This window comes from Mesorhizobium sp. WSM3224 (assembly GCF_000427725.1).
Lineage (GTDB): Bacteria > Pseudomonadota > Alphaproteobacteria > Rhizobiales > Rhizobiaceae > Mesorhizobium.
Genome location: NZ_ATYO01000003.1, coordinates 109,108 through 324,632, shown reverse-complemented (window position 1 = coordinate 324,632; position 215,525 = coordinate 109,108). Strand labels below are relative to the sequence as shown.

Genomic DNA, 215,525 nt, shown 5'->3' with positions numbered 1-215,525 from the left:
AAGCTCGCCGCGCTGACGATCTCGCTCCTGTGGCACCCGAGGCTCGATGCCGATCCGGCGCATCGCTGGCTGCGCGGGCTGGTGAAAGAGGTGTGTGGGGGTTCCTCACCCACTTGAACCGGTGAGGAACCCAAGACCATGCCGCCTCGCAGCGCGGAACCAACCGCGCGTTGCAGGCGGTATCCCTGGAATATTAGGTATCACTAACATATACCATCGCACGCAAACCGCGTCCGTCATGGAACAAGCGGCATGGTCAGCGCGTTGCCGGGCGCCTGTGAAACAGCCGGAGGGCTCACTTGAGCGAATTCAGGAAATTCACCTGCCCCCGGTGCCTGGGTGCCGGCAAGGTGTTCGAGTGTGAAAAGCAGGTGGCGTCGAACGGCGCATGCTGTCCCCCTGGGGTGTTGCGCGACAATTGCCCGGGTCAACGGGTTTCCTGCAAGGCCTGCAACGGAACCGGCCTGCGCGGCTACAGCGCGCCCTCCATTTTGCAGGACTGAGCCGCCGTCCGGCCTTGCCGATCACGGTATTTGCGGCTGGCAACCTTGCTACACATTCTGAACTTCTAATATAAACGCCTCCACGCGAGAAACGAAACGGCGGAGCGCTCCGGGAGGCGCGCATGAAAACCTATCGCGTCGAGGAAATAGACGGCGAAACCGTAGTCGCGGTCCATTCAGTCGAAGCAAAGACGCCTTTCGAGGCGGCTGAGGAGGCGCTTGGCCTGAAGGTGACCTTGCGTGCCGGCGCCGCCAGGTGGGTCCGCGTCATCGACCTCACCGAGCGGCCGAGGCCGGCAAGGCTGCGGCCAGCGACGTTTGAATTCAAGGCGATCGGGCAAAGGAAATAGGAGGCCGCTTTTGCTCTGTGGCAATTGCGGACGGAAATCTGCTCTAGGTGCTGGCGCCACCCATCAGCGCGGCGACCAGTGTCGCCAGGAAGACAAGCAACCCCAATGCGACCCGATCCAGCCATGATCGCCGTCTGGCAAGAACCTTGAACAACAGATTGGCCATCGCAACTTCCCCCTTCGATGCATTCTATCACGTCTTTGATGAGAACATCATGAAACTGCTCACAGAAGCGTCCGGCGCCGCTTAAAGAGGCAGTCAACTGTTGCCGAGCGCCAATGCTGCATGCCGAAATACGCCCAAAAAAAGTCGGGGTGGAAGAGAGATGTCGGCCGGCGAAACAGCTGCCTATTCAAGCAGATACGCATATATCTCCGGCCGAGCCTCCGAGACATTGGAAAGCCCGGAATTCCGCCATTTCGCGATCTTTCGCCACGACTTCGGCATGGTTGAAAAGCGCGCGGCGGGCACGAAAGGCGGCCAATTAGGCGCCTCCGGGCAACCCGCAGGCGGCGTTGACAGGAAACCGCGCCAATGGCACTCCGCAACCACTGGTCACGCCATGACCGTTGCTGTTGGGGACGGACGGGGTTTCAGCAGCTTGGCGGCGGCGCCGGACGGGCGGGCACCTGCGCAGTGTACCGCCCGCTCCTGGCCGGTCTGACTCTCAGCTTTAAAACAGCTTGCTTAAAAACATCCGGCACCGGCCGCGATGAACTTTACGACGGCCGCGATCACCCCGCGTGCTGCAGCCAATGGCGGTCGAACACGTCGAGGATGGCGCGGAACTCGGACGGGGGGATCTGGTTGACGCCGCCGTCGCTGTCGGCGCTGAGGAATTGGCCGAGTTGGCTGTCGATTGCTTCCGGGTGCTCCATGACGATGCCGAGACTTGCCAGGTCGGCGGCGATCGAGATGCCGGGCGGCAGGGGCCCGCCCCATTGTTCGGCGGCGGGCGCGCGCAGGCGCACCAACAGGATCCTGGTGAGCGAGGGCTGCGCTTCCGGGGCGAAGATGGCGGTGCCGACCATATAGCCGCCGAGCACACTCACCGGCTGCGTATGCGGGAACAGGCAAAGGAAGGACTGCGCCTCGCCGCCCACCTCCTTCAGATGCAGATAGAGACTGCGCTTTGTCGGCGTGACCGGCCCGGAGAGCTGCAACTGCCCACTCGGCAATGTCTCGCGATATATGGCGGTGAAGGCATGCGCACCCGGCCCCGCCTCGATCGCCAGGCGGCCCCTGATGAGCTGGCCGCGATAATAGGGCGACCAGGCGCTAGTGTACCAGGCATAGGTCCCGGCGAGCGCCAGTCCGATGCCTTTGTCGTCATGCCCGGGCGAGGCAGCGGACTGCGCGTGGGCGCGGCGTTCGAGCTCCGCCACGCCGATGCCGTGGCGGGCCGCGATGGCGGCCGCGAAGCTCGGCAGATCGCTCTCGGCGATCCAGGCGCCGGGCTGCTCGAGGCGCAGCACTTTCGCCCAATCGTCGTAGACGCTTTGCTCGCGAGGCTGAGCCCGGCCCTGCAGCCATTTGTCGGCGCGGCCAAGGTCGAATGCGGTCCTGGGATTGACGGCGCGGAACGCTGCCGCGAGATCCTTGCGGGTCACAGTGCCGAGCAAGGCCGATGTCAGCCGCAGTTTCTGCGCGATATGCTGTGCCATCGAACCGCCCCCTCGGAACCCGTGCCCTCCGTGGAATCCAGTCTGCCCATGACCGGCTGCCCGCCGGCACGGCGCCGACTCGGGATGATACGTATCGCCGCCATGGTTCGCGCCGGACTTTCGTCGCCGCCATACGTCCGGCGTTCCAATCTTCCACGGGCCGATATTCGTGGAATTCCAGAGAATTCCACGCCCTTCCACATTGCTGGCCTTTGCCATCCGCCTGTCGACGCTAAGCTCGCCGCGGGCTAGGGGCAGACCATCATGAAAAACGCGCTGAATGTGGGCTTGAGCACGTCATCCCCTTCCTTCGTAGAGCAGTGACACGCTCGATTTTCGAGCAACGGCGAAACCCGGTTCGCAGAGCCGGGTACAACCGAACCGTAAAGCCACCTCATCAGGAAGGAACGATCAGATGACGTCGACCACCTCTTCGACACTCACCTTTGTCTTGTTTACCGCTGGATGCATCGCGCTGGGGCTGCTGTTCATGTACGCGCCCGCGGGAGAATTTCAGTCGAAATACGCCAGAGCTGCGCCCGCCGCGCCCGCCGTGCAGCCCACGCGCATCGACGTCGACAACGACGCGCACGCGATACGCTTCTACATCGACGGCAAGCAGGTCGCTCTGCTCGACGCAACTGGCTTCAAGCAATGAGGAGGCCACGGAATCAAGAAGGGAACCCGTTATGAAGATCATCCTATCCACGCTATCGGCACTTCTGCTGTCGCTTGCACTGACGCAAGCCGCAGGGGCCAAGACGAAAATTCCGGAAAGCGACAGCAAGGTGGCCAAGACCGAAAAGAGCAAGCCGCCGCTCGACCAGACTGCCACCGGCGGCGTCCTGCCTCTGGCGGTCACGATGACGCCCGTCGATGCCGGCCAGGCTTATCCGCAGCCGCTGGACTTGCACTTCTAGAGCAATTCCAGGAATCGTGTTCGGCGGTTTTGGTCCGGAACCGCGTAAGACAAAGGTGGCCATTCCGGGGACCCATAGCGGTCCGCCATTCGGGATCGGCGAGGAAAAGGCAGCGCCCGGACGGCCGAACCAAAGAGCCACCCGGCCAGCCTGAGGGCCGGGCTCGGCGTCGCCGGCGGGGCCGGCGCCTGCCCGCGCGGATCGCAAGGCTGCGGCCCGCGCGGGCCAAGTTTTCGCGCCGAGTCTTTTCGGACCCAGCTCTTCAGGCCCTGCCTTTTTCTTCGAACCCAAGTTCTTCGAGCCCAAGTTCTTCGACCCCAAGTCATTCTTGACGAATGGTCGCCGAACCGGAAAGCTCGGCCACGGCGCTCGATGGCGCTGTACGACGAGTTCCGAGGGAGGCGATGCCATGCCGGGTGCCGACGAAAAGCTTGCCGCGCTCGGCATCGTCCTGCCGCCGCCGCTGAAGCTCCCGCCGGGCATGGTGCTGCCCTTTCCCTGGGTGAATGTGCGCGGCGACCGCGCCTATATTTCGGGCCATGGACCGCAGGAGCCGGACGGCTCGCTTGCCGGTCCGTTCGGCGCGGCCGGCGAGAGCGTGTCGCTGGACGAGGCGCGGGTGTCGGCCCGCAAGGTCGGACTGTCGATGCTCGGCAGCCTGAAACGCGAGCTCGGCAGCCTCGACCGGATCACCGGCTGGTGCCGCGTGCACGGCATGGTCAATTCGGCCTTGCGCTTCACCGAAACGCCGGCGGTGATGAACGGCTTTTCGGAGCTCATCCTCGAAGTCTTCGGGCCGGAGATCGGTCGCCATGCCCGCACGGCCATCGGCGTTGCCGCGCTACCCCTGAATTTCCCGGTTGAGATCGAGGCCGAGGTGACGATTAAGGTGTCATTGGCTTGACCGCGCCGGCGTCGGCGCGATAGGCGGACGCAGGCCATCCAACCGATGAGAGACCCGCCATGACGGACGTAAGAGACAGCAACGGCACGCCGCTGAAGGATGGCGACTCCGTGACCCTGATCAAAGACCTCAAGGTCAAGGGCACGTCCGAAACGATCAAGCGCGGCACGCTGGTGAAGAACATCCGCCTCAACGGCAATCCCGGCGAGATCGAATGCAACACCAAGCAGGTGAAGGGCCTGGTGCTGAAGACGGAGTTTTTGAAGAAGGCGTGATTAGGGGCCGAGCCCCTGCCCCTCCCGGTCAAGATCGAGGCCGAGGCGTTGACCGAAGGGCGATTGGCGAAAGCCGGAGCGGCAGCGTCCCCTTCTCCCCGTTCACAAGGAGAAGATGGCGGCAGCCAGCAGCCAGATGAGGGGCAGCGCGACGCTGGCAAGATTTCGAGCGTCAATCGTTGGTGAACGACAGCAACGGAGCCTCGCCAACACAGGCATGGCGCTGCCCCTCATCCGCCCTTCGGGCACCTTCTCCCCGTGAACATGGAGAAGGAAGAGCCCTCCCATTATGTTGCACTGCGTTAGATTTGTTGCATTGCGATATCAGCCCATAGGGCCGAACCTCTGCCTCAGGCGGGATACGAACGAACAGTGCGAGGTTCGTATTCGTGTCAGCATCAGCGTGGGATTTCCGGCCCGACATCGAAGGATTGCGGGCGCTGGCCGTGGCGGGTGTCGTCGCCTACCATTTCGGCCTGACCGCGCTGCCCGGCGGCTTTGCCGGGGTCGACATTTTCTTCGTCATCTCGGGCTCCCTGATCACCCGCCATTTGGTCGCCGAGATCTCCGACACCGGCCGGCTCGACCTTTTGCGCTTCTATGCCCGGCGCGCGCGGCGGCTGCTGCCGGCCGCACTTTTCGTCATCGCGGCGACGCTTGCCGCCGGCGCGGTCCTCCTGTCGCCGGAGGAGCAGGCGCTCTATTCCAAGGGCGCCATGTTCGCCTCGGCCTATATGATCAATCTGTGGCTGATCCGCTGGTCGTTCGACTATTTCGCCAATGACGCGGCAAGCAACCCTTTCATCCACTATTGGTCGCTGTCGGTCGAGGAGCAATTCTATCTCGCCTGGCCGGCGCTGCTGATGCTGGCCGCCTGGTTGGAGCGGTTCACCGTTTCACGGAAACGGCGAACCGCTCCAACTTTTCGTTCTGACGCAATTCCGGACGGAAGGCTACGGCGAAGCCGCCGAGCCCAACCGTTTCACACTTTTCCTGGAATTGCTCTTAAGCCCGGCAAGCGCGCCATCATGCTTGCGATCGGCATTGCCGGCCTCACCTCCTTCATCCTCTGTGCCTGGCTGACGAGCGTCTCGCAGCCCTGGGCCTTCTATTTTTCGCCGCTGCGCGCATGGGAATTTGCCGCCGGCGGCCTCGCGTCGATGGCGCCGGCAAGGCTGTTGCAGGAGCGCCCGCAGCTGGGGCGGGCGTTGAGCCTGGCCGGCCTGGCGATGATCGGGGTCGCTTATCTCACCTTCAGCGAGGACGCTCCCTTCCCCGGCTTTCTGGCGCTTCTGCCGGTGGCCGGTACAGTCCTTCTGCTCAAGGCGGGAGCGGCCGGCGCCAGGGACGGCACTCCTCGTCCACGCAATTCCGGATGGAATAGCGTGAACGCCGCCCTGGCGCTGCCGCCTTTGCAATGGATCGGCAGGCTCTCCTATTCGATCTATCTCTGGCATTGGCCGGTGATCGTCTATGCCGGCATGCTGGCGCCGGAGCTGACGCCGGCCGAGCGGCTGCTGTGCCTTGCGCTGACGCTGGCGCTCTCAGCTTTCAGCTATCACCTCATCGAGAACCCTATCCGTCGCAACGGCTGGCTGATGGCCAATGCGGCGCGGGCGCTGGTGCCGGCCCTCCTCCTGACCGGCACCGGCGTCGCAGCCGCCTATGGCAATGCCAGGCTTGCCGTGCGCGACCTCGATCCGCAACAGCGCATCATCGCGGCAAGTGCCGCCGAACCTTCCACGGCGCGCGCCAAAGCGGGCTGCGTGCTGGACTACGAGACGGTGACGCCGAAACCCTGCGTGTTCGGCGAGGGACGGCGCATCATCGCCCTGTTCGGCGACTCCCACGCCGACCACTGGTCGACGCCGCTGATAGAGGCTGGCCGGAAAAACGGCTACCGGGTGGTGACCTGGCTGAAGAACTCCTGCCGTGCCTCGCGCATCAGCGTCTGGTCGTCGGAGCTCAAGCGCGCCTACCTGGAATGCGACCGCTGGCGCGAGCAGGCGATCGCCGAGATCATCAAGGCGCGGCCGGCGCTGGTGGTCATCTCGGAGCTGGCGCTGACCAGCGGGCGCAAGATGGCGGGCCGCGGCGGCGACACGGAAAGCCAGGACGCCGACTGGCGGGCCGGCCTGCGCTCCACCCTCACCAGCCTCAGCAAGGCCGGCCTCAAGGTCGCCTTCATTCGCGACGTGCCGTTCAACAACGCGAATGTCGACACCTGCGTGGCGCGGGCGCTCTGGCGGGACCAAACGCCCTCAAGCTGCGACCAGACGCGGGCCTATGCCGCCAACGACCGAATGGCGGCGGTGGAACGCGAGATCGTGACCAGCGTCCCCAACGCGAGCTATGTCGACCTCACCGACCGCTTCTGCAGCGCCAGCGTCTGCCACGTCTTCATCGACGGCAAGCTCGCCTTCCGCGACCAGCACCACATGGCCACGCCCTTCGCGGAATCGCTGGAGCCGGATGTGGAGAAAAGAGTGATCTCGAAGGTGGGGCGGTGAAGCGGCCAGAGGGGGCGCCGCGCAAAGAGCCGACGTCTTCTCTCTTCGGAGGCTCCTCGGAAGGCGTCGGCACTTCACGCGCAGCGACCCCCTCTGCCCTGCCGGGGATCTCCCCCCTCGAGGGGGGAGATCAGCAGTTCCTGCGGCGGTGCCCCTTTACCCCACCACAACGACGAAATGCTTGGTCACCGGCTCGAGGATCTTCCAGGTGCCCTTGAAATCGGCCTCGACCACGAAGGCGTCGCCGGGGCCGACCTCGATCGGCTCGCCGCCGTCGGGCGTGATGACGATGCGGCCGGCGATCATGTGGACGAATTCATAGTCGGTGTAGGTGGCGTGGTAAGTGCCCAGTGAGGCGCGCCAGGTGCCGGACATCACCTTGCCGTCCTCGGTGGTGTGCTGGACAGCCGTCTGCATCGTCGGCCTGCCCTCGACGACAACCCAGCCCGGCAGGTCGCCGGCCTCGGCATGGTCAATGGCGCCGAATTTGAGGATGGTCTGCTTGGTCATCGAAGGCTCCTACGTTCGCGGGTTTGGCTGGGAGATGAATAACGACTGGCGCCGACGTCCACGCGCGGCGCCGCGACAGCAGGTGGCGGTATGGCGACGGCGGCGCCTCCTCGTGGGCCCTTGCGGGGAGAAGCATTTTCCTGCGTTTGCGAGCAGGCTTGCCCTCGAGCGGGCCGGGCATTTCCCCTCACTTTGCCCCATAAGGGGCGCCGCCCTCGCGATTCCGGGGAACACCGGCCGCCCGAAACCGTTTATTGCTCGAAGGGGCGTCTATCTAAAGGAGGCAGCGATGAAAAAGCTTCTGCTTGCTTCGATGATCGCCATCGCCTCGGCGTTTGCGATTGCGCCGGCCAGCGCCGGCAGCGTGCAGTTCGGTATCGGCATCGGCCCGTCCTATGATCCCTACTACGACGACTATGGCGGGTACTACCCGCACCGCTACTACCGGCACGTCTACAATGACGATTACGACAATGACGGTTATGTGGTGCGCTATCATCACCGGCGTCATTGCCGCACCGAACTGGTGAGCCATTGGCGCCACCACCACCGCGTGGTGGAAGAAGTGCGGATCTGCGGTCACGGCTACAACCGCTACTAAGCGAGCCTGGATAAGTCGCGTGGGACGGCTTTTGGCCGCCTCGCGCGATCGTCCGCCATGCAGCCGGGCGGCTTCGGACGCTCACGGACCCTTCAAATCTTGATGATCCTGCATGGCGGCGAGGCCTTTCGGCGTGCCGCGCGTTATCATGGAGAACCTCAGGAGGTTGCCATGCGAAAACTCCTGTTTGCATCGGTGGTCACACTCGCCTCGGCAGCGGCTACCGTCACGCCGGCGGATGCAGGCAATGTATTCCTCGGCGGCAGTTATTTCGACTACGGCCCGTTCGGCGACTTTTACGACAGTTACGGCTCCGTTCCAATCTACGGCTCTTATTGGGGCGGCCCCTATCTCAACTACGCCCCCGGTGAAGAAGACGGCTACGACGGCGGCTACGTCGCCCCGCCGGCCCGCCATCATGCCGTGCGCCACGGCCGCCATTGCCGGATCGAAACGGTGGGGCATCACAGCCGTGACCACCGGTTCATGCGCGAGGTGCGCGTCTGCGAGTAGCCGTATCCACCGCCGAGACGCAGGGGGCGGCTTCAAATCCCGCCAATTTTCGCGCTAGGCCCCTGCCCCCTAAACGTGTCGCGCTGAAACGGATTCAGGCGGCACGCTTCTTTGTTTTTATGCATGTCGTTGTCCCAGAACCGCTGCACACTTCTGGGCGACATGCATTTAGGCAGCTTTTCGGCCCGTCAAGCGTTGTCAGTGCGAACCTTCAGGAGGAGGTTGCCATGAAAAAGCTTCTACTTGCCTCGGTGATCGCCGTCGCGTCGGCGGCGGCCACGGTCGCGCCTGCCGATGCCCATGTGTTCCTCGGCTTCGGTGTGGGCGGCTACGAGTCTTATCCGTTCTACCGCGGCCCGTACTATGGCGGCTATCGTGACTATTACGATGACGACTATTACCCCGGCTATATGGTCTACCCGCGGTACCACAGGTATTATTATTACCATCACCGGCATCATCACAGATACTTCTACTACCACCACCGGCATCACCACAGGCACCACCATCGATACTACCGGTATTAGGTACGAGCGCGCAGCAGGGCGGAGTTGGCAAGGTGGACGGTGACGCGTCACCGTGTGGCTAGGGTTTGCGCGCGTCGCTTCACTCCTTCTTCCGCCCTGGAATAACGAAGCAACAGCGCATGCCCGCTCCGTCCACGCTTGCAAATCCCCGCCGACATGCCATCTAAGTCGCCGGTTCCGAGGAGAACAAAAGGTGACGCAGCGAAGCGGCAGCGCCGACCTGCCGCTGCATGGCGGGCGGGTCCCGAAATGGCTGGGCGATCGCATGACGAAGCTCGGCGCGGTGCTGTGCGAAGCCGTCATCCACCATTACGGCCGCGACGAGCTTCTGCGGCGTCTGGCGCATCCCTTCTGGTTCCAGTCCTTCGGCGCCGTGATGGGCATGGACTGGCATTCCTCCGGCATCACCACTTCCGTCATCGGCGCGCTGAAGCGCGGGCTGAACCCGCTTGCCGGCGAGCTCGGCATCCATGTCTGCGGCGGGCGCGGCGCGCATTCGCGCAAGACGCCGGGCGAGCTCATCGCCATCGGCGAGCGCGTCGGCCTGGACGGCGAGGCTCTCGCCACCGCCAGTCGGCTCGTCGCCAAGGTGGACAGCGCCGCCGTGCAGGACGGCTACGACCTTTATCTGCACGGCTTCATCGTCACCGATGATGGGCGCTGGGTGGTGGTGCAGCAAGGCATGAACGGCGACGCCCGCCAGGCGCGCCGCTACCACTGGCTGTCGGAAGGGCTGACGAGCTTCGTCGACCAGCCGCATGCGGCGATCGAGGGCGAGCGCCAGGGCGAGATCGTCAACCTCACCGACCGTCGCGCCGAGAAGGCGCGCGGCGGCCAGATCCAGCTCTTGAAGACGATGAGCCCGGAAAAGATCCTGACCGAGCTTGCCGTGCTGGAGCCACGGCCCGAGCCTGAACCCGCCGCGCAGCCGCTGCTGCCCAACCTTGTCATGCCCGCGCATCACGACGTGCGCGAAAGCGACATTGTCATGCGCCGCCTGCACGGCAACATCGCGTCGGCCATCGAAAGCGGTCCGAAGGATTTTCCTGAATTGCTTCTGGTGCCCGGCGTCGGCCCGCGCACGGTGCGGGCTCTAGCCATGGTCTCGGAAGTGGTGCACGGCGCGCCCTACCGCTTCTCCGACCCGGCGCGCTTCTCGCTCGCCCACGGCGGCAAGGACCGCCACCCCTTCCCCGTGCCGCTGAAGGTCTATGACGAGACGATCTCGGTGCTGAAATCGGCGGTGGGCAAGGCCAAGCTCGGGCGGGACGAGGAACTGCAGGCGTTGCGGCGGCTGGACGGAGAGTCACGCCGGATGGAGCGGTATGTGACGGGACCGAGCTTGAAGGAGATTGTCGCGGGGGAAATGGACCAGTCGCATCTGTTGGGAGGGCGGAGTGTGTTTGGGTGGGAGAAGGCGCCGGAGGGTGGCGAAGAGCCGACGAAGGCAGACAAGAACGGAGCCTGAGAAGCGTTCGGTTGGCGCCGCCCCTCATTGCCCTGCCGGGCGTTTCTCCCCGTAAACGGGGCGAAAGAGGCTGCCGCCGGCGCCGCGCCTCTTCCTTCGCCCCGTTTACGGGGAGAAGGTGCCCGAAGGGCGGATGAGGGGCAGCGCCATACCTCCGCAAAGTTCACGCAAGCCACCTCGCATCGTGAATCACCTCGCTGCCCTAAGCGCCTGTTTCGCCGCGGCGATCCCCTCACCCCGCCTTTCGCCCCATCAATCCATAATGCACCGCCAGCAGGTCCAGCCCGACTTTCAGCAGCTTCACCACCACATCGCGCCCTTCGCCGGTGCGTTCGGCGATGGCCTTCACCGACTGGCCTTCGAGGCAGGACTTGCGAACCACTTCCGCCACCTCCCAGTGGGCAAGTGCGGCGGCGGCGTGGGCATGGGCGCGGCCGGCTGAGAGTATGCGGTCGGGGATGCCGCCGCCCACTCGGCCGCCGTCGACGCGCTCGCTCCAGGATTGCGGCTGCAGGCCTTCGCGCTGGGTGCGTTCGAAATCGTCGCGGAAGCGTTGGCCGGCCTCGCGCTGCTGGCGGCTGAGCGAGGTGATGCCCACCAGCGGATCGACATTGCGCAGGCGCACGATGCCGCCGGTGGAGGTGTAGCCGCCGTTTGACACCTCGTAGACGCGGCGCGCCTCCGCCGTGCCGGGGGAGAGGCGTTGGCGGCCGAAGGCATCCTGCCTCAACGCGAAGTCGTGGCCGACCTCGCGGCGGATGCGCACCTGCTCTGCCTCGCCCTTGGGGAGTTTCGGGGGTTGGGGTTTCTTGGAGGGTTTGCGGGGCATGGGGATCCTTGGGTGTGGGATGGGTAATTGGAAGCGATGGCGTTCGTTAGCGCCCCCTCTGTCCTGCCCGTCCTTCGCAGCAGCTGCGCTGCAGCTTCGGAGGGTGGACCGGACATCTCCACCGCAAGGGGGAGGTCGGCAGCTTCAGCGCCGCGCCCATCATTGTCTCCTCCCGTGGTGGCCGTGGAACCTGGCATGATGATGCGCGCAGTAGCTGCGCGTGGCGGTCGTGCGCAGGCCGCAGCACAGCATATCCGGGCCGGGGCGCGCCCCGGGCGGGTCGTGTTCGGGATCCTCGCGCAGCGCGAGGTCGATCGGCGCGCGGCAGCGGCCGAACAGGCAGTCGAGGAAGCGCATGGCCGCGACATGCGGCTGGCGGCCGGGCGGGACCGGAGGTGGCGGCGGCGGGAGTTTGTAGAGCTGGGCTTCGGATTTTTGGCGCTCGCCGGGAGCGAGCCAGGCGGGTGGGAGCGTGCGAGCAGGTTTTCGCGGCTTCGGTTTCTTTGGATTGGCGCGGGTGGTGGTGTTTCCGACGACAGACACGTCGGCGGGACAGCGCCGCCCTCTGTCCTGCCCGTCGTCCGTAGCAGCTTCGTTGCAGTTGCGGAGGGTGGACCGGACATTTCTCCCTCTTGCCGATGTAAGATTGGGCGGGATGGCAGCTTCGGCGCCGGCGCCCTCTACCAGTTCGGCGTATCTGGAAAGAGCGGCCGGTTCCGATAGCGTGGCACTTCCAGCGGCCGCCCTGCCCCGCCTGCTGCCTTGCGCGTGTAGCCGCGCATGCTTCCTCGGCCGGCCGCCGGCGCGGCCGCCCTTGGGGTTGGCGAAGCCGATGGCGCGAAGGCCGGCGTTGCGGTGAACGATGCCGATGATGGCGTTGCGCGAGACCAGGCTGCCGCGCAGCGCGCTGAAGCGGCCGGCGATGCGCGAGGCCGAAAGCCCCTCCTTAAGCCAGGCGGCGATCTCGTCGATTTCCTTCTCGGTGTAGGCGGCTGCCATCTTCTCATTCCGTTGATTGCTTGGGCTTGGGCTTGCGAAGGGGCTCGGCTCGGGCCGAGCGTCAGGGTTCGGCCGCGAGGCCGTCGGTCGGGTTCGGAAAAGTTGGGATCAGGCGGGGCGCGCGGCCCCTTCCAGTTCGCGAAGCCTGGCTTCAGCCGCCGCGCGCGTCAGGCCCGACACCGCCCGGCCCGTCATCCGGTCGAACAGGATGACGGTGCCGTCCTCGGTGCGGATGCAGCTTGTGCCCGAATTGGGGGCCGGAGTCGGGGGAGGAGCGGCTCCGGCCGTTCCGGTGAACCGGGGTGCGGGCGGTTCAGCCGGACCCGGGGCAAGCGCCCCGGAATGCGCCCGGACCGGGGAGGAGGACAGTCCGGACGATTGGAATTCGACAGGTGACTCAAAGTGGAAAGATGGGGGCAGCGCGTTCAGCGCCGGAATCACGGACAGTGCGGAAATGCTTGCGGGATGCTCATTCATGCGCTAAGCGTACGTTATGTACGAATTGCACGCAAGCAAAATCGTACACTTTGGACGATAAATTTCAGGCATTTTGTACGATGATGGATTCTCGGCACAGATTGCAGCAGGCGCGCGCCCAGGCTGGCTATGCTTCGCCCAGTGATGCGGCCCGCGCCTTGCGCGACATCAACAAGAACACGCTGATCAGCCACGAGAACGGCAACCGGCCGCTGTCGCGCAAGGCGGCGGAGAAATACGGCCGGCTGTTCGGGGTCGACCCCGGCTGGCTCTTGTTCAATGGCGACGGCGCCGAGGCCAGCGCGGTGCACCTTGCCCCCTCGCCCGTCACCATCGACGTGCCGATCGTGTCGTGGATCAGCGCCGGCGAGCTCGGCAGCCAGGACAGCGTGGTCAACCTCTCCGACTATCCGACGATCCCCACAGCCGACCTCGAGGAAGGCGAATGGATCGCGCTGCGCGTCGACGGGCCGTCGATGAACAAGATCTCGCCGCCGGATTCGATCATCTTCGTCAATCTGCGCGACAAGCGGCTGGTGACCAATGGCTGCTACGTGATCTCCGACGAAACGGGACGCGCCACCTACAAGCGCTGGCGGCCGAACGACTCCCCGCCCTTCCAGCCGGCGTCGTATCTGGATATTCCCCCGCCTGAGCTTGAGGGCGCGATTACCATCATCGGGCGGGTGAAGCGTTCGATGATCGATATGTGAGGCTTAGAGCGTCGCAATAGTGTAACGGTCTTGACGAAGAACAAAAAAAGAACCTTTCCGTCTTGTACTTGTTGTCGAAATCCTTTTAGATCACGGGTGCGTGAGGTTGGGGTCCCGTTAGCGGGAGGGGGTCATGAACAAATCAGTCAGGGAAAACCTGATTTTTATCATGGTGGCGCATGCCTGCTTTCTGGCGCAGCCGGCCATCGTGCATGCCGAGGACATGGACTATCATCCGCAAAATTTTACCCGGCCTCTGAGCGCCGCCAGAGGCACAATCACTCCGGCTGGTGGCGGCGCCATCTACCTGAAGCCGGAGGACCGCTGCAATCTGGTGGTGAAGGAGTTCGGCTGGGACCGTGACCAGTGCGGCTCGATCGACCAGTTGATCTTCGGCTTCACGCCGGAGATCGACAACCTCACCGTCGAAAAGCCGGTGTCGGACGGCTATGTCAGCCTGGCGGACTGGGACAGCGCAGACCGCAACGAAGAAATCAGCTCTCTTGAGCAGAGCTTCAAGGACTCGGTGAAGGCGCAGTCGGAGCGGCTGGGCCAGGACATCCGCTTCGACGGCTGGCTGGTCTATCCGCAAATCGACAAGGCCAAGAACATCCTCTACTACGCCAACATCCTGAACTGGGCCGGCGACAGGACCATCAACATCTCGGTCTCGATCTTTGACCGGCAGGGCTATGTCCCGGTCAAGATCGTGCCGGTGAACGGCAACATCACAGGCGATGCCGTGCAGACGATCGTCGAGGCATCGGCCGACGCCTACAAGTCGAAGGCCGGCAGTTCTTATTTCGAATTCTCCAGCGGCGACAAGGTGGCTGGATATGGCGCGCTGGGCGTCCTGGCGACAATGCTCGGCGTCAAATACGGCAAGGCCGCCGGCGCCGGCCTTATCGCGCTGGCGCTGCTGGTGCTGAAGAAGGGCGCCTTCCTGCTGTTGCTGCCACTGGTCTGGCTGAGAAGGCTGTTCGGCCGCAAGAAGGCGGACAGCTGATTGGTGCGGCCCAATGCGTTCGACCTATGGCTCCCTTCGTCCTGCCCTACCCTAAAAACTCATTCGTGTAATACGCCTCGAAGTCTGGCATCGCGGTCAGCGCCTTGCCATTGCCGTCGAGCAATATCCCCGAGGCAAACAGGTAGCTTCCCATGGCCTCCATCTTGGCCTTGTCCATCGTGCCGATGACGCCTTGCGCGCTTTTCAAAAAATGCCCGTCGTTCAGCGCCTTTAGCGAGGCGTGCACCAAGGCCGGGGTGGTGAGCGTGTCCTTGTTTGCGGCGATCAGCAGGTCGCCGGCTTCTTGCGCATGATCCACGGCGAACGCGTAGCCGCGCTGCGTCGCCTTGACGAAAGCGGCGGCGGCCTTCGGATTGGCGGCGAGGAAGGCGCTGCTGGAAACGATCAGCGTGGTGTGCTCGTCCGGCACGCCGTAATCGGCATAGCGGAAGCTGCGCTGCTTGAGACCCTTCAGTTCGGCCTCGACGCCTTCCCAGGTCGAGACCTCGAGCGTGAAATCGACCGCGCCATTGGCCAGCGCCTCATAGGCCGAGGTGCCCAGCGTCACGGTCGAAAAATCACCCTTGCCGCCGTCATGGCGGATGATGGTCGAGATCAGCGCGTTCTCCCAGGCGCTGCCGAAGCCGCCATAGGTCAGGCCGTCGAGATTCCTGGGGCTCTTGATCGCGGCGCGGTCGGCGTTGAAGACGACACGGCCGGTCTCGGACTGGACGACGGCGTAGACGGCCTTCAGGTCGGCGCCGGCGCTCTTTTGCGTGAACAGGCCGAGCGAACCGGAGATGCCGAAATCGGCGACACGGTTGGCGACCAGCGTGCCCGATCCGGTGTCGCCATAGGGCAGGATTTCAACGTCCAGGCCCGCGTCGCGGTAAAAGCCTTTGTCGCGGGCGACGAACAGGCCGATGTGGTTGGTGTTGATGGTCCAGTCCAGCGCGACTGTGATTTTCTGCGTGGCGGCCCGGGCACTAGTGGCGGCCCCGGCACATGTGATGGCCCCGGCACATGTGATGGCCCCGGCACATGTGATGGCCCCGGCAAATGGCAGGCCGGCGGCCAGAAAGAACGCCTGGCGGCGGGTCAGGTCAGTCATTTCAATTCTCCATCGGATGATCGGGAACTCGGATCGGCGGCTGCCCAAGCAGCGTGTCGAGGATGCCGGCCTCGATCGCGGCAGCCTCGCGGGCGAGCGCCGCGCTTTCGGTGCGCGGGCGTGGCAGCGGCACCGCCACTTCGCGGACCACGCGCGCGGGGCGCGCCGAAAGCACATAGATGCGGTCGGACAAAAGCACCGCCTCACGCACGTCATGGGTGATCAGCAGCGCCGTCCAGCGATGGCTCTGCCACATGCCTTCGAGCCAGCGCTGCATGGCTGCGCGGGTGAGCGCATCGAGCGCGCCGAACGGCTCGTCGAGCAGCAGCATGTCGCGCTGCTGCACCACGGTGCGCAGAAGTGCGGCGCGCTGGCGCATGCCGCCGGAAAGCTCGGCCGGCCAGGCGCGCTCGAAGCCGGCGAGGCCGAACTCGGCGAACAACGGCGCCACGCGCTCACGCGCCGCCCGGCGCTTCATGCCCTGCACTTCCAGGCCCAGCGTCGCGTTGTCGATGACGCGCCGCCACGGCATCAGCGCGTCGCGCTGCGGCATGAAGGCGAAGCGGGCGCCATCGAGCGGCGCGCCGTCGAAGCGCATCGAGCCCTCGCCCTTCAGCGCGCCGGTGAGCAGTTGGAACAGCGTCGATTTGCCGGCGCCGGAAGGCCCGAGGATCGAGACGAACTCGCCCGCGCGGACATCAAGCGAGATTCCGGCCAGAACCTCGAGCGCACCGAAGCTTTTGCGGACATCGCGGAGCTCGAGCCGGGTCATGCCCGGCCTCCTGCGTCAGGATCGGACTTGCCTTCGCTCCCTGCATTTTCCCAGGGCATGGCGAGCCGCTGGACGAGCACCGCCAGACCGAACAGCGCCAGCGTCAGAACCGAGCTGACGGCGACCGCGGCAAGCACGAGGTCGGGCCGAAAATTGTTCTTGGCGCTGAGCATGTAGATGCCCAGCCCCTTCGCGGCACCGGCATATTCGGCGAAGATCGCGCCGACCACCGCATAGGTGATCGAGATGCGCAGACCGGCGAAGAAATAGGGTAGCGCCGAAGGCAGCCGCGCGGCCCAAAAAATGCGCCAGCGCCCCGCTCCCATGGCGGCGAGCATCTGGCTGATTTCCATGCTCGTGGCGGCATAGCCCTCGACCAGCGCCACCATCATCGGGAAGAAGGTGACCAAGGCGACCAGCAGGATCTTCGGCAGCAGCCCGAAGCCGAACCACAACACCACCAGCGGCGCGATCGCCACCAGCGGCAAGGTCTGGCTGGCAATCAGCAGCGGGAACAGCGCGCGGCGCAAGCGCGGCAGGAAGTCGACGAGCGCGGAGAGGGTGAAGGCAGCAAGCAGCGAACAGGCGAAACCGGCCAGCGTGGCGCGAATGGTAGGGAGTGTGTTTTCGGCCAGTGCCGCGCGGTTCTCCCATGCCTGCGCCAGCACGCGGGACGGCGCCGGCAGCACGGTGGGCGCGATGCCGCCGAGGCGGGCGCAGAGCTCCCAGGCCGTGAGCAGCAGCGCGAATGCGAGCGCGGCGGGGAGGATTTTGGCGAAGGGGCGGATAAGAGCCAATCTCCCCCCTTGCGGGGGAGATGGCCGGCAGGCCAGAGGGGGGTGTGAAGGAACGCCGGCATTTGAAACTTCGGCGTGAGAATTCGCCGAACGCCACGCTCGAAACCAGCTGGTAGGCCGGCGGGACAGCACCCCCCTCTGCCCTGCCGGGCATCTCCCCCGCAAGGGGGGAGATTGGATGTCACCCCGGCTTTCGCCAATCGCCAAAGACTTCCGTTCTCCCCGCGAGGCCGGATCAGATATGGGGTTCTTTCCCCCACGCAATGGGTCGAACCAAACAGCCACGACACTCTCCTCGACAGCTTGCGCTCAAACCGCGGTCGGGCTGTTCGCCGAGATGGTGATGTCGAGCGTCACGTGCCCCGCGCCGGAGCCGAAGCGGCAGAAGGCTTCGTTGAGCGTGGCAAACACCGCGCCGACGTCGCCGCGCAGCTTGGTGCAGAAATTCTTCGAGCGCTCGAAGACGCCGGACTGTTTCAGGAAATCGATGCAGCCGTAGATCTCGTCCATGTGGTCGCCGGTGCCCATCACATAGAGCGAGAATTGCGCCGCTGCCGGCTGGTTGGTCGAAGGCGTCGCCTGCACTGCGCTGAGCGCGGCGAGCTTGCGTTCGTCAAGTGGGATCGCCGGGCCGCCGATCTCGTCGGAGCGGCAGATCGGATCGTCCGGCTCGCCGGGGCAGCCGCGCGAGACCGCGGCCGACAGCACGCAATGCTTGCCGCTTCTCGCCGCCGCCACGAACAAGTCGCGCATGGCCGGGAACAGCACTTCGGGCGGCCCGACCAGCAACGTCGAGATGTCGTCGGTCTCGATCCTGAGCCTGTCGCGGTAAGGATCGAGCGCGCCGAGCGCGCCAAGGATGACGCCGACGAAATCGTCGGTCATGGGATAAAGGGAAATCTGTGCGCCGGAAAACATGGCCCGCCTCGCTCCGCTGGTATTATCCAGATCAGCTTTAGGGTCCGGAGGCTTGCCGCCCCCATCTCAGCCCCGACCGTACGGAGCACCCCTGTGGATGGGCGCGTTAAAGCACTGTTTGCAGCGGCGGGAAAGAGGTTTTTTTGCCGCGCAATCAGGCCAGGAAGTGTCATCTCCCCCTAGGGGGAGATGACCGCGTTACAAGATTTTCGCGGATTTCTTATAACTGCTTTCAACTCCTATCGTTCAAATTGTACGAATCTCGCTTGACTGTATTTCGTACATAAAGTACGATACTTCCCTTCCTTTGAGGGGATTTGCTTGGACACCGCGAACCACGCCGCTTTTGCCGACCTCTCCCACCCTTTGCTGTCACCACTGCCGCTTGCCGAGCGCGAGCGCCTTGCCGGCGCCTGGCGCATGGCCAGCCAGGACATCGCCGACGACATCCGCTTCATCCGGCAATATCTGAAGGTGGTCGCCGAGAAGGAGGACCGGCTTTCGACCGGCACGCTGGTGCATGGCCGCGCCTATGTCGAAGCCTGCGCCGCCTGGCTGCCAGAGACGGTGGCGCGGTATTTGCGCAATCTCCGGCTGATCAGCGAGTGCGAAAGCGCGATGCTTGCCGCCGGCGTGCGGTTTGCCAGGTCGAGCGATGCGTGGTGAAGTGTCTCTCCCTTCTCCCCTTGTGGGAGAAGGTGTGCCGAAGGCGACGGATGAGGGGTGTTCCACTACCAGCGCAAGCGTCTCACTCCGCTGGAACACCCCTCATCCGTCTCGGCGCTAAAGCGCCGATCCACCTTCTCCCACAAGGGGGAGAAGGAAGAACTCCCGCCCCGCTCAAGCCCGAACGGCCTGGCCTCTGCAACCCTTGGGCCACTCCTCGAAAAATGCATCGTTTCACACAATCGCCAATTGGTGGACGCCGGCGAGCGGCCGGTGGTTAATTCCTCTCAGGCGAAGGAGGGTAAAGCCGTATACCAGGGAGGAACTCGTTTTGATGGACCAGCAAATCGACATCGGCATTAAGCTCGACGATCAGCCCTACGAAGTCACCTCATTCGCCAGGAGGCATGGCCTGACGATCCCAATCGCCGATGCGGTGCTTTTCGCCAAGGGTCCGTCGTCGTCGCGGGCTGCCTGCGATACAGCCGCGCTGGCCTTCCTTTGCGCGGTCGCGCGATACGCCGGAAAACAAGGGCGGCGGTAGCGGTCCGGGCCTCGCCTACCAGCTGAACTGCAGCCCTGCATTGCCGCCGACTTGGCTGCCGGCGAAGGCGATGCCGAGCGTGCCGGTCAGCCGGCCGCCATGGCCGAAGCCCTCGCTCAGCACCGCCGCACCCGTGATGCCGAAGGCATTGGCGTCGCCGGCGTTGCCCCAGTTGATGCGCAGGCCGAAATGCTCGCCCTGGACGAGATCGGGCGCGGCGAGCGCGGCCGAGATCGAGGCGTTCTCGAAAGCCCGGGTGATGCGGTTATCGATGTCGTCGACGTGGGCAGCCAAAGCCGTTTTGCCGACCTCGGTCATCTCGCCGCCATTGCCGTCATCGACCTGCCGCTTGGTCATGCCCGTGTCGGTGTTGATGCAGGTGTTGGTGCCCGGGCTGTAGTAGTAGTTTGCGCCGTACATGTCGCATTCCCGGACATATTCGACCGGCTGCGCAGCAGCCGCAGGCAAGGACAGGCCACACAAGGCTACCGCGGCGGCCGCAAAAAGATATTTGAACATGATTGGCCCCGGCCACGCTACCAGGTGAGCTGCAGGCCGGCATTGCCGCCGACTGTCTTACCGGAGAAAGCTACGCCCGCGGCGCCGGTCAGCCGTCCGCTGCCGCCAGGAAGGAAGCTCTCGCCCAGCACCGCCGCGCCGGTGACGCCCATGGCGTTGGCTTGGCCGGCATTGCCCCAGTTGACGCGCACGCCGAAATGCTCGCCCTGCACTAGGTCCGGGCTGGTGAGCGACGAGGCCACAGAGGCACCTTCGAAGGCGCGCTGGACCCGGCCATCGATGTCGTCGACCTTGCTCGCCAGCGCGGTCTTGCCTGCAACCACCTTGTCATCATCCGTCACAAGCCGGGTCTCGCCGGTGTTGGCGTTGATGCAGGTATTGGTGCCTGGGCTGTAATAGTATTGCGTGCCGAAGGCGTCACAAGCGCGCACATAGTCGACCGCCGCCGAAGCCTGTGTCGCAAAGCCGCCTGCCGCAGCCAGAAACGCAAATAAAATGAAACGGTCGATGCCCCGCATACCCAATCCCCAAGCATGACGTTAAGAAAGCCCTAACGCGAAAGGCACATTGGATGGGTGCCGATGTCAACTGGGCAGTCGGACCGAAGACCGACTTTTACCGGGGCTATCTGACTTAAAGAGCGCCTGTTGCCGAGACGCCACAGTGGATGGCTCGATCTGTTCAACAACTTGCGATCGTGCGGAGCTTATCTATTAAGCGAAAACTAATCTTACCTTCAACGGCGGGAGTTCCAGCGTCTTCACGCGCCCAAACTCCGGGCGCGGGCTTCCACGTCTCTTCGACCGTTGTCGGGATGAGCCAGCGGCGACCGGTCGCCGAAATTGCTCAGCCCTTGGGCTTGGTCGCCTTTGCCTTGGCGGGGGCCTTGGCCGGCTTCTCCGCCTTCGCCGCTTTCGGCTTTTCGACCTTGGCGGCGGCCGCCTTCTTGGGACTCTTCGCCTTCGGTTTCATCTCGGCGTCGACCTCGGCCGCCGCCTGGTCCCAATGCTCCATGTGAGCGCCTTCCGGCCTGCCTGCCTGTTCCCAGATCTCGTGCGCGCGCTGGCGAATGCGTTCGTGCCTGTCGTCCGTCACTTGTCGCCTCCATTTGGTTGGACGGTTCCCCGGTGCGAACATTAGCCGAATTTTCGCGCCGCGTCTTGCGCATCGACACGTGGATGGCTGTACTTCGGCGACGATTTTCCTTAGTGCCCGTCGGCGATGACGGCGACGCCGAGATAGGCTGCCTTCTTTGTAATCAATCCGGCCAAATCGGCGTCAGACCGCTCAGTACCTGTGCGCTTGCGCAGGATCGCTATCGCGTCCTTCATCGACAGCAGGCCGGTGCAATGTTCAGCCAGAAGCTGGTCGACGTTCTTGGCGAGGTCAGGTGATTCGACGTGTGGATGATGCATGGCAACGACTCCTTCCCGAACGTTGCCTCCCAAACCACTGTCCAATCTAGACGATATGTCCAGGTGCGAGAAGAGCCCGACCCTTCCCCCAATGCATCGGGGAAGGTCGGGCTCTTCGGCAACCAGGCGCTACTGGATCACCTGGACGACGCGGCGCGTGCCAGGATCGATCAGCACCGTGTGATCGTTGACGATCGCATAGCGGTACTGCACATCCGGGACCTGCTGCAGCTCGACTGTATCGGGTATCGTGGAGCCGACGCCGAGTTCGAGGCCGAGCACGTTGACCGAGGCGATCGGATGCCTGTGGACATATTCCTTGACCACGGTCTGCTGCTCAGGGGTGACGATCACCTCGTCCGCGGCCGCGATGCCGATGCCGGCCATCAAAGCCAGGCCGGCGACAGCTGGAATGAAGGTGGTTTTCATCGTTTATCTCCTGTTGCGTTACGAGCTCCGCCCTGCCTCCGCGGGGGCGGAAACACCGGCAAGTCGAACATGGGAGCTCCGGGGGCAAACGCCCTCAGCAGGGGTGTTGTTCCGTCAGCGACGACTAATTGACCTGGTGAATTGACTTGGCGGAACCTTCGCATTGGCTCTGCATTGGAAGGCTTTGAAATCCCCAAGACTTTGAAATCCATAGGGTGCGCCGTCATGCAAGAAGGTCTCATCGGACACGAAGGTCCCATCAAAAGCGACATCGAATTTAGAACCCCGGTGGCCGTTGCCGTCGGCGCCGGCTTCAAGCGCGAGATCGCCTCGCTCACCGCGATGCAGAACTTTCTCAAGGAATGGCCAGCCGTCTCGCGAGGCGAAAGCTACGCCATGGCGGTGCGCGCCTGCGAGGCGGCGCGGGCGGGAGAGATCGATCTAGACCAGGCGCGGGAGGCGTTCCTGGTCTTCGCGAAGAAGGCCGGGATCGAGTGGACCGGCGCCGATCCGGTGGCGGTGCTGCGCGAAGCAAAGATCAGGCGCCGCCGGGCACGCGAAAGCCGCATACAGCACCGACAAGCGCCGGGGTAAGCCCCCTCACCGGCGAAGGCTCCGGGCGGAGCGTCGCAACGTCTTGCATATCAGTTTCAGGATTTAGCCGTGCGGATCCCGGAGCAACGGGGCGTCGCTGCGCGCCTGTCCGAAGACCGTCGCCTTGCCGGCTGACGGTCGACTCGTTCGACCGGTGATTTTCGGCTGGTGGCCGCTGTCAGTTCGGCGTCGATTCGCCCAGCGCCTCGGTAACGAAGGACGCGGCGATCAGATCGTCCGCCTCAATGCGTAGGGAGCCCTCGCCGCCCCCCATGATGGCCGCGACCTTCTGGAAGGTCTTCATCTCATGCTCGGTGATCCTGGCGTCCCGCATCCTGGCTTTCAGATCGGCGACACGTATCCCCAGCGAACGGGATGTTCCGATTTCTCGTCTCGACATGTCGGTTGGTCTCCTCCCCCACCCGTGCCTGTTTCGCCACCGCCCTGGTTCGCAATCCTGCGCACGCTTGTGTCCTCTATGAGGCAAGTGCGAACACAGAGGCGGCAACGCGTGCCCGGATCGAAGGTTCCGTTAGCAAGTGGTAACGAATTAATACTGGTTAACGGCCAGCCGCCGCGCCGGCGGCAGGCCGTTACTCAGCCGCGAATTGATCCCCTACTCGATCACCTGGACGATCTTGCGCGTGCCGGGATCGACGATGACGGTCTGGTTGTCGACGACAACATAACGATATTTGACGTTGGGAACCTCGTGCAGCTCGACGGTGTCGGGAAGGACGCTGCCGACGCTGAGCTTGATGCCGGGAACCTCGATCGAGGCCAGCGGCTGCTTATGCACATATTCCTTGATGACCGTTTCCTGCTCGGGCTCAATCACGACATCCTGCGCAGCGGCGGCGCCGATGCCGGTCAGGAGCAGCAGGCCCGCGGCAGCGGTTGTGAGGTGCATTTTCATCGATCTTCTCCTCGAGTGGATAGGATTGCTTCTCACGCTGCGCCTGCGATTTCACAGCAAGTAGACATTGTGCGTAACGCCCTTCCATAGGCCTTGTTCCGGCAAAAATCGGTTCTTGTTCCCGCAAAAATTTGCCGCCAGCGTTTCAGCGGAACGTCACCGGCGCCAGGGCGCGACAATTTCGGAACAATGCGTTTCGGGCCGGGTTACCCAAAGCGAAGGGACCGACATTTTTCGAGGAGAAATCCAATGAAACATCTGCTTATCACGAGCATGATCGCGCTCGGTGTTGGTTGCGGCGCGGCGATGGCGCAAACCGAATCCGCGCAGCCGAGCGGTGGCGACAATTGCGCGGCCGGCACGGCCGACTGCCAGAAGGGCGGCAAGGCGGGCGGGCAGGCTCAGGGCGAGATGAAGTCGCAGACCGAGCAGAACGCTCAGGGCAAGGCCGGCGCCAACACCGAAGAGCAGGCTCAAGGCAAGACCAAGATGAAGACCGATGAGCAGGCCCAGGGTCAGGCGGGCGCCACCACGGACCAGAACGCCCAGGACAACACGCAGCTGAAGAAGAAGAAGCAGGCCCAGGGCAAGGCCGGTGCGACCACCGAGCAGAATGCTCAGGGCAACACCAAGATGCAGACTGAGCAGAACGCCCAGGGCAAGACCGGAACCAGCACCCAGCAGAATGCCCAGGGCGGCACTACAAAGATGCAGACCGAGCAGAATGCCCAAGGCAAGACCGGAACCAGCACCCAGCAGAANGCNCAGGGCGGCACTACCAAGATGCAGACCGAGCAGAACGCCCAGGGCAAGACCGGAACCAGTACCGAGCAGAATGCCCAGGGCAACACCAACGTGCAGACCGACCAGAACAAGACCGCCTCGATCAACAACGTGACCGTTGAGCAGAGGACGCAGATCACGCAGGTCATCCATGAGACCAACGTGCAGCCGGTGCGCGATGTCAGCTTCGACATCTCGGTCGGCGTCGAGGTGCCGCGGCACAAGATCCGCCTGCATCGCCTGCCGGCCCGTATCGTCAAGATCGTGCCTGCCTATGAGTCCTACGAGTATTTCGTGCTGGCCGACGGACGCATCGTCATCGTCGACCCCGACACCTACAAGATCGTTGCGATCCTGGAGGCCTGATGCGGACAGCATGAAGAGAAGAAAGGCCTGCCGATCGGTGGGCCTCTTTTTTGCAAAAAGTGAGGCTCGCAAAGACTGCGCCGCTCTTACCCGCGCCTGGCGGGCGCCGCGCTCCATTAGGCATTCCTTGAATGCATGTTCATCGGGAACGATGTGGCGCAATTCCCAGTTGTCACACAGAAGTCCTGCGTCCGTGGTCCCTGCCGGATCGGACGAAAGGGCTACGGGGCCGCTGGCAGGTCGTTGAAGCTTGCGGTCCTAGCGGAAAAGGTGCATGGGTCATGGCGGGTAGAGGTATGGGCGAGACCGTCGACGACCGGACATGGCCGCGGCGCTCGGTTGGGCAAATGTATTTTCCGCAGTTTCTTGTGGGAATGGTGGCTACGCTTCTGGTGATCCTCGGCTGGACATTCGCGTCCACGGGATCCATCTGGCAGGCATTGGGCTGGACGGTCCTTGCCGCCGTTGTTCTGCAGGCAGGCTACTTTGCGCTGGTGCTGTGGCTGCTGCACGGCGAGACTCGCGTGACCGACGAAGCCAAGTCGGGCGACGGCGCCGCCTCGCCCGCCAAATTGCCCGGCCCGTTCGAGCGGGACGGCATCATCCAGGCGCTGCTGTCGCGCCTCTTTCCAAGACTACCCTAAGCGCAAGAAGACGAGGAACTGCGGGTCCGCGGGAGCCGGCAAGCCGAGCGGCGCAAAGGTTGCTCGGCCATGAGCGACGGATCTAAAGCGCGTCGCGCTGAAACGGATTCAGGCGACACGCTTTAGGTTTTTGTTTTGACGCATGTCGTTTGTCCCAGAACCGCTGCGCACTTCTGGGCGACATGCATAGCGCGTCGCGCTGAAACGGATTCAGGCGACGCGCTTTAGGTCTTTGCTTTGATGCATGTCGTTGTCCCAGAACCGCTGCGCACTTCTGGGCGACAATGCATTAGCGCGCTGGGGCGACCGTGGCCGAGCGCACCGGCTGCGCGGGCGAGAACACCATATAGGCAAAGATCAGCACGCCGGCGGCGACGATCAGCGATCCAATGCCCAGGATCGGCTCGACGGCGTCCATTCCATACGCGTATTTCAAGTAAAGCGGCGGCAGCATCACCACGAGGCCGAGCGTGTAGAGGCCGTAGTGGATCATGGCCAGACGCCTTTCGGCCTTGGCCGGATTGAGCGCGTAGTAGCCGCCGAAGATGGCGCTGGTGACCCAGCCCAGAAGATTGAAATGCGCATGCGCCGGGAAGGCGCCATGATCGCCCGAAATGCCCATCTTGATGCCGATGGTGATGCCCAGCAGGAAAAAGATGATGGCCGTCTTGAAGAAGAGTTCCGATACCCGTGGCATTCTGTCTGTGCTCCCATATGCCTTTGTAAACCCGACTCTGTGAAGTCTACATCTTGCAAGCCATATTAGCCATCGCGCACGGTGCGACCTTCAGGCGAAAGCCGCGAGCGGCTTGCAAAAAAAATGGCTCGCCTCTTTCGAAGCGAGCCAAAAGGGAGCCGGGCTTGAGGTCGGCCCCCATTCAGGTTGCCACCTGAATTTCAAACGGAGCTAACGTAGCAGAGGCTGTATTTTATTCCAGAGCAATAGTGGATTAGTCCGGTAAGGTTTTCTAACCCCTACGGGGATATAATAAGCGAGCCGCTTCACATGAATGGCGTCAAAGCCAGCCTCGGCGCCTTGCATGCGGGCAGCATTTGGGCAATGCTTGGAGTTGGGGAGTGGTTTCCGTAATTGCGGAAGCACGATTACATGTTCATTGATTACTACGAAGCTCTGGAAATAAGCCCGAACGCCAATTCTGAGACAATCGAGCGGATTTTCCGCTACTTTGCTATGCGTTACCATCCCGACAATCGGGAAACCGGCAATGAGGCGCGTTTCAGCGAGATCGTCGAAGCCAACAACACGCTCCGGGACCCGGTCAAACGGGCCCAATACGACATCCTTTACCGCGAGCATCTGGGCCTTCGCCACGAGCTTACGGAGGAAGCGCGCAACAGCGGCGGCCTTGAACGGGACTCCGTCATCCAGGCCAATTTGCTGTCGCTTCTCTATGTGAGGCGCCGGCGGGACGTCAACAATCCGGGCATCGGCGACGAAGAACTCGAGCGCCTGTCGGGCTGCCCTCGCGAGCACCTGGAATTTCACCTGTGGTACCTCAAGGCGAAGGGTTTCATCGGCAGGACCGAGAACGGGACGTTCGCCATCACGGTGGAAGGCATCGATCACGTCGGTGCCGAGCACGAGCGGGATCGCCCCGACGTCACCCGCCTGCTCGACCACGCCGAAATGACGCAGCCTGCCTCGCGCTGATCATCAAAAGCCCGCCTACTGGCCTGAACCAGCGGCGGGCTCGATGAAGGAACAGCTACATCCCTGAGGAATCGACTGTCGTTCTTCTGCTCCCCATATCTGGGCTCGGTTCCACTGGGGGCAGTGGAGCATGAACCATGCGCCATGAGGGCAAGAACGGGGAGCGCGCCAGTGACATAGGCGTTGTGTGCCGCCGAATGCAAGGCGACTGAGGTCCGACACGCCGTCGAATTGGGCCCGCTTGGCCCGGCCAAAGCCTATCGCAAAAACGAAACGCCGCCGGGCGAGCCCGGCGGCGTTTCGTTCACCCTCTGGTCGGTTCGACCGACCGGTGTTTATGGAGTTGTCGACGTTGTGGTTGTCGGCGCCGCGGCGGCGGCCGCGGCATCGATCTTGCCAGCCAGCGTATCCTTGGCCCAGGCGGTGACGTCGGGGTCGACCGGCTTGTTGGCCATGTCGGCAAGGGCGGCGTCCAACGACGTATCGGTGGGGGGCGGGGTATTGGCTGCCGCGTTTGTGGCATCGGTGAGCGCCGCGTTGGCGGCATCCAGCGCCGCCTGTGCGTCATCAAGCTCCTGTTGGGTCGGAACCTCGTCGGGCGGGGTCGTCGGGTCAGCCGCTTTGGCATTCAGGTCAGCAAGCGCAGCCGTGGCGTCATCCACGGCCTGCTGAGCCGCGTCCACCGCCGCCTGCGCATTCTGGGCCGCCGCGGCTTGCGTCACATAGGCCTGGACGCCGGCGAACTTCTTGCTCTTGGAATTCATGTAGGCGTTGATGTTGCGCTTCAGCGAGTTCAGCCGGCCGAGCTTGGCGTGAAGGTTCTTCTCCTTCGGCGAGGCAGCCGTTGTGGTGTCGTCGGTCGAGTTGTCGTCCGACGCGCTGTCGTCGGTGCCCTTGTTGTGGCCCTTGGCCGAGGCCGACTTGCCATGCGAGGCGCCGCTGTTGCCATTGCCGTTGCCGCCGGCATTGCCGCCATTACCGTTGCCGCCGCTATGGCCGTTGCCGCCGCCGTGGCCGTTGCCGCCGCCATGGCCGTTGCCGGCAAGCGCGGGCGCCGCCGCTAGCGCTAGAATGGCAAGGGATGCCAGAAGTGTCTTTCGCAATGTCATTGTGCTTCTCCGCAGATGAATCGTCGTCATCGCCCTACCGCTAGGCAGCCTCTTATGAGAATTTCCTAATGACGTCGGATAAACTTTAAGCAATTGCGGTCGCGAAATGAGAGCGGGCCCGCCGGTGCCGAGGTATTTCCGCAAAATATCGCGTTAACATATTGAAATTCAATGGAAATACAAAGGGCCGGGCGGCGTTGGGCCGTTTGGAACAATGAGGGCCCTTGTCTCGCCAGACCATGGTCCCAGTGACGTTCTTGCTTGCGTGGGAAACCAAGAGTACGAAGCCCTCCGGGGCACGCGACGGCAAGGTCCGGTCGAGCAGAATGCGCCTGGTGCGGCGTGACTAAATGGAAGAAGGCGCTTCCGTGCCGCCGGCTTCCTGATCCGTCGGCGGTGCGGTGTCCGGCTCCTGGTCTTCACCTGAACCGGTCGGGGAAAGCACCGTCAGATCCATCCGTGCGATCCGGGACGCGGCTTTTCCTTGCGCGTTCGGTTCGGTGGCACCTGTCTCGGAAACCGAAACCTTTGCAAGGTGCCCGATGCTTTCGGCGCTCTTGCCCGGGAAAGTTTCCGACGATGCCTGGGGTTTGCTCGCATGATGGACAGCGCCGACGCCGGGCTGGCTTGCAACGGGAGAGGTCATGGCTGTGCTCCTGATAGGGATGACGGCAACTGCCTAGCATTGCTGGCTGGCGCCAACCTTGCGGAATTTAGACATCGCTAATGTCAGACGTTGATGCGGACCGGCGATCGCAATTCCGGACGGAAAGCTGCGGCGAGGTCGCCGAGCCCCACCGCTTTTCCTGGAATTGCTTCTAGCCGCCGATCAGCGGCACGGTCACCGAGGTCGTGTAGCTGATCGGGTAATCGCTGAAATAAGGAAAGCTGATGACGAAGGCATAGCTGGCGTTGACATGCGCCATGCGGAAGCCGCCGCTCGGCGGATCGGTGGTGATGGTGACGTTGACATTCTGCAGGCCCAGCGCCTGCAGCTTCTGCGTCGCGATCGCCTGGATATCGGACTGCGTCAGCGTGTTGTTGAGCTGCAGCGAGCGCGCGGAGGCTTCAAGCGCATAGCGCACGCTGGACACGCTGTTCATCGACCAGCCGAAGGCGAAGATGCCGAACAGGAGCATGATGAGGATAGGCACAACGAGCGCGAACTCGATGCCGGCGCCGCCCGAGATATTGCCGGCAAATGCTTGAGGTCGTTGTTTAGCGGACACGGACCACCTGCACGTGACCGAGGCCGGTGTTGTCCGGGTAGGGGCCGAAGGTGAAGGGCGGGATCCAGGTGCCAGATGCGTGGATCTGGACGAAGACCGAAGGCACTTTCGGTCCGCTGCAGATGGTGGTCGACGTGACCACGGTCGTTCCGCATTGGTAAGTGCGGCTCACCGCGACCGCCGCGTCGCCCGGTTTCTGCTCCCAGCTCGCCAGCGCCACGGCCTGGATTGCGCTGTCGTCGGTGGCGCCGGCCATCACCAGATTCGCCGCCGTCTTCACGCTTGCCCGCATCGCCAGCGAACTTGAGACGTAGGACCAGCCGTCCGTGACGCCGAGAAGAGCGGCGCAGAGCACCGGCGTCACCAGCGCCAACTCCACCGCGGCGATGCCGGCGCGGTTTCTGCCAAAACGGATAATCGGTAGCCGCACTGCCACTACTCGACGACTGCAACCGACTGAGCGGCCGGGATGTTCTTCATCCCAAGGCTCGAGCAGTCCTGGTTGATGGTCGAATTGCCCGACCACTGAATGGTGTCGGCAACGACTTGAGTGCAGCCGTTCTTACCCGAGAAATTGCCGAGATAGTTGACCTGTTGCCTGGGAAAATAGATGGCGCCGGTCAAAAGCGAAGTGGCGGTACCGTTGAAGGTGCTCTGCGCCGCAGTGCCCGTCCTGTCGCCGTAGAACAGCACGCCGGAATAAGTGCCAGAGGTCGGCGCGCTCAGGTTCACGGTGGCGTTGCCATTTATGCTGACTGTGTTGCTGCCGGCCATGAAGATGGTCACGCCGGTGCAAGGGGCGGCGCAGGTGATGACCGCACCCGCGTTGATCTTCAAATTTCCCTGGACGACATAGGTCCCGGAAGAGAGCGCGACATTGCCGTTGAGGTTCATGCCGCTGCAGTAGGTGCCGGCCTGGATCGTTTGCGTCGTCTTGTTGCCGTTGATATTCTTGCAGCCGCCGGTGGCCGCTGGTGTGGGCAGGCTCCCATATGGATCGGCAGCCGGCAACGCGTGGGTGATGGGGGCCTTGCAGACCATCGTCGGCGGATTGTTCAGCACGACACCGCCGACGGTGATCAGACAGTCGGTCTGGACGGCCGCCGAGCCTTGGATCTTGATTGCGTCGGAGGCGTTCGAATTCGCCATGTCAACGCAGCCGATTTTCTTCGCGTTGGTGCTGCCGGAGAAAAGCAACGCCTGCGAGGCCGTGAGACTGAGAGCTATGTCGCAAGCGTTGGAGGCATCGGTGATCAGCGCCACCGCCCTCGCCCGCTCCGGCACCTTGGTCTGCGTGAAGATGGAGGTGAACATCCGGTCGAGGTTCTGGTTGAGGATGACCTCCACCGCCTTGTTGGCCTTGTTCGGCCCTGAGGTGGGCGGGGTGTTGACGACAATGATGCCGCCGCCCAGTCCGTTCGAGCTGGCCGATGTCGTGGCGGCGGCGGTGATGGCGGTCGTGTTGGATCCCGCGATCTTTTCCAGCGCGCCGGCATAGGCGGCCGCGTCCGCGATCGCCTGCAGCTTCAGGCTCGAATAGTACCAATAGGAGGTCTCGACGCCGAGCCCCGCGCCGCCGATGACGACCGGCAGGGTCAGCGCGAAGATGGTGGCGACATTGCCGCCCACGCCTTCGCAAAAGCGTCGCAAGACGCGTCGAAAAAAAAGAGGTTTGAAGAACCGACCCGAAAAGGCCATGGCTGAGCGCACCCAAGGTATCCCAGCCGTGATGTCATCATTGCCATATGAACGAATGCCTAATTATTTCGCTCGACTTGCGCTGGTAGGACTGCAGCGGCTGCTGCCCCCATCTTGCGCCGCGCACACTAGGACTTAAGGCCCAACAAACTTCGGACTTAAGACGTAAACCACGGGAAAGTCTAATATTTTAGCTTCTTCTGCATTTTATCTTTTTTGGAAATCGCTCGTAGAGACGGCGCGCCTATCACTCTTTGCTATACGACGAGGGCGGGCTCCATGTTTGGACGGTTTTGGGCATCGAGGCGCGGCAATTTCGCGATCGCGACCGCGGTCGCCATGGTGCCGGTGGTGCTTGGCCTGGCAGCTTCCGTCGACCTGATAGGCATCAGCGACGACGCCGCGCAGTTGCAGAACTCGCTGGACGCGGCCGGCCTTACGATCGGCACGAAATACCAGGCCACCATGTCGGCGAGCGACGTGCAGCAACTCGGCCAGACCTTCTTCGCGGCCAATATGAGCGCGGCCGACGCGCAAGAGTTGTCGGGCAGCATCGCCGCCTTCCAGGCTGCCGCCAGCGGCAATCCGAGCGCCTACTTCATTTCGCTGTCGTCGAGCGTCAGCCGGCCGGCCTTCGTCAGCGGCATGCCGGTATGGCAGGCGACGCGCTCCGCCTCGGTCAAGGTCAAACCCGGCGCGCAAGCCTGCGTGCTCGCGCTCGACCCGCACGCCGACGACGCGGTCAACCTGCAGGGCTCCACCAATGTGGCAATGAGCGGCTGCGTGATCGCGGCCAATTCGGACGCCGCCGACGCGGTCAACCGCGGCGGATCGGCGATGGTCAGCGCCGGCTGCGTCTCGACGGTCGGCGGCACGCAAGGATTGACGCCGCCCAACGCCACGCTTTCCTGCGGCGCGCCACATGAGAAACAGTATGCCTCGTTCGATCCGCTGGCCGACGTCGTTCCTCCCGCCTACACGCTCTGCCTGCCGGTGCCCAACGGCAAGACGGTGACGCTGTCGCCGGGCACCTATTGCGATAAGACCTTGTCGGGAAAGATCACCCTCAATCCGGGCACCTACATCCTGCGCAACGTCACCATAAAGCCGGGCGGCAACGGCAGCCTAAGCGGCCAGGGCGTGACGATCTTCCTGATGGAGAACTCGCAGGTCTACATCAACGCCAACGAGCAGGTGAAGCTCTCGCCGCCGACCAGCGGCCCTTACGCCGGCATCACCATCTACCAGGCGCACGGCAACACACAGGCGCTGACGCTGAACGGCGGATCCGGCTCGGTGGTGAGCGGTTTCATCTACGCCCCGGACGCCACCGTCACCTTTGCCGGAAATTCGGACATGAACGCCCAGGGCAGTTGCCTGCGGCTGGTCGGCGACACCATCGCCATGACGGGGACCTCCGCCGTGAAGGCGGACTGCACGGCCGAACTCGGGAACCGCGAGATGTATGCGGGACGGATGATCACCCTGGCGAAGTGAGACGAGAAGACGGCGGCGGCCCGCAAGGGCCGCGATGAGCTGCGGGGAAATCGGCGGCCTGTGTCGCCGCCCTAGAATTCCGCAATGATGTCGGCGCCGGGTTGCTCGTCGAAGAGCACCGCGCAACCGCGCTCGAGCGCAACCTGCGTCAAGGCGTTGGCCGCATCCTCATCCGACGAGACGAAATCGCCGGTCAGCACGCGCAGTTCCTCGACGGCCTTCGACATCGGCACGACACGCCCGGCCGAACGGTCGCTCGCGCAGGCGTCGATGACGCACAGAAGATCGATGAGTTCGAAATTATCCATGGCGGCCTCCGCCAGCGCCATCCCTTCGCTCAATCAACGGCGTGAGGCGCGGACTGGTTCCCGCGGCTTCATCCTGGCGGCCTGGCGGGAGCAAGCTTGAGATCGAAGCGGGCCGGCAGGCATTGCGCGAGGCAAGCCTTGCGCACCGATCCGGTCGCTATCGTGTCGATCGGCAGAAGGATCACCATTCGGGCTCGGCGCTCGGGCCAGAGCGGCCTGCCGAAGACGAAGAAGACGCCGCCGACCAGGCTCGCCAGAAGCAGCGCAGCAAACAGATTCGCGATCGTCTTGCCGGGTTGCACGGTCTGCAAACTCCAGGAAAGGCGTGCCCGCCATATCGCAGGAATGGCGAGCACGCCGTGGTCAACCGCCGATGAAGGGACTTTGTCCGGCGGCTTGCTAGGCAATGAATTTGACGGGGCGGTTGTTTCTTCAAAATCGGCGGCTCGGGCCTCTGCGTTTACGCAGTGAGACTTCAGTCCGAACGCGGCCCCGGACCGTCGCCCGAGGCCCCGGAGGCAACGCTTCCCGCTGCCGCTGCCCGGACTCGGGATCGCCCTCCTCAATCATAATATTAGCAATTACTCATAGCTAGGCGTATGGATAGGTGCGGTCGCCGACGATCGCAACGTCAGGCGCCGCTTCACTCATGGGAGGGAAACCATGGCCGAAGTTGCAATGAACGTGACAAAACTTGAATCCAAATCGCACAACAATCCCGACGAGGTCCGCGCGCCCGCCAAGACGCGTGTCGAGATCGTCCGGCTGCCGGGCTATACTCTCGGGCGGATGAACATGCAGCCGGGTTGGAAATGGTCCGAATGCGTGAAGCCGGTGGTCAAAACCGAGAGCTGCCAAGTCTCGCATGTCGGCTACGTCGTGTCCGGCTCGATCACCGTGCGCATGAATGACGGCACGCAGAAAACCTTCGATGCCGGCACGTCCTACACCATCCCGCCCGGCCATGACGCCTGGGTGGAAGGCAACCAGCCGTTCCAGTGCATCGAGGTGCTGAGCGCCGAGCAATACGCCAAGCCGGCATAGGACGGATCGGGCGAAGGCCGGCACGGCCGGAGCCGTGGCATTTCTTTCCGGCAGCCGTGCCGAGCTTACCCCGGCTTCGTCCTTAAGGATGCGTACCGGCATACGAGCAGGAGCGTATATTTGTCATCAGCCGGCGCCGTGTTTCTTTTCCGAGCCCCCGCCGGTTAGGCCCGGCCCATGCTGGCCTACCCCGCCACGGTGCCGGGCCGCTCCCGTGGACTCCGCCGCTTCTCCGGAGTTGCGGGATGACTTGTGAATTGCACCCGTCGACCACCACGGTTGACGGCAGGGCATTTGACGCACCTGACCGATGGATGCAGTTTTGCCACACCGGGCGATATTTTAGCGACTACTAAGATGAATTGATTCGGCCCATCGCGCTGCAGGGATCATAAATGGGTATCACCCAGTTTTGGCGGGGGCTATGGGTGAGGCCCGACCTGCAGGCGCCGTTGCGCTGTTTCTCTGCCGCATGGCCTGCAAGTCGGGTCCTTTTTTGTCCGGCCGAAGGCCCGTCCGTATCGGTCCTTGGCGCAGTCGGATTCCGAAGAACTCGCCGGGCGAGACCCCAACTCCTCTAGCCCGGCGAGCCTACAACCTGATCAAGCTACGCGATCAGGACCGGGATCAACCGGCAGAACCTGCGGAGCAAGACCGATGCCAGCGCGCATGTCCTAGAGTGGGACAGAAAGGCGGATGGCAGAATCAGGGGAAAACCTCCAGTTAAGGTTTAGATGCTGGGTTGCTAATATTACGATGTGCCTAGCCGACTCGCACCAGTCGGTTAGGCCCGGCGGTCGGTGACCCTAACCACCCCAACGGACTGTCGGGCCGCTATAGGGGCGCCTTGAGCGCCGGGCACTGCCAAGTTTTGCCAGCAAAAGGACGACCAGCCGAAGCCGGGGCAGTTGCGGTATGGGTGAGCCGGCTTGCACACAAGGGGTAGGCGCAAGCGGACCATCCAAAAGCCGTACCGGAAATTCCATACCTCTTTCGGCTCAGCCCTCATCCAAATGGCCGTGAACATCTTATGTTAGAGATACCCTCTATTTCGAACATCGGGAGAACAGAAGGGAACCGTCGCCGGGGGCATTGCGGGGCGACGTCGGGCCGCAGTTCGGCGCCTGCAAGCTCGGGTTGTGCCAAGCTGTGCAAGGCTGCATGTTTTGGTGTGGCGGCTTGACACTAAACGCTTTTTGTTCTCTTTATGTTCTGTTAATTCCCCTTGCAACAGACGCAGCTAATGCTGCAATGCCGCACAAATGGCCATCGAGCGATGCGCACCACAAACGACGCTGCGGCCGCCACCATCCTGCACGCCGATCTCGACGCCTTCTACGCTTCGGTCGAGCAGCTGCTCGACCCGTCGCTGCGCGGCAAGCCGATCGCCGTCGGCGGCGGCGTGGTGCTGGCCGCGTCCTATGAGGCCAAGGTCTTCGGCGTGCGCGGCGGCATGCCGGGCCGCAAGGCGCGCGAGCTCTGCCCGCAGCTCATCTTCGTCGGCGGCCATTTTTCCGAGTACCAGCGCCTCGGCGACGCCGCGATCAAGGTGCTCGACGATTTCACGCCGATTGTCGAGCGCATCTCGATCGACGAGGCCTTCGCCGATGTCGCCGGCTGCACGCATCTGTTCGGGCCGCCGCAAGAGATCGCGCGAAAAATCCGCCATCGGGTAAAGGCTGAGCTCGGCCTGCCGATCTCGATCGGCGTGGCGCGGACGAAGCATCTCGCCAAGATCGCCTCGCAAGTGGCCAAGCCCGACGGGCTGGTGGTGGTCGAGCCAGGCACCGAGCTTTCGTTCCTGCACGACCTGCCTGTCACGCTGATGTGGGGCGTCGGCCCGGCGACCAAGGCGCGGCTGGCCGAGATCGGCGTCGAGACGATCGGGCAGCTGGCGCGCACCCATGGCGGTGCGCTGGAGCGGCTGATCGGCCATGCCGCCGGCCAGAAGCTCGCCGCGCTCGCCTGGAACCGCGACCCGCGCAAGCTCGAGACACATCGACGTGCGATTTCCGCCGGCGCGCAATCGGCGCTGGGCAGGAAGCCAGCGGTGCCACACGTCTTCGTGCCGACGCTCTTGCATCTGGCCGACCGCGTCGCCAGCCGGCTACGCGCCAAGGACCGGCCGGGGCGTACGGTGACGGTGCGCGTTCGCTTCGCCGATCTGCGCGCGGTCACCCGCTCGGTGACACTGGAGCAGCCGATCCAGGCGACCGCGATGCTCGCCGAAATCGCCGAGGAGCTGGTGCGCGGCGTGCTGGCCGCCCATCCGGGCGAGCGTGACATCTCGCTGCTCGCCATCTCCGTCTCGCATCTGGAGGAGCATGCCGAGCTGCAGCTCGAACTGCCGCTCGGCCTCGCCGATGAAAAGCTCAAGCCCGGCAGCCGCAAAGGGCTGGCCCGCTTCGGCGCCGACCGCGCCATCGACAAGATCCGCCAGCGTTTCGGCAAGGAGGCCGTCGGCTACGGCGCCGTCGCGCTGGAAGGCACGCGCTCGGTGCCGGACGGGTTCAGGGAGCTGGCGGAGAAGGAGCTGTAAGCGAGGTGCTTCGGCATCTTCTCTTGCGGCGTTGGAGATTGGCGAAAGCCGACGCGCCGTCAATCTCCCCCCTCGTGGGGGAGATGTCCGGCAGGACAGAGGGGGGCGCTGTCCCGCCAGCATCTCAGATCGGTCCAGCCAATCCCGCCGCAATAACAATATGCTGACAGACATTGTCGATATCGCGGATAACCTCGTCGTTCCAGAAGCGCAGGACGATCCAGCCATCCTGTTCCAAGCGCTTGGTTCTGATCTCGTCGGCACCTGCGAGACCTGCTTCGCCGTGTTGCGAGCCATCGACCTCCACGATCAACTTCTTCTGCGGACAAGCGAAGTCGACGATGTAACCCGCGATCGGAAACTGTCTGCGGAAGCCCAGGCCCATTAATCGGTGCGCACGAAGTTCATTCCACAGCTTCAGCTCGGCGTCAGTCATGACCTTGCGCATCGATTTCGCGTTGGCCCGATGTCTTGGTGGCGGAGGCGTATGTGGCATGGTCGGAGTTAGGACGCTGAGGTTTGGGTCACACCAACGCTTCTACTCTACGGCGCCCCCCTCTGTCCTACCGGACATCTCCCCCACTTGGGGGGAGATTGGACGTCGCCTCGGCTTTCGCCAATCTCCAACGTTTCAAGAATGGCGCCTTCGCCGAAGCTGCCAATCGCTCGCGGCTCAGAGCGCGTCGGTTTCCATCACCGCCCAGTCCAGCCGCATCGTCGCGCTCATCGTCTCCCCGTCATCAAGCGGCGTCAGCCCCTCGCCGTGATGCGCGTCGACCGGGTGCGAGACCGGCTCGAAGCAGAAGAAGCCGGCATCGGGCGACGGCGAATAGAGGATGTAGACGTCGAGCTCGCGTGAGGCGGTGAGCGTGATTGCGATCCCCTCTTCCATCTGCACGATCCTGGCGCGGCCGTCCCATCCGTCGAAGGCGTTGTTCACCCAGTCCGGCGGCAGCGGAATGGGGCGGTCGAAATCCCAGGCCGGGCGCTCGCTCACCGGCACGACGCCGACAGGCAAATGGCGCTCGTCCTCCAGCCAGACGCGCCTAGCCCTCGCCTCCAGCAGGGTTGTGTCGGCGCGCGGGAACCAGGGATGGAAGCCGAGGCCGTAAGGCAGGCGCATGCCGGCACGGTTCTCCACGGTCAGCCACGCGTCGAGCGCGCCGTCGCGCAGCGCATAGGTGACCGATGCCGCATAGCGGTAAGGACCGATCGCGCCGTCTTCAAGCACCAGCTCCGCCTCGGTATCCGTGCGGCTGGCGAGCCGCCACGGTTTCTGGAAACCATCGCCATGGATCGGGAAGGTCTCGCCCGGTACGTTCGGCTCGACGGCATGGAAACGGCCTTCGAAGAAAAAGCCGCCGCCGGAAATACGGTTCGACCACGGCACCAGCAGCTGGCAGCCGGAGGTGCCGGTGCCGTCGCCTGGCTTGAACAGCGGAACCGGGGCGCTGCCGATCACCAGGGCGTCATAACGGGCGATCGCCGCGCCGTTCTCCGGCGTCAAAACCAGCCTCGACTGGCCGTCGTTCAGCTCGATGGCGCCGGCCATGCTCACCAGCCACCGTCGATGGCGATGTTTTGGCCGCTGATCATGTCGGAAGCGGGCGAGACGAGAAACAGCACGAGCTCGGCGACATTTTCAGGCTCGATGCGCTTCTTCAGGCTTTGGTTCTCGAGGATCCAGTCATTGTACTGCTTGAGCCGGTCGCCGAAGACACGCTCCTCGGCCTCCGAGACCACCGCGCCCGGCGACACGGCGTTGACGCGGATACCATGGGGGCCGAGCTCGCGCGCCAGCGATTTGGTGAGGCCGAGCATGGCGCCCTTCGACGCGACATAGGGCACGTAGCCGTCCCAGCGGCCGTTGAGCGTGATGGAGCAGAAGTTGACGATCTTGCCATAGGCCCTCGCCTTCATGCCCGGCGCGCAGGCGCGCGCCAGCGCGAAGGCAGCCGAGGAATTGACGCGGATCTGGTCCTCGTACTCGGTCAGTGAAAACTCCTCGAAGGGCCGGTTGATGATCAGCGCCGCGTTGTTGATCAGGATGTCGATGCCGCCTTCCTTCGCCGCCAGCGCGGCGACCGCCGCTTCGGCCTCGGCCAACCGGTTGAGATCGCAGCCGATGAAGGCGATATCGCCCTTGGCCTGCTGGCCAAGCGCCGCCACGGTCTGCTCGGCGTCTCCCATGTCGGGGCGGTCGAGCAGCAGGACGCGCGCGCCGGCCCGCGCCAGCCTCACCGCCTGCGCCCGACCGAGCGAGCCGAGCCCGCCCGTCAGCAGCACGACACGATCGCCAAGCACCTTCATCGCCGCCACCTCTACAAAACGCCATGGACTTCGTCGATCGAGGTGTCCCCGATGCGCTTGTCCAGCACTACCTCGCCGCGCGCCATCGCCACGATGCGGTCGCAGCATTCGAAGACATGGTGCATGTTGTGGCTGATGAAGACGCCTGTCACGCCTTGCTCCTTCAAGCCGCGCACGAAGCCGATCACCTTGTTCGTCTCCTTGACCGAAAGGTGGTTGGTCGGCTCGTCGAGGATCATCACCTTCGACTTGAAATGCATGGCGCGCGCAATCGCGACACCCTGGCGCTGGCCGCCGGAGAGCTCGCCGACCAGGGCGTCGGGCGAGCGCAGATGCAGGTCGACATTGGCGATCGCGCGCACGCTCTCCTCGGCCATTTTCTTCTGGTCGAGGATGCCGACGCCGAGGACCGAGAAGCGCGTCGGCTCGCGGCCGATGAACAGGTTCCTGGCGATCGACATGGTGGGAACCATGGAGTTGTACTGGTAGATGGTCTCGATGCCGAGATCCATGGCGTCGCGCGGCGTGGCGATGCTCACCGCCCTGCCCTCGACCTTGATCTCGCCCTGGTCGGCGCGGTGGACGCCGGACAGGATGTTGATAAGGGTCGACTTGCCGGCGCCGTTGTCGCCGACGAGCCCAAGCGCCTCGCCGCGCTTGAAGTCGAGCGTGACCCCTTTGAGGGCATGCACGCCGGAATACCATTTGTGGAGGTCGCGCACGGAGATGATGGCGTCGCTCATCGCTTCAGCCCTCCATCTTGATCGCCTTGGCGCGCTTGCGCATCCAGGCATTGGCGACGACGGCGAAGATGGTCAGGAAGCCGATGGCGAACTTGAACCAGTTGGCATCGACATGGCTGAGCACAAGGCCGTTGTCGATGACGCGGATGAGCGTCGTACCGATGATGCCGCCCATCACGGTGCCGATGCCGCCCAGCAGCGATGCGCCGCCGATGACCGCCGACGCCACCGCCTGCAGCTCCATCCCCTCGCCGATCGAGGGGAGCGGCGAGCCCAGCCGCAACACCTGCAGCATGCCGGCGAAACCGGAGAGTACCGAGCACAGCATGAAGCAGACGATCTTGACCCTGGCGGTCGGGATGCCCATCGCGGCTGCCGCGGGCAGGAAGCCGCCGGTCGCCTTGATCCAATTGCCGAAATTGGTGCGCGACAGCATCAGCGAGGTGAGCAGCGCAACCGCCGCGAACCACAGGAACGACATACGGAACATGTTGCCAGGGCCGACAAAGGAGGTGAACAGCCAGTTGGGCAGGTCGGCGGGCAGCAGGGGCGGGAAGCCGCCGGAGACGACGACGGTGAGCGAGCGCGCCATGAACAGCATGCCGAGCGTGGTGATGAAGCTCGGGATGGCAAAGCGGATGGTGATGTAGCCGTTGATGAAGCCGATGGCCGCCGAGACCAGCAGCCCGGCGAGCAGCGCCAGCGGGAACGGCCAGCCATGCACCATCAGCACCGCCATGGTCATCGGCATCAGCGCGAAGACCGAGCCGACCGATAAGTCGAACTCGCCGCTGATCATCAGGATGGTGACGCCGATGGCGACGAGGCCGGCCTCCGGCAGGATGCCGAGGATGCCGCGCAGGTTGTCCTGGTTGAGGAACACGCCATGCGAGCGGACCTGGAACAGGATGATGAGCAGCACCAGAAGGATCAGCCCAGCAAGTTCCGGCTTTTCGAGATAGGTCTTGAACAGGCGCTTCAACGAAAGGCTCCGGCGGTTCGAGATTTATGCAGCGCATTGGCGGCGCATGAGCGCCGCCAATATAAGACGTGCGAACTGGAACTCAGCGCATGCCTTGCGCGGACAGCGCCATTATAGCGTCGGCCTGGTTCGGCCGCACGATGCCCTGCCCCGTGTCGATGTCGGAAGGAGCGAGGCCGATCTTCTTGTTGAGATAGGCCTCCATCACCGGCATGAAGCCCTGCATGTAGGGCTGCTGGTCGACCAGCGCCTGGACATAGCCCTTCTGCATTTGCTGCAGCACTTCAGGCACGAGGTCGAAGCCGCCGAGCAACACCTTGCCGGGCGCGACGCCGCGATCGGCCAGCACGCGCGCCACGCCTGCGCACCAGAAGCCGGTGTCGAAATAGGCCGTGGTGTCGGGATGCGCGTTCAGATAGGCGCCGACGCGGTCGGAGGTTATGGCGAGGTCGGTGCCGCTGTCGATGCGCTCCCACGACACGTCACGATCGGTGTGCGCGGCCTTGTACTCCTCGAGGAACTGCATCACGCCGGCGCCGCGAGTTTCCGACCAGTTCTGGCCGGGAGCCGAAATGCCGACCAGCACCTTGATCGGGCCGTCCTTCGGGAAGCTCTCGGAAATCGCCTTGGCGAGCGAATAACCGGCGGGCTTGAAACCCTGGCCGACGAAGGCCTGACGCGCATTGCCCTTGGCGCCTTCGGTGTCATCGACATTGACCGCGATCACCAGCACGCCGGCGTCGCGCGCCTCCTTGATGACGTCGTCGAAGGCATGGTCGTCGACGATCGAGGTCAAAAGCGCATCGGGCTTGGCGGCAAGAGCGGCGCGCATGTTGGCGACCTGCTGCTCGATCGAGCCCTCGGTCTGGGTGAAGACCATGTTGCAGGTCGCCTCGACCTTGGCGCAGCCGTCGTCGAAGCCTTTCTTCACCGCCTGCCAAAACGTATTCGAGGCCGACGAATGGTGAGTGAAGACGATGTTGAGGCCGTCGGCTCTGGCGGCGGATTGCCCGCCGACAAGGGCTGCGCCGAGCAGAAGCATTGCAGTCAGTTTTCTCATGTCTGTTCCTCCCTTTGGATCTTTCTAGATGTCCGCCTTGTCGCTGACGCGGCGGTGGACGGTGTAGGCCTTGCCAAGATCAGGACTGAGCGCCAGCCCCAGCCCTGGTCCGGGCGGCACGGTGATCATGCCGTCCTTCACCTCCGGCAGCGCCGTCACCAGGTCGCGGTACCAGGTGCGGTAGAAGGCGCGCACGCTTTCCTGGACGAGCGCGTTGGGGGCATTGAGCGACAGATGCGTCGAGGCGGCGAGCACGACCGGACCGGTGCAGTCATGCGGCGCGACCGGCAGCCGCCAGGCCTCCGCCATCGAGGCGATCTTGCGCGCCTCGGACAGGCCGCCGCACCAGGAGATGTCGAGCATGACGATGCCGGCAGCACCGGTTTCCAGAAGATCGCGAAAAGCCCAGCGACTGCCCAGCGTCTCCGAAGCCGAGATCGGCGCGGGGCTCGCCGCGGCGTAGCGCTTCAGGTCGCCGAGGCTGTCCATGCGGATGGGGTCCTCGTGCCAGTAGGTGGCGTAGGGCGTCAGGGCCCCGGCGATCCGCATGGCCGGCAGGAGCTGCCACATCGAGTGGAACTCGACCATGATGTCCATCCGGTCGCCGACGGCTTTGCGAATCTTTTCGAAAGGTTCGAGCGCCGCCTTCAGGTCGGCCGCCGAGATGTCGTTGCCGCGCGTCTTTTCGGCCGCGTGGTCGAACGGCCAGATCTTCATGGCGGTGATGCCGTCCTCGAGCAGCTCCTCGGCCAACTCGCCGGCGCGGGTAAGGAAGCTGTTGAGATCGTCATAGTCCCGCTTCGCGCCGATGCCGTAATTGGCTGTCGTCTGGCCTTTGGCGTCCTTGATGTATTCGGTGCCGGCGCAGGTGTTGTAGGTACGGATGGAGGGGCGGCTGAAGCCGCCGAGCAGTTGCGCGATCGGCTGGCCGGTGGCCTTGCCGAAAATATCCCACAAGGCGATGTCGAAGGCCGAATTGCCGCGCACCTCGGCGCCGCTGGAGCGGAAGCCGAGATAGCCGACCAGATCGGCGGCCAGGAGGTCGATCGCGAGCGGATCGCGGTCGATCACCCTGGGCGCGACATATTCGTGCAGATACTCCTCGACCGTGCGCGACAAATAGAACGTCTCGCCGAGCCCGGTGATGCCTTCGTCCGTATGCACCTCGACCCAGAGCAGGTTTGGCCGCTCCTCGACGCGGACGGTCTCGATGGCGGTGATCTTCATGTCAGGCGATCCCCGCATCGAGCAGCGCCTTGACGCTCTTGTCGAAATGCTCGGCCATGTGCTCGGCCGCCAGCCGCGGTTCGCCCCTGAGGATGGCGTCGGCGATGTCCTCATGGCCCTTGATCATCTTGAGCTGTGCCTGATCGGAGGAGCGGGTGCGCCAGCCGATCACCCAGGTGCGCCGCGTCACGCCGCTGAAGGCGGTGACGATCAGCGAAAACACCGGATTGTGCGAGGCCGCCGCGATCGCCTCGTGGAAGGCGATGTCGTGCTCCATGACGGCCTCGGGGTTCTTGAAATTCTCGCGCATCAGCCGGGCCGACTGGGCGATCGCCGCGGCTTCCATGTCGGTGCGGCGCAGAGCCGCCAGCGCGACGGTGCGCATCTCGATGGTGCGCCTGACATCATAGACCTGCTGGACGCTGATCTGCTGGGTGGTGATGCCGTGCTCAATGACCATCGACATGGCGCCGGTGTCGAGCTTGGCGACGGTGGCGCGGCGCCCCGCGCTCAAGTCGATGAGGCGCATCGCCGACAGCGAGCGGAAGGCCTCGCGCACGACGGTGCGCGAAACGTTGAGCCGGCGCGTCATGGCGGCCTCGCTGGGCAGCGGATCGCCCGGCGCCAAGCCCTCCGAGCGGATGTGCTGGGTGATCGCCTGGATCGCCGTGCTGACCAGGCCAGGACTCGGCCCGTCCGGTGGGTCCGTCTGCTCTTGCATTCCGCTCCCTCGAAACCTGTATGACAGGTTGTTGTTGAATTGCTCATAGTTCAGGCAAAAGATATATGTCAAGTCGATTTCTAACCGGAGGAGCCCTCATGCACGAAACGGAAGCCAGCCTGATCTTCGACGCGCGCGACGTTGTCGGCGAAAGCGTGGTGTGGGACGAGCGCCGCGGAAGGCTGGTCTGGGTCGACATCATCGGCCGCAGGGTCCATCGGCTGGATCCGTCGAGCAGAGCGCATGAAAGCTGGGCGACGAACGACCTTGTCACCTCGGTCGGCCTGCGCAAGGACGGCGGCGCGATCGTCGGCCTGCGCAAGGACATCACATTGTGGGACTTCGGCGGGTCGTTCCGGATGATCGCGGCCATCGAGCCTGACCGGCCGGGCACGCGGCTCAACTAGGGCGTGGTGGCACCGGACGGTTCGTTCTGGGTCGGCACAATGGCCAACAATATCGGGCCGGACGACGCGCCGGCGGCGATCACGAGCGATGAAGGCCAGCTCCACCGGGTCGGCCCGGACGGCGATGTGAGGAGCCTCAGCGAAGACCGGTTCGGCATCACCAACACGATGGTGTGGCTGCCTGACGGGCGCTTCATCACCGCCGACACGACGAAGAACGCGCTCTATAGCTATGACTTGGACACGAAGGCGGGACGGCTCGGCGAAGCGCATCCCTTCTTCTCCGGTTTCGAGCGCGGCCTGCCGGACGGCTCCTGCCTCGACGCCGAGGGCCATGTCTGGAACTGCCGGGTGGTGGGCGGAAGCTGCCTCGCCCGCATCGCGCCCGACGGCAGGCTGGACCGGATCGTCGAGCTGCCCTGCAGCTGGCCGACGAGCTGCGCCTTCGGCGGCCCAGACCTCGACACACTGTTCGTCACCTCCGCCCGCTTCACGATGAGCGCGGAGCATCTCGCCGCAAACCCGCACGAGGGCGGCCTGTTCGCGCTGCGCCCGGGCGTGCGGGGCGTGCCGGGCAATCGGTTTGGGTGACGGCATCCCAAAGCGCGAGCCGCCGACGCTGCCAATCTCCCACACAAGGGCAGGGGGAGATCACGCGCTCTGCCACTTTCGCCATCGCCAAGGTTGTTGGCGCAATCCAATCCAGTTCATCCCCTGCCCTCGGCATGCTAACAGGATCGCTTTCAACTTTAACACCCAGGATGGACCAGGACATGGCAGTGGAAAAAGTAGCTCTGGTGACGGCGGGCGGCAGCGGTATGGGCGCGGCGGCGGCTGAGCGCCTGGCGGCGGACGGATTCAAGGTCGGCGTGCTCTCCTCCTCCGGAAAGGGCGAGGCCCTGGGCAAGGAACTCGGCGGCTTCGGCGTCACCGGCTCCAACCAGTCGAATGACGATCTCAAGCGCCTCACCGACGGCGCGCTGGAACGCTGGGGCCGCATCGACGTGCTGGTCAACAGCGCCGGCCACGGGCCACGCGCGCAGATCATCGAGATCAGCGACGAGGACTGGCACAAGGGCATCGACACCTATTTCCTCAATGCCGTGCGCCCGACCCGGCTGGTGACGCCGGTGATGCAAGGCCAAAAATCGGGCGTCATCATCAACATCTCGACCGCATGGGCGTTCGAGCCGAGCGCGATGTTCCCGACCTCGGCCGTGGCGCGCGCCGGGCTTGCCGCCTACACCAAGATCTTCGCCGACACCTATGCCGGCGACAACATCCGCATGAACAATGTGCTGCCCGGCTGGATCGACAGCCTGCCGACGACGAACGAGCGCCGCGACAGCGTGCCGATGAAGCGCTACGGCACGTCGGAGGAGATCGCCGCGACGATCTCCTTCCTCGCCTCGGACGGGGCGGCCTACATCACGGGCCAGAACATCCGCGTCGATGGCGGCATCACAAGAGCGCTGTGAAACGGGGGCGCTGTGAGGCGGAGAGGGCGTCGCCTCAAGTCATCCGCGGCTGCGGGAATTAAGCACCCACAGGAACGCCATTGAAGCCACCAGGACGATCGAATTGCCGACTACGATGTTCCAAAATCGTGTCGGATCGTCCGCCAGGGCGACCCAATGCAACTTGCCCCGGACTTCGCCTGTCTTGATGCCGCAGGCAATGTTGTAGATCGCCACGGCGGCGAGCGCCGCCATCAGGACAAAGAGGTCATTGTTCTTGTTGCGATTGCGATCCATGGAGCAAATTTAACCGCGCTTGGTGAAATTTTGCTTACCTCAGGTAAGGCGGCGGCCGCGGCACCGGCCGCCGCGCACGTTTTCGCGAACTTACTGGTTGATCTCCGGCTCGACGAGCTTGGCCAGGTTGCGCAGCGATTCCTGCCAGCCGAGATAGCAGGCCTCGGCGGGGATGGCGTCCGGGATGCCGGCCTGGGTGATGTTGATCTCGGTGCCGACCGACACTTTCTTCAGGATCACGGTCACTTCGATCAGGCCCGGCAGATTGGGATCGTCGAAGCGGTCGGTGTAGTGCAGGCGCTCGCCCGGAACGAGCTCGACGAATTCGCCGCCGAAGGCGTGGCTTTCGCCGGTGGTGAAGTTGCGGAAGGACATCTTGTAGGCGCCGCCGACCTTGCCGTCGAATTCGTGCACCGTGCAGGTGAAGCCGTTCGGCGGCAGCCACTTGGCCAGCGCATCGGCCTCGACGAACGCGCGGTAGACCTTCTCCGGCTTGGTCGCCAGGACGCGGTGCAGTTGGATGGTGCTCGGCATATCTCGATATCCTTCCTTTGTTGATCGATGCCCCAAGGACGGGCGGGCCCCTGCCGACCCGACAAAGGCTGTCAGATTTTTTGCCTGACAGCCACCCTATCGCTTTGCAGCGGAGGCAGCGGACATGAGCGCTTCGATCAGGCTGGGCATCGTCGGCGGGCGGGCTGGCGGGGCGGCGCCATCGCCGGCCACAGGGGTCCATGGCCCCGCGCTCGGCCAGCAGAGCCGCTTTGTTTGCGGCGGAAAAACAAAGTGATCTCCGGCGCCTTCAAATCGCGCAACGCGTCGGGTTTGTTCCGCCCGAACGAGATGATGGAGAGGCCGATGAAACCGTTCGTTATTGCCCTTGCTGGCGCTGTGCTGTTGCCCTTGCCCGCAACCCAGGCTGCGCCGATGCTTGCCGCTCCGCCAAGGATCGGCCTTGTGTACCAGGCGGATGTCAGATGCGCTTACCTGACCGAGGACGGCTACTGTGTGCGGCCGCATAAGGCGCACAAATATTGGAAGCACCGCCATTACCACCGGCGCATCTACGAAACCTACGAGCCGCAGCCGCCGGACGAGTATGACTGGCGCTACCAGCGTCAGCGGCCGATTATCCGGGTCATGCCCAGCGATCCCGGGGACGACGACAACTGGGACGACTGGAACAACTGACAAGGCATCCCCGATCGACTCCACTAGTCGCCGAATCGGCTCAACTCCACTCGGTTTCCGGGTCCTGCGGACTCAAGGAGGCGTGGTAGCCAGCCGGGTCCATCCGACAGATGCGACACGGCAACCAGTTGTTCTTCGCCGTAGATGCCGAACCATCTTGCCGCCACCTGTTCGGTGAGCAGTTCAACGCCGGTTTTGGACCGTCGGCAGGTGCAGGTGCTCCGTTGCGCCAGCTGCATCCATCCATGGCTATCTGCACAATCTTTTGGCAAATAACCTTGCAAAATTAAGTAAAATTTGGAAGAACTCACGCCATGATTGTATTAGATATCCCTTATTCTATCTGTACAAAATATCGATAAAAATACTGCCGATTTTCTCTGTACTATTTGCTTGTTTTCAGGAACGATAGTCCACGTTGCAAGCTGGTTCGAAGCGGTCGCTTGAACCCGCAGTGAACCTCCGGGTGGGGCAGCGCGGAAGGATTGTCCGATGAGCTTCGTCGTCAACGCGGTGGGCGTTCCTCTTTACTATAGCGGCGCTTCCAATCATTGGTTTTCGGCAACGTCCGGACCGACATTCAACGGCAGCAGCGGCAACGACTCAATCTGGGCCTCCAGCGGCGTCAACGTCACCATGTATGGCGGCGCCGGCGACGACATCTATTACCTCTATTCGGCGGGCAACAAGGTGGTCGAGAACCCTGGCCAGGGCATCGACACGATCAACACATGGATGAGCTACACGCTGCCGAACAATGTCGAGAACCTCGTCGTCACCAACGCCCATAATTATGCCTTCGGCAACGCGCTGGACAACATCATCACCGCCACGGCGGGCGGCCAGACGCTCGACGGCGGGGCGGGCAACGACGTCCTGATCGATGGCGGCGGCGGTGCCGACACTTTCATCATCGCCAAGGGCAACGGGAGCGACTCGATCGTCAATTTTGCCTCGAACGACACCGTGCGCCTCGATGGCTACGGATTCACGTCGTTCGCCGCCATCCACGACAACATGATCCAGGCGGGACCCAATGTGATGCTGAACCTCGGATCGGGCGAGGTCCTCGAATTCAAAAACACGACGATCGACAAGCTGCAGCCCAACCAGTTCGAGCTGCCGATCGACAAGTCTGGCATGACGCTGTCCTTCAGCGACGAGTTCAACACGCTGAACCTTCACAACAGCCAGGGCGGCACCTGGGACACCAACTTCTGGTGGGGGCAACCGAACGGCAGCACGCTCACCCGCAATGGCGAGCTGCAGTGGTACATCGACGCCAATTACGCCCCGACCAGCTCGGTGCATCCGTTCAGCGTCGACAACGGCGTGCTCACCATCACCGCAGCGCAAGCCCCGGCCGACATCAAGCCGCTGATCAACAATTACGAATACACCTCCGGCTTGCTTACCACGCATGACTCGTTCTCGCAGACCTACGGCTATTTCGAAATGAAGGCCGACCTGCCGGAACACGCCGGCGCCTGGCCGGCCTTCTGGCTGCTGCCGGAAGACGGCTCCTGGCCGCCGGAGCTCGACGTGATGGAGATGTATGGCCAGAAACCGAATTCGCTGCTGATGACCGCGCACACCAACCAGACGGGGCAGCACACGACGGTCGGATCCACGGTGAACGTCATGGACACCGCCGGCTTCCACACCTATGGCCTGTTGTGGACTCCGGACAAGCTGGTCTGGACCTATGACGGCGTGCAGGTCGCCGCGGCGGCAACGCCGTCCGACATGAACAAGCCGATGTATATGCTGGTCGATCTCGCGGTCGGCGGCCAGGCCGGCGCGCCGCCGGACCATCTGGCGACACCGGCGCAGATGAAGATCGACTATATCCACGCCTATACGCTGGACGATTTGCAGCAGAGCCATTTGAACGTCACGGGCGAGCACGCGGCCTAGAGCCGGATGATTTAAGGTCGAATCGACCTGAAATCTGAATCCGTCTCTAAGTTAAGGAGATAGAGCATGATGTCGCCCGAAAACCGCTTCACACTTTTCGGCATTATGCTCTAGGCGGCCGGGCGAATGTCACAGGAGAGCGCTCCGGATTCGATCGGGCAGGCCGGCCTTCGGGCGGTGTTTCGTCGCGCCGTCGCCGACGTGGGCCTGTTCTCGCTGCTCATCAACCTTCTGCTGCTGGTGATCCCGCTTTACCTGCTTCAGGTCTATGATCGCGTCCTGCCCTCCTCCAGCGTCGAAACGCTTGTCTATCTATCGGTCATCGCGGTGGCGGCGCTTGGCTTCCTCGGCTTCCTCGACGCCATCCGCGCCGTCTACACGCAGCGCATCGCCGCGACGGTCAACGCCAGGCTGGGCGCAAGAATGTTCGCCGCGTCGCTCGGCGCCAGGAACGCGCCGTCGCCGCTCACCGACCTTGCCGCAGTCTGCGCCTTCATCCGCTCGCGGGGCGTTTCGGTGCTGTTCGACCTGCCCTTCGCGCCGATCTTTCTCGGCCTGCTCTATCTCATCCATCCGGTGCTGTTCTGGGTGACGCTCGGCGGCGCGGCGCTGCTCGTCATGCTGGTCGTGGCCAACCAGCTCGCCATCGGCCGGAACGATGCGCTCTCGGCTGAACGTTCGGCCTTGGCGAGCCAGGCCGAGCAGGCCTTTGCCCGCAACGCCGAGACGCTGCGCGCCATGGGCATGGTGGAAAACGCCGCGCGCCTGTGGGGGCGGCATGTGGCCGACGCGCTTGTCCTGCATGATCGTTCGGCTGGCGCCAACGCGGTCTTCAGCGGCATTTCGCGGGCGCTTCGCATGATGCTGCAGCTGGCGATCCTTGGCGCCGGCGCGTGGCTGGTGCTCAAGGGCGAGATGACGGCCGGCATGATCTTCGCCTCCTCGCTGGTGTCGTCGCGCGCGCTGCAGCCGCTCGACCAGCTGATCGGCTCCTGGCGGCAGATCCTCGAGGCCAGGCGCGCGTGGTCGCGGCTGGGAGGAGCGCTTGCGGCACAGCCGGCTCAGGCGCGCAAGCTGACCTTGCCCGACCCGACCGGCGCGATTTCAGCGCAGGATCTTTTCTTCATCGCGCCCAACGCCGGTTTCGGCGCCGAGCCCATCCTCAAGCGGCTGAGTTTTGCGATTCAGCCTGGCGAGGCGGTGGCGATCGTCGGCCCGAGCGGCGCCGGCAAATCGACGCTGGCGCGGCTGCTTGTCGGGGCCGCGCAGCCGAGCGGCGGTTCGGTCAGGATCGACGGCGCCGAGCTCGGGACCTGGGACGAAAACCAGCTCGGCCGGCATATCGGCTACCTGGCGCAGGAAGTGGAGCTTTTCCCCGGCTCTGTCATTGAAAACATCGCCCGCTTCGACCCGGACGCGGACGATGCGTCAATCGTGGAAGCGGCAAGGCGCGCCGAGGCGCATGAGTTGATCCTTTCGCTGCGCGACGGCTACCAGACGACGATCGCCGGGACGCTGTCGGGCGGCGAGCGGCAGCGGATCGGGCTGGCGCGCGCCTTCTACGGCAATCCGCGCATCCTGGTGCTGGACGAGCCGAGTACGCATCTCGACGGCGCCGGCGAAGCGGCGCTCGAAGCGGTGCTGGCGGCCGCGCGCGCGGCCGGCGTCACCACGATCGTGATCACGCATCGGCCCTCGATTGCGGCTGCCTGCGACCGCGTGATGGTTCTGCGCGGCGGCGTCATCGAGGCGTTCGGACCGAGCGCCGACGTGTTGCGGCAAGCAATTATCGATAAGGGCAAAGGCGCACAGCGCAGCACGGTGGTGACGGGATCGTTCGCGCCGACCATCCGCGCCTCGCCGACCATCCGGCACGGGTCGTAGACGATGACGCAGAGCCTCACTTTCGAAGGCAGCCCGCGCACGGACTTCCGGCGCACGGCCTTCGCCGGCTACGCGGCAGTCGCGCTCATGGTCGGCGGCTTCGGCTATTGGGCGGCCAAAGCGCCGCTGGCCGGCGCGGTGATCACGCAAGGCACGATCGCGGCGACCGGCGGCAATATCCTGATCCAGCATCGCGAGGGCGGCATCATCAGGCAGCTGCTGGCGCATGAAGGCGACCGCGTGCGTGAAGGCCAGGAGCTCATCCTGCTCGACCGAACCGCCCCGGAGGCCGATCTCAACCGGCTGACAAGGCAGTGGATCGCGCTCAAGGCAAGTGCGGCGCGACTGGAGGCCGAGCGCGACGGGCTGGGCAGGCTGGCGCCGATCGCCGAGCCCGCGCCTGCGCCGTTCCAGCGGGAGTTCGAAAACCTCATCCGCGAACAGCAGAAGGAATTCGAGGCCAGGCTCGCGCGGTTCCGCTCGGAGCAATCGATCCTGGCGCAGCGCGTCGCCATGCATCGCGAGTCGGTCAAGGGGTTGGACGCGCAGAAGCTCGCCATCGAGCAGCAGGCCGAGGTGGTGAAGAAGGAGCTCGGCATCAAGACCGACCTGCTCGGCAAGGGCCTCACCAACCGCACCGAATATTCGCAGCTGCTGCGCTCGGAGGCCGACCTCGTCGGCCAGGCCGGCTCGCTGGAGGCCGACCTCGCCTCGGCCAGCACGCAGATCGTGGAGGCCGAGGCGCAGACCGAGCGCGCGACCACCCAGCGTGTCGAGGAAGCGCTGACCAAGCTCGACGACGTGCGCACCAACCTCGCCGACATCGAGGAGCAGATGCGCGCCGCGCAAGCCGTGCTGAAGCGCACGACGATCACAGCGCCGGCGGCGGGCATCGTGGTGTCCTCGACCTACAACTCGCAAGGCAGCGTGGTCGCGCCCGGCGAAAAGATCATGGAGATCCTGCCTACCGCATCGGGCCTAGTGGTCGACGCCAAGCTGCGGCCGAGGGACATCGACCAGGTGCATGTCGGCCAGCCGGCGAAGCTCAGGCTGTCGGCGCTCAACACACGCCTGACGCCGGAAGTCCCGGCCACGGTGAGCGAGATTTCCGCCGACCGGCTGATCGACGAGGCCACCCACGAACCCTATTTCCGCGCCAGGCTGAAGATCGCCAACGCCCTGCCCCCCGGCGTGAAAGCCGAACAGCTCTATCCCGGCACCCCGGTCGACGCCTTCATCAGCACCGACGACCGGACTTTCTTCGAATATCTGGTACGCCCGATGATGGATTCGTTCGCACGGGCGTTCAGGGAAAGGTAGCGGGCGGAAGGACGCGAGAGGCATATGTCGTATGATGCCTGTCGCCGATGGCGGCTCGGCCGAGACGTGACACGAGCGGCCGCTTCACTCCAGAGGCGTCCTCGCCAGGGCAATCTCCAATGTCCTTTTTGGGCCGAGGAACAGACGGTCTGGTGTGGGACGAACTAGCCAGAAAGGTGCCATTTCCGCTGGCGCCCGATCTTGACCGCAACGACTTTGCTTGCCGTTGCCTGAAACCAGACACTCGACTGCGGCGCCGCGTTGGCCGCATTGCGCTAGCACCTGCCTCGTGACGCTTCCGGCCGCAATACGCTCCTACCAATCGGTCATCATGCGTGTGGCCGAAGGCGAGCGACGAGCGTGGCGAGTTCCGCCTGACGGTGAGTGTTGGTCTTGGCGAATACCGCTCTGAGCTGGGTGCGCGCGGTTTCGCGGCTGATCCCGAGTGCAATTGCCGCCGCATTGATGCCATCGCCCGACGCAAGGCGCGCGGCCAGCCTGGCCTCGGCTGCCGTCAAGCCAAATGCAGCGCGCAAGCGCAGTGCATCCGGACGCTCCAGAGACCTTAGGTCGGTCAGCAGGAGGACGGCGCAGCCGGCCGTGAACAGATCGCTGCCTAGTGCGCTCAGCGGCATCACCTCCGCCAAAAGCCAGGGGCTTTCGCTGCGGCTGATGACCACTGGTGCGGCCGCAGGCGCTCCGTCCCGCCGGCCAGGCAGACCACCGGCGAGCAGCCGCCGGACCCGGTCATTGCTGCTGGGGTCATCGGTCGCCGGGCGACCTCTCACAAGGTAGAACTCCTCACCAATCAGCTTCTGTGCCGAAACATTCAGATCCTTCGCGCGGCCCTCTTCGTCGAGCAGAATGGCCGCGCAGCTTGCTCGTTCAAGCGACGAGAGTTCCGACACCTGCTGGAACGCTGCAAACCGCTTCGCGAGCCTTACGATCCTGCCGAGGTGCGGGCCAACTTCCGCGAAACAGTTGGTTTCCTCGGGAAAGAACCTGCCACGGCGAGCGCCACGATAGAGAGGCATACTCCAGCGATGTTCATCGACCATAAAGGGAGTTGAGGCATACCAATCCCTTGCCCCGGGACGGGCAATCTCTTGGTAATAGGGCAGCGTCCTGCGTTCCTCCTTCGTGGAGATCTGGTCTTCGATGAGCGTCGTATAGCCTGCCCGGCGGAATGCGGGCGCTCTTGTGACGTGCGGATCCGGAGCATCGCTTTCGTTGCGCAGCCACAATTCGTGGAATTCGGCATGTTCGGTGGAGATGGGCATCTTGGGCGGCACCTCTTCATCGTCTGAGAAGAAGGTGCAGCTTTCGGCGCCTAGCGACTCTGCAAGCAATTGCAGCGCGCGAGGCCACTCGCCTGGCGCCAGGACCGCATCGTAACAGGCCTCGATGGCCCGCTCAGTTCGTTCCACAAGCATCGACCAACTCCGTGGTCGTGAAGGCAAGCTTCAGTAGCACGTTGCGCCTTGGGGAGACAGCGCTGGATGCTGGCGCACACTATCAGCGAAAGCGCAGCCTCGGTTCACCCTTACGGGTGATGCGAGACAAAGTCGCCGGCAGCATCCTCTCGTTCGATCAACCGGATGGACGCGCCAATATGATGCCCTTCGATCCACCCTTCGCTGGGCAAGAAGAATCGGGACGGGCACGAGGCTGGCTATTTGCCCTCGCGGTGAGCCTGACAACGTCGCTGTCGGCCACGGCGGCGCAAGTTTCCTCGGTGGATCTCGAACTGGTTCTTTGCGTCGATGTATCGTCTTCAATGAGCGAGGCGGAACAACGGCTGCAGCGGGAAGGATATGTCAACGCACTGCACGATCCCGCGGTGTTGCAGTCCATCGAATCCGGTCGAAGTGGCAGAATTGCCATAGCTTATGTTGAGTGGGCAGGCCCGAATCACCAGAGCGTGCTGATACCATGGACTGTTCTCGATGGGCCCCAAGATGCGGCCGCCTTCGGCGAGGTGCTGCGGGCTCAGCCGATCGTCAGAGGACGCGGCACGTCAATCTCAGGGGCGATCCTGGCGGCGGGCAAGCTACTGGCCGAAGGGCCGGGAAGCGATCGCCGGGTAATCGATGTTTCTGGCGACGGACCCAACAATGCCGGTCTGCCGCTTCAACCCGTGCGCGACGCACTCATTGCTGCCGGCGTGACCATCAACGGACTGGCGATCTCGCTGCAAGCGGCCGACATGCTCGACAGCTTTGGTCCGCGCTTCGTCGAGCTGTATTATAAGAGCTGCGTCATCGGCGGTTCCGACGCTTTCATCGTCAGGGTCGACAGCACAGCCGAGTTTGCAACAGCAATTCGGAAGAAGCTCGTGAATGAAATAGCCGGTCTGTCAGCCGGTGTGCAGCCTGCGGCTTATCAGATCCGCTCACGAGCTGACGTCGATTGCGTCACGATCGGAGGAGCCCCTGGACGGTAGGGCTGCGCCGGTCGGCCGAGAGCGGACCGGCGTCTTCGGGTTGGGTATCTTCAAGAGCGGACACTTCATTCGTGACCTGACTCAGCGCACCCGACAAAGGGTTGCAGCTCTGTGCAGGAATGGCTTTACGCATCGGTCGCTTGTGCACTCGGCAACCGGCGATGCGATCGAACGGCTACAACGCATTCAGCTCATTTTTTGGAGAGAAACGTCTTGCAGGCAGGGGTGAGCTCACTGATGTGCTGTTTAAGACAGCTAAACCCCTTTGCATTGTCGACCATCTTGCACACTCGCTGGGCATCCGCCCTGCATGGTGTCTTGTAGGCGTCTTTCGCTAAAGCGGCGTCGGCGAGGAAAAGCGATATGGAAGCCAGAAGCGCCAGTCCAAGCGATTTCTGTTTGCGCATGATTTTATTCCCCTCTGAAAATGAGCAAAGTAACGCAGCCCTTATATACGCAAGTCCTGATATAAAAGGAAGACCAAGGACTTTTCGTTTCTTACGCCATAGGGGGGTAGAAATACCCCGCTGTCACCTTCGCCCAATACACTGCCTCTCGCCGATACGGAGAAACGCCGTAGCAACGACGCGCTCCGTGCCGCGTTGGCAAGGGACTATGTTTCAAACTGAGACCTGCCAGGTTTCCACGGCAATTTCGACGCCCGCTCCAACGCTGGTTCCCCCGCTCGCCTGCGACAGTCCTCCCATCGGCGACGCGAATGATCGCGCGCAAAAGATGGAGACGACAATGACGAGTTTGGAACACGCCGCCTGTGAAACCGGCCGTGCGCGCCTCGGCCTGACCGGCTTTGCCGGCCGCGCGCTGCGGCTTGCCTATCACGCGATGAAGATGCGCAGCGAGCGCGCTGCCTTGCAGGCCATGCCCGACTATCTGCTCAAGGATCTGGGCATCGCCCGTTCGGAAATCGACCACTACACCGCGATGGACTACGCCCCGTCCAACACCGACCGGATGGACATCGGCAACGTCAGGTGACCGCCCGACGGCGATCGTGGCCACGCTGCCGATGGACCCCAGGGCGCTTCCCACGCCTAGGGTTTCTGCGTTCCGGCGCATTCGGATCAAGCAAACATCCGATCCATGGAATCGACCGATCAGCACGCGTTTCAAACGATACGTCCAACGCAATTTCCACGGTGGGTGTATGAAAAATTCCACGCTCGCATCCACTCTCGTTCAAACGCTTCATCGGCAAACAGAGGCCGTCACGGCAACCAAGCCGCAAACAATCTTTGGAGATGACGATGCAACCCAACACCAAACCTGCACGGCTTCCGCTCAATGGCGTCGACACGCCGAACCTGCTGGCGACGATCAATTTCGTCGCGGCGCAGCCGGAGCTGGCCAAGTTCCAGTTCCGCGCCCACAACGAGTGGATCGAGGGCACGCACAGCAAGACCGTCATGCATGGCTTCTTCGGCGCCGGCCAGGAGCAGAAGCACGAGAAGCCCCATTTTGCCGATGCCGACCATCCGGCGATCCTTTGCGGCGCCGACAATGCGCCGACTCCGGTCGAGTGGCTGCTGCACGGGCTGGCCGGCTGCCTGATGGCAGGCGTCGCCAACATCGCCGCTGCACGCGGCATCAAGCTCACCAGGGTGAAGTGCTCGGTGGACGGCGATATCGACCTGCGCGGCATCCTCGGCATTTCCGACGAGGTCCGCAACGGCTTCCAGAACATCCAGGTGTCGTTTGAGATCGAAGGCGACGCGCCGGCCGAGAAGCTGCAGCAGCTGGTCGAGCAGTCCCGCGCCCGTTCGGCCGTGTTCGACGTGCTGACCAAGGGTGTCCCGGTCACCGTCGGGATCAAGACCATCCAGTGATCCAAGCCTGATCAGCGGTCCGGATCCGATCCGGACCGCTCCCTTCCCCAGACGGACCACAATCATGAGACACGCGGTCATCATCGGCGCGGGCCAGGCCGGCCTTGCGCTCAGCCATTGCCTCGGCCAGGCCGGCATCGACCATGCCGTGCTGGAACGCGGCCGCATCGGCGAGCGCTGGCGCTCGCAGAGCTGGCGCTCGCTGCGGCTCTTGACGCCCAACTGGCTGAATGCCCTGCCCGGCTCGCCCTACAAGGGCGGCGATCCGGACGGTTTCATGACCAAGGGGGCTTTCGTGGAAGGGCTGGAGCGCTATGCCTGGCAATGGGATGCGCCTGTCGAGACCGGCGTCGACGTCATCTCCTGCAAGCGGACCGGCGACGGCTTTGCCTTGCATACCAGCGCCGGCGAGAAGTCGGCGCGCGCGGTCGTCGTCGCGACTGGACATTGCGACCGGCCGGTCATCCCCTTCGCGGTTGGCGCCAGAGGCGGACTGCTCAGCATCCACGCTTCGCAATATCGCTCACCCGGAGAGCTGCCGGGGGGCGCCGTGCTGGTCGTCGGCGCTGCATCTTCCGGTGTGCAGATCGCCGACGAGCTCGCCCGCGCCGGGCGGCGCGTGGTGCTTTCGGTCGGCAAGCATACGCGCCTGCCAAGGACATGGCGCGGCAAGGACATCTTCTTCTGGCTTTGCGAAATGGGCCTGATGGCGCAGCGCCAGGAAGACCTCGCCGATCCGGAAAGCGCCCGGCGCCAGCCTTCGCTGCAGCTCGCCGGCCGGCCCGACAAGGCCGATGTCGACCTCGCCACGCTGCAGGCGCTCGGCGTGCAACTGGCCGGGCGGGTGCGTGGCGTTACCGATCGCGAGATCATCTTCGCCGGCGATCCTGGCGAGCACATCGCGGCGGCCGAAGCGAAGCAGGCGCGACTGCTTGACCAGATCGACCGTTTCGCGGGGACGGCGACACCATACCGGCGCGAGCCGGTGGCGATGCCATCGGCCTGCGCGGAGCGGCTTTCGCTGACGGACGGATCGATCCGCAGCATCATCTGGGCGACCGGCTACGCGCGCTCGTTCGGCTGGCTGGAGCCGCTGGCGCTCGGCGCCGATGGCGAGCTTGCGCATCGGGGCGGCATCACCGGCGTGCCCGGCCTCTACGCGCTCGGCTTCCGCTTCCTGCGCAAGCGCGATTCCAACTTCATCGGCGGCGTCGGCGCGGACGCGAAGGCGATCGCCACCGAAATCTCCTGTCATCTCGACTGCAAGGGCCGCAAGGCGGCCTGAGGTCGACTGCAACGGCCGCAAGGCGGCCTAAGGACAATAAAACATGGCAATCAATCCTGTCTCCCTCATGGCCAGCCCCGGGCGCGGTCATTACGACGCCATCATCGTCGGCGCGCGCTGCGCGGGTGCGGCGACCGCGATGCTGCTCGCCCGCGCAGGTCTCAAGGTGCTTGCGATCGACCGCAAGCCCTATGGCTCGGACACGCTGTCGACGCATGCGCTGATGCGGCCGGCCGTGCTGCAGTTGTGGCGATGGGGCCTGCTCGAGCCGCTGCTCAAGGCCGGCACGCCGCTGGTCGAGACCACGACCTTCCACTATGGCGACCAGGCGATCACCGTCCCGCTCGTCGACGGTTCGGACCTTCCCGGCCTGATCGCGCCGCGGCGCACCGTGCTCGATCGCATCCTGGTCGATGCGGCGCGCAAGGCCGGCGCGGAAATCCTGCACGAGGTGGCGGTCGGCGACCTTTTCGCCGACACGCGCGGCCGCGTCCGCGGCATCGAGATCCGCGCCGCCGGCCGTGCGTCGGTGCGGGTCAGCGCCGATATCGTGGTCGGCGCCGACGGCATCGGCTCGCTGGTGGCAAACTGCGTCGACGCCCAGCTGTTGCGGCAAGGCGCCGTGTCGGCCGCCCATGTCTATGGCTACGCCCCGGTCGAGCCCGGCGCCGGCTACCACTGGTATTTTCGCGATGGGATCGCCGGCTCTTTCATCCCGACCAATGACGGCCTCGCCTGCATTGTCGCCTCGGTGCCGACGAGCCTCTTCGACCAGCGCTTCCGCCTCGGCCACGCCCGCGCCCGCATAGATGTGCTCGATGCCCTTTCGCCGGCGCTGGCCGCGCAGGCGGCCCAAGCGCCGAAGGATGCGCGCCTGCAGACGTTCCGGGGCGTGCCGGGCTATATCCGCCAGGCGCACGGCCCGGGCTGGGCGCTGGTCGGCGATGCCGGCTTCTTCCGCGATCCGATCACCGCGCACGGCATTTCCGATGCGTTGCGCGACGCCGAAAGCCTGGCGCGCGCCATCCTCGACGGGTCGGAGGCGGCGTTCAGGACCTGGCAGCAGCAGCGCGACATGATCGCCAACCGGATTTTAGACACGACCGATGCCATCGCCGGCTTCGACTGGACGCTCAACGATATCGGCGAGCGGCATCGCCGCTTTAGCGCCGTGCTGAAGGCCGAGGTGCAGGCGCTGGCCGGGCAGCCCGCGCCGCCCCGCCGCGCGCCATCCTCGGCATCGAAGCCGACGACCTATCGGGCACCAGCGAACCAGGACAAGCCGTTGGCCGGCTCGAACCTTTCTCGCGACCGAACAGGAGCAGGATCATGACTTTGCAGCTGATAAAGGATGGGCAGTCAATGAAGGATGGGCATTTGATGCAGGACGGCTGGGTTGGCGTCATCAAGGGCCGCCCGCAACCCGGCGCCTTCGCCGAGCGCTCGCGGCGCACGCAGCCGCAGGATATCGACGCGTTCGCCGAGATGACCGGCGACCGCAACCCGTTGCATTACGACAAGGCGCTCGCCGAGGCTTCGGTGTTCGGCAAGCTTATCGTGCAGGGCGGCGTCACCTCGGGTATCCTGAATGCTGTGGTGGCGGAAGACCTCCCCGGCCCCGGCTCGGTGTTCCTCGAAGTCTCATGGAAATTCGTCAAGGCGGTCGGCGTCGGCGAGTTGATCACCGGCCGCGTCGAGGTCAAGGACGTGCGCGCCGACAAGCCGATCACCAAACTGGAGACATCGGTGCGCAACGAAGCCGGCGAGCTTTGCCTCACCGGCACCGCGACGGTGTTCACCGTGCCGCTGGCCAGAGGCTGAGGCTGCGAGCTCCTGTTTACGCGCCCGCCGTCTCGGCGATGAAGGCGCGGACGTGGTCTATGAACTCTTCGAAGGCGGGCTCGCCTTCGAGCAGGATATGGTTCTGGCTCTCGAGCTCGATGAAGCGCGCGCCGGGAATGCCGGCGGCCATAGTGCGGCCCGACTCCACCGGCGCCACGTTATCGTCGCGCGCGTGCAGCACCAGCGTCGGCACCCGCACTTTCTCCAGCAATTCGCTGACATCGATCACCGAAAAGGCGCTCTGAAGACGCCAGGCGTCGTCGGGCGAGACGGTGCGCAGCATCAACTCGTCCATCCAGGCGAAATGTTCGTGCGTCGCGCCGGGGATGAACATGGAGCAAAAGGCCTGTCGGAACATCGGGTTCGGCTTGCCCCAGCTCTCGCGCATCAGTGTCGCCGCGGCCTCGCGCGTCGCGATCTCGCCCGCGTCGCCGCGCGCCCGCCAGCCTTTGACGTAACCGCCGTAAAGGATCATGCCCGAGACTTTCTCGGGATGGCGGATGGCATAGGCAATCGAAACCGCGCAGCTCTGCGACAGGCCAAGCAAGGTGAAGCGGTCGAGCCCTGTCGCCTCGATCACGCATTCGAGGTCCGACAGCATGGTCTCGAACGAGATATCGACGACGTGCCGCTGCGACAGGCCGTTGCAGCGCTCGTCATAGCGCACCAGCCGATTGTGGCGCGACAGCTCCCGCATCCAGTGCCGCCAGATCGGGCTGTCCCAGTCGAAGGTGAGATGCGACATCCAATGCGCGGCGCGCAGGATCGGCGGGCCGTTGCCGGTGCTGGCATAGGCGAGCCTTGTGCCGTCGACACCCCGGCAGAATTGCACGGCGCGGCCAGGATCCTGCGGAGACGTAGCGGGTTTCGACGGCGCGTGCGGCGGCGTGGGCCCAGCAGGCTGCGGCGCGCGGCCGGTGGGCTGGGCGGCGACCGAGCGGACCTTGCCCTCCAGCGCCTCGATCTCGGCATCGAGCATCAGGTCCTCGGGCGCGAGGCGGCGCAGGCGCTGCGCAAGCGGCAGCGCCCGCCGAGGCTGGTCCGCCAGGCGCTCGACCAGCTCGCGCAAGATGCCGAGTTCGGCGATCTCCACCTCGCTGGCGATCGCGTGCCGCCAGGCTTCATATTCGAAGCATCGTTCGAGCGAGAGATCGGCCAGAAAGCCGCCGCGGATCGAGGCCAGGGCGGCCTCAAGCTCCTCGGTCGAGCGGGACGAAAGGTCGGCCTTCACCAGCGGCGCCAGGCGCGCATAATCCGTCTCGACGTTGAGCGCGACCGCGTTGCGATCGGTGACGAGGGCGGGTTCGCCGCCGCTCAGGACCTGTCGGATCTTGGAGAGGCTCCAGCGCAACGCGCCACGCGGATCGTCGGGAATGTCCCAGAATATTTCGCACAGCCGCTCGCGCTGGTGCTGCCTGCCGGTGACGGCAAGGTAGGCAAGCAGCGCCCGCGTCTTGCGCGATGGCGGCAGGTCAAGCGGTCGGCCGTCGCGCGTCACCTGGAGATCGCCAAGCACACGCAGCTCCAGCACCTCGTTCATGCGTCCACGCGCTTGTCGATTGCCGCTATCCCCCTTCGGCCTTGGCCGGCGCTGCCAAAGGCAGCCGCCCGCCAATAGCAAAATCGGCTAATTTAGGAAAGCTTGGTCCGACACTCGGGGCACGGGGAACCAAATCGGCCAAGCGACGCGGACAAGCCTTCGGCTTCACGCCTTTGCCGGAACTGTCCGCGACTTGATCACCGTCGCCAGCACCACCCCGGCGATGATGAAGGCCGCGCCGACCAGATCATAGTCATGCAGGCTCTCGCCGAGCAGCAGATAGGCGAGCACGGCGACGAACAACGTCTGCAGATAAAGCAGCATGCTTGCCCGGCTGGCGCCCAGCGTCTCGACGCTCTGGTTGTAGAGATAGTACATCAGCGCGCCACCGGGCCCGGCCAGATAGGCGAGCGCGAGCAAGCCGTGGGCATTCATGGCCGAGCGTTCGTCGTTGACGATCTCCCACAGGTGGAAAGGCAGCGCGACCAGCGCGCCCGCGCCGAGCAGGAGCACGACCAGCGGCAAAAGCTCGAGGCCGAATTTGGAACGGCGCAGCAGCACCGTGTAGAGCGCCCAGCACAAGGCGCTGCCGACGATCCACAATTCCCCGACATTGAAGCGCAGTTGCACCAGCGCCTCGATATTGCCATGCGCGACGATGACCAGCATGCCGGCGAGCGCGGCCAGCGCGCCGAGCGCCTTCCAGAGCCCGAGCGGCTCGCCAAGCACGAAACGCGCCAGCACCATGGTCATGATCGGCGACATCGCCATGATGATGCCGGCCGTGGTCGCATCGGTGTCGTTCAGGCCGTGATAGATCATGCCCTGGCAGAGCGTGAGGCCGATCGCGCCTACGGCGACGATCTCCAGCGGCCGCGATTTGAGCAGCGCAATCATCGCGCCGTGATGGCGGTGCACGATCGGCAAAAGGATGGCGCAGGCGAGCGCCAACCGCCAGAAGCACAGGCCCCAGGGCGGCATTTCCGGCGCCACCCACTTGGCCGCGATATAGACGCCGGCCGAAAGCAGCCAGCACAGCACGGCGGTGGGATAGCCGCCCAGGGATGGTACCGCCGGGATGGCCGGCGGCTCCGGCTGATGGACTATCGGTATCGCCTGCATCGCATGCCCCCCGTTCCATGAACGCCAGTGGCCGGCAGTCTACCGCATATCGGGGGTGTTACATATATCTGCGGCCGGATGCCGATCCTTGAGAGATCAATGCGACGTGTCGGACATGTGCAGGAGGTCCCAGGTCGAGCCGACGCGACCGTTGAACTGCGCTGCGAAGCGTTCGGCTTCGATGTCTTCGAGGCCGTCGTCGACAAGGGCCTCGATGCTTCGCCGCAGCAAAGCGAGCTGCATCTGGCGCGCATGCCTTTTGTCGGATTCGCGCATGATGGCCGTGACGTGATAGGCGACGACGGGCTGGCCAAGACAGGACAGAAGCGGGCTCGACTCGGCTGTCGCTGCTGTGACTGCTTCTTCGATGTTCATTCGGCGCTCCTCATCAAAAGATGCTGGGCGCCTCCCCGGCAGATGGCGACGGTATCCGCCGCTTCTTTTCTCATTTCGGCAGTCGCGAAATCATTGCTCGCGGCCAAAATCAGTATCCTCCAGAACCGTATTAAAGGCGATCGGATAGTTAATCGATGGTTAACGGCAACGGTCGCATCTTAGGCGTCCGGCACGCTGAACAACACACCGGTCAGTGACCGGGATGTTCCGCTCAACCGATGGCGCCAGGCTTTGCGATCCGGGCACCGAAACGGGCGCGCCGTGCAGAACCCAGTCGGCCGCGATCTGTCCGATCACCGGAGCGAGCTGGATGCCGTAGCCGCCGGCGCCGGCGGCGGTGATCAAAGTCGGTTCCGAGGCATCGATCGGCCCGACGAAGGGCCGGTGGTCGGCCGTGACGGGATAGAGTCCCGCCCAGCCCCGGCCGAGCCGCGCTCCGGGCAGATCGGGCACCCGTTCCAAAAGCAGCTCGGCCAGATCGACCTTCGACCGCTCCTCGCACTGGTCGTTGTAGTTGTCCGGATCTTCCGGCGCGATCGCATCCACCTTGTGTATCTCGGCGATCAGCTCGCCTGGCTTCTCATGGCGGAAATTGAGGCCGCTGCCTTCGCCGTTCACGAGATCCATGACCATCGGCATCGTGTAGTCGAGCGGCTCGTCCAGATGGATGACGATTGCCTCGTGGCGCTCGGGCCAGATGTGCAGGCGCTGGCCGAAGAGCGCGGCGACCTGAGGCGCCCAGGCGCCGCCCGCATTGACCACGGCATCGCAATCGATCAGTCGTCGCTTGCGATCGATCAGGCGTCGCTTGCGATCGATCGGGTCGCCGTTGATCTCGAGCGTATAGCCGCCCGGCCACCGTTCTACGCCCAGCACTTTGCGGTACTGGCGGATCTCGCCGCCCTTCGCACGGACGAAGCCGGCCAGGAAATTGCACATCTCGTGCGGATCGAGGAAGCCGTCGTCAGGCCCGAACAAGCCACCTTCGAGCCCGTCCGGGCTGATGTGGGGAACGAGGTCCCTGAGTTCGTTGGCGCGGATCAGGCGCGACCTCAGGCCCGCCTCGCCCTGGATCTCGACCGACTTCGCAAACAGCTCCATCTGCACTGACGTGCGCGCCAGCCGGAGATAGCCGATGTGGTTGAAGCGAAGCCCCTGCCCCTCCCATTGGCGGAACCGGCGCAGCGAATGGACGCGCAGCATGATCTCGAACGGATCGGTCAGTTGCGATCCGACGACGCCGACCGACCGGCCGCTCGATCCGGAGGCAATCGACTGGGCCTCCAGCACGGTCACGCGCGCGCCCTGCTCGACAAGGTTGAGCGCCGTGCAGACGCCCAATGTGCCCGCGCCGATCACCACGACATGAGGAGCCGTCATCTATGTCCGCCTGTTTTCAGGATTGCGCGGCGATCTCGCCAAGGGTCTCGTCGATCGCATGAAGGATGGCACCCGCGTCCGCCTCGGTCATCGGCGTCGACAGCGCGAACAGGCCGTAGCTGGCCGACAGGACGCCGCGGCCGAGCAAGCCCTTGTGGAAGGCGTCGAGTTTTTTGCGCTCGGCCTGGCCGGGATAGACGGACCGGTAATCGGTGACCGGGTGGGAGGTGAAATGAACCTTGAACAGCGAGCCCAGCCCGACGCATTGGCCGGCAAGACCATGGCTGTCCAACGAGGCGGCGACGCCATCGCGCAAGGATGCGCCGAGACGATCGAGATGGGCAAAGCTTTCTTTCGTCAGCGCCCGCATCGCGGCCAGCCCGGCGCGCATCGTGACCGGATTGGCGGTGAAGGTGCCGCCATGCGGAAGCGCGGGCTTGCCTGCGGTCGGATCGAACACCGCCATGATATCGGCGCGCCCGCCGACGGCGCCGACCGGGAAGCCGCCGCCGATGATTTTTCCGAGCGCCGTCAGGTCGGGTTCGATGCCCCACAGCCCCTGCGCGCCCGACCATCCCAGGCGAAACGAGATGACTTCGTCGAAGATGACCAACGCGCCCGCCGCGTGGGCGATCTCGATCATGGCGCGGAGATAGTCCTGGCGCGCCGGAATGAGCCCGGCACGGTTGGGCATTGGGTCGATCAGCACGCCGGCGATGCTTTCGCCGTGAGCGGCGAAGACCGCGCGCAATACCTCGGTGTCGTTGAAGGGCACGGCGATCACGTCGTCCAGCACCCCGCGCGGCGTGCCCTTGGCATAGGGTGTCGAGCTCGGCAGGTCGCCCCAATTGGCGGGCGAGGAGTCCAGGCTCACTTCGGCGAAATCGTAGGATCCGTGGTAGGCGCCCTCGATCTTGACGATCTTCGGCCGCCCGGTGAAGGCGCGCGCGGCCTTGATCGCCATCATCACACCTTCGGTGCCGGAGTTGGCGAAGCGGATCTGGTCGACCGAAGGCAGCCGATCGACGAGGAGCTCGGCAAGCTCGATCTCGCTCAGCGTCGGGGCGCCGAAAGCGGTGCCGAGCGGCATCTGCCCGACCACGGCCGCAGCGACATCGGGATGCGTGTAGCCATGGATCATCGAGGTGAAATTGTTGATGCAGTCGTAATAGACATTGCCGTCGACATCCCAGACCCTGCACCCCTCGCCGCGCGCGGCATAGATCGGAATCGGGTCGACGAACACCGTTGTGCGCGTGTTGCCGCCCGGCATCACCTTCCTGGCGCGCTCGAAGAGCGTTTTCGATCCGGGCATGGCGTCGGGATAATGCGGCATGGCTCTCGCAGCGGATTTGACCATCGAAACAGCAGCGGCACCGCCGCTTGTCACGAAACTACGGTTCGTTTGCGCACCGGCGCAATCGGCCAGGCGGGGCATGCGACACGACCACGGCCCTCCTGCCCCGTCGCCGCGCGCTATGACAGCCCGGCGATACGAAGGCCACTGGTGTAAAGCGCGCGCTTCTCCGGCTTGACGATCGGGTGATGCTCTTCAATCCAGGCGACCGACAGGTTCGGCTGCAGCCGCCGAGCCTCCCCCAGCGCCATGGTGGCCGTGGCGGTGTCGCCGGCGAGCGCCGCGGTCGAAGCGTAGGTGCGCCAAGCCGTTCCGAACGCTGGCCGCAGCTGTATCGCCCTGCGCTCCAGACTGGCCGCCACGTCGAACCGCCCCGCCGTGAAGTGGCAGATGCCCATGGTGGAAAAGATCGCCGCCTGGGTGAAGTCGCGCGGGCTGAGGCGCGTGGCGATCGCCAGATGGTGAAGGCCGTCCTCGGCCATGTCGCCATAACCATAGGTCGAGCCCAGAATGCAATGCGCCAGTGACAGGCTCGGATTGCGGTCGATCGCTTCCAGCAATTCGTCCACGGCCGGGCGAAAATTGCGCGACACCATATGGACGTAGCCGGCCGACAAATGCGCCCATGGATCGTCCTGGTCGCGCACGACGGCGGCTTGCGCCCGCGCCAGCGCGGAAGCCAGTAGTTCGCGGGGTTTCGGCGTCAGGCCAAGTGCGGCGCGGGCGCCGGTGGTCCAGGCAAGCAGGCTGTTGGCGCGCGCATAGTCGGGATCGATGTCGAGCGCCCTGACCAGCAGGCCCTCGGCAATGTCGAGGTCTTTCTGCGATCCCCACGTCCAGACATGCGGCATCGCCTTCATGACGAAGCCCCAGGCATCGAGGCTCTCGGCCGGCCGGCTGTGCAGGCGCAACCGCTCTGCTTCATAAAGCTGGGGCTCGATCGACGCCATGACCTTGTGGGTGATTTGGTCCTGCAGCGCCAGGAAGTCACCGACCTCGATGTCGAAGCGTTCCGCCCATACCTGCGTGCCGACACTGGCATCGCTCAAGCTCGCGGTGATGCGCAAGGCGTGGCCGGACTGGCGGACGCTGCCCTGGAGCACGTAGCGCACCTTCAATTCGCGGTGTAGGCGGTCGAGCTCGATATGCCGCGGGTCATAGGCGAAGGAAGCGCTGCGGTCGCGCACATGCAGGCCGCGCAACCGCGACAGGCCGGTGATGATGTCCTCCGACAGGCCGTCGGCAAAATAAGCCTTGTCGGGATCGTCGCCTATCGCGCGAAAGCGGGTCACCGCGATCGACGGCCCTGCCTCGAGCTCGGCGCCGTTACGCGCCTCGCTTGCCTGCGGCCGCACATCGCCGACCAACCGATAGCCGACACGCGACACCGAGACGATGGAATGCGAACCCTCGGACGACGACGTTCCTTCGGGTCCCTCCCCCAGCACCTTGCGCAGGCCGGCGATCTGCACCGAGAGATTGCCTTCTTCGACCGCCAGCCCCCTCCAGGCGGCATCGATAAGCTCGTCCTTGCCGACGACGGTTCCGGCGGAGCGCAACAGGCGTTCCAGAAGCAGCATGGCGCGGTAGCCGATCGGAACAGGCACGCCGCGCCGGTAAAGCAAGCCGGCTCCCGCATCGAGCAGGAAGGGGCCGAAGATGTAGCGCTGCTCCTCCATCATCGAACGCTAATGCAATAAGGAACATTTTGGAAGTTTTCGAAAGTTTTATAGGCGCTCTTCGCTACTTTTAGCGGCGCAGATTCCACTGTGATCGCACCCGACCAACAGGAGCGATCCGATGACCGCCGCCACAAAAATCGAAGTTGCCGCGAATTCCTCCGCCCGTCTGTTTCAGGACATGTGGGGCATCTACCGTAAGGTCGTGGACTACAATTACCTCAATCATCGCGAAGCTTACGCGGCACTTCGGGAGGTTCTGCGTCATCAGCGGCCGGGCTTCACCTTCCTAGACATTGCCTGCGGGGATGCTTCCTTTAGTGCCGCCGCCCTGGCAGGCCTGCCGGCCGGCCGCTACATCGGTATCGACCTGTCGCAGCCGGCTCTCGACGATGCCGCCGCCAACATTGCCGCTTTGCCTTGCCCAAGCGAACTTCGGCACGGCAACTTCGTCGAATGGCTGAGCGCCTGCGAGGCATCGGTCGACGTCGCCTGGATCGGCCTGTCGCTGCACCATCTGCCGTTCGAGCGGAAGCTGGAAGCCATGCAGCACCTAAGGCGCCTGGTCGGTCCGTCAGGCACGCTTCTGGTCTACGAGAACACACGCAGGACATCGGAGAGCCGGGCCGGCTGGATGAAACGCTGGGACCGGCAGCGAAAACACTTCTCGGCGTTCAGCGGCCTCGAATGGCTGCTGCTCACCACCCATGTGCACAGCATGGACTATCCTGAGACGGCGTCTGATTGGCAGGAGCTTGGCCATCAGGCCGGTTTTGCCCGGATGCGGGAGCACTATCGCTCAACCTTTGACTTGTTCCGCCTGTTCAGCTTCTCGGCTTAGACCAAGGCAATCCCTCCTCCCGGCGCCGCCTCACTCCGGCATCATCCTTTCGCCGCCCCATTCGAGGCGCGGTTCGGATGCCTCAGATTGGTCGGCGTGATGCCGGTGTGCTGGCGGAACACACGGCTGAAATGGCCGGCATTCTCGAAGCCGCATCGGTAGGCGACGTCGCCTATCTGCAGGTCGCTGCCTTCCAGCAGCGACTTCGCGTAGTGCACCCTGAGCGCGAGATACGCGGCCATCGGGCTGGTGCCCAGTTCGGCGCCGAACAGGCGCTCGAGCTGGCGGCGCGAGCAGTTCAGCCTGACGGCGATCTCGGCCACCGACAGCGTTTCCTGCAGATTGCTTTCCATCAAAAGCAGCGCCCGCTTCACCGCGCGGCTCGCGGCCGCGGGGAAGAGGTCGCCGACCGGCTGCACGTCGCGGCTGGAGCGGATGCGGTCGAGCACCAGGATTTTCGCTGCCTTCTCCGCCGCCTTCTGGCCGATGAATTGCGAGACGAAATAGCCGGCGAGGTCGGCAGCGCCCGTGCCGCCGGCGCAGGTCGCGCGGCCGCGGTCGACGGAATAGAGGCTGTCGGCATGGGCGCTCACATCGGGGAACTCGGCGCGAAAATCCTTGATGTGGAACCAGCTGACGGCGGCACTGTAGCCGTCGAGCAGGCCGGAGCGCGCCAGCACGAAGCTGCCGGTGCAGAGTGCTGTCAGCGGCACGCCCTTCTCGGCGGCGCGCAGGAGGAACGCCTCCTTTTCGGAGCTCAAGGCGCGGTTGGTGTCGAGCAGGCCGCCGACCACCACGACATTGTCGAAATCCTCCGGATTGCCGATCGCCCTGGTCGGCAGCAATTCGACGCCGCAGCTTGCGCGGATCGGCAGGCCGCGCTCGCCGACGATCTCCCAGTCGAACTCGATCCTGCGGCTGCGGTCGCCCTCGTCGCCGGCGAGCCGCAGCGTGTCGATGAACAGAGACAGCGGCGACAAGGTGAAATCGCGCACCAGCAGGAATGCGAACTTTCTGGCCATTCTTTCGCGAGCCGACCTCTCATTTTGCTATCCAGGATTGCTATCCAGGATCGCTGGCCGCTACGTTTATCAACCGGCGAGCGGACTGGATAGCGCGTGGCCTTGAATAGCGCTTTAGACCGTTGCATGATTCCCCGCGCGCTGTCGGCGACCGCCGGGCGTCGCAATCCGGCACGGCGCCGTCATCGCCGGACCTTCTCCGAAACAGCGGAACCATCGGCGATGACGACCATCCATCAATTCGCTGTGTCGGAGGGGCAGGAATGGGTGCTGCCGGTCGATGACAGCTATTATGAGGTCCTCTCCAGCCTCGACGGACGATCGCTGGACGGCTGGGCGCCGCCGGTCATGCGACGCGTCGAAGAGGGCAAGCCGGTCTATTCCGACTTCCCGTGGCTCGGCGAGCACGCGCCGCTTTTGCGCCAGCCGGCCGTCGACGCGCTGGCGGCGGCGCTGCGCCCCTATGGCGAGCTGATCCCGCTGCGCGGCGAGAAGGTCTGGCTGTTCAATGTCACCAATGTGATCGACGCGCTGGACGAGGCAAGGTCGCAGATCGTTCGCTTCGACGACGGCGCTATCCTGGCGATCGAGCGATACGCCTTCGATGCCGAACGCATCGGAACGGCCGAAGTGTTCAAGCTGCCGATGCGGGCTTCCCCGGTCTTCGTCAATGAAATGTTCGTCGAGCGGGTGGGCAAGGCCGGGTTGCGCAACGTGTCGTTCGAGGCGGTATGGACTTCGGGCAGGGCCATCGCTTGAGACGAATAACAGTTATTCCATCACCGACGTCGGCGTGGGATAGTCAAGGCGTCACGCGAGCGATAGGCGACGCGCGGCCCTGCCGTCGCTTTAATCGCATAAGTGGTTCCCCCACTCCGTCTCGGCGCTGCGCGCCGATCCACCTCTCCCCCCGCTGGAGGGAGAGGAAAACGCCAATCGCTCAGGCCGCGGCTTCGGTTAGCGTTTCTTCGCGCCCTCGACGGCCAGTGTTTCCTCTCGCCCCGGCGGGGGGAGAGGTGGCTCGGCGCAGCCGAGACGGAGTGGGGGAACCACCTATGCGATCTGCCCCACCCGGCCGTGCCCCACCCCGGCGGAACGCGTCCTGGCCCCCCATCTGGGCGCATCTGGAACAGGGCTCTGGCCCAACCCGGACATGCACGAACGGGATGGCCATTATAAACAGAGGCTTTATAACGGGCGGTCCGATCATGACCACCAAGGGGAGACGATGCGTTACATACGTCCGCTTTCAATCGAAGATGCCGTTGGCGAGCTTGCCAAGGCGGTAGGCCCGGCTGCCATCCTGGCCGGGGGCAGCGACCTTCTGGTGAGGATGAAGGGGGGCTTCATCGAGCCCGAACTGATCGTCGACATCAAGGCGATCGGGGGCCTGAGCGATATCACCGAAACGGCCGACGGCTTCCGCATCGGCGCCGCGGTGCCCTGCGCTGTGCTGGGCGAGAACAAGGCGCTCAGGCAGGCGTGGCCGGGCGTCGTCGAGGCCGCCAATCTGATCGGTTCCAAGCAGGTGCAGGGACGCTGCACCATCACCGGCAATCTGTGCAACGCCTCGCCCGCCGCCGACAGCGTGCCGGCGCTGGTCGCTGCCGGCGCCAGGGCGATCGTCGCCGGGCCGTCGGGCAAGCGCACCATTGCCGTCGAGACCGTGCCGACCGCACCCGGCCGGACCTCGCTTGCCAAGGGCGAGATCATCGAGGCGATCCTGCTCGACAAGCGGCCCGACCATGCCGGCGACGCCTATCTGCGCTTCATTCCGCGCACCGAGATGGACATCGCGGTGGTGAGCGCCGGCGTGAACCTGACGCTGGACGATCACGGCGTGGTCAAGACCGCCCGCGTGGCGATCGGCGCCGCCGCACCCACAGTGCTCTTGGTCGAGGAAGCGGCGCAGGTGCTGATCGGTTCGAAGCTCGATGAAGAGACGCTGGAGCGGCTGGCCAAGATCTGCGCCGGCGAGTGCCGCCCGATCGACGACAAGCGCGGCACCATCGAATTCAGGCGGAAAGTCGCGGGCGTGCTGGCGAGCCGAGCCGCCGCGACCGCCTACAAGCGTGCAGGAGGCAAATAATGGCCGGTGTAGCTGTATCAACGACGATCAACGGCGATGCCGTCGAATATCTCTGCCAGCCCGACGAGACGCTGCTGGACGTGCTGCGCGACCGCCTGGGCCTGACCGGCGCCAAGGAAGGCTGCGGCACCGGCGACTGCGGCGCCTGCAGCGTCATCGTCGACGGAAGGCTGGTCTGCTCCTGCCTTGTGCTGGGCGCGGAAGCCGAAGGCCGCAAGGTCGAGACCATCGAGGGCATGGCGCATGGCGACCAGCTGCATCCGCTGCAGCAGAAGTTTTTGGAGCATGCGGCGCTGCAATGCGGCATCTGCACGCCCGGCTTCCTGATCGCGGCGAAGGACCTTTTGGCCAAGAACCCCTCGCCCACCGAGGAGGAAATCCGCTTCGGGCTCGCCGGGAACCTTTGCCGCTGCACCGGTTATGACAAGATCGTGCGCGCCGTCCAGGACGCCGCAATCGTGATGAAGGGAGCCTGAGATGAATTTCGATCCGCGCTTTTCGGGACGCAAGTTCTCCTCCGTCGGCACGCGCCCCATCCGCCCCGACGGCGTCGACAAGGTGACGGGCCGCGCCCGCTACGGCGCCGACTTCAACATGGCCGGCCAGCTTGTCGGCCGCGTGCTGCGCAGCCCGCACGCCCATGCGGTGATCAAAAGCGTCGACACCTCGAAGGCGGAAAAGCTCGCCGGCGTGAAGGCGGTGATCACGGCGAAGGACCTGCCCGACCTCACCGATGGCGATACAGCGATGTACGACATCCTCGACAACTCGATGGCGCGCAAGAAGGCGCTCTATGACGGCCATGCGGTGGCCGCGGTGGCGGCGATCGACGCCCGCACCGCCAGGCAGGCGTTGAAGCTGATCGAGGTCGACTATGAGGTGCTGCCGCATGTCACCGATGTCGACGAGGCGGCGCAGCACCATGCGCCGCTGATCGACGACACGATCTATACCGAGGGGCTGGAGGAAAAGCCGGCGAAGCCCTCCAACGTCACCAAGCGCACGCAGTTCGGCCATGGCGATGTCCATTCGGGCTTCGCCAAGGCCGATTTCATCGTCGAGCGCTCGTTCAAGACCGAGCAGACGCATCAGGGCTATATCGAGCCGCATGCCTGCGTGGCGAGCGTCAACGCGGATGGCACGGCGGATCTGTGGGTCTGCACGCAAGGCCATTTCGTCTACCGCCAGCATTGCGCCCAGTTGCTCGGCATGGAAGCCTCGAAGCTGCGCGTCACCTCCTCCGAGATCGGTGGCGGTTTTGGCGGCAAGACCCATGTCTGGGCCGAGCCAGTGGCGCTTGCCCTGTCGCGCAAGGCCGGCCGCCCGGTGAAGTTGGTGATGACCCGCGACGAGGTGTTTCGCGCTTCCGGCCCGACCAGCGCCACCTCGATCGACGTCAAGATCGGCGCCCGCAAGGACGGCACCATCACCGCCGCCGAAGCGACGCTGCGCTATAGCTGCGGCCCCTATGCCGGCTCCTGGGCCGAGATCGGCGCGATGACGGCGTTCGCCTGCTACAAGCTGGAGAACGTCAAGACCGTCGGCTACGAAGTGCTGGTAAACCGGCCGAAGACTGCGGCCTATCGCGCGCCGTCGGCTCCGATGGCGGCCTTTGCGGTGGAAAGCGTGGTCGACGAGCTCGCCAAGGAGCTCGGCATGGACGCGGTGGACTTCCGCATCAGGAATGCCGCGCAGGAAGGCACGCGCTCGTCCTATGGCCCGGTCTACGGCCCGATCGGCATCGGGCCGACGCTCGAGGCGGTGAAGAACCATCCGCATATGAAGGCGCCGCTCAAGGCCAACCAGGGGCGCGGCATGGCCTGCGGCTTCTGGTTCAACTTCGGCGGCCAGACCTGCACCGACTTGAACATCGGCATGGACGGCTCCGTGTCGCTGGCCGTCGGCACGGTCGATGTCGGCGGTTCCCGCGCTTCGCTGTCGCTGGTGGCGGCGGAAGAACTCGGCATCGACTATTCCCAGGTCAAGGCGATCGTCGCCGACACGTCCAGCCTCGGCTACAACGACATGACTGACGGCAGCCGCGGCACCTTCTCCTCCTCCATGGCGACGATCTCGGCCGCGCGCAACGCTATTCTGATCCTGCGTGAGCGCGCGGCGCAGACCTGGGATATCCCGGTCGACGACGTGGTCTGGGAAAAGGGCCATGCCATCGCCAAGGGCGAGAAATACGGCAACCTCTCGCCGCTGTCGCTGAAGGACATCGCGGCCGCGTCGGGCAAGACCGGCGGGCCGATCGCCGGCCATAGCGAGCTCGTCGCCGACGGCGCCGGCGTCTCCTTCGCCACCCATATCTGCGACGTCGCGGTCGACCCCGAGACCGGCTCGACCAGGGTGATCCGCTACACGGTGGTGCAGGATGCCGGCAAGGCGGTGCACCCGACCTATGTCGAGGGCCAGTACCAGGGGGGTGCGGCGCAAGGCATCGGCTGGGCGCTCAACGAGGAGTATATCTACGGCAAGGACGGGCGGCTGCAGAATGCGGGCTTCCTCGACTACCGCATCCCGGTGTGCTCCGACCTGCCGATGATCGACACGCAGATCCTGGAAATCCCCAACCCCAACCACCCCTATGGCGTGCGCGGCGTGGGCGAAACCTCGATCGTGCCGCCGCTGGCGGCGATCGCCAACGCGGTGTCGAACGCGGTCGGCGTGCGCATGACCCACATCCCGATGTCGCCGCCGAGGATTCTGGCGGCGCTGGAGGCGGAGCGGGAGGGCTAATGCTGAAAAGCGCGAAGCGCTTTTCAGCTCACGTCACGGTCCAATGAGGATCAGGCGCTAATGGTCGAAGTCACGCTCTGGGGCTCGCTCAGCACCGTCGCCGGGGGCAAGGCCAAGCACGAGATCGAGGCCAAGGACATCAGGGAGCTGTTCCGCAAGCTGGCGGAACAGTATCCCGGGATCGAGCCTTGGATCGACCGCGGGATCGCGGTGGCGATCGACGGGACGATTTATAGGGATACGTGGAGCAAGGAGCTGCCGCCGGGGGCGGAGATTTTCCTGCTGCCGAGACTGGCGGGGGGGTGAGGATAGGTTACAGCGCGACGTAACAGATAAGCAGCTTTGCGCCCCTCCAAGCGGTCATATCGGCTAGCTCGCCAGTCGCCTGAGAGCGGTCATTGCTAGCACTCGTCCGGTGTTCGACCGCTGCGACCGCGATGCATGAATTTTTGAGCTTTGATGCTGTTCAAGCCCGCGATTTGTCAGGGCCAAGTGCCCGCCGGTCGAAAAATGCCGACAATCGAAGGCCAACAGTCCGAGCCTGCCGAGCGTCAGTGTGCGCACGTCCTCGCCCTCAATAGCGTTGTACGAGCAAGGGACGAAACGAGTATGTGCTGCACCCGACCGTGCAGCTAGAATCGTTCTTTCGAACTCTCTGCATCACGGTCGTTGCGTAGTCCGTCGCTACGATACGATTCCGCAATATCGGCTAGGGCTTTAGCCGCTAGTGGAAACTCGATCTGCCATCGTTCAGCATGGCGCTGGAACTTGGCCGCCAATTCTCGTTCCTGCTCACCTCCATCATAGGGCGACCTCGTGGTAACGCCACGCTTGTTGAATACGCCGGTTTGGAATGTACCGCGGACTCGGTCGTTGTCCGGAACATCCAAAATCTCACAGATGCATTGGCGTGGCCAATCCCCATTGTCCGCTTCAGGCGAATGCGCGAGAAGTGTTCCTAGGACAAGTTGGCTACCCTTAACGTAGCCTTCTTCCTTCGCCAGCGCCATCAGTTGCTCCACGTACTCACGGCATTTTTCTTCTGAGAATGACCCGTCGCGCTGAGTTCCCGGCGTCATTGTTGTATAAAAGAGAAGATGCCCGCAGACGGTTGATAGGCGAATGTCCTGTTCGCTAGATGCAGCACTCTCGCCTGTGTCGGGTTTGTAGGCTTTTGAAACCGCAAAAAGCATCTGACGTGGGCTGTCGATTAATTCACGCTGTAATTCGCCCATCAACTCGGCTGCGAACTGTCCGAACGCCGCCGTCATTTGAAATTCGAGTGAGAGGAGTCTCCCCCGGTCGAGGGTCGCACTTTTCTCCATTGCTTGCACGAGGTCACCGATATCGTGAAGTTGCAGGTCACCGAGCGCATGGTCGACAGTCGCAAAGTTCCTTTCTAGGACGTCGGCAATTTCCGAGCCGTCAAATTGCTCTTCACAATGCCTCAAGCTACGCAATGCGGCAGCAGAGTTGTCATGTTCCAGAAGTGCCTGCATCCCTCGCTTCTTCGGATCAAGATCAAGCCAGTATGGTAGATTGGGGAGGCCATTCCAGTATCCGTGCTGTATCTCGGGAGATTGCGTTCCAACGATTTCCCAGGTCATAGGTTCGCAACGGCAAACCCTCAAGAACTCAAGAATTGTCTGCCCATCCCATCTCAAATGTTGCCGACCGGAGTCGAGAAGCTTGTGCGTCGCAGCTTCTCTTTCCTCGTCACCGAATGACCGCAGCCACTCACCGACGTAACCAGGGACCTGACCGACTCCAAACTTCTCCGCTGCCCACGCAATCATTGCGTCCATTTCAACGCCAAGATTGTGCATGAGGATTCCGATACAATTTTGTGAGCCGGATGCTGCATTTAGCGCTTCGATTCCGCCAAAACCCTGAGCGAAATATATCTCCCGAAGCGCAGTTGTCCTAAGGGTCTTCAAACGTTCCTTGGCTTCCTCTGAAGTTTGACGTCCGTCTCTCTCCGGCAACTCGCAGTAATAGTTCTCAAAGAGCCATTGGTGCTTCTCGATCAGATCGGGGGGCTCACAATCCTTGTAAGCGTTTTGTATCGCAGAGATGTCTTTCTCTCGAAGTCCTTCCCTCTTCTTGCCTCCGTAATTCAATTCCCAGTGGAGCTTATGCCGCAACGCTTTACGGAGTTTTCGCAATTCTTCGACTGATTCGGTCTTCGATGCAGCCGTTACCGCCTCAAGAACTCGCTTTCGGTACGGGCTATCAAACATATCGTATCGCTCGAAGAGCTTTATCGCTTTGTCTGTGGAATTGTTTGCTAGCTCAAAGGCCATCGAAGCTGCATGCCTTTGAACGTCTGCGTACTCAACATTTGTGACGACTTCGGTGCGTCCAGCATCATCGTCGCGCCAACTAGGACGCGATGATGAGAACGCCACGTCATGCCCTCGATGAAGGATTCCCATACAAAGATCAAATGCTTCTTTGGGATGGCTTTTGCTTAATGCCGACATCGCGCGATTTCGCATTTCAACTGTTGCGGAAGTTTGTGGCCTCCAGCCACGATAGATGTTCAGAAGTGCTTTTTGCGGGCTGTTGCTCCAATTGCCGCCGCTTGGGGCATTTGTGAGCTGAGCCAAGACCTTGGACACTCTCAAAAGACGATTTGGAGCCCACGCGAGTATTTCTAAAGCCCACAATAAATCGGAGTATACACAAGCTTCGCCCATCCCGCCTGATGTCGTCTCTTCAAATAGCGCATACACCTGTGGCGATGGTCCGCGTAGGTCGTCCTCAAGCGACTGAAGAAACTCATCTGGCGCGGCTTCAGCAAGTTGACGGAGAACACCAGAAATAGCCAGCCAGTTCTTCTTTTCGACGTTGCTTGTCAGTCTCTTGACAAGCTGACTGATTTGCCATCGCCAATCATTGCTCGCGCTCAAATATACGATACGAGGGAGCGCGTCGGCCAAAGATCGAAAAAGAGCTCCAGATTCGGGGCGAATTTTGCCCCGTACGTTGGCAAGCCAACGATCTTCCTGAGGCAGGTCAAGGGCCGGATCAAGTTGCCCTATGACCGCTTCGCAGACTTGTACGAAACGGCCAAACATACTGGGTGATACACCAGCCTCGTTCATTTTAAACAATTCGAGCGGTGATTTTGCTTTGACTACGCCATTTATTCGAACAATCGAAGAGTCATCCGTACGGATGAGCCTCTCCGCCTGAGCAGAAAACTCGTCGAACGAAACTCCCGACATCTGCTCAAGAGCCTTTTGGTCGGTTTCATTTCGTTCCAGATAGGCCCCTATCAGGGCGAGTGTCGTTAAAACAGGTGCGTGCTTTGCCTCGTGCCATGTTGGTTGCTTTTGGGCAGGGTTACCGTTCTTGATTCTGCGATAGACGGACCAAGAGCGTCCGCATTGAAGGGCCAGCCTTTCCGAGTCGCCCTGATCGAGTCCCATGCTGACAAGTGCATCCCGATACGCTTCCGGGAGAGTTCGCTGCAGACAGATGTCGGGATCGATATCCAGACTTCTGTGGCCAGGGAAGTGGGCCTCGCTATTGCCGGTGGCCACCGGTACTAAGAGTACAAGGCCTTCCTTGTGAGGAACTGCAGATGCAACTACGGTCTCGGCAGCGATTGCGACATCTATGTTTGAACTGCATGCGATAGCATTCCAACCGCTAGCGTTTACAACGACAACGCATCTCAGGGAGGACTCGTCGCGGCTCTTAATTATAGCGGCACAAGCGAATGCAACGGCTTCCTCGCTGCTGTCAGCATGTACAACGACTGTGCCGCCCTGCGCCTTCTTGGCAAACAGTTCGAAGAGTTTTTCACGTTCCTTGTTTCGGCTCGCCAAAACTGCCTCAGGGCTAATCGGAGGCAATACGTCCCTGTTCCAATCGGCCCAATAGCGTTCAGGCGATTTCAGCGCCTCAGGATGCAAGTTGAGAAGTTCGGCGAACCAGATTTGTGTAGCTGGCTCCTGCTCCAACCATAACTCTACATCGTCAGCATCATATGCCTTGACATCTTTCCATTGGTTTAGAGCTATCTTGCTTTTTGCCCACTCACCCCGTCGTGACCATTTTCGTCCGGTGACAGCAACGAAGGTAACTTGCCTTCGGACCTCTTCAGGCACACTCAAGGTTCTCTTTTCGTAGTCCCTGCCGGCCTTGTTTCTTGGGTTGGCTTCGACACTGAGTTCCCATATCGATTTGTCTCTTGGGACCCAGGCGTTGCCCTCAGTAGCAATCAATTCTCCGTCGAATCCGCCAACACTCACCGAGTTGCCAGCGGGCATAGAAACAGCAGAAAGCGTTGCGGTTCGACCGATCAGTCTTCGCAATAGTTTAGGAAGGTCCCCTTGCGCTTCTCTCTGGCCTGCCCATCTAGCGATGTCGTCTGCCGAAATTATCATGCCCTCTCCCGTCCGCGCGGGACTGCCCGCCATCCAATGATGCTATTACAGATACGAAGCTCGTGAGCTTGGCGCTAGGTCCTGGCAATAAACAACGGTGACGATATTCAATGTCGCTGTTCAACGGATATTTCTGGGCGCCGATCTTCACTAAAATGTCCGCTTTCCACGATCTCTTTATGCAAGCTGCCCGTCCGTTGCCGACCTCCAAGCAGACAATTGTTTCAGGCTTAAGCTCAACAGCAACAATTCACGCGCCCTTCTAACCCCCCAGCGTCGGCTCTGTGTTCACCTCCAGCGCCTCCTCCGCTTCGTCCTCCTCGCCAAGCACCTCGCCCCTCACCGGCAGCGCCCGCCCTATCCAGATCGGGTCGACCAGGTGGTCGCGCTTGGGGTTGGTGGTGTTGGGGTGGATGAGGATGCTCAAGCCCCCGTGGTTCAGCATCAGCCATGGAACCAGCGTGGCGAAAATTTCGGTCGCGAAGGAGACCTGGTACATGGCCTGCTCGTGCGGGCCGACCGGCTCGTCGCGCCAGTTGCCGAGGCGCACGCGGAAGCGCTCGCCGATGCGCTGGCATCCGGCGTGATGCCGCTGCGGCTCTCCGTCAGCGGAATTGCCCGTCTGTCCGGCGTTCTAACCTATGGGCGAGCCCCCTTTCGGCATGCGGATGCCGCTCGCCACCATTTTTCAAGCCAGCCGCGATGGTTTCTGCCGAGTTCCCGACAGCGCATCAAGCCGCTGTTGCAGATGCCCGTTGAGCACGATCATTTCCTTGAGCGCCTTCACGGGGTCTCCCTTGTGAAGGGCAATGAACTTGTCGGCTGTTGATTGAAGCGCGGCCTCCTGGCGACTGTTGAGCCTGACAATGTGGTCCATTTCATCGTCTCCTAATGGTCCGTGGTGACAGTGAACAAAAACGGAACAAAATTGTCAAGGTCGAATTGACTTACAGAGGAATGGCTTCCTATTTCGTGACCCATGCCCGAGCAACCACCCAAGCGCCGAACGACCATCTGGTTTCTTAGCTCCGCCGTCCAGCACGGACAGCTGGTGTGGGTTGGTTGTGGCTATTGCCATGATCGCTACGGCCGGCGCTATTACGATCCCGGCGACCTCATGAAGCTCTTTGGCGATGTCGATGTGAACTGGCTCAGCCGCGCGATGAAATGCGAGCGCTGCGGTCGAAACGACAACATTGAATGCGATGTCATCGTGCCTGTCGCCGCCGAGCGCGAGCGGATGACCGTGCGTCGATTGGTTGAGATACAGGTTCGCAAAAGCCCCGTCTGGCGCGACGACTAGAACAGCGATCCTTGCGCTGGGGGTTGCTGCGGAAATTTGATCTGTGTGGCGGGCTTCTCGACAATCACCAAGGCATCGTCCGGGGCTGTCCGCTGCATGTGGCGAGCTTCCGACCATGGGGCCGTGAGCCAGGTCTCCACCTCATCCTTGGTGGTCAGAAGCACCGGCATAGCCTTCTCATGGATCGGCGCTATGAGAGCGTTGGGCTCTGTTGTCAGAAATCCGTAGACCTCATGGTCAGCCGGATCATCCTTCGCCTTCCGCATCCCGTGCCACCGTGTCCAGAGCCCGGCAAAAAAGAACAACGGGCGGTCCTCGTTCAACGCAAACCAGTAGTTCTTTTTGATGCCTGTCTCGGGGTCTTTCACATCGACCGGGCTGGGCTCCGCGAAGCTCGTCACCGGCACCACGCAACGATGTTCGACTCCAAGATACGGCTGCCAATGGAAGTAGTTAGTCTTGCGAACGTTCGTGGTTCCATAGTCCGCTTTGCCCTTCACCCGCTCGGGCGGTGACGGCATTCCCCATAGCAGCCGGGCAAGCTCGCGTTGGCCGTCCAGGGCGTTGCGCACCACAGGGCCAAGCGTGTTGGGATAGACATCCAGCGAGGGCTCAAGGTTGCCCATGATGTCCCGCATAGCGCGGGTCCATTCGCGGATGGCGTCTTGGCTGGTGGTGATGTTGTAAAGATTGCACATGCCTTCGAATGTGCATCAACGAAGCGATACTCGCCAGTGGCGAAGAGGCCTACGCCCCCAGCGTCGGCTCCGTATTCACCTCCAGCGCCTCTTCCGCCTCATCCTCCTCGCCAAGCACCTCGCCCTTCACCGGCAGCGCCCGCCCGATCCAGATCGGGTCGATCAGATGGTCGCGCTTGGGGTTGGTGGTGTTGGGGTGGATGAGGATGCTCAGGCCGCCGTGGTTCAGCATCAGCCATGGAACCAGCGTGGCGAAAAGCTCGGTCGCGAAGGAGACCTGGTACATGGCCTGCTCGTGCGGGCCGACCGGCTCGTCGCGCCAGTTGCCCAGGCGCACGCGGAAACGTTCGCCGATGCGCTGGCGCAGCCATTCGGCATGTTGGCGCTCGGCCGGGCCGCTATAGTAGATATGGGCGTGATAGCTGGCGATCTCGCTAAGCGGTCTTGGCGTGGGTTCAGTCACCGCGATGCTCCCCTTCGATGGCTTGTCGCCCCAGCGTATACCGCATGGCGCTGCCCGGCCAAGTGGCGTCCATCCTCGTTTGGTGGCCGACCAAATCCGCATAGGGTAGCGCTGGGCCCGCTCCGTCTCTGCTTCGCCGGGCCACCCACTTGGTCAGGGCAATCGCATAAGAGTTCTTACGAAGAGGACCCCCACCCTAACCCTCCCCACAAGGGGGAGGGAACGCTGCCGCATGCCACCTTTTCTGGCGTCAAACCTGGGCGATTTGCGGGGATCAGCGCCTACAAAGTCTCCCTCCCCCTTGTGGGGAGGGATTAAGGGAACGCTGCCGCATGCCACCCTTTCTGGCGTCGAACCTAGGCGATTTGCGGGGATCAGCGCCTACAAAGTCTCCCTCCCCCTTGTGGGGAGGGATTAAGGGTGGGGGTCCTCTTCGTAAGATCTCTGTGCGATTGCCCTGCCCGCTTTGTGGGGGCTAGGAAATGCTAACCGCCGCGGCGGTCTTTTGGCTGCTCCCACGGACCCAGGCCGCCGCGCGCCTTAGAAGCGCCGTCTGCTCAAGGGCCGCTTCAGGGCGATGCGGGCGAAATTGTCGAGGGTGCGGGGCACCGGCGCTTCCTCGATCGCCTCGATGGCGCCGTTCTCCTCGGCTCCCTGCCGGAAGCGCTGCACCCACTCCTCGGTGAGATCGTCGCGCTGGATCTTGAATTGCGAGACCGGCACGGCTGCCGGAACCGGAACGTCGAGCAATCCGGCAACGGCTTCGAGGTAGGGCTGCGGATCGTCCAGCAGGTCCTCGTAGACGAAATGGCGGGAGGGCAACTCCGAAAGGTTGAGATAGGCCCGCCAGAACGCGTAGCTCTGCTCGATCTGGAAGAAAGCCTGGCTGATGCCGGCAAAGCTGTAGGGCACGGGAGACCCGGCGTTCTTGTACCAGCTTGCCCACGAGTTCGAAGCGCTGGCGCGGTAGAAGGAAATGGCCTGGCGAAGGCGATCGCGGCGTTCGAGCGTTATGAAACCCAGATCGTGCTTCTTGCGGATCTCGAGCAGGAAATCCTTGCCGCATTTGCCCTTCGACCAGACCAGATGGCGTGGAAACAGCTTGACGGCGAAGCGGCCGTTTTCGGTCGAGGATTTGCGGAGCACCGTTTCCTCGATCGCGTCGTAGCCACCCGGTTCGGGGCCCAAATGCAACGGTTTGAGCCATTCCGCCGAACGGCCCATGATGCCTGTCGCATTGGTCAGGCTTCCGAGCCAGCTCGAACCGCTTCTTCCCTCGGTCAGGACCGCAACCCCCTTCAACATGTCCCCCTTTTTCCTGCTTCCGCGAAAGCGGCGAAAATGCCCGGGCTTAACGCCCCGGCGCTTCCTTGCCGCATCGTGCCCCAACGAAAGCCGCTCCCTGCTTCCGCCGGTTAATCACGCAAGGTCTAATATGCTCCTTCCTTGCCACAAGCCGGTCATAGAAGCGAGGCGTCCGGGATTGGCAAAGCCGCGGCCGAAGCGGCTCACGCCTTCCGGCTGGTCACGTCCTCCCTGTCGGCCTGTGGCGATTAGAGGCTGCGGCGTGTTGCGACGTCAAGGTTATCATCGGCGCGGGAGCGAGCACCACATCGCGGATGGCAGCGCTGCCCCCGCTCCGTCTCGGCTTCGCCGAGCCACCATTCCGGGGCGAGCCACGGGTCTCGCCCGTCCTTCGGACCCCCCTCTTTGTGGGGGCGAGGAACCCAAGCTTTCCGAGGCCGCGCCCTTGGGCTTTCCTCGCCCCCATGACATGCAGGGCAATCGCATATGAGTTCTTACGAAGAGGACCCCCACCCTAACCCTCCCCACAAGGGGGAGGGAACGCTGCCGCATGCCACCCTTTCTGGCGTCGAACTTAGGCGATTTGCGGGATCAGCGCCTACCAAGTCTCCCTCCCCCTTGTGGGGAGGGATTAAGGGTGGGGGTCCTCTTCGTAAGAACTCATATGCGATTGCCCTGACTAAGTGGGTGGCTCGGCGCGCCGCGCCGAGACGGAGCGGGGGCCGGTGCCGGCATCCGCGATTGCGCACCGCTTCGGAGCGCCTACCCTTTGCCGCCATTTGCCCCACTCCCCCACAGCGCGCGCTGGAGCAGGCCGCGCTTGCGTTTGCGCGATACCAGATCGACGTCGCTGACCAGCCGCGCCCCGCCCTCGCGCCGTTCCAGCGTGATCTTGCGCGTATGAAACGCCTCCAACTCGGCGCGGTGGGCGACGCTGATGATGGTGACCCTGGGCAGTTCCTGGATCACCGTCTGCATCATCTTGTCCTGGCTCTTCTCGTCGAGCGCCGAGGTGGCTTCGTCGAGCACGACGATATCGGGCGCGTGCAGCAAAAGGCGGGCGAAGGCGAGGCGCTGCTTTTCGCCGCCCGACAGCGTCTGGTCCCAGGGCGCCTCTTCCTCCAGCCGGTCCTTCAGGTAGGCGAGGCCGACCTTGTCGAGGGCGGCGTCGATCTCTTTCGTCTTCCAATTGTCGGCGGCGGCCGGATAGGCGGTGGCGCGGCGCAGCGTGCCGGACGGGATGTAGGGGCGCTGCGGCAGCATGAACAGACGCTTGCCCGGGTGGAAATCGACGCTGCCGCTGCCCCAGGGCCACAGGCCGGCAATGGCGCGCACCAACGTCGACTTGCCGGTGCCGGATTCGCCCGACACCAGCACCCGCTCGCCGGGCTCGATCTCGACCTCGGTTTCCTTGACCACGGAGGTGCCGTCGTCGAGCGTCACGGAAAGGTTGTTGAGGCTGAGCATGGCGCCGTCTTCGGTCTCGCCGCGCTGGATGCGGCCCAGCCTGTCGTTCTCCTCGGCGCGCTCCAGCCCGTCCAGCGACATCATCAGCGAGGCGATGCGGTGGGCCGACGCGTTCCAGTCGGCAAGGCGCGGATAATTGTCGACCAGCCAGCCGAAGGCGCCCTGCACGATGGCGAAGGCCGATGCCGCCTGCATCACCTCTCCCAGCGACATCGAGCCGTCGAGGAATTTCGGCGCGCAAAGCAGCACTGGCACGACCGGCGCGAACAGGCTGGAGACTTGCGAGACCAGCGCGGTGCGCATGTGCTGGCCGGTGAGCCGCGCCCAGCGGCCGAGCACGCCGGCGAAGGTGCGGTCGATGCCGGCATTCTCCTCCTCCTCGCCGCCGAGCAGCGCGATGCTCTCGCCGTTTTCGCGCACGCGCGTCAGCACGTAGCGGAACTCGGCCTCGGCCTGGTTCTTGTCCTCGGAAAGCTGGACGAAGCGGCGGCCGATGGCGAACATCGAGGTCGAGGTTATCGCCGCATAGATGACCGCGGTGACGACGAGGAAGCCGGGCACGGTGATGACCGAGCCGCCGAGCGTGATGCTTAGCGCGCCGCCGATGGTCCACAGCACGACGATGAAGGTCGAGGCCGACAGGAAGGCGTTGAGGACACCGGCGATGAAATCGACGGGCGATTCCGTGGCGATGCGCAGATCCTCCGTCAGCCGGGCCTCGGGGTTGGCGTGGTCGCCCTTGACGAGGTTGAGCTGGTAGTAGCGGCCGCTGGCCAGCCAGCGCTGGACGACCGCCGTGGTCAGCCAGGAGCGCCAGCGGCGCTGCATGGTCATGCGCAGGTAGACCTGGGCCACGACCAGGCTGATGCTGCCGGCGACCAGCGGCAGGAAGATGGCGCTCAAGACATAGACGGTGTGGGCGTCGCGCTGCTCGATGGCGTCGAAGATCGCGCGGTTCCAGCGGTTGATGCCGTACTGGAAGCCGACATTGACGCAGATCAGCACCAGCAGCCCGATCGTCAGCGGCCAGGCAAGCCTGTCGCCGCGAAAACCCCAATAGCCGCGCCCGCTGATCCAGAAGCGGCGCAGAAGATATCTCTTGCGCGCCCGCTCGGTCTCCTCGGGCGTCAGTCGCGGACCGGGCTCGATTGCCTCCGGCGGCGGCGAACCGGCATGGCCGATCGCCTCCGGCGCGGCGTCGGCGGGCGCTTTTTCTTCGGGCGGGCTCTCGCCGGCCCGCGGCTTGCGTTGCCGCGCCTTGTCCTCTTTCAGCCTGTCTTCTTGAGGTTTGTCCTCCTGCGCCCTCTTCTGGGGCGGCTTCGGGGCGCCATGCGGTTTCGACTGGCGCAGCGTCTCGTGGCGCGACTTTGCCGGGTGCGGCTTGCCGGCACCGCGCTGCGTGGCGCTGTCGGCCGGTTTCGGTTTGTGCTTGGCCGGGGGCATCGCGCGACAACGGCCCAAAAATCAAAAGGTTTCACGGAAGCGCTGTCCGGCGCAGGCGGCCCGTTCAGGCGGCGTTGCCGCTCCGGGGGTTGCGCCGTGGCTCGAAATGGGCTTCGGCGGCGGACTTGCCGGCCGCGTCGAAGGCGAGCGCGTCGCGCATCGGAAGTGCCGCCGAAAACAGATAACCTTGCGCAATCACGCAGCCCAGCGAACGCAGGATCATGCGGTCGGCGTCGGTCTCGACGCCCTCGGCCATCACCTCGATGCCCAGCGTCCGGCCAAGGCCGATGACCGCCTCGACGAGCGCCTGGTCCTCCACCGATTTCGCCAGGTCGCGGACGAAATCCTTGTCGATCTTGATCTTGCGGATGCGGCTGTCCTTCAGCGAAACCAGGGTCGAGAAGCCGGTGCCGAAATCGTCCAGGACGATCGATATGCCGGCATCGGCCAGACGCCCGACCTTTTCGTCGACCCTGGCGCGGTCGACCGGCGCCTCTTCGGTGATCTCGATCTCGAGCATGGCGGCGGGCATATCCCTCGCCTTCAGCCCATCCAGGATGATGTCGTCGACATTGCCGGCCTCGAGTTCGCGCGGCGAAAGGTTCATCGCGACCCGGACGTCGCGACGCCCATGTCTCACCAACTCCGCGATCATGGCGCAGCAATTGCGGAACACCGTCTCGGTCAGAAGCGAAAGCAGACCGGTTTCGCGCGCGGCGGTAACGATCTCGGGCGGCGAGATGGCGCCGTGGACATCATGATGCCAGCGCAGCAGCGCCTCGAAGCCGACGACCGCGCCGGTGTCGAGCCGCACCAAAGGCTGGAACCAGGAGCAGAGAGCACCGTTTTCAATAGCCCCACGCAGATCGCGCTCGATACAGTTCTTGCGCTCCAGCGCTGCGTCGAGTTCGGCGTCGAAGAGGCAGTATTCGTTCCTGCCGCCGCGCTTGGCCGCATAGAGCGCGAAATCGGCCTTGAGCAGCATCTCCGTCAAGCGCGGCTTTTCCGCCTGATAGATGCCGATCGACGCGCCGACGCGCACCGAGTTCAGCTCCGGGTCCGGATTGGCGATGGCCGCGATGATGGCGGATGCCAACCCGCCCGCCGGCTGCCGGGTTTCACCCGCCGGGAAAAGCAGCACGAACTCGTCGCCGCCGATGCGCGCGATCGTCGCGCCTTGCGGGGCGTGGTCCTCGATCCTGCGCGCCACCTTGACCAGGAGGTCGTCGCCGATGTTGTGGCCATAGGTGTCGTTGACGGATTTGAAGCCGTCGAGGTCGATCAGCATGGCCACGAACGGGCCGTCGGAAAGTCCGAGCCTGGCGATCGCCTGCTCCAGCCCATACCGGTTGAGCAAATTCGTCAGCGGGTCGCGCCTGGAGTTGCGCTCCATCTCGGCGGCGAACTCACGCGCCTCGTATTTGAGACGGCTCGTCTCGCGGAAGCGGGATTGTCCCAGAAGCGCGCTTCTGATCATGCCGCCGAGGAAAAGCAGGATGGTGAAGGCGAGCACGTAATTTTCGACGCCGCCTTTGGCCAGCACGCAGCCGGCGGCGACGAGAAGCGGCAGCGTGATGAAGTTGATCGAAGCCGGCGCGTAAGAGGTGCCGTAGGTGACCGCACCGGCCGCCGTGCCGGCCAGCACGATCAGATAAAGCGGGGCCTGGGCCGTGGTGTATCCGTCGCTCAGCAGCGCCAGGAAAGACCAGGCGAGGCCCGACGCCAGCGCCAGCAGGCCAAAGACGGAAAGCCGGGCGCCGGCCGCCTCCGGCCGGGCGTCGGCCGCGCCCGACCGGGCGACGGCAAGCACCACGCGCGCGCCATTTATCAGGGTGATCGCGATAAACCACGTCACCGCGGCAAGGCCGCCTCCCGACAAGAGCTGCACCGCCAGGATCAGGGCCGACAGCACCGTGCCGACAGGCATCGAGATGAAGACGCACTTGCTCAGCTCGGCGAGCTGATCGCGCAGGATGCCGGCTTCCACGGCTTCGCTCAGACCCTCCGAAGAGGGGCCTGCAACCAGCCGCTCGTCATGCCTTGTCATGGTCCTAGTGGTTAGGCGAGCGGGATGAAAATCCTGTTAAGGATTTCACTCGGCTCGCTCCTGAACGATGTTCAATCATGCGCCATCCGGACACCGGCGTGTCCGCAGATGGACTATCGGAATTGATCCGCATGGCACGGCGCGAGAAAAACCCTATCGTGTTTGTGTGAGCGGGAAAGCCAAGCGGAGCTCCAACCCATGACCCTGACCAATCGAGACATCGTCGAGCTGACGCAATGGCGGCGCAAGCTGCACCGGCAGCCGGAGATTTCCAACGAGGAGGAGAAGACCGCCAAGGAAGTGGTCGCTTTCCTCGCCGACACCGGGCCGGACACGGTGCTGACGGGGCTCGGCGGCCACGGCGTGGCGGCGGTCTACGACAGCGGACAGGCCGGGCCGACGGTGCTGTTCCGCTCGGAGCTCGACGCGCTGCCGATCGAGGAGCTTTCGGGCGTCGAGTATGCCTCTGAGGTGCCGGGCAAATCGCATATGTGCGGCCACGACGGGCACACCGCGATCCTGGCCGCGCTCGGCCGCCAGTTCGGGCGCGACAGGCCGGCGCGCGGCCGTGTCGTGCTGATGTTCCAGCCGGCCGAAGAGACTGGCAATGGCGCGGCCGGCGTCGTCGCCGATCCGCGCTTTGGCGAGATCGCGCCGGACTTCGCCTTCTCGCTGCACAATCTGCCGGGCGTGCCGTTCGGCGAGGTGCGGCTGAAGGCCGGCACCGTCAATTGCGCCTCGCGCGGCATGCGCATCGTGCTCGAAGGCAAGACCGCGCATTCCTCGATGCCCGAAACCGGCACCTCGCCAATGCCGGCGCTGAGCGAGCTGATGCCGGCGCTGCCCGCGCTCGGGCGCGGTACCTTCACTGATGAGGATTTCGGCATGGTGACCGTCACCCATTGCGCGATGGGCGAAGCCGTGTTCGGCATCGCGCCGGGCTATGCGGAAGTGTGGGCGACGCTGCGCACAAGGCGCGACGAGCGCATGGCGGAGCTGGTCGCCGCCGCGGAAGCGCTGGCCGGAAAGATCGCCGCCGCACACGGTCTTGCGGTGCGCTTCGACTATCACGAGATCTTCGTCGCCAGCGTCAACGCGCCGGACGCGGTCGAACATCTCAACCGCGCGCTGGACGAGGAAGGTGTTTCGCGCAGCGAGGAGACGCTGCCGATGCGCGCCTCGGAGGATTTCGGCATTTTCGGCCACGGCGCCAGATCGGCGATGTTCTTCCTCGGCGCCGGCGAAAAGCACCCTTCCCTGCACAACCCCGACTATGATTTTCCCGACGATTTGATCCCGATCGGCTCGCGGATCTTCATGCGCGCGGCGCGCAATCTGCTGGGTTGATCGCCTGAAGGAAGGGCGTGTGCCGCACTTTTCGGCCCGGTGGACCGCCCTGCCGATCCGAAAATAGCGGCCGGCGTCAATTCACGGAAACACTGAACCGATCTGGCTGTCCGCAGCCGACGGTTCGGGCGTATCCGGGGCAAGGATGCCTCGTGCCCGGGCGAAAGCCTCGAATGCGGCTCGCGCCGATTCCACATCGCCCATGCCGGCCAAGGCAGCGTGACAGGCAGCCGCTGTGGCTGTGTAGGTCGATGTGCGGGTGCCGGACCATTCGTCCAGGACCTGACAGGCTTCTATCACGGACGATATCTCACAAGGGAAGCCAAGCCCGACAAACACGTTGACCGGATGGGAAAAGGAAACAACTGTCATCGCCAACCCGCCATGGTGTTCAAGATGCCAGACCCGCTTGTGGCAAGCGCCAGCCAGCGGGTGGCCCGACTGCATGAAGGGCCCTATGGAAAGCCGGGCAGTCGGGCCGAGGACCATCGCTGGCCCTCTTACGATGCTCCACATCAAATCTACTCTTCAAGTCAGCCATTCGGCTGCTGGAATGCAACCGAAGGGAGAGGTACCGGGGATGATTGCACGCTGACACCACGCCTAAAGCACGTCGCGTGGCCGTTCGACGCCAAGTGCCCATATTGTTATGCCGGCTTGGCGAATGTATGAGCTCGCAATGACCTTGATCTCCCGTATTGCTGCGCTCATCCTGCTTGCGGCCATCACCTTCGCTACGCTCTCGCCTATCGACATGCGCCCGCACCTGGGCGAGGTGAACATGGAACGCGCGCTGGCCTATATCCTGTTCGGTCTTGCCCTGGCCTTGGGATTCCCCTCCCGCCTGACGCAGACGATGCTGTTTGTCTGCGCCGCGGCCGGCGTGTTGGAACTGCTGCAGGTGATCGATCCCGGCCGGCATGCCCGTCTCCAGGATGCGCTCCTGAAAGCGGCGGCCGGCCTGATCGGTATTGCGATAGGACGAATTATCTTTGCCGTGGCGAGAAGGCCCGCGCGCCAGTAGCCGGCAACAGCGATCGCGGCAAACCACGCCGGATGATGCCCCACCTTACGCTGAACGAACTGGCGACCAATGCCACAGGATGATCATGGCCTATCTGACAAGCGTCCGCCGCCATGCCGCCTGAGCCCGATTTCTTCGCCCGCGACGCTGTCGCGGTGGCGCGCGAACTGATTGGCGCAACGCTTGCGCTCGGCGGTGTCGGCGGCATCATCGTCGAGACCGAGGCCTACCGGCCCGACGACCCCGCCTCGCACGCCTATCGCGGCCGCACGGAACGCAACGCGCCGATGTATGGCGCGCCCGGCAGCGCCTACGTCTACCGCTCTTACGGCCTGCATTGGTGCCTCAATGCGGTGTGCCTGCCGGGCAGCGCGGTGCTGGTCCGCGCGATCCAGCCGCAATCCGGCATAGCCCAGATGCGCGGCCGGCGCGGAATCGATGACGAGCGGCTGCTCTGCTCGGGTCCCGGCAAGCTCTGCCAGGCGCTCGGCATCGACGGCTCGCACAATCGGCTTTCGCTGAGCGCGCCGCCCTTCGAGTTTGCCCCGTCGCGGACCGATCCGGCCGCGATCGTCAGCGGCCGCCGGATCGGCCTTGCCAAGGCGGTGGAGTTCGAGTGGCGGTTCGGCCTCGGCGGTTCGGCCTATCTCAGCCGCAGGTTCTGAGCGGCCCGGCGCCTGCTTCAATCATGGTCCGGGTGCTGGCGGCTGGCATAGGTTTTAAGCGCGGTCGGCGGCGTTGTCGCCTCGGTCGTGGATCGCGGCAAGCTGCCGATCCGCTCCAGCCAGGCGATGCGGCTTTCGCAACCGAATTCCTGCTCCGGCGCGACCGCGTCGGGGTCGTCAAGGCTGGCAAGGGCAATGTCGAGCCTATCCGCTCCGATATAGCGGAAATGCAGCGAGGTGCCGCATTTGGCGCAGAAGCCGCGTTCGACCGCTTCGGATGAGCGGAACCAGGCCGGCTCGCCTCGGGTCCAGGCGAAGGAAGCCGCGTCGGTTTCCGCCAGCGCCCAGAACGGCGCGCCCACCGCCTTCTGGCACATGCGGCAATGGCAGACGTGCGGCTTGGTAAGCCGCCCGCCGATGCGATAGCGGATGGCGCCGCACTGGCAGCCGCCCGTCAGGCTCGTTTTGTCGCGCTCTGTCGCCAAGTCATCCCCTTGCTTCGGGAGGCCGACTGAGCCTTCCGATGCGGGGCAAACTAAACTTTCGATCCTGACCGGCAAGATCCAGCTCTCCGGAGCGCTGGGCCAGACAACGCCGACGGCTGGCGGCTACGCCATTGTCGCGGCATGGCCGCCGCTGCCCCTCCACCGGCCGAGAAACTGGTAGGCCTCGACGACCATGTCGCGTACGGGCGGCTGAGCAGCGGATCGACTCAGACTTCCCTGCTGTCGAAAAGGAACATCTGAATGCCTGACTCGTCAGGTGCGTAAAGGCGGCGATCCGCTCCGGCTGCTTTTCCCTCCGGGCTCGCGAACCCCTTCTCCATCGCGTCGAGATCGTCGAAATGCAGCGTCCCGATCAGGTAGACATCGGATGGTCCGGCCACCACCGTGATAGGCCCCTGGCTGACCTCGTATTTCCTGAGACCCGGAATCTTCTTGGCCAAAGGTATGTGCGTCTCGAAATAGTGCGTGTCGAACGCTTTCGCGTCGGCCGGCTGCTTGTAGATAACGACCATTCCAGCCATTGCGGCTCTCCTTTTCTGTAACAGACGAAACCAAGGACGAAACGGTGGGTGGAAACGGAACGGGACGCTAAAATTTCGAGAACGCGCCTCCAAGGACAGCGATGGCGGCTTTCCGGTCCCCCCACATCCGCGCTCGACTATCTCGCTTGTGCGAAGACGCGCTCCGTGTAGTGTCTGCCCTAAATTAGTAGGGACTCAAACGATGAGAATTGCGGCGATCGTCGCGCTGAGCGCGGCAGTGGTTGGATGCGCGTCCTCTCCGGTCGACTATGGCGCCTCGCTCTCGCAGCAGGATCCGAAATGGGCATCGCCGGAATGCCAGCAGGCCCGCACGGCGGCTTCGGATTATGCCGTCCGCGAGAAGGAGCATCCCGGCTGGGGCTTCGGCGTGCTGGTTGGCCCCTACAGCCTGGGGCTGGTGGCGGCGGTCAAGGAACATGAGCGGCAGCAGCGAAAGCTGTTCGCCCGCAATGTGCATCTGCAATGCTCGAGCCTGCCGCTGCCGAAAGCGCTGGACTTCGATCCGCAAACGGATGCGCCGAAGAAGACACACTATCCGTAGGCGGCGGGCCAAGCGTCCCGGCTTTTACTCCGGCCGTTCGGCTGCATCCCTGGTGTCGAGTGCGTAGGTGAGGATCGCCACGCCCGTTGCGGTCGCGACATGGCTCGACAGTTTCATTGTCGAAGGCGGCTGCCCCGGCTCGAACAGGCGGAAGCCATCACCCAGCACCAGCGGGTGGACCATCAGCACCAATTCATCGACAAGGCCGCGCCGCATCAGCGCGCGCAGCAGCTTGCCGCTGCCGAACATGATCAGCGCCTTGTCGTGACCTTGCTTGAGCGCGCGCACGGTCTGCCCCGCCTCGCCGGCAAGCAGCGTCGAATTCTCCCAGCCCGGTTGATAGCCGGCGTCATGCGAGGCGACGAACTTCTGTGCGCCGGTCAGCGCCGCGGTCATCGCATTGGCCGGCTGGCGGACGGCCCAGGCTTCGTGGAGATCCTCATAGGTCGTGCGCCCGGCAAGCAGCGACCAGCCGCCGGCCATGGCGCGGCCGATGACCTCCTGCATCTTCGGGTCGCTGCCCGGGGCTCCCCAGCCGCCATGCGTAAAACCGTTGCGCATGTCTTCGTCGGCACGCGCCGGCGCCTGGAAGACGCCGTCCAGGGTCAGATGCTCGACGGCGACGATCCTTGCCATCTCAGTCTTCGCTCCATGCCTTAAGCAGCGGCCCATCGCCGCCATAGACCGGGTCCTTGTCGGGACGACCGACCTTCGGGATCGCGCGTAGTGCATCGGCGTGCTGCTCCGGGCTCCGGCAAAGATCATATGTGCCGAAAGGCGGATAGGCGCCGACGACCAGCAGATCGGTGGAGGCGGACAGGCGCTGGTGGCCCGTGCCGGCTGGCAAGACCGCCACGTCGCCCGCCTTGACCTCCAGCACCTTTCCCTTGTCGCCGCCGAAGCGGACCTCGGCGGCACCGCGCGCTATGCCCAGAACCTCATGGATGCGCGAGTGGTAATGGACGAAGCCGTAGATGCCGTTGCGCCAGCCGTCGCCCCAGCCATTCGCGCCGAAAATATCTTCGAAGACGGTGGCCGGATCGACGTCGTCCGGCAGTTCCACCGCGCCGGGATAGACGAGCATCGGCCAGCGCGGATGGTTGGGCACCAGCCCGTCGTCGGCGAAGCGGAAGGTGAGAGGTTTCTGTTTGTCGATGATTTGTGCCATGCTTCCCTCTTCCTTGGGGCGCGCTTATTGGGTTTTAACGGTTGTCTGAGGGTTTTGCTCCGACCAGCCTGAGGAGGTCACCATGACCGCATTTCGCCTTTCGGCAACCGGCCTTTTTGCACCGGCGCTGCTGTTGGCTTCAGTGTTCCTTATGGCCGCCGGCAGCACCAACGCCGCGCCTGCGACCACCGCTACGGCGGCGCCTGCGCAGGACCTCTACAAGCTCTGCCGGCGGGTGAAGAACGACGACACCGTCCGCCCTTATTCGCACGAACTCTATGCCGGCACGGTCAAGGCGTTCAAAAAACTGTTTCCGAATGCCAAGGCCGCGCCGGAGGAGTCCGAGTTACAGACGCAGCCCAACTATCGCTGCATGAACGGCAAGCTGCTGGCCTGCTTTATCGGCGCCAACCTGCCCTGCGCCAAGATGAATGCCGCGCGCGACAATCCCGGCGCCGACGAGTTCTGCAAGACCAACCCGAATGAAGACGCCGTTCCGGCCTTCGCGACCGGTCACGACGCCGTCTATTCCTACAAATGCCGGAACGGCAAGGCGGTGATGAGCGGAGCGGTATGGGCGCTCGACAAACGCGGCTTCGCCAAGAAGCTGTGGGCCGAGGTGCCCCAGCACTAAGTCTGGCCGCGCCAACCACCGCGGCCTCACACCGAAAGCATGACCTTGATGGCGCGGCGCTCGTCCATGGCGCGGTAGCCCTCGGCGACCTCGGCCAGCGGCAGCTTGAGGTCGAAGACCTTGCCGGGGTTGATGCGGCCTTGCAGCACGCGGTCCATCAGGTCGGGCAGGAAGCGGCGCACCGGGGCCGGACCGCCCAGCATGCGCTTTTGGCCGAAGAACAGTTTTTGGCCGTCGAAGCTCATCCCATGCGGCACGCCGACATAGCCGATGGTGCCGCCGGGCCGCGAGCAGGCCAGCGCCTGGTCGAAGGATTCTCCCGTGCCGACGCATTCCAGCACCGAATCCGCACCGACGCCGCCGGTGAGGTCCTTGATGCGCGCGATGCCTTCCTCGCCGCGTTCGGCCACGATGTCGGTCGCGCCGAATTCGCGGGCGAGCTTTTGACGGCTCGCGTGCCGGCTCATGGCGATGATGCGCTCGGCGCCCATTTCCCTGGCCGCGAGCACGCCCATCAGGCCGACCGCGCCGTCGCCGACGACGACCACCGTCGATCCTTCGCGGACCTCGGCCGCGTCGGCGGCATACCAGCCGGTGCCGAGCACGTCGGACACGGCCAGCAGGTCGGGGATGAGTTCGGCCGATGGCACCTCGGCGGTGGCGACCAGCGTGCCGTCGGCCAGCGCCACGCGGGCGTAAGGCGCCTGCGCGCCCGACATGAACTCGCGCTGCTCGCAGGACGATTGGAAGCCGAAGCGGCAATGCGGGCAGATGTTGTCGGAGAGGCAGAACGAGCCGACGACGAACTGGCCGGGACGGACCGTACGCACCTCCGCGCCGACCTCGACGACGATGCCGCAATATTCGTGACCCATGTGCATCGGGCCGTCGACCGGCTGCAGCCCGCGATAGGGCCAAAGGTCCGAGCCGCAGATGCAGCTGGCCGAGAGCTTGATGATGGCGTCCGTCGGCCGCAGAATTTTCGGGTCGGCGATTTCCTCGCAGCGGATGTCGCCGGGCTTATGAAGAACGGTTGCGAGCATTTCGATTCCTTTCAAGTGATGGGGTCAGGCGCCGTAGTCGGCGTCGCTGACATGTTCCAGCCAGTCCACGACCTTGCCGTCCTTGACCTCCTGGAGGGCAATGTGGGTCATGGCAGTCTCGGGTGAGGCGCCGTGCCAGTGCTTTTCGCCGGGCGCGAACCAGACGACGTCGCCCGGCCGGATTTCCTCGACCGGGCCGCCGTCGCGCTGGACGCGGCCGCGGCCAGAGACGACGATCAGCGTCTGGCCGAGCGGATGCGTGTGCCAGGCGGTGCGGGCGCCCGGCTCGAAGGTCACCTGTGCGCCTTGGACCCGCGCAGCGTCGAAGGGATTGAAGAGCGGATCGATCCGCACCGTGCCGGTGAACCAGTCAGCCGGTCCTTTGCCGGAAGGCCTCGTGCCTGCGCGAAGAATGTCCATGGTGATCTCCCTGCGTCCTCAAACGCGTTCGATGCGAAGCGGAAACTCGCCGCGGCTATGCAGGGCCCGCTCGCCCTCGTCGAAGCGGCCGAGCCTGATCAGCCCGGGATGGCGATAGTCGGCGTAGAACATGGCCAGATTGCCCCAAGGCATGAAATAGCAGAGGTCGTAGGGCTGCTCATTGGCGAACGGGCCGCTGCCCTCCTCCGTCAGCTTGCGCGGCAGATAGGCGATCTTCTCGTTATGCGCGTAGTCCTCGATCTTGAGGTCGAGCGGCAGCATGGAGAAGAAGTCGCGCGCCGACGGATTGTCGTAGAGCGTGGCGGTCATGGTGCGGCCGTTGAAAATCATCCTGATCTTCATGTCTGTGGGCTCTTGGCTGGCTGGGTCCCTGCCCTCTTGGCTGGCGGCCGCGCGCGGCAGGGCCGCCACCGCGAGCGCGGCGCCGAGCAATGTCCGGCGGCTGAGCGCCGCACGCTCGATGGTCATGGCAAGGACCTCCGGGCCATATGCGATGCGGCAAAGGCGGCAAGCGCTGATCCGCCGAGCATCACCGCGCCGAAACTAAACGCTCCTCGCCAGCCGACCGTGTCGAAGAGCGTGCCGCCGATCGCGGCGCCGCCGGTGATGGCGAGTTGGATGACGGCCACCTGCAGCCCGCCGCCGGCCTCGGCGTCGTTAGGCAATGTGCGGCTGAGCCACGTGCCCCAACCAACGGGCGCGGCCGTGCCGAAGAAGCCCCAGCCAATGAGCAGCAGCGCTGTAGGGACCGGCAATGCCCCGAGGGCGATGAGCGCAACGGCCAGCGCGGCCATGATCAGCGGGATGACGATAAGGATGCTGAACAGGCGCGAGCGCAAAAGCCGGCCGATGCACCAGGTGCCGGCCACGCCCGCCAGCCCCATCGCCAGCAGGATTGCCGATAGCGCGGCGATATCGAGCCGGGTGACGCTCTCGAGGAAGGGCCGCAGATAGGTGAAAAGCGCGAACTGGCCCATGAACAGCATCATGATCGACGCCATGCCGATGGCGACCGGGGGACGGCCGAGCAGCGCAAGCGGATTGCCCGGACGCTTCCTCCGGCGCGGCGGCAGCGCCGGCAGGCTGGTCCACTGCCAGACCAGAGCAAGGAGCCCGAGCGGCACGACGAGGAAGAAAGCGCCGCGCCAGCCGACATAGGCACCAAGAAAGCTGCCCAGCGGCGCGGCGATGGTGGCCGCGATGGCATTGCCCGCGTTCAGCATGGCGAGGCCCTTCGGAACCATGTCTTCCGGCACGAGGCGCATGACGATCGCGGTCGACATGGACCAGAAGCCGCCGATAGCGATGCCGAGCAGCGCCCGGCCAACCATGAGGAGCGCGTAGTTCGGCGCGAAGGTGACAGCGAGCCCGGAAACGATCAGGAGCACGGTAAAGCCGGCCACGACCAGCCGGCGGTCGATCTGGCGCGTGAGGCCGGCGACCAGCAGGCTGGTCACGACGGCCAAAGCGCCCGAAATCGAGATCGCCTGTCCCATGCGGCCCTCGGTGATGCCGAGATCCGCGGCGATCGGCGACAGCAGGCTGACCGGCATGAATTCCGATGCGATGAGGACGGAAACGCACAGGGCCATTGACAGCACCGCGCCCCATGCGGCGCGGTCTTCGACAAGCTGTGTGTCGTAGGTTGTATCCATAGCGGGCATCCTTGAGGGGCAGCGGGGCGGGCAGTGGCCGCCAAGACATGCCGGCAAGATATGGCAAGGCAGCCCATTCGATTAGACCGAATAATCCGCATGAACTTATCGGTCTGTGATATAAATGATCGTTCAGGAGATGCCGATGCAGCGCGACGACATGAAGGATCTGCTGTGGTTTCTGGCTGTCGCCCGGGAGCGCAGCTTCACCAAGGCGGCGGCGGAACTCGGCACGTCACAGTCTACGCTCAGCGCCACCATCAAGCAGCTCGAGGCGCGGCTCGGCGTGCGGCTGCTGACCCGCACGACACGAAGCGTGGCGCCCACGGACGCGGGCGAGCGGCTCTACCAGTCGCTCGCGCCCCGTTTCGAAGGGATCGAGTCCGACCTTTCGAGCCTGGTCGCCTTCCGCGACAAGCCCTCCGGAACGGTCCGCATCACGCTGTCGGACCATGCGCTGCAGACGGTCGTCTGGCCGAAGCTCGAGCCGGTGCTTCGCGACTATCCGGACCTCAGGGTCGAGCTCTACAGCGATAACGGCATGCGAAACATCGTGGAAGAGCGCTTCGACGCCGGCGTGCGGCTCGGCGAAAGCGTCGACCGCGACATGATCGCGGTGCGGATCGGCCCGGACTGGCGGCTGGTGGCCGTCGCTTCGCCGGACTATTTTTCCCGCCGCCCTGCCCCGAGGACACCCCAGGATCTGGTTGGGCACGACTGCATCAACCTGCGCCAGGCCACGTTCGGCGGCTTCTATGCCTGGGAATTCGCCAAGAACGGCCGGGACCTCAGGGTGCGGGTGGAAGGCCAGCTCGCCTTCAATTCGACCCTTCCCATGATCGATGCCGCAATCTGCGGCTACGGCATCGCCTATGTGCCGGAAAACCTCGTCAGCCGCCATATTGCCGAGGGACGCCTGTCGCTGGTGCTCAACGACTGGAGCCCGCCCTTCGCCGGCTATCATCTCTACTATCCGAGCCGCCGGCAGCTCTCGCCGGCGATGACCGTGATCGTCGACGCGCTGCGTCATAGGAGCTGAGTCGGCGTGGCGCTTGCCGCTTCGAGGCGGGCGCGGCGCGGGAAATCATGGACTATTTCGGATACTCGCTGGCTGAGCGTCCGACTGAGCATTGATGGCCGACCTAGGTGTTGAGTCTACCGCGGGAGCAGCCGTGAGACCTTGAGCCGTGGCGCGAAGAAACAGCGCAGATAGGGCTGGTTGGTTATGACGTAGTGGTTCTCGCAGATGTGGTATTGGCCGTCCGGCGATTCCTGCACGCGGTCTGGCGAGATGTTGAAACCATCGGGCATATAAACGTAGCCGCCGTCGGCCCTGGACTGCACCGAGGACTCCGGTATGGGGCGGCAATCCCTGCCGCCGCAACATTTGAGGTTCGTTACCGGGTCGACCTTGTTTTCGTACCAGTCATGCGCATTGGCGCCCGTCATGACGGCTAGGCACATGGCTGTGACGATGACCCTTCGCATGGCATTCCTCGGCGCCGAGGCGCCGCTCGTTCGAGCGCCATGTATATTAGCGTTCCACCCAAAACGCCATTGTTCAGCGAAGGCCCGGCAAGCGGCCTGCGGCGACGACGGACGGCAATGGCTGGAGCCGGAACCTCAAACCGACGCTCCTGTCTTGCCGGCTCACACCAGCCTCTGCCCGCCGTCGATATGGATGGTCTCGCCGGTCATGAATTCGTTCTGCATCAAATAGAGATAGGCCGGCGCGATATCGGCGGGCTTGGCGATCCTGCCCGATGGAATGCGGGTTCCCATCTGGTCGAAATAGCCCGCCTTGGCCTCGCCGACGATCTCGTCCCACATCTCGGTGTCCACCCAGCCGGGCGAGACGATGTTGACGCGGGTCGGCGCAAGTTCCAGCGCCAGGGCGCGGGCGAAATAGGTGAACGAGCCGGCGACCGCCGAGACGACGGAGCCGCCGGGGACCGGCGGGCGGTCCTTGTTGATGCCGGAGGTGAAGATCATCGAGCCGCCTTTGTTCAGCATGCGTGCGGCGTGCTTGGCTAGCATCACCGCGCCGATAAGCTTGCCGTCGACGAATTGGCGCACGAATTCCATGTCGGTCTCGCCGATCGGATAATTGGGCGGCGGCGTGCCGGCCGTCGCCACCAGATGATCGAAGACACCGGCTTCCTCGAACAGACGGGCGACGTCGGCCTCGTTGGCCATGTCGGCGGCGATGCCCGTCACGCGCCCTGCCCCGCCGAGCCGCTTTTCGGCGGCCTTCAGCTTTTGCGCAGAGCGGCCGACGATCACGACTTCGGCACCGTCTTCAAGCGCGGCGGCCGCGACGCCGAAACCGATGCCGGAGCTACCGCCGACGACAATGATCTTCTTTCCCGTGAGATTGGCCATGGGTCTTCTCCATCTTGCCGTTGTGGGATGTTGAGTTCAGGCGCGGCCGGCGTGGGCGGCTGCGATGTCGGCGAGGATGATCTTCTTCATCGAATACATCGCCTGGCGCGCCCGGCCGGCCTTCGCGCGGTCCGGGTCGTTCATCAGTCGCAGCGCCTCACTGGGGATGACCTGCCAGTAGACGCCGAACTTGTCCTTCAGCCAGCCGCAGGGCTGTTCCGAGCCGCCGCCGGCGGCCAGCGCATTCCAGTAATAATCGGTCTCGGCCTGGTCCCTGGTTTCGATAGAGCGAGATCCGCTCGTTGAAGGGCGGCACCCCGCCGGCGTTGAGCGCGGTGAGACGCAGGCCTTCGAGCTCGAAGTCGAAGATCGCATGCGGCTTGTCGGTGAACTCGATGGTCTCCAGCGCCCGGCTGTTCTTGAAAACCGACAGATAGAAGTCGCGCGCCGCCTCGGCATCGAGGTTGAACCATAGGAAGGGATGAACGGTAGCCATATTGTCCTCGCAGGTTTCGATCTGAAGTGAGCTTTGATCACAAATGCTGTGAGGATTTTTGGCTGGAAAAAGCTCGCTGGACAAACCAAAATTTGGCAAGTATTTGTTACCATAACTCACAAATGGCTTTCGTCATGACCCGCAGACTGCCGCCGCTCAACGCCTTGCCGGCCTTCGAGGCCGCCGCCCGGCACCTGAATTTTTCGCGGGCCGCGGACGAGCTCAACCTGACCCATGGCGCGATCAGCCGGGCGGTAAAGCATCTCGAGGACCAGCTCGGCGTGCAGCTGTTCGAGCGGGCGACGCGCTCGGTGCGGCTCACCCCCGTCGGCGAGCCTTATGCGGCTGCCGTGCGCGAGGCGCTCGACCAGCTCGCGCTGGCGACGCAAGCGGCGACCTCGCGCCATTCCGGCTCGACATTGAACGTCAGCACGTCGGACGGCTTTGCCGGAAAATGGCTGGTGCCGAGGCTCTACCGTTTCCACCGCGCGCATGGCGACATCGACGTGCGCGTCTCGACCACCGGCAGGCTGACCAATTTCCGCGGCGACGGCATCGACGCCGCCATCCGCTACGGCGCCGGCCACTATCATGGGCTGACCTCGGAATTCCTCACCGGCGAGGAGGTGTTTCCCGTCTGCAGCCCGAAGCTGCTCGAAGGGCCGCATCCGCTCAGGACGCCACAGGACCTCAAGCACCACACGCTGATCCGCGACGGCTACCGGATCGACTGGGCGGCGTGGCTGGCCAGCGCCGGAGTCGAAGGCGTCGACGCCAACAGCGGCCTCACCTTCGATTCCGCCACCTTCGCAGTGGAGTCCGCTGTTCAAGGCGAAGGCGTGGTGCTCGGCCGGACCATGCTGGTTTCCGCCGACCTCGCCTCCGGCAGGCTGGTCCGGCCTTTCGACCACGCGCTGAAGGCCGTCTCCAGCTTCTACCTGGTCTACCCGCCGGAAGCGATCCGCCAGCGCAAGGTGAAGGCGTTTCGGGACTGGCTGTTTTCGGAGATCGAGCCGGGCTGAGTTCAGCGGCCAATGCCGGCGTCGCCGGCTCTTGTCGTCTCGAAAAGGCAACCCACCGGATCGTCGGTTTTCAAACGGTTTGCCGGCCGCACCTTATCAAATTCATCCCCCCAATCCGACCTCACGGTCTTGCTCTCTTCGACGCCGGCGACGGGTATCTTGACGGCCGAAATTGGCAAACCAATATTTTTGGCGGGCGGCCGCAATCGGCCACGCCCATTGCAAACTCAAATGTTCGTTCGACTTGGAGGATCCTATGAACGACCGGATGTTCGACAGCCCTGTTTTCGTCAAGAGCGGAAACAGTCTCGTCCAGGAAATCGCGTGCCTGGAGGACGCCTTGGAATTCCTCTACGATTGGCCCAAAAACCGACGCGGCACCATCTATGAAACCGCTCTGCGCGCATGCCAAAGAGCGTTTGACGGCACCTACCCGCTGTCGGCCGCCAGGGAAGCGTTTTGCGGCTTCGCAAGGTCGGCCAGAATCCATGAGGAAGTTACAGCAGCCTTGCCTTGGATGATCGGCAACCGCGGCCAAGGTGGCGGAATGGCTGTTTAGGCAACGTGAGAGGAGGAGTTCACGATGCTATCCCAACCCTTTGAAAAGCCAGTCCGGGTATGGGTCGGACTGGGCTTTCCACGCCAGCTCAACACGGTCGCCGACGCCTATCAGTTCGCGGTCGATTGGTGTGGCAACAGCCCGGAGCAGAAGGCGGCGATCCGCGCCTGCAAAGCCGCGTTGGCCGGAGATGTGGACGTCGAGACTGCAAGAGGCGTTTTCGTAGCCTTTGCCCGCAAGAAAGACATTCTGCTCGAGGACGGCGCAATGCCCCTGCTTCCAGGAAAAGCGCGGCAGAGACACGTCTGACGCCGCTGGAAACGAGCGGCGGCCGGCCGGCCGCCGCCATCATCATCTTTACCTCATAGCGAAGACCAGACGGGCGCCGGATATACCGGCGGCCTGGATCAAGATACTGAATCTAACGAGCACAGCGATGGCAACGGAACCATTGATCAGAAGACCCGCCGATGAGATCAACGCCGCCCGATATGACAATGATTGCCAAGATGCCCTGGCCTCCCATCTTGACGATCTTCTGGACCAGGCCGAAGCAGCGGGCTGGGATCGCAATCGCGCGGCTTCCGCGTTGATGTATCTGGCGGCAAAGAGGCTACGGTCCCCCTGATCAAATCTGCTCTTCGGCGATGCCGCCTTCCTCGCCAGCCCAACTCGGCTGGCGGGCTCCGCCGGCTCTATATCCTTGAACAGGGCAACCGACGGCGCGGGTGGGGGGCGTTGGGGTGCCGCCGGTTACCAGGAGGAGGGGCCATGGAATGAGACGATGCGTAGGCCCTGAGATGATAATGCCACCTCTCCGCGTTCTTGGAAACTGATTTCTGGCTTAAAATTCAAACATATATGGGAGGGAGCTTACACATGATGGTCTTCGCGCGGCTGCCCGCGACAGGAACCGGATCGGCCGTGCCGCGTCATAGAGACAGGTTCTTGTCTCGATTCGGGAGTGACGTCGGTGGTAAGGTTCCTTCTTGTCGTCGCGGTGGCGCTCGCATTCGCCTGCGGTGGGACGCGGGCTGCAAAGCTGGACCTCGATGCGGTCAACCAGGCGCAATTCAGCGACGGCGAGCCTAAGGGCGTCGATCCGATGCTGCTCAAGGCGCAGATCCTTCTGGATCGCGCCCGTTTCTCCCCCGGCCTGATCGACGGCCGCCTTTCCGACAATTTCACCAAGGCCGTCGCGGCCTTCCAAGCTGCGAACGGACTGCCCTCCGACGGCAAGCTCACGCGGGAGACCTGGGACAAGCTCGCGGCCACCTTCGCCGGGCCGGTGCTGACAAACTACGAGATTGCGGCCAAGGATGTGCGCGGACCTTTCACCAGGCACATCCCGGCTCGCATGGAGCGGATGGCCCATCTGAAGCGCCTCGGTTATCGCAACGCATGGGAGGAACTGGCGGAGCGTTTCCACCTCAGTGAACAAGTGCTGAGCCAACTCAATCCCAAAATCGGCTACAGGAAGGCTGGCACTAGCCTGGTCGTGCCCGATATCGGTCGCGGCGATCCTCCTGCCAGGATCGAGAGCGTCGAGGTCGACAAGGCATCCCGCCAAGTGCGCGCCCTCGATTCGTCGGGCAAGCCGATCGCGGTCTACCCGGCCTCGATCGGCAGCGAGGAAAAGCCGGCGCCGAGCGGCGCGGCTGAGGTCAGGCGCGTGGTCCACAACCCGACCTATCGCTACAATCCGAAATTCGCCTTCAAGGGGGTGAAGACCAAGCGGCCCTTCACCATTGCCAAGGGGCCGAACAACCCCGTCGGATCAGTATGGATCGACCTCTCCATCGAGAGCTATGGCATCCACGGCACGCCCGATCCCGGCAAGATCGGAACGACCTTCTCGCACGGCTGCATCCGGCTGACCAACTGGGACGCCGAAGACCTCGCCGGCATGGTCAAGCCGGGCACGAAAGTCGACTTCAAGGACGAGACGGCGCAGGATGGGCAAGCTCAGTGAAAGCCGGCAGGCCGCAAGCCAGCCGCAAGACCCGCTGCATAAATCCAACTTATCATGACCCCTAATTTTTGAAGACGTTACACGGCCTTTTCTCGCCTGTAGCTTCGACCGCGATCTTTCTCGGCTCCGTCGAAAATTGGTGGTTTGATGCAGACACATGCGCGGGTGGTGATCGTCGGCGGGGGATGCGTCGGCGCAGGCATCCTCTACGGGCTGGCCAAGCGCGGCTGGACCGACGTGGCGCTGCTCGAACGCACGCAGCTGACGGCCGGCTCGACCTGGCATGCGGCGGGGCTGATCCCGTCCTACGCCCGCAACATCAATGTCGGGCGGATGATCAACAAGACGATCGAGATCTATGAGGGTCTGGAGGCCGAGACCGGGCAGCCGGTCGGCTGGCACAAATGCGGGCAGCTGCGAATCGCCAATTCGAGAGACCGGCTCGACGAGTTCAAGAGCTATATGAGCGTCGCCGAGGTGCAGAACATGCGGGCGCAGTTGCTGACGCCTGACGAGGCGCGCAAGCTCTGGCCGCTGCTCGACAACAGAGAGATGCTCGGCGCGCTCTACCATCCCGATGACGGCCATATCGCGCCAGCCGACGTGACACATGCCATGGCCAAGGGCGCGCGCGATCTGGGCGCCAAGGTCTATCTCAACACCGAAGTCACCGGGTTCAAACGGACGCCGGGCGGCGAATGGCTTGTTGAGACCAACAAGGGCGCCATCACCTGCGAGCATGTGATCTCAGCCACCGGCAATTACGCGCGCCAGACCGGCGCGCTACTCGGCCTTGACATCCCCGCGATCCCGATCCTGCACCAGTACTGGATCACCGAAGCGGTGCCGGAAGTGGTGGAGCGCAAGCGTGCGGGACGGCCCGAAATGCCGATCCTGCGCGACGAAGGTTTCGAAGGCTATCTGCGCGAGGAAGGCGACGGGCTGATGTTCGGCCCCTACGAGCGCACCGCTAACCTGAAGCTGTTCGCCGAGGACGGCGTTCCTTCGTGGTTCGGCGCCGATCTGCTGGAGGAGGATTTCGAGGCGGTGTCGTGGAACTGGGAGCAGGCGCTGCAGCTTGTGCCGGCACTAGGGCGCGTCGGCATCAAGGCCAATGTGCGCGGCCCCTTCCAGATGACGGCGGACGAGCTGCCGCTGATGGGACCGGCCTGGGGCCTGCCCAATGTGTGGCTGGCCGAAGGCGTGCCGGGCGGCATCCTGTGGGGCGGCACGATCGGCTATTATCTGTCGGAGCGGATCGTCGAAGGCGGCAACAGCCTCGACACTTCCGACCTCGATCCGCGCCGCTTCGGTGACTACGCCAACAAGGAATGGACGCGCGAGAAGGTGCGCGAGGCCTGGGGCACGCATGCCGAACAGAAATATCCGGGGCAGGACATGCCCGCCGCGCGGCCGCAGAAGACCGCGCCTTCCTATGACAGGCTGACCGAGCTGGGCGCGGTCTGGGGCGTGCTCAACGGCTGGGAGATGCCGAACTGGTTCGCGCCCAAGGGCGTCGAGGCCAAGGACCAGTATAGCTGGCGCTGGACGCCCAAGGGGAATTTCGTCGGCGAGGAAGTGCTGGCGGTGCGCAACGCCGTCGGCCTGGTCGAGATGACGCCGATGACGAAGTTCGAGGTGTCCGGTCCGAACGCGGCGGCATGGCTGGACAGGATCATCGCCAACCGCCTGCCCGCGGTCGGCAAGGTGACGCTGGCGCATCACCTCACGGCGAAGGGCGGCGTGCAGGCGGAGTACATGGTGGCGCGCCTCGGCGAGGACTCGTTCTACCTGATCTCGACGCCGCGCGCCGAGCGCTGGAATTTCGACGACCTCTCGAGACTGCTTCCCGCCGACGGCAGCGTGAGCCTGAAGAACGCCACCAACGACCGCGGGTGCTTCACGGTTGTTGGCCCCAAGGCACGAGAGGTGCTGCAGCCGCTGACCGAGATCGACCTGTCGAACGAAAGCTTTCCCTGGTTCGGCGTCAAGACCGGCTGCGTGGCTCTCGCCAGCGACGTGCGGCTGCTACGTGTCAACTATGAAGGCGAACTCGGCTGGGAACTCTACCATCCCCTGCCCTACCAGCGGCACTTGCTCGACGCGATCCTGAGGGAGGGCGAGAAGCACGGCATGCGGCTGGTCGGGCTGCATGCGCTGGAGTCGCTGAGGCTGGAGAAATCCTATCGCGCCATGTACCGCGACATGAACCCCGAGCTCAACGCGCTGGAGAGCGGGCTGGGGCGCTTCATCCGCCTCGACAAGGGCGACTTCGTCGGGCGCGACGCGGTTCTGAAATACAAGGAACGCAACGACCAGCGCCGCTCGGTGACGCTCAGGATCGACACTGATGGCGCAAGCTCTCTTGCCAATGAAGGGCTCTATAGCGACGGCGCGCTGGTCGGGCGCATCACGTCCGGCGGCTATGGCTACGCCCTCGGGCACGACGTGGCGCTGGCGCTGCTGCCGGAGCGGTTTTCCAGGCCCGGTACCAAGCTCGACGTTGCGATCCTCGGGGAATGGAAAGTCGCCGAAGTGATCGCAGATTCGCCTTACGATCCCACCTCGGCCAGGGCGCGGATGTGACAGACGGGGCCGCTTGAAGCCCCGTGGAGGATGCGTTCTTTGAGGGGAGCCGTGCATGCGCATCGATCGGATCAACGTCTATTCGGCGCAGCTGCCGGTCAAAGGCGGCGCCTACCGCATGGCCAGCGCCGATGTGGAGGCGCTGGACTCGACGCTGGTCGAGATCGTGACGGATGACGGTTTTTCCGGCTGGGGCGAGACCTGCCCGATCGGCCCGGTCTACCAGCCGCATCATGCGCTGGGCGCCCGCGCCGCCATCGCCGAAATCGCTCCCGGCCTCATCGGTGCGGAGGTCGCCTCGATCAGGCTGCTGGCCAAGCGCATGGACGAGCACCTGAACGGTCACGGCTACGCCAAGGCCGCATTCGACATGGCGTTCCTCGACCTGCTTGGCCAAAAAATCGGCGTGCCGGTCTCGACGCTGCTGGGCGGCGCGTTGACGGACCGTGTGCCGGCCTATTATTCGCTGATCGTCGGGCCGCCGGACGAGACGGCGAGGATCGCGGCCGACAAGGTGAAGGCCGGCTATCCGCGCCTGCAGGTCAAGATCGGCGGGCGCAATCTGGAAGAAGACGTGGCCGTCGTCCACAAGGTCTGGGAAGCGGTCGGCTACAAGGCGCGGCTAGCGGTCGACGGCAACCGGGGCCTGACGGTGGCCGCCGCGATCCATCTCGACCGGCTCTGCCAGGCGATCCCCTTCGTCTTCGAGCAGCCCTGCAACACGATGGACGAGATCGCGACGCTGAAGGGCCGCGTGACGCATCCGGTCTATCTTGACGAGAGCACCGAGGACCAGAACGCGGTGCTGCGGGCGATCTCGCTCGGCATCGCCGACGGCTTCGGCTTCAAGGTGACGCGCCTAGGCGGCCTCACCAGGATGACCACGGTGCGCGACCTCTGCGCCATCCGCTCGCTGCCGCACAGCTGCGACGACGCCTGGGGCGGCGACATCATCGCGGCGGCCTGCGTGCATCTCGCGGCGACGGTGGAGCCGCGCCGCATGGAAGGCGCATGGATCGCCCAGGAATACATCAAGGGGCATTTCGACGCGAAGCACCCAGTCGTCATCAAGCAGGGCCACATCGCCGTGCCGCAGCGGCCGGGGCTAGGCGTGAAACCCGAGCCCGGCATGTTCGGCAAGCCGGTCGCGATATATGGGCCCTGAGCGGAAGCGGCCGAGACAAGCGCGGATCGGAATGGCCGCGGGCGTAGGCGACAATCATCAGCGCCGTCCCCCACCTATGCGATTACCCCCTGCTGGGCGTTTCCACCGACCGGGCGCACCGCCGGTCAGTTCGCCGATATCGCGGATCGTTCTGCCCCGTCCTGCGTTCTTGTGACACGTAAGGAGGAAACGGCGATGGACGACGATCGGACCGAGAAGATCAGGCAGCGTGCCTACGAGATCTTTCAGCGCGAGGGTGGCATCCTTGGCAATCATGAACGGCATTGGCATCAGGCGGAGATGGAGATCGACCACGAAGCGGCGCTGCCGCTGACGGCGGACGATGCGCTGCCCGAAACGCGCGAGGTTGACGCCACGGATGTGCTGACGGTGGAGGCGCTTGCCATGCGCACCGGCATTTCGGGCGACGAGGCGCAGGAACTGCTCGACCAGCTGGGCAACGACCGCGCAGCGATCGAGCAAGCGGCGCGGAGCCTGCAGGCAAAGCGGCGGAGCTGATCCGCCGACAAGGCTCAGGCGTCGAATTTCGATCGGCCGCCAGTCGCTGCCATACTCCTTCCGGGTTGACAGGAAAAATCCATCGCTCTAATTTCGCGTTAGTGACGACTAACGCGAAATATTGGACAGCGCTCGGCGATACGACACGGCGCACGATCTTCGAACTGCTGGTCGACCGCCCCAGTTCGGTCAGGGGGCTCGCCAACGTGCTGCCCGTAACGCGGCCGGCGGTCTCTCAGCATTTGAAGGTGCTCAAGGATGCCGGGCTGGTGGCCGACACGCGCTCCGGCAAGGAACGCATCTACCGGATCGACCCGGATGGCCTTGCGGCGTTTCGGGCAGAAATCGACCAGTTCTGGATGAAGACGCTCGCGGCCTACAAGCTGGCCGTCGAAAAACCGACAAAGGACGAGCCATGATCAAGCAACCCGGACCCGCCTCCGTAAAACATTCCGTCGTTGTCGAGGCGCCGATCGCGCGCGCCTTCAAGGTGTTTACCGAGGACTTCGGCAGCATCAAGCCGCGCGAGCATAATCTGCTCGCCGTGCCGATCGCCGAGACGATCTTCGAGCGGCGAGCCGGCGGTCACGTCTACGACCGCGGCGTCGACGGCAGCGAGTGCCGCTGGGCCCGGGTGCTGGCCTACGAGCCGCCGAACCGGCTGCTTCTGAGCTGGGACATCAGCCCGCGCTGGCAGATCGAAACCGACCTCGCCAGGACGAGCGAGTGGGAGGTCCGGTTCACGGCCGAGGCGGAAAACCGGACCCGGGTCGACATCGAGCACCGCCACATCGAACGGCATGGCCAAGGCTGGGAAGGCGTGCGCGGCAGCGTCGACAGCGATCAGGGCTGGCCGCTGTACCTGCAGCGGTTCCACGAGCTTTTTGCCCGGGCCGCCTGACACCAGCGCCCTGTACCGAGGGGTATGGCCTACACCGACGAGGCCAGCGAGACGGTGGCAGGCGGCTTGAGCTTCAGATGCGAGCGCAAAAGCTGCTCGATCACGTCATAGGCAGCCTGCATCTGGCCGCCGTGCTCAACGAGACGCTGGCAATGGACAAGTAGGCTTGGTCATCGGCGCACGGCCGCGACGAGATAGGCGCAAAGCCCGACATTGACGGTCGCGGCCAATGCAAGTGTCGTCAGGACGAGATTGCCGCCGCCGATACCCAAAAGCAGCGCTCCGACCGAGGGGGCGGCCGCCTGGACGATGAGGCTCGGCGTTGCGAGCTTGCCCATCAGGGCGGCGTATTGTTGCGGATCGAACAGCACCAGCGGCAGGGCGCCGCGCGCGATCGTATGGATGCCGTTGCCCGCGCCGTAGAGGATCAGGGCGAGCGCGGTGAAGGTCTGGCTGGTCAGGAATAGCCAGATCCCGGCCGCAAGCAGGGATACCGACGTCAGCATCGTCCAGATCGGATGGTGCCGGTTGCGGCCGATCAGCAGCTCCGCCACCCGCGCACCAACCTGCGACGGGCCGACCAACGCGCCAAGGCCAACGGCCGCCGCCAGTCCCACGCCGCGCAATTGCAGCAGCGTGAGCAGATGGACGGACAGCATGGACGCGATCAGCGCGGCCAAGGTCTGGATGGAAGCAAGCAGCATAAATCGGGTTCGCGCCCGGTCCGTGGCCGGTGCCTCTTTTGGCTCGGCTCTTGCCGGCGTGGGCGCCGCGGGCGGAGGCCGCGGTATCAGCCAAAGATGGAGCGGCAGGCAGATCGCCAAATGGATCGCGGCGTAGGCAAGGCAGGCGATGCGCCACCCGCCATGCTCGACAAGGAAGGCGCTGAGCGGCCAGCAGACCGTGCTGGCAAAGCCGCCGAACAGCGTCAGGTTGGTGATGGCGCCGCGCGCGCCTTGTCCATAAAGGCGGCCGAGCGTGGCGAAGCCGGCATCGTAGAGGCCGCTCGACATGCCCAGGCCCATGAGCAGCCAGGCAATCAGGTAAAGGGGATAGGAGGTTGCCGTCGCCAGCAGCGAATGCGCGGCCGCGAGGAGCAGCGAGCTGGCGGCAAGCACCGGGCGGCCGCCGTGTCGTTGGATCAGCCGCCCGGTGATGGGAGACACCGTTCCCGCAAGCAGGAGCCCACAGGATAGCCCGGCAACGACCGAGGCAAGCGACCAGCCGGTATCCCTTGCAATCGGCGCGGCAAGCACCGCGGGCAGATAGTAGGACGATCCCCAGGCGAGGATCTGCGTGATGCCGAGAGCCGAGACGAGGACGTTGCGATTGTGGGCAATGGGCGCGGTGGCTTCCAATCAGGCTTGCCCCGGCGCATAGGCGACCTTCTCGCCGTCGTCCTTGACGAATTCGCGTACCGGATTGTCGAGCAGCGGCAGCACCGCTTCCGAAGGCCGGCATAGCCTCGTCCCTTTCGGCGTTTCGACGATCGGGCGGTTGATCAGGATCGGGTGGGCGAGCATGAAATCGATCAGTTCGTCATCGCTCCATTTCGGGTCGGCGAGGCCAAGCTCGGCGTAGGGCGTCCCCTTCTCGCGCAGCAGCGCGCGCGGGGCGATGCCCATCGCGCCGATCAGTTCGAGCAGCCGTTCGCGGCTTGGCGGCGTCTTCAGATACTCGATCACGACGGGGTCTTCGCCGCTGGCGCGGATCATGGCGAGCGTGTTTCGCGAAGTGCCGCAATCGGGGTTGTGGTAGATCGTGACCTTCATGGCTCTGCTTTCAAAGGTTGCTGGATGATCGCCGGCCGCAGCAGCCAACCCATCAACGCAAGCGCGATCAAGGCGCCGAGCAGCTCGGCTATGATGAAGCCGGGCAGATCGAGCGGCCTGATGCCGGAAAAAGTATTGGTCAGTGAACGCGCCAGCGCGACGGCTGGATTGGCGAAGGACGTGGAGGCCGTGAACCAATAGGCGGCGGTAATGTAGAGGCCGACCAGCCACGGCACGGCTCGCCGCTCGAAGCGGAGCCCGGCGAGAATGACGGCGACCAGGCCAAAAGTCGCGACGGCCTCGGAGAACCATTGCGCCGGTCCGGTGCGCAGCTTCGTTGCGATCTCCAGCATCGGCAGCGCGAACATCAGATGCGCCGCGATCGTGCCGGCGATGCCGCCGACGACCTGCGCCACTAGATAGGCAGGAAGATCGCGGACAGGCAGCGACCGGTTGAGACAGAACACCAGCGAAACGGCCGGATTGAAATGCGCGCCGGAGATCGGCCCGAGGATAGTGATCAACACCACCAGCATCGCGCCGGTTGCAAGCGTGTTGCCTAGCAGCGCCAATGCGGTGTCATGCGTTAGCGTCTGCGCCATGATGCCGGAGCCGACGACTGTCGCCACCAGCAGACCGGTGCCCAGGGCTTCAGCCGCGAACCGGCGCGACAGGTCAAACATACTCACTGCCGGGTCCCCTCGCCCGGCTGGCAACAAGGCGCGGCAAGCGCCGGCGCGCAGATTTCCGGACGGCCCGAGCAGCAATCCTCCATCAGGAACCGGATCAGCCCGGACAGCGCGTCGTATTCGGCGCTGTAGACGATCGAGCGGGCATCACGCCTCGCAGTTATGAGACCGGCGCGCTCCAGTTCCTTGAGATGGAAGCTGACATTGGAGGGCGAGACCTCGACTTGTTCGGCGAGCGAGCCGGCGGCAATGCCTTCCTGTCCGGCAACGACCAGCAGGCGCAGCAAGCGCAGACGTGTTTCCTGCGAGAGCGCGCCAAAGGCGATCAGGGCTTGACGTTCATCCACGTTTCAATAATCCTTGAAATATTGAAATGAGGAATAGCCGACATGCTCTCTTCTGACAATCAGAAAATCGATCTGGTGTTGCCGATGGACCCGTCCGATCTCACTATAGGCGATCTGCTGGGTGCGCTGGCCGATTACAAGGACAGGCCGCTGGTGTTCCGTTATGACGGGCGGCAGGTGAGGCCGGGATACCATGTCACCGAGGTGAAGGCGGGACAGTTCTCGGCGCTGGATTGCGAAGCGAATCCGGAATCCTGGTCGGAAATCTTCGTCCAGCTATGGGACGTGGACGAAGGCGGGCCGGTCCATATGCCGGCCGGCAAGTTCACTGCCATCATCCGCAAGGTCTCGGACCATGTAGCGCTCGATCAGGCGGCGAAGCTGACCTTCGAGGTCAGCGACGGCGTCCGCCCCATGGAACTGCACCGGGCAGCCCGGCCAAGCCTTGTTGGCGATGCCATCGAGGTCGAGCTTTCACCACGGCCGGCAAGTTGCAAACCGCGGGACCGCTGGCTGAAAGAACAGGCGGCCGCAAGCCAGCCGTGCTGCGGAACGAGCCGCTGCTGCTGACCCAGTGAACGGCCGCGCGCCGCCGCTGCCTCAGAACCGGATCATGCCATTGGCCTGCGACAGGTAGTGCCCACCAGAACGATGGCGATCAGGGCCACCCAGACGGCTGTCCTGCTCATGCACGAAATCCCTGTTGATCAACGGCACTGAACGCTCGCCGCGGTTGCGTTCCAATAGGCACGCGGTTGCACACTGTTTCAGGCTGGATCAACTCACGAATTGCTGCACCGAGCGCGTCCGTGCATAATACCGTCGGCGGCGCTTGGTCGAGGCCGGCGAAATGGATGACAAAGCGGACAATCCGGGCGTCGCGGTGTTCCCGCCGCTGCTCTTTCTCGTGGTGCTGATCACAATGCTGGCGCTGCGCTACATCTGGCCGCTTGCGATCGGAGGCCGGCCACTCACCATCGTGCTGGGCATAGCGCTGGCGGCACTTGCGATTGCGATCATCGCCTGGGGACGCTCCACGATGTTGCGCGGCGGCACCAATGTGAACCCGACGCTGCCAACCACCGCGATCATCACCAGCGGCCCGTTCGGCTTCACCCGCAATCCGCTCTATGTCGGCCTGATGGGGCTGCTCTTCGGGATCGGGCTCCTCTTCGACAGCTGGTGGGCCGTCGTCGCCCTCATCGCAAGCTTCCCTATCCTGCATTATGGCGTGGTGCTGCGCGAGGAAGCTTATCTGGAACGCAAGTTCGGCGAACCCTACCGGGCCTACAAGGCGAGCGTGCGCCGCTATCTCTGAGCGTCAGTCCTTCAGCGCGTTGCTGTAGAGCGCCACGCCGATGCGTTCATTGCGCCGCCAGCGCACCAAAGCGCGATAGACCGTGTCGTCGGCTGGAACCTCGAGCAGGAAGCGATCCGGGATGTCCACATCCACCCCCACGCGCAATTCCGCGCCATGGTGGTGCTGATTGCGGACCGAGCAGCCAATCCTGACGCCGTTGGCAATGATCGTAGCTTCCTTGAGCACGAATTCGCGCACATGAAGACGGCGCTCGGTCTCGGGATAGTTGGCCATATCCGGCGGGCTCCTCGGGCGGGTTTTCTCCTCGCCACGGAAGAGCATCGTAGCAACCAGGCGTTTCCGTTCCGTTAGCAATCCCTGAAACAATTGACCCTGATATCCGGATGTCGAGGCCTGGCAGGTCCGACGGCGAACCTCTCAAGCCTTTGTGTTCAGTTGGCGGCGATCACGCCGCTCGCATGCAGCACCCAGCGGCGGCCGTCGCCGCGGAACTCGGTGAGCGACAGCGGCTCGATGTCGATCTTCCAGACCGAGGAGAGCGGCGCGCCCAGCACATGCACCATGGCGGCGCGGATCGGCACGGCATGCGTCACCGCTATGGTGTGGCCGCTCTCGCCGGCCAGGCGGTCCATCAGCGCGGCGCCGCGCCGGGCGACGGCGGCAAGCGATTCGCCGCCATGGGGTGCCGCGCCCGGATCGGAAAGCCAGGCCGCCATGCCTTCCGGGTCCTCGGCCTGCACCGCCTCGAAGCTCTTGCCAGCCCAACGCGCGAAATCCTGCTCGGCAAGTAGCGGCTCGACCGTCGCGTCAAGGCCAAGCGCCTCGGCCGTCTGGCGCGCGGCAAGCGCCGGACTTGTCCAGACGCGGTCGGCGCGGCGCAGCGAAGCCGCCAGCGCGCTTGCGCGCTCCAAGGCCCGCAGTTCCAGCGCCTCGTCACTCGGGAAGCGGCCCTTGCGCGCGGCCGGCGTCGCCCCGCTTGCGATCATCGTCAGGCGGGCGAGCATGAAAAACTCCGTGGCCCAGTGAAATTAAGCCCCACGAAGCCGTGCCGGCCATTACAATTCGTTGACAGGCGAACGAAGTGCTGACAAGTGTTTTAACGCGATACGGGATTGGAAGCCGGTGCGAGTCCGGCACGGTCGCGCCACTGTGATCGGCACCAGCCGAAAGTCAGGCCTTATCCCGCAGCATTGTTCGATCAACGGGACGCAGTATCCCACGGGAGGTCAAAATGTCCGACACCACCTTCGCCCCCACCTACGGTCCGGTGCCGATTCCGGTCCGCGAGCTTCTGCCCTGGGCCATTTTCGGCGGCCTGCTTTTGATGCTGGCGATCTATTTCATCGGCGCGGAAGAAGGCGCGACGTCGCTGATCCGCGGCATGTATGTGCACGAATTCGTGCATGACGGCCGCCACCTGCTCGGCTTCCCCTGCCACTAAAGCGGTTCAGCGAAAGCTGAACTCGCTTTCGATTCAGGTCTAACGCAATTCCGGACGGAAAACCGCTGCGCTTTTTTCCTGGGATTGCTTGAAGGGATTCTGACATGGTCGGAAAACTTTTGCTGCGCGGCATGCTTGTCGGGCTGGTCGCGGGGATTCTGGCGTTCGCCTTCGCCCACGTCTATGGCGAGCCGCAGGTCGACAAGGCGATTGCCTACGAGGAACAGCAGGCCCAGGCGGCCGGCGAGGCGCCGGAGCCCGAGATGGTCAGCCGCGCCGTGCAGGCCGGCATTGGCCTGGCAACCGGCGTGCTGGTCTATGGCGCCGCGCTCGGCGGGCTGTTCTCGCTGGTCTTCGCATATGCCTATGGCCGCTTGGGCTCGCTCGGCCCACGCGGCACCTCGGCGCTGCTGGCGCTGCTCGGCTTCCTTGCCGTGATCGTGGTTCCCAGCCTCAAATACCCGGCGAACCCGCCGGCGGTCGGCAACCCCGAAACGATCGGCTACCGCACCGAGCTGTTCTTCATCATGATCGTGATCTCGATCGCGACAATGGTGGCGGCGGTGGGCCTGGCGCAGCGGCTGTGGAATAGGCTCGGCGCCTGGAACGCCTCGATCGCAGCAGGGCTCGCCTTCCTCGTGGTTTTCGCGCTGGTGAAGGCAGCACTTCCCGACATCAACGAAGTGCCGGAAAACTTCTCGGCGAGTGTGCTGTGGCAGTTCCGCGTCGCTTCGCTCGGCATCCAGCTCGTGCTGTGGACCGTCGTCGGACTCGGCTTCGGCGCGGTCGTCGAGCGCGTCGTCGCGGTGCGCGACCAGCGCGGCCCGGCACGTCGCTACGCTTGAACGCTCATGCGTTGGCCGCCACGGTTCTGCGCCCTGGCGGCTAACTTCTTTTTGGCGGCTGCGCTGTTCGTCATGCCGGCCGCATCGGCGCAAGCGCATAGCGGATCCTCCGCCCCGCCTCCCCCCGGCATCCAGATCCCCAGTCTCACCCACGGCCAGATGGCTGTCATTGCCCGCTATCGCGGCGACATTCTCGACCTTGCCCAGAGCCAGACCGTGACCGACCCGACCTTCCGGCGGCTCTACAATCACGGCAACCTGCAATTCACCTACTGCCTGTGGGGCCTGATGCCGGGAAGCCTTGGCGACGAAGAGAGCCCGCTCAACGAATGCAGCCACGCCTATCTCGCCGCCGCCAAGGCGCTGCTCACCCATATGGCGACGATGCCCTCGGCCGCGCATGACGCGAAGGCCCTGATCTCCGACATCGATGCCGACATGGTGCGCAGCGGCGCGTCCTGGATCCTGTGCCAGTTCAGCGGCGAGAGTTTCAGCACCGGCGAGGTCATCGAACCGCGCTGGCGGGGCATGTTCTTTCACCTGCCGAGCCTCGCCGCGCTGCTTGCCGCGATAGCGGCGCTCATCGCTGCCGCATGGTCGATCTTCGGCGCGAGACGCGTACGCGCGGCTTAACAGGCCGACTGATCTCCGCAAGATAACAGGCGACGTAATGCGGCTCGTTTTGCTCCGCAAAGCGCCAGGCAGCGCGACTACTTCGAGCGCACGCCATAGGCGGCAAGGAACGCTTCGACCGAGGCATCGGCGTGCCGCTCGAGGTCGGCTTTCGAGCGCCGGTTGCTTCCGGTGAACATGGCTTCGTTCATCGGGATCCAAAGCAGCATTCCAAAGAAATGGCTGGCCGCCAAACGAGGATCGCTGGTCCGCAACAAGCCTCGGCTGGTGAGCTTTTGAAAACACGCTGCCACCGAGGCAAGCATGCGCTCAAAACCTTTGTCGTACCAACTGCGGCCAAGCTGCGGCATCCGATCGGCATTGGCGATAATCAGACGCCGCAGCTTCAGCAACTCGTCGTTCATCAGCGTCGTGGTCAATCGCCGGGCAAGCTGCTGCAGGCCGCCCTCCAGGAATTGCGCCTCGGAAAGCAGCATCGTCACGGACTCGACAACGTCGTTGGTCTGAGCCGCGGTGGACTCCACGACTTCGCTGAAAAGCGTCTCCTTGTCCGTGAAATGCTTGTAGACCGTCTGCTTGGAAGCGCACGCCCTGGTGGCGATCTCCTCCATGCTGGTCCCATCATAGCCCTTGGCGATGAACGCGGCCGTTGCCGCCTCGATGATTTCACGATCCTTGCGAGCCGCTCTGGTCTCAACATCTATTTTCATAGCGCCTCTCGATCAGTACTAGACGGTACCGTTCCCGTGTGATAGCCATTCGCTACAGTACTAGACTGACTAGTACCCGTCAACGAAACGGAGGTTCAAACCGATGACCCAAATGCTCTTCCTCAATCTGCCGGTGCGCAATCTGCAAGCAGCGACCAAGTTTTATCTCGCGATCGGCGGCACGCTCAACCCGCAGTTCTCGAATGACCAGGCCAGCTCGATCATGTTCTCCGAATCGATCGGGGTCATGTTGCTGACGCACCAGCATTACAGCCAGTTCACAGCCCGGCCGATCGGCGACGCCAAGCGCGAGAGCCAGATGCTGATCGCGCTGACCGTCGACAGCAAGGACGCAGTCAATGCGATAATCGAGAAAGGCGTTGCGGCAGGCGGTCGCGCCGATCCCAATCCGGCGCAAGATCTCGGTTTCATGTTCAACCGCCACATCGAAGACCCGGATGGCAATGTCTGGGAGTTCCTGTGGATGAACCCCGCAGCCATGCAATAGACCGTCTGTATGGCATCCCCGATGGCGGAATCACACCACGGAAGCGACGGGCACCCGCCCCGTCGCTCTCATGTCCGGGCAACGCCGCCGTCAGCCAGGGGCAGGTCTTCGCCATCGGCACCCGGCCACCAAGTGCAGCCTGGCGCTAAATTCGTGAGGCTCGGCCGGCGCTAACGGGCGACTGACCGCAAGGCTAAGCGCCGAGGAATTGATGAAGCGCCGCACCAACTAGAACCAACCCGGTCGCGACTTCGAAAAACGTCGCTACGCCAGCCGTGCTCGACCCGAGCCATTCAAGCATGGCGGCCGATCCATTGCGAAATAACACGGCCAGGAGAACGACGACGCCGAGCGTGACCGCGACGCCCGCCATCATTGCGACGGCGAACACCAGGCCCGCCCATGGCACGCCGCGCGCTATGGCGAAGGTCATGACGAACAATGTCAACGGGCACGGGATCAACCCCGCCATGACGCCGACCGCCGCGCCCTCATGAGCATGGCGATGGTGGTGGCCGCGCAGTGCGCGCCAGATCATCCACAGGCCGATGACGCCAAGGAGACCGCGGCTCAGCGCTTCCAGAGCCGGCGCGCGGCCGACGCTGCCTAGAGCGAGCGAGACGAGCGGCAGCGCCAGCACCGCGATGAGCACTGCCAGCGCAATATGGGTGAAGGAGAGCGCCAACGAAACCAAAAGCCCGCGCGAGAGCCGGACCTGCGAGCCGGCCACATAGGCCGCAAGCAGCGCCTTCGAATGGCCCGGCGTCACCGCGTGGGCCGCGCCGAACACCACTCCCATCGGCAGCACCACCAAAAGCGCCAACCAGTTCCTGTCGGCGGCAAAGAGCTTGAGATGCTCGGCCACCGCCAGGTAGATTTCACGCTGATAATCGAACAGTCCCTGTATCATCCATGCACATGCTCGTCGTGGTGATGCCCTTCCGGCTCCGCCATGGTGAAACGCAGATCCTCGCTGTCGGGACCGGCCGCCAATTGCAGCCTGGCGCTGAATTCATGCGGTTCGGCCGGTGCGACCAGGCTTTGCAGATAGTGGTGGTCGCCGCCGACCGGAGACAGCGGCAGGCTTTCGACGGCCCCGCCGGCGCGTTCGATGGCGACGTTTGCCCGCAGGCCCTCGGCGTGACGCGAGAGCCGCAACCGCATGCGCTCGCCCTGTGGCGTATCGACGATTTCGAGCAGCCCGCTGGCGAGCTTGCCCGATACCAGGAACGGGTCAGGCACGTGATGATGCCCGCCCTCCGTCTCCGGCTCGGCAAAGCGCACCGTGGCGACGTCGAGCGCGGGAATATGCGCGAAGAGTTCGGTCTTCAGCGACGTGGCGATGTTGTTCGCGGCGGCAAGCAGCAGCGCGTCGTTGACCGCAATCTCCACATCGACATGCAGCTTGTGGCCAAGCCAGCGGGCCTTCGCGTCGACCACCTTTTCGATCCCCGCAACATGTTCGGCGGCATGATGAACCTCATCGACAAGCCCCGGCTCCACGCCGTCCAGCATGCGCGTCAGCACCGAGCGCGCCGACTGCCAGACGATGCCGAAGATGGCGACGGTGATGAGCAGGCCGATGACCGGGTCGGCAAGCGGATAGCCAAGCCAGACGCCGATCGCGCCGACAACGACGGCAAGGCTGGTGAGGCCGTCCGTGCGCGCGTGATAGCCGTCGGCGATCAGGGCCGCGCTGTTGATCTGGCGACCGACGCGGATGCGGAACACGGCCACCGCCTCGTTGCCGAGGAAGCCGATGATGCCGGCTGCGGCAAGCCAGCCCAGGAACTGGACCGGCTGCGGGCTGAACAGGCGGTTGACCGCCTCATATCCGGCGACGAGCGCGCTCGCCAGGATGATGAGCACGATGACTAGGCCGGCAAGGTCCTCGACCCGGCCAAGGCCGTAGGTGAAAATACGGGTCGGCGTGCGCCGCGCCAGCACGAAAGCGATCCAAAGCGGTATGGCCGTGGTCGCATCGGCGATATTGTGGATGGTGTCGGCAAGCAGCGCCACGCTGCCCGAAACCACGACGACGGCGATCTGCAGCGCGGCCGTTATAGCCAGGATGACGAACGACCATTTGATCGCCCAGATGCCGCGATCGGTGCTGGCGATGGTCGCATCGATCACACCATGCGTATGGCCGTGCGGCGGGTGACGATCGTGGCCGTGCCCGCCATGATCATGCCCGTGCGGGCCGAAGCCGAACCAGTCCAGAACTTTTTCCCACATCGCCGCCTCACAGATATTTGGTGAGCTGCTTCAGCTCCTTGAGCGTGTCCCTCGTCGGCTCGCCACCTTCGACAAGGCAATGCTCCATATGGTCATGGATCAGCTCCCGCTTGGCATTGCCGACGGCGCTTTCGACGGCATGGAGCTGTTGCGCGAGGTCGAGGCAGGAGCGGCCCTGTTCGAACATGGCGAGCACGGCGGCAAGATGGCCGTGCGCACGCTTGAGCCGGACGATGATATCGGGGTGGGAGCTGTGTACTGTCATGCCGATATCCTATCCTCCAGGGTAGGATGGTGCAAACTGCAACTAGGCCTGCCACTTCGCTTGTCCCTGCCCTCCAGGCAGATCCCGCAGGTGCGGGGCGCCGCTCCGGCGTCGTCAACGTGACGTCGAGCGCCACGCTGACATTGCGGCCGGATTTTGTGCAGCCGTGGGGAGCGGGCCCCGCAGCGACAGGCAATCCACGGGCAACCAAATGCTTGTTTTCGCGTTTATTTCAGCGGCTGCTGGCGCTCATCAGCCGGCTTCGTCGGGCGAGGAACCGCGCGGAGCTGAAAGGAGATCGCAATGACACGGCCGGCAGTGGAGATAGGCGACCGCGTGGCTGTCATCGCCACGGTGGTCGAGCGCGTCGGGGACCGCGTGACGCTGGAGCTCGAGAGCAACGCCCATCGCTATTCAATGGTGGAGCCCAATGCCAAGCCAGGCGACAAGCTCAGACTCGAGGGCGACGTCGTCCATGTCGACGAGGGTCTTGGACGCACGACGGTGCAGGTGCTGGGGCGCGTGACCGTCGACACCAAGTCGGTCGAGATGGTGACGAGACGTTGCGACCTCGACCATATCGGCTCAAACGTGCCTGACCATCCTCGCCCGCGCACCCAGCCGAGACCGCATGGGTGAAACCAGGACCGCTATCCTTCCCTTGTGCAACGGTGACCGTTCCTAAAGCGCGTCGCGTTGAAACGGATTCAGTCGACGCGCTTTAAGTCTTCGTTTTTGATGCATGTCGCCCCCCAAGACCGCTGCGCACTTTTGGGCGACATGCATTAGTGGCGCTTGAAATACTGCACTTCGCGTTCGTGCTTTTCAGCGGCTTCGCGCGATTTGAAGGTGCCGAGATTGCGGCGCTTGCCGGTTCTCGGATCGACTTTGCGCGAATAGAGGCGGTATTCGCCGGATTTCAGTTTGCGGATCATGGCGATCTCCTGTGCGAGCTGAATGCATGTCGTCCAGAAGTGCGGTTCTGGGACAACGACATGCAACGCGCTTTAGAACTCTAACCCCGCCGAAGCCGTCACGGTTCCGGGCAGACCAGTCGGCCGCTCGCGGCAGGAATCAAAAAACGCCGCTGTCGGTGAACCATTTCACGGACGCAAACGACCCAATGTCGGAATCGACATCGTAGCGACACGATTGAGTCGGATTATTTGTATTCAAATGACTTTCGCGACGTTATGCGAACGTTGCTGGTGTGCCGGATCTGAGGAGGGTGAGATGGTGACGGCGAAGCTTCACGGCGTTGAACTCGTCAGGGGCCAGAAGTGGACGGTGCGCGTCACCGCCTACGGCACCACGCTCATTTTCCCCTTTGAAGCCGAGCAGTATGCGCGCTCCTATGCCGATGGCCAGGCCTTCCGTCTCGGCGTCGAGGTTGTCGAGCTGAAAGACTGCGCCTGAAGAGGCCTAGCCGGTGATCGCCAGTGGTCTGACGACCCGCACAGCCGTATATAATAGGCGCATGTCGGCTCTCACCTCGGCAAAGCAATGGGCGCGCGGAATCAAGCGCGATGCAGTGGCGCTGTGGATTGCCGCCCGTGATCCGCGCGTGCCCTGGTACGCAAAGGCTACCGCGGGCGCCGTCGCGGCCTATGCGCTGAGCCCCATCGATCTCATCCCGGACTTCATCCCGATCGTCGGCTATCTGGATGACCTGCTGATCGTGCCGGTCGGCATCATGCTCGCGATCAAGCTTGTGCCGGTCAACCTGATGCAGGAATTCCGCGAAGAGGCGATGCGCCGTGAGAAACCGGTCAGCAGGGCCGGTCTCGCCTTCATGATCGCGCTCTGGGCGCTGGCTGCGCTGGCGCTCGCTTGGCTGTTCTGGCCGAAGCCGGCCTAAATGCCGGCGTTCGGGCTCGGCGGAACGATGTCGATCGACCTGCTGCCCGTGCCTCAGCAGCGGCACATCATCAAATTAGCAATCTCTTGTGTTTGGCGCAAATCAGGATCATGCTTGTCGAGAGCGCGAAACGACATGCGCAACGGGTGGGTCAAAGGGGGGTCCGGCGTGATGGAGTTTGCAGTCTGCTACGACCACAGCGGGTTCGATCTGGCGTGGTCGATCTTCCTCGATGTCACGGCCTTCTTTGCGCTGATGGCGCCATTGGCGATCGCGCGGCTGGTCGAGATATCGCGAGAGGATGCCGTAGCCGAATTGCAGGCTGCGTGAAAGGTTGAAAGCCGCCGAGTTCTAGCCCTCGCCATCGACCTCTCGGATCGACAGGTCGCGGAGCAGCGCCGAACAGTCGATCTCCTCCTGGAAACGCGCCTGCGGATCGAGCACCAGCCACGAAGCGTGGGTGCGAAGGTTTTTCAGCCTGGAATTCTTTTGCGCGCGCGCCAAGCGCTCGGCCTCCACAGTCGAGGCCTGAAAAGACCTTTCGGCCTTGTGATGGTGAGGAGCCCTCGGCATCACCGCAAAAACGCGCTTGCCCGGCCTTCGTTCCGTCGAAAATGGAGGATCGGGTGCCTCCCCGCCTCTATTCGTCACGGGTTCCGCGGTCGGCAGTTGGACGACCGAGCAACGGCGCGTTGCAATGATCGGTATCGACTGCCGGCATGGCACCACACCATTTTCGGCACTGTGGCTCACGCCATATCGAGCATGGGAAGGCAGTTGGGGTAGCCCGGCTTGCCTTGGCGGCAAAAGAGTACGGCTCTTTGACAGGCAAGCCGGGCTAAAGCGACGACCATTGGGTTTCCTTGGGGGGAGGCCGACGCAGGGGACAGAGTGTCTGTTTCCAGCTACGCTCGCAATTGTGGCTGAGGTCTTATGCAGCAGCGCAAAGGTCCGAGCGGGGTCCGCCGCTATATATTCGTATCTACAACGACGGATGAAAAGACCGGGCCGGCCAAGGCGGCTGCGGCGTGTCGCTATATTCCGCGGGGCATATGTCTTTGCTCTGGACCCAGGGCTCGATTGGTGGTTGTGTCGGCGTTGCGAAAAATGATCCCGTGAATTCAGGTGGCAACCGGCCCGCGTCTCCCCCGTCGACAGGAGTGGCGCGGGCTTTTGCTATTCTAAGAATGAGGACGCTCGTTGCGAATCCGGGCCTGCCCGCCGGCGTACGCGAACCCAACCGCCGGCCATTAACCTTGCCCGCGGGCACGGACCAAGGTCGGTGTCGCAATTGCCTCCCCTCACCTATACTCTCGCTGACGGGTGGGTGAATGGTGCCGATGTTTGGGAGGTATTTAAAACGACTTGCACGAGTCTGGAGCGGGCTCTCGCTGGCTTGGCAGTTCGTGATCGCGGGCGGCATCGGCCTTCTGGCCGTGATGCTCGTGGTCGGGCTGTGGGTGACATCGCAGATCCGTGACGGCGTCTTGCACAATTCCGCCGCCACCACCGCACTCTATGTCGACAGCGTGATCGCCCCCCTGCTGCCCGACATGCGCAAGAGCCAGGAGCTCGACGACACCGTCAAGCGGGCGCTGGACGAGACGCTGGGCCAGGGCGCGCTCGGGAAGAGGCTGGTCTCGTTCAAGCTGTGGCGGCGCGACGGAACGATCCTCTACTCGAAGGACGCCGACCTCATCGGCAGGCAGATCAAGCCCAACGCCAACCTGCTCGCCGCTTTCGCCGGCAATGTCATGGTCAAATACAACAGGCTCGAAGACGAGGAAGACGACAAGGAGCGGTCGATGGGCATGCCGCTGCTGGAAATCTACAACCCGGTGCGCGAGCCCTGGTCGGGCGAGGTCGTGGCCGTCACCGAATTCTACGAATTGTCCGGCGATTTCGAGGAGTCCCTGCACTCCGCCCTGTTGTGGAGCTGGCTGGTGGTGGCGGCCGCCACGGCGGCGGCGCTTGCCCTGCTCTCGGGCATCGTTTTCCGCGGCAGCCGCACCATCGTCACGCAGCAGGAAGCGCTCGAGGCCAAGGTTTCCGAATTGCAGGCGGCGCTGGCGCAGAACTCGTCGCTGCGTCAGCGCGTTCAGCGCGCCTCGCGCCGCGCCACCGCCCTCAACGAGCGGTATCTGAGGCGCATCGGGGCCGACCTGCATGACGGGCCGGCGCAACTGGTGGCGCTCGCCGCGCTCAGGATGGACAGCCCGGCGCTGGTCGATCCGGCCACATCGAGCACGCTGCGCGAAGCCGAGATCGCCGGCATACACAAGACGCTGGGCGAAGCGATGCGCGAGATACGCGGCATCTGCAACGGGCTGGTGCTGCCACAGATCGAGGCGCAGGCCATTGCCGATATTTTGCGGCTGGCGGTAGCCGAGCATGAGCGCCGCACCAGCACCAATGTATTGCTAACGCTACCCGAGCGCTTGCCGGAACTCGGCACCTCGGAAAAGATCAGCATCTATCGCTTCGTGCAGGAAGGCCTGAACAATGCCTTCCGTCACGGCAAGGGCAAGGGCCAGCAGGTCAGAGCCACGACGAAGGGCGGCAAGTTCCTGGTCGAGGTGCTGGATACCGGCCCCGGTTTCGATCCGGCGCGAAGCGAAGGCCTTGGGCTTGCGGGCCTCAGGGAACGTATCGAAAGCATCGGGGGGCAGTTCGAAACGCTGACCGGCCCCGGAGGAACCAGACTGGTAATCACCTTGTCTGTCGAGGAGCAACCGTGAGCACATCCATCCGCATCGCAATAGTCGACGACCACCCACTGTTTCGCGAGGGCGTGGCGCGCAGCCTCGGCGAGATAGGCGGCTTCGAACTTGTTGGCGAAGGCGCCAGCGCCGAGGACGCCGAAAGGCTGGTGCGCGCCAGCACGCCCGATATTCTCCTGCTCGACATCAGCATGCCGGGCGGCGGCCTCAACGCGCTCGGCGGCATCCTTTCAGCGGTGCCCGACCAGAAGGTCGTCATGCTGACGGTGTCGGAGACCAACGCCGACGTCGCCCACGCGCTGAAGGCGGGCGCGCGCGGCTATGTGCTGAAGGGTGTCGGCTCCAAGGCGCTGGCCGAGATCCTGCGCGATGTCGCCAACGGCCAGAGCTATGTGTCGCCGAGCCTCTCGGCCAGGCTGCTTTCCGATCTTCTGCAGCCGACCGGCAGCAAGCCCGATCCGCTCGCCCAGCTCACCACCCGCGAGGCCGAGATCCTGAAACTGGTCGGGGAAGGGCTGAGCAACAAGGAGGTCGCTGCCCGGCTGTCGCTACAGGAAAAGACGGTCAAGCATCACATGACCAGGGTGCTCGCCAAGCTCAACGTGCGCAACCGCACCGAGGCGGCGCTGCTGATGCATGAGGCGAGGGAGAGGAATTAGAGAGTAGTGAGTAGCGGGTAGTAAGTAGTAAGTAGTAAGTAGACGGTGACGTCACTGTGCCAGCGCGTCGTCCCACTACTCACCATTCAAAAGAATCACCCCCGCCTCAAGGGACGGGGTGGCATGCGAGGGCGCCGGAAAAAGGGGGTAGCTCCTCCAGGCCCTCACAAGTTCAGCAGGCGCGAGACGTCCTCCTGCGTCGCCTGGCGGTCGATGATGGTGCGGCCTTGCGCGTCCGTCATCTCGAAGCGGCCGTTCTGGACTTGCTCCTTCATGCCGTTGCTATGGATGACGGTGATCTTGTCGCCATCGATCGACAGCGTGTCGCCGGTCGCCGCGTTGCTGAAGCTGTTCTTGCCAGCGGGATTGGTCTTGCCCTTGCCGCTGTTGTTGCCCGGGCCGGCATTTGGGTTGCCGCCGCCGGCGTTGCTATTGCCGGAATTCGAGCCGCTGGCGGAGCCCGAATTCGACCCGCCGGCGGAACCCGAATTGCCGCCACTGCCATTGCCGCCGTTGCCACCGTTGCCGCCATTGCCATTGCCGGCATAGGCGGCGGATACGAGCTTGGTCACGTTGTCCGGCCCCAAAAGACCGGGCACGACGACAAGCGCCAGCGCGGCAGCGACGTGCAGCGTGAGGTGGGCAAGCCTTTTGCAAGCGGGTTGGGGCATTCCGTGCCTTTCCTACCGGTTCCACCTCGGCATGGGCCGAAGTTCCGCTCGCGGCACAAGCTAGGCGGAACCGGGCATTTCAACGGGGCAAGGATTCACATTCCGACAGAGCGACGAAAGCGGCCCACGACCCATGCCCCGGCCAGTCGGACCATTTCCACCGTCATGGCTGACCAACGTCGCAACCGGCAAGCCGTGGCCGGGGCTTAAAGCGTATCGCGTCGAAACGGATTCAGGCGACGCGCTTTTAAGCCGTTGTTTGATGCATGTCGTTCTCCCAAAACCGCTGCGCACTTTTGGGCGACATGCCTTGAAAAAATTACCCCCGCACGGAGGCGGGGGTAAGGTGAGTAGCTAAGTTTTATCGAAAGACGATCAGGACCGTAGAGACGAAGCAAAAGGTGGCAACCTGATTTTGCAGCGCTGACCTTCGGTCCCTTAAGATCTAATCCCGGTAAAACCTCACTCTCACAAACTGCGTCTCACAAACTCTTCAGACGATTGAGATCGGCCATGGTGGCCTTGCGGTCGACGATGGTGCGTCCGTATTTGTCTTCCATCCTGAACCGGCCGTTCTCGATCTGCTCCTTCATTCCGTTGCGGTGCGTGACCTGGATTCTGTTGCGGGTGGCCTCAACCTTGTCGCCGGTAAGGGCGTTCAAATGACTGTCGACGTCTGCGGTGCTTGTCGCGCTGGCGCTATTGTTCTTGCCGCTGTTCCCTTTGTCGCCGCTGCTGTTCCCGTTTCCGTTGTCGCCGCCGCTGTTGCCGTTGTTTCCGCTATTACCGCTGTTGCCGCCGCTGTTGCCGTTTCCGCTATTACCGCCGCTATTGCCGTTTCCGCCGCTATTGCCGCCGCCGTTTCCACCACCATTGCCGTTGCCGCCACCATTGCCGCCTTTGCCGGCATAGGCCTTGGCCACGACGGGACCATCGATGGAGAGACTGAAAGGCGCGACAACAAGCGCCAACGCAGTCAGCGCTTGCAAGGCCAGCCTGCAGCCCCTGCGCGATGCGCGCATTCCGCTCTCCCCATGCCAGCCCTTCAGCCCGTCGGCCGAACTACCCCACCGGCAATGTCGCAGCATAAGCATCCCCAATCCGCTCATCATAAGGAAGTGGCCCACGACCCTTGTCTTGTCCACTCGGACTTATTGCGACATTGTTCTAGGACCTAAGTCTTATTTCAACCACTGGATGTAGCTGGACATGGCCCCGCGCGGATCGATTTCTCCAGACCGGGCAACCCTTTAGACGGGCAGCGGGGCGCTGGCGCACGACCAGCGTCAGAGGAGTCAGGCCGGCGAAGGCAGCGGACGCCGCGCCACGACCGCCGTGCCGAAGGCGGCGGCAATGACGGCGGCGATGCCGGCGCATTGCAGCAGGTTGAGCTTCTCATGCAGGAACAGGAAGCCGGTCAATGCGCCGCCCGCCGGCTCAAGGCACACCAGCATGCCGTAGACCTTGGCCGGCATGCGGGCCAGCACCAGCATTTCCAGATAGAAGGGCAGCGCGCTGGAGAACAGGCCGACCACGGCGGCGCCCGCCATGATGTGCGGGTCGGCGAGATAGGGCTCGGCCGCGCTGAAGCCGAAAGGCAGCGCCAATACCGCGGCGATCGCCATGCCATAGGCGGAGGTGCGCACGCCGAGCTCGGCGCCGGCCTTCTGGGCGAAGATGATGTAGAGCCCCCAACAGGCGCCCGCAGCAAGCGCCAGCGCCACGCCCAGCGGATCGAGCCCTCGGCTGGCGTCGGCGAAAGGCGAGAGCAGCACGATGCCGGCGACGGCCAGCGCCACCCAGACGAGGTCGAGCAGGCGCCTGGAGCCGAGCGTGGCGACGAACAGCGGCCCGGTGAATTCAAGCGCCACGCAGATGCCGAGCGGAATACGCTGGAGCGCGGCATAGAAGAGCATGTTCATGGCGCAGACGGTGATGCCATAGGCGGCAAGCCAGGGCAGGCTTTTTCGCGAGGGCAGCACCTTCCATGGCCTGAGCACTGCCCCCAGCATCAGCGCGCCGATGGCGAGCCTCAGCATCGTCGTGCCTTCCGACCCCAGCACCGGGAAAAGGCCCTTGGCAAAGGCGGCGCCGACCTGCACCGACAGGATCGCGCCGAGCAGACCGAGGACGGGTAAGGCGCCTAGTTGCGCCTCCGGTTTTGCAATCGGCGTCGACGTCACTTCCTCTCCCCCTTGTCCGCGTGATCGAGGGGGATAAAGCCTGTCGATCGCGCTGTCGTGTGGCACGGGCCGGCGGATGGTGGGACAAGGCGCCCATCGCTCTACCGGTGGGGTTGTTGCACCGCACAAGATACTGAAATACAAGGCGATTTTTGCGAAATCCCCGAAGAAATCATTGGACGAAAAGTCACCTATTTCGATGCCCTTCAATGTTCCCGCTATGGTTGCCGGTACAATTTTACAACATCCTCCGGGACAGGTGCTTTTCAAAGAATCGGACTAACTGCCTATAAGCATGTAGGACCATTGGACATCGTCGCTAATAGTTTCACTAAGCAAACAATACCTTAAACCCTACTCATCACATCTTTATTTCAAAGCCGTAAGCATTTTGTGTTGCGCTGCAATATGGACCGCGAGAAACCTTGCCGGACATAGGCAGTGGAGGATGCCGTTATAGCGACCCCGATGGGCATTCCGCTGAGCCGCAACGACAGCGTCCCGCACGAAAATGCGTTGCGGAAGCCGCCGGTGGTGAACGCGCGCGACATCCAGCTGGACACACTGCGGGCGATTGCCGTGACGCTGGTGCTCTACTCGCATTTCCTCGCGCCCGGCGGCTCGTCATTCGTCGGTCATCTAGGCGTCAGGCTGTTCTTCGTGCTCTCCGGCTTCCTGATCACCCGGCTTTTGCTGGAGGCGCGCGACGCCACCCAATTCGAGGCCGGGCCGGCGCTGCGCTCCTTCTATGCCAGGCGCATGATCCGGATATTCCCGCCCTACTTCGCCGTGCTGGGACTCGTGTGGCTCGCCTCGGAACAATCCAGGGCCTCGTTCGCCTGGCATGCGCTCTACCTGTCGAATTTCTGGTATGCGCTGCACGACGACTGGACGCCCTGGCTGCTCTGCCATTTCTGGAGCCTCAGCATCGAGGAGCAGTTCTACCTCGCCTGGCCGCTGATCGTGCTTCTGGCGCCACGCCGGCGCATCGAGGCGATCACCATTGGCGTCATCGCCTTCTCGCTCGCCTATCGGTTCTACTGGCCGATCACCGCCGACCCGGCGCTCGCCCGGGACCTGCTGCCGCCGGCTTCGATGGATGCGCTTGGCTGCGGCGCCCTGCTTGCCGTCCGCCGCGCCAGGGGCGTAGACGCGCCGCAATGGATGCGGCTTGGCTGGCCGGTCCTGACGGTGGTGTTCCTGTTCGTCGTCTGGTCCGATCCGGGGCCGGCGAATTCGGCCTGGGAATGGCCGCGCTGGGCGCTGGTGCAGGTGCTGCCGCTGGTGCCGATGCTGGCAATCGTCGCCGCGTTCTCCAATGGCCTCGGCGGCGCGCTAGGCAGGTTGGCCGAACTCCCCCCGCTGCTGGGGCTTGGCCGCATCAGCTATGGCGTCTACCTCTACCATTCGATCCTGCTGGCCTGTGCGGTCAGGGCGCAGTCGTGGATCCCGGTCAACGTCTCGGAACAGGGGCCGGGGCGGTTCCTGGTCGCGGGCACCGCCACGCTGGTCGTCGCCTCGCTCTCCTGGGTGCTTTTCGAGAAGCCGCTCAACAGCCTCAAGCGCTATTTTCCCTATGTCGCGCCCTCGCGCCAGCGCGGCGCGAGCGAGGCCCGCCGGTTTGGCGCGGCACCGGCGCTCGATCTGCGGCCGACGGACCGCAGCCGACCATGACCGCCGCGCCCCTCATCTCCGTGCTCTTGCCGGTCTACAATGCCGAGCCCTATGTGGCCGCTGCTATGCAGTCGATCCTGCAGCAGGACTACCGCCGGCTCGAGGTCATCGCGATCGACGACGGATCGACCGACAAGTCGCTGGAGATCCTCGAACGCTGCCGCCGGGACGACAGCCGCATATCCATCATCTCGCGGGAAAACCGCGGCCTCGTCGCTAGCCTCAACGAGGGACTGGCGATCGCGCGGGGCGAGCTCGTCGCGCGCATGGATGCCGACGACTTCGCCTATCCCTGGCGGCTGTCGCGCCAGGCGGCGCTGTTTGCCGCGCGGCCGGAGCTCGGCTTCTGCGGCGCGCTCGTAGATACGCTGCTGCACGGCCGCGTCGCCAAGGGCCGGCTCGATCCGGTGTTCCGCCTCAGCCTTCCCGTGCTGTCGAAGTTCTTCACCATCTTCATGCACCCGACGGTGGTCTACAACCGCAGGATTATCGACGAGGCCGATCTCCATTACGACGGCGCTTACCAGCATGCCGAGGATTTCGACCTCTTCCGGCGGCTCGCCGAGCGCTATCCGGCGGCGCTGATGCCGGATAGCCTGCTGGTCTACCGGGTCCATCCCGGCAGCGTGACCAGCCGGCACGGCAAGGAAATGCGGCGCACGCATCTCAAGATTGTCGGCGAGAACCTCGCGCGCCTCGGGTTGGCGCAGGACTGCGAGGACCTGCGCGCCATCGGCGATCGTGTCTCCTTCGAGACCGTGCGCCGGGCCGCCGCCTTCATCCGCGCGCTGGAGGCTCGGATCGCCGCATTGCCCGATCCTGCGCGGCCGAGCTTCGAGGCCGGCACGCTGAACCTGTTCTATTTCCTCTACCAGCTGGTCAACGACGAGGAGCGGCCGGCGCTGGCGCATGAATTGCTGACGCTGACGGGGAAATGGAACGCGATACGACGCCGCGAGAAATACGCGCTCGGCCCCGGCGCCTGGGCGCCCTGGCTGAGCCATGCCTCGATGTGGGCGGGCAAACGCGCGGATTGGGTCGCCTACCGCTTCAAATCCACGCCGGCGGCGCCGGTGCTCGCGCCTTATCGGATGGGGGCGGCATGAACGCCGAGCGCCTTCCGTTGCTGCAGCACCTTCGCCCGGCCCTGCCCGTCCCGCCCTGGCCCAGGCAGCGGCCGCAGGTCTCCTTCATCGTCTGCACACGCGACCGCCTCGCCGTGCTGGAAGCCTGCGTCGATTCGATCCGCGCCGCCTGCCGGGCACATCCGGCCTTCGCGGCCGAGCTGGTGGTGGTCGACAATGGCTCGCGCGATGGCACGGCGGAGTACCTGTCGGCGACCGCAGCTACCTCCGACATCGAGCTGACCGCAATCTGCGAACCGCAGCCCGGACTGGCGGCGGCGCGCAATGCCGGGCTGGCCCGGGCGCGCGGGCGGGTGCTGGTGTTCGTCGACGACGACTGCAGGCTCGACCGCGGCTATCTCGTAGACCTCGAGCGGCATTATGCGAGCGGCGAGAGATGGCTGATCCGCGGCGGTCGCGTCGACATCGGCGACGCGCGCGACCTGCCCTTCACCGTCAAGCGCTGCGACAAGCGCGAGCGGCTGACGCCGGCCGTCCATCCGGGCGGCTTCGTGCTAGGCTGCAACATGACCATGCACCGAGAGGTCGCCGCCCGCATCGGCCCCTTCGACGAGCGCTTCGGCGCCGGCGGGGCGCTGCGCTCGGCCGAGGACACCGACTATCTGGTGCGGGCGATGCTTGCCGGCATGGCGGTGGAATACGTGCCCGACATGACGATCTTCCACCATCATGGCCGGCGCGACCGCGTGGCTATCGACCAGCTGCACCGCGACTATCATTTCGGCAACGGCGCGCTCTGCCTGAAGCATTTGCGCCGCGCGCCGTGGCTGCTGCGCCATTTCTACTGGGCGGCCCGGGCGGCTACGCGCGAACTCGTCGGCGGCCAGCGCTTCGACCAGGAGCTCAGTCTGTCGCACTGGCCGATCGTTGCCATGAACCTCGCGGGCGCGGCGAAATTCATGGCGCTCGTGCTCACCGGACGGTCGCAGCGGCAGGCGCGGCCGAGCAAGGAGGCCACCGACGCCAGGGCGGAGGCCGGCGTGCGATGAGCGGGCGCCCGACGCTATCGATGCTACGCCATGCGCTCCACCGGCGGCAGTTCGGCCTGCTGCCGATCGTCGTCGTGCTTGGGCTTGCAAGTGCTGCGCTCGAAGGTTTCGGTATCGGGCTGATAATCCCACTGCTCGGCATCATCATGGGGCATGGCGACACCGCCGGCATGGCGGGCTTCTCGGCCCTGTTGCAGACGGTCGGCGCGGGGCTTGGCGAGCGCGAGCGGCTGATCGCGATTGCGGCCGCGATCCTTGGTTCGATCCTGCTCAAGAACCTGCTCGCCTTCGCCAATTCGGTGCTCACCGCCCATATCTACGGCAAGGCCAGCCAGGCGATCCGCGACGCGCTCGCCGAGCGGCTACTCAGCGTCGGCTACCCTTTCTTCCTGAAGGAAAGCCCCGGGCGGTTGCTCAACATCATCTCCAGCGAATCCTGGCGCGCCTCCGACGCCATCCAGGCGATGCTGGGCTCGATCGTCAGCGCCTCGGCGGCGCTCATCCTGCTCGCCTTCCTGATGCTGCTGTCCTGGCAGATGACGCTGCTGGTGATGCTCGGGCTGGCGCTGGTGCAGATGGCGCATATGGCGCTGTCGGCGCATCTGAGGAAGCCGAGCCGCAGCGTTACGGCGCGCAACAGCGCCCTCGCCTCACGGATGCTTCACCTCGTTCATGCCGGCCGCCTGATCCGCATCTTCGGGCAGGAGGCGCGCGAAAAGGCGGCATTCGAGGCGGCGTCGGACGGCGTGCGCCGGGCAGCCTTCCAGCTTTCCAACCGCCAGGGCGCGCTGGGACCGCTGACGGAGGTGCTGCACGCCATGCTGTTCCTGACGGTGGTGATCGGCGCCTGGCTTGCGGGCTTGAGCTTTCCGCTGGTCGCCGCCTTCCTCATCCTGCTTTACCGGCTGCAGCCGCATGTGCGGGCGCTGCAGATGACATGGAGCCAGTTGCAAGGGCTTTCCGGCTCGCTGGAAGAGGTGACCTGGCTGCTCGACCCCGAGGGCAAGCCGGCGGCGCCGCAAGGCAGCCGGCCGTTCGTCGCCTTGAGCAAAAAAATCGCCTTCGAGGGCGTGAGCTTCAGCTATGCAAACGAAGAGCAGCGCGCGGCGGTGCTGCACGCCGCGAGCTTCGACATCCGAAGCGGCCGTTCGACGGCGCTGATCGGCCGTTCCGGCGCCGGCAAGACGACCATCGTCAACCTGCTGTGCCGCTTCGTCGAGCCGGACGGGGGCCAGATCCTCGTCGACGGCACGGCGCTCGGCGAGATCGACCCGGTCGCATGGCGGGCGCACATTGCCTTGGCGAGCCAGGAGCTGGAGCTGGTGGACGGCACCATCCTCGACAACATAACCTACGGCAAGGACACGGCGAGCGTGGAAGAGGCGCGGCGCGCCGCCGAGCTCGCCGAGGCGCATGAATTCATCGAATGCCTGCCGCAAGCTTATGAAACCGTCGTCGGCTATCGCGGCGTCAATCTGTCGGCCGGACAAAGGCAGCGCATTGCGCTCGCCCGCGCCCTGCTGCGCGATCCCGACATACTGGTCCTCGACGAGGCCACCAACGCGGTGGACGGGCTTTCGGAAGCGGCGATCGTGGAAACGCTGAAGTCGCGCGCCGGCCGCCGCACGACGATCGTCATCAGCCACCACCACTCGACGATCTCGTTCTGCGACGACCTGGTGATCCTCGAGCATGGACGGGTGAAGAAGCAGGCGCCGTTCGCCGAGCTGGCGGCGCGCAGCATGGATGAGTTGTATCAGCCGGAGTGAGATTGCGCTCAGCCGCTTTCGCCAGTCTCCGACGCTGCAGGAGCGGCGCCGGCGCCCTACCTTGTAGGGAGGTCGGACCGAAGGTGGGGGCCGGCACAGCCCCCTCCCCGCTGCTTCGTAGCGACCCTCCCCACGCGGGGGAGGGTAAAGCTCACCCCGTCATGGCCAACGGCATGGCGCTCTTGTTGGGGATCTGGATGTCGATCTCCAGCGTCGACATGGTCGCGCCGCGGTCCATCGAGACCTGGAGGTAGTCCTGGTCGATCTGCACATGCCTGGCAATGACCGCCATGATCTCCTCGCGCAGGATCGAGACGAGATCGGGCTGGCCGCGGCTTTGGCGCTCATAGGCGAGCAGCAGCTGCAGCCGCTCGCGCGCCACCGGCGCGCTGGTGCGCCGCTTGAAGAGATCGAGGATGCTCATGCAGCCCTCCTTCCGAGCAGTCGGTCGAGGAAGCCCTTGCGTTCGAAGGGGATGACCACCGGCAGGTCTTCGCCTTCCAGGCGTCTTGCCGCTTCAAGATAGGCTTTGGCGGCGGAATTCAGCGGTTCCGAGAGCGTGACGGGCGCGCCGAGGTTGGAGGCCCTCAGCACGTCCTGGCTTTCCGGGATGATGCCGAGCAGCGGCGTCGAGAGTATCTCCAGCACGTCGTCGATCGACAGCATCTCGCCGCGCGAAGCGCGCGCCGCGTCATAGCGCGTGACCAGCACGTGTTTTTGCACCACCTCGCCCTGCTCGGCCTTCATGGTGCGGGCGTCGAGCAGGCCGATGATGCGGTCGGAGTCGCGCACCGAAGACACTTCCGGGTTGGTGACGATGACCGCCTCGTCGGCGAAGCGCATGGCCAGCTGGGCGCCGCGCTCGATGCCGGCCGGGCTGTCGCAGAAGACGTAGTCGAACACCGAGCGCAGCCTTGCGATGACTTCGGCCACGCCTTCCTCGGTCAGCGCATCCTTGTCGCGCGTCTGCGAGGCCGGCAGCAGATAGAGCGTTTCCAGACGTTTGTCGCGGATCAGCGCCTGCGAGAGTTTCGCCGTGCCCTGGATGACGTTGACGAGGTCGAACACCACGCGGCGCTCGGCGCCCATGATGAGGTCGAGGTTGCGCAGGCCGACGTCGAAATCGACCAGCGCCACCTTCTTGCCGGTCTTGGCCACGGCGGCGCCGAGCGCGGCCGTCGAGGTTGTCTTGCCGACGCCCCCCTTGCCCGAAGTGACCACGACTACCTTGCCCATATATCCAGCCTCCATTGGCGGTTTTTATTCTCTGGCCGTGCATGGCACGGCGGGACTCGTTAACAACCTTGGCACGCGAAACCGGCCTGAAGCTTGCGGCCAAAAAACTCAGCCGAGCGGCACCACGCACAGCGCATCGTTGTCGAGGAAGGCCTGCACGGCCTTGCCGCGCGACACACCCTCCATTTCCTCGGCCGTGGTGTACCAGCCGTCGACGGCGAGCAGTTCGGCCTCGTTCTTGCGGCAGAAGATGCGCGCCGAAATATTGCCTTCCGACCCGGCGATCGCGCGGCCGCGCAGCGTGCCATAGACATGGATCGAGCCGCCGGCGACGATTTCCGAACCGGACGCGACCGAGCCCAGCACGATGACGTCGCCCTGTGGATGGAAGACCGACTGCCCCGAGCGGATCGGCGCCTTGATCATCAGCGTGCCGGCCGAAGGCTCGGCCCGCACCGTCCCGGAACTCTGTGCGGGGAGCGCCTCGGCCTGCGCCGGCTCGATCCGTATCGCTTCGAGCCTTGCCAATTCAGGATCGACCGGCTCGTCGCCGGACATCTCAATCTGGGGAACCCCGTCTATCCGGGCAAACCTGTCTATTTGGGGAACTTCCGTCGGCGCCGCTTCCTCGCCAGCCTGCGCTCGCTCGTGTGCGGCGGCTTCCAGTTCCTCCGCCCTCGCCTTGCGCGCGGCCCTGCCCAGCAGGCCTTCGGCGGTCGCCTCCTTGGCGCCGGCAAGCAGCGGCGGCAGTTCAGGCCCGAGCTCGGCGCCTTCGAGCTCGACGGCATAGACGCGGATGCCGCGCGAGCCAAGCACGCCGACAAGTGCTGTGATCTCCTCCGGCCCCGGCTGCAAGGTGTTGAGATCCAGCACCACCGGGCGGCCGTTGAAATAGCCCGGCGAATTGGCGATCCAGTGATCCAGCCCCTCCAGCCAGTCGGCAATCGGCGCCTCCGGCGTCAGCGTGAAAGCGACGAAAGAGCGGGCGCGAAAGCGGATGGATTTGTTCTGCAAAGGGGCGGCGAAGGTCACGGTCAGGCGAATCCTTACTCAATGGTTAAAGGGTGCCGGGGCAATGGTTAACAAAAGGTTAATTTCAGGGGTGCGGGCCGTTAAGGAAGTGGCGCGGCTAAGTTCTGTGGCGGGGTGGCCACACAGCCTTCCGCCGGCCGCGATCCGTCGAAAACCGGGACCCGACCGGCCGCCATGTGAAATTCCTAATATACGAACGCGGGCCGCGCCGGCACCATCGCGCCTGGATACTTCCATTCTCCAGGGCAAAGGGGACGAGGCATGCGCATGAATCAAACTGATACCAAACTGGCGCTCGGTCGGCGGGCAAGCAAGGCAGGCGCGGCAATCGGCGCGCTGTTGTTGCTTGGCGGATGCATGACGAGCGGCAGGGACCAGACGAGTAGCATCGCATACCAGGGCAAAGACCAGTGGCTGACAACGGAGGACGCCAACAAGGCCGTCGACGCCATGGCGGCGAAGGGAATGACACCGGCGACCATCGACTGCCAGTTCGTCGACACCACGCCGGGCCAGTTGGCCTACGTCTCGAAATTCACCTGGAAGCGCGCGCCGGCAAACACCCGCTACCATTGGGAAGTCGGCGACCCCACCTATCTCGCGAGCAATGAGGTCAAGGCCAACAGGGTTGGGCTGCGACGGGTGTTTGCGAAGGAAGTGCGGGACCCGGCGAGCGGACAGAAGGTTGGGTGCTCGATCTGGACGAGTTAGGGTGCCACAGACCGTGGCTAGGACGGCTAGTAGTGTCGCGGCCGAGTTGCGTTGCAGATCGGTGATCGAGCCCTCCAGCCGGTTCCCCTTTGGTCCCCACCTGCGCCCGCTTAGTAACGGTTCCGCTGGCCAGAAGGGAAACATCGGCGCACAATGAAAACTCGCTGGTGCGGCGAGGACAGTCCGGCCTGATTTCTTGCTGCCGGCCGGGCTGTCCGGAAGCTTCGCTGTCGCCTTGCATCGATGCAAAAAAGCGGCCAGCGGGGACCTTGCGGCCAGCGTATTCGTACGCGCGAACGATGCTATCGACATTGCTGTCCGACAGGTCCGCCAAGAACAACGCTTGCTATGTTGCGCGCGCCAGCCTAAGCCCGGTGATGGCAAATGAAAAATTCGACCAGCCGGTGATAATTGTCACCGATCCGGCGAGCGGCGGGCAAGAGGCAATCGGCGATGCGTCCGCCTGCCTGGACTTCCTGCTCAAGAGATGGCGCGGCAAGCGCAGCGAAAAGCATCGTGCGGCCATTCAGGCATGCTCCGATACGAGTAGCGGGCGCCGGCCTGCCTCCTTCGCGCGCAAGGCATTCATCGTTGCCGCCCGCGAGGCCGCCATTCTGGTGACGCCCTAAAGCGCGTCGCGTCGAAACGGATTCAGGCGACGCGCTTTGAGTTTTTGTTTGATGCATGTCGTTGTCCCAGAACCGCTGCGCGCTTCTGGGCGACATGCATCAAGGTTTGTCACGCGACCTGAAATTCCTGCTTTCAATATCGATGATGTCGCCGCAATTTTCGCACTCCATCTGGGTGTGCGTGCGAATCCAGCCCACGAGCGTTCTGGCCTGGTGATGACACCGAGGGCATTCGACGTCGATTTCGAAGTGGTCGGACTCTCGCTCTGTCATCGCAGTCCCAAGGCTGGCCTGACGCGGCATCAGCCGTTGTCAGTATTCGGCTCCCGCTCGTCTTCCTGCTCCACTGTCTTGTCTTTCACCTCCTTGGCCGCGAGCTTCGCCTCCTTCTTCGCCGCTTTCGCCTGGTCGCGCTTGTTGCGCTCGAATCGATAGTTGGGCTTCATCGCCATAGCGCTTCTCCTGCTTGGGCCATGGTATCCTTGTATCCGGGCATGCGGGGTCAGGAAAGACCAGCGCCGCGTCAACCGCCCGAATGTCAAATCAGGCGGTTGCGTTCCGCGACCTGGCGTGCCCGCCGCACTGCGCCGTCGGTGTCCGCGAGCTTGCGCCTTGCCGCCTCGTCCTTCCTGATCGTCAGCCGCGCCGACATGATGCTTGAGGGTATGACCGCCAACTCGATCGCGATGGGCGCAGCCTCGGGGGTTTTCATGGAACGCATTGGCATTATCCTTTCACGTAAAATGGCTGCGGCTGCGGCTGCCGCATCGCTTGCTGCATGCCTGTTCCTTCGATACCGGCTTGCCGCCTATCGGAAATTGGCGGGGGTCAATGTGTAGGCGTCCCGGCGTCCGGGTACATATGCCTTGCGGGCGGCGTTCTGGATGGAAGCGCGCAAGGCGTCGAATGCCGAAAGATATGCGATCTCGGCAGTTTCCTTGCCTTCGCTACGGCGTTCAAATGTCCCCAGCGCCTCCACCTCGACGAAGAAGCGGACCTGGAACATACCGTCATGGCCGATGAAACAGACGGCGTTACGCGTTTCATCGAAGCTGCGGCTGGGATTTGGAAAAGCGAGCGTCATGAGCGCCTCCCCTGCATTTCAGGGTGTCCAGGCGCCGACATGGCTCCGACCCTGCGGTCCTCGGCGTTGCGCCGGTTGAGATCCAGCATGCTCTGCGTCGCACGCGCACGGGTAAGGCCGACCAGCTGGGCGCCGTCGATATGCGCCGGAATTCCGGTGAAGACGTGGTAGACGGTCCAGGAATGGTCGGCTTCGACCCGGCGGCCATATTGGCGATCCCTGAAGCCGTGGCCCGACACGCCATTATGCTGCAAACCGTCGAATTCGGCGTTGTGAGCCCACTCGGTTTCGCCATTGGCGATGGTTCTATTCATGCTGTCCTTCCTCGCCTTGCTGAGCGGCAATGATCTCCGAGTAGAGCGATGCGCCGTCGGCTTCCGAGATTGTGACGGCATCCGGCCATTGCGGCATATTCAGCGTCCTCGCCAGAAGCCGGGCAATCGCGATTGCATCATCGAGGTCGGTCGCCAGCGCCGTCTCGCGGCCGATGACGGCATGCGCGTCGTCGTCGACGCGCGTGCGATAGAATTCGATCACGACCTTCACCGGGGCCGCCGCGCGCCGTCAGCCCTTGCCCTTCGCCTGAACATTGCCGACGGCGCCCTTGATCTGGCTGCCGAACTGGCTCTCAGGCTTGACCGGGACCTTTGCCTGCTTCGGCTTGCGGATCTCGCGGCTCGAGCGTTTCTGTCCCTTGGCCATGTCCGAACGTCCTTTCGATGAGGGCAATGCCGTTGTCCGATGCAGACGTGTCGGCGCGTTCCAAACTATCCTCGGTCACCACGCGCTCATGCGGTTCGCCCTCGCTGCGGATGCGATATTGCGGCGAGGTTCCCTTCGGCGGCAGTGTGCCGGTGACACGATAGATCTCGGCGGACTTCGGACCGACGCCGATACCGCCCTTCAGCCGGACCGCTTGTCCGATGTCGAAAAGACGTGCCGGGGCCCCGTGCTGGATGGGGCGTGCTTTGCGTTGCAAGAGGGTTGTCATGGTTGTCTCCGGTCCTCGACGAGCGCGGCCTCGAGCGTGGCCGGTTCGATCGGTACCATTTGCTGCGTCGACCCCTTCGCGGAGATCGCCGGCAGGTGAATGAAGGCGGCCACACGGCGCCATGCGGTGCGCGAAGCTCCTTCGAGGGGTTCCTCGTCGAGATCGACGCGATACTCGCCGGGCGGCTGCGGCGCATCGAAGCCGGGCAGCATAAACGCCGCATTGAAGCGAACGACGGTCGGCGTGGTGCGAGTGGTCACTTGCGGCTTTCCGCGGAAACGCGCGCTGCGCCTTCCGCTCCAATTCCAGCCGAACCGCCGAAACAATGTCCGATGCTGCCAGTACATCCGTGGTCAGCGCCGGCATCATTTCAGGGTTCGAATGAAGCGAGTTGCCGCGCCGGGAGCGGCGCAGTGCATTCGCTATCGAAAATTCGGAGGCGGATGGCGAGGCTTCACTGTAACGAAAGCCACCTCGACCAAATCAACGAATTTTATATATGCACCCCAATTGCGCTGCGGACAAGGCGGAGACGTCGCTTTATTTTTCTTGGTTAAATAAAAAGCCTGGCTTGGAGTCATTAAAACGAACGGAAATTCTTTTCATCCCCGCTGATATTTTCCGAGTCTCGCAATTATTCGGCCCGATATTTTTGCGGCCTCCAGCTGTTCATTTCGGCACTCCTATCTATCGCCTGTCAGGCCGTCTATAAGAACGGGCATCGTCGCGCTTGCCGACACAGGAAGAAGCACCCCTTGAAATCCGCTCAGCCAAACAGCCACGTCATCCGGCGCGTCGCTCACGTCACCCGGCACCACCTCGATATTCGAGGCCGTCTCCATGCATGAACCGACGCCGCCTCCTGCCTTTGGCAAGTTCGGCGCCAAGACGCCGGTCGCCGCCGTGGTGGAGCCGGCCAGATCCAAGCGCCTGCAGAATGCAGCGACACGCGGGCTGGCGGCCCTCTCTTCGCACGGGCCGCTCGCCTTGAGGCTGTACGTGGCGCTGTGGATCGTCGCCGTGGCCGCGTCGGTATTTGTCATGGTGAAGGCCTGAAGCGACCGGCATTCGTCGCTGAGGCGCGCCAACGAAAAGGAATATGAGCATGGCACACCGCTACGCGCTCCGGATGGATAGGCCAAACAGCTGGACCGTCTTTGACATCTTCACCGGCCAGCCTGCCGAGGTCGAGCGGAAGGTCATGGTCGGCATCAAGACGCGCCGCGCCGAAAAGCTGGTTGTCGAGCTGAACATCCAGGACGTCAAACGGCGGGACGACGCTCACAGGTGATCCCGCCAAGCGGATGACTCCAAGGCTTCGCTGCGCCGGAACTGCCGATCTCCCCTTTGAGGGGGGATGTCCGGCAGGACAGAGGGGGCGCAACAGGACGCGGCCTGGTCTGGCTAGGTTCCCCGCACCGCCTCGCATCAAGCCGCCAATTGCACTTCCCGCGCCGCCGCGATCATCACGCCGGCGAGCAGGCTGTAGGCCTCTGTCCAGGCTTCGCGCACCTGAGGCGTGAAAGCCTCGCCGAGGCCCGCCTCGAGCGTGTCGATCAGCGCCTGGCCGACGGTCGGATAGTGATGCTCCTCGACGCCGTAGCCGACATGGCGCCTGGCGAGATCCTGGATGGCGGGCACAATGGTTTCGGCGCGCGAAAGCCCATGCACCACGAAGCCCAGGGCCGCCATCAGCTTGGCGCCCTGCTTTCTCATGTCGGTTTCGCGAAACAGCGCCTTGAGGCTGCCGTCGATGGCAAACAGCTTCTCGTAGAACAAAGCCGCAGCCGTTTCCCTAATCGGGACGACCTCACGAAAACTCTCCTGCACAAGCTTGATCTGGTCGGGTGTCATCGGCGCTCCTCCGCATTTGTGAGCCTGCGCGAACATCACGCCCGGTCGTTTCGCAGGCATGCCGGTTGTGGCGCCGGTATGTTTCCATTTGGTTTCAGGTTGTATTCGATTGGTTTCGCAAGCGGCCTCAAGGTCGCTTCGCCGGCCCTTTCGCGCCCATCGTCACACGCCCTGGTTTCCGAGCCGGTCGTCCACAAGCCCGTCCGTGACGCCGGTAACCGAAAAGAGTGGCCATCGCCGCCGGGATTGGGCCTTATTTCACGTAATCCTAATGTAAATCAGACTGTGTTGCGGTACACTCGCGACTTCGAGGCGGCGCGTTGGAACAGCCTTTGCGGCGCGCTTCAGGATCTTGTTTCTTAAGCATGCCGAAAACAGCGGGGCATTCTTGGCCGGCATGCGTCAGGCAAAGGGATGCTCCCGATGCTGCTCGAACGAGAGGGACCGCTTAAAACCTTGTTGGCGACCGCGGCCGGCGCCGTCGATGGCCGCGGCGGTATCGTGCTGCTCGAAGGCGAAGCGGGCATAGGCAAGACTTCCCTGCTGCAGGAATTCGCCGGGCGGGCGGGCGCGGGCTGCCGGGTGCTGTGGGGCTGGTGCGAGGCGCTGTTCACGCCGCGTCCGCTCGGCCCCCTGCAGGACATGGCGCGGGCAATCGACCCCGAGGTCGCGGCGTTGCTCGACCAGGGGGCCGCGCAAGAGCGGCTCTTTCCCGCGCTGCTGAGCGCGCTTGAGCATGCCGGGGGAACGACCGTGCTCGTTTTCGAGGACGTCCATTGGGCGGATAACGCGACGCTCGATCTCATCAGATATCTCGGCCGCCGCATATCCGTGCTTCGCGCCATGCTGGTGCTCAGCGCGCGCAGCGACGAACTGGTCGCCGACCATCCGCTCACACATATAAGGGGCGACCTGCCGGCGGCATCGCTGACCCGCATATCGCTGAAGCCGCTTTCACCCGAGGCGGTCACGACACTGGCCGAACAGTCGGGCCGCGCCGGCGCCGACCTCTACCAGATCACGGGGGGCAACCCCTTCTTCGTCTCCGAGCTTCTGGCGAGCAGCGAGGCGGAACCCGGACATGTTCCCGATTCCATCCGCGACGCGGTGTGGTCGCGGCTATCGCGCCTGATGGGCGGCGAGCGCGAGGTGCTGGAGATGATGAGCATCGAGCCCGGCAGCGTGGAGCCATGGCTGATCCGCGCCCTTCTCGGCGCCAAGGCGGACGCGCTCGCCGACCGTTGCGTGGCCCGCGGATTACTGCGGCGGGACGCTCAGGGGTCGCTCACCTTTCGCCACGAGCTTGCCAGGCAGGCGACGCTCGAGCGACTGTCACCCAGTCTTCAGCGGTCGCTTCATGCCAAGGTGGAGGCGGCGATAGCAAGGCTCCCGGCGGCGCAGGCAAGCGCTCAGCTTGCACGCCGGGTGCACCACGCCGCCGCTGCCGACAACGGAGCGCGTGTTCTGGAACTCGCGCCGCAGGCCGCAGCGCAGGCCGCGCATCTCGGCGCGCATCGTGAAGCCGCAGCGCATTTGGCGACGGCGCTCAGATACGTCGCCGAGGCGCCGCCGGCCGAAGCCGCCCAGCTCTATGAATCCTGGGCTTACGAGGCCGGACTGGCGTTGCAGGTCTATGACACGATCATCGAGGCGGTGCATCGCGCCATCCAGTTCTGGCGCGGGCTCAGGCGCCCGGACAAGGTCAGTCTCAATCTGCGCAGCCTTTCGAAGCTGCACTGGCGCCGCGGCGAGGGCGATCTGGCTGAGCACTTCGCCAACGAGGCGGTGCGCGAGGTGGAAAGCCTGCCGCCCGGGCCGGAACTGGCGATGGCCTACAGCACGCGCTCGCAGCTGCATATGCTGCACTATCGGTTCGACGAAGCTATCGAGTGGGGGCTGCGCGCCATCGCGCTGGCCGACCAGCTGGGCGAAGTCGAAACACGCGTGCATGCGCTCAACAATGTCGGCACGGCACTTCTGTTCGACGACCGTCCGGGCGGCCGCGAAAGGATGGAAGAAAGCCTGGCGCTCGCGCTCGAGCACGGGTTCCACGACCATGCGGCGCGGGCTTACACCAACTATGCCGAATATGCGGTGGTCTCCAAGGACTTCGCGCTTGCCGAGCGGCTGCTGTCCGACGGCATCGTGTTCGCCGCGAGGAACGACCTCGATTCGCCGGCGCAGTATCTGCTTGGCCGGCAGGCGCAGCTACGCATGGAACAGGGCCGCTTTCGCGACGCCGAGACCATAGCGCAGGGCGTGATGAAACTGGAGCGCCTGCCGGTGGTCATGCACCTGCCGGCGCTGACCGTGCTTGGCAGGGTGCGCGTGCGGCTGGGCGAGCCCGGCGGCCCTGCCCTCTTGCAGCAGGCGCTGGAGGAGGGACTGCCGACCGGCGAGCTGCAACGCATCGTGCCTGTCCGCATGGCGCTGACCGAGGCCGCCTGGCTTGCCGGGGACCGCGCGGCCGGCCATGAGCAGCTGACGGCGCTGGCCGCGATGGACCTCGCCAACTTCCGCCCTTCCGACCTCGGCGAGCTTGCCGTCTGGTGGCGGCGATGCGCGATGGAGCAGCCGCTGCCGGCGCCGACAACACGGATTCCGTGGCGGCGCGCGGTCGAGCTTGGCGGCGATCCGTCGGCGGCGGCCAAGGAATGGGAGCGCCTGGGCCTTCCCTACGAGGCGGCGCTCGCGCTGATGCAGGTGCGCGGCGCCGATGCCGCGGCGGCGTTGGCGAACGCCGTGACAAGTCTGGAGGCGCTCGAGGCGCGTCCCGCCGCGGTGCTGGCGCGCAAGCTGGCGCAACGCCTGGGCATCGCCGGCCGGCTGCCGAAGATGCGCCGGGGTCCTTACACGGCCGCCCGCCAGCATCCGCTCGGCCTGACCCAGCACGAGCAGCAGGTGCTCGCCCTGATCGCGGAGGGCAAGAGCAACAAGGAGGTCGCCCGCACCCTGTCGCGATCGCCGCGCACGGTCGAGCACCAGGTTTCGGCCGTGCTCGGCAAGTTCAACGCCGCCAACCGGATGGAAGTGCTGCTCAGGCTGCGCGGCGAGCCGTGGCTGCTCTCCACCGCCGCGCCCTGATCCTTGCGAAAATGGGAGTGCGGCAGCCGAAATATGGGTGATCGTACCGATGTGCACGCAGGCCGCCGCGCGTAGCATCAGGCGACGCTCATGGACGGGGGGCTTCCTGTTCAGGAGATCGCCGAACCGAAGGAGGGATAGCGATGACCAGACATATTAACGCATTTGCATTTGCCCTACTCACCGCGACGGGTAGCGCGGCGGCATCGGAACTCGCGCCGGCGAGCGGCCACAGCATCCAGCTCGGCAGCTTCAGCGGCGCCGTCTATTACACGGTCGAGCCAGATGGCTACCGGGTCGTCGCGACCATGGCTTCCGGGGCCGAGCAGCAGCCGGTCCGGATCGTCTCCACGCTCGCGGCGGGCCAGCGCATGATGATCTCCGTGCCTCAGGCCCTCGGCCAGCCGTCCATCGATTTCGAAATAGTGCGGGACGGCAAGGCGCTGCTGGTCAGCGACCCGATCTTCGTTCCGACAACCGCCTTGGAGAACGACCTGACCCTGGACAGCGCGCAACCGACGACGGTATCGGCCACCGCGCCGTGATTCGGAGGGGGCGCCGCGTTGGAGAGGCTTCGGCTTATCTCGAATGTTGGCCTGCGGCAAATGCTGTGCTGCGCCGTCCTGGGTCTGGCGGCCGGCGCGTCGGCGCAGGATGCCGCCGCTCCCGGCAAATTCTACCGGGCCGTGGACGGCAAGGTCGATGCGCGGACCTATGACGGTTTCCGGCGCTATCATGCGGGCTGCGACCGCTGCCACGGGCCGGACGGCGTGGGCTCGACATTCGCGCCGTCCCTCGTCAGCCGCTTGCCTGACGTCGACGCCTTCCGGCGCGCCGTGCTGAACGGCCAGGCCGGCAGCGGTTCGGTGATGAAAGGCTTTGCCGGCGACCCTAACTTCGCGCCCTATGTGGACGAGATCTATGCCTACCTGCAAGCGCGCGCCGACGGCGCGCTCGGCCGCGGACGGCCCGGCCGGCTGCAGCCGTAGAGCGGTTCGGATCGCGGTGCGCGAGTGTGGCGGGGCGTCGCAGGACCTGGGTTCTTCGTCCCGACGAAGTTATCGGGGCGAGCAATCTCCGACAGCCACCAGCCGCTTCGCCGCATCCGCCGCGGCGCTGCAGTAGCTGCGGTCGCCATGGATCAGGATCATCACCATGGCGCCCTCGATCAGCAGGGAAAGCTCGCGAGCCCGCGCCTTGGGCGACGGTACATTCGCCTGCGCAAGCAGCGTTTCAAGATGCTGCTCCATCAGTGCCTTGTGCTGGCGCGCGATCGAGCGCGCCGGATGACCCGACAGGTCGGCCAGTTCGATGGCCAGGCGGGTGAAGCCGGAGCCCGCCCAGCGCGGCTTGGACGACCATTTGACCAAACCGCCGAACAGCTTGTCGATCAGATCGGCCACACCGCCCGACAGGTCGATGCCGTAGTTCTGGAAGTCGGCGAAAGTGCGTTCGTGCTGCGAGGCAAGCACGGCGGTCAGCAGTGCGTCCTTGCTGTCGAAATGGTAGTAGAGCGTGCGCTTGGTAACGCCAGCAGCATCGGCAATCTCGTCCATGCCGACACGGAAGAATCCGCGGCGGCGAAACAGCTTGTAGGCCGCCTGCAATATCACGGGCCTTGTCTGGCCGGACGCTCTGGGCATGGGGCGCTGCCGTCGCCGATGAAAGTATACTCGCTAGTGAATTTACATCAGCGGGCACGCGGCGTCCAATGATCAGCATCAGCTAATATCGATGGGAGGACGACGATGGAAAGAGTAGTCCCCACGGCGCTCGATATCCCGACAGGCATCGTGATGTTGCCGGACACCATTGGAACAACGGCGACCGCGCCAAAGCTCATGACGAACATGACCTGCATCGAGGATCTGCGCAGGGCGGCGCGACGCCGGGTGCCGCGCGTCTTTTTCGACTATGCCGAGGCCGGCTCCTATGCCGAGCAGACGCTGCGCGCCAACCGCACCGATCTCGAGCACATCACGCTTCGCCAGCGTGTCTTGGTCGACGTCTCGCAGCGCGACACGGCAACCACGATCCTCGGCGAGGCCGTGTCTCTGCCGGTAGCGCTCGCGCCGATCGGGCTCGGCGGCATGCAATGGGCCGACGGGGAAATCCTCGCCTGCCGGGCGGCCAGAGCTGCGGGCATTCCCTACACGATGAGCACGATGTCGATCTGCTCGATCGAGGATGTCGCCGAGGCGGTCGGCAAACCGTTCTGGTTTCAGCTCTATGTGATGAAGGACCGCGGCTTCGTGTGCTCGCTTATCGAGCGCGCCATCGCTGCCCGCTGCAGCGCGCTGGTGCTAACCGTCGACCTGCAGGTGCTGGGGCAGCGCCACGCCGACGTCAGGAACGGGCTTTCGGTGCCGCCGCAGCTGAAGCCGCGCACGATCCTTGACCTTGCCAGCCGGCCGGGCTGGGCTGCTCGCATGCTGACCGCAAGACGCTGGACCTTCGGCAACCTTGCCGGCCATGTGAAGGGCGAGGGCAGCGTCGCGGCAGTGGCGGACTGGGTGTCGCATCAGTTCGACGCGACGCTGGGCTGGCGCGACGTCGAATGGATCAGGAGCCTCTGGCCGGGCAAGCTGATCATCAAGGGCATCCTCAACGTCGACGACGCGCGCTCAGCCAACAAGGCAGGCGCCGACGCCATCGTGGTGTCCAACCATGGTGGCCGGCAGCTCGACGGCGCGGCCTCGACCATCTCGATGCTGCCGAGGATCGCAGAGGCGGTCGGCTCCGAAGTCGAGGTGCTGTTCGACGGCGGCGTGCGCTCGGGCCAGGATGTGATGCGGGCGCTGGCCCTTGGCGCCCGCGCCTGCCTGGTCGGGCGCGCCTATGTCTATGGCCTCGGCGCCGGCGGCGAAGCGGGCGTGGCGACAGCGATCGACATCCTGCGCAAGGAGTTGTCCGTCACCATGGCGCTCACCGGCACACGGAGCATCGAGGAGATAGATGGGAGGGTGCTGAACTAGCGCGACACCCGCTTCTCTCAGTTCACGGGGAGAAGATGCCCGAGGGCGGATGTGAGGGGCGGCGCAAACCTTGGCGGCTGCGCACAACAAGCGCAAGCTCTCGAAGGACGGCGATGCCCCTCACCTGCCCTGCCGGCATACTGACGAGGAGAGGGAGGCTCTCGCCGGCGGTTTCGCAAATCGCAAACGTCAAGGATAGAGCGAGGAAAGCGCCGACCTATTCGCATTGCCGGCGCGGGCCGCCGTCATAGGGCTGGTAGGTGTTGTCTTGCGGATTGTAGGACTGGTAGCGGCTGAAGCAGTAGTCGACATGGTCGCCGGAAAACTGCCGGCCCAAAAGCCGATCCCTCGGGGCCTGCTCGTCGGGTGAAACCTCTTCCGGCAGGCCGCCATAGGTGGTCGCGTAGCCGTCCGGTGTCATCGCGTAGCCTTCCATCTCGGCCTGGTCGTCGGTGGCCTCGCTTTGATCGGCCTGCTCATTCGGGCGCGTGTCGGTCGAGGCCGCGCCGCCCGGATCGAAATAGGGCGAGACGCAGGGGCGCAGTTCGCCGCTGTAGGACCGGTAGCTGTTTTCCTCCGGGCGGTAGCTGCGATAGCGGTTGGCGCACCATTCGAGATGAGCGGCGGGCAATTGCGCCTGCTGTTGCTGGACCGGCGCTTGCTGTGAAGGCTGGGCGGCATTGGCGTCGGGCGCGGGTTGGCCTGGCTGGGAGACATCGGGCAACGGCCGCAATTGGCGCGGCGGTGCGGTAGGTGGCGTTGCAAGGGCCGTGGTCTGCGTGCCGGTGTCCGCCTTGGCCGTTTCGTCCGCCTTGGCCGGCGCGCCAGTGGCCTGCCGGGCGGGGATGCGTTCAAGCTCCAGCTTTTTCGGATCGACCGGCTGGGCGTCCTTGGTCCACAGCTCGGAGACGCCGATCGCCGGAGTTGCCTGGCGCACCGGTTTGGCGGCCAGCAGCCAGGTGGCGAAGGCGAGCCCTGAGGCAAACACGGCCAGGGTCAGCACGAAGCCGCCGACGATTCCCAACAATGCCTTCACATGCGCTCCTTTAAGCCCCCGCTCATAGAATGCGGCGAGCGGGATGGGAGTTCCTCGCCCCCTTGAAATGAGGGAAGGAAAGGAATTAGGCGACCACCTCGCGATACTCCCGCACCGTCCCGTCCTGCCCGCGAATACGCCACGTCTGGCCGTCGCGGCCTTCGATATTGCTCGCCGCCAGCGGGACCTTGCCGCCGCCGTCCGGCAGGTCGATCACATAGGTTGGATTGCAGATGCCGGAGAGGCGCCGGCGCAGTTCCGCGACCAGCGCCTGGCCTTCGGCAATCGTGGTGCGGCGGCGCGCCATGCCGCGCGCGAGATCGCCATGGTGGAGGTAATAGGGTTTCACGCCGAGACGATACATCAGCTCGCGGCAGAGCTCCTCCAGCACCTCGACATTGTCGTTGACGCCCTTCAGGAGAACGCTCTGGTTGAGCAGCACGAAACCTGCCTGCCGCATCGCGCGGCAGGCAGCCTCCGCCGCTTGCGTGAGCTCGCGCGGATGGTTGAAGTGGGTGACCACCGTTACCATCAGCCGGCCCTGCAGCGCCTCGACCAGGCCGGGCGTGATGCGCGACGGCAGGGCCACCGGCACGCGGGTGTGGACGCGCAGCAGCCGCAGATGCGGGATCGCCTCCAGGCGGGCGCGGATTTCAGCCAGTGCCTTGTCGGGCAGCGACAGCGGATCGCCGCCGGTCAGGATCACCTCGCGGATTTCCGGGTGCCCGGCGATATAGGCCAGCGCTGGCTCAAGCGCTTCGCGCGTGTAGCCGCGGCCGATCGACGTCAGCGATTCTTTGCGGAAGCAGAAGCGGCAATAGACGGCGCATTGATAGGTTGGGAACAAAAGCACACGGTCGGCATGGCGATGCGTCAACCTGGGCACCGGGCTGAAGGCGTGATCGCCGATCGGGTCGTCGAGCTCGCCCTCGGCCGCGACGAGCTCTTGCGGCGACGGGATCACCTGGGCGCGGATCGGGTCGTCAGGGTCGCTCCAGTCGATCAGGTCGAGATAGGGTTTGGGCACGCGCACCTTGTGGGCGGCCGCAGCCTCCTGCGCGGCGGCGCGCTCGGCCGGCGAGAGCGGCAGCGGGGCAAGGTCGCGGACATGGCGCACGCCGGCGCGGATATCGGCCTGCCAGGCGGCATCGGCGGCTGGTTGTTTGAGGTCTGCGGTCATCGAGGGTCCTGGGACGATTTTTGCGCGGATATCGGCTGGATGGGCGGCCAGGTCAACCGCCACCGTTGCCGCGGAGCGGCAGATGCGGCTTCTCGCTCTCTACCCTCGGATAGTTGTTTCGGCGGAATGGTATTAGTCTGTGTTGTCCGGGGGCGAGACGAATGGATTTCAGCGCAGGCCATGGCTATCTTCTCATCGGCGGGCTCATCGTGGTCGGCGCCGGGCTGCTGATCCTTTCGCTGATCGTCAATCTTCATGTGGCGCACAGCGTGCGCGACGACAAACGCCATCGCGAAAAGCTGCTGGAATATTACCGCAACATCTTTTCGCAGTTGGGCGTGATCCTGATCGGCATCGGCGTTTCCCTGTTCATCTTCTTCTTCCAGCAGAACTATCAGGACCAGCGCAAACGCGAGACCGAGCTTCAGCAGGTTCTCGCCAAGCTGGCGGCACGTATTGCCCGCGGCGCCCCCGTCATCGAAACGCTCGGAGAGTTCGACGAGGTGCTGGATGAGGGCGGCGCTTATGTCAGTCCCGAACACGGCGGAAGCAACGCCGCGATCAGCGCCAAGGGAGCGGAGCTCGGCAAGCAGGTCGAAAAGATCCTGCTGGTCGAACGTGACGTCGATGTTCAAGACTTCGACATCCTGAACCTGTCGCGCGACCTCGAAGCCACTTTTGTCGTCAACGAGCTCGATCCGACGCTGTGGTTCAACATCGTGCGCGACGAGAGCGAGATCAAATACGCCACGACCCAGCTCGGCCTCGACTACAAGGACCTGCATGACGCGATCGGCAACGAACCGGTCGAGGCGGCGGTCGCCAAGCCCGACAAGGAACAGAAGATCAAGCACGAGGTGCTCGACATCCTCTATGACGGCGACCTATTGCGCCAGCGCAGCAGGCGATTCCTCGCTCGCGCATGCTGGCTCTTCAGCAAGGGGCGAGGTTTCGTCGCCCTCCCATCGATCGATGCGATCGAAGCCGACGCCAAATCGCAGCAGGAATGGATCGACCGCGCGAAACCGGTGTTGGCGCAGTCGATGTCGGGTGGCAGCGATTGTTTCAAGCTGCTCCGCTACGGACAGGCATCCTGAGCCCGCTGCTTTAATGCATGTCGCCCAGAAGTGTGCAGCGGTTCTGGGACAACGACATGCATAAAAACAAAGACTTAAAGCGTGTCGCCGGAATCCGTTTCAGCGCGACACGCTTTAGTCCGCGACGCGCCGCAGTGTGCCGAGATGATTGTCGTCAAGGAATTCGATGGTCATTGCCGACGCCTTTCCATCTGGGCCAACGACGAAGCTCACGCCCGTCGGCCTTTCCGGCGTCTCGGAGTCGGGATAGGTCAGGAACAGATCGCCATCGTAGTGCGTCAAGGAATAAGACCGGGCACCGGACGGGCCTACCTTGAGGACAAGGCCGTCTCCAGCGCCCGACACGACCGCGTCGCCGATGAAGTCATTGGCATAGCGGCCTGTATAGGCGCCGATCCGCCCGGCCGGCCGGACCGGAGACGACGGTGCGGCAAATCTGGCCTTGGCCGCCTCGACCGCCGGGCCGAACATGCCGGAATAGATCGCGCCCCACGCCTCGATCCAGTCCTTCTCGACTTTGTCTTCGAAGACCAGATCGGCGAAGCTGTCGGACAGCCCTTCCGGCACGCCTGTCGGGAAGGCGTTGGCAAGAATGACGATGCCGAGCTTCTCCTTCGGGAAAATCGTCACCAGGCTGCGCGCGCCGACGCTGAAGGCGCCCGCATGGCCCCAGCTCAGGCCGTGTCGGCCGAATTCGACATTCCAGCCGAGACCGTAGAAGGATTCGCCGCCGGAAACGGGATTCTTGCCCCGCGTCATCAGCGGAACATGCGTCTGGTCCAAGGCGTCGGCGGCAATCAGCGTCTTGCCGGCATAGACGCCGTTGCCCAGCAGCAGGCGCAGCCATTGCGCGAGATCGCGCGCGGTGGAACTGACGCCGCCGGCAGGCGCCTGCGCATCCGGATCGCGCTTGATCTTCGCGGCCCAGGCGCCGTCGACCCTGACATGGAGCGCCGCGCGATCGGCTCGCTTGACGAAATCGGCATTGCGGGAGCTGGTCGAGACCATGCCAAGCGGAACGTAAAGCTTCTCCTCGGCGACCTCCTCCCAGGACTTGCCCGCCAGTCTGGCTGCGGCGACAGCGCCTTCGGTCAGCCCGAAATTACTGTACGAATATCCGGCGCGAAAGCTCGACGATGGCGGCACGAAGCGCAGGCGATGCAGGATGGTGGCGCGGTCGTAGCCGATGTCCTCGAGGTCATCTCCGGCGGTGCCCGGAAGCCCGCTGCGATGCGCGAACAGGTCGCGGATGGTAAGCTCGCTGGTCGGATAGGGATCGGCGAGCCTGAAGCCCGGATCGAGGTCGGCGACCTTCGAGTCCCAGGACACGACGCGATCGCTGACCAGCGCCGCCACGACCGTGGCGGAGACCGGCTTGGACAGGGAGGCGATCTGGAACACGGTGTCGGCGTCGACGGCTTCCGGCTTCCCGGCCTCGCGATGGCCGAAACCCTTAAGGAAGATAACCTCGTCGTCGTGAACGACCGCGATGGCGAGGCCGGGCACGGCGCCGTCCGCGACAGCACCCTGCGCAAGCGCCTCGAGCTTTGACAGGGCGACCGCAATCCGTTCGGGCGTGATGGCGTCGGCCGGCGCCGCGTTGGGCCAAAGCGCCATCACGGCAACGAAGGCCCAAATCCTCAAATGGCAGAGATACCAATCAGGCCGCATGCTCGCGCCTCCCCCCTGCATTCACCAGACCAATGTACAGTCTGGCGCCGGCGAGGCCAAGCTTGGCGGCAATCCGCAGGAGGCCCCCTAAATATCCGCATAGATCTCCAGAACATTGCCGTCGGGGTCACGGATGAACAGCGTGCGATGGCCCCAGGGCTGGTCGGTCGGTTCCATCTCGATGGCGACGCCCTGCGCGCGCAGCGCCTCGGCGCATTGGTCTACCTCGGCTGGCGCCACACGGAAGGCGAGTTGCAGGGAGAGCGCCCCTTGGGGCGTCGGCGCGTCGTTGAACATCGCGCCCCGCTTGGTCAGCGCCAAAAGGCAGGAGCCGACCTGATAGGCGGTCCAGCCCTCGCCAAGGCTCGAATGGACGGGAAAGCCCATCACGTCCTCGTAGAAGCGCCGCATGCGTTGCATGTCGCGGGCGAAGATGACGGTGTAGTCGATATTCCTGATGTTTTTCAGCGCGTTCATTTTCGAATCCCTGGCAGGTCGGCTGCGCCGCGCAGCCGGTGTGTTGTCTGATGCGCCATCCCATTTATACTGGTAGTCAGGTGGTACAAGATGAGCGGCACTACTGGTAGCGCCGCTACTCCTTTCGAGGCAGCGGACATGTTGCAACGGACGGGCGTAGCCGACAGACGCAAGGAACTCGGCCGTTTCCTTCGCGCCATGCGCGAGCGGGTCGAGCCGGCACGGCACGGCATCAGCACCGGCACGCGGCGGCGCGCCTCGGGCCTGCTGCGCGAGGAGGTGGCGCTGCTCGCTGGCATTAGCGCCACCTGGTACACCTGGCTGGAACAGGGGCGCGAGGCCAACCCCTCTGCGCAGGTGCTCAACGCGCTGGCCGACGTGTTGAAGCTCTTGCCGGTCGAGCGCGAGCATCTGTTCAAGCTCGCGAAGCCGGAATGGCTGCCCGAGCCCCCCGGGCGGGAGACCCCTCGCCCGATCCATGGATAGCGGACCTGCTTGTGGCGCTCTCGCCCAATCCGGCCTATGCGCTCAACCGCGCCTGGGATTTCGTCGACTGGAACGACGAAGCCTCGGTCCTGTTCGGCGGGTTCGATCCGGACGATCTGGCGAAGCGCAACCTGCTCAAGCGGCTCTTCCTCGATCCGGCCTGGCGCGCGCTATTCGCCGACTGGGAAGTGGTGGCGCGATCCGCCATCGCGCAGTTCCGCGCGGCGACGGTCGGCTACGCGGCGGCCGCCGACATTCGCGCCGTGCTTGATCCGCTCAAGGCGCTCAGCCAGGAGTTTGATCGGCAATGGGCCGAGATGCGGGTGGAGGAAGCGCCGGTCTGGTCGAAAGGGCTGGTCGGGCCGAGCGGCGAAGTCGTGACCTACGATTATTTCATGCTGACGCCGGCGGGAGTGGGCAAGGAGACGACGATCAGTCTTTATCGGAAGCGTGGCGATAGCCTGCGAGCGCGCCCCTCGCGCCGACTTTCGCCGTAATCGACCCGCGCCATCTTTTGAGGCAATCTTCCGAAAATTCACGCCACGGAGAGGTGGCGTGGGCCAAGGGAGGATTCCATGACCAAGACGCAAGCGACCGGACTGCCGCGCTATGAGGAGGCCATCCGGCGCTTCCGCATCGAGGACGAGATCGCGCGGCTTCACGGCGATCCGGCCACCGGCATCAACGCCTATGTCGAGTGCTGTGGCCGCTATACCGGCGCGAACCGGCTGGCGCTGCGCGCGATCTCGGCCGGCGGGGAGCTGCGCGAATACTCCTTCGACGATCTGGCCGACATGTCGGGCCGCGTCGGCACCCTGCTCGAGGGTCTCGGCGTCGGCCCTAGCGATGTCGTCGCCGGCATGCTGCCGCGCATCCCGGAACTGGTGGCGCTGATCTTCGGCGCGTGGCGCGTCGGCGCGGTCTACCAGCCGCTGTTCACCGCTTTCGGCCCGAAGGCCATCGAGCACCGCCTGCGCTACAGCAAGGCCAAGCTGGTGGTCACCAACCCTGCAAACCGCGGCAAGCTCGACGAGGTGGAAAACCAGCCGCGCGTCGCCACCATCCTCGCTCCCGGCGATGCCCTTCCGGAAGGCGACATCGATTTCCGCGCGGCGCTGGCAGTCGCCTCCCCCGACTGCGAGCCGGTGATGCGCAAGGGCTCGGACCTGTTCATGATGATGTCGACCTCCGGCACCACCGGGCACCCGAAAGGCGTGCCGGTGCCGCTCAGCGCGCTGCTTGCCTTCGGCGCCTATATGCGCGATGCGATCGGGCTGCTACCCGACGACATCTTCTGGAACATCGCCGATCCCGGCTGGGCCTATGGGCTCTATTACGCCATCACCGGGCCGTTGCAGCTCGGCATCGCCACCACCTTCTACGAAGGCGCCTTCAACGCCAAATCGACCTACGACATCATCGAGCGTCTGGGCGTTACAAGCCTTGCCGGCTCGCCCACCGCCTACCGGCTGCTGAAGGCGGAAGGGCCCGAGGCCGCGGCCCGCGTCAAAGGTAGGCTGCGCGTGGTGAGCAGCGCCGGCGAGCCGCTCAACCCGGAAGTGATCCGCTGGTTCGACGCCCATCTCGCCGCGCCGATCCACGACCATTACGGCCAGACCGAGAACGGCATGATGGTCAACAACCATCACGGGCTGACGCATACCGTGCGCGCAGGCTCGGCCGGTTTCGCCATGCCGGGCTACCGCATGGTGGTGCTGGACGAGGCGGGCCGCGAGCTCGGCCCCAACCAGCCCGGCGTGCTCGCGGTCGATATCGCCAGATCGCCGCTGCGCTGGTTCGGCGGCTACCACCAAGCCGAGACGCCGGCGATCGCGGGCGGCTACTACCGCACCGGCGACACGGTGGAATACGAGCCGGACGGCTCGGTCTCCTTCATTGGCCGGGCCGACGATGTCATCACCTCGTCCGGCTACCGCATCGGACCGTTCGATGTCGAAAGCGCGCTGATCGAGCACCCGGCGGTGAACGAGGCGGCGGTGGTCGGCGTGCCCGATCCGCAGCGCACCGAGATCGTCAAGGCCTTCGTGGTGCTGGCGCCCGCCTTCAAGGGCAGCGAGGCGCTCGCCGAGGAACTCGCCCAGCATGTGAAGAAGCGGCTGTCGGCGCATTCCTATCCGCGCGAGGTCGAGTTCGTCAGTGAACTGCCGAAGACGCCGAGCGGCAAGATCCAACGGTTTCTGTTGCGCAAGGCCGAGGTGGAGAAGCGAGAGGGGTGAATTGGGCGCGACGCGGGAACTGCTAATCTCCCCCCATGTGAGGGAGATTAGCAGCGTCTTCGCCGGCGCTCTCAGTCTTTTTTTGGCCCAATCTTGCCTGCAAGACACCCATATAGTTTTGGGCGGAACGGGGGTTGCAGCATGCGGTTGGTCTTGACGCTTCTCATTGCATTGGCGGGCAGCACGGCACTCGCCGCCTCGCCGGAGGACGACTATATCGCGGCGCGCGACAAGGCGATCGCCGATATCACCGCGCAGGAAAGCGCCAACGCAGCAATCGAAACCATCGATGCCCAGAACGAGAAGGCGCTCGCAGATCTCCAGCAGCGGCTTGCCACTATTCTGGGCCCGCTTTCGGTCAAGGATTTTCCCGCCACCGGCACGATCAACCTTCAAAGCCTCAATGCTGCCGATATCGGCTTCGGCATGCTCGACGGGCTGCGATATGCCCAGAGCGAAGCCGGTCCGAGCATCGTCGCCTCGACGCGTGGGCTGACCGAGCGCTGGCTCAAGTCCAAATCCGCCGAGACGGAAGCGGATTTCAAGCTGCCCACCGACATCGGCGCGGCGTTGAAGCTGGATAGCTTCTATACCCAGGCCATAGGCAGCGACGCCGCATTCTCCGGCACGCTCGACTTTTCGCTGAAGAAGCCCGACGGCGCCGACGCGGTGGTGGCGCGGCTGGGCGGCTGGACGCAGGATGTCGGACCGATCTACGACCAGCACGTCGTCGTGGCGGTCGTCAAAGGCGACCGGGTGCTGGTTGCCGAGGCGCCCGCCTCGCCCGCCGTACCGAAGATCGCGGCGTGCGATTCGCTGTGGGCAGCCGCCGACGCCGCCGCGCAAAAAGCGCAGCAGACCGATCAAGGCTCGGACCAGGACAACCCGCAGGCTTCCGATCCCGCCAACGCCGCCTGGGAAAAGGGCGACGCCGATTATCGCGCGTGCATGGCCCAGCGCCTGCCCGGCGATCCTTCCTTCCCGGCGCTGCTCAAGCAGGCGCAGGACCTTGCCGACGGCATGGCGGGCAAGTAGCCCACCCGGACGTCCGGCGACACGCCGAGGCTCGGTCGTCAGCTCCCCGTGGCGCGCATGCTGCGTTGACGGCGCGCCGTGGGCCGCGCCGGCTCCACTGCAAGCCCATTGGCAGCATGCCCGTTGGTTGCGGGAACGAGGTCCTTGCGCAACCGTGCATCGGTTACCCTGTGCAGCCGCTCGTAAGGCAACAGTTCCTTGATGCGGGCATTGAGCGCCACGATCTCGGCGCGCAGATCCTCGCATTCCTGTTTCTGGATATCGAGCTGGATCTGGTCGGATGCCTGCTGCAGGGAAAGCCGAGAAAGGTTCGTGCTGACCGCCGAAAGGCTCTTCTTGTCGATTTCGCTCTCGTTCTTCAGCACGGCCAGCCTTTCCTCGGCAATCTGCCGCTCGGTCACCGCGTCGTTCAACTGCGTACTGAGCCTTGTCATCTCGGTCGCGGCCTCGCTCTTGTCATGCGAGGCCTGCTCCAGGCGCGCCTGCAGTTCCTGTATCTCGGAACGCAGACCGCGCAGTTCCGCGTTGCTCCGCGCCAGTTCGGCCGCACCGTCGCTTTCGGCGATGCTGGCTGCCTCGGTCAATTCCGCAAGCTTGGCCTGGGTTGCCTCCAGCGACTTCTGCAGCCGGGTTTCTTCCTTCTCGTGCCTGCCGAGCTGCGCCAGCAATTCGGCGACATGCGCGGTTTCGCTGGCATGGGTCGCGGCGAACTCGTCCAAATTGTGCCGGGCCTCGTCCTCGCGCTTCAGCGCCTGTTCCAGATCGATCGAAAGACCCACCTGCTTTTCGCGCAGCAGCTTGTTTTCACTGGCGCGCCTGTCGGCCTCGACGGTCTTGGCGGCCAGAGCCTGGGCGACCTCGCCGAACTCCGCCTCGCGCCGGGCGCTCTCGTTGCCCATTTCGACTAGTTCGAGCCGCACCGCGGCAAGCGCATCGCGCAGCGACTCCCGGTCCTGAACAAGGCTTGCCTCGCGCTGCTGCCAGACCTCGGCCGCGCCTTCGCGTTCACGCTGCTTCCTGAGGGCATCGAGCAGCTGATCCGAGAGGGTCTTGTGCTCCGCGGTCAGAGCGGCATTCGCCAGCTCCAGCTCGTTGGCGCGCAACACGTCGCGATGCAGGACATTCAGGACTTCGCGCGTCGTCTGATGCGCCGTGGCAATTTCAGCCAGCTTAGCCCCGATTTCCTCAATATGCCCCTGCCCGTCACGGAAGAGGCCGGCCACGGCTTCAAGGGCGGCCAGCCGCGTCTGGGTGTGAGCTGACAGTCGCCAGGCCATTTGTTCAGGCTGGACGGCATCCGGCGGATCCTCGCCGCTTGCCGCCGGTTCGTCGCCGGCGACGGTATCACCCTGTGAGGCGGTCTGTTCCTCATCAGCAAGACACTCGTCAAATGCCTCGGCGAGATCCGATTGGAACTCCTGAAACTCCTTGTCGACGTCCTCGGCCCGCTTGATCAGAGACTTGAAATTCATAACGGCATACCTCTTACGCCCACACCCGCCGTATTACTTAACGAATGACTAATGTAGCTCTTTACCTTCCGCGCGGGAAGCCTATCCAAAAGGAGGAAGAAATTAAGGTTATCATGGATTTCCAGACGCTTGCGCGAGGTTCCGCCAGCGGCATCTGCGCCAGGCGCAGCAAGTGCCTCAATACGGGCAGCGGCGTTCGCCCGGCCGGGCTATGCATGCGCCGCGTCGAAGAAGGCACGACCGCTTTGAAGAACCTGTCACCATTCTCGTCGGCATGGGCTTGCCGGTGCGGATCGAAACGGTCAAGGCGACCCTGGTTGCCTTCGCCCGCCGCCACGATATTCTCCTTTCCGACATGGCTTCGCCGGCACCCGCGGCGCGGGCAGTGCTTCCAGCACAAGCGGCAATGGTTGAACGATTGAGAACCCGGCGCGTGCTGGCGCGGCGGGCAGAGAGCGCAGGAATTTTTGAATGACGACAGACACCAAACAGGCTGAAACCAGGACATTCGAGGCGGACGTTTCGCGCCTGCTGCACATGATGGTGCACTCGGTCTATTCGGACCGGGACGTGTTCCTGCGCGAGTTGATCTCCAATGCGGCAGATGCCTGCGAGAAGCTGCGCTTCGAGGCGGTGAGCCGGCCCGAGCTTTTGGGCGACGACGCAAAACCGCGCATCACAATCGCCGCCGACCCGGACAATAAGCAGCTTTCCGTCGAGGATAACGGCATCGGCATGAGCCGCGACGAGATGGCGGAGGCGCTGGGGACGATCGCGCGCTCAGGCACGCGCGCCTTCATGGAGCGTGTCGAGGCCGGCAAGGCGGCGGAGGACACACAGCTCATCGGCCAGTTCGGCGTCGGCTTCTACTCGGCCTTCATGGTCGCCGACCGCGTCGACGTCATCAGCCGCCAGGCCGGCAGCGACGAGGCCTTCCGCTGGTCGTCCGACGGCAAGGGCACCTATGAAATCGCGCCGGCGCCGCTCGCGGCGGCACCCAGGCGCGGCACGCGCGTCGTGCTGCATCTGATGGAAGACGCCTCTTCCTACACCACGCCCTACCGGCTCGAAGGGATGGCGAAGTCGCAGTCGGGTCACGTGCCGGTACCGATCACGCTTGTCGAAAAGCCCGGCGCCGAGCCGCGCGATGTGGCCGACGGCACGGCGCTCTGGGTGCGGCCGAAAAGCGAGATCAAGCCTGAGGAATACACCGATTTCTACCGCAGCATCGCCGGCCAGTATGACGAGCCGGCCTCGACCACCCATTTCCGCGCCGAGGGCCGGCAGGAATACAGCGTGCTTGCCTTCGTGCCGGGATCGCGGCCGTTCGACCTGTTCGACCAGGATCGCAAGGGTGGCATGAAGCTCTATGTGCGGCGCGTCTTCATCACCGACGATGCCGATGTGCTGCCGCGTTATCTGCGCTTCGTGCGCGGCCTGGTCGATTCCGCCGACCTGCCGCTCAACGTCTCGCGCGAGATGATCCAGGAAAGCCCCCTCCTCGCATCGATACGCAAGGGCGTGACCAACCGCATTCTCGGCGACCTCGCAAAGCTCGCCGACAACGATGCCGAAGCCTACCAGAAAATCTGGGAAAATTTCGGCGTTGTCCTCAAGGAAGGGCTCTATGAGGATTACGAGCGGCGCGAGCAGCTGCTGAAGCTTGCCCGCTTCCGCTCGACGGCTTCGGGCGAAGGCTGGCGCAGTCTTGCCGATTACGTCGCCGCGATGAAGGAAGGCCAGAACGCGATCTTCTTCATGGCCGGCGACGACCGCGCCCGGCTCGAGGCCTCCCCGCAGCTCGAAGGTTTTCGCGCACGCGGCATCGAGGTGCTGCTGCTCACTGATCCGGTCGACAGTTTCTGGACGACGATGGCGCCGGAATTCGACGGCAAGCCGTTCAAGTCGGTGACGCAGGGCGGCGCCGACCTTTCCGATGTTCCGCTGCCCGACGATGCCGCGAGGCCCGAGACCGAGACGTCATCCGACATCGCGACATTCCTGGCTTTCGTGAAGACGACGCTTGGCGACGAGGTGTCGGAGGTGAAGGCTTCCGACCGGCTGACCGAAAGCGCCGTCTGCCTTGTCGCGCCGGAGCATGGCCCCGACCGCCAGTTCGAGCGCCTGCTCAATGCCGCCGGCCGGCTCGACAAGGCCGCCAAGCCGATCCTCGAGATCAACCCGCGGCATGAACGCGTGGCGGCGCTGGCGAAACTCGGCGACGACGAGAAGGTGTTCAAGGAAGACGCCGCGCATCTGCTCTATGACGAAGCGCGCGTGCTCGACGGCGACAAGCCGGCCGACGCCAAGGCCTTTTCGGCGCGCCTTGCGCGGCTGATCGATCGCGGGTTGGCGAAGGGGTGAGCCCTAGCGCTGCCATTGGTTGACGCCACAATGCCAGAGCGTCCAGTCGGAAGTGGACGCTGGCACATTCGCGACAGCTCGCTAAGCTTTATCGTATTCCCGCGGAATAAGCGGCAGGAGCCCCCGATGAAGCGCATTGTTCTCGTCAGGCACTCGGAAGAACCGGGCGACGATCATGTCCAGACGACGCTCACGGCGAACGGCCATACGGTCACGACCGCGATGCCGTTCAAGGGCGAACCGATCGATCTCGAAAGTGTCGACGGTGCGGTGATCTATGGCGGTCCGTTCAATGTCTTCGACACCGACAAACATCCATTCCTCGATGACGAAGCCGCGCTGATCGAGCATTGCCTGGAGAACGACCTGCCGCTGCTCGGCATCTGCCAGGGCGCGCAGCAGATCGCCTGGCATCTGGGCGCGGATGTCGGGCCGGTGGAAAGCGGCATCAGGGAATTCGGCTATTTCGAGATCACGCCCACGGCCGAGGCCGGCGGCTTCCTCGACGGGCCGCTCTTCCTGCCGCAGAACCATTTCCATACCTTCGCCCTGCCGGATGGCGCCGTGCACCTGGCCTCGAGCGAGACGTTCCCCAACCAGGCGTTCCGGATCGGCGACACGACCTACGCGCTGCAGTTCCACGCCGAGCAGGGTCCGGCCGGCTTTCGGCGCTGGCAGGAGCGGCAAGGCGCGCCCTATGGGACGCTCGGCGCACAAGATCGAGGCGAACAGGACAGGCTGATGGAAGCCCACCACGCAACGCAGCTCGCCTGGTTCAGCGGCTTCGTGACCAAACTGTTCGGTTGAGGCGCTTTGCGCCCCTCGGAGCGATTGTCAGCTCCTCAGCCCCGGCGCTTCCTGGCCGGTGCGAGCGACATATTCGGTATAGCCGCCGCCATAGGTGTGGACGCCGTCGGGCGTGAGCTCCAGCACGCGGTTGGAGAGCGCCGCCAGGAAATGGCGGTCGTGCGAGACGAAGAGCATAGTGCCTTCATATTGCGACAGCGCCTCGATCAGCATCTGCTTGGTCGTTATGTCGAGGTGGTTGGTTGGCTCGTCGAGCACCAGAAGGTTGGGCGGGTCGAACAGCATCAGCGCCATCACCAGCCTGGCCTTCTCGCCACCCGAGAGCACGCGGCACTTCTTCTCGATCTCGTCGCCGGAAAAGCCGAAGCAGCCTGCCAGAGCGCGCAGCGGCGCCTGGCCGGCCTGCGGGAAACTATCCTCCAGCGTCTGGAAAACCGTGCGCTCGCCGTCGAGCAGCTCCATGGCGTGCTGGGCGAAATACCCCATCTTGACGCTCGGCCCCCGCGCCACCGTGCCCGTGTCCGGCTCGGAGGCGCCGGCGACCAGCTTCAGAAGCGTCGACTTGCCGGCGCCATTGACGCCCATGACGCACCAGCGCTCGCGGCGGCGTATCTGGAAGTCGAGGCCTGAATAGATGTTGCGGCTGCCATAGGCCTTGTGGATGCCCTTCAGCGTCGCCACGTCCTCGCCGCAGCGCGGCGCCGGCTGGAACTCGAAGTTCACCGTCTGGCGTCGCTTCGGCGGCTCGACGCGGTCGATCTTGTCGAGCTTCTTCACCCGGCTCTGCACCTGGGCCGCATGGGAAGCGCGCGCCTTGAAACGCTCGATGAAGGCGATTTCCTTGGCCAGCATAGCCTGCTGGCGCTCGAACTGCGCCTGCAATTGCTTGTCGGCCAGCGCGCGCTGCTCCTGGTAGAATTCGTAATTGCCGGAATAGGAGGTGAGCGCGCCTGCGTCGATTTCGATGATCTTATTGACGATACGGTTCATGAACTCGCGATCGTGCGAGGTCATCAGCAGCGCGCCGTCATAGTCTTTCAGGAATTTTTCCAGCCAGATCAGGCTCTCGAGGTCGAGATGGTTGCTTGGCTCGTCGAGCAGCATGACGTTTGGGCGCATCAACAGGATGCGGGCGAGCGCGACGCGCATCTTCCAGCCGCCGGAGAGTTTCGAAACGTCGCCGTCCATCATCTCCTGCGAGAAGCCGAGGCCGTCCAGCACCTCTCGCGCGCGGCCGTCCAGCGCATAGCCGTCGAGCTCCTCGAAGCGATGCTGCAACTCGCCGTAGCGCTCGATGATCTCATCCATCCCGGCGCGGTCGGGATCGCCCATGGCGTGCTCGAGCTCGCGCATCTCGGCCGCCACCGCGCTGACCGGCCCGGCGCCTTCCATGACTTCGGCCACAGCGCTCAAGCCGCCCATATCGCCGACATCCTGGCTGAAATAGCCGATGGTGACGCCGCGATCGACCGAGACCTGGCCTTCGTCGGGCTGCTCCTCGCCGATGATCATGCGGAACAGCGTCGTCTTGCCGGCGCCGTTCGGACCGACCAGCCCTACCTTCTCGCCCTTCTGCAAGGTGGCCGAGGCTTCGATGAAGACGATCTGTCGGCCGTTCTGCTTGCCGATATTTTCGAGACGGATCATGGAGGGAGTCCGGACAACTGCGCTGACGTGGCGGGATTTGCCCGGGGGCATACGCGAATGAGGGAGCGGAGGGAAGAGCGCAAACGCCGCAGTACCGATCTCCCCCACAAGGGGGAAGATTGGCGGCTTCAGCGCCGCGCCTTACTTCGCATCGTGGAAGATGATGCCGACCGTATGCCGCTGGCCCGACCGCAAACGGCTCACGCCATGACGTAAATTGACCCGATAAAACCCCTTCGTGCCCTGCACCGGTCGATTGTGCACTGCAAATATCACCGCGTCCCCTCTCCTCAGCGGCACCACTTCGGCGCGGCTCTGCATGCGCGGGCGCTGTTCGGTCAGCACGAACTCGCCGCCTTCGAAATTGTCGCCTGGTTCGGACAACAGGATCGCCACCTGCAGCGGAAAGGCGAGCGCGCCATAGAGGTCCTGGTGCAGGCAGTTGAAGTCGCCGGGGCCGTATTGCAGCAGAAGCGGCGTCGGTTTCGTCTGGCCTTCGTCATGGCAGCGCTTCAGGAAGGCGGCGTGCTCGGCGGGATAGCGCAGGGCGACATTCATCTTCTCGTTCCAGTCGTTGGCGACCGTGGCGAGCCGCGGATAGAGAGCCGAGCGCAGACCATCGATCAGATCCGGAAGCGGATAGCGGAAATAGCGGTACTCGCCCTTGCCGAAGCCGTGGCGCGCCATGACCACATGACTGCGGAAATGCTCCTCATGCGCATAGAGCGCGGCGATACCGGCGCATTCTTCGGGTGTGAGCAGGCTTGGCACAACGGCGCAGCCGTGGGCGTTGAGATCGGAGACCAGGACGTGCCAGTCTTGCGCGGCGACGCGGGATTCGGCTGAGCGGCTGGCGCGCTTGGTGTTCAGGGAATGGACGGTCATGGGTTGGCTCCATCGCTTGCCCTGAAGATGGGGCGCGCGACGGAAGGGAGCCACCCGATTCATGCGGAGGTAGGCGCGGCGACGGAGCGCTGATCTCCCCCCTTGCGGGGGAGATGGCCGGCAGGCCAGAGGGGGGTGTGAAGGAACGCAAACCTCTCCCGTCGAAACGAGGAAAGCCTTCGCCAGTTCGCTGACAGGTCGGCGGGACAGCACCCCCCTCTGCCCTGCCGGGCATCTCCCCCGCAAGGGGGGAGATTGGCAGCTTCACCGCCTGCGATACCTCTCCAGCTCCGGATCGAGATCCATCTTCACCGCGTTGGCGAACACGCAGGTCGCCACCATGATGCCGGCGAAGGCGGTGAGGTTGACTAGCAGCGTTTCGTCATAGCGTGCCTTGAGCGCGGCCCAGGTTTCATCGGACACGGCATTGGCATCGGCGGCGACCGTGTTGCCGAATGCGATGAGAAGCGCCTCGTTCGCGGTCGGCTCGATCGCTTCGGGATCGAGGCCTGAGTCGATCAGAGCGCGGCGGAAGAAGGTCACAGGGATTTCCGCGCGCATCGTCTCGGAAATCGCCTTCGAGAACAGCCAGATGGCGCGGTCGTCGAGCGTCGGCCTCAGCAGGTCGCGCAGCGTGAACCATTCGGCGTAGATGCGGTGGGCGGCCGGCGAATGGAGCAGGATGCGCTTCATGTTGGTCATGCGGCCGCGCAGCGCGAGCTCGCGGTCGTGCTCGGCGCGGATTTCTTCGGAGGCGGTGGCGTAGTCGATCGCGGAGAGATGCGCCATCGCCCTCATCCCAGCGTTGCGCGAAGCGCCGGCGCGCCGCGCAGCGTGTTGGAGACGGTGCAGATGTCCTCGGCGTCCGCCAGGATCCGCTGCTTCGTCGCGGCGTCGAGGTCGCCGGTGATTTCCAATTTGACGGTGAAGGTTTCGACCCGCGACGGCTCGTCCTTGGCCTTCTCGCCGCCGACATCGGCGCTGACCTCGCCAAGCCGATCGGCGACACCGAGGCGCGTGGCGGCGATACGGGCGCTGAGCACAATGCACGCGGCCAAAGAGGCATAGAGCAGGTCGAGCGGGTTGAAGCCGGGCGCGCTGACCTGGGTCACGACATCGACCGTGCCGCCGGTCGGGGTCGTGATCACCGGCAGGCCGCCCGGCGGCAGGACGGCAAGCGCGCCGGTGGCGCGGGTTCTGATTTTTAGCTCGGTCATCGCATGGCCTCGTCCGATCGGATGAACATCAATAGCGGACGGGAATTCATCTCGGCAATCGCCGAGGTTCGGCGCTGCCCCTCATTGTCCTGCCGGACATTTCTCCCCGTATAGTGACGGGGAGAAAGGACCTGTCCCGAGCGTGGCGTCTTTTTCCTTCTCCCCGTTCACGGGGAGAAGGTGCCCGAAGGGCGGATGAGGGGCGGCGCGGCGCTGGCCAACTGGCCCCGGCGCCCTACGAAGGCCCCTCTCCGTCCGCTCTGCGGACACCTCTCCCCCGCCTTGGGCGGGGGAGAGGTGTCCCAAGGTCTGAGACGCTATTTGGTCAGATCGAGCGCGGCCGTCAGATCGCCCATCGGCGGCTGGTCGTTGTTGCGCAGCGCCTTGTCGCGGGCGACGATGCCCGGCAGCACCGGCAAGTCGTAGCGGTTGGTGATGAAACGCAGGATCGAGGTCGTGTCGTACTGCGTGTGGTCGACCATGCCCATCCTGGCATAGGGCGAGATGATGAAGGCCGGGACGCGGTTGCCCGGGCCCCAGCGGTCGGCCTTGGGCGGCGCGACGTGATCCCAGAAGCCGCCATTCTCGTCATAGGTGACGACGACCAGCATATGCTGCCATTGCGGGCTCTTCTCCAGATGCGAAACGAGGTCGGCCAGATGCTGGTCGCCGGATGTCACGTCGGCATAGCCGCCATGTTCGTTGAGGTTGCCCTGCGGCTTGTAGAAGGTGACGGCCGGCAGCTTGCCGTCGTCGATCGCCTTGATGAACTCGACCCCGTCGAGGCCGCCATCCTTGAGGTGTTCGGTCCGGGCAGCCGTGCCCGGCGCGTAAGCCGCGAAATAGTTGAAGGGCTGGTGATGGAACTGGAAGTTCGGCACGGGCGTGGCGTTCTTGCCGTCCAGCGTCGCCTGCCAGGCGCCGCCATACCAGGCCCAGGAAATCCCCTTGAGCGACAACAGATCGCCGATGGTGATGTCATGCTGCGGCGGCAGCGTGGTCGGCTGCGCCGGATCGGCGAGCGCCTTGTCACCGCCCTCGGCCGGCTTGTTGGCGCTCGGCTGGTAGGGCGGCTGCATGGTGTTGACGACGTAGAAGTCCGGGGTAATCGCCCCGTCATTGACGAATTTCGGCACGCCGGCGAGAGCCGAGGCCGGCGAATTGTCGGCCGCCTTCAGCGTCATGCCGTCGGGTTCGACGACGGCGATCTGGCCCTTCGCCGGGCCGGTGTCGGCATGCGGGTAGACAGGCACACAGGCGCAGGCGAGCATGATATGGTTGAGGAAGGAACCGCCGAAGGCGCCCTGGAAGAAATTGTCGGCGAGTACGTATTTCTTGCCGACCGCCCACATCGGCAGGCTCGAGCCGCCATAGTGACCCATGACCAGCGAGCCGGAATCGGCCCATGCGACGAACTTGTCGTTCTTGCCGGCGTCGATCTGCATCTGCTCCTGGTAGAAGCGGTGCCAGAGATCATGGGTTATGACGTTGGGGCCTTCGTTGAAACCCTTGGGGTCGTCGATCGAGAACGCGGCATTGGCGAGATGCGCGGTCTGCGCTTCGGTCACGGCCGGCGCCACGCCCTTGCCGGTCAGCCCGCCCCAGGCCGGTGGCAGCTCGGCAAGCGGGGTACCGTCGCGGTCGAGTTGACGCACCTGGCCGGCGGCGAGATTGGCGAGCCCATTGGCGCCGGGGAAGCCGCCATAGAGGTTATCGAAGCTGCGGTTCTCGGCGTAGATGACGACGACGGTGTCGATCTTGTCGTAGCCGGGCGGGGCTGCCTGCGCGACGGCAACGAGCGATGCCAGCGCCGTTGAGGCGAGGCAAAGGGAAAGAAAGGACCGGATCATTGGAGATGCCTCGTGGCTTGGGAATGGCTGGAGGACGGCAATGCACTACATCAATGCCCAGCTACTTGGGCGCCTTGTCACCTTTGTGACAGTAGCTCCCCAGCCGAACACGGTTTCGTGAGCGAGAAGGCCGGTCATCAATCCGTTGCACTCGATCCTTACGTCGCAAAAGAAATCGGGCCTTACGTCGCGAAAGAAATCGGGCGAAGAAATCAGGGATGTCGCCGAGGACGATGGGACATCGGAAAAATCACGCAATCGCCATTGCAGCGGCCTTGACGGCCGGCTTCGCCGCGCCTGCCAACACCGCGGAGCCTTCCGGTGTCCATCCCGGCCCTATGTCGCGCCAGGAAGCCTTTGCCCGCGCCGATGCGTTGACGGCGCTCGGGCGGCAGATGTTTTTCGACCCTTCGCTCTCGGCCTCGGGCAAGCAGGCCTGCTCGTCCTGCCACGATCCCAACCATGCCTTCGGACCGGCATCCGCGGCGCCGGTCGAGATGGGCGGACCGAAGCTCGACCATCCCGGCGTCCGCGCCGTGCCGTCGCTGCGCTACCTGCAGGCGGCGCCTGCCTTCACCGAGCATTTCTATGACTCCGAGGACGAAGGCGACGAGAGCGTCGACAATGGTCCGACAGGCGGCCTGACCTGGGACGGCCGCGCCGACCACGGCAAGGACCAGGCGAGGATCCCGCTCTTGTCTTCCTTCGAGATGGGCAACACGAACGAGGCCCAGGTGGTCGCCAGCCTGCGCAAGGCGCCCTATGCCGATGCCTTCAGGGCTGCCTTCGGCGCCGATGTCTTCGACCATCCGCGGGACGCCTTCGACGCCGCGGTGGAAGCGCTCGGCACCTTCGAGCAAAGCAGCGCCGATTTCTATCCCTATTCCAGCCGCTACGACGCCTTCCTCGGTGGCAAGGCGCAGCTCTCCGCGCAGGAGTTGCGCGGCCGCGCACTGTTCGAGGACGAGGCGAAGGGCAATTGCGCGAGCTGTCATCTCAGCGAACCCGCCAATGACGGCGAGCCGCCGCAATTCACCGACTACGGCCTGATCGCGATCGCCGTGCCGCGCAATCCGGCGATCCCCGCCAACGCCGATCCCGATTATTTCGACCTCGGCCTGTGCGGGCCGCTGCGTACCGACTTCAAAGGACGGACGCAGTATTGCGGGCTGTTCAAGACGCCGACGTTGCGCAACGTGGCCCTGCGAAAAAGCTTCTTCCACAACGGCTATTTCCACACGCTGCGCGAGGCGGTGGCCTTCTACGCCAGCCGCGACACGGATCCCGGCCGCTGGTATCCCAAAAAGGCGGACGGGGAGGTCGACAAATTCGACGATCTGCCAAAGGCTTACTGGCCGAACCTCAACACCGACCCGCCCTTCAACGGCAAGAAGCCCGGCGGCAAGCCGGCGCTGACCGACGCCGAGATCGACGCCATCGTCGCCTTCCTAGGCACGCTGACCGACGCCGACCAGGCGGGGCAGTAAGGCCGAGCTGCCAAGCACACAGTCGGGGAAGCAACGCGGCGCGGCTCCAGCCGGAACCGCCAGCTATCCACCGCAATTTGTGTGTCAATGTGAGGCACGTCATAGGAACGTCGAACCGCGCCTGCTATATTGCTGCTATCGTCACAGATGGAGTCTCCCCATGAGGTTCGTCGCGGTGCAGGAGCCGCCCGGCAGCAGCTGGACGGTGTTCGATGCGGGCAATGGCGTGCCTGCCGAATATGCCGGCCGGGTGCTTATCGGCCTGACGTCGCGCGAAGCCCGCTGGTTCGCCGCCGTGGGCAACGACCACTGGCCGCGATCCGGACGGCCGGGCGCGCAACTGCGGCTGGTCAGCGGAGGCGGTTGCCAGCCGAACCCGGAAAGGCACGGCCAAACAAGCAGTTGAGGAGCCGTGCTGCCGGATTGATTCAGGCAAGATCGGTTGCCTCTCATCCCGCTGGCGCATAGCGGCTCACCACCATTCCGCTGGCGTAGGCCTTCGAGCCGAGTAGCTTGAGCCTGCCGAACCCGCCCTTGTCGAAGATGCGGCGGCCGCTGCCCAGCACCGCGGGATTGATGAAGAGCTGGAACTCGTCGACCAGGCCGGCCGCGATCAGCGCCGAGGCAAAGCCGGCGCCGCCGAACACGGCGATGTTGCCGCCCTCGCCTTGCTTCAGCGCGTCGACCTCGCGCGGCAGGTCGCCGCTGACGACCCGCGTGCGCTCCCAGCGCGAGGCCTCGAGCTTGTCGCTCGCCACCACCTTCTGTGCCTCGACGATGCGCTGCGCGAAGGCATAGGAGCGGTCCTTCGGATATTTCCTGGCTGCATTGCTCCAATGAGCCAGATACCCCTCCTGCGCCATCTTGCGGCTCAGCAGGATGGTGTCGATGGTCTTGAAGACGGCGTTGAAGTCCTGTTTCAGATCCTCGTCCCAGGCGCTGTCGTCGCCCCATTCCCAAAGCTGCCAGCGATGGTCCTCATCGGCGCCGACAAAGCCGTCGACCGACATCTGCATCTGAAGGATGAGTTGTTTCATTGTCGTTGTCCTCGTCTGGATTTCGGGGTTCAGACGGCGTTGCGGGTGCGGGCGAAGTTTTCAGCCCAGGCTTCGAAGCTGGTCGGCGTGGCGTTTTCAACCGACGGTGCCTCCAGCGCCCAGCGCTCACCCTTGTTGAAGCTTGCCGCCGTCTCGCCGAGCGCATCAGCAAAACTCGGCGATATGCCGTTGGCGATCATGCGGGCCCGCGCATCGGCGAACGAGGCTTGATAATAGGCGACATCCTTGCCGATCGCCCGGCCCAGGATCATTGTGGCTTGGTCGAGCGTGTAGTAGCCGCCACCATGCAATTCGACGACGCGCTGGGCGGGAAAATGCTTGGTGTTCAACAACGCGGCGGCGCGCTCGCCAATGTCCTTTTCGGCAATCAGCGGCATCGGCAGGTCGCCGCGGAAAGGCGCGGCAAAAACGCCGGACGCCGCCTGTTCGACGAAACCCATGCCCTTGACGAAATTCTCCATGAAGAAGGAGGCGCGCAGATAGGCAAGCTCCTCCAGGCCGAGCGCTGCGAGGCGCTCCTCCATCAGTGCCGCGCCGAGCGAGGTGCCCTTCTTGAGATGGGCGTTAAGGCCGCTGAGCAGGACGACGCGGCGCAGGCCGGCCTTGGCAATAGACGATGCCAGCCGCGCCCCGACCTCGTCCTCGAAGCGATGCAGGTCAGGCGCCGTGACGTCGAAGGGGATCATCACATAGGCGCTGTCGGCGCCGGCGAAGGCGGCGTCGAGCGCCGCCTGGTCGTCGAGCGGGATATCGAGGCTGCGGGCGACGCCGCGCACCCTGTGCCCTGCCCTGCTCAACCTTGTGGAGACTTCGGCGCCGACTTCGCTGGTTGCGCCGACGACCACGACGGTGTGGTTGGCTTGCTGGTTCACATCGACCTCCTCTTCGCTCAATTGCTTTACTTTCGGAACCATTTGACCCAAGACGCGAATGATGTCAATAGTAAAGTGATTTAAAAATGGAACCATATTGATGTCGACCAAGGAACGGTCCGGCTGCCCGATCAGCCTCTCGCTCGAATTGCTCGGCGACCGCTGGACGCTGCTGATCATCCGCGACCTGGCCTTCGCCGGGAAAAGGCATTTTCGCGAGTTTCTGCAATCCGACGAAGGCATCTCTTCGCGCACCCTGGCCGAACGGCTGCAGACGCTGGTTGACGAAGGTATCCTCACCCGCAGCGACGACCCGAGCCATGGGCTGAAGGCGATCTACCGGTTGACAGACGCCGGCATCGACCTGTTGCCGGTGCTGTCGACGCTGGGCGCCTGGGGCAGCAAATACCGCAACGCCGACGATAGGCTTGCCCGGATCGCCGAAGACTTGGCAGCCGGCGGCGAGCCGGCGCTTCGGAGGATGAAAGAAAAGCTCAGGGCAGAGCATTTGCAGTAGCGAAAAAACCCAAGCGGATCCGTTCATCCCGACAGCGGCGACTGGCGAAGCCGCCGGTGAGCGCGCCCTTCTTCCTCTCACCATGCCGGAAAGGATGACAGGATGACGCTACGCGCCAACAACGCGTTGGAACGCGTTTTCCGTAAGGAAGAGATTCCCCTCGCCCGTCAGCGAGCCCGTCCGTGTCGCAGTGGCGCGGACGGTTCCTCGGCCGGCGGTTCCCCGGGCAGCCCCAACCGCAGCCGCTCCTCCTCGGCGAAGCTCTCGGCCTGCGCGTGAATGTCGAACAAATTCTGCGTCAGCCTCCCGCCGTCGACGACGCGCACGATCCATTGGCCATTGACGGCTTTTACGCGGACACTGTCTGGCTCGTCCGTTACCATGTACAGCTCCTGCTCTTCGGCCCAAATCTCTTCGGCCCAGGTCTCTTCGGCCCAAGTACTGGGTGTCCGACCCAATACGATCTAGAGCGCCCGGAGTTGTCGAACAGCGGAGATGATTGGCTTTTAGTGCAAAAGCACTCGCCAATATTCAATATATTTGTGAAGCCTACTGAACGAATGGACACGCGCCATGCGAGAGCGGCACGACTTGCGGCGCGGCGGCGGCCCGGCAGCCTTGGGGGGGTGATACTGGGTTCGGCGGCCGGGCCTGACCGGAGTTTGCGAGGCCGCCGGCTGTCACGAACATGCGCTTGCGCCTCCGCGAGGACAAGAACGACCTAGGCCCTAGGACCAAAGCTGCACGATCGAGCCGACCAATTACGTCGGATCGACCGGAAAATAGCGCGCCGAAAGCTTGCCGCGTCAAAAGCCGAAGAAATGCCGGCCGACGAGATAGCCGACCGCCGCGACCACCAGCGGAAACAGCGCCGGCGCCGTTTTGCTGAACAGCGAGGGGTTCATCTCCTTGGCGGGAGCGCTGGGTTTGGCATTGCCGAGGTTTTTCGTCATGGGCTCGCTACCGGTTGGGGGCTAAAGCGCGTCGCGCCGAAACGGATTCAGGCGACGCGCTTTAAGTCTTTGTTTTGATGCATGTCGTTGCCGCAAAACCGCCGCGCACTTTTGCGCGACACGCATTTAGCTGCCGGCTGATCCGTTACATTAGAAATCGCTTATTAAGTTTCCGACAAGGCCAACGCTACAATTCGCGGCAATTTATTCCGATTGCTGGGTGCGCTCGGCAAGCGCGAAGGCCTGGAGGTTGCGCGACTTGCCGGGGTCCTCGTCGGCATTGGCGATGATGGCGTGGAAGGCGGCGCGGGCGATGTCCTTCTTCTTGGCGCCGGGGTGCTCCTTGCGCACCGCCTTGACCAGTTCCTTCGGCGTCATGTCGGGGGTGACGAGGCGCATCAGCGTATCGCCTATGGCCCTCAATTCGCTGGCATCCATAACGATGAACCCTGTTTTGGCGGCATGAGCCTAGCATATAGCGGGGTGAGCGCGTCAGTTTTGTGATGCACGCCGAAGCAATTGGAACCGGCGTCCCTCAGGAATTTTAGTGGCGAAAGCGGCGTGAAAGGCAGCACGCCGCCACGTCGCGCCTGACCGTGTCCGGTCTCACTCGACTTTCCGCCGGAACTTCGAATGGCAGCTCGTGCAATCCTGCAGGATGAGATGCAGGAGATGTTCCGCCGGCATCCTGGCCGGATCGGCTTCAGCGGCGCCGGGGCGCTTGCCGAGCAGGCTGCCGCCATCCATCGGCAGGCCGGTCATCCGCATGTCGGAGGTGATTTCGGCCGGCGCGTTCCCGGCCTTGACTGCGAGCGCGTCTGCAAGCCGGCCGATATGGCGGGCGAGCGCCTCGAATTCCGGCCGGGCCTCGTCGATTTCCGGCCTGGCGCCGGACGGCGCACCAAGCTTGCCCTGCGGGAATTCGGCAATCAGGGCAGCGCCGGCACGGGTGCTGAGCGTGTCTGCCGCCGCCTGGAAGGCGTGCCGCTCATAGACGCGCTTGTCGTCGAACATTTCAGCGATCGCCTTGGCGGCGGCCGCCATCTCTTTCATCGAGGCCTGGCGCGCCGCCACAATGGGATCGCCCATACCCGCCGCCAGCGACGGAGCAGAGACCGTCGGGCCGGCGAGCGCCAGCATCGCCGCCGCTAGAATGACGCGGAACCTCACGCCTGCACGTCGACGATGCCCATCATGCCGAGCTGCTCATGCTCGAGGATGTGGCAGTGATACATGCGCGCGCCCGGCCGCTCCTGGCACGTGACGAACCGCACCGTCTCGCCGCGCGCCACGTTGACCGTGTCCTTCCACGCCAGATAGGGCGGCTTGGAGACCTTGCTGCCGCGCTCGCGCTCGACCACCTGGAACTGCGTGCCATGGAGATGAAACGGATGGTCCATGTCGGCCTGGTTGACGATTTCCCAGAGCTCGGTATCGCCGGCCTTAGCGATGATATCGACGCGCCCCATATCGAACGCCTTGCCGTTGATCAGGAAGCCCATCTCCATGCCGGTGGCGTTCATGGCCATGGTCTCGGTGAAGACGAGACGGCGGCTGACCGTGGGGTGCCCAAGCGGCGCGATCGGCCTCAGCCGCTCGGGCAATGGGGGCATCGCCTCAGCCGGCGCGTCGGAGACATCGACCGTCAGCAGCGTCAGCCCGGCGTCCGCCGGCCGGCCCGGACCCATCCAGCCGCGGTCGTAGTCCAGCGTGGTGAGGGTGGCGACGCCCGGCCTGTCGAAGGCGACCACCAACTCGACGCGCTCGGCCGGGCTGAGCAGTATCTCCTCGACCGCAACAGGCGCCTCCAACAGGCCGCCATCGCTGCCGATCACGGTCGTCGCGGCGTTGGCGAAGGCGAGCCTTAGGAAGCGCGCATTGGTGGCGTTGTAGAGCCGCAAGCGCCGTTTCGCACCCATCGCCACAGCCAGCTTCGGGTTCTTCTGGCCGTTGACCAGCACATGGTCGCCGACCCGGCCGTTCATCAAGTCGTTCATGGTGTTGTCGGGCATCGAGCCGTCGGCGGCAAGGCGAAGGTCGGTGAGCACGAGCACCGTGTCGCCATAGGTGGCCGGTATCGGATCGGCCTTCGCCTTGACGACGAAGGCGCCGGCAAGGCCGCGATAGACCTGCTCGGCCGTACGACCATGCGGATGCGGGTGATACCAGTAGGAGCCGGCCGAGCCCTCGGGCAGCTCGAAGGCGTAAATGCGGTCGGCGCCAGCCGCCACCGGGTCCATCGGATTGCCGTCCTGATCCGCCGGTACCGGCATGCCGTGCCAGTGGATGGTGCTCGCCTCGCCGACCCGATTGGCGAAGGCGATCTCGACGCGGTCGCCTTCAAAGGCCTCGATCAGCGGCCCCGGGCTCGTGCCGTTATAGGCGAGGATCGGGGTGTCCTGGCCCTCGGCAAAGCGCGCCGTGGCGGGCTCCGCCGTCAGCCTTGCCCTGAACAGCCCGGACCGGCCGGCTTCGTTGGCAAGCAGCGGCAATTCACGCAGCGCCGCGCCCTCGGGCAGCGCGGCGGGCGCTTGCGCCATAGCGCCCATGTCATGGCCCGCATGACCGCTCTTATCCATCCCCGGCATCGAATCCATGTCCGACATGCCGTCCATGTTCATCTGCGCGAGTGCGCGAGAGCCCGACAGGACCGTTGCCAGGCCCGCCACCAGAAAGCCGCGTCGGTGCATTTCTTCGCTCCTCGATCTCGATTGGAAGATCCCGCCGAAAGACCTCGCTTCCGACGCTAAAGGTTCCAGTTGCTGGAAGGTCAAGCGGGTCGAGCGGCCGGAGCTGAAAATTCCGGTGGGTGGATCGTAATGGCTTGGGCTGCGTTCATCCGCAGGTACAACCAGCCGTTTCATAGACCAGATCGAGAAGCCGGATCATGCTCGTCCAACCGATCGACTATTTCCTTGTTGCCTGGTTCGTGCTGGCGCTAGCCTCGACGCTCTATGTCGGCTTAGACCAGTATCGAAACAATCCCGAGCCAGTGGTGATGAAATGGGGCTTCATCCTGGTGACGCTCTATATGGGCCCGCTCGGCCTGCTGCTCTATGTGCTTGCCGACAAGGAACCGCGCCCCGGCGAGCATGAGGTCTTCACAAGGCCGCTCTGGAAGCAGGGCGTCGGCTCTACCATCCATTGCGTCGCCGGCGATGCAACCGGCATCATCCTTGCGGCAGTCGTCACCGCCACGCTCGGCTTGCCGATGTGGCTCGACCTCATCGTCGAATACCTCGCCGGCTTTGCCTTCGGCCTGTTCATCTTCCAGTCGCTGTTCATGAAATCGATGATGGGCGGCAGCTATTGGGAGAATGTGAAGAAGAGCTTCCTGCCTGAATTCATCTCGATGAATTTCATGATGGCCGGCATGGCGCCGGTCATGAGCTTCCTGATGATGGGCCGCGACATGCGCGCCATGGAGCCGACCGAGCTTCTGTTCTGGGGCGTGATGTCGCTCGGCGTCATCGCCGGCTTCGTGCTCGCCTATCCCGCCAACGTCTGGCTGGTCGCGCACGGCCTGAAGCATGGGCTGATGACCGAGCGGGCGTTGCCGGCTGCCAAGAGGCAGCACGCGCAGATGCAAATGCAGCAGGCCAACGCCAGGGGCCACGGCCATCGCGAGCACGGCCACGACATGGCCTCCCGCAAAGGCAACGGCGGCCACCAGATGCGGTCGGACGCGACAACGCCGCAGATCGCGGCGCTCGGCGTGGTGTCGCTGATTGCGCTCGGCATTGGCATGGCGGCTCCGGCAAACTGGCTGAACCTAAGACTTTCGGCCCGCGACGTCGGCGGGGTGATCATGCCGCAAGGCATGATCATGGACCGTGACACGCCGGCCGACGCCATGCGCGACATGGCGGCGGCAGATCCGCGCCTAGTGACCGCCTCATACGACCTCGCCGCCAAAGGCGACCGGGATTTGCCGTTCCGCATGGAGAACGGGGTGAAGGTGTTCGAGCTAAGGGCCTCGGTGATCCGCTGGCAGATCCTGCCGGACGTGACGGTCGACGCCTATGCCTATAACGGCCAGATACCGGGGCCGCGCATCCATATCCGCCAGGGCGACCGCGTGCGCATCAATGTCACCAATGCACTGCCCGAAGAAGCCACCGTGCACTGGCACGGCCTGATCCTGCCCAACCAGATGGACGGGCCGGCCGAGATCACCCAGGCCCCGATCGAGCCCGGGCAGACCTATTCCTACGAGTTCACCGCCACCCAGCACGGCACCTATTTCTACCATCCGCACGCCAAGCCCGACCGCACCCAGGCGCTCGGCCTCTATGGCGCTCTGATCATCGATCCAGCCAATCCCGCTGACGAGGTCGCCGCCGACCACGACTACGTCATCGAGTTGCAGGAATGGTTGGTGCGCGAAGGCCTGACCTATCCGTCGATGCCGATGGACGGCGGCATGCCGAACTTCTTTACGATCAATGGCAAGGCCTATCCCTCGACCGACACGATCCGCATGAAGGTCGGCGAGACGCTGAAGGTCCGTTTCATCGGCACCAACAACGGCTTCATCCACCCGATGCACATCCATGGCGGCCCGTTCGAGGTGGTCGCCCGCGACGGCGAGACCATTTCCGCCACTGCACGCTTCCTTGCCGACACGGTCAATGTCGGGCCGGGCCAGCGATATGACGTCGTCTGGACGGCGAGGCGTCCGGGCAAGTGGCTGATCCACTGCCATATCCCGCATCACACCACCAACAACAATGCCGAGGAAAAGGGCGGCGGCGGGCTGATGGTGGTCATCGAGGTCACATGATCGCGGCAGGGCGCTCGGCAATCCAACGAACCTGCGTAGCTCGGAACCCTTGCCGCCCTCGCAGGGTTTATATGCGAGGCGAACTGCCAGGGAAGACGAACCGCCTGCCGAAAACCCCGGGGAGGATCGTCGCGCCGAATTGGCGGTCTGCCTCATCGCCTTGTTCTTGTCGGCTTCGGATGTTCGGAGCGCGATCAAGCCTTGAAGTTTGCCTGCTGGGCTGAAGGTTCGTGCCGTCTCCAGGCTCTTGCGGCACGGTGCCTTTTCGGGTGCGGAAAAGGCTTTAACGCTTTGATTTTCCTATCATCCCTTGCGAACCTTTAGGCTCGGATCACGCGCCAGGAAGAAACAGGTTTTCCGAAACGTTTATCGAACAGGCAACGCTCAAAGCCAGGCGCCCGACAAGGACGCTCATGAGCAAGGAACCCTTCCGGCAACAGCGCGTACCGCGCCCGAGGCCAAGGGAGACAGTACATGTCCGCCAAAGCTTATATCAACCGGATCGCGACAGCGGTTCCGGAGCATGAAGTTCATCAGTTCTACCTGCGCTACGAGGCTTCCATGCTGGCCGCCGACCGCCGCAGGATTTTCGAGCGCATGGCCGGCCTTACTGGCATCGAGCACCGCTTTTCCTGCTTTGCGCCGGCTCTCGATCCCGAAGGGCCGTCGGCCGACCTTGCCGGGATATTCCGCCGCGGCGCGTTTCCCGGAACGGCCGCCAGGATGGCGATGTTCAGCCAAGCGGCACCCGCCCTGGCGCAAAAGGCCGTCGACGGACTACGGCTTGGCGACGAGGCATCGCGCATCACCCATCTCATCATCACCACCTGCACCGGTTTCTCCGCGCCGGGCATCGACCTCGACCTTGCAGCGCGCTGCGGGCTGCCAGACGGTATCGAACGCACGATGATCGGGTTCATGGGCTGCTACGCCGCGGTCAACGCCCTCAAGCTTGCCCGCCATATCGTCCGCTCCGACCCGCGGGCGAAGGTCCTCCTGGTCAATATCGAAATCTGCACCCTGCATCTGAGAGAAACCACCGAACTGGAGAAGCTTTTGTCCTTCTGCCTTTGGGGCGATGGCTGCGCGGCGACGCTCGTCACCGGGGAGCCGCCCGGCATCGAACTCGACAGCTTCCGCTGCGCCGTCGCGGACGAGCGGCGGGAGCTGATGACCTGGGATATCGGCGACGATGGCTTCGACATGTTTCTCTCCGGTCAGGTGCCGGCGGCGATCCAGGAGGCTCTGCGCGCCAACCAGGACGCCATCCTCGGTGGCCGGCCACCGGACGCGATCGACCTCTGGGCCGTGCATCCCGGCGGACGCACCATTCTCGACGCAACCGAGAGGGCGCTGAACCTCGCGCCCTCAGCGCTCCAGCCGTCGCGCGAGGTGCTGCGCCGATACGGCAACATGTCGTCGGCGACGGTCATGTTCGTGATGGAAGAGATGCTGAAGGCGCCGAGCGAACTGCTCGGCTGCGGCATGTCGTTCGGACCCGGACTGACGGCCGAGACCATGTTGTTCAGGACAGTCTCATGAACGCGCTCGATCGAAGGACGCTCGTCCCGGAAATCCTCGATCGCCTCGCCGCGGACGATCCGCGGGCGCTCCACTCGCGGCGCGATCTCGCCCGCATCAACGCGCTGATGTTCCAGGCGCCGATCATGACGTCGCTCATGAGGAAATTCATCGCCAAAGCGCCCGGCCGCATCCTTGAGATCGGCGCCGGCGACGGCACCTTCATGTTGAAAGTAGCGCGGCGCATGGCAAGGGATTGGCACGAGGTGGAGCTGACGATGCTCGATCGCGTCGGTCTCGTCACGCCGAAGCTCTCGGCGGATTTCGCCGCACTGGGATGGACGGTCGAAACCATCACCGCCGACGTCTTCGACTGGGCGGAAATGGCGAATGGCAGGCCCTTCGACGCGATCACGGTCAACCTGTTCCTGCATCATTTCGACGATTCCGGGCTGCTGCGCCTGTTTTCGCTTTTGCGGCGCAAGGCCCCGCTGCTCGTGGCGACGGAACCACTGAGGACGGGCTTTGCGCTCGCCGCCGCCCGGCTTCTGCCGGCAATCGGCGTCAACGACGTCACCCGGCATGACGCGGTGGAAAGCGTCCGCGCCGGCTTCCGCGGCAGCGAGCTTTCCGACCTCTGGAGCGCCGCTGGCGGCAGGCCGCTTGAAGAGCAGCGCGCCGGTCCTTTCTCCCATGCATTCGTCGGCGAGGCACGGATATCGGCGGAGGGTGCGTGATGAAGCAGCCTTCTACCCACGATGCGATCGTCATCGGCGCCGGCCCGGCGGGCACGTCGGCGGCCCTGGCGCTTGCCCAGCGCGGATGGGCCGTCGCGATCGTGGAAAAGAGTGCGTTTCCGCGCAGAAAAGTATGCGGCGAATACATCTCCGCCAGCAATCTCACGCTCCTCGACCGGCTGGGGGTCGGCGATGCGTGGCGGGCGGAGGCCGGCCCCGAAATCCGCCGGGTTGGTCTCTTTTGCGGCGACACCTGCGTCGAGGCGCCGATGCCGGGCGCGAAGCTCGGGCCCGCGGCAAGAGACGATTTTGGCCGGGCGCTTGGCCGCGACGTACTGGACTCGCTGCTGCTGGATGCGGCCCGATCGGCCGGTGCGGAAGTGTTCCAGCCCGGCCGCGCCGTCGCCATCGACCGCGATGGCGCCTGTCAAGCGGTGCGGATCCAGGCAGGGGCCGGGAATTCCCGCGACGAGGCGACGATCCTGCGGGCACCAGTGATCGTCGCCGCGCATGGCTCGTGGGAACCGGGGCCGTTGCCGAGTCAGCTCGAAAAGAAAAGCCGCCCCTGGGACTTGCTCGGCTTCAAGGCGCATTTCACCGGGTCGACGCTGCCGCCCGACCTGATGCCGCTGCTGACGTTTCCCGGCGGCTATGGCGGCATGGTGCTCGCCGACCATGGCCGCATGTCCATCTCCTGCTGCATAAGGCGCGATGTGCTCGCCCGGTTGCGGGGCAGGCATGCCCGCGAGCACGGTGGCCATGTCTCGGCGGCCGAAATCGTCGAGCGTCATCTCAGGGCGACATGCCGCGGCGCGCGAGACGCGCTGGAGGAGGCCCGCCTCGACGGTTCGTGGCTTGCCGCCGGCCCGATCCGGCCAGGCATCCGCGCCGGCTACGAAAAGGACATCTTCCGCGTCGGCAACGCCGCCGGCGAGTCACATCCGATCATCGCCGAGGGCATATCGATGGCGCTTCAATCCGGTTGGCTTCTGGCCCTGGAACTCTCTGCGGCGGCAGGCGGTCAGGCGGGGCGCGGAGCGGTCGGCAGACGCTACGAGAGGGCCTGGAGAGGATTGTTCTCGACCCGGGTCCGCGCCGCTGAAGCCATTGCCCGCATCGCCCTTGGCCACGGCGGCGCCGCCATGATGGGAGCGGTTGTCCGCAATTTTCCGCGGGCGCTGACCTTGGGAGCGCGGCTCAGCGGCAAGACGAGAGCGGTGCCGGGTTTTGGCTGACAGGGCGCGCGCTTAGCCTAGCCGGGAGCATCTGAAATTCCCCACCCGCGAACTCCGCAACGCATGATTTTTAGTCTTCATGTCGCCTCCGCCCTCTGGCGGAGGTGACTTTTTTGGGGTGATCCCGGCGCTGCAATGTGTTCCGTCGGCTTTGGCGGCTGGTCCCACTGCATCTCTGGCCGGCCTGTTCCGCGCCAGGCTATAGGCCGCATTTCGACCCTAATCACTCTATACGCGGCCCGGATTGCTGCGGTTCTAGCCCTTACGGTTTCTTGACAGGGGCTACAAAAACGGGCAGCAAAGCGGGTGAGGAAGGGCATTTCTACCGTGGCGAAGACCATGGAGGGCTCTTTTTTCGTATGGACCGTCGCCAAATCGGCGATTGGTGGAGGGATTGGTTAACCAACTTTGTCCATCTTTTGAATCAATCGGCAACAGACGCGTGAAGGTGCAGGGGGCACCAGCGAACTGTGATCGTGACGGGTGCCCGGTCCGCAAACCGGCATGCCGATTGAGAGTGGTCGTATGGCGTTTTTGCGTTTGAGAAACCGGGGTGACGCTCCTGATGGGGAGATAACTTCGAAAAAGTATGGTCATCGTTGGTTCGTGGTGCCTGCTGTCGGCGCCGCCCTGGCTCTATGGTCCGTCGCCACCTTGGCGGGGCTCTATTCGGTAAGCACCTCGCTGACCGCAGCTTCCAACGGATTGCCGCAAGGCCTGCTTTCGCCGCGCAGCATCGCGCTTGGCGACCAGCGCCGGCAGATCGCCAATGCCTGGGCGCCGCGCCTTGCCGCCAATGGTGGCTACAAGGCGGGCTCGCTCGTCGGTGGCTGCGACGCCGGCTGCTTCAGCCTCGCAACAAGTTTCAGACATGACGGCAAGGCCGCCGACAAACCGACGAGTGAAGACCAGATCCACGATGGCAAGACGGCGCGCCTCAAGCTGCCGGCGCCCGACAGCGTCGCGCATGAGAAGGTCGTGGTGGTGGCTTCAGCCGCCGGGGCCGCGGACCGTTTCGACGGCGTGGTGAAGCGCGCGGCACTTTCCCCGCAGAAGCTCGCCGAGGCCTTTGCCCGGGCCGAGAACGCGCCGTTCCTGCTTGCCAGCCTGCCCTCGGCGAGCCGCTTCGGCGGCGCGCAGCCGGAGGCCCCGATCGAAGCCCGCTTCGGGTCGCAGCCGGCCGAAATCGCCGGTGCTTCCGAACTGGCGCTGGCGCTTGCCAACGCAGCGCCGGAAGATATGGCGGATGTTCCGACGGCCGTCGCGCTCGAAGACAGCGATGCGCCCGATCCCGCCGGCAATTCGGACAATGGCCCGGGCGGCGACTACCAGGTCGCCTCCCTGCCGCCGCAGGACGATTTGCCCGACACTATTGCCGTGCCCGGCCTTCGCCCGCGAACCACGCTCGAGCGCGCCGCCGAGGCGCCCGAACAGAACGCGGCCAAGCCGCAGAAGGCCGAGATCGAGAAGCCGCAGGCCGCCAAGGCCAAACCGCAGCCAGCCGCTGCCGACACCGCGCAAAGCGCGCCGACGACGGCCTCGCCGAGAAGCGGCAACCAGACCCTGCCGGGAGTGCCGGGCTCGAAGCCTGTGGTGGCCGAAACCAAGCCCGGCAAGCGCAAGGCGCAGGCGTCCGAGATGCTCGCCTATGCCAAGCCGGACACGCCGGAGCGCGGTGGGCTCGGCAACGCTTTCCGCAACCTGTTCAACGGACCCTCGACGGGCAACGGCGTCGCCGTCTACGATATTTCGGCGAGAACCGTTTACATGCCTGACGGCTCGAAACTGGAAGCGCATTCGGGACTGGGCTCGATGGTCGACCAGCCGCGCTTCGTCAACAAGAAGAATGTCGGCCCAACGCCGCCCGATACCTACAATCTGTCGATGCGTGAATCGCGCTTTCACGGCGTCGAGGCAATCAGGCTCACGCCGGCCAGCGGCAGCAACAAATATGGCCGCAACGGCTTGCTTGCCCACACCTACATGCTGCGCGGCGGGCGTGCGGAATCCAATGGCTGCGTCGTCTTCAAGGACTACCACCGCTTCCTTGCCGCCTACAAAAACGGCAAGATCAAGCGGCTGGTCGTGGTCCCGCGCCTGACAAAGTCCCCCACCCGGGTCGCCCAGGAAGGCCGCCAGGGTTAAGCCGGCCGGCGACCTGGTCGCCGGCACTTGCTAATCCCCACTTGCTGATCCGATGCTCTTGGCGCCCACATCGCGCCCGGTATTTGGCAGGCTGTTGCCGCTTCAAGGCAGGGCGGCGATTGCAACCCTCGTAGGGGAAGCGATAACGACCCTTCCCAGAAGGTAAATATGGCGCAGCCGGGGCTTGCGGCAAGTCCCCCGCCATGGCGTATCAACGCTGCTCCGGAAAACGACAACGGAGCATGGAATGCGTATCTTGTTATCGACTTACGGCTCGCGCGGCGACGTCGAGCCGTTGGCGGCGCTGGGCGCGGCGTTGCGGGCGCTCGGCGTCGAGGCCAGGGTGAGCGCGCCCGGCGACGAGGAATTTGCCTCGCTGCTCGCCCGCGCCGGCGTGCCGCTGGTGCCGGCCTTCGCGCCGGTACGCGAATGGGCGAAGGAAATGATCAATCGGTCACGGTCGGCTTCACCCGACGACCGGGCCAGGCTCATTTCCAGCCAGGCGACCGAGATCGTCGCCAGGCAATATGAGGCGCTGACTGCGGCCGCCGGGGGCTGCGATGCCGTGGTGGCATTCGGCCTCTTTCCTTCCTGCGCCGCGGCGCGGCTGGTCGCGGAGCAACACGGCATGCGCTACATGCTCGGCACGTTCTGCCCCGTCTGGCTGCCGTCGCCACACAACCGGCCGCATGAATATCCAGGCCACCCACTGCCGCCCGGCATCACCGATAACCGGCTGCTGTGGCAGATGGACATCCGAACCAAGAACGCGCTTTTCGGCGAGGCGATCAACGGCCATCGCGCGTCGCTCCGACTGACCCCGGTGCAAAATGTCCGGGACTATGTCTATGGCGATACCGTCCTGCTCGCCTGCGACCCGACGCTGGGGCCCTGGCTGCCCTCGGACCTGATCGACGCCGTGCAGACCGGCGCCTTCATCCTGCCGGACCAGCGGCCCCTCCCCGACGGGCTCGAAGCGTTCCTCGATGCCGGGCCGCCGCCGGTCTATGTCGGCTTCGGCTCGATCGCGGTCGCCAGGGAGGCCGGCCAGGCGGCCATCGAAGCGGTCCGCGCCAAGGGCCTCCGTGCTGTGGTCGCCCGTGGCTGGGCCGAGCTCGGCCTCATCGACGACCGCAGCGACTGCTTCGCCGTGGGCGAGGTCAACCAGCAGGCGCTGTTCGGCCGCGTCGCCGCCGCCATGCATCACGGCGGCGCCGGCACCACCGCCGCTGCCGCGCGGGCGGGAGCGGCGCAAGTGATCGTGCCGCAGATCGGCGACCAGCCCTATTGGGCCAAGCGCGCCTCCGAGCTTGGCATCGGCGCCGCGCATGACGGCCCGGTGCCGAGCGCGGACTCACTGTCGGCAGCGTTGGGGATTGCCCTGACGCCGGCGGTCCGGACTCGCGCCCGCGAGGTAGCGGGCGAAATTCGCGCCGATGGCGCCGAGAGGGCCGCGAAGTGGCTGATTGAAGCTTTGAGTCGGCCGTGATCTCACTGCTCCAGTTCCGCCAGCGCCCGTTGCAGCGGCGCTGGCGAAACCTGGATCGGTCCAGAGAAGGGCGTGTCCATATCCATGATCAGATAAAGTGCCGCGGCCGCCAGCGCGCCTGAGACGATGAAGGTGCCGACGATGGTCGCGTTGCGCGGCGCACGGAAGCCGAAGCTGGCGAAGATCAGCGTCAGCCAGGCCACCAGCAGCGCGATCAGCGGCACGGGGATGACGCCTTCGGACTGGCCGACCAGCACCCAGCGCTGTTCGATGACCTTCTGCAGCTGCTGCGTCGCAGTCTGCAGGGTCGCGGCGTGCTTGGCTTCCGGCGGCGTCAGCTCCGCCAGCTGGTCGCCGACCTTGTTGAGCAGCAGTTCCGACAGCCGGTTGGCGACCGCCGGCGTCCTCTGGGTCTGCGAGGTGGCGTCGACCAGCCGCTGCAGATAGGCGGTGAGCGTGGCTCGCGCGCCTTCCGTCTCCGGTCCGTACAGGCGCAGCGAGCGGTCGAGAAGGATCAGCTGCGTCGCGAAATTGTGGACGTTGTGATCGATCGTCTCGAAGGTGTTCTTGGCCGAGTTGATCATCAGGCCGAGCACCAGCGAGGACATCACCACGAACAGGTTTGCGGCAAGCCTGACCACCGCGCCGGTGTCGTCCTGGCGGTGGTGCTCGGGGAAACGCGGGTAGATCATCAGGCTGGCCAGCGCTGCCCCGGCCAGACATGCAAAGATCATCATCCCTACAAGCATTTCACCCATCGCTAATATTGCGCACGGGAAAGGTCGCTTGCCAACCGGGACGCAAATTCGTCATTCCAGGGCGGAGCGACGCGAAGCGGAGCGCAGGTCCTGGAATGACGAAGTCGAAAGTTCGCCACCGCAAGCACCTTCCAATACAGTCCAAAGCCTTTATGTATGATCGCCGGGGCGGCTCCCAATCACTCACGAGGCTATCCATGACAATTCGCGCTGTCGTCTGGGGCGAGAATATCCATGAGCGGACCAACGAGGTGGTCGCCGGCATCTATCCGGAAGGCATGCATGCGACCATCGCCAAGGCGCTGGACACGGACAAGGCGATCTCCGCCTCGACCGCGACGCTGGAGCAGCCGGAGCACGGCCTGCCTGAGTCCCGCCTCGCCGAAACCGACGTGCTGGTCTGGTGGGGCCACAAGGACCATGGCGCGGTGGCCGACGAGGTGGTCGAGCGCGTGGCGCGAAGGGTCTGGGAAGGCATGGGGCTGATCGTGCTCCATTCCGGCCATTTCTCGAAGATCTTCAAACGGCTGATGGGCACGCCCTGCACGCTGAAATGGCGCGAGGCCGGCGAGCGCGAGCGGCTCTGGGTGACGAGCCCCAGCCATCCGATCGCCGAAGGCGTCGGCGAGTTCTTCGAACTCGAGAACGAGGAGATGTATGGCGAGCAGTTCGCCGTGCCGGAGCCTCTGGAAACCGTGTTTATCTCCTGGTTCCAGGGCGGCGAGGTGTTCCGCTCCGGGCTGACCTACCGGCGCGGCGCCGGCAATGTCTTCTACTTCCGCCCCGGACACGAGACCTATCCGACCTATCACGATGCGACGGTCCAGAAAGTGCTGCGCAACGCCGTGAAGTGGGCGCACAACCCGCAGGGATCGAAGCCCGCCATCCTCGATGCGCCGAACGTGCCTGTGGAGAAGGCGCTGGAGCCGATCGAGGAGCGTGGCGGCAAGCTGCATGCGCATGGCGAGGCCGGTTTCCGCTAAAAAAGCGTCTCTCTTCTTTCGCCTGGGATTGCGCAGAAATAGCGCTTGGATCACATTCGTTTCCGATTATTGAATCGAACCAAATCGCTCGGAGAGCAGAAAATGCGGCTTTTGATATTGGGTACCGGCTGGATGGCGCAAGAACATGCCCGCCGTTTCAGCGCCATCGAGGGCGTCGACATCGTCGGCGCGGTCGATGTCGATCCGGCGCGCGTCGGCGAATACGCCGATGCCTACAAGATCCCGAAGCGCTTCACCTCGCTGGAGGCGGCGCTCGACTGGGGCGATTTCGACGCGGTCGCCAATGTCACGCCAGACCGCATCCACCATCCGACCACCATGGCGCTGGTCGCCGCCGGCAAGCCGGTGCTGTGCGAGAAGCCGCTGGCGGAAAATTTCGGCAAGGCCAACGAGATGGCCGATGCCGCGGAAGCCGCGGGCATCGTCAACATGGTCAACCTCACCTATCGCAATGTGGCGGCACTCCAGAAGGCGCGCCAGATGGTGCAGGCCGGCGAGATCGGCACGGTGCGCCATGTCGAGGCGTCCTATCTGCAGAGCTGGCTGGTATCGAAATTCTGGGGCGACTGGCGCACCGATCCGAAATGGCTGTGGCGGCTGTCGCGCGGCCACGGCTCCAACGGTGTGCTCGGCGATGTCGGCATCCACATCCTCGATTTCGCCAGCTATGGCGCGGCGCTCGACATCGACCATGTGTTCTGCCGGCTGCGCGCCTTCGACAAGGCGCCGGGCAACCGCATCGGCGACTACCAGCTCGACGCCAATGACAGTTTCGCCATGACGCTCGACTTCGCCAACGGCGCCTTCGGCGTGGTACATGCCAGCCGCTGGGCGACTGGCCACATCAACGAACTGCGCCTGCGCATCCATGGCGACAAGGGCGCCGTCGAGGTGGTGCATAATCTCGATAGCTCGACGCTGAAAGCCTGCGTCGGCGGCAATGTCGAGAACGCCAAGTGGGAAGAGCTCGATGCCGGCACGGTGCCGACCAACTACCAGCGCTTCGCCGAGGCCGTCGGCAGCGGCGTGCAGACCGAGCCGAACTTCCGCCACGCGGCGGGCTTGCAGAAGGTGCTGGACCTAGCCGTGGTGTCGGATGAGAGGCGCGCGGAGTTGAGGGCCAACGTGGATACGCAGTGAGGGCGGAGCGCTAGTCTCCCGGATTCGGGGGAGATTGGCGGTTTCCGCGCACAATTCTTTCAACGATTTCTTGAAGCGTGGACGGACCGCTTCGTGGTTTGATGTGGCCGCGAATTCGGGAGGGAGGCTTCATTGACAGATTACATCGCGTTGCCGAAGGCAGAAGTGCATATCCACGTCGAGGGCTGCTTCGAGGCCGACGACGTGATCAGGAATTGCGAGGAGGCCGGCATTCCGCTACGCGCGCCGCGCGACAGGCTCTTCGAGGCGCACGACCTGAAGAGCTTCCTTGAGATGCTCGACTGGCTATGCGGCGTTTTCCGCACCCGTGAGCAACTGGCCGTCACCGCCTATAAGTTTTCGCGGCGAATGGCCAAAAGCGGCGTGCGCTACGCCGACGTCATCGTCAACCCGACCCATTGGCAGCACTGGCACAGCAACATCCCCGGGATGATCGACGCGTTCGACGCAGGCTTCGCGGCTGCCGAGCAGGATGGATACCCTCGGTCGGGCTTTGCGTCAGCCTCTTGCGCACCCAGTCGGCCGAAGACGCGATCGAGCTGGTGGAGTTGCTGGGCAGGATCAGACACCCGCGCGTCGTTGCCCTCTCGATCGACGGAAATGAAGCGGCCGCCGGCCGCACCGGCCCGCGCTTCGCCGAGGCGTTCCGCCGCGCCGCGGCGGCCGGATTGCGGCGGACCGTCCATGCCGGCGAGTCGAGCGGCCCCGAGGGCGTCCGCGATGCAATCGAATTGCTTGGCGCCGACCGCATCGACCATGGTGTGCGGGCTATCGAGGAGCCGGCTCTGGTCGAGCTGCTTGCGCAGAGACGGATTCCCCTTGGTGTCTGCCCGATCTCCAATGTCGCGCTCGGCGTCTATCGGTCGCTTGCCGAACATCCGATCGACGCCCTGCGCAAGGCAGGTGTGCCTGTCTCGATCAACACCGACGATCCGGCGCTGCTCGACACGACGCTCGAGGCCTCTTACGCCGCCTGCGCGGACACCTTCGGCTGGGACGGAGAAATCATCCGCCAGCTCGCCGCGACGTCAGTGCATGCTAGCTACGCCGATCCTGCGCTAAAGGCGCAGATACTGGCGGATTTGATGGTCTGGCGGGCCTGACAAAGCTCGACTTCTCGGTGTCTCGGAGAAGCAGGTTGGCATTCTACGGCCTACGGCGCCCGCTCTCTGTTCTGCCGACGCGGCCAGGCATCTACTCGGTGCGATAAATCCCCACAGCCGCCGCTACCAGCGCGGCGTTGCCATTCGCCACACTCCCGTCCGGCAGTTCCTTGCCGTCCTCCAACCCGACCCGCGTCGAAAACTTCCGCGCGGCCGCGCGCTCGACGAAGGGCCACACGGTGGCGTTCTCGCCATGCAGCAGGATGGAGCGGCGGATGCCGGCGCGCTGCAGCACCTGCTCGATGCCGTCGGCGACGGCAAAGGCCTCGTCCAGCGCCTGCTCGGAAATCTCGATCAGCACGCGCAGCACCCGGCCGCCATGGTCGAGGTCGACCAGCCGCTCGGCGTCCGCGACCGACGCCAGGCCCGCCTCGATGCCGATGCCGCGCTGGCGCAGGCTTTCCATGACGACGGGTGCTGCCGTCTCGCCGAGATTGACCGAGGCATAGTCGGGCAGCTCGCGCCATCCGGAGATGGCGACCAGGGTGCGAAGGTCGTCCTTCTCGATCCAAGCGCCGGTGGAGACGCCGATCAGCGTGCCCGGGCAGGCGCGGCGGAGTGCTGCGACCGTCCTGTCCATCGCTTCCGGCGCCAGGCTTTCCCGGCCGTCGGCGCCGCGCGCATGGACATGCAGCTCGACCGCACCCGCTGCGATCGACGCTTCGGCGTCACGCGCCATCGCCTCTGGGTCGAGCGGCAGCGCGGGGTGGAAATCGGCGGGGCGGGCGCCGTTGATGCAGGCCTGGACGATCATCTTTGCGGCAATCCTGTTTCGGCCGGCGAAAGCCTAACGCAGGATCGGATTGGTCAGAAGCGGAGCGGTGAAGTCTCCTGACAGGCCGACGCGATAACTACCCATCCCCGTGGCCTGCCGACCAAAGGGATGGCGTTCATCGCGGACGATTGCCGAACCTCGAAAGCCTGTTACGCCGGCACGCGCTTCAGGGCCTGCGCCATGCAGTGGATGCCGCCGCCGGTCTTGGAGATCTCCCTCATGTCGACGGCCGCGACCTCGAAGCCCTGCGCCTTCAGCTTCTCGATCAGCGTCTTGCTGGAGGTCGGCGCGATCACCCTGTCCTTGCCGAGCGACATGAAGTTGCAGCCAAGCGCCATCGTGTCCTGGAAGGGCACGTCGATGATCTCGTGGCCCTTGCCCTTCAGCCAGTCGACGATGCCGGGTTCGGTGCAGGCGAGGCAGACGGCGGTGAGCTTTTCGGCGATCGGCACCACCATCAGGTCGATATGGACATAGTATTCGTCGATGAAGGCCAGACGCGTCTCCCAGCCTTCCTTGTCGAACCAGGTCTGCACCTGGCGCGCGCCCTCTTCCTGGGTGCGGGCGCCGCCGCAGCCGATCAGCACCACGCCCTCTTCGATGACGTTGAAGTCGCCGCCCTCGAAGGTGCCGGCCGTCACCATGTCGTAGATCGGGATGCCGAGCTTCTCATAGGTGCGGATCGCGGCATAGTTTTCGCCGCGCCGCCACCAGTTGGCCATGGCGGTGATGAAAGCGCCGTAAGGCGTCATGACGCTGGAGTCGCGCGAATAGACCTGCATGGGCAGTTCCGGCGTCGGCTCGTGCCAATGGATGTTGACGCCGAAATGCTCGTAGGCGGCGACGAGGTCCTTGTGCTGCGCCTGCGCGATCTGGACGTTGCAGGGCGCCTCGCGCAGATGTTTTCTCGACAGAGAGCTGGTTGAGAGATGGCGCAGGAAATTGGGCGAGCCGAGCAGGACGTCGGTCAGCACGTCGGTTTCGTTGGCGAAGCCCCAGGCGGTCAGCGGCTTGGTGCCACCGGCGGGGTTGCGGCGCTGCAGCGAGAAAGGCTCGGCGACGATGCGGTCATGGACGGTCATGGGGTTCTCCTCGAGCTAATGTTGCGTGTTCATGCGGCGGGCGCGGCCGGTATCCACCAGTCGCGCCCGCGCGGCGTGGTGACATATTCCGGCCAGCGGAAATGGATCGGCGGTTCGTAGTCGCAGAGCGGCGCGATCCAGTTCGAGCCGCCGACGCCGCCACCGGTGCGGGCGACGAACTCGTCCATGGCGGCATCGCGCGCGGCCTTGTCTTCCAGCAGACGCAGCGCCGTCAGTGCGACCGTCTTGGCGGCGCAGGTGACCATGGGATCGATGGTGGCTGGAATACCGCCCAGCGCATTCATCACCCAGGCCGGATAGGCATGGCTGTTGGCAGAACGCAGCGCCGGGCGGGCGACGTAGAAGCGCGAGGTCGGCGCGTGCCAGCTCATGTCGGTGTAGTCGTCAGAGGTGGAATTCACCTGTGACGGCGGCAGGTCGCGGCGTAGGATCGCCTCGGCCTCCCGCGGCGAAATCAGCCGCTCCAACTCATCGATGAACGGGTTCTCGGTCGCCTCGCCGCCGGCATTGACCTGGACTTCGCGGGCAATGGTCTTCGCCGCCTCGTCCCAGCGCGGCGCGCCGACGGCCGAAAGCGCCTGATAGGTAATGTCGGCCATGGCGTGGTTGGCCAGCCCCGGCCGCGACTTCGAGACCCAATGGCGCTCGTGGCGGCAGCCGCTCATCTTCGCCGCCGCTTCCGCGTTGCGGTCGAGCACGGCGGTCACCTGCTCGGCCATGGCGATGGTCGGCACGCGGATCATGTACTGGATCTCGGCCAGGCCAGCCGGCAAATTGTCGGCGGTCGCCTGGCCCGCGGTCAGGATCGCCTCGCTGATCGACCAGCCGCCCTGATGCGTCAGCATGGAATCGCGCAGCGCCTTGGAGGCCATGTACATCATCATCAGCGCGTCATTGGCGCCCGGCGCCCGGACCGCCGAATGCGCCTGCGGGATGGGTGCCGCGTCGCCGGCGCGCGCCCAATTTTCGGGTTCGTCGCAGACGAAGCGGTAGATCATCGCATAGGCGGCGCCGCAATGCGTGTCCCAGCGCGCGGTGTTGCAGAGCGGCAGCATGTAGAAGGGGTGGAAGGAGATCATGCCGGCAAGGCCGTCATAATAGCCCTTGGCGGCATGGATCGGTTTCGAGCCCCTCACCTTCTCGGCCGGCTCGCCGGTGAAGCGCAGCGTGCCCTTGATGCCGTGCTCCAGCATCGCCGCCTTGGTGGCTAAAAGGCCGCCAAGGCTGCCGATGCCGAGGCCCGAATGCGGATCGGTGTGGCCGCCCGCCTCGACGCTGAGCCCGGCACGCGGCTGCTTCACCGTCGCGGCATCCTGGCAATTGCCGGGGACGGCGTCATATTCGCCATACATGCCGATCACCGGGCCGTCGCCATTCGTCCAGTGGGCACAGAAGGCGGTCGGCATGCCGCCCGAACCTTCCTCTACCGAAAAGCCCTCGCGCTTCAGCCGCTCCACATACCAGGCCGCCGACTGGTACTCGCGCCAGGCCGTCTCGCCGAAATCGAAGATGGTGCGCGTCCAGGCCGACAGCAGCGGCTGGATGCTGTCGATGCAGGCAAGCGCGGTTTCCTGCGCGGAACTCGTCACCGGTTTCTCCATGGGTCCAAGAAAAGCAGTGAAGCGGCTCATCAAAAAGTGATATGTTTTCCCAGTTCGTGCAAATTCGGTTCACCTGAGGCCTCTTGCGAATACCTTCCACGCAGGCGCTGCGCGCCCTCGACAGTTTTGCGCGTCACGGCAGCGTGTGGCGTGCCGCCGACGAGCTCCACCTCACCCGCAGCGCCGTCTCGCATCAGCTGAGACTGCTCGAACGCGACCTCGGCTTCGATCTGCTGCAGCGGATCGGCAAGGGCGTGGCGCTCACCCCGCGCGGCCAGCGCTACGCGGCCGATGTCAGGAAGGCGCTGACCGTGCTCGGCGATGCGGGAACGCAGAACAGCGGCGCCGGCGTCGGCGGCTCGTTCGCGGTTTCCTGCACGCCGGGCTTCGCCTCGCTTCTTCTATGCACCCATATTGCTGAGTTCCGGCAGATGTATCCGGATGTGTCGCTGTCGATCCTGACGCCCAGGCGGCTCGACGACGTCAGCAATCCGGACGCCGACGCCTTCATCGCCTTCGGCGTCGGCAACTGGCCGAACCGGGCGGTGGAGCTGCTTTGCGAAGTCTCCTTCACGCCGCTCTGCAGCCCGACGCTGCTCAACAAGGTCGGCGGCTTTTCCAAACCCGCCGACGTGCTGCGCGCCAATCTGCTGCATCTCTCCGACACCGAGGACTGGGCACGCTGGCTGGCATTGTCCAAGGTGGAAAATCCCGACACCGAAGGCGGCATCTTCTTTTCCGACATGAACCTCGTCTTTTCGGCGGCGATCGCCGGCCAGGGAATTGCCTTGGGCGACGAATTGACCGGCCGCCGGGCGCTAAGCGAGGGCCGGCTGGTCAAGCCGTTCGAAGCCTCGGTCCCGTCGCCGCGCTCCTATTACCTGGTGTTCGAGCATGCCAAGGCGGGCCATCCGGTGCTCAATGCCTTCAGCGAGTGGTTGAGGGCAAAGCTGTCGGAGAACAGGCTCTAGGCGCGTTGAGACTGCCGACACGCCGGAGGTGTGCGACGGAGCGCCAATCTTCAATTCGTCATCCTCGGGCTTGACCCGAGGATCCATGCCGTGACGTTGCCGAGGGCGCAGCGGCACAGAATTCCGAACCGCTGCGGCGCTCGGAGATCACGGCATGGATTCCAGGGTCTGCGCGCGTCGCTTCGCCCCTTGCTCCGCCTTAGAATGACGCCAGCATGAGTGCTTTCGCTAACCGCGAACGCGGAGGGCGCGCCGAACGCCCGCACCTGCAGTCGCGCCATCCACCCGTGAATCAAATTTGCCGATCAGGCGAAAACTATTCGGTTGCGGTGAGAAGCCTCCCTGCCTACGATTTCACCTGAGATCAAGGAAGAGGCAGGATGCAGCAACCCGGCCGGGCCGCAGAGATCAAGGCGAACGGGATCGGTAAGAGCTTCGGCTCGTTCCGGGCGCTGGATAATCTCACGCTCGATATCGGCCGCGGCGAGTTCCTGACGCTGCTTGGGCCATCCGGTTCCGGCAAGACCACTTTCCTGATGATCCTGGCAGGCTTCGTGCAGCCGAGCGAAGGCAGGCTTTTCAGCGACGGCGTCGACATAACCGACCGCCCGGCCGAGCAGCGCGCCGCCGGCATGGTGTTCCAGGGCTATGCTTTATTCCCGCATATGAGCGTCGAGCAGAACATCGCCTTCCCGCTCAAGGTGCGCAAGAAATCGGCCGCCGATGTCAAGCGCCTGGTCGGCGAGATGATCGAACGCGTCGGCCTCAAAGGGCACGAGAAGAAGCTGCCGGCGCAGCTTTCCGGCGGCCAGCAGCAGCGCGTGGCGCTAGCTCGCGCGCTGGTCTTCGAACCGGGCGTGTTGCTCCTCGACGAGCCGTTCTCGGCGCTGGACAAGAGCCTGCGCGGCCAGATGCAGGCCGAGATGAAGCGGCTGCACCAGGAGACCGGCACCACCTTCGTCTTCGTCACCCATGACCAGAGCGAGGCGCTGGCGCTGTCGTCGCGCGTCGCCATCTTCAACCACGGCAAGCTGTTGCAGGTGGGCAAGCCGGACGAGGTCTACGACCGGCCGGACAACCGCTTCGTCGCCGAGTTCCTGGGCGAGATCAACATGCTGCCGGTAAAGGGCGTCAAGCCCGCCGACAATGGCGCCACCGGTGTCTGCGAGGATCGCGCGATCAACATGCGCTGCAAGGCCGAAAAGGTCCGCGGCGACGCCATCCTCGCCATCCGTCCTGAGCACATGTCGATCGCGCCGGAGGCAACCGCAGGCGAGAACGGCATCGCCGCCACCGCGGTCGCCTCGACCTATCTCGGTGCGGCGACCAAGCTCGACCTCACCACGCGCCAGGGCGCGAAGGTCACTGTCTCGGTACCGAACGAGGTGGCGGCGGCGGCGTTGAGCAAAGGCAATTCCGTCTGGCTGACCTGGCCGGCGGAGAAGGGTTTCCTTCTTCCGGACGGAGGACAATAAGCATCGCCGCTGCGGCCTGAAATCGCCGCGCCGGCTTCCGGATCAGATCAACAAAAACAAGGGGAACTGACATGAACGACACCAAGAAGCAGACGATTGAATCCCTCGCCGAGAGGACCAGGCGCGGCGAAATATCACGCCGCCAGTTCGCGCAGCTCGCGGGCCTCGTGCTCGCCGGCACGCCGATGCTGCTGCGCTCGACCCAGTCTTTCGCCGAGACCAAAGGACTGGTGCTGGTCAACTGGGGCGGCGACGCCATCACGGCTTACGACGCCGCCTACGGCCAGGCCTTCACCAAGGACACCGGTATCCCGGTCAAGATGGACGGATCGGGCCCGACGGAAGGCGCGATCGCCGCGCAGTTCAAGAGCGGCGCGCCGACCTGGGACCTGGTCGACGTCGACCCGTTCTCGGCCATCACGCTGGGCGGCCAGGGGATGCTGGAGCCGATCGACTACAAGATCGTCGACAAGAAGAAGATGCGACCGGGCTTCGGCTGGGAATATGCCGCGTCGACCTACTTCTTCTCCTATGTGATCGCCTACGACTCGCAGAAATTCGGCTCCAACGCGCCTACCGGCATGGCCGACTTCTTCGACGTGAAGAAATTCCCCGGCAAGCGATCGCTCTACAAATGGGGCGTGTCGAGCTGGGAAGCCGCCCTTCTTGCCGACGGCGTAGCACCCGCCTCGCTCTATCCGCTCGACCTCAAGCGCGCGCATGACAAGATCGCCGCCTTCAAGGAAAACGTCGTCTCCTATTGGGGCGGCGGCGCCGAAAGCCAGAGCGTGCTGCTCAACGGCGAGGCCTCGATGGCGATCGTGTGGTCGACGCGCGCCTCGCTGATCGAGCAGGACTCCGGCGGCCAGATCAAGTTCATCTGGGACCAGGGCCTGATCTCGCCCGGCGCGCTTGCCGTGCTGAAGAACAATCCCGGCGGCAAGGAGGCGGCGATGAAGTTCATCGCCAGCACCCAGGACCCGCAGAAGGAACTGGTGATGTTCGACAAGCTCGGCCAGGGTCCGGCCAATCCGGCGGCCGACGCGCTGATCCCGGCCGACAAGAAGCGCATCAACCCGGTCGATCCGGAGAACATGAAGAAGCAGATCCCGCTCGACATGGACTGGTACGCCAAGAACTACGGCAAGGCGCTGGACGAATACACCAAGATCATCTCCGCCTGACCGGGCGGGGATGATCTTGCCGATGATGAAAGGCACCCTCTCCGACAGGATGGGCGCGGCGCTGTTGATGGCGCCGCTGCTCCTGTTCCTCATCCTTGCCTATGCCTGGCCATTCCTCGGCGTGGTGAAGTGGAGCTTCACCCTCCCCACGGCCGGCCTCGGCCAGTACCATGCCTTGCTCACCGACGACCTGGTTCAATCGGTGTTCATCCGCACGCTGCGCATCGCGGCGATCGTCACGGTCGTCTCGGTCACCGCCGCCTACGCGATTACCGTGGTGTGGGTGCGCGGCAGCCCGGTGCAGCGCGTGCTCGCTGAATTCTGCATCCTGGTGCCGTTCTGGATCTCGGTGCTGACGCGCGCCTTCGGCTGGGTGGCGCTGCTCTCCAACCGCGGCCTGATCAACACCTGGCTGCAATCGATCGGCTTCATCTCCGAGCCGCTGACCTTGGTGCGCAACGAATTCGGCGTCATCGTCGGCATGTCGCATTTCCTCATCCCCTTCGCGGTGTTCCCGCTGGCTTCCGCCATGCGCAGCCTGGACGAGCGCGTGCTGCTCGCGGCGCGCGGGCTGGGGTCCAGCCGCATGCGCACCTTCTGGACGGTGTTCGTGCCGATGACGCGCTCCGGCATCATCGGCTCGGCGCTGATCGTCTTCGTGTTCTCGCTAGGCTTCTTCGTCACGCCGGCGATCCTCGGCGGCGGCCGCAGCGTCATGATCGCGGAGCTCATCTATCTGCGCATCTTCCAGAGCCCGGATTGGGGGCTGGGCGCTGCAATCAGCGTCGTGCTGGTGGTGTTCGTCGGCGCGCTGATGGCGCTCTTGTTCCGCTACGTCAAACCGAAGCAATTGGTGTAGCGCGCGATGCCGACCTACCGCCCCGGCCCCGTCTCGCTCATCCTCGCCGTGCTGGTGGCGCTGTTCCTGCTGATGCCGCTGCTCGCCGTCATCCCTGTCTCGCTGACGCCGAGCCGCATGCTGGCCATGCCGACGGGTGAGTTGTCGCTGCGCCATTACCGCTCGCTGATCGAGGATCCGCGCTGGCTGGAGTCCATCCTGCTTTCGCTCAGGATCGGCATGGTCAGCAGCATCTTCTCCACCGTGCTAGCGCTTACCTTCAGCCTGGGCGTCTGGATGTTCCAGCCGCGTTTCACCGCCGCCCTGGTCGGCTTCGTGCTGTTGCCGATGGTGGTGCCGCCTGTGGTCTCGGCGGTGACGCTGTACTTCCTGCTCACCTCGGTCTCCGGCCTCACCTCATTCTTCGGCTACGACACCTGGCTGGGTGTCGCCATGGCGCATTCGGTGATGACCGTGCCCTTCGCCACGGTGCTCATCCTGGTGTCGCTCAGCCAGCTCGACCGGCGCATCGACCTAGCCGCGCGCGGGCTGGGCGCCGGCGTGTGGGAACGCGCGACACGCGTCATCATGCCCAACATCAAGTTCGGCATCGTCACCGCGGCGCTGCTTTCCTTCGTGCTCTCCTGGGAAGAGATCGGCGTCACGTTGTTCATCACCTCGGTCAACGCGATCACCCTGCCCCGCCTGATGTGGATGGGGCTGCGCGACAACATCGACCCGGCGATCGCGGCGCTTTCGGTGATCCTGATCGTCATCACGGTGCTGGTGCTGGCGGTGAGGAGCGTGGTCAACAGGCAGCGCACCGGCAACTAGGGCGTGTCGCCCAGAAGTGTGCTGCAGTTCTGGGTCAACGACATGCATCAAAACAAAGACTTAAAGCGCGTCGCCGGAGTCCGTTTCAGCGCAACGCGCTTCAAGGCAATTCCAGGAAAAATGTGTAACGGTTTTCCGCCCGGAATTGCGTAAAAACAAAGAGATAGAGCGGTTTGCCGTTTCCATGAAACGCTCGTCCGACCACAACGCATTCGATCCACAGAAAATCCGCGACATTCCCAATCCTTGTGTGACGGGCGTCATGGAAGGCCGGTACCTGGCAACCTATCCAGCCGCATGGAAACCCTGCCGCTGGTGACGCTCGCCTTCATATCGGTGCTGGGGATGGCGGTTCCAGGACCGGATGTCGTGCTCGCCATCAGCAACGGATCCCGCTACGGGATCAGGCGCGCCTTGTTTGGCGTGGCCGGTGTGGTGCTATCCGACATCATCCTGATCTGCGTGGTGGCGTTCGGCTTCGGAGTGCTTCTGGCGGCTTCGGAATTCTACCTGTCGGCCGTCAGGATGGTGGGTGCCATCTATCTGTTTTTCATAGCCGTTGGCGCGCTCCGCACATCCACCGGTTTGCGCCATGCAATCGATCGGGACTTTCACGAGAAGGTCCACTCGACAAAGGCACTGATGTTTCGCTGCTTCATGGTGGCCGTCACAAACCCAGGCGCATGGCTGTTCTTTCCCGCCGTCCTGCCGCCCTTCGTCGACACAAGTGAGCCTATCGCAGTGCAATACGCCGTTCTGGCGGTCATCATCGCCGTGGCCGACGTCTTCGTGCTGATGCTTTACGCCATGCTGGGGTCGCGGGCGGCGAAGCTTCTGGCCGGCCCGAACGCAATGTGGATCGACCGGCTGTACGGCATGGCCCTGCTTGGTTTCTCAAGCGTTCTGCTCCTGCAATCGCTCGGGCACCTCTGAGGCGCGGGCTGGTGCTGGCCGTGCGCGGCCTATCCTAATGCATGTCGCCCAGAAGTGTGCAGCGGTTCTGGGCCAACGACATGCACAAAAAACAAAGACTTAAAGCGTGTCGCCTGAATCCGTTTCAGCGCGACACGCTTTAGTGGTCAAGCAGCATGGAGCGCACTAGACAAACCTGACCGAAACGCGACCAAACCTGCCAAGATCGCCGGTGACTTCATCGCCGGGCTCGACGCTTATCGGCGTAACGCAGGTGCCGGTTATCACCACCTGCCCGGGCCGCAGCGCGATGCCCAGACCCGACAATTCGTTGACGATCCACGCAAGGGCGATGCGGGGATCGCCCAGCACGGCCGCCCCCGTTCCGTCATGGCGCGATTTTCCGGTAACGAACCCGACAACCGGGTGCTTCGCCAGATCGACATCACGCCAATCGTCCTCCACGGCCTCGCCGATGACAAACAGATTGGCACAGGCATTGTCCGCTATGAGCTGCGCCGCACCGACCGTGCAGAAATCGTCATATCGAGAGTCCGGTATCTCGATCGCCGGGTGCAAAGTCGCCACGGCATCCATCACCTCAGCAATGTCGTAAAGCTGCGCGCGTGGCTGCAGCTCGCGGCCGAAACGAAAGGCGAATTCGATTTCGGCCACGCGCATCCTGCTGGTCGCCAGCGAAGCAGCTCCGCCGACCTCAACCGCCTTCTCGGCCAGCAGACGCCCCGCCATCGGACCGTCGACGTTGATATGCCTTTGTCCGGCCAGGCTGGTTGCGGCAATCTTCCAACCGAAAAGCGGAGCCGCCGAGCGGTCCATTACATGCGACTGGATGGCATAGCCTTCGGCGCGCGTGTGCGGCCGCAAGGCCTCGGATATCGCATCGAGGCGGGTGCCGTTGTCCCAATGACCCACCAGCAGCCGCGAAGCGGCCCTGGCCTTTTCTGTATCGAGCATCGTCAGCACCGAAGATCAAAAATGCCGCGCCGCCTGCGTCGGAAGCCCGGTACGGATCATTGCGCACTATGAACCCACGAGACGATAGGTGACCGGGAATCGAGAGTCCAGATTGCCGGACAGGTGTTGGAGTTTCGGGACGACGCCAACCCGGCCATCGCCTCGGTGATCCCGGCCGCTATCGTTGCGCCTATCGCGCGTAGCGTGATCTGCAGGCGGTAAAGCACGCCGGGCCCAAAACGAAAGAGACCCGCCGGAGCGGCGGGCCTCTTACGGAACCGAAGTGGAAGCTCGGCGCCGTCATGATCCGGGGGTGTGGATCGCCTCGAAGGTTAGCCAACAGGGCTCGGTCGGGCGACTTACAAATCTGTAATCTTCGGCTGGTCCGGACGCCGCCCATGCGAGAAAGCCTGTTCTATCCGTGCCTTGCACGGAGAATCCGATCTCGAAGCGCCGCCTCTCAAAGAAACGTGATGAGACCGTCTGGCCGCAAACGGCGCGGCGGGATCGGCTTCAAGGTTTAAGGAATGTGCCCAGCATCGCCATGCGACCGTCTGCTCGCCGGTCTGCGCCATCGAGGCGCCGCACCGGACGAAGGCCCCCCGGCCTCGTCCGTGCGTAGCAGGCGGTCAGGCGGCCTGCGGCCGACGCAGTCTCTCGACAAACGCCTGCCTTGCCGGTCCGGCAAGCGGCTTGTCCATGGCCAGCAGGCCATCGAGCAGCGCCAGAAGTTCGCGCGCTGCCGAAGACTTGCAGGAATAATAGACCATCTGACGATCGCGGCGGGTTTCGACCAGGCCAAACCTGCGCAGTTTGGCCAGGTGTTGCGACAGCGCCGATTGGCTGAGTTCTACCTTGTCGGCGAGCACGCCGACAGAGAGTTCGCCCTCGGCCAGGTAGTTCATGATGAGCAGACGCTTCTCGTTGCCCATCACCGCAAGAAAGGCTGCCGCGCTTTCTGCGTTGGCGGTAAGTTTTTTGGTGACCATCGATTTCCCCATGGTTCATGCTCTTCCGAAGGCCATGGGGGCAATGGCTTCAGAGTTCCAGAGCGTTGGTGGGCATGCCCCGATTTGGACACGGGGACCTGCCCTGCTTCTTTTCGACCAGAACCCCTTCGTAACCCGGTTGCCACCACGTCGGGGTTGCTGGTCTCGGACGGACTGCGCGGCGCTTTCTTACCGCAAGTCAATGCAGACTCGGAAAAATTCCGCGCTGCTAATGCGTATCAGCGTAGCGCTCATTCGGCAAGAATATAACGAGACCGGCAAAGGAGCCGCGGGCGCAGGGCGTGAGCCGAAGCGCTTGCCGGGAGCCCTTACCGCGATATCGCCGCGACTCACGCTCAATCTCGAAGCATGCTAATATTAGCCGGATAAAAGAGGGGTCGGGCTGGAGGAGAAAGCCATGTCCAGTGTGCGCAACACATTCACCCCCGCCGAGACGGCCATGCTTGGCCGGGTCTATGCGAACGGCAACATCGATGGCGAGACCGCCGAGCAGAAGGAAGCACGCGCCTCGCGCATCATCGCCAATTACATGGCGGGCATCACCGACGAGGCGGAGCTGATCGAGCTTTCGCGGAGGCCGCTTGGAAGATGAGCAGCGTATGCCGTGGGTCGCGAGACGGCATCACGCTAAGTTGACGTTCCAGCACGGAACTCCACGTTAAAATATCGTGTTCCGACATATTCCGGGAGGTTTTTCGATGATCCAGGGATGGTTTTCCAGGCCGGTCGAAGTGGCCGTCGGCCTTTCGGGCTCGATCCGCCATATATCCAATGCCGAGCAGGCCGTCGAACTGCTGACCGGCCAATGGCGCGACGCCGGCAGCGCGCCGCATAGCGAGGCGCTGCGGGCCTGCCGCCGGGCGATCCGCGGCGACGTCGCGGCGGACAATGCCAGGGAGGCCTTTGTCATCGCCGCGCGCGAGGCGCATGTGCTGGTGGAGTGAGTGTCGTTCCACGACGTGATGGGACGCCTTGCCCGAGCGCAAAAAATCTTCGGAACCTAACGCGCGTTGGTTGGTTAACGCGCGGGTCCGCTGACGACGGACCTGCATCGGGCGCCATCCGGCGCCGATTGCTTGCTCAAAAGACGACCATAAGAACGGAGGAAGTGATGAACGATGTCTGGTTTTCCGAACCAGTCGTGATCGATTTCCAGCCAAACGGCCAGCGCAAGGTCTCGACCTGCTTCGAGGCCATGGAATGCCTCGACCAACGCTGGCCGAGACAGGCGCGCGACGGCGCCTGGCGCTCGGCGAACCGCGTCTGCCGCGACGCGCTTGACGGCCTGCGCAGCCCTGTGGAAGCCCGCAAGACGCTGCGCAAGGCAGCCAAGGTCGCCGGCCTGCTGGCTTAGCCTTTCGATTCCCCATAGCGTCCCGTCAGGGACGCCACCAGGCCCGTCGCGGTTTTCCCATTGCCGCGTCGGGCCTGTGTTTTAAAAGGCGAAGCGACGGCCGACGCATACTCTGGAACGCGTTCAAGCACGCATCCCGTGGTGTACATGAAAACGCCGGCCGCTGGGCTTCGGGGTGCCTGACGGGTTCAGGCCGTTCCATTTCGGCGAGTCGGGCGCCAGGCCGCAACGCGAACGCCGGAGCGTGGTAAACGGGCGGTTACTATCCACAGCGCATGATCAGGTACCGGGCAGACAGACGGGCCTGGTCAGGCGAAACCGCCAAGCACTTCCGGAAACTGGACCGCCATCGCACCTTCATCCGCCTGCCTGGCATAGATCCGGTGCATCTTCGTGCCATCATATCTGGCCCGGCGGCGTTGCACGTCCTTGCCGAAAAAGCCGGCAAGGGCGTCGAACCGCCGGAAGAAGCGTTTCGTGACGCCGCGTTCGAAAGGTATGCGCTGCTCGAAGGGCTTGGCCCAGGGCGTGTCCCTTGCCAGGTCGCGCCAGATCCCGAGCGCGTCGAGTTCGACCCCGACCTGATTGCCCCACGGCTTGCCGCCTGCGAAATGCCTGGCCCAGGCTTGCGAGAACCGGAACTCACTCGTTCCAAGCGATTGCAGGTTCCAGTTCGGATGCATGGTCTGCCATTTGCCCTCGAAGGCGACGTTGAGCGCATTTTGATCGTTCATTTTGCCATCAATGGCGGTCTTTCGCGTGCGCTCCAGCAGGGCGTTGTCCCGGACAGCGTTCATATCGAAGACAACGACGCCGGAATTGAAATATGGCGCACCCGGGGCCAGCTTGAGGTTTTGCCGATAAGAAGGCCTGAAATACATATAGTCATCATGCGCGGCGAGCAGCGGGGCGCGCAGCCGCTGTCCGGCCAAGTCATTGATGTCTCTGTTGAAGAGAACGTCGCAGTCTGTGTATGCGATGCGGTCGTACGGCTCGAATACCGGAAGCTGGTCGGCGAAAAGCCGAACATAAGCGGCAATGCTGTAGGTTCCGAAGCGAAAGCCGAAACTCGCCATAAAGTCCGTGACATCGACCAGGTCGACGCTGCCTTTCAGCAGATGCCGGGCGACTTCAAGGTCCGGTTCGTTCGCACCGGTGTGGAGCAGAAAGCCGTCGATCGGTGTGGAGACATCAAGTATCCGACGCGCTGTCAGGCAGGCATACGGAAAGTAGCCGGCATCCGTTGCCAGGAAGAAACACGACTTCATCGTTACGCTAACCGCTGCCCTTCATCTCGTTGCTGCCTGCCACAAAATGCTTCTCGACGAAAGCCTCGATCGGGCCGGTGAGCGCGGCTGCCTCACGCTTGACTTTGTCATCGTCCCAACGCCACCACTGGATTGCCAGCAGCTTCGATATGATCTCCTCGGGGAACCGATATCTGATCAGCCTGGCCGGAGACCCGCCGACGATCGCGTAGGGCGGCACGTTCTTTGTGACCACGGCCCCTGCCCCAACGATGGCGCCATCCCCGATCTGGACGCCCGGCAAAATCATGGCGCCGTTGCCGATCCAGACGTCATTGCCGACGGTGATGCCGGCCGGCTTGCCGCCATGTGCGATCGGCTCGGGCCGCTTCAGCAACCGGCTATGGATCGGAAACGAAGTTGCGCTGTCGGTCGGATGCTGGCCAGAGCATATGAAAAGCACCTGGCCGGCGACCGAGCAGAAGGCTCCAACGCGCAGGGGCGCATCCTTCGAAGGGAACAAGACCTTTCGCCATGTCACACCATAGCTGTGACGACCGACCGTCACATGCTCCGGCAATTTGGAGCGCGCGTCCTTGAACCATCTGGAAAGCACCGACATTCAGATACTCCCCAGCGCCCCGCGACATCGCCTCGGATCGGCCGAACCATCAACCAGGAACCTTGGACAGGCGCGAGGGACTGATCCATCGGGTCCTCGGTGGCAGCTGCGCCGATATCGGAGCACTTTTGAGTGGATTGCAGATGCGAGCATTGATAGTGGGAGGATCCCAGGCACTCCTTCCCATTTGGTCGAATGAACGACGTTTTTGGTTATATCGCGTATGGCGATAACGAGGTTTATCACTTTGGCGCACTGCTTAGCGCACTTAAGCTTTTGCACAATTGCCCTAGCGCCAAAATAATCGTCGCAACCGACAGGCCCGACCTTTTTCGCCGATACCCCATCGAGACGATGACTATAACCGCCGACCAGAAAGAGTTGATGTCTTTCGGCGGGCGCTATCATTTCGGAATCAAGGCCGCGTTCTTGATCGAGATCCTGCAGCAAGCGGACCGCCTCATCTTCATGGACTCCGATCACTACCCTTATGTCGATCCATCCAGAGGTTTTCGACAAATTTCTCCTACCCGTTCCTTCATGCGCAAGTGTGAGGGCCAGCATCGGCGTTACCCGGTTCTCTCAGGCAAAGGCGTCAAAATAGGGGACTACACCCTGACAGGTCAGGAACCGATGTGGCAAAGCGGGATACTTGGCATTCACCGAGCCAACGCCAGCGCGTTAGCCGAGGCCTACCCAGCAATGCTGGCCGTGCGCGAATTGACCAACACAGACGCACCAGAGCAGTTCTGCATCGGTGTCGCGCTCTCCCGGAATGGCCTGACTCTCGGCCGTCACCACCTTCCGGTCAGCGACTACAACACGCGAGGAAAGAAGGCGTTCGCCAGTCCGCGCGTGCTGCAGTTCTTCAAGACGTATGGTGACGATCCGATTGCCGAGCAAATAAGGAGAGCCGGTTGGTATCGCCTCTGGCGAACCCCCGTGGATCTATGGCGGCAGCGGGATAGGTGGTCGCTTTAAGTTGGCCGTGAGGACTTACGGCAGAAGAAGAATATCTCGCTGATCGAGTACGTCGCGAATATCCATTTCCTTTTCGGTTTTGCCACCGAAGACAATGCATCGCCTGTAGTGACTAGAGAGATATTCGGCCAATTCCTCAGTTTTTACCGGTCCATACCGCCAAGGGCCGTATTCCATAAGAATAGGCACTCGAAGCCGCACCAGTTCAGCCATGGACTTCAGTGCTTCCGGCTCGGCGCCTTCGATATCCATCCATACCAAGCCAACATCCTCAAGATTGACCTTGGCATCAGCCAGGATGCCGTCCACGCGACGAAGCTGCACCCGAATCGATCGCGAGTGTCCATTTGGCTTAATTACGCTGCTCGCGCCAAAATTGTCATCGCCGAAATAGAGATCGATTGAGCCTTCACTGTCGCCAGCGGCGCATTCAAAGACAGTCACCAGGCTCGAAAGCTCATTGAGCGATAAATTGTGCTTCAATAGCTTGAGGTTACGTGGATCCGGCTCGACGGAGACTGCTCGATCGAACTTACCGCTGCGCATCAAATAGACGGTGTGCGTGCCTATATTCGCGCCGAGTTCCAGCAACACCCTTCCCGTCGGAACGCCGACAAAGTCAAGAACCCGATTGGCCAAATCGCGTTGGTAGTGCCCCTTCCGGAACAGGTCCCTGCCGATGGTTTCTCGAGGCGAGAATGTTAGTGTGTGATCGTCAAACTGCCTCGTAACGAGAATGACGTCGTCCTTCAGAGCCAACAGGCTGAAAGTCTGAAACCAGTCGAAAGACCTGAGTTTTGCGAACAAACCGTCGCGTAGATGACGGATTGCTTCTTCCACCAGCACGAAAATCTTCATGCAGCCGCTTATTGGCTGCAATTTCCCTGTTTGCAAGCGTTCAAGCGAAGGGGCTGTGCTCAAGCCGTCACTTGAGGCCGCGCATGAAGGGATTGAAGGGCAGACTTCCCTTTCTCCTGACGTCACGTTATGCAGGCCAAATGGGTCTGAAGCTTGTCGATATCATAACCAGGGCGCCGGCAATCATCGCGGCGAAGGAAGCCAGAAATGGCCTAGTATACAAGGCTTTCGAGCATCGAGGCCGAGCTGCTGGACGTACTTTTGCAGATCGCCTGAAAGCTGCTGGTACATCGCGTGTCTGTTTCACGGTGGCGTTCAATACGCCTTGGGTCATAGATGCGCTGGCCAAGGCATGGGAAATGCACTCACCGGGAATGACCCTAGCCGTTGTCGACAATTCGACCGACCAGGCATCGAGACAAGCAATAGAAAGCATCTGCAAGGTGAGAAGCGTTCCTTATTTGGCACTTCCAGTGCGGGTGGAAAAACATCTATCCAGATCGCACGGGACCGCCATAAGCTGGGCTTACCATAACATTATACGGCACTTGGAGCCTGAATTATTCGGCTTCATTGATCATGACTGCTTCCCGGTAGTGTCGTTTGATATCCCCGCCAGGATGGACGGCAAGGCCGTCTACGGGAAGCTGTTCCTTCCAGGTCGAAATCATATCCACGAGCCGAAGCCGACCGATCGACACTGGAATTTATGGGCAGGTTTCTGCTTCTATCGCTTCTCCGCCACGGCGGGACGAAAGCTGAACTTCGAACCTCGCTTGAACATGGGGCTTGATACTGGCGGCGCAAACTGGAACATCCTTTACTCGCATTTGGACAGGGCAAGTGACGTTGCCGTAGCCGTCGCTCGGGAAAATCCGATGACAATGGCAGGGGCGGTCGGGCACCATGAGATCATCGAGGAAGCATTCTTCCATGTTGCCGGCGTATCCTACCCTGACCGACCCAGTTATCACCGCAGAACAACTGACCATCGAAAACTCATCCGCGACTACGTCTGGAATACATATCTTGGCGGCGCGAGCGGCAGGATAGCCAAGGACTTCTAGGCGCTGACCAGATCTTCGGGCTTGTCCGCCGTAAAATCACCTCATCACCCGGCCTCGCTGACGATCTTGGCAATCGCTTCGTCTATCCCGATGCGGCCCTTGCGCCTTTGAGCGTTCGGATCGCGAAAGTCGATCCAGCCTTCGTTGAAGCCGTCGAGCATGCGCATGCGCATTTCGGGATGGCGCATGCCCTGGTCGCGGAAAATCGTTTCCCAACGCTCACGCGGGACGATACGCGCCTCGACCTCGCGGCCTAGCGCCTTGGCAAACGCGGCGGCGATCCGGTTCGGCGACACCCTTTGCTCGGTCTCCAGTTCGATCACACGGTGGCCGCTCCAATCCTCCAGCAGCAGTCCGGCCGCCGTCCTGCCGACATCGGCGGCCGAGACCATCGCGACCGGGTGATCGAGCGGCTGCAGGTAACTGTCGATGACGCCCTCGTCGCGTGCCGAGGCGATATCCCACTCGGCATTTTCCATGAACCACGCCGCGCGCAGGAAGGTCACGGCCACGGGCAGGTCGGCCAACGCCTCTTCCAACAGGCGCAGGACGTTGAGCAGATTGGGCTGCGCGGCATCCGCGCCGATCGTCGACAGCACGACCACCTTGGGTGGCAGCGCCCGATAAAGCGCCTCGCGGACGACGGCGATCCTCGGCAGCACGTCCGGGAAGCCGGGTTCGGAATCATAGACCGGCGGCAGCAGGATGAACGCGCCCTCGGCGCCCGAAAGTGCGGCGGCAAGCGGCCTGGGATCGCCGAGGTCGGCGACGGCGACGTCGCAGCCCCTTTCGAGCCACGGCGTGCCTTTGGCTTCGTCGCGAACGACGGCGCGAACCTTGTGGCCGGAAGCCAGCAACGTCTTGGCAAGAGCGCCTCCAACGCGGCCGCTAATGGCTGTAACAGCGAACATGATCGTTCCTTTCGGATGTGCGGTTGAACGGGATCGCGGCTGGCGGCCGTAACGGTCCGCCGACGATCGCTGGCCGGTCTTTTCACACCGTTGTCTTGCTGATCCCAGCGCCGATATGTCATCATAATCCGGACTCCAGGTTGGGAATGACGGATGCCTTATGACGGAAGATTGCTGTCCGGCGTGACGGTGCTGATGGCGGTGGTCGAAGCCGGCTCGATGGCGCGGGCAGCCGACTCTCTTGGCATGACCGCGTCAGGCGTCGGCCGCGCCATCCAGCGGCTGGAGGCCCGTATCGGTGTCAGGCTGCTCGACCGCACGACCCGCACCATGCACCTGACGGACGAAGGGCGGCGTTTCCACGAGCGGGTCGGTCCTCACCTCGACGGCATCGAGGAAGCGGCGATCGAGGCCACCGGCGCGACATCGGTGGTTCGCGGCAGGCTGCGCGTCAATGTCGACCCGTTCTTCTCGCAACTGGTGCTGGCCGGGCATGCCGGCCGGTTCCTGGCGCTGCATCCGGACCTTCGCCTCGAACTGATCATGCGCGACGCGGTGGGCGACCTGGTGGCGGGCGGGTTCGACCTCGCCTTGCGCTTCGGCGATCCGCCAGCCGGTTCCTTCATCGCGCGTAAACTGATCGAGACGCGCGTGCTGACCGTCGCCGCACCGGCTTATATCGAGCGCCGGGGGCGTCCGCAGCGCCCTTGCGACCTTCCGGATCATGACGCCATCGACTTCTGGGACGCCGCGCATAGCCGCGCCTACGAATGGGAATTGCGCCGCGGCAGTGAGGTGCTGCCGGTCAGCGTCCAGACCAGGCTGATGACCTCCGACGCGCCGACCATGCTCAACGCCTGCCTCGCCGGTGCAGGCATCGCGCAGGTGCTGGAGTTCGCCACGCGCGAGCAAGTTCGCGACGGGCGGCTGGTCGAGCTGTTCCCCGATTGGCAGGACGAACTCTTTCCGCTCTACGCGATCTACCCCTCGCGGCAATACCGCACCGCCAAGGTGCGGGTGTTCGTGGATTTCGTGGTTGATCTCTTGGCGACGGTTTAGATTCAGAGTCAGCCGGATGTCATAACCGTTGAATGAAATGGCGATCCCGGCAGGATTCGAACCTGCGACCATCGGCTTAGAAGGCCGGTGCTCTATCCAGCTGAGCTACGGGACCGTCGGCCGGCCGGGCCGGCTGAGCGCTACGCCAGGCGACGCAAGACCAGAAGTCAGTGTGTCCAGGGCATCCTGCGGTCATAGCGGAAATTGTCCGAATAGGAAATCTGCCGGCGCTTGGCTTCCTTCGGCTCTTCGACGCGATAGGCGATCTTTTCCTTTTCGGCATAAGCCATCGCCTCTTCCTTCGTGTCGAAGGTGAGCTTCACCTGGCTCAGCATGTCGCCCGAAGTGGTGTAGCCCATCAGCGGATCGATCTTCTTGCGCTGGGCGGGATCGAACTCCAGCACCCAATATCCGGTCTTGGCCTTGCCGGACTGCATCGCGGTTTTGGCTGGACTGAAAATGCGCGCGGACATGACCACCTCGTTGCCGCCCGACAATCCGGGCACCCTGGTTCGGCGCCATCTCCGAGCATCCTATCGGGAGCCTGAAAATCTCGCGCCAACCCGTCATTACTGTGCAATGGCCGCGGCGGCAAGGCCGCAGGCAACCCGTGCCGCCACGGCGCAGGGAACCTCGCCGCGCCGACGACATTATCGAAACGTCGGACGGCCGGCCCGAGCCGGCCTTGCCTGTGTGCCATCCATCAAAACCGGACGCTTCGCCATGACCAACGCAACCGAACACGCCGTCCTGCAGCTCGCCGTGCTTGTCGGCAGCCTGCGCGCCCAATCCTTCAGCCGTAAGATCGCCAAGGCGCTCGCCGCCCGCGCGCCGGATTCAGTGCGCTGCCGCTTCATCGAAATCGGCGAGCTCCCGCTTTACAACGAGGATCTGGACGGCGACCAGCCGCCGGCGGCTTGGTCGGCCTTCCGCGCGGCGATCCGCGAATGCGACGCGGCGCTGTTCGTCACCCCGGAATACAACCGCTCGATCCCGGGCTGCCTGAAGAACGCGCTCGATGTCGGCTCGCGTCCGCCGGGCAAGAGCGTGTTCAAGGGCCTGCCCGCCGGGGTGGTCAGCGTCAGCCCGAGCAAGATCGGCGCCTTCGGCTCCAACCAGGCGCTCAGGCAGACCTTCGTCTTTCTCGACATGCCGGTGATGCAGCAGCCGGAGGCCTACATCGGCAATGTCGCGGAACTGCTGGACGACAAAGGCGCCGTTATCAACGGCGACACCGCCGCCTTCCTCGAAAATTTCATGGCCGGCCTGGAGACGTGGATCAGGACGGTGCATCCCGGCGGCTCGTCCTTCGACGCCTTCATGAAGCAGCGCGAGAAGATCGCCGAGGACTATGTCAACGGCGATGCGACCTCACTGAAGGCAATCGTCACCCATGCCGGGCCGGCGACGTTCTTTTCGCCGCGCGGCGACCATCTCGAAGGCGCCGAGGCGGTCGCCGGCCGCTACGAACGCGACGCGGCGAGCTTCCACAAAGGCGGCAGCACCGATCTCGAGGTGCTGCAGGCATCGGCAAGCGGCGATCTGGCCTTCTGGACCGGGCTGCAGCACGCCAAGGCGCGCATGGGCAAGAACGGCGAGGCAGCCGAAATGACCTTGCGGGTGACCGAGGTGTTTCGTCTGGAAGACGGCGCGTTCAAGCTGGTGCATCGCCATGCCGACCCGGTTCATTAGGCGGCCCTCTATAATCCGCGACACAATGCCGGAGGTCTTTGCAACGCCTACCTATTCCTTTTGGCCCGTGAGCGGCATATGTCAGATACACGGTCGTGCCATTTGAAGGCATGATGGCGACGATAAAGACAAGAATGGACGCGGAAGCGAAAGTCTTGCCGTCGGGGGTCGGCGAGCCAGCGATACTGGACGGCGCGATTGTCATCGGCGCGGGCGCCGCAGGGCTTGCCGTCGCGCATGCGCTGGCCAAGGCTGGCGTGACGACGCAAATCCTGGAACGCGAGCAACGCCTGGCCGAGCCCTGGCATCGCCGCCACGACAATCTGCACCTCAACACGCATCGCGACCTCTCTTCCTTGCCGGGCGTATCCTTTCCGGCAGGAACGCCGGCCTTCCCGCACCGCAGCACCGTCATTCGCCATCTCAACGAGTTCGCCGAGACGCACCGGCTGCCGATCACCTTGGGTATCGAGGTCGAGGAGATCGAATTCCGCGGCGACCACTGGCTGCTGCGGACAAGCGAGGGCTTGAAGACGGCGCGATATGTGGTGATCGCCACCGGGCGCGACCGCCAGCCCTTCATCCCGGCCTGGAAGGGCATGGAGGATTTTTCAGGCAAGATCATCCATTCGGCCGATTTCGGCAAGGCGAACGACTATGCCGGCAGGAAGGTGCTGGTGGTCGGCGCCGGCAATTCCGGCTTCGACGCGCTCAACCATCTTTCGCGCGCCGAGACGGACCAGATGTGGCTTTCGGCGCGCAACGGACCTTCGCTGCTGCCCAAGCGCATCGGCCAGATCGCGGTGCACCGCTTTTCTCCGGTCATGGCCAACCTGCCGACAAGGCTTGCGGATGCGATCATGGCGGCAACACAACGCCTGGTGTTCGGGGATCTCACGACATATGGCCTGCCCCCTGCCCCATCGGGCGGCGCCAGCCGGCTCGGCTCCGACTATACGGCGATCGCCGCCGACGACGGCGCGGTCGAGGCCATCAAGGCCGGGCGCGTCATCATCGTGCCGCAGCTGCGCGAATTCAGGCGCGACGACGTCGTGCTCGACAATGGCCAGGCGATCGCGCCCGACATCGTCATCGCCGCCACCGGCTACCGTACCGGACTGGAGACGATGCTGGGCCGGCTCGGCGTGCTCGACACCAGGGGCGTGCCGCTGTTCAACGGCGCCGCCAACGATCCGAAGCTGCCCGGGCTCTGGTTCACCGGCATGCGGCCGAGCATTCGCGGCTGCTTTGCCAATGCCAGAATCCAGGGCGCGGCGATCGCCAGGAAGATCGCCGGCCAAAAGCGCTAGGGCGAAAGGTCATTTCCGACGTCGGTTTTTGTGTTGCCTTCCGGGCGTCCGCCCCCTATACGCCGCGGGACGTCGGAGTGTAGCGCAGCCTGGTAGCGCACCTGATTTGGGATCAGGGGGTCGCAGGTTCGAGTCCTGCCACTCCGACCATCACTTCCTTCCCAAAGGACCAGGGCGGTCTCGCGGCCGGGATACCGGCCAGAAGGGCGCGTGTCTTGGCAGCCGTGGTCGTAGCGATCGGCGACAGGGACAATTGGGACGCCAACACCGACATCATCGTCGTTGCGGATGTTTCCAGGCGGCGACTGACCTGGGTGCCGCGCGACTTGTGGTCTCCCCTCATAAGCGACCGGGTCAATGCGGCCTTCGCCATCGGCGGCGGCAGGCTGCTTGGAGCAACGGTAAACCCGCCGGGCGAGAACCCCAACGCCTCGAGCCCGGCGAGCCTACAACCCGATCTGGAACGCAACCGGGACCGGGGTTAGCCGGCACGGTCGCGCTGCAAGAGAGATGCCGGAAAGACTGTTCCGAAATGGGACGGCTAGGCGGCACGGTCCCACGGATTGATCACGGCAACGCCTGCCGCCTGAACTGGCGCCACATCACGCGACGCGACCTGAAAACCCTTCGCGGCGGCCGCAGCTGCAATGTATCCGTCAGGCAAAGGAAATCCCCTTCCGGCGGCTCTGGCCTTTACAGCGAGACCGGCATAGCGGCGCGCTGCCTCGGCATCGAAAACCAGGATGCGCTGATCGAAGACTGCACATATCCCGGCAAAGGTTTCGCCCAGCACATTTTTGCGGCGGCCTGCTGGCATCGCCTCGATGCCGAACAGCACTTCAGATATCGAACTCGCCCTGCCCTTCGTCCATGGCGCTGACGGTTTCGGCGGCGAGCGCGCGGGTGATCGGCGTCTTGCGCTCCAGCGCCGCGCGGTCGAGGCGTCCGACGACGCGCATGGCGGTGCCGAGCGAACGCTCGATGCGCCGCACCAGATATTGCACCACATGCGGCTCGACCTCGACCTGGCGGTCGGCGAAGAGTTTCGTGATGACGCCGGCAAGCAAGAGGTCGTCGGGCTCGTGGATCTCGACGGTCGCCGCCGCCTTCAATCGCGAGACGAGATCCGGCAGCGCGACGCGCCAGGCCGAGGGGAAACGCCGCGCCGTCAAAAGCAGCGTCGAGCCCGCGCCGCGCACGGCGTTGATCAGATGGAACAGGCCCGGCTCGTCGATCGCCGCCTTATCGATGTCGTCGATCAGCACCGGCCCGATGCCGAGCCCGGCAATGTGCCCGCCGATGCGGCCGGGATCGATGGCGACGGCGTGCGCCCGATCCTGCCAGATCTGGGCGAGATGCGTCTTGCCGGAGCCGGGCGGCCCGGCCAGCACCACCACCGGCGACGGCCAGTCGGGCCAGCGGTCGATCAGCGATGCCGCTTGCGCATTGGTGCCCGAGACGACGAGCTCGTCGCGCGAATAGCCGGTGCCGTGGCCGAGATCGAGCGGCAACTGGCGCGGCGTGTCGGTTCGCTCACCGGCCACTTCAGCCACGCGACTTCGAGCGATGGCCGCCGCCGCGATCGGCCGGCAACGGCGGCACGGGCTCGGTGGCGTGACCCTTGTAAAGCGGCGATTGCAGGTAGCGGCCGATGGCAAAGCGCACCAGCACGGCGATCGCCGCCGAGGCCGGCACAGCAATCAAAAGGCCGACAAAGCCGAACAGCGCGCCGAAGGCAAACAGCGCGAACATCAGCCAGACCGGATGCAGGCCGACGCTCTTTCCGACCAGCCGCGGCTGCAGGATGTTGCCCTCGATGAACTGGCCGACGAAGAACACGCCGGCCACCGCAACCACCATGGTCCAGTCCGGCCAGAACTGGACGAAGGCGACACCGACGGCGAGCACCAGCCCGGTCAAGGAGCCGACATAGGGGATGAAGGAGATCAGCCCGGCGAAGAAGCCGATCAGGATGGCGAAGTTCAAGCCGGTCAGCGAGAGCCCGGTGGCGTACATGGCGCCGAGCACCAGGCAGAGCGTGCCCTGCCCGCGCACGAAGCCGGCGGTGGCGGTGTTGATTTCGCGGGCGAGCGCGCGCACCGTCTCGACATAGTCGCGCGGCACCCAGCCGTCGACCTTGGCGACCATGCGGTCCCAGTCGAGCAGCATGTAGAAGGCGACCACCGGGGTGACGACGAACAGGCTCACCACCGAGACCAGCGCCACGCCGGAACTCCAGATCGAAGTGAAGACGGTGGTGAGCAGGCTGAAGCCGGAGGTGAGCAGGGAATTCAGCCCGTCGCGCAGGCCGGCGGCGTTGACGCCAAAACGCTGCTCCAGCCATTGCGGGTCGAAGCTGGTGATCAGTGATTGCAGGCGGGTCAAATATTCCGGCAGCTTGCGCGCGAAATCGGCCATCTGGGTGGCCAGCACCGGCACCAGGATGACGAAGGCCAGCACCACGACGACGATGAAGGCAATGAGGATCACGACCGTCGCCATCAGGCGCGAAAGGCCGAGCCGCTGCAGCCGGTCGGCGACCGGATCCAGGAAGTAGGCGAGCACCATGCCCGCGACGAATGGCAGGAGGATGCCCGAGAAGATGTAGAGGAACAGCGCCAGCAGGACGGCCGTTGCCAGCCAGAAGAAGACCTGGCGACGGAGCGCCCCCGAGCCGTCGTCAGCCGCGATCACTGCGGCATCATTGTCAGGCGCCCGTGCTGGAGCCGCCCGACTTGACGTTGCCCGACTTGGTGTCGCCGGTCTGGGAGTTGCTCGTCTGGGAGCCTTCGCCATAGCCGCTCATATGCCTTAGCCAAGCCACGAGATAGGCCGCGGCCGAAGCCACGGTCAAGACCCCGGTCAGCAATATGAGCGCGGTCCGCACCGGGCCCAGATGCAGGGCGAAGGCCAGTTCGCCCAACACAAGCGCAGCCAGCACGATCTGCGCGGCGGTGTTGGCCTTCGACACGAAGAGCGGCTTCCCCTCGACCGGATGGCTCATCACGCTGGACAAAAGCACGGCGCAGACGATCAGCCCGTCACGCGAGACCATCGTCACCACCAGCCAGAGCGGCAGTTCGCCGGCAAAGCCCATGACGACGAAGACCGAGACCAGCAACAGCTTGTCGGCGACCGGATCGAGATAGGCGCCAAGGCGGGACGACTGGTTCCAGCGCCGCGCGATGAAGCCGTCGACGCCATCGGAAATGCCGGCGACGAGGAACCCGACGAAGGCCCAGTCCCAACGCGATTGCAGCATAGCCAGCACCACGGCGGGCACCAAGAGCAAGCGCAGGATGGTGATCAGGTTGGGGATGGTCACCCTTATGTCCCGTTGTCGGTTGGTCGGAGATAGATGATGGAGATGGCAGGGGTGCGCAAGGAGGAACTGCTAATCTCCCCCCTCGTGGGGGAGATGGCCGGCAGGCAGAGGGGGGCGCGAAGGAACGCCGGCATTTGGGTTGAGGAAGGACGGCAATCAGAAGGGCAATCTCGAAATTTGAATAGAGATTTCCCCGATATGCTGGCGGGACAGCGCCCCTCTGTCCTGCCGGACATCTCCCCCACAAGGGGGGAGATTGGCTCTCGCGCCTTGCTCCCCGAAACCATTCATGCGAAGAGCCCGCAATGGAAACAGGGGCGAGCCGGAGATGAGCAAGGGCGACAAGGCCAAGCGCAAGAACGGGCTCACCTATGCCGAGGCTGGCGTCGATATCGATGCCGGCAATTTGATGGTCGAGAAGATCAAGCCGCTGGTACGCGCGACGCGCCGGCCGGGAGCCGATGGCGAGATCGGCGGTTTCGGCGGCCTGTTCGACCTCAAAGCCGCCGGCTTCACCGACCCGGTGCTGGTCGCGGCCAATGACGGCGTAGGCACCAAGCTCAAGATCGCCATCGATGCCGGCAAGCACGACACGATCGGCATCGACCTCGTCGCCATGTGCGTCAACGATATCGTCGTCCAGGGCGCCGAGCCGCTGTTCTTCCTCGACTATTTCGCCACCGGCAAGCTCGACCCGGACCAGGGCGCTTCGATCGTCGGCGGCATCGCGCAAGGCTGCCGCCGGGCCGGCTGCGCGCTGATCGGCGGCGAGACCGCCGAGATGCCCGGCATGTATCACGACAAGGACTACGACCTTGCCGGCTTCGCCGTGGGCGCCGCCGAGCGCGGCCAGCTCTTGCCGACCGACGACATCGTCGAGGGCGACGTGCTGCTTGGCCTTGCCTCCTCGGGCCTGCACTCCAACGGCTTTTCGCTGGTGCGCCGCATCGTGGCCGCGAGCGGGCTGGGCTGGAGCGATCCGGCGCCGTTCAACGACGAGCTAAGCCTCGCCGAAGCGCTGCTCGAGCCGACGCGCATCTATGTGAAGTCGATCCTCAAAGCCATCCGCAACACGCATGGCATCAAGGCGCTCGCCCACATCACCGGCGGCGGTTTCCCGGAAAACATCCCGCGCGTGCTGCCCAAGGATTTCTCGGCCGAGCTCGACCTCGAGGCGATCGACGTGCCGCCGGTGTTCTCCTGGCTCGCCAAGACCGGCGGCGTCGCGCCGGAGGAAATGATGCGCACTTTCAATTGCGGCATCGGCATGATCCTGGCCGTCGCATCCGGCCAGGCGGCGCAGGTGGCGGCGGTGCTGCAGGAAGCCGGCGAGACGGTGACGCCGATCGGCCGCATCGTGCCGCGCCGCGACGCCGGCGTCATCTATCGGGGCTCGATCGGCCTATGAGCAGGAAACGCACGGTCGTCCTGATCTCGGGGCGCGGCTCCAACATGACGGCGCTGATCGCGGCGGCCAGCGATCCGACCTATCCGGCCGAGATCGTCGGCGTCATCTCCGATCGCGCCAACGCCGCCGGCCTCGGCATCGCGCAGTCGCGCGGCATCGCAACCAAGGTCGTCCAGCGCGCCGACCATCCGAGCAAGGATGCCTATGACGCAGCGATCGATGCCGCGCTCACCGGCTTCGGCACCGACATCGTCGCCTTGGCCGGCTATATGCGCATCCTCGGCCGTGGCCTCGTCGAGAAATGGCAGGGGCGCATGGTCAACATCCACCCTGCCCTGCTGCCGGCCTTCAAGGGGCTGGATACGCATGCTCGCGCGATCCGCGCCGGCGTGCGCATCCATGGCTGCTCGGTGCATTTCGTCACGCCTGAGATGGATGACGGACCGATCATCGCGCAGGCCGCCGTGCCGGTGATGGTCGGCGACAATGAGGACACGCTGGCCGCGCGGGTGCTGAAGGTGGAGCACAGGCTCTACCCGCTGGCGCTGGGTCTGGTCGCCGAAGGCAAGGCGCGCATGGAAAAGGGCCACACCCTGTTTGCCCATTTCGCCGACGATGCCGACAACGCAACCTCGGTGGTGATGGCGCCAGACCCGCTGCGCGAGGAGAGAGACCTCGAACAGCTGGCGCGGATCACGCCGTAGAGGCTGCAATGCCCCTGAAACAACTGCTCATCTTGCGCCACGCCAAGTCGAGCTGGGACGATTCCGCACGTGCCGATTTCGACCGGCCGCTGGCCCCGCGCGGCTTGAAGACGGCGCCGCTGATAGGGCGCGAGATTGCGCTGCGCGGCTGGCTGCCGGACCTGGCGCTGGTCTCGCCGGCGCTGCGCACCCGCGACACCTGGCGGCTGGTCGCGGCCGAACTGCCTGGGCCTACGCCGGCGCAATTCGCCGAGGAGCTCTACGAGGCCGCCCCTGCCGCCATCCTGGCGCGGGTGCGGCAAGCCAGGGCGACGTGCCTGCTGGTAATCGGCCACAATCCCGGCCTGCAGCACTTCGCGCTACGGCTGGCCGGACCCGGATCGGATGAGAGCGTGTTCAAGAAGATCGAAACGAAGTTTCCGACGGCGGCGCTTGCCCGGTTCACGCTGGACGAGGATTGGGCAAATCTCGATTTCGGCGGCGCGCGCCTGACGCATTGTGTTCGACCGAAGGATTTGGGGTAGAGCACGACGCCGCCGATCTCCTTTGCAGGAGATTGGCGCTTCACCGCCGCGCAAACGGAAAGCGGCGGAGCAAGCCCGCCGCCTTTGACATTCCGAGGCGCGAAAGATCAATTGCCCCAGATGCCCTGGCCCGGGTCGGGCGAGGCCTTGGAGCCGGCAGGACCGGTGGTCATCGAGGTGTCGACGTCGGCCGGCTTGGCCACTTCGTGCTTGCGGATCGAAGCGGTGAGGTTGGTATCGACGCCGACGGCCGGCTGGCTGGTGTTGACGTCGCCGTAGTGGTCGCTGCCGGCAAAGGCGGAGCCCATCGCGAGAAGCATTGCGGCAGTGGTGAGAGCGATCCTGGTCATTTCAATCTTCCTTGTTCCGTGTCGTTGCATCGGCGGCAGCCTTGGGAGGATGGCCCCGCTGCCGAGAAGACCCGCGGCGGCCGAGATTTATTCCCAGGTGTTCGATTTTCAGCGACCACCACAATGTCGGCTTCCGCTTCGCTCGGAAAAAGGCAAACGATTACAAATGTTTATGATACAAATAGTTGTGAATTGATTTCATATTGCCGGCTTCAGAAACGCAGAGCGGCGGGTCAAGCCCGCCGCCTGGTATTTCCTGTACTGGATCAGTGGTTACCGAACAGATTGTGATCTGTGCCCTGCACGACCGGCGTGCCGACATCCGTGTT

At 64.2% G+C, this 215,525-nt stretch carries 243 protein-coding genes, 2 tRNA genes, 4 pseudogenes and 2 riboswitches (2 of these 251 only partly in view); of the genes and pseudogenes, 122 read left to right on the top strand and 127 right to left on the bottom strand.

The window, feature by feature from the left end; all coding sequences use genetic code 11:
* From YU3_RS0108540 to YU3_RS0108535, 3 genes are all read left to right on the top strand, one after another.
* Positions 1–117, top strand: the final stretch of a protein-coding gene (locus YU3_RS0108540; RefSeq protein WP_027165837.1) for a LysR family transcriptional regulator. The gene continues 786 nt to the left of window position 1, outside the view; the window shows 117 of its 903 coding nt (coding positions 787–903); its start codon lies off the left edge, out of view; it ends in the stop codon at positions 115–117.
* A 182-nt stretch (positions 118–299) separates the two neighbouring features.
* Positions 300–503 carry a hypothetical protein gene (locus YU3_RS40480; protein WP_156913422.1) on the top strand — a complete coding sequence of 68 codons (204 nt, stop codon included), beginning with the start codon at positions 300–302 and terminating at the stop codon, positions 501–503.
* A gap of 122 nt (positions 504–625) precedes the next feature.
* Positions 626–853, top strand: coding sequence for a hypothetical protein (locus YU3_RS0108535; RefSeq protein WP_027165836.1), 228 nt, complete (start codon positions 626–628; stop codon positions 851–853).
* A gap of 43 nt (positions 854–896) precedes the next feature.
* Here the strand turns inward: YU3_RS0108535 and YU3_RS42100 are convergent, their stop codons facing one another.
* Together YU3_RS42100 and YU3_RS0108520 are read right to left on the bottom strand one after the other, a co-directional pair.
* On the bottom strand, positions 897–1,019 hold the full coding sequence (locus tag YU3_RS42100) for a hypothetical protein (protein ID WP_280795578.1): 123 nt from the start codon (positions 1,017–1,019) through the stop codon (positions 897–899).
* 569 nt (positions 1,020–1,588) lie between these two features.
* Complete coding sequence (locus YU3_RS0108520) at positions 1,589–2,518, bottom strand: hypothetical protein (RefSeq protein ID WP_027165834.1); 930 nt, start codon at positions 2,516–2,518, stop codon at positions 1,589–1,591.
* 415 nt (positions 2,519–2,933) lie between these two features.
* On the opposite strand from YU3_RS0108520, the gene YU3_RS0108515 reads away from it, so the two are divergent.
* From YU3_RS0108515 to YU3_RS0108490, 5 genes are all read left to right on the top strand, one after another.
* Positions 2,934–3,176, top strand: coding sequence for a hypothetical protein (locus YU3_RS0108515; protein WP_027165833.1), 243 nt, complete (start codon positions 2,934–2,936; stop codon positions 3,174–3,176).
* A gap of 31 nt (positions 3,177–3,207) precedes the next feature.
* Positions 3,208–3,438 (top strand): hypothetical protein, encoded by a 231-nt coding sequence (locus YU3_RS36265; protein WP_051333888.1) that lies wholly within the window; start codon positions 3,208–3,210, stop codon positions 3,436–3,438.
* A 409-nt stretch (positions 3,439–3,847) separates the two neighbouring features.
* Positions 3,848–4,342, top strand: coding sequence for a RidA family protein (locus YU3_RS0108505; protein ID WP_027165832.1), 495 nt, complete (start codon positions 3,848–3,850; stop codon positions 4,340–4,342).
* Positions 4,343–4,401: 59 nt separating this feature from the next.
* Positions 4,402–4,617, top strand: coding sequence for an alkylphosphonate utilization protein (locus YU3_RS0108500; protein WP_027165831.1), 216 nt, complete (start codon positions 4,402–4,404; stop codon positions 4,615–4,617).
* A 389-nt stretch (positions 4,618–5,006) separates the two neighbouring features.
* Positions 5,007–7,127 carry an acyltransferase family protein gene (locus tag YU3_RS0108490; protein WP_027165829.1) on the top strand — a complete coding sequence of 707 codons (2,121 nt, stop codon included), beginning with the start codon at positions 5,007–5,009 and terminating at the stop codon, positions 7,125–7,127.
* 156 nt (positions 7,128–7,283) lie between these two features.
* Here the strand turns inward: YU3_RS0108490 and YU3_RS0108485 are convergent, their stop codons facing one another.
* Entirely contained in the window at positions 7,284–7,637 is a 354-nt protein-coding gene (locus YU3_RS0108485; protein WP_027165828.1) for a cupin domain-containing protein, read from the bottom strand.
* Positions 7,638–7,926: 289 nt separating this feature from the next.
* On the opposite strand from YU3_RS0108485, the gene YU3_RS0108480 reads away from it, so the two are divergent.
* The 4 genes from YU3_RS0108480 (at position 7,927) to YU3_RS0108465 (ending at position 10,746) form a co-directional block, all read left to right on the top strand.
* Positions 7,927–8,238: a hypothetical protein gene (locus YU3_RS0108480; RefSeq protein WP_027165827.1), complete on the top strand. Its 312-nt coding sequence runs from the start codon at positions 7,927–7,929 to the stop codon at positions 8,236–8,238.
* A gap of 171 nt (positions 8,239–8,409) precedes the next feature.
* Positions 8,410–8,751, top strand: a complete 342-nt coding sequence (locus tag YU3_RS0108475) for a hypothetical protein (RefSeq protein ID WP_027165826.1) — start codon at positions 8,410–8,412, stop codon at positions 8,749–8,751.
* A gap of 227 nt (positions 8,752–8,978) precedes the next feature.
* On the top strand, positions 8,979–9,278 hold the full coding sequence (locus tag YU3_RS0108470) for a hypothetical protein (RefSeq protein ID WP_027165825.1): 300 nt from the start codon (positions 8,979–8,981) through the stop codon (positions 9,276–9,278).
* A gap of 193 nt (positions 9,279–9,471) precedes the next feature.
* A complete protein-coding gene (locus tag YU3_RS0108465) occupies positions 9,472–10,746 on the top strand; it encodes a DUF763 domain-containing protein (protein ID WP_027165824.1) in 1,275 nt (424 codons plus the stop codon).
* A 232-nt stretch (positions 10,747–10,978) separates the two neighbouring features.
* Here the strand turns inward: YU3_RS0108465 and YU3_RS0108460 are convergent, their stop codons facing one another.
* From YU3_RS0108460 to YU3_RS39145, 3 genes are all read right to left on the bottom strand, one after another.
* Complete coding sequence (locus tag YU3_RS0108460) at positions 10,979–11,575, bottom strand: DUF6456 domain-containing protein (RefSeq protein ID WP_027165823.1); 597 nt, start codon at positions 11,573–11,575, stop codon at positions 10,979–10,981.
* A gap of 159 nt (positions 11,576–11,734) precedes the next feature.
* Positions 11,735–12,574, bottom strand: a complete 840-nt coding sequence (locus tag YU3_RS0108455; RefSeq protein ID WP_027165822.1) for a GcrA cell cycle regulator — start codon at positions 12,572–12,574, stop codon at positions 11,735–11,737.
* 108 nt (positions 12,575–12,682) lie between these two features.
* A complete protein-coding gene (locus YU3_RS39145; RefSeq protein WP_156913421.1) occupies positions 12,683–13,051 on the bottom strand; it encodes a hypothetical protein in 369 nt (122 codons plus the stop codon).
* Between the two features lie 80 nt (positions 13,052–13,131).
* Between YU3_RS39145 and YU3_RS0108450 the strand changes: the two genes are divergently transcribed.
* Complete coding sequence (locus YU3_RS0108450; protein ID WP_027165821.1) at positions 13,132–13,764, top strand: S24 family peptidase; 633 nt, start codon at positions 13,132–13,134, stop codon at positions 13,762–13,764.
* Between the two features lie 133 nt (positions 13,765–13,897).
* On the top strand, positions 13,898–14,770 hold the full coding sequence (locus YU3_RS0108445; RefSeq protein WP_027165820.1) for a DUF2167 domain-containing protein: 873 nt from the start codon (positions 13,898–13,900) through the stop codon (positions 14,768–14,770).
* Positions 14,771–14,816: 46 nt separating this feature from the next.
* Here YU3_RS0108445 and YU3_RS0108440 read toward each other — a convergent pair whose 3' ends face one another.
* The 4 genes from YU3_RS0108440 to YU3_RS0108425 all read right to left on the bottom strand — a co-directional run bounded on the left by YU3_RS0108440 (position 14,817) and on the right by YU3_RS0108425 (position 18,368).
* Positions 14,817–15,881 (bottom strand): ABC transporter substrate-binding protein, encoded by a 1,065-nt coding sequence (locus YU3_RS0108440; protein ID WP_084507971.1) that lies wholly within the window; start codon positions 15,879–15,881, stop codon positions 14,817–14,819.
* 1 nt (position 15,882) lies between these two features.
* Entirely contained in the window at positions 15,883–16,653 is a 771-nt protein-coding gene (locus YU3_RS0108435; protein ID WP_027165818.1) for an ABC transporter ATP-binding protein, read from the bottom strand.
* Complete coding sequence (locus YU3_RS0108430; protein WP_027165817.1) at positions 16,650–17,450, bottom strand: ABC transporter permease; 801 nt, start codon at positions 17,448–17,450, stop codon at positions 16,650–16,652. Before YU3_RS0108430 ends, YU3_RS0108435 begins: the two co-directional genes overlap by 4 nt.
* Before the next feature lie 309 nt (positions 17,451–17,759).
* Complete coding sequence (locus YU3_RS0108425) at positions 17,760–18,368, bottom strand: YkoF family thiamine/hydroxymethylpyrimidine-binding protein (RefSeq protein ID WP_027165816.1); 609 nt, start codon at positions 18,366–18,368, stop codon at positions 17,760–17,762.
* A riboswitch (TPP riboswitch) is annotated at positions 18,359–18,471 on the bottom strand. Its footprint overlaps the gene before it by 10 nt.
* A gap of 218 nt (positions 18,472–18,689) precedes the next feature.
* Here YU3_RS0108425 and YU3_RS0108420 point away from each other — a divergent pair.
* Both YU3_RS0108420 and YU3_RS0108415 read left to right on the top strand, forming a co-directional pair.
* Positions 18,690–19,034, top strand: coding sequence for a hypothetical protein (locus YU3_RS0108420; protein ID WP_027165815.1), 345 nt, complete (start codon positions 18,690–18,692; stop codon positions 19,032–19,034).
* Positions 19,035–19,368: 334 nt separating this feature from the next.
* Entirely contained in the window at positions 19,369–19,578 is a 210-nt protein-coding gene (locus YU3_RS0108415) for a hypothetical protein (protein WP_036258100.1), read from the top strand.
* Between the two features lie 15 nt (positions 19,579–19,593).
* Here the strand turns inward: YU3_RS0108415 and YU3_RS0108410 are convergent, their stop codons facing one another.
* The 5 genes from YU3_RS0108410 to YU3_RS0108390 all read right to left on the bottom strand — a co-directional run bounded on the left by YU3_RS0108410 (position 19,594) and on the right by YU3_RS0108390 (position 21,941).
* The gene (locus YU3_RS0108410) at positions 19,594–20,097 is read right to left on the bottom strand and encodes a porin (protein ID WP_027165813.1); all 504 of its coding nucleotides are present in this window, start codon (positions 20,095–20,097) and stop codon (positions 19,594–19,596) included.
* A 17-nt stretch (positions 20,098–20,114) separates the two neighbouring features.
* Positions 20,115–20,615, bottom strand: coding sequence for a porin (locus YU3_RS0108405; RefSeq protein WP_027165812.1), 501 nt, complete (start codon positions 20,613–20,615; stop codon positions 20,115–20,117).
* Between the two features lie 328 nt (positions 20,616–20,943).
* On the bottom strand, positions 20,944–21,192 hold the full coding sequence (locus tag YU3_RS0108400; protein ID WP_027165811.1) for a DUF2934 domain-containing protein: 249 nt from the start codon (positions 21,190–21,192) through the stop codon (positions 20,944–20,946).
* 110 nt (positions 21,193–21,302) lie between these two features.
* Positions 21,303–21,512, bottom strand: a complete 210-nt coding sequence (locus YU3_RS0108395) for a hypothetical protein (RefSeq protein WP_027165810.1) — start codon at positions 21,510–21,512, stop codon at positions 21,303–21,305.
* 129 nt (positions 21,513–21,641) lie between these two features.
* Positions 21,642–21,941, bottom strand: a complete 300-nt coding sequence (locus YU3_RS0108390; protein ID WP_027165809.1) for a DUF1236 domain-containing protein — start codon at positions 21,939–21,941, stop codon at positions 21,642–21,644.
* Positions 21,942–22,166: 225 nt separating this feature from the next.
* Here YU3_RS0108390 and YU3_RS0108385 point away from each other — a divergent pair, with 225 nt between their 5' ends.
* The gene (locus YU3_RS0108385; protein ID WP_051333886.1) at positions 22,167–22,535 is read left to right on the top strand and encodes a DUF982 domain-containing protein; all 369 of its coding nucleotides are present in this window, start codon (positions 22,167–22,169) and stop codon (positions 22,533–22,535) included.
* A gap of 178 nt (positions 22,536–22,713) precedes the next feature.
* Here YU3_RS0108385 and YU3_RS0108380 read toward each other — a convergent pair whose 3' ends face one another.
* Complete coding sequence (locus tag YU3_RS0108380; protein WP_027165807.1) at positions 22,714–22,935, bottom strand: hypothetical protein; 222 nt, start codon at positions 22,933–22,935, stop codon at positions 22,714–22,716.
* A 216-nt stretch (positions 22,936–23,151) separates the two neighbouring features.
* Complete coding sequence (locus YU3_RS0108375) at positions 23,152–23,451, bottom strand: DUF1236 domain-containing protein (RefSeq protein WP_027165806.1); 300 nt, start codon at positions 23,449–23,451, stop codon at positions 23,152–23,154.
* Positions 23,452–23,700: 249 nt separating this feature from the next.
* Here YU3_RS0108375 and YU3_RS0108370 point away from each other — a divergent pair, with 249 nt between their 5' ends.
* Both YU3_RS0108370 and YU3_RS0108365 read left to right on the top strand, forming a co-directional pair.
* Positions 23,701–24,600, top strand: coding sequence for a DUF1236 domain-containing protein (locus YU3_RS0108370; RefSeq protein WP_027165805.1), 900 nt, complete (start codon positions 23,701–23,703; stop codon positions 24,598–24,600).
* A gap of 296 nt (positions 24,601–24,896) precedes the next feature.
* The gene (locus YU3_RS0108365; protein WP_245273452.1) at positions 24,897–25,244 is read left to right on the top strand and encodes a hypothetical protein; all 348 of its coding nucleotides are present in this window, start codon (positions 24,897–24,899) and stop codon (positions 25,242–25,244) included.
* 289 nt (positions 25,245–25,533) lie between these two features.
* Here the strand turns inward: YU3_RS0108365 and YU3_RS0108360 are convergent, their stop codons facing one another.
* Positions 25,534–25,941, bottom strand: coding sequence for a hypothetical protein (locus YU3_RS0108360; RefSeq protein ID WP_027165803.1), 408 nt, complete (start codon positions 25,939–25,941; stop codon positions 25,534–25,536).
* 411 nt (positions 25,942–26,352) lie between these two features.
* Between YU3_RS0108360 and YU3_RS0108350 the strand changes: the two genes are divergently transcribed.
* Positions 26,353–26,916 (top strand): J domain-containing protein, encoded by a 564-nt coding sequence (locus YU3_RS0108350; RefSeq protein WP_027165802.1) that lies wholly within the window; start codon positions 26,353–26,355, stop codon positions 26,914–26,916.
* Positions 26,917–27,251: 335 nt separating this feature from the next.
* Here YU3_RS0108350 and YU3_RS36260 read toward each other — a convergent pair whose 3' ends face one another.
* The 5 genes from YU3_RS36260 to YU3_RS0108325 form a co-directional block, all read right to left on the bottom strand.
* Positions 27,252–28,025, bottom strand: a complete 774-nt coding sequence (locus YU3_RS36260; protein WP_051333885.1) for a hypothetical protein — start codon at positions 28,023–28,025, stop codon at positions 27,252–27,254.
* A 346-nt stretch (positions 28,026–28,371) separates the two neighbouring features.
* A complete protein-coding gene (locus tag YU3_RS36255; RefSeq protein ID WP_156913420.1) occupies positions 28,372–28,671 on the bottom strand; it encodes a hypothetical protein in 300 nt (99 codons plus the stop codon).
* Between the two features lie 172 nt (positions 28,672–28,843).
* Positions 28,844–29,254, bottom strand: coding sequence for a TadE/TadG family type IV pilus assembly protein (locus tag YU3_RS0108335; RefSeq protein WP_027165801.1), 411 nt, complete (start codon positions 29,252–29,254; stop codon positions 28,844–28,846).
* The gene (locus YU3_RS0108330; protein WP_084507994.1) at positions 29,244–29,684 is read right to left on the bottom strand and encodes a TadE/TadG family type IV pilus assembly protein; all 441 of its coding nucleotides are present in this window, start codon (positions 29,682–29,684) and stop codon (positions 29,244–29,246) included. Before YU3_RS0108330 ends, YU3_RS0108335 begins: the two co-directional genes overlap by 11 nt.
* 5 nt (positions 29,685–29,689) lie before the next feature.
* Positions 29,690–30,904 (bottom strand): pilus assembly protein TadG-related protein, encoded by a 1,215-nt coding sequence (locus tag YU3_RS0108325; protein WP_027165799.1) that lies wholly within the window; start codon positions 30,902–30,904, stop codon positions 29,690–29,692.
* 327 nt (positions 30,905–31,231) lie between these two features.
* Between YU3_RS0108325 and YU3_RS0108320 the strand changes: the two genes are divergently transcribed.
* Positions 31,232–32,449 (top strand): hypothetical protein, encoded by a 1,218-nt coding sequence (locus YU3_RS0108320; protein WP_027165798.1) that lies wholly within the window; start codon positions 31,232–31,234, stop codon positions 32,447–32,449.
* Positions 32,450–32,520: 71 nt separating this feature from the next.
* Here the strand turns inward: YU3_RS0108320 and YU3_RS0108315 are convergent, their stop codons facing one another.
* Together YU3_RS0108315 and YU3_RS0108310 are read right to left on the bottom strand one after the other, a co-directional pair.
* The gene (locus tag YU3_RS0108315) at positions 32,521–32,757 is read right to left on the bottom strand and encodes a hypothetical protein (protein ID WP_027165797.1); all 237 of its coding nucleotides are present in this window, start codon (positions 32,755–32,757) and stop codon (positions 32,521–32,523) included.
* Positions 32,758–32,825: 68 nt separating this feature from the next.
* Positions 32,826–33,059: a hypothetical protein gene (locus YU3_RS0108310; RefSeq protein WP_027165796.1), complete on the bottom strand. Its 234-nt coding sequence runs from the start codon at positions 33,057–33,059 to the stop codon at positions 32,826–32,828.
* Between the two features lie 361 nt (positions 33,060–33,420).
* Between YU3_RS0108310 and YU3_RS0108305 the strand changes: the two genes are divergently transcribed.
* Both YU3_RS0108305 and dinB read left to right on the top strand, forming a co-directional pair.
* Complete coding sequence (locus YU3_RS0108305; RefSeq protein WP_027165795.1) at positions 33,421–33,801, top strand: cupin domain-containing protein; 381 nt, start codon at positions 33,421–33,423, stop codon at positions 33,799–33,801.
* 1,276 nt (positions 33,802–35,077) lie between these two features.
* Positions 35,078–36,340 carry a DNA polymerase IV gene (gene dinB, locus YU3_RS0108300; protein WP_027165794.1) on the top strand — a complete coding sequence of 421 codons (1,263 nt, stop codon included), beginning with the start codon at positions 35,078–35,080 and terminating at the stop codon, positions 36,338–36,340.
* 124 nt (positions 36,341–36,464) lie between these two features.
* Here the strand turns inward: dinB and YU3_RS0108295 are convergent, their stop codons facing one another.
* From YU3_RS0108295 to YU3_RS0108260, 8 genes are all read right to left on the bottom strand, one after another.
* Positions 36,465–36,836 (bottom strand): endonuclease domain-containing protein, encoded by a 372-nt coding sequence (locus YU3_RS0108295; RefSeq protein ID WP_027165793.1) that lies wholly within the window; start codon positions 36,834–36,836, stop codon positions 36,465–36,467.
* 177 nt (positions 36,837–37,013) lie between these two features.
* Entirely contained in the window at positions 37,014–37,892 is an 879-nt protein-coding gene (locus YU3_RS0108290; protein WP_027165792.1) for an aldose 1-epimerase, read from the bottom strand.
* A 2-nt stretch (positions 37,893–37,894) separates the two neighbouring features.
* The gene (locus YU3_RS0108285; RefSeq protein WP_027165791.1) at positions 37,895–38,650 is read right to left on the bottom strand and encodes an SDR family oxidoreductase; all 756 of its coding nucleotides are present in this window, start codon (positions 38,648–38,650) and stop codon (positions 37,895–37,897) included.
* A gap of 11 nt (positions 38,651–38,661) precedes the next feature.
* Positions 38,662–39,393 carry an ATP-binding cassette domain-containing protein gene (locus YU3_RS0108280; RefSeq protein WP_027165790.1) on the bottom strand — a complete coding sequence of 244 codons (732 nt, stop codon included), beginning with the start codon at positions 39,391–39,393 and terminating at the stop codon, positions 38,662–38,664.
* A 4-nt stretch (positions 39,394–39,397) separates the two neighbouring features.
* The gene (locus tag YU3_RS0108275) at positions 39,398–40,375 is read right to left on the bottom strand and encodes an ABC transporter permease (RefSeq protein ID WP_027165789.1); all 978 of its coding nucleotides are present in this window, start codon (positions 40,373–40,375) and stop codon (positions 39,398–39,400) included.
* Positions 40,376–40,457: 82 nt separating this feature from the next.
* Positions 40,458–41,435, bottom strand: a complete 978-nt coding sequence (locus tag YU3_RS0108270; protein ID WP_027165788.1) for a sugar ABC transporter substrate-binding protein — start codon at positions 41,433–41,435, stop codon at positions 40,458–40,460.
* Between the two features lie 24 nt (positions 41,436–41,459).
* The gene (locus YU3_RS0108265; RefSeq protein WP_027165787.1) at positions 41,460–42,662 is read right to left on the bottom strand and encodes a mandelate racemase/muconate lactonizing enzyme family protein; all 1,203 of its coding nucleotides are present in this window, start codon (positions 42,660–42,662) and stop codon (positions 41,460–41,462) included.
* 1 nt (position 42,663) lies between these two features.
* Positions 42,664–43,383 carry a FadR/GntR family transcriptional regulator gene (locus YU3_RS0108260; RefSeq protein ID WP_051333883.1) on the bottom strand — a complete coding sequence of 240 codons (720 nt, stop codon included), beginning with the start codon at positions 43,381–43,383 and terminating at the stop codon, positions 42,664–42,666.
* 65 nt (positions 43,384–43,448) lie between these two features.
* Between YU3_RS0108260 and YU3_RS36250 the strand changes: the two are divergent.
* Both YU3_RS36250 and YU3_RS0108250 read left to right on the top strand, forming a co-directional pair.
* Positions 43,449–44,381 (top strand): annotated as a pseudogene (locus tag YU3_RS36250) (SMP-30/gluconolactonase/LRE family protein).
* A 182-nt stretch (positions 44,382–44,563) separates the two neighbouring features.
* Positions 44,564–45,268, top strand: coding sequence for an SDR family oxidoreductase (locus tag YU3_RS0108250; RefSeq protein WP_027165785.1), 705 nt, complete (start codon positions 44,564–44,566; stop codon positions 45,266–45,268).
* Between the two features lie 39 nt (positions 45,269–45,307).
* Here the strand turns inward: YU3_RS0108250 and YU3_RS0108245 are convergent, their stop codons facing one another.
* Both YU3_RS0108245 and YU3_RS0108240 read right to left on the bottom strand, forming a co-directional pair.
* A complete protein-coding gene (locus YU3_RS0108245; RefSeq protein WP_027165784.1) occupies positions 45,308–45,544 on the bottom strand; it encodes a hypothetical protein in 237 nt (78 codons plus the stop codon).
* A gap of 90 nt (positions 45,545–45,634) precedes the next feature.
* A complete protein-coding gene (locus tag YU3_RS0108240; protein WP_027165783.1) occupies positions 45,635–46,078 on the bottom strand; it encodes an SRPBCC family protein in 444 nt (147 codons plus the stop codon).
* A gap of 252 nt (positions 46,079–46,330) precedes the next feature.
* Here YU3_RS0108240 and YU3_RS0108235 point away from each other — a divergent pair, with 252 nt between their 5' ends.
* The 4 genes from YU3_RS0108235 to YU3_RS0108220 all read left to right on the top strand — a co-directional run bounded on the left by YU3_RS0108235 (position 46,331) and on the right by YU3_RS0108220 (position 51,856).
* Positions 46,331–46,735, top strand: a complete 405-nt coding sequence (locus tag YU3_RS0108235) for a hypothetical protein (RefSeq protein WP_027165782.1) — start codon at positions 46,331–46,333, stop codon at positions 46,733–46,735.
* A 492-nt stretch (positions 46,736–47,227) separates the two neighbouring features.
* Positions 47,228–48,652, top strand: a complete 1,425-nt coding sequence (locus YU3_RS36245; protein WP_036258092.1) for a family 16 glycosylhydrolase — start codon at positions 47,228–47,230, stop codon at positions 48,650–48,652.
* 126 nt (positions 48,653–48,778) lie between these two features.
* Positions 48,779–50,536, top strand: coding sequence for a type I secretion system permease/ATPase (locus tag YU3_RS0108225; protein ID WP_036258090.1), 1,758 nt, complete (start codon positions 48,779–48,781; stop codon positions 50,534–50,536).
* Between the two features lie 3 nt (positions 50,537–50,539).
* Entirely contained in the window at positions 50,540–51,856 is a 1,317-nt protein-coding gene (locus YU3_RS0108220; protein ID WP_027165780.1) for an HlyD family type I secretion periplasmic adaptor subunit, read from the top strand.
* Between the two features lie 329 nt (positions 51,857–52,185).
* Here YU3_RS0108220 and YU3_RS0108215 read toward each other — a convergent pair whose 3' ends face one another.
* Positions 52,186–53,289, bottom strand: a complete 1,104-nt coding sequence (locus tag YU3_RS0108215; protein ID WP_027165779.1) for a helix-turn-helix transcriptional regulator — start codon at positions 53,287–53,289, stop codon at positions 52,186–52,188.
* A 119-nt stretch (positions 53,290–53,408) separates the two neighbouring features.
* Between YU3_RS0108215 and YU3_RS36240 the strand changes: the two genes are divergently transcribed.
* A complete protein-coding gene (locus YU3_RS36240; protein ID WP_051333882.1) occupies positions 53,409–54,299 on the top strand; it encodes a DUF1194 domain-containing protein in 891 nt (296 codons plus the stop codon).
* A 191-nt stretch (positions 54,300–54,490) separates the two neighbouring features.
* Here the strand turns inward: YU3_RS36240 and YU3_RS41205 are convergent, their stop codons facing one another.
* Positions 54,491–54,706, bottom strand: coding sequence for a hypothetical protein (locus tag YU3_RS41205; RefSeq protein ID WP_027165778.1), 216 nt, complete (start codon positions 54,704–54,706; stop codon positions 54,491–54,493).
* A 340-nt stretch (positions 54,707–55,046) separates the two neighbouring features.
* On the opposite strand from YU3_RS41205, the gene YU3_RS41200 reads away from it, so the two are divergent.
* The 5 genes from YU3_RS41200 to YU3_RS0108180 all read left to right on the top strand — a co-directional run bounded on the left by YU3_RS41200 (position 55,047) and on the right by YU3_RS0108180 (position 59,249).
* Complete coding sequence (locus YU3_RS41200; protein ID WP_027165777.1) at positions 55,047–55,295, top strand: DUF1127 domain-containing protein; 249 nt, start codon at positions 55,047–55,049, stop codon at positions 55,293–55,295.
* Between the two features lie 269 nt (positions 55,296–55,564).
* Positions 55,565–56,143 carry an OsmC family protein gene (locus YU3_RS0108195; RefSeq protein ID WP_245273450.1) on the top strand — a complete coding sequence of 193 codons (579 nt, stop codon included), beginning with the start codon at positions 55,565–55,567 and terminating at the stop codon, positions 56,141–56,143.
* A 64-nt stretch (positions 56,144–56,207) separates the two neighbouring features.
* Positions 56,208–57,428, top strand: a complete 1,221-nt coding sequence (locus tag YU3_RS0108190) for an NAD(P)/FAD-dependent oxidoreductase (RefSeq protein ID WP_027165775.1) — start codon at positions 56,208–56,210, stop codon at positions 57,426–57,428.
* A 43-nt stretch (positions 57,429–57,471) separates the two neighbouring features.
* Complete coding sequence (locus YU3_RS36235) at positions 57,472–58,761, top strand: NAD(P)/FAD-dependent oxidoreductase (protein ID WP_156913419.1); 1,290 nt, start codon at positions 57,472–57,474, stop codon at positions 58,759–58,761.
* Positions 58,758–59,249 carry a MaoC family dehydratase gene (locus YU3_RS0108180; protein WP_245273449.1) on the top strand — a complete coding sequence of 164 codons (492 nt, stop codon included), beginning with the start codon at positions 58,758–58,760 and terminating at the stop codon, positions 59,247–59,249. Before YU3_RS36235 ends, YU3_RS0108180 begins: the two co-directional genes overlap by 4 nt.
* Before the next feature lie 16 nt (positions 59,250–59,265).
* On the opposite strand, the gene YU3_RS41635 is transcribed toward YU3_RS0108180, so the two are convergent.
* The 6 genes from YU3_RS41635 to YU3_RS0108150 all read right to left on the bottom strand — a co-directional run bounded on the left by YU3_RS41635 (position 59,266) and on the right by YU3_RS0108150 (position 66,747).
* Positions 59,266–60,810 carry an alpha/beta hydrolase gene (locus YU3_RS41635; protein WP_027165773.1) on the bottom strand — a complete coding sequence of 515 codons (1,545 nt, stop codon included), beginning with the start codon at positions 60,808–60,810 and terminating at the stop codon, positions 59,266–59,268.
* Positions 60,811–60,975: 165 nt separating this feature from the next.
* Complete coding sequence (locus tag YU3_RS0108170; RefSeq protein ID WP_027165772.1) at positions 60,976–61,932, bottom strand: DMT family transporter; 957 nt, start codon at positions 61,930–61,932, stop codon at positions 60,976–60,978.
* Between the two features lie 96 nt (positions 61,933–62,028).
* Positions 62,029–62,307 carry a hypothetical protein gene (locus tag YU3_RS0108165; protein ID WP_027165771.1) on the bottom strand — a complete coding sequence of 93 codons (279 nt, stop codon included), beginning with the start codon at positions 62,305–62,307 and terminating at the stop codon, positions 62,029–62,031.
* A 159-nt stretch (positions 62,308–62,466) separates the two neighbouring features.
* Complete coding sequence (locus tag YU3_RS0108160) at positions 62,467–63,708, bottom strand: FAD-dependent oxidoreductase (RefSeq protein ID WP_027165770.1); 1,242 nt, start codon at positions 63,706–63,708, stop codon at positions 62,467–62,469.
* Between the two features lie 16 nt (positions 63,709–63,724).
* Positions 63,725–65,044, bottom strand: coding sequence for an aspartate aminotransferase family protein (locus YU3_RS36225; protein ID WP_036258085.1), 1,320 nt, complete (start codon positions 65,042–65,044; stop codon positions 63,725–63,727).
* A gap of 140 nt (positions 65,045–65,184) precedes the next feature.
* A complete protein-coding gene (locus YU3_RS0108150; protein ID WP_027165769.1) occupies positions 65,185–66,747 on the bottom strand; it encodes a winged helix-turn-helix domain-containing protein in 1,563 nt (520 codons plus the stop codon).
* A gap of 118 nt (positions 66,748–66,865) precedes the next feature.
* On the opposite strand from YU3_RS0108150, the gene YU3_RS38615 reads away from it, so the two are divergent.
* Positions 66,866–67,585, top strand: a complete 720-nt coding sequence (locus tag YU3_RS38615; protein WP_051333881.1) for a class I SAM-dependent methyltransferase — start codon at positions 66,866–66,868, stop codon at positions 67,583–67,585.
* Between the two features lie 41 nt (positions 67,586–67,626).
* Here the strand turns inward: YU3_RS38615 and YU3_RS0108140 are convergent, their stop codons facing one another.
* Positions 67,627–68,607: a GlxA family transcriptional regulator gene (locus YU3_RS0108140; RefSeq protein WP_027165768.1), complete on the bottom strand. Its 981-nt coding sequence runs from the start codon at positions 68,605–68,607 to the stop codon at positions 67,627–67,629.
* Positions 68,608–68,829: 222 nt separating this feature from the next.
* On the opposite strand from YU3_RS0108140, the gene YU3_RS0108135 reads away from it, so the two are divergent.
* The 5 genes from YU3_RS0108135 to YU3_RS0108115 all read left to right on the top strand — a co-directional run bounded on the left by YU3_RS0108135 (position 68,830) and on the right by YU3_RS0108115 (position 73,744).
* Entirely contained in the window at positions 68,830–69,366 is a 537-nt protein-coding gene (locus YU3_RS0108135; RefSeq protein WP_027165767.1) for a DUF1629 domain-containing protein, read from the top strand.
* Positions 69,367–69,835: 469 nt separating this feature from the next.
* Complete coding sequence (locus YU3_RS0108130) at positions 69,836–70,696, top strand: xanthine dehydrogenase family protein subunit M (RefSeq protein ID WP_027165766.1); 861 nt, start codon at positions 69,836–69,838, stop codon at positions 70,694–70,696.
* The gene (locus tag YU3_RS0108125) at positions 70,696–71,172 is read left to right on the top strand and encodes a (2Fe-2S)-binding protein (protein WP_027165765.1); all 477 of its coding nucleotides are present in this window, start codon (positions 70,696–70,698) and stop codon (positions 71,170–71,172) included. Before YU3_RS0108130 ends, YU3_RS0108125 begins: the two co-directional genes overlap by 1 nt.
* Position 71,173: 1 nt before the next feature.
* Complete coding sequence (locus YU3_RS0108120) at positions 71,174–73,438, top strand: xanthine dehydrogenase family protein molybdopterin-binding subunit (RefSeq protein WP_027165764.1); 2,265 nt, start codon at positions 71,174–71,176, stop codon at positions 73,436–73,438.
* Between the two features lie 60 nt (positions 73,439–73,498).
* The gene (locus tag YU3_RS0108115; protein ID WP_027165763.1) at positions 73,499–73,744 is read left to right on the top strand and encodes a MoaD/ThiS family protein; all 246 of its coding nucleotides are present in this window, start codon (positions 73,499–73,501) and stop codon (positions 73,742–73,744) included.
* A gap of 326 nt (positions 73,745–74,070) precedes the next feature.
* Here YU3_RS0108115 and YU3_RS40475 read toward each other — a convergent pair whose 3' ends face one another.
* The 3 genes and pseudogenes from YU3_RS40475 to YU3_RS0108085 form a co-directional block, all read right to left on the bottom strand.
* Entirely contained in the window at positions 74,071–77,835 is a 3,765-nt protein-coding gene (locus YU3_RS40475) for a hypothetical protein (RefSeq protein ID WP_156913418.1), read from the bottom strand.
* A 262-nt stretch (positions 77,836–78,097) separates the two neighbouring features.
* Positions 78,098–78,406: pseudogene (locus YU3_RS36215) on the bottom strand (DOPA 4,5-dioxygenase family protein); the annotation flags it as partial.
* 117 nt (positions 78,407–78,523) lie between these two features.
* Positions 78,524–78,712, bottom strand: a complete 189-nt coding sequence (locus YU3_RS0108085; RefSeq protein WP_027165759.1) for a hypothetical protein — start codon at positions 78,710–78,712, stop codon at positions 78,524–78,526.
* 102 nt (positions 78,713–78,814) lie between these two features.
* Here YU3_RS0108085 and YU3_RS0108080 point away from each other — a divergent pair, with 102 nt between their 5' ends.
* A complete protein-coding gene (locus tag YU3_RS0108080; protein ID WP_027165758.1) occupies positions 78,815–79,138 on the top strand; it encodes a hypothetical protein in 324 nt (107 codons plus the stop codon).
* Here YU3_RS0108080 and YU3_RS0108075 read toward each other — a convergent pair.
* The 5 genes from YU3_RS0108075 to YU3_RS0108055 form a co-directional block, all read right to left on the bottom strand.
* Positions 79,135–79,836 carry an SOS response-associated peptidase gene (locus tag YU3_RS0108075; protein WP_027165757.1) on the bottom strand — a complete coding sequence of 234 codons (702 nt, stop codon included), beginning with the start codon at positions 79,834–79,836 and terminating at the stop codon, positions 79,135–79,137. The genes YU3_RS0108080 and YU3_RS0108075 overlap by 4 nt on opposite strands.
* 49 nt (positions 79,837–79,885) lie before the next feature.
* A complete protein-coding gene (locus tag YU3_RS0108070; protein ID WP_027165756.1) occupies positions 79,886–80,299 on the bottom strand; it encodes a DOPA 4,5-dioxygenase family protein in 414 nt (137 codons plus the stop codon).
* A 540-nt stretch (positions 80,300–80,839) separates the two neighbouring features.
* A complete protein-coding gene (locus YU3_RS0108065; RefSeq protein WP_245273448.1) occupies positions 80,840–81,604 on the bottom strand; it encodes a Stf0 family sulfotransferase in 765 nt (254 codons plus the stop codon).
* A 762-nt stretch (positions 81,605–82,366) separates the two neighbouring features.
* The gene (locus tag YU3_RS0108060; protein ID WP_156913417.1) at positions 82,367–84,514 is read right to left on the bottom strand and encodes an ABC transporter ATP-binding protein/permease; all 2,148 of its coding nucleotides are present in this window, start codon (positions 84,512–84,514) and stop codon (positions 82,367–82,369) included.
* A gap of 64 nt (positions 84,515–84,578) precedes the next feature.
* Positions 84,579–86,561, bottom strand: a complete 1,983-nt coding sequence (locus YU3_RS0108055; protein ID WP_027165753.1) for a GGDEF domain-containing phosphodiesterase — start codon at positions 86,559–86,561, stop codon at positions 84,579–84,581.
* A 198-nt stretch (positions 86,562–86,759) separates the two neighbouring features.
* Between YU3_RS0108055 and YU3_RS0108050 the strand changes: the two genes are divergently transcribed.
* Positions 86,760–87,908: an amidohydrolase gene (locus YU3_RS0108050; protein ID WP_027165752.1), complete on the top strand. Its 1,149-nt coding sequence runs from the start codon at positions 86,760–86,762 to the stop codon at positions 87,906–87,908.
* An 81-nt stretch (positions 87,909–87,989) separates the two neighbouring features.
* On the opposite strand, the gene YU3_RS0108045 is transcribed toward YU3_RS0108050, so the two are convergent.
* On the bottom strand, positions 87,990–88,397 hold the full coding sequence (locus YU3_RS0108045) for a DUF982 domain-containing protein (RefSeq protein ID WP_051333880.1): 408 nt from the start codon (positions 88,395–88,397) through the stop codon (positions 87,990–87,992).
* Between the two features lie 190 nt (positions 88,398–88,587).
* On the opposite strand from YU3_RS0108045, the gene YU3_RS0108040 reads away from it, so the two are divergent.
* Positions 88,588–88,932 carry a VanZ family protein gene (locus YU3_RS0108040; protein ID WP_027165750.1) on the top strand — a complete coding sequence of 115 codons (345 nt, stop codon included), beginning with the start codon at positions 88,588–88,590 and terminating at the stop codon, positions 88,930–88,932.
* A gap of 113 nt (positions 88,933–89,045) precedes the next feature.
* Positions 89,046–89,597 carry a DNA-3-methyladenine glycosylase gene (locus tag YU3_RS0108035; protein ID WP_027165749.1) on the top strand — a complete coding sequence of 184 codons (552 nt, stop codon included), beginning with the start codon at positions 89,046–89,048 and terminating at the stop codon, positions 89,595–89,597.
* A 17-nt stretch (positions 89,598–89,614) separates the two neighbouring features.
* Here YU3_RS0108035 and YU3_RS0108030 read toward each other — a convergent pair whose 3' ends face one another.
* Complete coding sequence (locus tag YU3_RS0108030; protein WP_027165748.1) at positions 89,615–90,082, bottom strand: GFA family protein; 468 nt, start codon at positions 90,080–90,082, stop codon at positions 89,615–89,617.
* Between the two features lie 227 nt (positions 90,083–90,309).
* Positions 90,310–90,624, bottom strand: coding sequence for an EthD family reductase (locus YU3_RS0108025; protein WP_027165747.1), 315 nt, complete (start codon positions 90,622–90,624; stop codon positions 90,310–90,312).
* A gap of 202 nt (positions 90,625–90,826) precedes the next feature.
* Here YU3_RS0108025 and YU3_RS0108020 point away from each other — a divergent pair, with 202 nt between their 5' ends.
* Positions 90,827–91,186, top strand: a complete 360-nt coding sequence (locus YU3_RS0108020; protein WP_027165746.1) for a hypothetical protein — start codon at positions 90,827–90,829, stop codon at positions 91,184–91,186.
* A gap of 24 nt (positions 91,187–91,210) precedes the next feature.
* Here YU3_RS0108020 and YU3_RS0108015 read toward each other — a convergent pair whose 3' ends face one another.
* Complete coding sequence (locus tag YU3_RS0108015) at positions 91,211–91,822, bottom strand: dihydrofolate reductase family protein (RefSeq protein WP_027165745.1); 612 nt, start codon at positions 91,820–91,822, stop codon at positions 91,211–91,213.
* Position 91,823: 1 nt separating this feature from the next.
* The gene (locus YU3_RS0108010; RefSeq protein ID WP_027165744.1) at positions 91,824–92,354 is read right to left on the bottom strand and encodes a cupin; all 531 of its coding nucleotides are present in this window, start codon (positions 92,352–92,354) and stop codon (positions 91,824–91,826) included.
* Positions 92,355–92,436: 82 nt separating this feature from the next.
* On the opposite strand from YU3_RS0108010, the gene YU3_RS0108005 reads away from it, so the two are divergent.
* Positions 92,437–92,988, top strand: a complete 552-nt coding sequence (locus YU3_RS0108005) for a hypothetical protein (protein ID WP_027165743.1) — start codon at positions 92,437–92,439, stop codon at positions 92,986–92,988.
* 26 nt (positions 92,989–93,014) lie between these two features.
* Here YU3_RS0108005 and YU3_RS0108000 read toward each other — a convergent pair whose 3' ends face one another.
* From YU3_RS0108000 to YU3_RS0107985, 4 genes are read right to left on the bottom strand one after another with little or no spacing between them, the layout of a single operon-like run.
* Positions 93,015–94,031, bottom strand: a complete 1,017-nt coding sequence (locus YU3_RS0108000) for a zinc-dependent alcohol dehydrogenase family protein (RefSeq protein WP_027165742.1) — start codon at positions 94,029–94,031, stop codon at positions 93,015–93,017.
* A gap of 24 nt (positions 94,032–94,055) precedes the next feature.
* Positions 94,056–94,451: a cupin domain-containing protein gene (locus YU3_RS0107995; RefSeq protein WP_027165741.1), complete on the bottom strand. Its 396-nt coding sequence runs from the start codon at positions 94,449–94,451 to the stop codon at positions 94,056–94,058.
* An 18-nt stretch (positions 94,452–94,469) separates the two neighbouring features.
* The gene (locus YU3_RS0107990; RefSeq protein ID WP_027165740.1) at positions 94,470–94,940 is read right to left on the bottom strand and encodes a cyclophilin-like fold protein; all 471 of its coding nucleotides are present in this window, start codon (positions 94,938–94,940) and stop codon (positions 94,470–94,472) included.
* A complete protein-coding gene (locus YU3_RS0107985; RefSeq protein ID WP_027165739.1) occupies positions 94,937–96,127 on the bottom strand; it encodes an MFS transporter in 1,191 nt (396 codons plus the stop codon). The genes YU3_RS0107990 and YU3_RS0107985 overlap by 4 nt, the downstream gene beginning before the upstream one ends.
* Positions 96,128–96,272: 145 nt before the next feature.
* On the opposite strand from YU3_RS0107985, the gene YU3_RS0107980 reads away from it, so the two are divergent.
* A complete protein-coding gene (locus YU3_RS0107980) occupies positions 96,273–97,166 on the top strand; it encodes a LysR family transcriptional regulator (protein WP_027165738.1) in 894 nt (297 codons plus the stop codon).
* A 116-nt stretch (positions 97,167–97,282) separates the two neighbouring features.
* Here YU3_RS0107980 and YU3_RS36210 read toward each other — a convergent pair whose 3' ends face one another.
* The 3 genes and pseudogenes from YU3_RS36210 to YU3_RS42230 form a co-directional block, all read right to left on the bottom strand.
* Positions 97,283–97,615: a hypothetical protein gene (locus YU3_RS36210; protein WP_156913414.1), complete on the bottom strand. Its 333-nt coding sequence runs from the start codon at positions 97,613–97,615 to the stop codon at positions 97,283–97,285.
* 162 nt (positions 97,616–97,777) lie between these two features.
* A complete protein-coding gene (locus YU3_RS0107970; protein ID WP_027165737.1) occupies positions 97,778–98,509 on the bottom strand; it encodes an SDR family oxidoreductase in 732 nt (243 codons plus the stop codon).
* Between the two features lie 225 nt (positions 98,510–98,734).
* Positions 98,735–99,005, bottom strand: a pseudogene (locus YU3_RS42230) (VOC family protein); the annotation flags it as partial.
* Positions 99,006–99,139: 134 nt separating this feature from the next.
* Here YU3_RS42230 and YU3_RS0107960 point away from each other — a divergent pair.
* A complete protein-coding gene (locus YU3_RS0107960; protein WP_027165736.1) occupies positions 99,140–100,027 on the top strand; it encodes a transcriptional regulator GcvA in 888 nt (295 codons plus the stop codon).
* 2 nt (positions 100,028–100,029) lie between these two features.
* Here the strand turns inward: YU3_RS0107960 and YU3_RS0107955 are convergent, their stop codons facing one another.
* Positions 100,030–100,233, bottom strand: a complete 204-nt coding sequence (locus tag YU3_RS0107955) for a hypothetical protein (RefSeq protein ID WP_027165735.1) — start codon at positions 100,231–100,233, stop codon at positions 100,030–100,032.
* 50 nt (positions 100,234–100,283) lie between these two features.
* Between YU3_RS0107955 and YU3_RS0107950 the strand changes: the two genes are divergently transcribed.
* The 9 genes from YU3_RS0107950 to YU3_RS0107905 all read left to right on the top strand — a co-directional run bounded on the left by YU3_RS0107950 (position 100,284) and on the right by YU3_RS0107905 (position 107,729).
* The gene (locus YU3_RS0107950; protein WP_036258077.1) at positions 100,284–100,586 is read left to right on the top strand and encodes a DUF982 domain-containing protein; all 303 of its coding nucleotides are present in this window, start codon (positions 100,284–100,286) and stop codon (positions 100,584–100,586) included.
* A 24-nt stretch (positions 100,587–100,610) separates the two neighbouring features.
* Positions 100,611–100,895 carry a DUF982 domain-containing protein gene (locus tag YU3_RS0107945; RefSeq protein WP_027165733.1) on the top strand — a complete coding sequence of 95 codons (285 nt, stop codon included), beginning with the start codon at positions 100,611–100,613 and terminating at the stop codon, positions 100,893–100,895.
* A 127-nt stretch (positions 100,896–101,022) separates the two neighbouring features.
* Complete coding sequence (locus YU3_RS40470; RefSeq protein ID WP_156913413.1) at positions 101,023–101,214, top strand: hypothetical protein; 192 nt, start codon at positions 101,023–101,025, stop codon at positions 101,212–101,214.
* A gap of 345 nt (positions 101,215–101,559) precedes the next feature.
* Entirely contained in the window at positions 101,560–102,558 is a 999-nt protein-coding gene (locus tag YU3_RS0107930; RefSeq protein ID WP_027165732.1) for a L,D-transpeptidase, read from the top strand.
* Positions 102,559–102,705: 147 nt separating this feature from the next.
* Positions 102,706–105,144: an FAD-dependent oxidoreductase gene (locus tag YU3_RS0107925; protein WP_027165731.1), complete on the top strand. Its 2,439-nt coding sequence runs from the start codon at positions 102,706–102,708 to the stop codon at positions 105,142–105,144.
* A 55-nt stretch (positions 105,145–105,199) separates the two neighbouring features.
* Positions 105,200–106,309, top strand: coding sequence for a mandelate racemase/muconate lactonizing enzyme family protein (locus YU3_RS0107920; protein WP_027165730.1), 1,110 nt, complete (start codon positions 105,200–105,202; stop codon positions 106,307–106,309).
* Positions 106,310–106,504: 195 nt separating this feature from the next.
* On the top strand, positions 106,505–106,828 hold the full coding sequence (locus YU3_RS0107915) for a DUF2934 domain-containing protein (RefSeq protein WP_027165729.1): 324 nt from the start codon (positions 106,505–106,507) through the stop codon (positions 106,826–106,828).
* A gap of 101 nt (positions 106,829–106,929) precedes the next feature.
* Positions 106,930–107,247 carry a metalloregulator ArsR/SmtB family transcription factor gene (locus tag YU3_RS0107910; protein WP_027165728.1) on the top strand — a complete coding sequence of 106 codons (318 nt, stop codon included), beginning with the start codon at positions 106,930–106,932 and terminating at the stop codon, positions 107,245–107,247.
* Positions 107,244–107,729, top strand: a complete 486-nt coding sequence (locus tag YU3_RS0107905; protein ID WP_027165727.1) for an SRPBCC family protein — start codon at positions 107,244–107,246, stop codon at positions 107,727–107,729. Before YU3_RS0107910 ends, YU3_RS0107905 begins: the two co-directional genes overlap by 4 nt.
* Before the next feature lie 170 nt (positions 107,730–107,899).
* Here YU3_RS0107905 and YU3_RS0107895 read toward each other — a convergent pair whose 3' ends face one another.
* The 4 genes from YU3_RS0107895 to YU3_RS0107880 are packed head-to-tail and all read right to left on the bottom strand — an operon-like array spanning position 107,900 to position 110,537.
* Complete coding sequence (locus YU3_RS0107895; protein WP_156913411.1) at positions 107,900–109,087, bottom strand: MFS transporter; 1,188 nt, start codon at positions 109,085–109,087, stop codon at positions 107,900–107,902.
* The gene (gene arsC, locus YU3_RS0107890) at positions 109,088–109,501 is read right to left on the bottom strand and encodes an arsenate reductase (glutaredoxin) (protein ID WP_027165725.1); all 414 of its coding nucleotides are present in this window, start codon (positions 109,499–109,501) and stop codon (positions 109,088–109,090) included.
* On the bottom strand, positions 109,498–110,190 hold the full coding sequence (locus YU3_RS0107885; protein ID WP_027165724.1) for an MIP/aquaporin family protein: 693 nt from the start codon (positions 110,188–110,190) through the stop codon (positions 109,498–109,500). Before YU3_RS0107885 ends, arsC begins: the two co-directional genes overlap by 4 nt.
* Complete coding sequence (locus tag YU3_RS0107880; RefSeq protein WP_027165723.1) at positions 110,187–110,537, bottom strand: metalloregulator ArsR/SmtB family transcription factor; 351 nt, start codon at positions 110,535–110,537, stop codon at positions 110,187–110,189. The genes YU3_RS0107885 and YU3_RS0107880 overlap by 4 nt, the downstream gene beginning before the upstream one ends.
* 42 nt (positions 110,538–110,579) lie before the next feature.
* On the opposite strand from YU3_RS0107880, the gene YU3_RS0107875 reads away from it, so the two are divergent.
* Together YU3_RS0107875 and YU3_RS36200 are read left to right on the top strand one after the other, a co-directional pair.
* A complete protein-coding gene (locus YU3_RS0107875; RefSeq protein WP_027165722.1) occupies positions 110,580–111,107 on the top strand; it encodes a DUF6428 family protein in 528 nt (175 codons plus the stop codon).
* A gap of 280 nt (positions 111,108–111,387) precedes the next feature.
* The gene (locus YU3_RS36200; protein ID WP_036258074.1) at positions 111,388–111,855 is read left to right on the top strand and encodes an isoprenylcysteine carboxylmethyltransferase family protein; all 468 of its coding nucleotides are present in this window, start codon (positions 111,388–111,390) and stop codon (positions 111,853–111,855) included.
* 3 nt (positions 111,856–111,858) lie between these two features.
* On the opposite strand, the gene YU3_RS0107860 is transcribed toward YU3_RS36200, so the two are convergent.
* Together YU3_RS0107860 and YU3_RS0107855 are read right to left on the bottom strand one after the other, a co-directional pair.
* A complete protein-coding gene (locus YU3_RS0107860) occupies positions 111,859–112,131 on the bottom strand; it encodes a hypothetical protein (RefSeq protein WP_027165721.1) in 273 nt (90 codons plus the stop codon).
* Positions 112,132–112,289: 158 nt separating this feature from the next.
* On the bottom strand, positions 112,290–112,862 hold the full coding sequence (locus YU3_RS0107855) for a histidine phosphatase family protein (RefSeq protein WP_027165720.1): 573 nt from the start codon (positions 112,860–112,862) through the stop codon (positions 112,290–112,292).
* 83 nt (positions 112,863–112,945) lie between these two features.
* A riboswitch (adenosylcobalamin (AdoCbl) riboswitch) is annotated at positions 112,946–113,089 on the top strand.
* Here YU3_RS0107855 and YU3_RS0107850 point away from each other — a divergent pair.
* The 3 genes from YU3_RS0107850 (at position 113,090) to YU3_RS0107840 (ending at position 114,777) form a co-directional block, all read left to right on the top strand.
* Positions 113,090–113,299, top strand: coding sequence for a CbtB domain-containing protein (locus tag YU3_RS0107850; RefSeq protein ID WP_027165719.1), 210 nt, complete (start codon positions 113,090–113,092; stop codon positions 113,297–113,299). It abuts the riboswitch before it with no gap.
* A gap of 104 nt (positions 113,300–113,403) precedes the next feature.
* Entirely contained in the window at positions 113,404–114,144 is a 741-nt protein-coding gene (locus tag YU3_RS0107845) for a CbtA family protein (RefSeq protein WP_027165718.1), read from the top strand.
* Positions 114,145–114,195: 51 nt separating this feature from the next.
* Entirely contained in the window at positions 114,196–114,777 is a 582-nt protein-coding gene (locus tag YU3_RS0107840; RefSeq protein ID WP_156913410.1) for a hypothetical protein, read from the top strand.
* A gap of 77 nt (positions 114,778–114,854) precedes the next feature.
* Here the strand turns inward: YU3_RS0107840 and YU3_RS0107835 are convergent, their stop codons facing one another.
* Positions 114,855–115,487 (bottom strand): TetR/AcrR family transcriptional regulator, encoded by a 633-nt coding sequence (locus tag YU3_RS0107835; RefSeq protein ID WP_027165716.1) that lies wholly within the window; start codon positions 115,485–115,487, stop codon positions 114,855–114,857.
* A gap of 103 nt (positions 115,488–115,590) precedes the next feature.
* On the opposite strand from YU3_RS0107835, the gene YU3_RS0107830 reads away from it, so the two are divergent.
* A complete protein-coding gene (locus YU3_RS0107830; RefSeq protein WP_027165715.1) occupies positions 115,591–115,995 on the top strand; it encodes a VOC family protein in 405 nt (134 codons plus the stop codon).
* Between the two features lie 193 nt (positions 115,996–116,188).
* On the opposite strand, the gene YU3_RS0107825 is transcribed toward YU3_RS0107830, so the two are convergent.
* From YU3_RS0107825 to YU3_RS36195, 3 genes are read right to left on the bottom strand one after another with little or no spacing between them, the layout of a single operon-like run.
* Positions 116,189–116,905, bottom strand: coding sequence for an ABC transporter permease (locus tag YU3_RS0107825; protein WP_027165714.1), 717 nt, complete (start codon positions 116,903–116,905; stop codon positions 116,189–116,191).
* Positions 116,902–118,233, bottom strand: a complete 1,332-nt coding sequence (locus YU3_RS0107820) for a cation diffusion facilitator family transporter (protein ID WP_027165713.1) — start codon at positions 118,231–118,233, stop codon at positions 116,902–116,904. The genes YU3_RS0107825 and YU3_RS0107820 overlap by 4 nt, the downstream gene beginning before the upstream one ends.
* Before the next feature lie 7 nt (positions 118,234–118,240).
* On the bottom strand, positions 118,241–118,498 hold the full coding sequence (locus YU3_RS36195; protein ID WP_036258069.1) for a metal-sensing transcriptional repressor: 258 nt from the start codon (positions 118,496–118,498) through the stop codon (positions 118,241–118,243).
* 303 nt (positions 118,499–118,801) lie between these two features.
* Here YU3_RS36195 and YU3_RS0107805 point away from each other — a divergent pair, with 303 nt between their 5' ends.
* Positions 118,802–119,137 (top strand): hypothetical protein, encoded by a 336-nt coding sequence (locus YU3_RS0107805; RefSeq protein ID WP_027165712.1) that lies wholly within the window; start codon positions 118,802–118,804, stop codon positions 119,135–119,137.
* A 146-nt stretch (positions 119,138–119,283) separates the two neighbouring features.
* Here the strand turns inward: YU3_RS0107805 and YU3_RS40465 are convergent, their stop codons facing one another.
* On the bottom strand, positions 119,284–119,433 hold the full coding sequence (locus tag YU3_RS40465; protein WP_095770090.1) for a hypothetical protein: 150 nt from the start codon (positions 119,431–119,433) through the stop codon (positions 119,284–119,286).
* 298 nt (positions 119,434–119,731) lie between these two features.
* On the opposite strand from YU3_RS40465, the gene YU3_RS0107795 reads away from it, so the two are divergent.
* The 3 genes from YU3_RS0107795 to YU3_RS40460 all read left to right on the top strand — a co-directional run bounded on the left by YU3_RS0107795 (position 119,732) and on the right by YU3_RS40460 (position 120,686).
* Positions 119,732–119,914, top strand: coding sequence for a hypothetical protein (locus YU3_RS0107795; RefSeq protein WP_036258067.1), 183 nt, complete (start codon positions 119,732–119,734; stop codon positions 119,912–119,914).
* A 61-nt stretch (positions 119,915–119,975) separates the two neighbouring features.
* Positions 119,976–120,356, top strand: coding sequence for a YkvA family protein (locus tag YU3_RS0107790; protein WP_027165710.1), 381 nt, complete (start codon positions 119,976–119,978; stop codon positions 120,354–120,356).
* A gap of 168 nt (positions 120,357–120,524) precedes the next feature.
* Positions 120,525–120,686, top strand: coding sequence for a hypothetical protein (locus YU3_RS40460; RefSeq protein ID WP_156913409.1), 162 nt, complete (start codon positions 120,525–120,527; stop codon positions 120,684–120,686).
* A 21-nt stretch (positions 120,687–120,707) separates the two neighbouring features.
* Here YU3_RS40460 and YU3_RS40455 read toward each other — a convergent pair whose 3' ends face one another.
* Positions 120,708–120,860 (bottom strand): hypothetical protein, encoded by a 153-nt coding sequence (locus YU3_RS40455; RefSeq protein WP_198021648.1) that lies wholly within the window; start codon positions 120,858–120,860, stop codon positions 120,708–120,710.
* Positions 120,861–121,696: 836 nt separating this feature from the next.
* On the opposite strand from YU3_RS40455, the gene YU3_RS0107775 reads away from it, so the two are divergent.
* On the top strand, positions 121,697–123,094 hold the full coding sequence (locus YU3_RS0107775) for a sensor histidine kinase (protein ID WP_036258065.1): 1,398 nt from the start codon (positions 121,697–121,699) through the stop codon (positions 123,092–123,094).
* The gene (locus YU3_RS0107770; protein ID WP_027165707.1) at positions 123,091–123,735 is read left to right on the top strand and encodes a response regulator transcription factor; all 645 of its coding nucleotides are present in this window, start codon (positions 123,091–123,093) and stop codon (positions 123,733–123,735) included. Before YU3_RS0107775 ends, YU3_RS0107770 begins: the two co-directional genes overlap by 4 nt.
* A gap of 164 nt (positions 123,736–123,899) precedes the next feature.
* Here the strand turns inward: YU3_RS0107770 and YU3_RS0107765 are convergent, their stop codons facing one another.
* The 3 genes from YU3_RS0107765 to YU3_RS0107755 all read right to left on the bottom strand — a co-directional run bounded on the left by YU3_RS0107765 (position 123,900) and on the right by YU3_RS0107755 (position 126,589).
* Positions 123,900–124,406 carry a hypothetical protein gene (locus YU3_RS0107765; protein WP_027165706.1) on the bottom strand — a complete coding sequence of 169 codons (507 nt, stop codon included), beginning with the start codon at positions 124,404–124,406 and terminating at the stop codon, positions 123,900–123,902.
* Positions 124,407–124,888: 482 nt separating this feature from the next.
* Positions 124,889–125,428 (bottom strand): hypothetical protein, encoded by a 540-nt coding sequence (locus YU3_RS0107760; RefSeq protein ID WP_027165705.1) that lies wholly within the window; start codon positions 125,426–125,428, stop codon positions 124,889–124,891.
* A gap of 273 nt (positions 125,429–125,701) precedes the next feature.
* Complete coding sequence (locus tag YU3_RS0107755; protein ID WP_036258063.1) at positions 125,702–126,589, bottom strand: DMT family transporter; 888 nt, start codon at positions 126,587–126,589, stop codon at positions 125,702–125,704.
* A gap of 531 nt (positions 126,590–127,120) precedes the next feature.
* Here YU3_RS0107755 and YU3_RS0107750 point away from each other — a divergent pair.
* From YU3_RS0107750 to YU3_RS0107735, 4 genes are read left to right on the top strand one after another with little or no spacing between them, the layout of a single operon-like run.
* Entirely contained in the window at positions 127,121–128,263 is a 1,143-nt protein-coding gene (locus YU3_RS0107750) for an acyltransferase (protein WP_027165703.1), read from the top strand.
* Entirely contained in the window at positions 128,260–129,369 is a 1,110-nt protein-coding gene (locus YU3_RS0107745; RefSeq protein ID WP_027165702.1) for a glycosyltransferase family A protein, read from the top strand. Before YU3_RS0107750 ends, YU3_RS0107745 begins: the two co-directional genes overlap by 4 nt.
* Complete coding sequence (locus tag YU3_RS0107740) at positions 129,366–130,397, top strand: glycosyltransferase (RefSeq protein ID WP_036258060.1); 1,032 nt, start codon at positions 129,366–129,368, stop codon at positions 130,395–130,397. The genes YU3_RS0107745 and YU3_RS0107740 overlap by 4 nt, the downstream gene beginning before the upstream one ends.
* Positions 130,394–132,166, top strand: coding sequence for an ABC transporter ATP-binding protein (locus tag YU3_RS0107735; RefSeq protein ID WP_027165700.1), 1,773 nt, complete (start codon positions 130,394–130,396; stop codon positions 132,164–132,166). The genes YU3_RS0107740 and YU3_RS0107735 overlap by 4 nt, the downstream gene beginning before the upstream one ends.
* A 151-nt stretch (positions 132,167–132,317) precedes the next feature.
* On the opposite strand, the gene minE is transcribed toward YU3_RS0107735, so the two are convergent.
* The 3 genes from minE to minC form a co-directional block, all read right to left on the bottom strand.
* A complete protein-coding gene (gene minE, locus YU3_RS0107730) occupies positions 132,318–132,590 on the bottom strand; it encodes a cell division topological specificity factor MinE (RefSeq protein ID WP_027165699.1) in 273 nt (90 codons plus the stop codon).
* Positions 132,587–133,402, bottom strand: a complete 816-nt coding sequence (gene minD / locus YU3_RS0107725; protein ID WP_027165698.1) for a septum site-determining protein MinD — start codon at positions 133,400–133,402, stop codon at positions 132,587–132,589. Before minD ends, minE begins: the two co-directional genes overlap by 4 nt.
* 108 nt (positions 133,403–133,510) lie before the next feature.
* Positions 133,511–134,434 (bottom strand): septum site-determining protein MinC, encoded by a 924-nt coding sequence (gene minC / locus YU3_RS0107720; protein ID WP_027165697.1) that lies wholly within the window; start codon positions 134,432–134,434, stop codon positions 133,511–133,513.
* Between the two features lie 267 nt (positions 134,435–134,701).
* Between minC and YU3_RS0107715 the strand changes: the two genes are divergently transcribed.
* Both YU3_RS0107715 and YU3_RS0107710 read left to right on the top strand, forming a co-directional pair.
* On the top strand, positions 134,702–135,145 hold the full coding sequence (locus YU3_RS0107715) for a hypothetical protein (RefSeq protein ID WP_156913406.1): 444 nt from the start codon (positions 134,702–134,704) through the stop codon (positions 135,143–135,145).
* A gap of 377 nt (positions 135,146–135,522) precedes the next feature.
* On the top strand, positions 135,523–135,774 hold the full coding sequence (locus YU3_RS0107710) for a DUF982 domain-containing protein (protein ID WP_027165695.1): 252 nt from the start codon (positions 135,523–135,525) through the stop codon (positions 135,772–135,774).
* A 302-nt stretch (positions 135,775–136,076) separates the two neighbouring features.
* On the opposite strand, the gene YU3_RS40450 is transcribed toward YU3_RS0107710, so the two are convergent.
* The 7 genes from YU3_RS40450 to YU3_RS0107670 form a co-directional block, all read right to left on the bottom strand.
* The gene (locus YU3_RS40450; RefSeq protein ID WP_156913404.1) at positions 136,077–136,226 is read right to left on the bottom strand and encodes a hypothetical protein; all 150 of its coding nucleotides are present in this window, start codon (positions 136,224–136,226) and stop codon (positions 136,077–136,079) included.
* A gap of 86 nt (positions 136,227–136,312) precedes the next feature.
* Entirely contained in the window at positions 136,313–136,495 is a 183-nt protein-coding gene (locus tag YU3_RS0107695) for a hypothetical protein (RefSeq protein ID WP_027165693.1), read from the bottom strand.
* Between the two features lie 87 nt (positions 136,496–136,582).
* Entirely contained in the window at positions 136,583–136,858 is a 276-nt protein-coding gene (locus YU3_RS0107690; protein ID WP_027165692.1) for a DUF1488 domain-containing protein, read from the bottom strand.
* Positions 136,855–137,172 (bottom strand): hypothetical protein, encoded by a 318-nt coding sequence (locus YU3_RS36190; RefSeq protein ID WP_198021647.1) that lies wholly within the window; start codon positions 137,170–137,172, stop codon positions 136,855–136,857. The genes YU3_RS0107690 and YU3_RS36190 overlap by 4 nt, the downstream gene beginning before the upstream one ends.
* Positions 137,165–137,404: a hypothetical protein gene (locus YU3_RS0107680; protein WP_027165691.1), complete on the bottom strand. Its 240-nt coding sequence runs from the start codon at positions 137,402–137,404 to the stop codon at positions 137,165–137,167. Before YU3_RS0107680 ends, YU3_RS36190 begins: the two co-directional genes overlap by 8 nt.
* Before the next feature lie 18 nt (positions 137,405–137,422).
* Positions 137,423–137,560: a hypothetical protein gene (locus YU3_RS42225; protein ID WP_156913402.1), complete on the bottom strand. Its 138-nt coding sequence runs from the start codon at positions 137,558–137,560 to the stop codon at positions 137,423–137,425.
* Positions 137,561–137,845: 285 nt separating this feature from the next.
* Positions 137,846–138,109: a hypothetical protein gene (locus YU3_RS0107670; RefSeq protein WP_027165690.1), complete on the bottom strand. Its 264-nt coding sequence runs from the start codon at positions 138,107–138,109 to the stop codon at positions 137,846–137,848.
* 580 nt (positions 138,110–138,689) lie between these two features.
* On the opposite strand from YU3_RS0107670, the gene YU3_RS0107660 reads away from it, so the two are divergent.
* Positions 138,690–138,905, top strand: coding sequence for a hypothetical protein (locus YU3_RS0107660; protein ID WP_027165689.1), 216 nt, complete (start codon positions 138,690–138,692; stop codon positions 138,903–138,905).
* A gap of 49 nt (positions 138,906–138,954) precedes the next feature.
* Positions 138,955–139,140, top strand: a complete 186-nt coding sequence (locus YU3_RS0107655) for a hypothetical protein (RefSeq protein ID WP_027165688.1) — start codon at positions 138,955–138,957, stop codon at positions 139,138–139,140.
* A gap of 137 nt (positions 139,141–139,277) precedes the next feature.
* Here YU3_RS0107655 and YU3_RS0107650 read toward each other — a convergent pair whose 3' ends face one another.
* Complete coding sequence (locus YU3_RS0107650) at positions 139,278–139,703, bottom strand: globin family protein (RefSeq protein WP_027165687.1); 426 nt, start codon at positions 139,701–139,703, stop codon at positions 139,278–139,280.
* Positions 139,704–140,126: 423 nt separating this feature from the next.
* Between YU3_RS0107650 and YU3_RS0107645 the strand changes: the two genes are divergently transcribed.
* The 3 genes from YU3_RS0107645 to YU3_RS0107635 all read left to right on the top strand — a co-directional run bounded on the left by YU3_RS0107645 (position 140,127) and on the right by YU3_RS0107635 (position 143,776).
* Complete coding sequence (locus tag YU3_RS0107645) at positions 140,127–142,787, top strand: LuxR family transcriptional regulator (protein WP_027165686.1); 2,661 nt, start codon at positions 140,127–140,129, stop codon at positions 142,785–142,787.
* A 143-nt stretch (positions 142,788–142,930) separates the two neighbouring features.
* Positions 142,931–143,332 (top strand): hypothetical protein, encoded by a 402-nt coding sequence (locus YU3_RS38610; RefSeq protein WP_051333879.1) that lies wholly within the window; start codon positions 142,931–142,933, stop codon positions 143,330–143,332.
* Between the two features lie 18 nt (positions 143,333–143,350).
* Entirely contained in the window at positions 143,351–143,776 is a 426-nt protein-coding gene (locus tag YU3_RS0107635; protein ID WP_027165685.1) for a c-type cytochrome, read from the top strand.
* Between the two features lie 69 nt (positions 143,777–143,845).
* On the opposite strand, the gene YU3_RS0107630 is transcribed toward YU3_RS0107635, so the two are convergent.
* A complete protein-coding gene (locus YU3_RS0107630) occupies positions 143,846–144,430 on the bottom strand; it encodes a TetR/AcrR family transcriptional regulator (protein WP_027165684.1) in 585 nt (194 codons plus the stop codon).
* Between the two features lie 198 nt (positions 144,431–144,628).
* Here YU3_RS0107630 and YU3_RS0107625 point away from each other — a divergent pair, with 198 nt between their 5' ends.
* On the top strand, positions 144,629–145,762 hold the full coding sequence (locus YU3_RS0107625) for an alpha-hydroxy acid oxidase (RefSeq protein ID WP_027165683.1): 1,134 nt from the start codon (positions 144,629–144,631) through the stop codon (positions 145,760–145,762).
* Positions 145,763–145,979: 217 nt separating this feature from the next.
* Here YU3_RS0107625 and YU3_RS0107620 read toward each other — a convergent pair whose 3' ends face one another.
* Both YU3_RS0107620 and YU3_RS0107615 read right to left on the bottom strand, forming a co-directional pair.
* Positions 145,980–146,798, bottom strand: coding sequence for a BA14K family protein (locus YU3_RS0107620; protein ID WP_027165682.1), 819 nt, complete (start codon positions 146,796–146,798; stop codon positions 145,980–145,982).
* Between the two features lie 85 nt (positions 146,799–146,883).
* Positions 146,884–147,978: a KamA family radical SAM protein gene (locus tag YU3_RS0107615; RefSeq protein ID WP_027165681.1), complete on the bottom strand. Its 1,095-nt coding sequence runs from the start codon at positions 147,976–147,978 to the stop codon at positions 146,884–146,886.
* Between the two features lie 161 nt (positions 147,979–148,139).
* Between YU3_RS0107615 and YU3_RS0107610 the strand changes: the two genes are divergently transcribed.
* On the top strand, positions 148,140–149,075 hold the full coding sequence (locus YU3_RS0107610) for a hypothetical protein (RefSeq protein WP_027165680.1): 936 nt from the start codon (positions 148,140–148,142) through the stop codon (positions 149,073–149,075).
* 114 nt (positions 149,076–149,189) lie between these two features.
* Here the strand turns inward: YU3_RS0107610 and YU3_RS0107605 are convergent, their stop codons facing one another.
* Positions 149,190–150,746, bottom strand: coding sequence for a serine hydrolase (locus YU3_RS0107605; RefSeq protein WP_027165679.1), 1,557 nt, complete (start codon positions 150,744–150,746; stop codon positions 149,190–149,192).
* Between the two features lie 87 nt (positions 150,747–150,833).
* On the bottom strand, positions 150,834–151,223 hold the full coding sequence (locus YU3_RS0107600) for a VOC family protein (protein WP_027165678.1): 390 nt from the start codon (positions 151,221–151,223) through the stop codon (positions 150,834–150,836).
* Between the two features lie 138 nt (positions 151,224–151,361).
* Here YU3_RS0107600 and YU3_RS38605 point away from each other — a divergent pair, with 138 nt between their 5' ends.
* The 4 genes from YU3_RS38605 to YU3_RS0107585 all read left to right on the top strand — a co-directional run bounded on the left by YU3_RS38605 (position 151,362) and on the right by YU3_RS0107585 (position 154,981).
* On the top strand, positions 151,362–151,709 hold the full coding sequence (locus YU3_RS38605) for a helix-turn-helix transcriptional regulator (RefSeq protein WP_051333878.1): 348 nt from the start codon (positions 151,362–151,364) through the stop codon (positions 151,707–151,709).
* Positions 151,658–152,206 carry a hypothetical protein gene (locus YU3_RS38600; RefSeq protein WP_198021646.1) on the top strand — a complete coding sequence of 183 codons (549 nt, stop codon included), beginning with the start codon at positions 151,658–151,660 and terminating at the stop codon, positions 152,204–152,206. Before YU3_RS38605 ends, YU3_RS38600 begins: the two co-directional genes overlap by 52 nt.
* Positions 152,207–152,284: 78 nt before the next feature.
* On the top strand, positions 152,285–153,946 hold the full coding sequence (locus YU3_RS0107590) for an acyl-CoA synthetase (RefSeq protein WP_027165677.1): 1,662 nt from the start codon (positions 152,285–152,287) through the stop codon (positions 153,944–153,946).
* A gap of 141 nt (positions 153,947–154,087) precedes the next feature.
* A complete protein-coding gene (locus YU3_RS0107585) occupies positions 154,088–154,981 on the top strand; it encodes a hypothetical protein (protein ID WP_027165676.1) in 894 nt (297 codons plus the stop codon).
* Between the two features lie 38 nt (positions 154,982–155,019).
* Here YU3_RS0107585 and YU3_RS0107580 read toward each other — a convergent pair whose 3' ends face one another.
* Entirely contained in the window at positions 155,020–156,453 is a 1,434-nt protein-coding gene (locus tag YU3_RS0107580) for a hypothetical protein (protein ID WP_027165675.1), read from the bottom strand.
* 211 nt (positions 156,454–156,664) lie between these two features.
* Between YU3_RS0107580 and YU3_RS39125 the strand changes: the two genes are divergently transcribed.
* The 3 genes from YU3_RS39125 to YU3_RS0107565 all read left to right on the top strand — a co-directional run bounded on the left by YU3_RS39125 (position 156,665) and on the right by YU3_RS0107565 (position 159,624).
* Positions 156,665–156,928 (top strand): hypothetical protein, encoded by a 264-nt coding sequence (locus tag YU3_RS39125; RefSeq protein WP_084507955.1) that lies wholly within the window; start codon positions 156,665–156,667, stop codon positions 156,926–156,928.
* A complete protein-coding gene (gene htpG / locus YU3_RS0107570; protein ID WP_027165673.1) occupies positions 156,925–158,817 on the top strand; it encodes a molecular chaperone HtpG in 1,893 nt (630 codons plus the stop codon). The genes YU3_RS39125 and htpG overlap by 4 nt, the downstream gene beginning before the upstream one ends.
* A 126-nt stretch (positions 158,818–158,943) precedes the next feature.
* Positions 158,944–159,624 carry a gamma-glutamyl-gamma-aminobutyrate hydrolase family protein gene (locus YU3_RS0107565; protein WP_027165672.1) on the top strand — a complete coding sequence of 227 codons (681 nt, stop codon included), beginning with the start codon at positions 158,944–158,946 and terminating at the stop codon, positions 159,622–159,624.
* Between the two features lie 27 nt (positions 159,625–159,651).
* Here YU3_RS0107565 and YU3_RS0107560 read toward each other — a convergent pair whose 3' ends face one another.
* From YU3_RS0107560 to YU3_RS0107540, 5 genes are all read right to left on the bottom strand, one after another.
* The gene (locus YU3_RS0107560) at positions 159,652–161,271 is read right to left on the bottom strand and encodes an ABC-F family ATP-binding cassette domain-containing protein (protein WP_027165671.1); all 1,620 of its coding nucleotides are present in this window, start codon (positions 161,269–161,271) and stop codon (positions 159,652–159,654) included.
* A gap of 141 nt (positions 161,272–161,412) precedes the next feature.
* Positions 161,413–162,156, bottom strand: a complete 744-nt coding sequence (locus YU3_RS0107555; protein ID WP_036258055.1) for a 2OG-Fe(II) oxygenase — start codon at positions 162,154–162,156, stop codon at positions 161,413–161,415.
* 264 nt (positions 162,157–162,420) lie between these two features.
* The gene (locus tag YU3_RS0107550) at positions 162,421–162,945 is read right to left on the bottom strand and encodes a hypothetical protein (protein ID WP_027165669.1); all 525 of its coding nucleotides are present in this window, start codon (positions 162,943–162,945) and stop codon (positions 162,421–162,423) included.
* A 5-nt stretch (positions 162,946–162,950) separates the two neighbouring features.
* On the bottom strand, positions 162,951–163,373 hold the full coding sequence (locus tag YU3_RS0107545; protein WP_027165668.1) for an OsmC family protein: 423 nt from the start codon (positions 163,371–163,373) through the stop codon (positions 162,951–162,953).
* A gap of 317 nt (positions 163,374–163,690) precedes the next feature.
* On the bottom strand, positions 163,691–165,223 hold the full coding sequence (locus tag YU3_RS0107540) for an acid phosphatase (RefSeq protein ID WP_027165667.1): 1,533 nt from the start codon (positions 165,221–165,223) through the stop codon (positions 163,691–163,693).
* A 218-nt stretch (positions 165,224–165,441) separates the two neighbouring features.
* Between YU3_RS0107540 and YU3_RS0107535 the strand changes: the two genes are divergently transcribed.
* Positions 165,442–166,710, top strand: a complete 1,269-nt coding sequence (locus YU3_RS0107535; protein ID WP_027165666.1) for a cytochrome-c peroxidase — start codon at positions 165,442–165,444, stop codon at positions 166,708–166,710.
* Positions 166,711–166,870: 160 nt separating this feature from the next.
* The gene (locus YU3_RS0107530) at positions 166,871–167,116 is read left to right on the top strand and encodes a hypothetical protein (protein ID WP_027165665.1); all 246 of its coding nucleotides are present in this window, start codon (positions 166,871–166,873) and stop codon (positions 167,114–167,116) included.
* Between the two features lie 43 nt (positions 167,117–167,159).
* Here YU3_RS0107530 and YU3_RS0107525 read toward each other — a convergent pair whose 3' ends face one another.
* A complete protein-coding gene (locus YU3_RS0107525; RefSeq protein ID WP_027165664.1) occupies positions 167,160–167,747 on the bottom strand; it encodes a dihydrofolate reductase family protein in 588 nt (195 codons plus the stop codon).
* Positions 167,748–167,776: 29 nt separating this feature from the next.
* Positions 167,777–168,640 carry an NmrA family NAD(P)-binding protein gene (locus YU3_RS0107520; RefSeq protein WP_027165663.1) on the bottom strand — a complete coding sequence of 288 codons (864 nt, stop codon included), beginning with the start codon at positions 168,638–168,640 and terminating at the stop codon, positions 167,777–167,779.
* A gap of 100 nt (positions 168,641–168,740) precedes the next feature.
* Here YU3_RS0107520 and YU3_RS0107515 point away from each other — a divergent pair, with 100 nt between their 5' ends.
* Complete coding sequence (locus YU3_RS0107515; RefSeq protein WP_027165662.1) at positions 168,741–169,157, top strand: helix-turn-helix domain-containing protein; 417 nt, start codon at positions 168,741–168,743, stop codon at positions 169,155–169,157.
* 167 nt (positions 169,158–169,324) lie between these two features.
* Here YU3_RS0107515 and YU3_RS0107510 read toward each other — a convergent pair whose 3' ends face one another.
* From YU3_RS0107510 to YU3_RS0107490, 5 genes are all read right to left on the bottom strand, one after another.
* The gene (locus tag YU3_RS0107510; protein WP_027165661.1) at positions 169,325–169,540 is read right to left on the bottom strand and encodes a hypothetical protein; all 216 of its coding nucleotides are present in this window, start codon (positions 169,538–169,540) and stop codon (positions 169,325–169,327) included.
* Positions 169,541–169,963: 423 nt separating this feature from the next.
* Positions 169,964–170,110, bottom strand: coding sequence for a hypothetical protein (locus YU3_RS41195; RefSeq protein ID WP_198021645.1), 147 nt, complete (start codon positions 170,108–170,110; stop codon positions 169,964–169,966).
* A gap of 204 nt (positions 170,111–170,314) precedes the next feature.
* A complete protein-coding gene (locus YU3_RS0107500) occupies positions 170,315–170,509 on the bottom strand; it encodes a hypothetical protein (RefSeq protein ID WP_348631165.1) in 195 nt (64 codons plus the stop codon).
* A gap of 207 nt (positions 170,510–170,716) precedes the next feature.
* Positions 170,717–171,280 carry a cytochrome c gene (locus YU3_RS0107495; protein ID WP_027165659.1) on the bottom strand — a complete coding sequence of 188 codons (564 nt, stop codon included), beginning with the start codon at positions 171,278–171,280 and terminating at the stop codon, positions 170,717–170,719.
* A complete protein-coding gene (locus tag YU3_RS0107490; RefSeq protein WP_027165658.1) occupies positions 171,277–172,800 on the bottom strand; it encodes a multicopper oxidase family protein in 1,524 nt (507 codons plus the stop codon). Before YU3_RS0107490 ends, YU3_RS0107495 begins: the two co-directional genes overlap by 4 nt.
* Positions 172,801–172,997: 197 nt before the next feature.
* On the opposite strand from YU3_RS0107490, the gene YU3_RS0107485 reads away from it, so the two are divergent.
* From YU3_RS0107485 to YU3_RS0107460, 6 genes are all read left to right on the top strand, one after another.
* Positions 172,998–174,893: a DUF4396 domain-containing protein gene (locus tag YU3_RS0107485; RefSeq protein ID WP_027165657.1), complete on the top strand. Its 1,896-nt coding sequence runs from the start codon at positions 172,998–173,000 to the stop codon at positions 174,891–174,893.
* Positions 174,894–175,367: 474 nt separating this feature from the next.
* Positions 175,368–176,435: a type III polyketide synthase gene (locus YU3_RS0107480; protein WP_027165656.1), complete on the top strand. Its 1,068-nt coding sequence runs from the start codon at positions 175,368–175,370 to the stop codon at positions 176,433–176,435.
* Complete coding sequence (locus tag YU3_RS0107475; protein ID WP_027165655.1) at positions 176,432–177,151, top strand: methyltransferase domain-containing protein; 720 nt, start codon at positions 176,432–176,434, stop codon at positions 177,149–177,151. Before YU3_RS0107480 ends, YU3_RS0107475 begins: the two co-directional genes overlap by 4 nt.
* Positions 177,151–178,386, top strand: a complete 1,236-nt coding sequence (locus YU3_RS0107470; protein WP_027165654.1) for an FAD-dependent oxidoreductase — start codon at positions 177,151–177,153, stop codon at positions 178,384–178,386. The genes YU3_RS0107475 and YU3_RS0107470 overlap by 1 nt, the downstream gene beginning before the upstream one ends.
* 606 nt (positions 178,387–178,992) lie before the next feature.
* Entirely contained in the window at positions 178,993–180,531 is a 1,539-nt protein-coding gene (locus YU3_RS0107465; protein ID WP_348631164.1) for a DUF2778 domain-containing protein, read from the top strand.
* 247 nt (positions 180,532–180,778) lie between these two features.
* The gene (locus YU3_RS0107460) at positions 180,779–182,020 is read left to right on the top strand and encodes a glycosyltransferase (RefSeq protein ID WP_027165652.1); all 1,242 of its coding nucleotides are present in this window, start codon (positions 180,779–180,781) and stop codon (positions 182,018–182,020) included.
* A 2-nt stretch (positions 182,021–182,022) separates the two neighbouring features.
* Here YU3_RS0107460 and YU3_RS0107455 read toward each other — a convergent pair whose 3' ends face one another.
* Positions 182,023–182,778, bottom strand: a complete 756-nt coding sequence (locus tag YU3_RS0107455; protein ID WP_027165651.1) for a DUF4239 domain-containing protein — start codon at positions 182,776–182,778, stop codon at positions 182,023–182,025.
* Positions 182,779–182,975: 197 nt separating this feature from the next.
* Here YU3_RS0107455 and YU3_RS0107450 point away from each other — a divergent pair, with 197 nt between their 5' ends.
* From YU3_RS0107450 to YU3_RS42090, 4 genes and pseudogenes are all read left to right on the top strand, one after another.
* The gene (locus tag YU3_RS0107450) at positions 182,976–183,761 is read left to right on the top strand and encodes a ThuA domain-containing protein (protein WP_027165650.1); all 786 of its coding nucleotides are present in this window, start codon (positions 182,976–182,978) and stop codon (positions 183,759–183,761) included.
* A 102-nt stretch (positions 183,762–183,863) separates the two neighbouring features.
* A complete protein-coding gene (locus tag YU3_RS0107445) occupies positions 183,864–184,922 on the top strand; it encodes a Gfo/Idh/MocA family oxidoreductase (protein ID WP_027165649.1) in 1,059 nt (352 codons plus the stop codon).
* Positions 184,923–185,087: 165 nt separating this feature from the next.
* Positions 185,088–185,357 (top strand): annotated as a pseudogene (locus tag YU3_RS42095) (adenosine deaminase); the annotation flags it as partial.
* A 92-nt stretch (positions 185,358–185,449) separates the two neighbouring features.
* Positions 185,450–186,046, top strand: coding sequence for a hypothetical protein (locus YU3_RS42090; protein WP_280795540.1), 597 nt, complete (start codon positions 185,450–185,452; stop codon positions 186,044–186,046).
* A 91-nt stretch (positions 186,047–186,137) separates the two neighbouring features.
* Here YU3_RS42090 and YU3_RS0107435 read toward each other — a convergent pair whose 3' ends face one another.
* The 3 genes from YU3_RS0107435 to YU3_RS0107425 all read right to left on the bottom strand — a co-directional run bounded on the left by YU3_RS0107435 (position 186,138) and on the right by YU3_RS0107425 (position 189,585).
* Complete coding sequence (locus YU3_RS0107435) at positions 186,138–186,860, bottom strand: 3-keto-5-aminohexanoate cleavage protein (RefSeq protein ID WP_027165648.1); 723 nt, start codon at positions 186,858–186,860, stop codon at positions 186,138–186,140.
* A gap of 170 nt (positions 186,861–187,030) precedes the next feature.
* Positions 187,031–187,963 (bottom strand): dimethylarginine dimethylaminohydrolase family protein, encoded by a 933-nt coding sequence (locus YU3_RS0107430; RefSeq protein WP_027165647.1) that lies wholly within the window; start codon positions 187,961–187,963, stop codon positions 187,031–187,033.
* A gap of 29 nt (positions 187,964–187,992) precedes the next feature.
* On the bottom strand, positions 187,993–189,585 hold the full coding sequence (locus YU3_RS0107425; RefSeq protein ID WP_027165646.1) for a peptidase M20: 1,593 nt from the start codon (positions 189,583–189,585) through the stop codon (positions 187,993–187,995).
* Positions 189,586–189,668: 83 nt separating this feature from the next.
* Between YU3_RS0107425 and YU3_RS0107420 the strand changes: the two genes are divergently transcribed.
* The 6 genes from YU3_RS0107420 (at position 189,669) to YU3_RS0107395 (ending at position 195,820) form a co-directional block, all read left to right on the top strand.
* A complete protein-coding gene (locus tag YU3_RS0107420) occupies positions 189,669–190,556 on the top strand; it encodes a LysR substrate-binding domain-containing protein (RefSeq protein ID WP_027165645.1) in 888 nt (295 codons plus the stop codon).
* A gap of 380 nt (positions 190,557–190,936) precedes the next feature.
* Entirely contained in the window at positions 190,937–192,031 is a 1,095-nt protein-coding gene (locus tag YU3_RS0107415) for an ABC transporter ATP-binding protein (protein WP_027165644.1), read from the top strand.
* A gap of 71 nt (positions 192,032–192,102) precedes the next feature.
* Entirely contained in the window at positions 192,103–193,215 is a 1,113-nt protein-coding gene (locus YU3_RS0107410; protein ID WP_027165643.1) for an ABC transporter substrate-binding protein, read from the top strand.
* A gap of 25 nt (positions 193,216–193,240) precedes the next feature.
* Positions 193,241–194,074 carry an ABC transporter permease gene (locus YU3_RS0107405; protein ID WP_027165642.1) on the top strand — a complete coding sequence of 278 codons (834 nt, stop codon included), beginning with the start codon at positions 193,241–193,243 and terminating at the stop codon, positions 194,072–194,074.
* Positions 194,075–194,080: 6 nt separating this feature from the next.
* Entirely contained in the window at positions 194,081–194,887 is an 807-nt protein-coding gene (locus tag YU3_RS0107400; RefSeq protein ID WP_027165641.1) for an ABC transporter permease, read from the top strand.
* A gap of 297 nt (positions 194,888–195,184) precedes the next feature.
* A complete protein-coding gene (locus YU3_RS0107395; RefSeq protein ID WP_027165640.1) occupies positions 195,185–195,820 on the top strand; it encodes a LysE family translocator in 636 nt (211 codons plus the stop codon).
* Between the two features lie 165 nt (positions 195,821–195,985).
* Here the strand turns inward: YU3_RS0107395 and YU3_RS0107390 are convergent, their stop codons facing one another.
* Positions 195,986–196,774: a fumarylacetoacetate hydrolase family protein gene (locus YU3_RS0107390; RefSeq protein WP_027165639.1), complete on the bottom strand. Its 789-nt coding sequence runs from the start codon at positions 196,772–196,774 to the stop codon at positions 195,986–195,988.
* A gap of 629 nt (positions 196,775–197,403) precedes the next feature.
* A complete protein-coding gene (locus YU3_RS0107385) occupies positions 197,404–197,763 on the bottom strand; it encodes a metalloregulator ArsR/SmtB family transcription factor (RefSeq protein ID WP_027165638.1) in 360 nt (119 codons plus the stop codon).
* Between the two features lie 418 nt (positions 197,764–198,181).
* Here YU3_RS0107385 and YU3_RS0107380 point away from each other — a divergent pair, with 418 nt between their 5' ends.
* The 3 genes from YU3_RS0107380 to YU3_RS0107370 all read left to right on the top strand — a co-directional run bounded on the left by YU3_RS0107380 (position 198,182) and on the right by YU3_RS0107370 (position 199,138).
* Entirely contained in the window at positions 198,182–198,376 is a 195-nt protein-coding gene (locus YU3_RS0107380) for a hypothetical protein (RefSeq protein ID WP_027165637.1), read from the top strand.
* Positions 198,377–198,482: 106 nt separating this feature from the next.
* Positions 198,483–198,728: a DUF982 domain-containing protein gene (locus YU3_RS0107375; protein WP_027165636.1), complete on the top strand. Its 246-nt coding sequence runs from the start codon at positions 198,483–198,485 to the stop codon at positions 198,726–198,728.
* Between the two features lie 167 nt (positions 198,729–198,895).
* Positions 198,896–199,138 (top strand): DUF982 domain-containing protein, encoded by a 243-nt coding sequence (locus tag YU3_RS0107370; RefSeq protein WP_027165635.1) that lies wholly within the window; start codon positions 198,896–198,898, stop codon positions 199,136–199,138.
* 308 nt (positions 199,139–199,446) lie between these two features.
* On the opposite strand, the gene YU3_RS0107365 is transcribed toward YU3_RS0107370, so the two are convergent.
* Together YU3_RS0107365 and YU3_RS42085 are read right to left on the bottom strand one after the other, a co-directional pair.
* On the bottom strand, positions 199,447–200,406 hold the full coding sequence (locus YU3_RS0107365; protein WP_027165634.1) for a glycosyltransferase: 960 nt from the start codon (positions 200,404–200,406) through the stop codon (positions 199,447–199,449).
* Positions 200,407–200,413: 7 nt separating this feature from the next.
* Positions 200,414–201,007: a CatB-related O-acetyltransferase gene (locus YU3_RS42085; RefSeq protein ID WP_051333875.1), complete on the bottom strand. Its 594-nt coding sequence runs from the start codon at positions 201,005–201,007 to the stop codon at positions 200,414–200,416.
* Between the two features lie 195 nt (positions 201,008–201,202).
* Between YU3_RS42085 and YU3_RS0107355 the strand changes: the two genes are divergently transcribed.
* Entirely contained in the window at positions 201,203–201,988 is a 786-nt protein-coding gene (locus tag YU3_RS0107355; RefSeq protein WP_027165633.1) for a hypothetical protein, read from the top strand.
* A 15-nt stretch (positions 201,989–202,003) separates the two neighbouring features.
* Here YU3_RS0107355 and YU3_RS0107350 read toward each other — a convergent pair whose 3' ends face one another.
* Complete coding sequence (locus tag YU3_RS0107350) at positions 202,004–202,846, bottom strand: FkbM family methyltransferase (protein WP_051333874.1); 843 nt, start codon at positions 202,844–202,846, stop codon at positions 202,004–202,006.
* 83 nt (positions 202,847–202,929) lie between these two features.
* On the opposite strand from YU3_RS0107350, the gene YU3_RS0107345 reads away from it, so the two are divergent.
* Positions 202,930–203,913 carry a hypothetical protein gene (locus YU3_RS0107345; protein ID WP_156913396.1) on the top strand — a complete coding sequence of 328 codons (984 nt, stop codon included), beginning with the start codon at positions 202,930–202,932 and terminating at the stop codon, positions 203,911–203,913.
* Positions 203,914–203,957: 44 nt separating this feature from the next.
* On the opposite strand, the gene YU3_RS0107340 is transcribed toward YU3_RS0107345, so the two are convergent.
* Positions 203,958–204,824 carry an NmrA family NAD(P)-binding protein gene (locus YU3_RS0107340; RefSeq protein ID WP_027165630.1) on the bottom strand — a complete coding sequence of 289 codons (867 nt, stop codon included), beginning with the start codon at positions 204,822–204,824 and terminating at the stop codon, positions 203,958–203,960.
* A 153-nt stretch (positions 204,825–204,977) separates the two neighbouring features.
* On the opposite strand from YU3_RS0107340, the gene YU3_RS0107335 reads away from it, so the two are divergent.
* The gene (locus tag YU3_RS0107335; RefSeq protein ID WP_027165629.1) at positions 204,978–205,883 is read left to right on the top strand and encodes a LysR family transcriptional regulator; all 906 of its coding nucleotides are present in this window, start codon (positions 204,978–204,980) and stop codon (positions 205,881–205,883) included.
* A gap of 38 nt (positions 205,884–205,921) precedes the next feature.
* Here YU3_RS0107335 and YU3_RS0107330 read toward each other — a convergent pair.
* Together YU3_RS0107330 and YU3_RS0107325 are read right to left on the bottom strand one after the other, a co-directional pair.
* A tRNA-Arg gene (locus YU3_RS0107330) sits at positions 205,922–205,998 on the bottom strand.
* A 52-nt stretch (positions 205,999–206,050) separates the two neighbouring features.
* Complete coding sequence (locus tag YU3_RS0107325; RefSeq protein ID WP_027165628.1) at positions 206,051–206,356, bottom strand: ETC complex I subunit; 306 nt, start codon at positions 206,354–206,356, stop codon at positions 206,051–206,053.
* 250 nt (positions 206,357–206,606) lie between these two features.
* On the opposite strand from YU3_RS0107325, the gene YU3_RS42080 reads away from it, so the two are divergent.
* From YU3_RS42080 to YU3_RS39115, 4 genes are all read left to right on the top strand, one after another.
* Positions 206,607–207,575: an NAD(P)H-dependent oxidoreductase gene (locus YU3_RS42080; RefSeq protein WP_156913394.1), complete on the top strand. Its 969-nt coding sequence runs from the start codon at positions 206,607–206,609 to the stop codon at positions 207,573–207,575.
* 134 nt (positions 207,576–207,709) lie between these two features.
* Positions 207,710–208,885 (top strand): NAD(P)/FAD-dependent oxidoreductase, encoded by a 1,176-nt coding sequence (locus tag YU3_RS0107315; protein ID WP_036258051.1) that lies wholly within the window; start codon positions 207,710–207,712, stop codon positions 208,883–208,885.
* Between the two features lie 73 nt (positions 208,886–208,958).
* Positions 208,959–209,035 (top strand) — tRNA-Pro (locus YU3_RS0107310).
* Positions 209,036–209,100: 65 nt separating this feature from the next.
* The gene (locus YU3_RS39115) at positions 209,101–209,370 is read left to right on the top strand and encodes a hypothetical protein (protein ID WP_027165626.1); all 270 of its coding nucleotides are present in this window, start codon (positions 209,101–209,103) and stop codon (positions 209,368–209,370) included.
* 56 nt (positions 209,371–209,426) lie between these two features.
* Here YU3_RS39115 and YU3_RS36155 read toward each other — a convergent pair whose 3' ends face one another.
* From YU3_RS36155 to YU3_RS36150, 4 genes are read right to left on the bottom strand one after another with little or no spacing between them, the layout of a single operon-like run.
* On the bottom strand, positions 209,427–209,723 hold the full coding sequence (locus tag YU3_RS36155; protein ID WP_051333873.1) for a hypothetical protein: 297 nt from the start codon (positions 209,721–209,723) through the stop codon (positions 209,427–209,429).
* A gap of 1 nt (position 209,724) precedes the next feature.
* Complete coding sequence (gene hdaA, locus YU3_RS0107295; RefSeq protein ID WP_027165625.1) at positions 209,725–210,429, bottom strand: DnaA regulatory inactivator HdaA; 705 nt, start codon at positions 210,427–210,429, stop codon at positions 209,725–209,727.
* Between the two features lies 1 nt (position 210,430).
* A complete protein-coding gene (locus tag YU3_RS0107290) occupies positions 210,431–211,579 on the bottom strand; it encodes an AI-2E family transporter (RefSeq protein ID WP_156913392.1) in 1,149 nt (382 codons plus the stop codon).
* A gap of 13 nt (positions 211,580–211,592) precedes the next feature.
* Entirely contained in the window at positions 211,593–212,210 is a 618-nt protein-coding gene (locus tag YU3_RS36150; RefSeq protein ID WP_084507943.1) for a CDP-alcohol phosphatidyltransferase family protein, read from the bottom strand.
* A gap of 328 nt (positions 212,211–212,538) precedes the next feature.
* On the opposite strand from YU3_RS36150, the gene purM reads away from it, so the two are divergent.
* From purM to YU3_RS0107270, 3 genes are read left to right on the top strand one after another with little or no spacing between them, the layout of a single operon-like run.
* Positions 212,539–213,618 carry a phosphoribosylformylglycinamidine cyclo-ligase gene (gene purM / locus YU3_RS0107280; RefSeq protein ID WP_027165623.1) on the top strand — a complete coding sequence of 360 codons (1,080 nt, stop codon included), beginning with the start codon at positions 212,539–212,541 and terminating at the stop codon, positions 213,616–213,618.
* Positions 213,615–214,322, top strand: coding sequence for a phosphoribosylglycinamide formyltransferase (gene purN / locus YU3_RS0107275; protein WP_027165622.1), 708 nt, complete (start codon positions 213,615–213,617; stop codon positions 214,320–214,322). Before purM ends, purN begins: the two co-directional genes overlap by 4 nt.
* 8 nt (positions 214,323–214,330) lie before the next feature.
* Positions 214,331–214,846 (top strand): histidine phosphatase family protein, encoded by a 516-nt coding sequence (locus tag YU3_RS0107270; RefSeq protein WP_036258047.1) that lies wholly within the window; start codon positions 214,331–214,333, stop codon positions 214,844–214,846.
* Positions 214,847–214,953: 107 nt separating this feature from the next.
* Here YU3_RS0107270 and YU3_RS0107265 read toward each other — a convergent pair whose 3' ends face one another.
* Positions 214,954–215,196: a DUF680 domain-containing protein gene (locus YU3_RS0107265; RefSeq protein ID WP_027165620.1), complete on the bottom strand. Its 243-nt coding sequence runs from the start codon at positions 215,194–215,196 to the stop codon at positions 214,954–214,956.
* Between the two features lie 266 nt (positions 215,197–215,462).
* Positions 215,463–215,525: the end of a DUF680 domain-containing protein gene (locus YU3_RS0107260; RefSeq protein ID WP_027165619.1), read on the bottom strand. Its footprint extends 144 nt past the window's final position; 63 of the gene's 207 nt are visible here — the last part of the coding sequence; its start codon lies off the right edge, out of view; it ends in the stop codon at positions 215,463–215,465.

What these genes read in the sequence shown, in the direction of transcription:
- YU3_RS0108415 (WP_036258100.1), top strand. Translation starts at nt 19,369, where the DNA reads ATGGACCAGCAAATCGACATCGGCATTAAGCTCGACGATCAGCCCTAC.
- YU3_RS0108140 (WP_027165768.1), bottom strand. Translation starts at nt 68,607, where the DNA reads ATGGCCAGAAAGTTCGCATTCCTGCTGGTGCGCGATTTCACCTTGTCG.
- YU3_RS36225 (WP_036258085.1), bottom strand. Translation starts at nt 65,044, where the DNA reads ATGCCGCATTATCCCGACGCCATGCCCGGATCGAAAACGCTCTTCGAG.
- minE (WP_027165699.1), bottom strand. Translation starts at nt 132,590, where the DNA reads ATGAGCATCCTCGATCTCTTCAAGCGGCGCACCAGCGCGCCGGTGGCG.
- YU3_RS40475 (WP_156913418.1), bottom strand. Translation starts at nt 77,835, where the DNA reads ATGATAATTTCGGCAGACGACATCGCTAGATGGGCAGGCCAGAGAGAA.
- YU3_RS0108080 (WP_027165758.1), top strand. Translation starts at nt 78,815, where the DNA reads ATGCCCGAGCAACCACCCAAGCGCCGAACGACCATCTGGTTTCTTAGC.
- YU3_RS0107490 (WP_027165658.1), bottom strand. Translation starts at nt 172,800, where the DNA reads ATGCACCGACGCGGCTTTCTGGTGGCGGGCCTGGCAACGGTCCTGTCG.
- YU3_RS36210 (WP_156913414.1), bottom strand. Translation starts at nt 97,615, where the DNA reads ATGCGAAGGGTCATCGTCACAGCCATGTGCCTAGCCGTCATGACGGGC.
- YU3_RS0108240 (WP_027165783.1), bottom strand. Translation starts at nt 46,078, where the DNA reads ATGCCGAGCACCATCCAACTGCACCGCGTCCTGGCGACCAAGCCGGAG.
- YU3_RS36260 (WP_051333885.1), bottom strand. Translation starts at nt 28,025, where the DNA reads ATGACATTGCGAAAGACACTTCTGGCATCCCTTGCCATTCTAGCGCTA.
- YU3_RS0107735 (WP_027165700.1), top strand. Translation starts at nt 130,394, where the DNA reads ATGAGCGGGCGCCCGACGCTATCGATGCTACGCCATGCGCTCCACCGG.
- YU3_RS0108485 (WP_027165828.1), bottom strand. Translation starts at nt 7,637, where the DNA reads ATGACCAAGCAGACCATCCTCAAATTCGGCGCCATTGACCATGCCGAG.
- YU3_RS0107435 (WP_027165648.1), bottom strand. Translation starts at nt 186,860, where the DNA reads ATGATCGTCCAGGCCTGCATCAACGGCGCCCGCCCCGCCGATTTCCAC.
- YU3_RS0107985 (WP_027165739.1), bottom strand. Translation starts at nt 96,127, where the DNA reads ATGGATACAACCTACGACACACAGCTTGTCGAAGACCGCGCCGCATGG.
- YU3_RS0107795 (WP_036258067.1), top strand. Translation starts at nt 119,732, where the DNA reads ATGGTGACGGCGAAGCTTCACGGCGTTGAACTCGTCAGGGGCCAGAAG.
- YU3_RS0108025 (WP_027165747.1), bottom strand. Translation starts at nt 90,624, where the DNA reads ATGGCTGGAATGGTCGTTATCTACAAGCAGCCGGCCGACGCGAAAGCG.
- YU3_RS38610 (WP_051333879.1), top strand. Translation starts at nt 142,931, where the DNA reads ATGACCAGACATATTAACGCATTTGCATTTGCCCTACTCACCGCGACG.
- YU3_RS0108180 (WP_245273449.1), top strand. Translation starts at nt 58,758, where the DNA reads ATGACTTTGCAGCTGATAAAGGATGGGCAGTCAATGAAGGATGGGCAT.
- YU3_RS36235 (WP_156913419.1), top strand. Translation starts at nt 57,472, where the DNA reads ATGGCAATCAATCCTGTCTCCCTCATGGCCAGCCCCGGGCGCGGTCAT.
- YU3_RS0107610 (WP_027165680.1), top strand. Translation starts at nt 148,140, where the DNA reads ATGGATTTCAGCGCAGGCCATGGCTATCTTCTCATCGGCGGGCTCATC.
- YU3_RS0108125 (WP_027165765.1), top strand. Translation starts at nt 70,696, where the DNA reads ATGGCCGGTGTAGCTGTATCAACGACGATCAACGGCGATGCCGTCGAA.
- YU3_RS0107535 (WP_027165666.1), top strand. Translation starts at nt 165,442, where the DNA reads ATGTCGCCGAGGACGATGGGACATCGGAAAAATCACGCAATCGCCATT.
- YU3_RS0108120 (WP_027165764.1), top strand. Translation starts at nt 71,174, where the DNA reads ATGAATTTCGATCCGCGCTTTTCGGGACGCAAGTTCTCCTCCGTCGGC.
- YU3_RS0107525 (WP_027165664.1), bottom strand. Translation starts at nt 167,747, where the DNA reads ATGAAACAACTCATCCTTCAGATGCAGATGTCGGTCGACGGCTTTGTC.
- YU3_RS0108115 (WP_027165763.1), top strand. Translation starts at nt 73,499, where the DNA reads ATGGTCGAAGTCACGCTCTGGGGCTCGCTCAGCACCGTCGCCGGGGGC.
- YU3_RS0107475 (WP_027165655.1), top strand. Translation starts at nt 176,432, where the DNA reads ATGAACGCGCTCGATCGAAGGACGCTCGTCCCGGAAATCCTCGATCGC.
- YU3_RS36240 (WP_051333882.1), top strand. Translation starts at nt 53,409, where the DNA reads ATGCGAGACAAAGTCGCCGGCAGCATCCTCTCGTTCGATCAACCGGAT.
- YU3_RS0108295 (WP_027165793.1), bottom strand. Translation starts at nt 36,836, where the DNA reads ATGCCACATACGCCTCCGCCACCAAGACATCGGGCCAACGCGAAATCG.
- YU3_RS0107410 (WP_027165643.1), top strand. Translation starts at nt 192,103, where the DNA reads ATGAACGACACCAAGAAGCAGACGATTGAATCCCTCGCCGAGAGGACC.
- YU3_RS41200 (WP_027165777.1), top strand. Translation starts at nt 55,047, where the DNA reads ATGACGAGTTTGGAACACGCCGCCTGTGAAACCGGCCGTGCGCGCCTC.
- YU3_RS42085 (WP_051333875.1), bottom strand. Translation starts at nt 201,007, where the DNA reads ATGTCGGTGCTTTCCAGATGGTTCAAGGACGCGCGCTCCAAATTGCCG.
- YU3_RS36255 (WP_156913420.1), bottom strand. Translation starts at nt 28,671, where the DNA reads ATGACCTCTCCCGTTGCAAGCCAGCCCGGCGTCGGCGCTGTCCATCAT.
- YU3_RS39145 (WP_156913421.1), bottom strand. Translation starts at nt 13,051, where the DNA reads ATGAATGAGCATCCCGCAAGCATTTCCGCACTGTCCGTGATTCCGGCG.
- YU3_RS0107990 (WP_027165740.1), bottom strand. Translation starts at nt 94,940, where the DNA reads ATGACCATCGAGCGTGCGGCGCTCAGCCGCCGGACATTGCTCGGCGCC.
- YU3_RS0107960 (WP_027165736.1), top strand. Translation starts at nt 99,140, where the DNA reads ATGACCCGCAGACTGCCGCCGCTCAACGCCTTGCCGGCCTTCGAGGCC.
- YU3_RS0107845 (WP_027165718.1), top strand. Translation starts at nt 113,404, where the DNA reads ATGGTCGGAAAACTTTTGCTGCGCGGCATGCTTGTCGGGCTGGTCGCG.
- minD (WP_027165698.1), bottom strand. Translation starts at nt 133,402, where the DNA reads ATGGGCAAGGTAGTCGTGGTCACTTCGGGCAAGGGGGGCGTCGGCAAG.
- YU3_RS0107740 (WP_036258060.1), top strand. Translation starts at nt 129,366, where the DNA reads ATGAACGCCGAGCGCCTTCCGTTGCTGCAGCACCTTCGCCCGGCCCTG.
- YU3_RS0108050 (WP_027165752.1), top strand. Translation starts at nt 86,760, where the DNA reads ATGACCCTGACCAATCGAGACATCGTCGAGCTGACGCAATGGCGGCGC.
- YU3_RS38600 (WP_198021646.1), top strand. Translation starts at nt 151,658, where the DNA reads ATGGCTGCCCGAGCCCCCCGGGCGGGAGACCCCTCGCCCGATCCATGG.
- YU3_RS0107315 (WP_036258051.1), top strand. Translation starts at nt 207,710, where the DNA reads ATGGACGCGGAAGCGAAAGTCTTGCCGTCGGGGGTCGGCGAGCCAGCG.
- YU3_RS0108040 (WP_027165750.1), top strand. Translation starts at nt 88,588, where the DNA reads ATGACCTTGATCTCCCGTATTGCTGCGCTCATCCTGCTTGCGGCCATC.
- YU3_RS0107270 (WP_036258047.1), top strand. Translation starts at nt 214,331, where the DNA reads ATGCCCCTGAAACAACTGCTCATCTTGCGCCACGCCAAGTCGAGCTGG.
- YU3_RS0108380 (WP_027165807.1), bottom strand. Translation starts at nt 22,935, where the DNA reads ATGTCGAGACGAGAAATCGGAACATCCCGTTCGCTGGGGATACGTGTC.
- YU3_RS0108085 (WP_027165759.1), bottom strand. Translation starts at nt 78,712, where the DNA reads ATGGACCACATTGTCAGGCTCAACAGTCGCCAGGAGGCCGCGCTTCAA.
- YU3_RS0108305 (WP_027165795.1), top strand. Translation starts at nt 33,421, where the DNA reads ATGGCCGAAGTTGCAATGAACGTGACAAAACTTGAATCCAAATCGCAC.
- YU3_RS41205 (WP_027165778.1), bottom strand. Translation starts at nt 54,706, where the DNA reads ATGCGCAAACAGAAATCGCTTGGACTGGCGCTTCTGGCTTCCATATCG.
- YU3_RS0107380 (WP_027165637.1), top strand. Translation starts at nt 198,182, where the DNA reads ATGTCCAGTGTGCGCAACACATTCACCCCCGCCGAGACGGCCATGCTT.
- YU3_RS0107690 (WP_027165692.1), bottom strand. Translation starts at nt 136,858, where the DNA reads ATGACGCTCGCTTTTCCAAATCCCAGCCGCAGCTTCGATGAAACGCGT.
- YU3_RS0108450 (WP_027165821.1), top strand. Translation starts at nt 13,132, where the DNA reads ATGATGGATTCTCGGCACAGATTGCAGCAGGCGCGCGCCCAGGCTGGC.
- YU3_RS38605 (WP_051333878.1), top strand. Translation starts at nt 151,362, where the DNA reads ATGTTGCAACGGACGGGCGTAGCCGACAGACGCAAGGAACTCGGCCGT.
- YU3_RS0108455 (WP_027165822.1), bottom strand. Translation starts at nt 12,574, where the DNA reads ATGGCAGCCGCCTACACCGAGAAGGAAATCGACGAGATCGCCGCCTGG.
- YU3_RS0108130 (WP_027165766.1), top strand. Translation starts at nt 69,836, where the DNA reads ATGCGTTACATACGTCCGCTTTCAATCGAAGATGCCGTTGGCGAGCTT.
- YU3_RS0107460 (WP_027165652.1), top strand. Translation starts at nt 180,779, where the DNA reads ATGCGTATCTTGTTATCGACTTACGGCTCGCGCGGCGACGTCGAGCCG.
- YU3_RS0107775 (WP_036258065.1), top strand. Translation starts at nt 121,697, where the DNA reads ATGTTTGGGAGGTATTTAAAACGACTTGCACGAGTCTGGAGCGGGCTC.
- YU3_RS0108425 (WP_027165816.1), bottom strand. Translation starts at nt 18,368, where the DNA reads ATGTTTTCCGGCGCACAGATTTCCCTTTATCCCATGACCGACGATTTC.
- YU3_RS0107745 (WP_027165702.1), top strand. Translation starts at nt 128,260, where the DNA reads ATGACCGCCGCGCCCCTCATCTCCGTGCTCTTGCCGGTCTACAATGCC.
- YU3_RS0108265 (WP_027165787.1), bottom strand. Translation starts at nt 42,662, where the DNA reads ATGAAGATCACCGCCATCGAGACCGTCCGCGTCGAGGAGCGGCCAAAC.
- YU3_RS41195 (WP_198021645.1), bottom strand. Translation starts at nt 170,110, where the DNA reads ATGACGAAAAACCTCGGCAATGCCAAACCCAGCGCTCCCGCCAAGGAG.
- YU3_RS0107400 (WP_027165641.1), top strand. Translation starts at nt 194,081, where the DNA reads ATGCCGACCTACCGCCCCGGCCCCGTCTCGCTCATCCTCGCCGTGCTG.
- YU3_RS0107710 (WP_027165695.1), top strand. Translation starts at nt 135,523, where the DNA reads ATGGCAAATGAAAAATTCGACCAGCCGGTGATAATTGTCACCGATCCG.
- YU3_RS0107655 (WP_027165688.1), top strand. Translation starts at nt 138,955, where the DNA reads ATGGCACACCGCTACGCGCTCCGGATGGATAGGCCAAACAGCTGGACC.
- YU3_RS0108160 (WP_027165770.1), bottom strand. Translation starts at nt 63,708, where the DNA reads ATGACGGCTCCTCATGTCGTGGTGATCGGCGCGGGCACATTGGGCGTC.
- YU3_RS0107820 (WP_027165713.1), bottom strand. Translation starts at nt 118,233, where the DNA reads ATGTGGGAAAAAGTTCTGGACTGGTTCGGCTTCGGCCCGCACGGGCAT.
- purM (WP_027165623.1), top strand. Translation starts at nt 212,539, where the DNA reads ATGAGCAAGGGCGACAAGGCCAAGCGCAAGAACGGGCTCACCTATGCC.
- YU3_RS0107515 (WP_027165662.1), top strand. Translation starts at nt 168,741, where the DNA reads ATGTCGACCAAGGAACGGTCCGGCTGCCCGATCAGCCTCTCGCTCGAA.
- YU3_RS0107605 (WP_027165679.1), bottom strand. Translation starts at nt 150,746, where the DNA reads ATGCGGCCTGATTGGTATCTCTGCCATTTGAGGATTTGGGCCTTCGTT.
- YU3_RS0107630 (WP_027165684.1), bottom strand. Translation starts at nt 144,430, where the DNA reads ATGCCCAGAGCGTCCGGCCAGACAAGGCCCGTGATATTGCAGGCGGCC.
- YU3_RS0107415 (WP_027165644.1), top strand. Translation starts at nt 190,937, where the DNA reads ATGCAGCAACCCGGCCGGGCCGCAGAGATCAAGGCGAACGGGATCGGT.
- YU3_RS0108375 (WP_027165806.1), bottom strand. Translation starts at nt 23,451, where the DNA reads ATGAAAATGCACCTCACAACCGCTGCCGCGGGCCTGCTGCTCCTGACC.
- YU3_RS0107855 (WP_027165720.1), bottom strand. Translation starts at nt 112,862, where the DNA reads ATGCTCGCCCGCCTGACGATGATCGCAAGCGGGGCGACGCCGGCCGCG.
- YU3_RS0107550 (WP_027165669.1), bottom strand. Translation starts at nt 162,945, where the DNA reads ATGGCGCATCTCTCCGCGATCGACTACGCCACCGCCTCCGAAGAAATC.
- YU3_RS0107850 (WP_027165719.1), top strand. Translation starts at nt 113,090, where the DNA reads ATGTCCGACACCACCTTCGCCCCCACCTACGGTCCGGTGCCGATTCCG.
- YU3_RS38615 (WP_051333881.1), top strand. Translation starts at nt 66,866, where the DNA reads ATGACCGCCGCCACAAAAATCGAAGTTGCCGCGAATTCCTCCGCCCGT.
- YU3_RS42225 (WP_156913402.1), bottom strand. Translation starts at nt 137,560, where the DNA reads ATGGCCAAGGGACAGAAACGCTCGAGCCGCGAGATCCGCAAGCCGAAG.
- YU3_RS0108020 (WP_027165746.1), top strand. Translation starts at nt 90,827, where the DNA reads ATGAGAATTGCGGCGATCGTCGCGCTGAGCGCGGCAGTGGTTGGATGC.
- YU3_RS36195 (WP_036258069.1), bottom strand. Translation starts at nt 118,498, where the DNA reads ATGACAGTACACAGCTCCCACCCCGATATCATCGTCCGGCTCAAGCGT.
- YU3_RS0108395 (WP_027165810.1), bottom strand. Translation starts at nt 21,512, where the DNA reads ATGCATCATCCACACGTCGAATCACCTGACCTCGCCAAGAACGTCGAC.
- YU3_RS0107615 (WP_027165681.1), bottom strand. Translation starts at nt 147,978, where the DNA reads ATGACCGCAGACCTCAAACAACCAGCCGCCGATGCCGCCTGGCAGGCC.
- YU3_RS36265 (WP_051333888.1), top strand. Translation starts at nt 3,208, where the DNA reads ATGAAGATCATCCTATCCACGCTATCGGCACTTCTGCTGTCGCTTGCA.
- YU3_RS0108385 (WP_051333886.1), top strand. Translation starts at nt 22,167, where the DNA reads ATGCAAGAAGGTCTCATCGGACACGAAGGTCCCATCAAAAGCGACATC.
- YU3_RS0108475 (WP_027165826.1), top strand. Translation starts at nt 8,410, where the DNA reads ATGCGAAAACTCCTGTTTGCATCGGTGGTCACACTCGCCTCGGCAGCG.
- YU3_RS0108315 (WP_027165797.1), bottom strand. Translation starts at nt 32,757, where the DNA reads ATGGATAATTTCGAACTCATCGATCTTCTGTGCGTCATCGACGCCTGC.
- YU3_RS36245 (WP_036258092.1), top strand. Translation starts at nt 47,228, where the DNA reads ATGAGCTTCGTCGTCAACGCGGTGGGCGTTCCTCTTTACTATAGCGGC.
- YU3_RS0108190 (WP_027165775.1), top strand. Translation starts at nt 56,208, where the DNA reads ATGAGACACGCGGTCATCATCGGCGCGGGCCAGGCCGGCCTTGCGCTC.
- YU3_RS0107555 (WP_036258055.1), bottom strand. Translation starts at nt 162,156, where the DNA reads ATGACCGTCCATTCCCTGAACACCAAGCGCGCCAGCCGCTCAGCCGAA.
- YU3_RS0108075 (WP_027165757.1), bottom strand. Translation starts at nt 79,836, where the DNA reads ATGTGCAATCTTTACAACATCACCACCAGCCAAGACGCCATCCGCGAA.
- YU3_RS0108505 (WP_027165832.1), top strand. Translation starts at nt 3,848, where the DNA reads ATGCCGGGTGCCGACGAAAAGCTTGCCGCGCTCGGCATCGTCCTGCCG.
- YU3_RS0107560 (WP_027165671.1), bottom strand. Translation starts at nt 161,271, where the DNA reads ATGATCCGTCTCGAAAATATCGGCAAGCAGAACGGCCGACAGATCGTC.
- YU3_RS0107370 (WP_027165635.1), top strand. Translation starts at nt 198,896, where the DNA reads ATGAACGATGTCTGGTTTTCCGAACCAGTCGTGATCGATTTCCAGCCA.
- YU3_RS0108290 (WP_027165792.1), bottom strand. Translation starts at nt 37,892, where the DNA reads ATGGCCGGCGCCATCGAGCTGAACGACGGCCAGTCGAGGCTGGTTTTG.
- YU3_RS36190 (WP_198021647.1), bottom strand. Translation starts at nt 137,172, where the DNA reads ATGAATAGAACCATCGCCAATGGCGAAACCGAGTGGGCTCACAACGCC.
- YU3_RS42100 (WP_280795578.1), bottom strand. Translation starts at nt 1,019, where the DNA reads ATGGCCAATCTGTTGTTCAAGGTTCTTGCCAGACGGCGATCATGGCTG.
- YU3_RS0108065 (WP_245273448.1), bottom strand. Translation starts at nt 81,604, where the DNA reads ATGTTGAAGGGGGTTGCGGTCCTGACCGAGGGAAGAAGCGGTTCGAGC.
- YU3_RS0108500 (WP_027165831.1), top strand. Translation starts at nt 4,402, where the DNA reads ATGACGGACGTAAGAGACAGCAACGGCACGCCGCTGAAGGATGGCGAC.
- YU3_RS0108285 (WP_027165791.1), bottom strand. Translation starts at nt 38,650, where the DNA reads ATGAAGGTGCTTGGCGATCGTGTCGTGCTGCTGACGGGCGGGCTCGGC.
- YU3_RS0108520 (WP_027165834.1), bottom strand. Translation starts at nt 2,518, where the DNA reads ATGGCACAGCATATCGCGCAGAAACTGCGGCTGACATCGGCCTTGCTC.
- YU3_RS0108270 (WP_027165788.1), bottom strand. Translation starts at nt 41,435, where the DNA reads ATGAGAAAACTGACTGCAATGCTTCTGCTCGGCGCAGCCCTTGTCGGC.
- YU3_RS0108245 (WP_027165784.1), bottom strand. Translation starts at nt 45,544, where the DNA reads ATGGATCGCAATCGCAACAAGAACAATGACCTCTTTGTCCTGATGGCG.
- YU3_RS0108360 (WP_027165803.1), bottom strand. Translation starts at nt 25,941, where the DNA reads ATGCCACGGGTATCGGAACTCTTCTTCAAGACGGCCATCATCTTTTTC.
- YU3_RS42080 (WP_156913394.1), top strand. Translation starts at nt 206,607, where the DNA reads ATGACCAACGCAACCGAACACGCCGTCCTGCAGCTCGCCGTGCTTGTC.
- YU3_RS0108015 (WP_027165745.1), bottom strand. Translation starts at nt 91,822, where the DNA reads ATGGCAAGGATCGTCGCCGTCGAGCATCTGACCCTGGACGGCGTCTTC.
- YU3_RS0107995 (WP_027165741.1), bottom strand. Translation starts at nt 94,451, where the DNA reads ATGGACATTCTTCGCGCAGGCACGAGGCCTTCCGGCAAAGGACCGGCT.
- YU3_RS0107445 (WP_027165649.1), top strand. Translation starts at nt 183,864, where the DNA reads ATGCGGCTTTTGATATTGGGTACCGGCTGGATGGCGCAAGAACATGCC.
- YU3_RS0107545 (WP_027165668.1), bottom strand. Translation starts at nt 163,373, where the DNA reads ATGACCGAGCTAAAAATCAGAACCCGCGCCACCGGCGCGCTTGCCGTC.
- YU3_RS0107830 (WP_027165715.1), top strand. Translation starts at nt 115,591, where the DNA reads ATGACCCAAATGCTCTTCCTCAATCTGCCGGTGCGCAATCTGCAAGCA.
- YU3_RS0107950 (WP_036258077.1), top strand. Translation starts at nt 100,284, where the DNA reads ATGAACGACCGGATGTTCGACAGCCCTGTTTTCGTCAAGAGCGGAAAC.
- YU3_RS40470 (WP_156913413.1), top strand. Translation starts at nt 101,023, where the DNA reads ATGGCAACGGAACCATTGATCAGAAGACCCGCCGATGAGATCAACGCC.
- YU3_RS0107825 (WP_027165714.1), bottom strand. Translation starts at nt 116,905, where the DNA reads ATGATACAGGGACTGTTCGATTATCAGCGTGAAATCTACCTGGCGGTG.
- YU3_RS0107470 (WP_027165654.1), top strand. Translation starts at nt 177,151, where the DNA reads ATGAAGCAGCCTTCTACCCACGATGCGATCGTCATCGGCGCCGGCCCG.
- YU3_RS0107425 (WP_027165646.1), bottom strand. Translation starts at nt 189,585, where the DNA reads ATGGAGAAACCGGTGACGAGTTCCGCGCAGGAAACCGCGCTTGCCTGC.
- YU3_RS0107790 (WP_027165710.1), top strand. Translation starts at nt 119,976, where the DNA reads ATGTCGGCTCTCACCTCGGCAAAGCAATGGGCGCGCGGAATCAAGCGC.
- YU3_RS0108170 (WP_027165772.1), bottom strand. Translation starts at nt 61,932, where the DNA reads ATGCAGGCGATACCGATAGTCCATCAGCCGGAGCCGCCGGCCATCCCG.
- YU3_RS0107645 (WP_027165686.1), top strand. Translation starts at nt 140,127, where the DNA reads ATGCTGCTCGAACGAGAGGGACCGCTTAAAACCTTGTTGGCGACCGCG.
- YU3_RS0108535 (WP_027165836.1), top strand. Translation starts at nt 626, where the DNA reads ATGAAAACCTATCGCGTCGAGGAAATAGACGGCGAAACCGTAGTCGCG.
- purN (WP_027165622.1), top strand. Translation starts at nt 213,615, where the DNA reads ATGAGCAGGAAACGCACGGTCGTCCTGATCTCGGGGCGCGGCTCCAAC.
- YU3_RS0108405 (WP_027165812.1), bottom strand. Translation starts at nt 20,615, where the DNA reads ATGCGGGGCATCGACCGTTTCATTTTATTTGCGTTTCTGGCTGCGGCA.
- YU3_RS0107265 (WP_027165620.1), bottom strand. Translation starts at nt 215,196, where the DNA reads ATGACCAGGATCGCTCTCACCACTGCCGCAATGCTTCTCGCGATGGGC.
- YU3_RS0107860 (WP_027165721.1), bottom strand. Translation starts at nt 112,131, where the DNA reads ATGGCCAACTATCCCGAGACCGAGCGCCGTCTTCATGTGCGCGAATTC.
- YU3_RS0107625 (WP_027165683.1), top strand. Translation starts at nt 144,629, where the DNA reads ATGACGAACATGACCTGCATCGAGGATCTGCGCAGGGCGGCGCGACGC.
- YU3_RS0108480 (WP_027165827.1), top strand. Translation starts at nt 7,927, where the DNA reads ATGAAAAAGCTTCTGCTTGCTTCGATGATCGCCATCGCCTCGGCGTTT.
- YU3_RS0107905 (WP_027165727.1), top strand. Translation starts at nt 107,244, where the DNA reads ATGATCAAGCAACCCGGACCCGCCTCCGTAAAACATTCCGTCGTTGTC.
- YU3_RS0107510 (WP_027165661.1), bottom strand. Translation starts at nt 169,540, where the DNA reads ATGGTAACGGACGAGCCAGACAGTGTCCGCGTAAAAGCCGTCAATGGC.
- YU3_RS39125 (WP_084507955.1), top strand. Translation starts at nt 156,665, where the DNA reads ATGCATGCGCCGCGTCGAAGAAGGCACGACCGCTTTGAAGAACCTGTC.
- YU3_RS0108260 (WP_051333883.1), bottom strand. Translation starts at nt 43,383, where the DNA reads ATGCAAGAGCAGACGGACCCACCGGACGGGCCGAGTCCTGGCCTGGTC.
- YU3_RS0108165 (WP_027165771.1), bottom strand. Translation starts at nt 62,307, where the DNA reads ATGAACATCGAAGAAGCAGTCACAGCAGCGACAGCCGAGTCGAGCCCG.
- YU3_RS0107915 (WP_027165729.1), top strand. Translation starts at nt 106,505, where the DNA reads ATGGACGACGATCGGACCGAGAAGATCAGGCAGCGTGCCTACGAGATC.
- YU3_RS0107485 (WP_027165657.1), top strand. Translation starts at nt 172,998, where the DNA reads ATGCTCGTCCAACCGATCGACTATTTCCTTGTTGCCTGGTTCGTGCTG.
- YU3_RS0107565 (WP_027165672.1), top strand. Translation starts at nt 158,944, where the DNA reads ATGAAGCGCATTGTTCTCGTCAGGCACTCGGAAGAACCGGGCGACGAT.
- YU3_RS0107500 (WP_348631165.1), bottom strand. Translation starts at nt 170,509, where the DNA reads ATGCGCCTCGTCACCCCCGACATGACGCCGAAGGAACTGGTCAAGGCG.
- YU3_RS0108435 (WP_027165818.1), bottom strand. Translation starts at nt 16,653, where the DNA reads ATGACCCGGCTCGAGCTCCGCGATGTCCGCAAAAGCTTCGGTGCGCTC.
- YU3_RS0107580 (WP_027165675.1), bottom strand. Translation starts at nt 156,453, where the DNA reads ATGAATTTCAAGTCTCTGATCAAGCGGGCCGAGGACGTCGACAAGGAG.
- YU3_RS0108225 (WP_036258090.1), top strand. Translation starts at nt 48,779, where the DNA reads ATGTCACAGGAGAGCGCTCCGGATTCGATCGGGCAGGCCGGCCTTCGG.
- YU3_RS0108440 (WP_084507971.1), bottom strand. Translation starts at nt 15,881, where the DNA reads ATGACTGACCTGACCCGCCGCCAGGCGTTCTTTCTGGCCGCCGGCCTG.
- YU3_RS0108410 (WP_027165813.1), bottom strand. Translation starts at nt 20,097, where the DNA reads ATGTTCAAATATCTTTTTGCGGCCGCCGCGGTAGCCTTGTGTGGCCTG.
- YU3_RS0107650 (WP_027165687.1), bottom strand. Translation starts at nt 139,703, where the DNA reads ATGACACCCGACCAGATCAAGCTTGTGCAGGAGAGTTTTCGTGAGGTC.
- YU3_RS0108250 (WP_027165785.1), top strand. Translation starts at nt 44,564, where the DNA reads ATGGCAGTGGAAAAAGTAGCTCTGGTGACGGCGGGCGGCAGCGGTATG.
- YU3_RS0108220 (WP_027165780.1), top strand. Translation starts at nt 50,540, where the DNA reads ATGACGCAGAGCCTCACTTTCGAAGGCAGCCCGCGCACGGACTTCCGG.
- YU3_RS0108320 (WP_027165798.1), top strand. Translation starts at nt 31,232, where the DNA reads ATGTTTGGACGGTTTTGGGCATCGAGGCGCGGCAATTTCGCGATCGCG.
- YU3_RS0107980 (WP_027165738.1), top strand. Translation starts at nt 96,273, where the DNA reads ATGCAGCGCGACGACATGAAGGATCTGCTGTGGTTTCTGGCTGTCGCC.
- YU3_RS0107390 (WP_027165639.1), bottom strand. Translation starts at nt 196,774, where the DNA reads ATGCTCGATACAGAAAAGGCCAGGGCCGCTTCGCGGCTGCTGGTGGGT.
- arsC (WP_027165725.1), bottom strand. Translation starts at nt 109,501, where the DNA reads ATGAAGGTCACGATCTACCACAACCCCGATTGCGGCACTTCGCGAAAC.
- YU3_RS0107920 (WP_027165730.1), top strand. Translation starts at nt 105,200, where the DNA reads ATGCGCATCGATCGGATCAACGTCTATTCGGCGCAGCTGCCGGTCAAA.
- YU3_RS40450 (WP_156913404.1), bottom strand. Translation starts at nt 136,226, where the DNA reads ATGGCGATGAAGCCCAACTATCGATTCGAGCGCAACAAGCGCGACCAG.
- YU3_RS0108460 (WP_027165823.1), bottom strand. Translation starts at nt 11,575, where the DNA reads ATGCCCCGCAAACCCTCCAAGAAACCCCAACCCCCGAAACTCCCCAAG.
- YU3_RS0107395 (WP_027165640.1), top strand. Translation starts at nt 195,185, where the DNA reads ATGGAAACCCTGCCGCTGGTGACGCTCGCCTTCATATCGGTGCTGGGG.
- YU3_RS0108035 (WP_027165749.1), top strand. Translation starts at nt 89,046, where the DNA reads ATGCCGCCTGAGCCCGATTTCTTCGCCCGCGACGCTGTCGCGGTGGCG.
- YU3_RS0107325 (WP_027165628.1), bottom strand. Translation starts at nt 206,356, where the DNA reads ATGTCCGCGCGCATTTTCAGTCCAGCCAAAACCGCGATGCAGTCCGGC.
- YU3_RS0107450 (WP_027165650.1), top strand. Translation starts at nt 182,976, where the DNA reads ATGACAATTCGCGCTGTCGTCTGGGGCGAGAATATCCATGAGCGGACC.
- YU3_RS0107875 (WP_027165722.1), top strand. Translation starts at nt 110,580, where the DNA reads ATGCTCTCTTCTGACAATCAGAAAATCGATCTGGTGTTGCCGATGGAC.
- YU3_RS0108365 (WP_245273452.1), top strand. Translation starts at nt 24,897, where the DNA reads ATGGGCGAGACCGTCGACGACCGGACATGGCCGCGGCGCTCGGTTGGG.
- YU3_RS0108135 (WP_027165767.1), top strand. Translation starts at nt 68,830, where the DNA reads ATGACGACCATCCATCAATTCGCTGTGTCGGAGGGGCAGGAATGGGTG.
- YU3_RS0107385 (WP_027165638.1), bottom strand. Translation starts at nt 197,763, where the DNA reads ATGGTCACCAAAAAACTTACCGCCAACGCAGAAAGCGCGGCAGCCTTT.
- YU3_RS0108195 (WP_245273450.1), top strand. Translation starts at nt 55,565, where the DNA reads ATGCAACCCAACACCAAACCTGCACGGCTTCCGCTCAATGGCGTCGAC.
- YU3_RS0107480 (WP_027165656.1), top strand. Translation starts at nt 175,368, where the DNA reads ATGTCCGCCAAAGCTTATATCAACCGGATCGCGACAGCGGTTCCGGAG.
- YU3_RS0107335 (WP_027165629.1), top strand. Translation starts at nt 204,978, where the DNA reads ATGCCTTATGACGGAAGATTGCTGTCCGGCGTGACGGTGCTGATGGCG.
- YU3_RS0108060 (WP_156913417.1), bottom strand. Translation starts at nt 84,514, where the DNA reads ATGCCCCCGGCCAAGCACAAACCGAAACCGGCCGACAGCGCCACGCAG.
- YU3_RS0108350 (WP_027165802.1), top strand. Translation starts at nt 26,353, where the DNA reads ATGTTCATTGATTACTACGAAGCTCTGGAAATAAGCCCGAACGCCAAT.
- YU3_RS0107695 (WP_027165693.1), bottom strand. Translation starts at nt 136,495, where the DNA reads ATGCGTTCCATGAAAACCCCCGAGGCTGCGCCCATCGCGATCGAGTTG.
- YU3_RS0107345 (WP_156913396.1), top strand. Translation starts at nt 202,930, where the DNA reads ATGAAGGGATTGAAGGGCAGACTTCCCTTTCTCCTGACGTCACGTTAT.
- YU3_RS0107765 (WP_027165706.1), bottom strand. Translation starts at nt 124,406, where the DNA reads ATGCCCCAACCCGCTTGCAAAAGGCTTGCCCACCTCACGCTGCACGTC.
- YU3_RS0107340 (WP_027165630.1), bottom strand. Translation starts at nt 204,824, where the DNA reads ATGTTCGCTGTTACAGCCATTAGCGGCCGCGTTGGAGGCGCTCTTGCC.
- YU3_RS0107585 (WP_027165676.1), top strand. Translation starts at nt 154,088, where the DNA reads ATGCGGTTGGTCTTGACGCTTCTCATTGCATTGGCGGGCAGCACGGCA.
- YU3_RS0108045 (WP_051333880.1), bottom strand. Translation starts at nt 88,397, where the DNA reads ATGGTCCTCGGCCCGACTGCCCGGCTTTCCATAGGGCCCTTCATGCAG.
- YU3_RS0107350 (WP_051333874.1), bottom strand. Translation starts at nt 202,846, where the DNA reads ATGAAGATTTTCGTGCTGGTGGAAGAAGCAATCCGTCATCTACGCGAC.
- YU3_RS0108470 (WP_027165825.1), top strand. Translation starts at nt 8,979, where the DNA reads ATGAAAAAGCTTCTACTTGCCTCGGTGATCGCCGTCGCGTCGGCGGCG.
- YU3_RS0107805 (WP_027165712.1), top strand. Translation starts at nt 118,802, where the DNA reads ATGACACGGCCGGCAGTGGAGATAGGCGACCGCGTGGCTGTCATCGCC.
- YU3_RS0107430 (WP_027165647.1), bottom strand. Translation starts at nt 187,963, where the DNA reads ATGACCGTCCATGACCGCATCGTCGCCGAGCCTTTCTCGCTGCAGCGC.
- YU3_RS0107835 (WP_027165716.1), bottom strand. Translation starts at nt 115,487, where the DNA reads ATGAAAATAGATGTTGAGACCAGAGCGGCTCGCAAGGATCGTGAAATC.
- dinB (WP_027165794.1), top strand. Translation starts at nt 35,078, where the DNA reads ATGCGCACCACAAACGACGCTGCGGCCGCCACCATCCTGCACGCCGAT.
- YU3_RS41635 (WP_027165773.1), bottom strand. Translation starts at nt 60,810, where the DNA reads ATGAACGAGGTGCTGGAGCTGCGTGTGCTTGGCGATCTCCAGGTGACG.
- YU3_RS0108000 (WP_027165742.1), bottom strand. Translation starts at nt 94,031, where the DNA reads ATGCTCGCAACCGTTCTTCATAAGCCCGGCGACATCCGCTGCGAGGAA.
- YU3_RS0107660 (WP_027165689.1), top strand. Translation starts at nt 138,690, where the DNA reads ATGCATGAACCGACGCCGCCTCCTGCCTTTGGCAAGTTCGGCGCCAAG.
- YU3_RS0107540 (WP_027165667.1), bottom strand. Translation starts at nt 165,223, where the DNA reads ATGATCCGGTCCTTTCTTTCCCTTTGCCTCGCCTCAACGGCGCTGGCA.
- YU3_RS0108280 (WP_027165790.1), bottom strand. Translation starts at nt 39,393, where the DNA reads ATGAGCGACGCCATCATCTCCGTGCGCGACCTCCACAAATGGTATTCC.
- YU3_RS0107760 (WP_027165705.1), bottom strand. Translation starts at nt 125,428, where the DNA reads ATGCGCGCATCGCGCAGGGGCTGCAGGCTGGCCTTGCAAGCGCTGACT.
- YU3_RS0108215 (WP_027165779.1), bottom strand. Translation starts at nt 53,289, where the DNA reads ATGCTTGTGGAACGAACTGAGCGGGCCATCGAGGCCTGTTACGATGCG.
- YU3_RS0107600 (WP_027165678.1), bottom strand. Translation starts at nt 151,223, where the DNA reads ATGAACGCGCTGAAAAACATCAGGAATATCGACTACACCGTCATCTTC.
- YU3_RS36200 (WP_036258074.1), top strand. Translation starts at nt 111,388, where the DNA reads ATGGATGACAAAGCGGACAATCCGGGCGTCGCGGTGTTCCCGCCGCTG.
- YU3_RS0108005 (WP_027165743.1), top strand. Translation starts at nt 92,437, where the DNA reads ATGACCGCATTTCGCCTTTCGGCAACCGGCCTTTTTGCACCGGCGCTG.
- YU3_RS40465 (WP_095770090.1), bottom strand. Translation starts at nt 119,433, where the DNA reads ATGATCCGCAAACTGAAATCCGGCGAATACCGCCTCTATTCGCGCAAA.
- YU3_RS0107355 (WP_027165633.1), top strand. Translation starts at nt 201,203, where the DNA reads ATGAACGACGTTTTTGGTTATATCGCGTATGGCGATAACGAGGTTTAT.
- YU3_RS0108055 (WP_027165753.1), bottom strand. Translation starts at nt 86,561, where the DNA reads ATGACAAGGCATGACGAGCGGCTGGTTGCAGGCCCCTCTTCGGAGGGT.
- YU3_RS0107715 (WP_156913406.1), top strand. Translation starts at nt 134,702, where the DNA reads ATGAATCAAACTGATACCAAACTGGCGCTCGGTCGGCGGGCAAGCAAG.
- YU3_RS0107970 (WP_027165737.1), bottom strand. Translation starts at nt 98,509, where the DNA reads ATGGCCAATCTCACGGGAAAGAAGATCATTGTCGTCGGCGGTAGCTCC.
- YU3_RS0107530 (WP_027165665.1), top strand. Translation starts at nt 166,871, where the DNA reads ATGAGGTTCGTCGCGGTGCAGGAGCCGCCCGGCAGCAGCTGGACGGTG.
- YU3_RS0108150 (WP_027165769.1), bottom strand. Translation starts at nt 66,747, where the DNA reads ATGATGGAGGAGCAGCGCTACATCTTCGGCCCCTTCCTGCTCGATGCG.
- YU3_RS0107590 (WP_027165677.1), top strand. Translation starts at nt 152,285, where the DNA reads ATGACCAAGACGCAAGCGACCGGACTGCCGCGCTATGAGGAGGCCATC.
- YU3_RS0107365 (WP_027165634.1), bottom strand. Translation starts at nt 200,406, where the DNA reads ATGAAGTCGTGTTTCTTCCTGGCAACGGATGCCGGCTACTTTCCGTAT.
- YU3_RS0107455 (WP_027165651.1), bottom strand. Translation starts at nt 182,778, where the DNA reads ATGGGTGAAATGCTTGTAGGGATGATGATCTTTGCATGTCTGGCCGGG.
- YU3_RS0107945 (WP_027165733.1), top strand. Translation starts at nt 100,611, where the DNA reads ATGCTATCCCAACCCTTTGAAAAGCCAGTCCGGGTATGGGTCGGACTG.
- YU3_RS0108445 (WP_027165820.1), top strand. Translation starts at nt 13,898, where the DNA reads ATGAACAAATCAGTCAGGGAAAACCTGATTTTTATCATGGTGGCGCAT.
- YU3_RS0107405 (WP_027165642.1), top strand. Translation starts at nt 193,241, where the DNA reads ATGAAAGGCACCCTCTCCGACAGGATGGGCGCGGCGCTGTTGATGGCG.
- YU3_RS0107375 (WP_027165636.1), top strand. Translation starts at nt 198,483, where the DNA reads ATGATCCAGGGATGGTTTTCCAGGCCGGTCGAAGTGGCCGTCGGCCTT.
- YU3_RS0107925 (WP_027165731.1), top strand. Translation starts at nt 102,706, where the DNA reads ATGCAGACACATGCGCGGGTGGTGATCGTCGGCGGGGGATGCGTCGGC.
- htpG (WP_027165673.1), top strand. Translation starts at nt 156,925, where the DNA reads ATGACGACAGACACCAAACAGGCTGAAACCAGGACATTCGAGGCGGAC.
- YU3_RS0108515 (WP_027165833.1), top strand. Translation starts at nt 2,934, where the DNA reads ATGACGTCGACCACCTCTTCGACACTCACCTTTGTCTTGTTTACCGCT.
- YU3_RS0108390 (WP_027165809.1), bottom strand. Translation starts at nt 21,941, where the DNA reads ATGAAAACCACCTTCATTCCAGCTGTCGCCGGCCTGGCTTTGATGGCC.
- YU3_RS0108010 (WP_027165744.1), bottom strand. Translation starts at nt 92,354, where the DNA reads ATGGCACAAATCATCGACAAACAGAAACCTCTCACCTTCCGCTTCGCC.